This window comes from Microbacterium sp. W4I4 (genome assembly GCF_030816235.1).
Taxonomy (GTDB): domain Bacteria; phylum Actinomycetota; class Actinomycetes; order Actinomycetales; family Microbacteriaceae; genus Microbacterium.
Map to the genome: position 1 here is coordinate 3,633,889 of NZ_JAUSXT010000001.1, position 201,626 is coordinate 3,835,514.

Annotated in this window: 187 protein-coding genes, 2 tRNA genes, 1 pseudogene and 1 riboswitch (1 of these 191 running past the window's edge); of the genes and pseudogenes, 115 read left to right on the forward strand and 75 right to left on the reverse strand. The window is 69.3% G+C overall.

Annotation, left to right across the window (positions count from 1 at the left end):
• Both nrdE and nrdF read left to right on the forward strand, forming a co-directional pair.
• A protein-coding gene (nrdE, locus tag QF046_RS17280) for a class 1b ribonucleoside-diphosphate reductase subunit alpha (RefSeq protein ID WP_307372187.1) crosses the window boundary here: on the forward strand, positions 1-2,092 show its 3' portion. It extends 83 nt beyond the left edge of the window; the window shows 2,092 of its 2,175 coding nt (coding positions 84-2,175); its start codon lies off the left edge, out of view; it ends in the stop codon at positions 2,090-2,092.
• Positions 2,093-2,138: 46 nt separating this feature from the next.
• The gene (gene nrdF, locus QF046_RS17285) at positions 2,139-3,116 is read left to right on the forward strand and encodes a class 1b ribonucleoside-diphosphate reductase subunit beta (protein ID WP_307372190.1); all 978 of its coding nucleotides are present in this window, start codon (positions 2,139-2,141) and stop codon (positions 3,114-3,116) included.
• A gap of 93 nt (positions 3,117-3,209) precedes the next feature.
• On the opposite strand, the gene map is transcribed toward nrdF, so the two are convergent.
• Complete coding sequence (gene map, locus QF046_RS17290; protein ID WP_307372193.1) at positions 3,210-3,986, reverse strand: type I methionyl aminopeptidase; 777 nt, start codon at positions 3,984-3,986, stop codon at positions 3,210-3,212.
• A gap of 63 nt (positions 3,987-4,049) precedes the next feature.
• Between map and QF046_RS17295 the strand changes: the two genes are divergently transcribed.
• The 3 genes from QF046_RS17295 (at position 4,050) to QF046_RS17305 (ending at position 6,963) form a co-directional block, all read left to right on the forward strand.
• On the forward strand, positions 4,050-4,361 hold the full coding sequence (locus QF046_RS17295) for a helix-turn-helix domain-containing protein (protein ID WP_307372196.1): 312 nt from the start codon (positions 4,050-4,052) through the stop codon (positions 4,359-4,361).
• Positions 4,362-4,515: 154 nt separating this feature from the next.
• A complete protein-coding gene (locus tag QF046_RS17300; protein WP_373425742.1) occupies positions 4,516-5,544 on the forward strand; it encodes a fatty acid desaturase in 1,029 nt (342 codons plus the stop codon).
• Between the two features lie 96 nt (positions 5,545-5,640).
• Complete coding sequence (locus QF046_RS17305; RefSeq protein ID WP_307372198.1) at positions 5,641-6,963, forward strand: serine/threonine-protein kinase; 1,323 nt, start codon at positions 5,641-5,643, stop codon at positions 6,961-6,963.
• Positions 6,964-6,986: 23 nt separating this feature from the next.
• On the opposite strand, the gene QF046_RS17310 is transcribed toward QF046_RS17305, so the two are convergent.
• On the reverse strand, positions 6,987-7,598 hold the full coding sequence (locus QF046_RS17310) for a flavodoxin family protein (protein WP_307372200.1): 612 nt from the start codon (positions 7,596-7,598) through the stop codon (positions 6,987-6,989).
• A 77-nt stretch (positions 7,599-7,675) separates the two neighbouring features.
• The gene (gene pgi, locus QF046_RS17315) at positions 7,676-9,358 is read right to left on the reverse strand and encodes a glucose-6-phosphate isomerase (RefSeq protein ID WP_307372202.1); all 1,683 of its coding nucleotides are present in this window, start codon (positions 9,356-9,358) and stop codon (positions 7,676-7,678) included.
• An 83-nt stretch (positions 9,359-9,441) separates the two neighbouring features.
• On the opposite strand from pgi, the gene QF046_RS17320 reads away from it, so the two are divergent.
• Genes QF046_RS17320 through QF046_RS17330 form a run of 3 tightly spaced genes read left to right on the forward strand, consistent with a single transcriptional unit; the run spans position 9,442 to position 12,208 of the window.
• Positions 9,442-10,395 carry an acyltransferase family protein gene (locus QF046_RS17320; protein WP_307372204.1) on the forward strand — a complete coding sequence of 318 codons (954 nt, stop codon included), beginning with the start codon at positions 9,442-9,444 and terminating at the stop codon, positions 10,393-10,395.
• Between the two features lie 41 nt (positions 10,396-10,436).
• Positions 10,437-11,366, forward strand: coding sequence for an aldo/keto reductase family oxidoreductase (locus tag QF046_RS17325; RefSeq protein ID WP_307372206.1), 930 nt, complete (start codon positions 10,437-10,439; stop codon positions 11,364-11,366).
• A gap of 14 nt (positions 11,367-11,380) precedes the next feature.
• Positions 11,381-12,208, forward strand: coding sequence for a sulfurtransferase (locus QF046_RS17330; protein ID WP_307372209.1), 828 nt, complete (start codon positions 11,381-11,383; stop codon positions 12,206-12,208).
• Between the two features lie 7 nt (positions 12,209-12,215).
• Here the strand turns inward: QF046_RS17330 and QF046_RS17335 are convergent, their stop codons facing one another.
• Entirely contained in the window at positions 12,216-13,811 is a 1,596-nt protein-coding gene (locus QF046_RS17335) for a molybdopterin-dependent oxidoreductase (protein WP_307372211.1), read from the reverse strand.
• A 156-nt stretch (positions 13,812-13,967) separates the two neighbouring features.
• Between QF046_RS17335 and QF046_RS17340 the strand changes: the two genes are divergently transcribed.
• Positions 13,968-14,357, forward strand: coding sequence for a PLD nuclease N-terminal domain-containing protein (locus QF046_RS17340; RefSeq protein ID WP_307372214.1), 390 nt, complete (start codon positions 13,968-13,970; stop codon positions 14,355-14,357).
• A gap of 3 nt (positions 14,358-14,360) precedes the next feature.
• Here QF046_RS17340 and QF046_RS17345 read toward each other — a convergent pair whose 3' ends face one another.
• From QF046_RS17345 to QF046_RS17385, 9 genes are all read right to left on the reverse strand, one after another.
• Complete coding sequence (locus QF046_RS17345; RefSeq protein ID WP_307372216.1) at positions 14,361-15,311, reverse strand: epimerase; 951 nt, start codon at positions 15,309-15,311, stop codon at positions 14,361-14,363.
• The gene (locus QF046_RS17350) at positions 15,308-15,928 is read right to left on the reverse strand and encodes a DUF4166 domain-containing protein (RefSeq protein WP_307372219.1); all 621 of its coding nucleotides are present in this window, start codon (positions 15,926-15,928) and stop codon (positions 15,308-15,310) included. Before QF046_RS17350 ends, QF046_RS17345 begins: the two co-directional genes overlap by 4 nt.
• A 62-nt stretch (positions 15,929-15,990) precedes the next feature.
• Positions 15,991-17,289 carry a DUF1343 domain-containing protein gene (locus tag QF046_RS17355; protein WP_307372221.1) on the reverse strand — a complete coding sequence of 433 codons (1,299 nt, stop codon included), beginning with the start codon at positions 17,287-17,289 and terminating at the stop codon, positions 15,991-15,993.
• Between the two features lie 10 nt (positions 17,290-17,299).
• Complete coding sequence (locus QF046_RS17360; RefSeq protein ID WP_307372223.1) at positions 17,300-19,087, reverse strand: glycoside hydrolase family 3 protein; 1,788 nt, start codon at positions 19,085-19,087, stop codon at positions 17,300-17,302.
• Positions 19,088-19,173: 86 nt separating this feature from the next.
• Entirely contained in the window at positions 19,174-20,181 is a 1,008-nt protein-coding gene (locus QF046_RS17365) for an NYN domain-containing protein (RefSeq protein ID WP_307372226.1), read from the reverse strand.
• Positions 20,181-21,170, reverse strand: coding sequence for a Gfo/Idh/MocA family protein (locus QF046_RS17370; RefSeq protein ID WP_307372228.1), 990 nt, complete (start codon positions 21,168-21,170; stop codon positions 20,181-20,183). The genes QF046_RS17365 and QF046_RS17370 overlap by 1 nt, the downstream gene beginning before the upstream one ends.
• 106 nt (positions 21,171-21,276) lie before the next feature.
• Positions 21,277-22,332: an LLM class flavin-dependent oxidoreductase gene (locus QF046_RS17375; RefSeq protein WP_307372229.1), complete on the reverse strand. Its 1,056-nt coding sequence runs from the start codon at positions 22,330-22,332 to the stop codon at positions 21,277-21,279.
• A gap of 31 nt (positions 22,333-22,363) precedes the next feature.
• Complete coding sequence (locus QF046_RS17380) at positions 22,364-23,707, reverse strand: O-acetylhomoserine aminocarboxypropyltransferase/cysteine synthase family protein (protein ID WP_307372232.1); 1,344 nt, start codon at positions 23,705-23,707, stop codon at positions 22,364-22,366.
• Positions 23,704-24,399: an alpha/beta hydrolase gene (locus QF046_RS17385; protein ID WP_307372235.1), complete on the reverse strand. Its 696-nt coding sequence runs from the start codon at positions 24,397-24,399 to the stop codon at positions 23,704-23,706. The genes QF046_RS17380 and QF046_RS17385 overlap by 4 nt, the downstream gene beginning before the upstream one ends.
• A 120-nt stretch (positions 24,400-24,519) precedes the next feature.
• Here QF046_RS17385 and QF046_RS17390 point away from each other — a divergent pair, with 120 nt between their 5' ends.
• From QF046_RS17390 to QF046_RS17415, 6 genes are read left to right on the forward strand one after another with little or no spacing between them, the layout of a single operon-like run.
• Positions 24,520-26,034: an ABC transporter substrate-binding protein gene (locus QF046_RS17390; protein ID WP_307372237.1), complete on the forward strand. Its 1,515-nt coding sequence runs from the start codon at positions 24,520-24,522 to the stop codon at positions 26,032-26,034.
• A gap of 2 nt (positions 26,035-26,036) precedes the next feature.
• On the forward strand, positions 26,037-27,086 hold the full coding sequence (locus tag QF046_RS17395) for an ABC transporter permease (RefSeq protein ID WP_307372241.1): 1,050 nt from the start codon (positions 26,037-26,039) through the stop codon (positions 27,084-27,086).
• A complete protein-coding gene (locus QF046_RS17400; RefSeq protein WP_307372243.1) occupies positions 27,083-27,958 on the forward strand; it encodes an ABC transporter permease in 876 nt (291 codons plus the stop codon). Before QF046_RS17395 ends, QF046_RS17400 begins: the two co-directional genes overlap by 4 nt.
• Positions 27,951-28,910 carry an ABC transporter ATP-binding protein gene (locus QF046_RS17405; protein ID WP_307372246.1) on the forward strand — a complete coding sequence of 320 codons (960 nt, stop codon included), beginning with the start codon at positions 27,951-27,953 and terminating at the stop codon, positions 28,908-28,910. Before QF046_RS17400 ends, QF046_RS17405 begins: the two co-directional genes overlap by 8 nt.
• Complete coding sequence (locus QF046_RS17410) at positions 28,907-29,707, forward strand: ABC transporter ATP-binding protein (protein ID WP_307372249.1); 801 nt, start codon at positions 28,907-28,909, stop codon at positions 29,705-29,707. Before QF046_RS17405 ends, QF046_RS17410 begins: the two co-directional genes overlap by 4 nt.
• A gap of 1 nt (position 29,708) precedes the next feature.
• Positions 29,709-30,842: an LLM class flavin-dependent oxidoreductase gene (locus tag QF046_RS17415; protein WP_307372252.1), complete on the forward strand. Its 1,134-nt coding sequence runs from the start codon at positions 29,709-29,711 to the stop codon at positions 30,840-30,842.
• A 94-nt stretch (positions 30,843-30,936) separates the two neighbouring features.
• On the opposite strand, the gene QF046_RS17420 is transcribed toward QF046_RS17415, so the two are convergent.
• On the reverse strand, positions 30,937-31,971 hold the full coding sequence (locus tag QF046_RS17420) for an LLM class flavin-dependent oxidoreductase (protein WP_307372253.1): 1,035 nt from the start codon (positions 31,969-31,971) through the stop codon (positions 30,937-30,939).
• A 30-nt stretch (positions 31,972-32,001) separates the two neighbouring features.
• Positions 32,002-32,643, reverse strand: coding sequence for an NADPH-dependent F420 reductase (locus QF046_RS17425; protein ID WP_307372255.1), 642 nt, complete (start codon positions 32,641-32,643; stop codon positions 32,002-32,004).
• A 113-nt stretch (positions 32,644-32,756) separates the two neighbouring features.
• Here QF046_RS17425 and QF046_RS17430 point away from each other — a divergent pair, with 113 nt between their 5' ends.
• A complete protein-coding gene (locus QF046_RS17430; RefSeq protein ID WP_307372257.1) occupies positions 32,757-33,128 on the forward strand; it encodes a helix-turn-helix domain-containing protein in 372 nt (123 codons plus the stop codon).
• Here QF046_RS17430 and QF046_RS17435 read toward each other — a convergent pair.
• Both QF046_RS17435 and hrpA read right to left on the reverse strand, forming a co-directional pair.
• Positions 33,112-34,056 carry an NADP-dependent oxidoreductase gene (locus QF046_RS17435; RefSeq protein ID WP_307372259.1) on the reverse strand — a complete coding sequence of 315 codons (945 nt, stop codon included), beginning with the start codon at positions 34,054-34,056 and terminating at the stop codon, positions 33,112-33,114. The two genes, QF046_RS17430 and QF046_RS17435, sit on opposite strands and share 17 nt — an antisense overlap.
• Before the next feature lie 17 nt (positions 34,057-34,073).
• A complete protein-coding gene (gene hrpA, locus QF046_RS17440; protein WP_307372261.1) occupies positions 34,074-38,084 on the reverse strand; it encodes an ATP-dependent RNA helicase HrpA in 4,011 nt (1,336 codons plus the stop codon).
• Between the two features lie 48 nt (positions 38,085-38,132).
• On the opposite strand from hrpA, the gene QF046_RS17445 reads away from it, so the two are divergent.
• The 6 genes from QF046_RS17445 to QF046_RS17470 all read left to right on the forward strand — a co-directional run bounded on the left by QF046_RS17445 (position 38,133) and on the right by QF046_RS17470 (position 43,829).
• Positions 38,133-38,969, forward strand: a complete 837-nt coding sequence (locus tag QF046_RS17445; protein ID WP_307372264.1) for an aldo/keto reductase — start codon at positions 38,133-38,135, stop codon at positions 38,967-38,969.
• A gap of 98 nt (positions 38,970-39,067) precedes the next feature.
• Positions 39,068-39,640: an FMN reductase gene (msuE, locus tag QF046_RS17450; RefSeq protein WP_307372266.1), complete on the forward strand. Its 573-nt coding sequence runs from the start codon at positions 39,068-39,070 to the stop codon at positions 39,638-39,640.
• A gap of 68 nt (positions 39,641-39,708) precedes the next feature.
• Positions 39,709-41,487: a thioredoxin domain-containing protein gene (locus tag QF046_RS17455; RefSeq protein WP_307372269.1), complete on the forward strand. Its 1,779-nt coding sequence runs from the start codon at positions 39,709-39,711 to the stop codon at positions 41,485-41,487.
• Between the two features lie 86 nt (positions 41,488-41,573).
• Positions 41,574-42,485 (forward strand): hypothetical protein, encoded by a 912-nt coding sequence (locus QF046_RS17460; RefSeq protein ID WP_307372272.1) that lies wholly within the window; start codon positions 41,574-41,576, stop codon positions 42,483-42,485.
• The gene (locus QF046_RS17465) at positions 42,482-42,850 is read left to right on the forward strand and encodes a GntR family transcriptional regulator (protein WP_307372274.1); all 369 of its coding nucleotides are present in this window, start codon (positions 42,482-42,484) and stop codon (positions 42,848-42,850) included. Before QF046_RS17460 ends, QF046_RS17465 begins: the two co-directional genes overlap by 4 nt.
• A 61-nt stretch (positions 42,851-42,911) precedes the next feature.
• Positions 42,912-43,829: a DUF808 domain-containing protein gene (locus tag QF046_RS17470; protein ID WP_307372277.1), complete on the forward strand. Its 918-nt coding sequence runs from the start codon at positions 42,912-42,914 to the stop codon at positions 43,827-43,829.
• A 66-nt stretch (positions 43,830-43,895) separates the two neighbouring features.
• Here the strand turns inward: QF046_RS17470 and QF046_RS17475 are convergent, their stop codons facing one another.
• Positions 43,896-45,461, reverse strand: coding sequence for a dolichyl-phosphate-mannose--protein mannosyltransferase (locus tag QF046_RS17475; RefSeq protein WP_307372279.1), 1,566 nt, complete (start codon positions 45,459-45,461; stop codon positions 43,896-43,898).
• A 16-nt stretch (positions 45,462-45,477) separates the two neighbouring features.
• Entirely contained in the window at positions 45,478-46,455 is a 978-nt protein-coding gene (gene corA, locus QF046_RS17480; RefSeq protein ID WP_307372281.1) for a magnesium/cobalt transporter CorA, read from the reverse strand.
• Between the two features lie 22 nt (positions 46,456-46,477).
• On the opposite strand from corA, the gene rsmI reads away from it, so the two are divergent.
• The 4 genes from rsmI to QF046_RS17500 all read left to right on the forward strand — a co-directional run bounded on the left by rsmI (position 46,478) and on the right by QF046_RS17500 (position 50,867).
• The gene (gene rsmI, locus QF046_RS17485) at positions 46,478-47,293 is read left to right on the forward strand and encodes a 16S rRNA (cytidine(1402)-2'-O)-methyltransferase (protein WP_307372283.1); all 816 of its coding nucleotides are present in this window, start codon (positions 46,478-46,480) and stop codon (positions 47,291-47,293) included.
• A 122-nt stretch (positions 47,294-47,415) separates the two neighbouring features.
• The gene (locus tag QF046_RS17490) at positions 47,416-48,024 is read left to right on the forward strand and encodes a class I SAM-dependent methyltransferase (protein ID WP_307372286.1); all 609 of its coding nucleotides are present in this window, start codon (positions 47,416-47,418) and stop codon (positions 48,022-48,024) included.
• Between the two features lie 342 nt (positions 48,025-48,366).
• Positions 48,367-49,980 carry a methionine--tRNA ligase gene (gene metG, locus QF046_RS17495; protein ID WP_307372287.1) on the forward strand — a complete coding sequence of 538 codons (1,614 nt, stop codon included), beginning with the start codon at positions 48,367-48,369 and terminating at the stop codon, positions 49,978-49,980.
• 11 nt (positions 49,981-49,991) lie between these two features.
• Positions 49,992-50,867, forward strand: coding sequence for a TatD family hydrolase (locus tag QF046_RS17500; protein ID WP_307372290.1), 876 nt, complete (start codon positions 49,992-49,994; stop codon positions 50,865-50,867).
• A 7-nt stretch (positions 50,868-50,874) separates the two neighbouring features.
• Here QF046_RS17500 and QF046_RS17505 read toward each other — a convergent pair whose 3' ends face one another.
• On the reverse strand, positions 50,875-52,044 hold the full coding sequence (locus QF046_RS17505) for a MarP family serine protease (RefSeq protein WP_307372294.1): 1,170 nt from the start codon (positions 52,042-52,044) through the stop codon (positions 50,875-50,877).
• Between the two features lie 111 nt (positions 52,045-52,155).
• Between QF046_RS17505 and QF046_RS17510 the strand changes: the two genes are divergently transcribed.
• The gene (locus tag QF046_RS17510; RefSeq protein ID WP_307372297.1) at positions 52,156-52,740 is read left to right on the forward strand and encodes a GNAT family N-acetyltransferase; all 585 of its coding nucleotides are present in this window, start codon (positions 52,156-52,158) and stop codon (positions 52,738-52,740) included.
• Here QF046_RS17510 and QF046_RS17515 read toward each other — a convergent pair.
• Positions 52,734-54,017, reverse strand: a complete 1,284-nt coding sequence (locus QF046_RS17515; protein ID WP_307372298.1) for an MFS transporter — start codon at positions 54,015-54,017, stop codon at positions 52,734-52,736. The genes QF046_RS17510 and QF046_RS17515 overlap by 7 nt on opposite strands.
• Positions 54,018-54,078: 61 nt before the next feature.
• Here QF046_RS17515 and rsmA point away from each other — a divergent pair, with 61 nt between their 5' ends.
• From rsmA to QF046_RS17535, 4 genes are all read left to right on the forward strand, one after another.
• Complete coding sequence (rsmA, locus tag QF046_RS17520; protein ID WP_307372301.1) at positions 54,079-54,930, forward strand: 16S rRNA (adenine(1518)-N(6)/adenine(1519)-N(6))-dimethyltransferase RsmA; 852 nt, start codon at positions 54,079-54,081, stop codon at positions 54,928-54,930.
• Between the two features lie 22 nt (positions 54,931-54,952).
• On the forward strand, positions 54,953-56,020 hold the full coding sequence (gene mgrA, locus QF046_RS17525) for an L-glyceraldehyde 3-phosphate reductase (protein ID WP_307372304.1): 1,068 nt from the start codon (positions 54,953-54,955) through the stop codon (positions 56,018-56,020).
• 10 nt (positions 56,021-56,030) lie between these two features.
• The gene (locus QF046_RS17530) at positions 56,031-56,957 is read left to right on the forward strand and encodes a 4-(cytidine 5'-diphospho)-2-C-methyl-D-erythritol kinase (RefSeq protein ID WP_307372307.1); all 927 of its coding nucleotides are present in this window, start codon (positions 56,031-56,033) and stop codon (positions 56,955-56,957) included.
• 76 nt (positions 56,958-57,033) lie between these two features.
• The gene (locus tag QF046_RS17535) at positions 57,034-58,818 is read left to right on the forward strand and encodes an ABC-F family ATP-binding cassette domain-containing protein (protein ID WP_307372310.1); all 1,785 of its coding nucleotides are present in this window, start codon (positions 57,034-57,036) and stop codon (positions 58,816-58,818) included.
• A gap of 16 nt (positions 58,819-58,834) precedes the next feature.
• Here QF046_RS17535 and QF046_RS17540 read toward each other — a convergent pair whose 3' ends face one another.
• From QF046_RS17540 to QF046_RS17550, 3 genes are read right to left on the reverse strand one after another with little or no spacing between them, the layout of a single operon-like run.
• The gene (locus QF046_RS17540; protein WP_307372313.1) at positions 58,835-59,032 is read right to left on the reverse strand and encodes a hypothetical protein; all 198 of its coding nucleotides are present in this window, start codon (positions 59,030-59,032) and stop codon (positions 58,835-58,837) included.
• The gene (locus tag QF046_RS17545) at positions 59,004-63,209 is read right to left on the reverse strand and encodes a hypothetical protein (protein ID WP_307372315.1); all 4,206 of its coding nucleotides are present in this window, start codon (positions 63,207-63,209) and stop codon (positions 59,004-59,006) included. The genes QF046_RS17540 and QF046_RS17545 overlap by 29 nt, the downstream gene beginning before the upstream one ends.
• 26 nt (positions 63,210-63,235) lie before the next feature.
• A complete protein-coding gene (locus QF046_RS17550) occupies positions 63,236-65,863 on the reverse strand; it encodes a sialate O-acetylesterase (RefSeq protein WP_307372318.1) in 2,628 nt (875 codons plus the stop codon).
• Positions 65,864-66,156: 293 nt separating this feature from the next.
• Between QF046_RS17550 and QF046_RS17555 the strand changes: the two genes are divergently transcribed.
• The 3 genes from QF046_RS17555 to QF046_RS17565 all read left to right on the forward strand — a co-directional run bounded on the left by QF046_RS17555 (position 66,157) and on the right by QF046_RS17565 (position 68,861).
• On the forward strand, positions 66,157-67,062 hold the full coding sequence (locus tag QF046_RS17555; protein WP_307372319.1) for a MetQ/NlpA family ABC transporter substrate-binding protein: 906 nt from the start codon (positions 66,157-66,159) through the stop codon (positions 67,060-67,062).
• A gap of 99 nt (positions 67,063-67,161) precedes the next feature.
• Positions 67,162-68,202, forward strand: a complete 1,041-nt coding sequence (locus tag QF046_RS17560; protein WP_307372321.1) for a methionine ABC transporter ATP-binding protein — start codon at positions 67,162-67,164, stop codon at positions 68,200-68,202.
• The gene (locus QF046_RS17565; protein ID WP_307372322.1) at positions 68,202-68,861 is read left to right on the forward strand and encodes a methionine ABC transporter permease; all 660 of its coding nucleotides are present in this window, start codon (positions 68,202-68,204) and stop codon (positions 68,859-68,861) included. Before QF046_RS17560 ends, QF046_RS17565 begins: the two co-directional genes overlap by 1 nt.
• A 9-nt stretch (positions 68,862-68,870) precedes the next feature.
• On the opposite strand, the gene QF046_RS17570 is transcribed toward QF046_RS17565, so the two are convergent.
• Complete coding sequence (locus QF046_RS17570; protein WP_307372324.1) at positions 68,871-69,812, reverse strand: pseudouridine synthase; 942 nt, start codon at positions 69,810-69,812, stop codon at positions 68,871-68,873.
• A 40-nt stretch (positions 69,813-69,852) separates the two neighbouring features.
• Complete coding sequence (locus tag QF046_RS17575) at positions 69,853-70,347, reverse strand: MarR family winged helix-turn-helix transcriptional regulator (protein ID WP_307372327.1); 495 nt, start codon at positions 70,345-70,347, stop codon at positions 69,853-69,855.
• Positions 70,348-70,447: 100 nt separating this feature from the next.
• Between QF046_RS17575 and QF046_RS17580 the strand changes: the two genes are divergently transcribed.
• From QF046_RS17580 to QF046_RS17605, 6 genes are all read left to right on the forward strand, one after another.
• A tRNA-Gln gene (locus tag QF046_RS17580) sits at positions 70,448-70,519 on the forward strand.
• Between the two features lies 1 nt (position 70,520).
• Positions 70,521-71,951, forward strand: coding sequence for a bifunctional UDP-N-acetylglucosamine diphosphorylase/glucosamine-1-phosphate N-acetyltransferase GlmU (gene glmU / locus QF046_RS17585; protein WP_307372328.1), 1,431 nt, complete (start codon positions 70,521-70,523; stop codon positions 71,949-71,951).
• 9 nt (positions 71,952-71,960) lie between these two features.
• Complete coding sequence (locus QF046_RS17590; RefSeq protein ID WP_307372331.1) at positions 71,961-72,995, forward strand: ribose-phosphate diphosphokinase; 1,035 nt, start codon at positions 71,961-71,963, stop codon at positions 72,993-72,995.
• A 59-nt stretch (positions 72,996-73,054) separates the two neighbouring features.
• The gene (locus tag QF046_RS17595) at positions 73,055-73,501 is read left to right on the forward strand and encodes a hypothetical protein (protein ID WP_307372333.1); all 447 of its coding nucleotides are present in this window, start codon (positions 73,055-73,057) and stop codon (positions 73,499-73,501) included.
• Between the two features lie 29 nt (positions 73,502-73,530).
• On the forward strand, positions 73,531-74,397 hold the full coding sequence (locus QF046_RS17600; RefSeq protein ID WP_307372334.1) for an FAD:protein FMN transferase: 867 nt from the start codon (positions 73,531-73,533) through the stop codon (positions 74,395-74,397).
• Positions 74,398-74,418: 21 nt separating this feature from the next.
• The gene (locus tag QF046_RS17605) at positions 74,419-75,969 is read left to right on the forward strand and encodes an FAD-dependent oxidoreductase (protein ID WP_307372335.1); all 1,551 of its coding nucleotides are present in this window, start codon (positions 74,419-74,421) and stop codon (positions 75,967-75,969) included.
• Here QF046_RS17605 and QF046_RS17610 read toward each other — a convergent pair.
• The 4 genes from QF046_RS17610 to QF046_RS17625 all read right to left on the reverse strand — a co-directional run bounded on the left by QF046_RS17610 (position 75,963) and on the right by QF046_RS17625 (position 79,983).
• Entirely contained in the window at positions 75,963-77,486 is a 1,524-nt protein-coding gene (locus tag QF046_RS17610) for a cell wall metabolism sensor histidine kinase WalK (RefSeq protein ID WP_307372337.1), read from the reverse strand. The genes QF046_RS17605 and QF046_RS17610 overlap by 7 nt on opposite strands.
• 6 nt (positions 77,487-77,492) lie before the next feature.
• A complete protein-coding gene (locus tag QF046_RS17615) occupies positions 77,493-78,221 on the reverse strand; it encodes a response regulator transcription factor (RefSeq protein ID WP_307372339.1) in 729 nt (242 codons plus the stop codon).
• A gap of 85 nt (positions 78,222-78,306) precedes the next feature.
• The gene (gndA, locus tag QF046_RS17620) at positions 78,307-79,755 is read right to left on the reverse strand and encodes an NADP-dependent phosphogluconate dehydrogenase (protein ID WP_307372342.1); all 1,449 of its coding nucleotides are present in this window, start codon (positions 79,753-79,755) and stop codon (positions 78,307-78,309) included.
• 102 nt (positions 79,756-79,857) lie between these two features.
• Entirely contained in the window at positions 79,858-79,983 is a 126-nt protein-coding gene (locus tag QF046_RS17625; RefSeq protein ID WP_307372343.1) for a hypothetical protein, read from the reverse strand.
• 206 nt (positions 79,984-80,189) lie between these two features.
• Here QF046_RS17625 and QF046_RS17630 point away from each other — a divergent pair, with 206 nt between their 5' ends.
• Together QF046_RS17630 and pth are read left to right on the forward strand one after the other, a co-directional pair.
• A complete protein-coding gene (locus tag QF046_RS17630; protein WP_307372345.1) occupies positions 80,190-80,798 on the forward strand; it encodes a 50S ribosomal protein L25/general stress protein Ctc in 609 nt (202 codons plus the stop codon).
• A gap of 74 nt (positions 80,799-80,872) precedes the next feature.
• Positions 80,873-81,454 carry an aminoacyl-tRNA hydrolase gene (gene pth, locus QF046_RS17635; protein ID WP_307372346.1) on the forward strand — a complete coding sequence of 194 codons (582 nt, stop codon included), beginning with the start codon at positions 80,873-80,875 and terminating at the stop codon, positions 81,452-81,454.
• Between the two features lie 24 nt (positions 81,455-81,478).
• On the opposite strand, the gene QF046_RS17640 is transcribed toward pth, so the two are convergent.
• Genes QF046_RS17640 through sdhC form a run of 8 tightly spaced genes read right to left on the reverse strand, consistent with a single transcriptional unit; the run spans position 81,479 to position 88,458 of the window.
• Positions 81,479-82,048, reverse strand: coding sequence for a hypothetical protein (locus tag QF046_RS17640; protein ID WP_307372349.1), 570 nt, complete (start codon positions 82,046-82,048; stop codon positions 81,479-81,481).
• Positions 82,049-82,081: 33 nt separating this feature from the next.
• A complete protein-coding gene (gene trpS / locus QF046_RS17645) occupies positions 82,082-83,083 on the reverse strand; it encodes a tryptophan--tRNA ligase (protein ID WP_307372904.1) in 1,002 nt (333 codons plus the stop codon).
• Between the two features lie 12 nt (positions 83,084-83,095).
• Positions 83,096-83,995, reverse strand: a complete 900-nt coding sequence (locus QF046_RS17650; protein ID WP_307372351.1) for an exodeoxyribonuclease III — start codon at positions 83,993-83,995, stop codon at positions 83,096-83,098.
• 9 nt (positions 83,996-84,004) lie between these two features.
• A complete protein-coding gene (locus QF046_RS17655; protein ID WP_307372353.1) occupies positions 84,005-84,943 on the reverse strand; it encodes a YihY/virulence factor BrkB family protein in 939 nt (312 codons plus the stop codon).
• Between the two features lie 15 nt (positions 84,944-84,958).
• Positions 84,959-85,717, reverse strand: coding sequence for a succinate dehydrogenase iron-sulfur subunit (locus QF046_RS17660; RefSeq protein ID WP_307372354.1), 759 nt, complete (start codon positions 85,715-85,717; stop codon positions 84,959-84,961).
• 2 nt (positions 85,718-85,719) lie between these two features.
• Positions 85,720-87,549 carry a succinate dehydrogenase flavoprotein subunit gene (gene sdhA / locus QF046_RS17665; protein WP_307372356.1) on the reverse strand — a complete coding sequence of 610 codons (1,830 nt, stop codon included), beginning with the start codon at positions 87,547-87,549 and terminating at the stop codon, positions 85,720-85,722.
• Between the two features lie 22 nt (positions 87,550-87,571).
• Complete coding sequence (locus QF046_RS17670) at positions 87,572-88,024, reverse strand: succinate dehydrogenase hydrophobic membrane anchor subunit (RefSeq protein ID WP_307372357.1); 453 nt, start codon at positions 88,022-88,024, stop codon at positions 87,572-87,574.
• Positions 88,024-88,458, reverse strand: a complete 435-nt coding sequence (gene sdhC, locus QF046_RS17675) for a succinate dehydrogenase, cytochrome b556 subunit (protein ID WP_307372359.1) — start codon at positions 88,456-88,458, stop codon at positions 88,024-88,026. Before sdhC ends, QF046_RS17670 begins: the two co-directional genes overlap by 1 nt.
• Before the next feature lie 154 nt (positions 88,459-88,612).
• On the opposite strand from sdhC, the gene QF046_RS17680 reads away from it, so the two are divergent.
• From QF046_RS17680 to QF046_RS17720, 9 genes are all read left to right on the forward strand, one after another.
• Positions 88,613-89,725 carry a mannose-1-phosphate guanylyltransferase gene (locus tag QF046_RS17680; RefSeq protein WP_307372361.1) on the forward strand — a complete coding sequence of 371 codons (1,113 nt, stop codon included), beginning with the start codon at positions 88,613-88,615 and terminating at the stop codon, positions 89,723-89,725.
• Positions 89,726-89,885: 160 nt separating this feature from the next.
• On the forward strand, positions 89,886-90,971 hold the full coding sequence (locus tag QF046_RS17685) for a BMP family protein (RefSeq protein ID WP_307372362.1): 1,086 nt from the start codon (positions 89,886-89,888) through the stop codon (positions 90,969-90,971).
• A gap of 98 nt (positions 90,972-91,069) precedes the next feature.
• A complete protein-coding gene (locus tag QF046_RS17690; protein ID WP_307372364.1) occupies positions 91,070-92,602 on the forward strand; it encodes an ABC transporter ATP-binding protein in 1,533 nt (510 codons plus the stop codon).
• Complete coding sequence (locus QF046_RS17695; RefSeq protein WP_307372367.1) at positions 92,599-93,870, forward strand: ABC transporter permease; 1,272 nt, start codon at positions 92,599-92,601, stop codon at positions 93,868-93,870. The genes QF046_RS17690 and QF046_RS17695 overlap by 4 nt, the downstream gene beginning before the upstream one ends.
• Positions 93,867-95,141, forward strand: a complete 1,275-nt coding sequence (locus tag QF046_RS17700) for an ABC transporter permease (RefSeq protein ID WP_307372369.1) — start codon at positions 93,867-93,869, stop codon at positions 95,139-95,141. The genes QF046_RS17695 and QF046_RS17700 overlap by 4 nt, the downstream gene beginning before the upstream one ends.
• Positions 95,119-95,559: a cytidine deaminase gene (locus QF046_RS17705; protein ID WP_373425743.1), complete on the forward strand. Its 441-nt coding sequence runs from the start codon at positions 95,119-95,121 to the stop codon at positions 95,557-95,559. Before QF046_RS17700 ends, QF046_RS17705 begins: the two co-directional genes overlap by 23 nt.
• A complete protein-coding gene (locus tag QF046_RS17710) occupies positions 95,556-96,854 on the forward strand; it encodes a thymidine phosphorylase (protein WP_307372374.1) in 1,299 nt (432 codons plus the stop codon). Before QF046_RS17705 ends, QF046_RS17710 begins: the two co-directional genes overlap by 4 nt.
• A gap of 48 nt (positions 96,855-96,902) precedes the next feature.
• Positions 96,903-98,018: an adenosine deaminase gene (locus tag QF046_RS17715; RefSeq protein WP_307372376.1), complete on the forward strand. Its 1,116-nt coding sequence runs from the start codon at positions 96,903-96,905 to the stop codon at positions 98,016-98,018.
• Between the two features lie 68 nt (positions 98,019-98,086).
• A complete protein-coding gene (locus tag QF046_RS17720) occupies positions 98,087-99,811 on the forward strand; it encodes a BTAD domain-containing putative transcriptional regulator (RefSeq protein WP_307372378.1) in 1,725 nt (574 codons plus the stop codon).
• 36 nt (positions 99,812-99,847) lie between these two features.
• Here QF046_RS17720 and QF046_RS17725 read toward each other — a convergent pair whose 3' ends face one another.
• The 9 genes from QF046_RS17725 to QF046_RS17765 form a co-directional block, all read right to left on the reverse strand.
• Positions 99,848-100,618 (reverse strand): HAD hydrolase family protein, encoded by a 771-nt coding sequence (locus tag QF046_RS17725; protein WP_307372380.1) that lies wholly within the window; start codon positions 100,616-100,618, stop codon positions 99,848-99,850.
• Positions 100,615-102,069: an MFS transporter gene (locus QF046_RS17730; RefSeq protein WP_307372382.1), complete on the reverse strand. Its 1,455-nt coding sequence runs from the start codon at positions 102,067-102,069 to the stop codon at positions 100,615-100,617. The genes QF046_RS17725 and QF046_RS17730 overlap by 4 nt, the downstream gene beginning before the upstream one ends.
• Before the next feature lie 83 nt (positions 102,070-102,152).
• The gene (locus tag QF046_RS17735; protein WP_307372384.1) at positions 102,153-102,872 is read right to left on the reverse strand and encodes a sulfite exporter TauE/SafE family protein; all 720 of its coding nucleotides are present in this window, start codon (positions 102,870-102,872) and stop codon (positions 102,153-102,155) included.
• 45 nt (positions 102,873-102,917) lie between these two features.
• The gene (locus QF046_RS17740; RefSeq protein ID WP_307372385.1) at positions 102,918-104,078 is read right to left on the reverse strand and encodes a mannitol-1-phosphate 5-dehydrogenase; all 1,161 of its coding nucleotides are present in this window, start codon (positions 104,076-104,078) and stop codon (positions 102,918-102,920) included.
• Positions 104,075-104,509, reverse strand: a complete 435-nt coding sequence (locus QF046_RS17745) for a PTS sugar transporter subunit IIA (protein WP_307372388.1) — start codon at positions 104,507-104,509, stop codon at positions 104,075-104,077. The genes QF046_RS17740 and QF046_RS17745 overlap by 4 nt, the downstream gene beginning before the upstream one ends.
• Positions 104,506-106,050 carry a PTS mannitol transporter subunit IICB gene (locus QF046_RS17750; protein WP_307372390.1) on the reverse strand — a complete coding sequence of 515 codons (1,545 nt, stop codon included), beginning with the start codon at positions 106,048-106,050 and terminating at the stop codon, positions 104,506-104,508. Before QF046_RS17750 ends, QF046_RS17745 begins: the two co-directional genes overlap by 4 nt.
• Before the next feature lie 46 nt (positions 106,051-106,096).
• Entirely contained in the window at positions 106,097-107,752 is a 1,656-nt protein-coding gene (gene ptsP, locus QF046_RS17755) for a phosphoenolpyruvate--protein phosphotransferase (protein ID WP_307372393.1), read from the reverse strand.
• Positions 107,749-108,027 carry an HPr family phosphocarrier protein gene (locus QF046_RS17760; RefSeq protein ID WP_307372395.1) on the reverse strand — a complete coding sequence of 93 codons (279 nt, stop codon included), beginning with the start codon at positions 108,025-108,027 and terminating at the stop codon, positions 107,749-107,751. The genes ptsP and QF046_RS17760 overlap by 4 nt, the downstream gene beginning before the upstream one ends.
• A complete protein-coding gene (locus QF046_RS17765) occupies positions 108,024-108,347 on the reverse strand; it encodes a PTS sugar transporter subunit IIB (RefSeq protein WP_307372398.1) in 324 nt (107 codons plus the stop codon). The genes QF046_RS17760 and QF046_RS17765 overlap by 4 nt, the downstream gene beginning before the upstream one ends.
• A gap of 362 nt (positions 108,348-108,709) precedes the next feature.
• On the opposite strand from QF046_RS17765, the gene QF046_RS17775 reads away from it, so the two are divergent.
• Complete coding sequence (locus tag QF046_RS17775) at positions 108,710-110,416, forward strand: transcription antiterminator (RefSeq protein ID WP_307372401.1); 1,707 nt, start codon at positions 108,710-108,712, stop codon at positions 110,414-110,416.
• 31 nt (positions 110,417-110,447) lie between these two features.
• Here the strand turns inward: QF046_RS17775 and QF046_RS17780 are convergent, their stop codons facing one another.
• The 3 genes from QF046_RS17780 to QF046_RS17790 are packed head-to-tail and all read right to left on the reverse strand — an operon-like array spanning position 110,448 to position 113,244.
• Positions 110,448-110,714, reverse strand: coding sequence for an HPr family phosphocarrier protein (locus QF046_RS17780; RefSeq protein WP_307372403.1), 267 nt, complete (start codon positions 110,712-110,714; stop codon positions 110,448-110,450).
• Positions 110,711-112,411: a phospho-sugar mutase gene (locus tag QF046_RS17785; RefSeq protein ID WP_307372405.1), complete on the reverse strand. Its 1,701-nt coding sequence runs from the start codon at positions 112,409-112,411 to the stop codon at positions 110,711-110,713. The genes QF046_RS17780 and QF046_RS17785 overlap by 4 nt, the downstream gene beginning before the upstream one ends.
• Positions 112,411-113,244: a purine-nucleoside phosphorylase gene (locus QF046_RS17790; protein WP_307372407.1), complete on the reverse strand. Its 834-nt coding sequence runs from the start codon at positions 113,242-113,244 to the stop codon at positions 112,411-112,413. The genes QF046_RS17785 and QF046_RS17790 overlap by 1 nt, the downstream gene beginning before the upstream one ends.
• 45 nt (positions 113,245-113,289) lie before the next feature.
• Between QF046_RS17790 and QF046_RS17795 the strand changes: the two genes are divergently transcribed.
• On the forward strand, positions 113,290-114,738 hold the full coding sequence (locus QF046_RS17795) for an NAD(P)H-quinone dehydrogenase (RefSeq protein ID WP_307372408.1): 1,449 nt from the start codon (positions 113,290-113,292) through the stop codon (positions 114,736-114,738).
• A gap of 71 nt (positions 114,739-114,809) precedes the next feature.
• Here QF046_RS17795 and QF046_RS17800 read toward each other — a convergent pair whose 3' ends face one another.
• Together QF046_RS17800 and QF046_RS17805 are read right to left on the reverse strand one after the other, a co-directional pair.
• A complete protein-coding gene (locus QF046_RS17800; protein ID WP_307372411.1) occupies positions 114,810-116,579 on the reverse strand; it encodes a biotin carboxylase N-terminal domain-containing protein in 1,770 nt (589 codons plus the stop codon).
• 91 nt (positions 116,580-116,670) lie between these two features.
• Complete coding sequence (locus QF046_RS17805) at positions 116,671-117,318, reverse strand: nucleoside triphosphate pyrophosphatase (protein ID WP_307372413.1); 648 nt, start codon at positions 117,316-117,318, stop codon at positions 116,671-116,673.
• A 34-nt stretch (positions 117,319-117,352) separates the two neighbouring features.
• Between QF046_RS17805 and QF046_RS17810 the strand changes: the two genes are divergently transcribed.
• Genes QF046_RS17810 through QF046_RS17825 form a run of 4 tightly spaced genes read left to right on the forward strand, consistent with a single transcriptional unit; the run spans position 117,353 to position 121,490 of the window.
• Complete coding sequence (locus tag QF046_RS17810; RefSeq protein ID WP_307372414.1) at positions 117,353-118,561, forward strand: class I SAM-dependent RNA methyltransferase; 1,209 nt, start codon at positions 117,353-117,355, stop codon at positions 118,559-118,561.
• 46 nt (positions 118,562-118,607) lie between these two features.
• Positions 118,608-119,267: a response regulator transcription factor gene (locus QF046_RS17815; protein WP_307372415.1), complete on the forward strand. Its 660-nt coding sequence runs from the start codon at positions 118,608-118,610 to the stop codon at positions 119,265-119,267.
• Positions 119,260-120,492 (forward strand): sensor histidine kinase, encoded by a 1,233-nt coding sequence (locus tag QF046_RS17820; RefSeq protein WP_307372416.1) that lies wholly within the window; start codon positions 119,260-119,262, stop codon positions 120,490-120,492. The genes QF046_RS17815 and QF046_RS17820 overlap by 8 nt, the downstream gene beginning before the upstream one ends.
• Positions 120,489-121,490 carry a hypothetical protein gene (locus tag QF046_RS17825; protein WP_307372417.1) on the forward strand — a complete coding sequence of 334 codons (1,002 nt, stop codon included), beginning with the start codon at positions 120,489-120,491 and terminating at the stop codon, positions 121,488-121,490. Before QF046_RS17820 ends, QF046_RS17825 begins: the two co-directional genes overlap by 4 nt.
• A gap of 291 nt (positions 121,491-121,781) precedes the next feature.
• On the opposite strand, the gene QF046_RS17830 is transcribed toward QF046_RS17825, so the two are convergent.
• The 8 genes from QF046_RS17830 to QF046_RS17865 all read right to left on the reverse strand — a co-directional run bounded on the left by QF046_RS17830 (position 121,782) and on the right by QF046_RS17865 (position 128,873).
• Entirely contained in the window at positions 121,782-122,000 is a 219-nt protein-coding gene (locus QF046_RS17830; protein ID WP_307372418.1) for an acyl-CoA carboxylase subunit epsilon, read from the reverse strand.
• Entirely contained in the window at positions 121,997-123,595 is a 1,599-nt protein-coding gene (locus QF046_RS17835; RefSeq protein WP_307372420.1) for an acyl-CoA carboxylase subunit beta, read from the reverse strand. Before QF046_RS17835 ends, QF046_RS17830 begins: the two co-directional genes overlap by 4 nt.
• Positions 123,596-123,690: 95 nt before the next feature.
• Positions 123,691-124,503 carry a hypothetical protein gene (locus tag QF046_RS17840; RefSeq protein ID WP_307372422.1) on the reverse strand — a complete coding sequence of 271 codons (813 nt, stop codon included), beginning with the start codon at positions 124,501-124,503 and terminating at the stop codon, positions 123,691-123,693.
• A gap of 26 nt (positions 124,504-124,529) precedes the next feature.
• Positions 124,530-125,072, reverse strand: coding sequence for a hypothetical protein (locus QF046_RS17845; protein WP_307372424.1), 543 nt, complete (start codon positions 125,070-125,072; stop codon positions 124,530-124,532).
• 72 nt (positions 125,073-125,144) lie between these two features.
• Positions 125,145-126,662 carry an HNH endonuclease signature motif containing protein gene (locus tag QF046_RS17850; RefSeq protein ID WP_307372427.1) on the reverse strand — a complete coding sequence of 506 codons (1,518 nt, stop codon included), beginning with the start codon at positions 126,660-126,662 and terminating at the stop codon, positions 125,145-125,147.
• 143 nt (positions 126,663-126,805) lie between these two features.
• Positions 126,806-127,015 (reverse strand): hypothetical protein, encoded by a 210-nt coding sequence (locus QF046_RS17855; RefSeq protein ID WP_307372429.1) that lies wholly within the window; start codon positions 127,013-127,015, stop codon positions 126,806-126,808.
• A 173-nt stretch (positions 127,016-127,188) separates the two neighbouring features.
• A complete protein-coding gene (locus QF046_RS17860; protein WP_307372431.1) occupies positions 127,189-128,079 on the reverse strand; it encodes a hypothetical protein in 891 nt (296 codons plus the stop codon).
• Positions 128,080-128,180: 101 nt separating this feature from the next.
• A complete protein-coding gene (locus tag QF046_RS17865) occupies positions 128,181-128,873 on the reverse strand; it encodes an NTP transferase domain-containing protein (protein ID WP_307372433.1) in 693 nt (230 codons plus the stop codon).
• Between the two features lie 233 nt (positions 128,874-129,106).
• Here QF046_RS17865 and QF046_RS17870 point away from each other — a divergent pair, with 233 nt between their 5' ends.
• From QF046_RS17870 to QF046_RS17880, 3 genes are read left to right on the forward strand one after another with little or no spacing between them, the layout of a single operon-like run.
• A complete protein-coding gene (locus tag QF046_RS17870; protein WP_307372435.1) occupies positions 129,107-130,945 on the forward strand; it encodes an ABC transporter ATP-binding protein in 1,839 nt (612 codons plus the stop codon).
• Positions 130,921-132,489 (forward strand): hypothetical protein, encoded by a 1,569-nt coding sequence (locus QF046_RS17875; RefSeq protein ID WP_307372437.1) that lies wholly within the window; start codon positions 130,921-130,923, stop codon positions 132,487-132,489. Before QF046_RS17870 ends, QF046_RS17875 begins: the two co-directional genes overlap by 25 nt.
• Positions 132,490-132,522: 33 nt before the next feature.
• Positions 132,523-132,789, forward strand: coding sequence for a DUF3039 domain-containing protein (locus tag QF046_RS17880; protein WP_307372439.1), 267 nt, complete (start codon positions 132,523-132,525; stop codon positions 132,787-132,789).
• Positions 132,790-132,822: 33 nt separating this feature from the next.
• Here QF046_RS17880 and QF046_RS17885 read toward each other — a convergent pair whose 3' ends face one another.
• Positions 132,823-134,142 carry a nicotinate phosphoribosyltransferase gene (locus tag QF046_RS17885; protein ID WP_307372442.1) on the reverse strand — a complete coding sequence of 440 codons (1,320 nt, stop codon included), beginning with the start codon at positions 134,140-134,142 and terminating at the stop codon, positions 132,823-132,825.
• Positions 134,143-134,235: 93 nt separating this feature from the next.
• On the opposite strand from QF046_RS17885, the gene QF046_RS17890 reads away from it, so the two are divergent.
• Genes QF046_RS17890 through rdgB form a run of 5 tightly spaced genes read left to right on the forward strand, consistent with a single transcriptional unit; the run spans position 134,236 to position 138,951 of the window.
• Positions 134,236-135,699 (forward strand): glycoside hydrolase family 3 protein, encoded by a 1,464-nt coding sequence (locus QF046_RS17890; protein ID WP_307372444.1) that lies wholly within the window; start codon positions 134,236-134,238, stop codon positions 135,697-135,699.
• A 31-nt stretch (positions 135,700-135,730) separates the two neighbouring features.
• Positions 135,731-136,681, forward strand: coding sequence for an N-acetylmuramic acid 6-phosphate etherase (gene murQ, locus QF046_RS17895; protein ID WP_307372448.1), 951 nt, complete (start codon positions 135,731-135,733; stop codon positions 136,679-136,681).
• A gap of 22 nt (positions 136,682-136,703) precedes the next feature.
• Positions 136,704-137,555 (forward strand): glutamate racemase, encoded by an 852-nt coding sequence (gene murI, locus QF046_RS17900; protein WP_307372449.1) that lies wholly within the window; start codon positions 136,704-136,706, stop codon positions 137,553-137,555.
• A gap of 41 nt (positions 137,556-137,596) precedes the next feature.
• Positions 137,597-138,361, forward strand: a complete 765-nt coding sequence (gene rph, locus QF046_RS17905) for a ribonuclease PH (RefSeq protein ID WP_307372452.1) — start codon at positions 137,597-137,599, stop codon at positions 138,359-138,361.
• The gene (rdgB, locus tag QF046_RS17910) at positions 138,358-138,951 is read left to right on the forward strand and encodes an RdgB/HAM1 family non-canonical purine NTP pyrophosphatase (protein ID WP_307372454.1); all 594 of its coding nucleotides are present in this window, start codon (positions 138,358-138,360) and stop codon (positions 138,949-138,951) included. The genes rph and rdgB overlap by 4 nt, the downstream gene beginning before the upstream one ends.
• A 51-nt stretch (positions 138,952-139,002) precedes the next feature.
• Here rdgB and QF046_RS17915 read toward each other — a convergent pair whose 3' ends face one another.
• Positions 139,003-139,446 carry a DUF1772 domain-containing protein gene (locus QF046_RS17915; protein WP_307372455.1) on the reverse strand — a complete coding sequence of 148 codons (444 nt, stop codon included), beginning with the start codon at positions 139,444-139,446 and terminating at the stop codon, positions 139,003-139,005.
• 86 nt (positions 139,447-139,532) lie between these two features.
• Between QF046_RS17915 and QF046_RS17920 the strand changes: the two genes are divergently transcribed.
• The 3 genes from QF046_RS17920 (at position 139,533) to QF046_RS17930 (ending at position 141,472) form a co-directional block, all read left to right on the forward strand.
• Positions 139,533-140,111, forward strand: coding sequence for a TetR/AcrR family transcriptional regulator (locus tag QF046_RS17920; protein WP_307372457.1), 579 nt, complete (start codon positions 139,533-139,535; stop codon positions 140,109-140,111).
• 123 nt (positions 140,112-140,234) lie between these two features.
• Positions 140,235-140,879 (forward strand): ClpP family protease, encoded by a 645-nt coding sequence (locus tag QF046_RS17925; protein ID WP_307372461.1) that lies wholly within the window; start codon positions 140,235-140,237, stop codon positions 140,877-140,879.
• Entirely contained in the window at positions 140,876-141,472 is a 597-nt protein-coding gene (locus QF046_RS17930; RefSeq protein ID WP_307372463.1) for a ClpP family protease, read from the forward strand. Before QF046_RS17925 ends, QF046_RS17930 begins: the two co-directional genes overlap by 4 nt.
• A gap of 25 nt (positions 141,473-141,497) precedes the next feature.
• On the opposite strand, the gene QF046_RS17935 is transcribed toward QF046_RS17930, so the two are convergent.
• Positions 141,498-141,851: a helix-turn-helix domain-containing protein gene (locus QF046_RS17935; RefSeq protein ID WP_307372466.1), complete on the reverse strand. Its 354-nt coding sequence runs from the start codon at positions 141,849-141,851 to the stop codon at positions 141,498-141,500.
• A gap of 152 nt (positions 141,852-142,003) precedes the next feature.
• Here QF046_RS17935 and QF046_RS17940 point away from each other — a divergent pair, with 152 nt between their 5' ends.
• Both QF046_RS17940 and QF046_RS17945 read left to right on the forward strand, forming a co-directional pair.
• Positions 142,004-142,789 carry an alpha/beta fold hydrolase gene (locus QF046_RS17940; RefSeq protein ID WP_307372470.1) on the forward strand — a complete coding sequence of 262 codons (786 nt, stop codon included), beginning with the start codon at positions 142,004-142,006 and terminating at the stop codon, positions 142,787-142,789.
• 101 nt (positions 142,790-142,890) lie between these two features.
• Entirely contained in the window at positions 142,891-143,811 is a 921-nt protein-coding gene (locus QF046_RS17945) for a cation diffusion facilitator family transporter (protein WP_307372471.1), read from the forward strand.
• A 22-nt stretch (positions 143,812-143,833) separates the two neighbouring features.
• On the opposite strand, the gene QF046_RS17950 is transcribed toward QF046_RS17945, so the two are convergent.
• Entirely contained in the window at positions 143,834-146,296 is a 2,463-nt protein-coding gene (locus QF046_RS17950) for an ATP-dependent DNA ligase (protein WP_307372472.1), read from the reverse strand.
• A gap of 68 nt (positions 146,297-146,364) precedes the next feature.
• Here QF046_RS17950 and QF046_RS17955 point away from each other — a divergent pair, with 68 nt between their 5' ends.
• Positions 146,365-147,231 carry a Ku protein gene (locus QF046_RS17955; RefSeq protein WP_307372473.1) on the forward strand — a complete coding sequence of 289 codons (867 nt, stop codon included), beginning with the start codon at positions 146,365-146,367 and terminating at the stop codon, positions 147,229-147,231.
• Positions 147,232-147,239: 8 nt separating this feature from the next.
• Here the strand turns inward: QF046_RS17955 and QF046_RS17960 are convergent, their stop codons facing one another.
• Together QF046_RS17960 and QF046_RS17965 are read right to left on the reverse strand one after the other, a co-directional pair.
• Complete coding sequence (locus QF046_RS17960) at positions 147,240-148,016, reverse strand: DedA family protein (protein ID WP_307372474.1); 777 nt, start codon at positions 148,014-148,016, stop codon at positions 147,240-147,242.
• 49 nt (positions 148,017-148,065) lie between these two features.
• Positions 148,066-148,147, reverse strand: a tRNA-Leu gene (locus tag QF046_RS17965).
• 114 nt (positions 148,148-148,261) lie between these two features.
• Between QF046_RS17965 and QF046_RS17970 the strand changes: the two genes are divergently transcribed.
• From QF046_RS17970 to QF046_RS18000, 7 genes are read left to right on the forward strand one after another with little or no spacing between them, the layout of a single operon-like run.
• On the forward strand, positions 148,262-149,404 hold the full coding sequence (locus tag QF046_RS17970) for a CpaF family protein (protein WP_307372475.1): 1,143 nt from the start codon (positions 148,262-148,264) through the stop codon (positions 149,402-149,404).
• Positions 149,401-150,258 (forward strand): type II secretion system F family protein, encoded by an 858-nt coding sequence (locus tag QF046_RS17975; protein WP_307372476.1) that lies wholly within the window; start codon positions 149,401-149,403, stop codon positions 150,256-150,258. Before QF046_RS17970 ends, QF046_RS17975 begins: the two co-directional genes overlap by 4 nt.
• The gene (locus tag QF046_RS17980) at positions 150,255-151,193 is read left to right on the forward strand and encodes a type II secretion system F family protein (RefSeq protein ID WP_307372477.1); all 939 of its coding nucleotides are present in this window, start codon (positions 150,255-150,257) and stop codon (positions 151,191-151,193) included. The genes QF046_RS17975 and QF046_RS17980 overlap by 4 nt, the downstream gene beginning before the upstream one ends.
• A 21-nt stretch (positions 151,194-151,214) precedes the next feature.
• Entirely contained in the window at positions 151,215-151,412 is a 198-nt protein-coding gene (locus QF046_RS17985) for a hypothetical protein (protein WP_307372478.1), read from the forward strand.
• Between the two features lie 9 nt (positions 151,413-151,421).
• Positions 151,422-151,823, forward strand: a complete 402-nt coding sequence (locus tag QF046_RS17990) for a TadE/TadG family type IV pilus assembly protein (RefSeq protein ID WP_307372481.1) — start codon at positions 151,422-151,424, stop codon at positions 151,821-151,823.
• Entirely contained in the window at positions 151,816-152,265 is a 450-nt protein-coding gene (locus QF046_RS17995) for a TadE family protein (RefSeq protein ID WP_307372483.1), read from the forward strand. The genes QF046_RS17990 and QF046_RS17995 overlap by 8 nt, the downstream gene beginning before the upstream one ends.
• Positions 152,265-152,696 (forward strand): pilus assembly protein TadG-related protein, encoded by a 432-nt coding sequence (locus QF046_RS18000; protein WP_307372486.1) that lies wholly within the window; start codon positions 152,265-152,267, stop codon positions 152,694-152,696. The genes QF046_RS17995 and QF046_RS18000 overlap by 1 nt, the downstream gene beginning before the upstream one ends.
• Positions 152,697-152,704: 8 nt before the next feature.
• On the opposite strand, the gene QF046_RS18005 is transcribed toward QF046_RS18000, so the two are convergent.
• Positions 152,705-153,928 (reverse strand): MFS transporter, encoded by a 1,224-nt coding sequence (locus QF046_RS18005; RefSeq protein WP_307372906.1) that lies wholly within the window; start codon positions 153,926-153,928, stop codon positions 152,705-152,707.
• Positions 153,929-154,032: 104 nt separating this feature from the next.
• Here QF046_RS18005 and prfB point away from each other — a divergent pair, with 104 nt between their 5' ends.
• Positions 154,033-155,142 (forward strand): peptide chain release factor 2, encoded by a 1,110-nt coding sequence (gene prfB, locus QF046_RS18010; RefSeq protein WP_307372489.1) that lies wholly within the window; start codon positions 154,033-154,035, stop codon positions 155,140-155,142.
• Positions 155,143-155,209: 67 nt separating this feature from the next.
• Here prfB and QF046_RS18015 read toward each other — a convergent pair whose 3' ends face one another.
• Entirely contained in the window at positions 155,210-156,274 is a 1,065-nt protein-coding gene (locus QF046_RS18015; RefSeq protein WP_307372491.1) for a DUF2510 domain-containing protein, read from the reverse strand.
• 180 nt (positions 156,275-156,454) lie between these two features.
• Between QF046_RS18015 and ftsE the strand changes: the two genes are divergently transcribed.
• Genes ftsE through smpB form a run of 3 tightly spaced genes read left to right on the forward strand, consistent with a single transcriptional unit; the run spans position 156,455 to position 158,955 of the window.
• Entirely contained in the window at positions 156,455-157,510 is a 1,056-nt protein-coding gene (gene ftsE, locus QF046_RS18020; protein WP_307372494.1) for a cell division ATP-binding protein FtsE, read from the forward strand.
• Positions 157,507-158,421 (forward strand): permease-like cell division protein FtsX, encoded by a 915-nt coding sequence (gene ftsX / locus QF046_RS18025; protein WP_307372496.1) that lies wholly within the window; start codon positions 157,507-157,509, stop codon positions 158,419-158,421. Before ftsE ends, ftsX begins: the two co-directional genes overlap by 4 nt.
• Before the next feature lie 57 nt (positions 158,422-158,478).
• Positions 158,479-158,955 carry an SsrA-binding protein SmpB gene (gene smpB, locus QF046_RS18030; RefSeq protein ID WP_307372498.1) on the forward strand — a complete coding sequence of 159 codons (477 nt, stop codon included), beginning with the start codon at positions 158,479-158,481 and terminating at the stop codon, positions 158,953-158,955.
• Between the two features lie 28 nt (positions 158,956-158,983).
• Here the strand turns inward: smpB and QF046_RS18035 are convergent, their stop codons facing one another.
• Positions 158,984-160,516 (reverse strand): fatty acyl-CoA synthetase, encoded by a 1,533-nt coding sequence (locus tag QF046_RS18035; protein ID WP_307372500.1) that lies wholly within the window; start codon positions 160,514-160,516, stop codon positions 158,984-158,986.
• Positions 160,517-160,542: 26 nt separating this feature from the next.
• Entirely contained in the window at positions 160,543-162,435 is a 1,893-nt protein-coding gene (locus tag QF046_RS18040; RefSeq protein WP_307372502.1) for a prolyl oligopeptidase family serine peptidase, read from the reverse strand.
• 162 nt (positions 162,436-162,597) lie between these two features.
• On the opposite strand from QF046_RS18040, the gene QF046_RS18045 reads away from it, so the two are divergent.
• Together QF046_RS18045 and metE are read left to right on the forward strand one after the other, a co-directional pair.
• Positions 162,598-163,566: a methylenetetrahydrofolate reductase gene (locus tag QF046_RS18045; protein ID WP_307372505.1), complete on the forward strand. Its 969-nt coding sequence runs from the start codon at positions 162,598-162,600 to the stop codon at positions 163,564-163,566.
• Positions 163,563-165,875, forward strand: coding sequence for a 5-methyltetrahydropteroyltriglutamate--homocysteine S-methyltransferase (metE, locus tag QF046_RS18050; protein ID WP_307372507.1), 2,313 nt, complete (start codon positions 163,563-163,565; stop codon positions 165,873-165,875). Before QF046_RS18045 ends, metE begins: the two co-directional genes overlap by 4 nt.
• A gap of 73 nt (positions 165,876-165,948) precedes the next feature.
• Here the strand turns inward: metE and lexA are convergent.
• Positions 165,949-166,596, reverse strand: a pseudogene (gene lexA, locus QF046_RS18055) (transcriptional repressor LexA); the annotation flags it as partial.
• A gap of 347 nt (positions 166,597-166,943) precedes the next feature.
• Between lexA and QF046_RS18060 the strand changes: the two are divergent.
• From QF046_RS18060 to QF046_RS18090, 7 genes are all read left to right on the forward strand, one after another.
• Positions 166,944-167,330 carry a LysM peptidoglycan-binding domain-containing protein gene (locus tag QF046_RS18060; RefSeq protein WP_307372510.1) on the forward strand — a complete coding sequence of 129 codons (387 nt, stop codon included), beginning with the start codon at positions 166,944-166,946 and terminating at the stop codon, positions 167,328-167,330.
• A 67-nt stretch (positions 167,331-167,397) separates the two neighbouring features.
• Positions 167,398-168,489, forward strand: a complete 1,092-nt coding sequence (locus tag QF046_RS18065; RefSeq protein ID WP_307372512.1) for a histidinol-phosphate transaminase — start codon at positions 167,398-167,400, stop codon at positions 168,487-168,489.
• Positions 168,486-169,103 (forward strand): imidazoleglycerol-phosphate dehydratase HisB, encoded by a 618-nt coding sequence (gene hisB / locus QF046_RS18070; RefSeq protein WP_307372514.1) that lies wholly within the window; start codon positions 168,486-168,488, stop codon positions 169,101-169,103. Before QF046_RS18065 ends, hisB begins: the two co-directional genes overlap by 4 nt.
• Positions 169,100-169,738, forward strand: a complete 639-nt coding sequence (hisH, locus tag QF046_RS18075; RefSeq protein ID WP_307372515.1) for an imidazole glycerol phosphate synthase subunit HisH — start codon at positions 169,100-169,102, stop codon at positions 169,736-169,738. Before hisB ends, hisH begins: the two co-directional genes overlap by 4 nt.
• A 131-nt stretch (positions 169,739-169,869) precedes the next feature.
• Positions 169,870-170,616, forward strand: coding sequence for a bifunctional 1-(5-phosphoribosyl)-5-((5-phosphoribosylamino)methylideneamino)imidazole-4-carboxamide isomerase/phosphoribosylanthranilate isomerase PriA (gene priA, locus QF046_RS18080; protein WP_307372908.1), 747 nt, complete (start codon positions 169,870-169,872; stop codon positions 170,614-170,616).
• Positions 170,600-171,463: an SseB family protein gene (locus QF046_RS18085; protein ID WP_307372517.1), complete on the forward strand. Its 864-nt coding sequence runs from the start codon at positions 170,600-170,602 to the stop codon at positions 171,461-171,463. Before priA ends, QF046_RS18085 begins: the two co-directional genes overlap by 17 nt.
• Positions 171,464-171,490: 27 nt before the next feature.
• Positions 171,491-171,898 carry a hypothetical protein gene (locus QF046_RS18090; RefSeq protein ID WP_307372520.1) on the forward strand — a complete coding sequence of 136 codons (408 nt, stop codon included), beginning with the start codon at positions 171,491-171,493 and terminating at the stop codon, positions 171,896-171,898.
• Between the two features lie 148 nt (positions 171,899-172,046).
• Here the strand turns inward: QF046_RS18090 and QF046_RS18095 are convergent, their stop codons facing one another.
• Positions 172,047-172,433 (reverse strand): DUF1844 domain-containing protein, encoded by a 387-nt coding sequence (locus tag QF046_RS18095; protein WP_307372523.1) that lies wholly within the window; start codon positions 172,431-172,433, stop codon positions 172,047-172,049.
• A 212-nt stretch (positions 172,434-172,645) separates the two neighbouring features.
• On the opposite strand from QF046_RS18095, the gene infC reads away from it, so the two are divergent.
• From infC to QF046_RS18135, 8 genes are all read left to right on the forward strand, one after another.
• Complete coding sequence (gene infC, locus QF046_RS18100) at positions 172,646-173,299, forward strand: translation initiation factor IF-3 (protein WP_307372526.1); 654 nt, start codon at positions 172,646-172,648, stop codon at positions 173,297-173,299.
• A 73-nt stretch (positions 173,300-173,372) separates the two neighbouring features.
• Positions 173,373-173,567, forward strand: coding sequence for a 50S ribosomal protein L35 (gene rpmI, locus QF046_RS18105; RefSeq protein WP_017828564.1), 195 nt, complete (start codon positions 173,373-173,375; stop codon positions 173,565-173,567).
• A 32-nt stretch (positions 173,568-173,599) separates the two neighbouring features.
• Positions 173,600-173,986 (forward strand): 50S ribosomal protein L20, encoded by a 387-nt coding sequence (rplT, locus tag QF046_RS18110; protein WP_307372530.1) that lies wholly within the window; start codon positions 173,600-173,602, stop codon positions 173,984-173,986.
• A 103-nt stretch (positions 173,987-174,089) separates the two neighbouring features.
• A complete protein-coding gene (locus QF046_RS18115; RefSeq protein ID WP_307372533.1) occupies positions 174,090-174,890 on the forward strand; it encodes an RNA methyltransferase in 801 nt (266 codons plus the stop codon).
• 86 nt (positions 174,891-174,976) lie between these two features.
• Entirely contained in the window at positions 174,977-175,726 is a 750-nt protein-coding gene (locus QF046_RS18120) for an amino acid ABC transporter ATP-binding protein (protein ID WP_307372536.1), read from the forward strand.
• Positions 175,727-175,757: 31 nt separating this feature from the next.
• Entirely contained in the window at positions 175,758-176,669 is a 912-nt protein-coding gene (locus tag QF046_RS18125) for a glutamate ABC transporter substrate-binding protein (protein ID WP_307372538.1), read from the forward strand.
• Between the two features lie 60 nt (positions 176,670-176,729).
• Positions 176,730-177,386 (forward strand): amino acid ABC transporter permease, encoded by a 657-nt coding sequence (locus QF046_RS18130; protein ID WP_307372540.1) that lies wholly within the window; start codon positions 176,730-176,732, stop codon positions 177,384-177,386.
• Positions 177,383-178,318 carry an amino acid ABC transporter permease gene (locus QF046_RS18135; RefSeq protein WP_307372543.1) on the forward strand — a complete coding sequence of 312 codons (936 nt, stop codon included), beginning with the start codon at positions 177,383-177,385 and terminating at the stop codon, positions 178,316-178,318. The genes QF046_RS18130 and QF046_RS18135 overlap by 4 nt, the downstream gene beginning before the upstream one ends.
• Before the next feature lie 68 nt (positions 178,319-178,386).
• On the opposite strand, the gene QF046_RS18140 is transcribed toward QF046_RS18135, so the two are convergent.
• Entirely contained in the window at positions 178,387-179,892 is a 1,506-nt protein-coding gene (locus QF046_RS18140; protein WP_307372544.1) for a gluconokinase, read from the reverse strand.
• Positions 179,893-180,000: 108 nt separating this feature from the next.
• Here QF046_RS18140 and QF046_RS18145 point away from each other — a divergent pair, with 108 nt between their 5' ends.
• The 14 genes from QF046_RS18145 to QF046_RS18210 all read left to right on the forward strand — a co-directional run bounded on the left by QF046_RS18145 (position 180,001) and on the right by QF046_RS18210 (position 197,279).
• Positions 180,001-181,410, forward strand: coding sequence for a GntP family permease (locus QF046_RS18145; RefSeq protein WP_307372545.1), 1,410 nt, complete (start codon positions 180,001-180,003; stop codon positions 181,408-181,410).
• 58 nt (positions 181,411-181,468) lie between these two features.
• On the forward strand, positions 181,469-182,524 hold the full coding sequence (gene pheS / locus QF046_RS18150) for a phenylalanine--tRNA ligase subunit alpha (RefSeq protein ID WP_373425764.1): 1,056 nt from the start codon (positions 181,469-181,471) through the stop codon (positions 182,522-182,524).
• Entirely contained in the window at positions 182,524-185,031 is a 2,508-nt protein-coding gene (gene pheT / locus QF046_RS18155) for a phenylalanine--tRNA ligase subunit beta (RefSeq protein WP_307372551.1), read from the forward strand. Before pheS ends, pheT begins: the two co-directional genes overlap by 1 nt.
• Before the next feature lie 66 nt (positions 185,032-185,097).
• Entirely contained in the window at positions 185,098-185,526 is a 429-nt protein-coding gene (locus tag QF046_RS18160) for a cupin domain-containing protein (RefSeq protein WP_307372554.1), read from the forward strand.
• 54 nt (positions 185,527-185,580) lie between these two features.
• Positions 185,581-186,573, forward strand: a complete 993-nt coding sequence (locus tag QF046_RS18165; protein WP_307372556.1) for an NAD-dependent epimerase/dehydratase family protein — start codon at positions 185,581-185,583, stop codon at positions 186,571-186,573.
• Between the two features lie 7 nt (positions 186,574-186,580).
• Positions 186,581-186,674: riboswitch (TPP riboswitch) on the forward strand.
• Entirely contained in the window at positions 186,665-187,525 is an 861-nt protein-coding gene (gene thiM, locus QF046_RS18170) for a hydroxyethylthiazole kinase (protein WP_307372558.1), read from the forward strand. (Overlaps the previous riboswitch by 10 nt.)
• Positions 187,522-189,645, forward strand: coding sequence for a bifunctional hydroxymethylpyrimidine kinase/phosphomethylpyrimidine kinase (locus tag QF046_RS18175; protein ID WP_307372559.1), 2,124 nt, complete (start codon positions 187,522-187,524; stop codon positions 189,643-189,645). Before thiM ends, QF046_RS18175 begins: the two co-directional genes overlap by 4 nt.
• A gap of 246 nt (positions 189,646-189,891) precedes the next feature.
• Positions 189,892-190,947: an N-acetyl-gamma-glutamyl-phosphate reductase gene (gene argC / locus QF046_RS18180; protein WP_307372560.1), complete on the forward strand. Its 1,056-nt coding sequence runs from the start codon at positions 189,892-189,894 to the stop codon at positions 190,945-190,947.
• Positions 190,944-192,101: a bifunctional glutamate N-acetyltransferase/amino-acid acetyltransferase ArgJ gene (gene argJ, locus QF046_RS18185; protein ID WP_307372562.1), complete on the forward strand. Its 1,158-nt coding sequence runs from the start codon at positions 190,944-190,946 to the stop codon at positions 192,099-192,101. Before argC ends, argJ begins: the two co-directional genes overlap by 4 nt.
• A complete protein-coding gene (argB, locus tag QF046_RS18190; protein ID WP_307372564.1) occupies positions 192,098-192,997 on the forward strand; it encodes an acetylglutamate kinase in 900 nt (299 codons plus the stop codon). Before argJ ends, argB begins: the two co-directional genes overlap by 4 nt.
• Positions 192,994-194,199, forward strand: a complete 1,206-nt coding sequence (locus QF046_RS18195; RefSeq protein WP_307372567.1) for an acetylornithine transaminase — start codon at positions 192,994-192,996, stop codon at positions 194,197-194,199. The genes argB and QF046_RS18195 overlap by 4 nt, the downstream gene beginning before the upstream one ends.
• Positions 194,196-195,140 (forward strand): ornithine carbamoyltransferase, encoded by a 945-nt coding sequence (argF, locus tag QF046_RS18200; RefSeq protein ID WP_307372571.1) that lies wholly within the window; start codon positions 194,196-194,198, stop codon positions 195,138-195,140. Before QF046_RS18195 ends, argF begins: the two co-directional genes overlap by 4 nt.
• Positions 195,137-196,561, forward strand: coding sequence for an argininosuccinate lyase (argH, locus tag QF046_RS18205; RefSeq protein ID WP_307372574.1), 1,425 nt, complete (start codon positions 195,137-195,139; stop codon positions 196,559-196,561). Before argF ends, argH begins: the two co-directional genes overlap by 4 nt.
• A gap of 73 nt (positions 196,562-196,634) precedes the next feature.
• The gene (locus tag QF046_RS18210) at positions 196,635-197,279 is read left to right on the forward strand and encodes a SatD family protein (RefSeq protein WP_307372577.1); all 645 of its coding nucleotides are present in this window, start codon (positions 196,635-196,637) and stop codon (positions 197,277-197,279) included.
• 28 nt (positions 197,280-197,307) lie between these two features.
• On the opposite strand, the gene QF046_RS18215 is transcribed toward QF046_RS18210, so the two are convergent.
• On the reverse strand, positions 197,308-197,940 hold the full coding sequence (locus QF046_RS18215; RefSeq protein WP_307372580.1) for a hypothetical protein: 633 nt from the start codon (positions 197,938-197,940) through the stop codon (positions 197,308-197,310).
• A gap of 27 nt (positions 197,941-197,967) precedes the next feature.
• Here QF046_RS18215 and tyrS point away from each other — a divergent pair, with 27 nt between their 5' ends.
• Positions 197,968-199,269: a tyrosine--tRNA ligase gene (gene tyrS, locus QF046_RS18220; protein ID WP_307372583.1), complete on the forward strand. Its 1,302-nt coding sequence runs from the start codon at positions 197,968-197,970 to the stop codon at positions 199,267-199,269.
• Between the two features lie 15 nt (positions 199,270-199,284).
• Positions 199,285-200,118: a DUF4184 family protein gene (locus tag QF046_RS18225; RefSeq protein ID WP_307372585.1), complete on the forward strand. Its 834-nt coding sequence runs from the start codon at positions 199,285-199,287 to the stop codon at positions 200,116-200,118.
• On the opposite strand, the gene QF046_RS18230 is transcribed toward QF046_RS18225, so the two are convergent.
• Positions 200,048-201,367 (reverse strand): CoA transferase, encoded by a 1,320-nt coding sequence (locus QF046_RS18230; protein ID WP_307372587.1) that lies wholly within the window; start codon positions 201,365-201,367, stop codon positions 200,048-200,050. The two genes, QF046_RS18225 and QF046_RS18230, sit on opposite strands and share 71 nt — an antisense overlap.
• Positions 201,368-201,626: the final 259 nt, after the last annotated feature.

A 201,626-nucleotide genomic window follows, 5' to 3' on the forward strand; every position in this document is an offset into this window, starting at 1 on the left:
TCACGCGCTGAACGCGATGCTGAACCTGTACGACACGAACGGCAAGATCCAGTTCGGTGCAGACAAGCGCGCCGCGCAGGAGTTCTTCCTGCAGCACGTGAACCAGAACACGGTGTTCTTCCACTCCCTCAAGGAGCGCCTGGACTACCTCGTCGAGAAGGAGTACTACGAGGGCGAACTGCTCGCGAAGTACTCGTTCGAGTTCATCCAGAAGCTCACCGACCTGGCGTACTCGAAGAAGTTCCGCTTCGAGACCTTCCTCGGAGCGTTCAAGTACTACACCAGCTACACGCTGAAGACCTTCGACGGCAAGCGCTACCTGGAGCGCTTCGAGGAGCGCGTCGTGATGACCGCCCTCGGCCTGGCGGACGGCGACGAGCAGGTCGCGATCGATCTCGTCGAGGAGATCATCTCCGGCCGTTTCCAGCCGGCGACGCCGACGTTCCTCAACTCGGGCAAGGCTCAGCGCGGCGAACTCGTCAGCTGCTTCCTGCTGCGCATCGAGGACAACATGGAGTCCATCTCCCGCGGCATCAACTCCTCGCTGCAGCTGTCCAAGCGCGGCGGCGGCGTGGCCCTGCTGCTCAGCAACATCCGCGAGTCCGGTGCGCCGATCAAGCAGATCGAGAACCAGTCCTCCGGCATCATCCCCGTCATGAAGCTGCTCGAAGACAGCTTCAGCTACGCCAACCAGCTCGGAGCCCGTCAGGGCGCGGGCGCGGTCTACCTGAACGCGCACCACCCCGACATCATGCGCTTCCTCGACACCAAGCGCGAGAACGCCGACGAGAAGATCCGCATCAAGACGCTCTCGCTGGGCGTCGTCGTTCCCGACATCACGTTCGAGCTCGCGAAGAACGGCGAGGACATGTACCTCTTCTCGCCGTACGACGTCGAGAAGGTCTACGGCGTCCCGTTCGGCGACATCTCGGTCACCGAGAAGTACCGCGAGATGGTCGACGACGCGCGCATCAAGAAGACGAAGATCAACGCGCGCGAGTTCTTCCAGACGATCGCCGAGATCCAGTTCGAGTCCGGCTACCCGTACATCATGTTCGAGGACACGGTGAACAAGGCGAACCCGATCAAGGGCCGCATCAACATGTCCAACCTCTGCAGCGAGATCCTGCAGGTGAACACGCCGACCACGTACAACGAGGACCTCTCGTACGACCAGATCGGCAAGGACATCTCCTGCAACCTCGGCTCGATGAACATCGCTCTGGCGATGGATGCCGGTGACCTGGGCAAGACCGTCGAGACGGCCATCCGCGGCCTGACCGCCGTCAGCAACCAGAGCCACATCTCGTCGGTCCGCTCGATCGAGGTCGGCAACGACCGCTCGCACGCCATCGGCCTCGGCCAGATGAACCTGCACGGCTACCTCGCTCGCGAGCACGTGTTCTACGGCTCCGAAGAGGGCATCGACTTCACGAACATCTACTTCTACACGGTGCTGTTCCACGCGCTGCGCGCGTCGAACAAGCTCGCCATCGAGCGCGGCGTGGCCTTCGACGGCTTCGCGGACTCGACCTACGCGTCGGGGGAGTTCTTCGACAAGTACATCGACCGCGCCTGGGTGCCCGAGACCGAGAAGGTCAAGGAGCTCTTCGCCGGCCACAGCATCCCGACGCAGGCCGACTGGGCCGAGCTGAAGGACAGCATCCAGAAGCACGGCATCTACAACCAGAACCTGCAGGCCGTACCGCCGACGGGTTCCATCTCCTACATCAACAACTCGACCTCGTCGATCCACCCGATCGCGTCGAAGGTCGAGATCCGCAAGGAGGGCAAGCTCGGTCGCGTCTACTACCCGGCGCCGTTCATGACGAACGACAACCTGGAGTACTACCAGGATGCGTACGAGATCGGCTACGAGAAGGTCATCGACACGTACGCCGCCGCGACCCAGCACGTCGACCAGGGTCTGTCGCTGACGCTGTTCTTCAAGGACACCGCCACCACGCGCGACATCAACAAGGCTCAGATCTACGCATGGCGCAAGGGCATCAAGACGATCTACTACATCCGTCTGCGCCAGATGGCTCTCGAGGGCACCGACATGACCGAGTGCGTCAGCTGCATGCTGTGATGCAGTCGGATTCAGTTTTCGCGGTGACGGAGAAGGAAATGGAAAAATGACCCCGCAAACGCTCAAGCTGGTCGACCACGTGCAGGCGATCAACTGGAACCGCATCCAGGACGACAAGGACCTCGAGGTCTGGAACCGTCTGGTGAACAACTTCTGGCTGCCCGAGAAGGTGCCGCTGTCGAACGACGTGCAGTCGTGGAACACGCTGACGCCCGAAGAGCAGCTGCTCACGATGCGCGTGTTCACCGGACTCACGCTGCTGGACACCATCCAGGGCACGGTCGGCGCGGTCTCGCTGATCCCCGACGCGATCACGCCTCATGAGGAGGCGGTGTACACCAACATCGCGTTCATGGAGTCGGTGCACGCCAAGAGCTACTCGTCGATCTTCTCGACCCTCGCGTCGACGAAGGAGATCGACGAGGCGTTCCGGTGGTCCAATGAGAATGTGAACCTTCAGAAGAAGGCGCAGATCATCATGGACTACTACCAGGGCGATGACCCGCTCAAGCGCAAGGTCGCCTCCACACTGCTGGAGTCGTTCCTGTTCTACTCGGGCTTCTACCTGCCGATCTACTGGTCGTCCAAGGCGAAGCTCACCAACACCGCAGACCTCATCCGCCTCATCATCCGTGACGAGGCCGTGCACGGCTACTACATCGGCTACAAGTTCCAGAAGGGCCTCGAGAACGAGACCCCGGAGCGCCGCGAGGAGCTGAAGGAGTACACCTTCAACCTCATGTACGAGCTCTACGAGAACGAGGTGCAGTACACCCAGGACCTCTACGACGGCGTCGGCCTGACCGAGGACGTCAAGAAGTTCCTGCACTACAACGCCAACAAGGCCCTGATGAACCTGGGCTACGAGGCGATGTTCCCGTCCACCCTCACGAACGTGAACCCGGCGATCCTGTCGGCGCTCTCGCCGAACTCGGACGAGAACCACGACTTCTTCTCCGGGTCGGGTTCCTCGTACGTGATCGGCAAGGCCGAGGCCACCGAGGACGACGACTGGGACTTCTGAGAGTCACTCTCTGAGGCTCCGGCGAACACGCCAGAACGAGAAGGCCCGCACCCGCGACAGCGCGGATGCGGGCCTTCGGCATCCCGTCCCGGATCAGCGGCTCGGGAGCGTGAGGATCTCCGCACCCTCGGCGGTGATCGCGATGGTGTGCTCCGTGTGCGCGGTGCGGCCGCCGGTGGCGCTGCGCAGGGTCCAGCCGTCCTCCTGATCGGTGATGAGGCGGTCGGTGTCGGCCATGACCCATGGCTCGATCGCGAGCAGCAGTCCGGGGCGCAGTCTGTACCCGCGGCCCGGGCGACCGTCGTTCGCCACATGCGGATCCTGATGCATGGTCGAGCCGATGCCGTGCCCGCCGAACTCCATGTTGACCTGGTACCCGGCGGCGTGGAGGGTCGTGCCGATGGCGTGCGAGAGATCGCCCAGGCGTGCACCGGGCTGTGCGATGTCGATCGCCGCGGCGAGGGCGCGTTCGGTCGCGTCGATCATCGCGACATCCTCGGGTGCCTTCGTCGCCCCGACGATGAAGCTGATCGCGGCGTCGGCGGCGATCCCGTCCTTGATGATCGCCAGGTCCAGTGTGAGCAGGTCGCCGTCGGCGAGAGCGAGATCCCGCGGCATCCCATGGAGCACGGCGTCGTTGACCGCCGTGCAGATGTAGTGCCCGAACGGGCCGCTTCCGAAGGACGGCGCGTAGTCCACGTAGCAGGAGGAGGCTCCCTCGGCACGGATCATCTGCTCGGCCCATCGATCGATCTCCAGCAGGTTCGTGCCGAGCCGACACCGTTCCTTCAGTGTCTGCAGGATGTCGCCGACCAGGCGGCCCGTGATCCGGGCGCGGTCCAGCTGGGCGGGGGTGAGGATCTCGATCATGGACGGCTCTCCGGTCGGCAATAACTATCCCGGTAATACTATCCCGGGATTAGAATAGGGAGCATGGTCCGGTTGCCTCACACTCTTCAAGAGATCCAGCGCGGTCAGCGCCTGGGCGCGCTGCTGCGAACGGAGCGGGGCTCTCGCCCGATGCTCGAGGTCGCGCTGCAGGCGGGCATCTCGCCCGAAACGCTGCGGAAGATCGAATCGGGCCGGGTGGCGACGCCCGCCTTCACGACCATCGCCGCCGTCGCGGGAGTTCTCGGGCTCTCTCTCGATGACCTCTGGCGCGACGCCGAAGCGGCCCCGAAGGTCACGTCGAACATCGCGACGCACCCCGGTCACATGCCTTCTGCCGTATACCACCCCGCGTAGCCTGGGGTCAGCGATCGGCATCTGCCCTTGGCTTCCACGGCTCAAGGGCTCCGATCGACAGGAGAGCACCATCTCCCTCACTCAGGTCGAAACGACCACAAGCACTCAGGGTCCGATCCGTCAGACGTATTCGGGCAACGCCGACTTCCCCCCGATGGCACGTGCATACAAGGAAGTGCTGCACGTCGTCAAGGAAACCGGGCTGCTCCAGCGCACTCCGGTGTTCTACTCGCTGGTGGGCGCGGCCATCCTCGTCGGCCTCGGCGGATGCGTGACCGGGTTCATCCTGCTCGGCGACAGCTGGTTCCAGCTGCTGATCGCGGCAGCCCTCGGCCTCCTGTTCACCCAGATCGCATTCCTCGCCCACGAGGCCGCGCACCGCCAGATCCTCTCGTCAGGACCGGCGAACTTCAAACTCGCGCTCTTCCTCGCCGGCAGCATCGGAATGAGCTATGCCTGGTGGGACTCGAAGCACACCAAGCACCACGGCAACCCGAACACCGTCGGCAAAGATCCCGACATCGAGATCGACACGATCTCGTTCCTCGACGAGGATGCTGCGCGCTCGCGCGGCGTCATCCGCTGGATCACGCAGCGCCAGGGCTGGCTGTTCTTCCCCCTGCTGATGCTGGAGGGGCTGAACCTGCACCGGCTCAGCCTCACCCACCTGATCACGCAGAAGAAGGTGAAGGGCCGCTGGACCGAGCTCGCCGTCATCGCCGCTCGCTTCGCACTGCTGCTCGTCCCCGTCTTCCTGATGCTCCCGCCGGGCATGGCCTTCGCATTCCTCGGCGTGCAGTTCGCCGTATTCGGCGTGTACATGGGCGCATCGTTCGCACCCAACCACAAGGGGATGCCGATCATCTCCCACGACGCGCGGCTGGACTTCTTCACGAAGCAGGTGCGCACCTCCCGCAATGTGACCGGCGGATGGTGGGCGACGTCGCTCTTCGGCGGGCTCAACTACCAGGTCGAGCACCACCTTTTCCCGAGCATGTCTCGTCTGCACCTGTCGCGTGCGCGTGAGATCGTGCGCGATTACTGCATGGCGAACAACGTGCCGTACACCGAGACCACGGTGCTGCGCTCCTACGCCATCGTCATCAAGTACCTCAACGAGGTCGGGCTCGCCGCCCGCGACCCGTTCGACTGCCCCATGGTCTCCCAGTATCGGCGGGCGTGACCCGTCGGCTTGCAGATCGCTTCGAGCGCGTCAAGGCCGGTGACGGCAGGTTGACCCCGGCCTAGATTCTCCAGTCATGCGGCACCCGAGCCGCACATGACTGGAGTGGTCGAGGTGAGCACGATCGACGATCAGCCGACGGCGGCACTGCTGGATGGGCGATACCGCCTGGAAGAATGCGTCGGACGCGGTGGGACGGCGATCGTCTACCGAGCGGAGGACACCGCGCTCGGCAGGACGGTGGCGATCAAGCTGCTGCGCAGCCACGCCGAGACGCCGCTGGTGGCCGAACGTGCGTACAGCGAGTCCGCGGTGCTCGCGTCGGTGAATCACCCGTCGCTGGTCACGCTCTACGATGCTCGGCTCGACCCCGCGCATCCTCGATACCTGGCGATGGAGTATGTCGACGGTCCCACGCTCACGTCGCGGCTGACGCATGGCCCGCTGCCGAGCACGGAGGCGGCGCGCCTCGCGCGTGACATCGCCGAGGCGCTTCAGACGGTGCACGAGGCAGGCATCGTCCACCGTGACGTGAAGCCCTCCAACATCCTGCTGTCCAGGTCCGCACGCCGCGACGGCGATTGGGTCGCGAAGCTCACCGACTTCGGCATCGCGCTGGGCAGGGACGATGCGCGGCTGACGGCGCCGGGCATCGCCGTCGGAACCGCGGCCTACATGGCGCCCGAACAGGTCTGCAGCGGCGATCTCACGCCCGCCGTGGACGTCTACTCCTTGGGACTGGTGCTCATCGAGGCGACCAGCGGTGCTCCCGCGTTCCCCGTGTCGGGCGCCGTCCAGACGGCGCTGAGGCATCTGTCCGGCCCGCCGGAGATCCCGGACTCCCTGGATGCCGAATGGCGGGAGCTCCTCGCGAGCATGACGCGCACCGAACCGGAGGCGCGGGCCTCCGCCCGAGACGTCGCAGAGGCCGCCGCCGCGCTCGCCGAGCACCGGGTGCCGTCCGGCACGCGGGCGACGACGGCTCCGCCGACAGCAGGGATGTCCGAGGCCCGCGGCGAAGATCTCTCGGCTCCGACCAGGGAGTATCCGATGGCCGTCGCCCATCGGCCATGGCCCGGCCGCCTGCGGAGGCTGGGGGTCGCAGCCGTCGGCGCCCTTGCCGCCGCAGCAATGGCTCTCATCGCCGTCGCGGGGCTGTGGAGCACGACGCCGAATGCCGATTCGCCGGAGCAGGCGGTGACGCCTGCGCCGAGCACCGCTGCGCCGTCACCGACACCCGATCGGCAGGAGCCGGGCACGCCCACGACATCCGCAGTCGACACCCGCTCGGACGACTCCGGAGCCGGTGCTGTCGACGTGCGTCAGGGCAGCCCGGACAAGTCCGACAATGCACACAAGGGTCCCGGCAGCAATGCCGGCAACCCCGATCATCCGCCGCAGAAGGACAAGGACAGGTGACGGCGGTCGTCGGGCCGCTGGACTCAGCCTGCTGAATAACCCGCCTGCGTGAGGCTCCGTGCCAGATGCGCGGCGTTCGCGGCAGCCGTCGACGTCGCCTGCGCAACCTTCTCGGGCACCGACGGCAGATCCTTGTAATCGGTGGTCTGCATGGCCTCGCCGTTCCAGTACACCGATCCCTGCGCGGGGATCGTGAAGCCCACGTCGTTCAGCGCCTGGAACAGGATCGCGGTGATGTGGTGCGCGCCGTCCTCGTTGCCGACGACGACGGCCAGAGCCACCTTGTCGAACAGGATCGGGCGCCCCTGATCGTCGGTCTCCGACAGCTCTGCATCCAGACGCTCCAGAACGCGCTGCGCGACACTGGAATGCTGCCCCAGCCATGTCGGTGTGGCGAACACGACGATGTCGGCTGCGAGCACACGCGCCCGCAGCTCCGGCCATTCGTCCTCCCCGCCCATGTCGGTCTGGACGCCCGGCAGGATGCGATGGTCGACGGCGCGGATGCGGTCGGCAGTCGCACCGTGCTCCGCCAGGGCGTTCATGACCTGCTCGCCCAGCACGTGGGTGCTCGATCCCGCCGGCGAGGGCTTGAGGGTGCAGTTGATCAGAAGCGCGCTGAGCTGTTCGTCCATGCCGGTACCGTAGGCACGCGCACCACGCGGCCGCAGAGGGGGTTCCGCCCGCTCCACGTATGCGCTAGACCCGGCTCTCAGCCCTTGCGGTGCGCCTGGTAGTACGCCAGGAGCGCCTTCGTGGACGCATCCTGGGCTTCGAGAGCAGCCGCATCGCCCTCGATCGCCGGAGCGATCTGCAGAGCGAGCTGCTTGCCCAGCTCCACACCCCACTGGTCGAACGAGTTGATGCCCCAGATCACGCCCTGCGTGAAGGTGATGTGCTCGTACAGTGCGATCAGCTGGCCGAGCACGGCGGGAGTGAGTGCCGGCGCGAAGATCGATGTCGTGGGCCGGTTGCCGCTGAACGTGCGCGCGGCCACCAGCGCACCGGTGGTGCCCTCCGCCTCGACCTCCTCGGCGGTCTTGCCGAAGGCGAGCGCCTTCGTCTGCGCGAGGAAGTTCGCCAGGAACAGCCCGTGCACGTCGCGTCCGTCGTCCTTCAGCGGATAGGCCGGGTTCGCGAAGGCGATGAAGTCCGCCGGGATCAGGCGCGTGCCCTGGTGGATCAGCTGGTAGAACGCGTGCTGGCCGTTGGTGCCGGGCTCGCCCCAGAACACCTCGCCGGTGTCGGTGGTGACGGGCGTGCCGTCCCAGCGCACCGACTTGCCGTTGGACTCCATGGTCAGCTGCTGCAGGTAAGCGGGGAACCGGCTCAGCTGCTGCGCGTAGGGCAGCACCGCGTGCGACTGCGCGCCCAGGAAGTTCGAGTACCAGACGTTGAGCAGGCCCATCAGAACCGGCACGTTCTCTGCGAGCGGGGTGGCGCGGACGTGCTCGTCGACGGCGTGGAAGCCGGCCAGCAGGTCGCGGAATGCGGCGGGCCCGAAGACGACGGCCAGCGACAGGCCGATCGCCGAGTCGACGGAGTAGCGACCGCCCACCCAGTCCCAGAAGCCGAACGCGTTGGTGGGGTCGATGCCGAACGCGGCGACCTTGTCGAGGGCGGTCGAGACGGCCACGAAGTGGTGCGCGACGGCATCCGTCCGGCTCTTCTCGTCGTCGCCGATCGCGCCGGATGCTGCCAGGCCGGCCCACATCCAGTCCCGCGCGAGGCGCGCGTTCGTCAGCGTCTCCAGCGTCGTGAAGGTCTTGGAGGCGACGATGAACAGGGTGGTCTCGGGATCGAGGTCGGCGGTCTTCTGCGCCAGGTCGGTGGGGTCGATGTTGGAGACGAAGCGCGCCTGGATGCCGGCATCCGCGTACGGCTTGAGCGCCTCGTAGACCATGACCGGTCCGAGGTCCGATCCGCCGATGCCGATGTTCACGACGTGCGTGACCTTCTTGCCGGTCACGCCCAGCCAGTCGCCCGAGCGGACGCGGTCGGCGAAGGCGGCGAGTGCGTCGAGCACCGACTGCACGTCGGCGTCCACGTCCTGACCGTCCACGACCAGCTCCGGCGAGGCGCCCGCCGGACGCCGCAGTGCCGTGTGCAGCACGGCGCGGTCCTCGGTGGTGTTGATGTGGTGACCTGCGAGCATCGCCGCATACCGCTCGGCGACACCGGTCTGCTCGGCCAGACGCACGAGCGAGGCCAGGATCTCATCGGTGACCAGGTTCTTCGACAGGTCGACGTGCAGGTCGGCGAGCTCCAGGCTCAGCCGCTCGACCCGGCCCGGATCGGACGCGAACCAGTCGCGCAGATCGGGGGAGAAGCCCTCACGCGCAGCAGTGAGTTCAGCCCAGGCGGAGGTGGAGGTCGCATCGATCGGAGCGGTCATGCAAGCAACGTTAGCGCCAGCCGGACAAGGCCGGGCGCGAGATTGCGAGCGACACTGTCAAGGAGACGGACTACCATCGCCGCATGCTCGAGGCGATGCCGAACAGGTCCGGCGCGATCGACCTCGTCCGCATCATCGCGGTCGCGGCGATCGTGGCCGGGCACGCCTTCACACGGGAGGTGACGGCCGACTGGCTCTACACCTGGCACGTGACCGTGTTCTTCGTCATCTCGGGGTATCTCTGGAAACCCGGCCGCTCGATGCGCGCCGAACTGAGCAGACGCTGGCAGTCGCTCGGCAGACCGTACCTGGTGTGGTTCGTGCTGCTGACGATCGCGCTGCTCGCGATGGGTTTCCCCGACACCCCGGATCGCATCCTCGGCGGTCTGTACGGTGGGGGAGTGGCCGGGATGCCGTACATCACACTCTGGTTCATCTCCACACTGTTCTTCACGGCACTGCTGCTCCGGCTGATCGAACGACTCCCGCTGGCGGTCCAGTGGCTGATCGGCATCGCCGGCGCTGCGGCGGGCTGGGTCGGCGGCACGGTGCTCTCCGACTCGCCGCTGGGCGTCGGGCTGGCCTTCACGAGCCTGATCTACCTGCTCATCGGCGACGGGCTGCGTCGGATCCGGGCCCGGATCCCTGCTCCTGCCGTCATCGGCATCCTGCTGATCGCTGTCAGCGCCGCCCTCGTCGCCGCCGGGGCCTCGAGCTTCCTGGACATGAAGCAGGGCGAGTTCGGCACGCCCGTGCTGTCGCTGGTGGTCTCCGCCGCGATCTCGATCGGACTGATCCTGCTCGCCGAGAGCACCGTGCGTCCGGGGCGGCTCTCGCAGCTGTGCACGCTGCTGGCGCTGCCGCTGCTGACCGTGGTGCTCATGCATCCTCTCTTCCTGTGGACGCCGTGGTCCGGCTGGCCGACCTTCATCACGGCGATGCTCGTGCCGCTGCTGGTGGGACTCGTTGCCCTGCGGACGCCTGCCTCGCCGTGGCTCACCGGGCAGGCCGCGCTGCGCGTCGATTCCGGCGGGTAGCGTTGGCGGAGAGCATCATCGGCGCCCACTCAGGAGGAATCATGAAGTCAGTCCCGTTCGCAGGCGACACCGCCCCCGCCGTCATCGCGGGAATGATGCGCATCCCCGACAAGACGGATGCCGAAGTGCGCGAGCTGTACGACACGGCCCGCGCCTCCGGAATCGACTTCTTCGATCACGCCGACATCTACGGCGGGGCGATGCACGTCTGCGAGGATCGCTTCGCCTCGGCCCTGCAGCTGTCCGCTTCGGAGCGCGACGAGATCACCCTGCAGACCAAGTGCGGCATCGTGCCGGCCGAGCAGATGTTCGACTTCTCCTACGAGCACATCGTCGCCCAGGTGGAGGGATCGCTCAAGGCGCTGCGCACCGACCACATCGACGTGCTGCTGCTGCACCGTCCCGACGCACTCGTCGAGCCGGAGGAGGTCGCGCGCGCGTTCGACGAGCTCGAGGCGGCCGGCAAGGTGCGCTCGTTCGGCGTCTCGAATCACACGCCCCGTCAGATCGATCTGCTGCGCACCGCCGTGACCCAGCCGCTGGTCGCCAACCAGCTGCAGCTGTCGATCACGCACTCGCCGATCATCGCGCAGGGCGTCGCCGCGAACATGTCCGGCGAGGAGCAGAGCGTGGTCCGCGACGGCGGCGGCATCGTGGAGTACTGCCGCATCAACGGCATTACCATCCAGGCCTGGTCGCCCTTCCAGGGCGGCTTCTTCGACGGGGTGTTCCTCGGCAACGAGAAGTACGCCGAGCTGAACGCGGTGCTCGACCGGCTGGCCGCGAAGTACCGGGTCGAGCCCATCGCCATCGCGACGGCCTGGATCACCCGTCACCCCGCGCACATGCAGGTCGTGCTCGGCACCACCACCCCGCAGCGCGTGGCGGACGCGGCGGCGGGCGCCGACGTGGTGCTGACCCGCGGCGAATGGTACGAGCTGTTCCGCACCGCCGGACACATCGTCCCGTGAGCGAGGGGCCCGGCATGAACCCGCTGATCAGCGCCGCCGAGCTGCGATCGCGCTTCGGCGAGGTGCACGTGCTCGACGCGCGCTGGCAGCTCGGCCGTGACGATGGCCGCGAGCAGTATCTGGCCGGGCACATCCCCGGCGCGGTGTTCATCGACGTGGAGCACGAGCTGTCCCGTCACGGCGAACCCGGCGAAGGACGGCATCCGCTGGCCGATGACGCGGCGCTCGCCGCCGCGGCCCGACGCTGGGGCATCCGCACCGGCGTGCCGGTGGTCGTGTACGACGACCACCGGATGCTGTCGGCGTCGCGCGCCTGGTGGGCGCTGCGGCGCGCCGGCCTCAGCGACGTGCGCGTGCTGGACGGAGGGTGGCCGGCCTGGCAGGCCGCCGGCGGCGAGGTCGCGACCGGCGACGTGCAGGTCGCGGAGGGCGATGTCGTGCTCACCACGCCCGGTGATGTCGGTGTCATCGACACCGCGGGCGCGGCGACCTGGCCGGCGACCGGGGTGCTGCTGGATGCGCGTGCTGCCGAGCGGTACCGCGGCGAGACCGAGCCGATCGACCCGCTCCCCGGTCATATCCCGGGCGCCCGCAACCTGCCGATCGGACGGATGCTCACCGCCGACGGCCGTTTCCTGCCGGCATCCGAGATCGCCGCGGCGTTCGACGACGCCGGCGCCGACGGCAGCATGCCGATCGCGGCATACTGCGGATCCGGCATCACCGCGGCGCAGCTGGCGCTCGCCGGGACCATCGCAGGGCGAGAGGTCACCGTGTATCCGGGCTCGTGGAGCGCGTGGTCCAACACTGCGGGAATGCCGGTCGCGACCGGCGAGGACTGAGCGATGATCAGGTGACGCGGACGAGCGAGCGCTGCCAGCCGGAGGAGCCGTTCGGCGCGATCGCGGCGCGCTCCTCGATCTGCAGGTCGCCGTTCCGATTGACCGCCCGCACTGCGACGTAGTGCGTGCCGGGGGTGGCATCCCACTCCAGGAACCACTGCACCCAGGTGTCCTCGTTGACGGGAGCCGACAGGGTGGCGGGCACCCAGTCGCCGTCATCGATGCTGACCTCGACGCGCTCTATCCCCACGGACTGCGCCCAGGCGACGCCCGCGATCGGGATCCTCCCCGCCGGCACCGCCTCGCCGATCTTGGGGGTGTCCACGCGCGAAGCGAACTTGATCGGAGCTTCGGCGCTGTAGCCGCGAGGCGTCCAGTACGCCTGGTCGTCGGCGAACGTCGTGACCTTGAGCTCGGTCAGCCACTTCGTGGCGGACACGTACCCGTAAAGGCCGGGGACGACCATGCGGACCGGGAAGCCGTGTTCCAGAGGCAGCGGCTCGCCGTTCATCGCCACCGCGAGGATCGCGTCGAGGCCGTCGTCGGTGAGCGCGGAGAGTGGAGTGCTCGCCGTGTAGCCGTCCACGCTGCGCGAGAGGACCATGTCGGCGCCGGACTGCACTCCTGCCTTCCTCAGCACCTCGCGCACCGGCACGCCGAGCCACTTCGCGTTGCCCACGAGCTCGCCGCCGACCTCATTGGAGACGCAGGTCAGGGTGATCGCGTATTCGTCGAGACCCATGTCGAGGATGTCCTGGAAGCTCAGCTCCACCCGCTGGTCGACCATCCCGTCGATCACGAGTCGCCAGGTCGCCGGGTCGATGGTGGGGACGGTGAGAGCGGTGTCGACGCGGTAGAAGTCCTTGTTCGGGGTGAACAGCCTGCTCAGACCCGGGATGTCGAGCTCGGCCCCCTTCGGGATCGCGACGGTCGTGCGAGGCGCCGGCAGCTTGAGCAGGTCGCGGATCGCCTCCACGGAGCCGACGGCCATGCTGACGGTGCGCGAGGCGATTCCCACCACGAGAGCCGAGGCGCCGGCGATGGCGGTGAGCATGAAGAACTGGCGTCGCCCCATGATGCTCGGTCGGGCTGCTTCGTCACTCGCCGATGCTGATGAACCGGTCGCCGTGCCGCGCACGCTCGCGGATCCGCGCCAGGTCCGCAGTCGACGGATGAGCAGTACGAGGATGACGGATCCGGCGAGGGGACAGAGCACGGGAGGGAGGAAGGCGAGCGGGGTGGCGCCGGGGCGGGTCACGATCGCGGCGGTCGACAGCGCACCGGCGACGACCAGGGCGGCCACGCCGAGCGGGGGCCGCACGAGCTGCAGGATGCCGGAGATCGCGGAGGCGATGATCACGGCCAGACCGAGCCCGGCGAGGAGGGCGATCTTGTCGTACTCGCCGAAGGTCGCGATCGCGAGCTCCTTGAAGGGCTGCGGCACGATGTCGATCACGAACCCGCCGACCGCCAGGATCGGGCTGGCCTCGCGGGCCACCAGCACCGCGAACAGCTCCGAGGCCGCGAGGAAGACGGCACCGCCGACCACGCCAGCCAGTCCCGCCCATGCGATGAATGCTCTGCCCGTGCTCCGCTTCGACATGATCGTCTCCTCCGTGGCACCGTGACAGTGCGCTCGAGTGTTGTTCGGAGTCGCGCCGCGATCGGATTCCGCGACCCTGCCGAGACGGCCCGTCGCGACCCTGCGTCGTGCTCCCGCCGGGGCCGCGGGCGACCCGGGTCGTCTACGCTGAGGGGCATGGCCTTCGTGATCTCGCTGCTCATCGTGGCGCTGATGGTGTTCGCACTCGTGGACATCATCCGGCGCGACGACTCGCAGGTGAAGTTCATGCCGAAGTTCGTCTGGCTGCTGCTGGTCGTCCTGCTGCCGTTCATCGGCAGCGTGCTGTGGTTCGGCATCGGACGGGAGTACCCCGAGGGCGGCATCCGTCTGGAGCGCCCCGAGCGGCTGAAGCGGTCCCGTCGCCCGGAGCCGTCGGCGCCCGTCCCGCCGGTGATCCCGGCGGACACGCGCACGACCGAGCAGCAGATCGCGGATCTCGACAAGGAGATCGAGGAGTGGCGGCTGCGCCAGGAGATCGAGAAGCGCAGGCAGGAGCGCGGCGAATCCGGCTCCGAGTCGGCGTGAGCGTCAGCCGCTGAACGACGCGCGCAGCGCCTCGTCCAGATCGGGATGCCGGAACACGTAGCCCGCCTCGGCGAGCCTGCCCGGCAGCACCCACCGGCTCTTCAGGATCAGCTCCGTCTCGGTGCGGATGCCGATCGCGCCGAGCTCCAGCATCCAGCGCGGGGTGGGCGGGCCGAACCGCACCCCGAGGGTGCGCCGGACGGATGCCATGAACCCGGCGTTGTCGACCGGGTTCGGCGACGAGGCGTTCACCGGCCCGTCGAGTTCCGGATGCTGTTCCAGGAAGTCGATGATGCCGATCACATCGTCGACGTGGATCCAGCTGAATCGCTGGCGTCCGCCCCGGGCGCCCGCGACGTGCGCGGTGCCGGATGCACGCCGTGCCCGTGTCACCGGCCACCAGCCGTCGAGCTGCGTGCCGCCGAGACCCAGTCGGGCCAGCACCCGCAGGGGACCCAGAACGCCGGCGTCGCCGAGGACGATCGCAGTGCGCAGCGCCACGCGCCTGGTCTCAGGCAGCTCGGCGTCGAACAGCTCGCGCTCCCAGGCCTTCGCGACCTCGACGGAGAAGCCCGTGCCGATCTCGCCATCGGCCTCCGTCATCGGCCGGTCCTCCGCATGGCGGTAGATCGTCGCGGTGGAGGAGTTGATCCACAGCGGCGGGGGAGCGGATGCCCGGCCGACAGCCGTGCTGAGAGCCGCCGTGGTGTCCAGACGGGAGGAGAAGATCTGCGCGCGATTCGCGGGCGTGTACCGGCAGCTGACGCTCTTGCCCGCCAGGCCCACGACGAGACCGGCGCCGTCGACGGCGGCGTCGATGCCGTCCTGGTCGGTCCAGGTGAGATCCGCTCCGGAGCGTGAGATCGTGACGACCTCACGCCCTTCGGCGCGGTACTTCTGCTGCAGATGGCGGCCGATGAACCCGCTCGACCCGCCGAGCACCACCCGGGTCACGGCGCATCCTCGTGGATGGCGTAGCTGAAGGTGCCCTCGTACTCGTAGAGCCGTCCGATGACCGGCAGATCCACGGTCAGCGAGACCCGCTGCCGCCCCGCCCGCTTCTCGGCGCTCTCACGCAGCCGCACGACCGGAGCGAGGAACCTCGGCACCGTGATGCGCACACGTCCCAGCCGGATGCCCACACTGGTGCTGCGCAGGGCGAGGGCGTCGCCGTCCACCGACACGTCGAAGGCGACGGCGAGGGTCATCGGCTCGCCGATCTGATCGAGCACGCGACCGCGCGGGCGGACGCAGACGGCGTCCTTCATCGTCCAGTCGCCGTCGGACAGGTGCAGGGTCCGCGCGCTGATCGCCTTGCCTGCGAGAGTGCGGTTGCGCACGGTGAACGGGACGTTCTGGTGCCAGCCGGAGTGCACGACGCCGCGGCGCTCCAACTTCCCCAGCAGCGGCCACAGCCACCGGCGCGGCGTGCCGATCCGCTCGAACACGCCCTCGCCGATGCCGAGGTGGCCGCGGGGAACCGCGGAGAAGTACTCGCGCAGGGCGGGATGCAGCTGCGTGCGCTGCGCTCCCAGTGCCCGGAGGTACGGGGACTGGGGCACATGATCCATACGTCGAGACTATCGCCGAGGTGAGGGCGCCGGATGCTTCCGGCGCCCTCACCGCGCCGGAGTCATCGCCTGGGGCCGCCGTAGAGCAGGTGCGGGCGGGTGTCGTCCACGAACTTCCGCAGTTCGGGCTGCCAGGCCGCGATGATCTCCTCGGCCGAAGCACCCGCCTCCAGCTGCTCCTGGAATCGGCCCGAACCCGTCAGCAGGCCGATCCATCGGCCGCCGTCGCCGCGCCAGGCGAACTCAGGATAGATCCGGCGTGCTTCCACGAGCATGTGCGTCGCGACCTCGATGGCATCGACCCTCTCGGCATCCAGGATGTGCACCTGCACGCCCGCACAGACCTTGCCGGCGTTCTTCGAGAACGTCGGTGTGAAATACGCCTCGCGGAACTCCACGCCGGCGAGGTTCTTCGCGTTCAGCGCCGACGCCCACCTGTGGTCGAGGTACGGCGCACCGATCAGCTCGAACGGGCGGGTGGTGCCCCGCCCCTCCGACCAGTCCGTCGCCTCGACCATGCCGGTGCCCGGATACAGCGTCGCCGTCTGAGGGGTGGGCATGTTGGGGGAGGGTGGGATCCACCGATCGGCCTGATCAGGACCCACCATCTCGCGGTGCCAGCCCTCGACCGCGACGACCTTCAGGTCGGTCAGCTTCCGCTGCTCTGCCCGTTCCATGAACGTCGCGTTGAAGAACCGCGCCAGCTCGCCCACGGTCATGCCGTGCTGCTGGGAGATCTCCAGCAGACCGACGCCCGAGGTGTATCCCTGCTGCAGCACGGGACCGCGGGCCCGACCGCCGAGCGGGTTGGGGCGGTCGAGCACCACGAAGCGCAGATCACCCGCCTGGGCGGCGGCCTGCATCGCCGTCCACATCGTCCAGATGTAGGTGTAGAACCGCACACCGACATCACGGATGTCGAACACGATCGTGTCGACGCCGGCCGCGGTGAAGAACCCGGCGAGCTTCGAGACCGTGGCGCCGTAGGCGTCGTAAACCGTCACACCGGTTCGGGGATCGGTGAACGTGTCCTCGGCCTCACCGGCCTGCGCCGTGCCGCGGAAGCCGTGCTCCGGCCCGAACACCGCCGCGAGATCGACACCTCTGGCGTGCATGTCGTCGACGATGCTCGTGAAGTCGCGCAGCACCCCGGTCGGATTGGTGATGACGCCGACCTTGCGTCCGGCGAACATCCGCCAACCGTCGGCGGCGGCGATGTCCGCGCCGGTGCGCAGGCTCCGGCCACGATCGGCGGATGCCACGGCCGAGTCGCCCGCGAATGCGACGCTCCCGCTCGCGGCGACGCCGGCGGCGGTGGCTGCGGCCGCGCCGGCAGCCTGCAGAATTCCTCGCCTGGTCATGTTCATGACGTCACCACCCCAATCCGTGGCCGAACGGGTACAGAATGTCGCCCGATCCGTCTGCGGTGCGGATATCGACGGGAAGTGCGCCCTGCGGGGTGATCTCGCCGGTGATGACCTTGGCGAGCGACGCGAGAGCGGGGGCGGCGTACGAGTAGGTCGCGATGAAGTTGTCGACCTCGGGCAGCTGGTTGATGTCATACGGGTTGCGCACCCCCGCGACCACCAGGTGCGTGCCCGTGGCATCCAGCGCCGCGACCAGGTCTTTCTGTCGGCTCGTCGCGGTGACGCCGTTGGTGAGCACGACGGTGACGTCGCTCATCGCGGCGGCGGCAGTGGCCTCGGCGATCAGCGCCGTCGATGGTGCCGTGCCGGTGGGCAGCGCGGTGACCTCGGCGCCGCGAGCGGTCAGCTCGGCGGCCAGAGTGCGCCCGGTCACCTCGCCGTAGCCGGTCACCAGCACCGTCTTGCCCTGCACGGCCACGGGAAGTGCTCCGTCGTCGTTGCGGACCAGTGTCGTCGTGCGGTCGGTGATCTTCTCGGCCGCTCGCAGACTGGAGTTCTTGCCGACGGTGTTCATGACCTTGTCGACATCGACCTTCGGATGCTTGATGACTCCCTGCTCGTACTTCATCTTCAGGATCCGCTCGACGGATTCGTCGATGCGCTGCTCTGTCAACCGGCCGGAGTCGAGGGCATCGTCGATCGCCGCATACGCCTCGCGCGGTGCAGCGGGCAGCAGCAGCTGGTCGACGCCGGCTTCGATCGCACGCACGGCGACCTCGCCGTCACCGTACTTCTGCCGGACGGCGGCCATCTCGAGTCCGTCGGTGACGATGACGCCGTCGAACCCGAGGGCTTCGCGCAACTGCCCGGTGACGATCTTGTGAGACAGGGTCGCGGGGTCGCCGCTGTCGTCCAGTGCCGGCACGACGATGTGGGCGGTCATGATCGAATCCACACCGGCTTCGATGGCAGCCCGGAACGGTGGCGCATCGATCTGCTGCCACTCCTCGAGAGTGTGGGTGATCACCGGAAGCCCGGAGTGGGAATCCGTGTCCGTGTCGCCGTGCCCGGGGAAGTGCTTGGCAGTGGCGACTATCCCGGCATCCTCCTGATAGCCCTGCACCGCCGCAGCCGTGAGCTGCGAGACGAGTGCGGGGTCGGATGAGAAGCTGCGCACGCCGATCACGGGATTGTCGGGATTGATGTTGACGTCGGCGTCCGGAGCGTTGTTCTGCTGGATGCCCATCGCCAGCAGCTCCTGACCGGTGACGGCAGCGGCCTTTCGGGTGTCCTTGGTGCTGCGCCCCGCGCCCAGCGCCATGTTGCCAGGGAAGAGGGTCGCCGGGGATCCGATCCGGGTGACGAGACCCTGCTCCTGGTCGGTGCTGACCAGCAGCGGGATGCCGGCGCCCGCCTCCATCGCGGCATCCTGCAGCCCGTTGGAGAGGGTCGCGACCTGCGTGGGATCCGTTATGTTGTCCCGTGCGGAGAACAGGATGAAACCGCCTGGTTCGTACTCCGAGATGATGTCGGATGCGGTCGGCCGGCCATACAGCGTGGTGTTGCGCGAGTCGACGGTCTCGGCGTCAGGGCCGTAGGCGAACAGGATGAACAGCTGCCCGATCTTCTGCTCCAGCGTCATCGACTCGAGTGTCGTGTCGGCGTACGCCTGAGCGGCCCGATCTCTCCCTGGTGGCGTCTGTGCAGCCGACGCGGCCGCCGGTGCCAGCGTCGCGGTCAACGACAGTGCCGCGGCGATGGCCAGGGCGCGGTGTGCGGGTCTTCTCTGCATGACGTTCTCCTCATCGAGTTCGTCCCCAGCATCGTCCCCAGACGTGCCGGTCAGCCTAGCAACGCGGTCCCTGTTCGGGTAGACCCCTAGCCTTCGCGCAGGCGCACCAGCCGCTCGTGCCCGGTCTCCTCCAGCTCGGCGATGTCGTCGCGGGAGCGGAGGAAATCGTTGAAGGAGCGGTATCCGAGCGCCTTCTCGCTGAAGGACGGGTCCATCCGGCGCATCTGCGTCTTCACGGCCGACGCGTGCAGCCACTCATCGGCATCCGCCTTGTCGTGGCCGAGCCGCAGCGCCCGCTCCAGCAGCTGCGTGGCCTCGGTCTGCTCGTCGGGGGCCTCCTCCGCTCTGCTCTCCTCGGTCTTCGCCGATTGCGCTCTGCGGGGCTTCGTCGCGCGCTTCGGCTCCGGCTTCTCCGGGGCCTGCGTCGCCTCCTTGGCGGCCTTGACCGTCTTGGAGACCTTGTCCGCAGACGCCGTGGCCGCCGTGGCCCCGGGTGCCGTCGCCGCCGGTGCCGTGACGGTCTTGGACGGGCGGACGACGCCGGGCAGCGAGTCGTAGGACTCGAACTCGTCGCAGGCAGCGGCCAGTGACTTGGCGGTGGAGCCCGCCACGCCCACACCGATGACGTAGCGCCCGAGGCGCTTGCAGCGCTGGGCGAGCGGCACGTAGTCGCTGTCGCCGGCGACGATCACGACGTGCGTGAGGTCCGGCAGACGGAACATGTCCTCGACGGCATCCACGGCGAGGCGGATGTCGGCGCCGTTCTTCGCATACGCGGCAGCCGGGAACAGCTGCACGAGATCGACCGCTCGGGCTACGAGCTGCGAGCGGTACTCGGCGTTCACGGGCGAGGACCAGTCGGCGTAGGCGCGCGTGAGCACCAGGGTGCCGAATGAGGAGGCGTAGTCGATGATCGCACCGACCTCGATCATGGCCTGCTTCAACCGCTCGACGACCTCTTTGTCGTGCGGGTCGTCGGTGATGCGCTGGCGGTCCTTGCCGTACGCGTTGCGCCCGTGGACCCGGTCGTACCAGGAGATGACGATGTTGTCGAAGTCGAGATAGACGGCGACTCTTCCTGCGGTGTCGGCCATCAGGCCTCCTCGGGATAGGTGACGCCGACCTGGCGCCGGATCTCATCGAGCGTGCCCATGATCGCGACGGATTCACCGATCGGCAGCGCCAGGACGGCGCCCGCCGGATCGCCGTTCAGGGCTGCGTCCTCGGCCGCGAACGCCTGGTACTGCATGCCGCGTCCCTCGACCTCGGAGCGGTACTCCTCGAGCACTGTGCCGTCGGGGGAGACCACGCGGAACGAGGTCGGGGTGTACCAGACGCGGTCGATCTCGATCCGCGCCTCGGTGCCGATCACGGCCGCCGTGTTCGGGCCCGCGGCGCGTGAGGACGACAGGCTCGTCGAGACGGCGCCGCCGGCGTGCGTCATGAGCGTCGCGACCTCGGCATCCGCTCCGGTCTCGATGAGGCGCGCGGTGGCCCGGATCGTCTCCGGCTCGCCCAGGACGTCCCAGATGAAGGAGATCGGGTAGATGCCGAGGTCCAGCAGGGCGCCGCCGCCGAGCTCGATCGCGTTCAGGCGGTGCGCCGGGTCGTCGCTGATCTTCTGCGTATGATCGGCCATCACCGCGCGGATCTCGCCGAGCGTGCCCGCCGCGATGATCTCGCGGATGCGCACCATGTGCGGCAGGTAGCGGGTCCACATGGCCTCCATGACCAGCAGTCCCTTCTCGGCGGCGAAGTGCTGCAGATCTGCCGCTTGCTCGCGGTTGACGGTGAACGCCTTCTCGACGAGCACGTGCTTGCCGTGCTCGAGCGCGAGCCTCGCATTGGCGTGGTGCATCGGGTGCGGGGTGGCGACGTAGACGATGTCGACATCAGGGTCGGCGACGAGCGCCTCGTAAGAGGAATGCGCGCGCGGGATGTCGAAGCGTGCGGCGAAGGCATCGGCGGACGCCTGGCTGCGCGAACCCACCGCCGCCAGGTCGAGACCCGCGGTGCGCAGGTCGGATGCGAAGGCGGCGGCGATGCCACCCGTGGCGAGGATTCCCCAACGAAGACCGGTCATGGTCTCCAGCGTATCGGCGCGCGCCGACGTCAGTGCCCATCTATATGGCGCAGACCGCCGTGGAACCGGTGGAATCGGGGCGGAATGCGCCACATAGACGGGTCTGTCAGCGGGCCGTGACCAGCGAGCGCTGCGGCACGAGCGGGAAGACCTCCTCGGCGATGCGCTCCAGCTCCTCGTTCAGCGGCGACGCCTGGATCAGCAGCAGGCTGATGCCGGCATCCGCATACTCGTTGATGCGCTCGGCGACCTGCTCGGCGGTGCCCACCAGATTCGGCCGCAACCCGCGCGTGCCGACCGAGTACTCGCGCTTGGACAGCTCCAGCGACAGGTTCGAGTTCTGCCGGAACTGCTCGAAGGACGCGTAGCCGGGGGAGTCCGGGTCGACGGTCGTGATGCGCTCCAGCTCGCGCAGCGCCTCGGTCTCGGTGTCGCGGACGATCACGTAGGCGGGCATGCCGAACTCGGAGATCGGGCGCCCGTGCAGGCGCTCGGAGCGGGCGTTCATGTCGGTGACGTTCGCGCGCACTTCGTCGAGAGTGCCGCCGTGCATGACGTAGGCGTCCGCGAAGCCGGCGATGGCCTCGCGGCCCGCGTCGCTCTCGCCGCCGGCGAAGACCACCGGATGAGATGACGGCTTGGGCTCGACGATGGTGTCCTCGAACTCGTAGTGGTCGCCGGTGAAGCTGAACGGCGTCTGCTCCCACAGACCGTTCAGCACGGTCACGAACTCGGACGCCTGCGCGTAGCGGGCATCGTGCGCGGGGAAGACTCCGCCGAACTGGCGCGCCTCCTCGGCCCACCACGCCGCCACGACGTTCAGCGCCACGCGCCCCGGCGCGATGCTGTCCAGTGTCGACACGGTCTTGGCGAGCACCGCCGGCAGGTGGAACCCGGGCCGCACGGCGGTCATGACGCGCAGTCTGTCGGTCGCCGCGAGGATCGCGGCCGAGAGCGACCAGGCCTCGAGGCTCGGGGCATCCGTGCCCTTGCGGTCGTTGAGGTACAGCTCCGGCACGAGCGTGGTGTGGAAGCCCAGCCGGTCGGCCGTGACCGACACTTCGCGGATGTACTCCCAGGTGGCGGTCATGCGGCCCTCATCGCGCACGTTGCGCAGGAATCCGCCGTAGACGGGGGTCCAGTATCCGAGATCGATGGCCATGATGCTCCTGTTCGGCGGGGGACGTGAGAGGTCAGCTGCGGGTGAGCGCGTGGTCGAGGTCTGCGACGAGGTCGGCGGGATCCTCTATGCCGATGGACAGTCGCACGGTGTTCAGGGAGATGCCGGCCGCGGCGCGCTGCGTCGCGGTGAGATGCGAGTGGGTCATGGATGCCGGGTGCGCCACCAGACTGCGCGCATCACCGAGGTTTGCCACCAGCCGGAAGATCCTCAGCTCCTCGATGACCCGGGCGACCCGTGCGGTCACGTCGGACTCGGAACCCACGAGATCGAAGGAGAACACCGAGGGGACGCCGTTCGGCAGGTAGCGCTGCGCCAGATCGTGCCAGGGATTGCCTGCGAGGCCAGGGTGGTGCACGCGGGCGACCGACGGATGCTGCGCCAGGTGCCGGGCGATCGTGAGCGCGCTCGCCGACTGGCGGGCGACCCGCAGGTCGAGCGTCTCGATGCCCTGCAGGATCTGCCAGGCGTTGAACGGCGACAGCGACGGACCGAGGTCGTGCACGTACTTGGACTTGACGAGCGCGGCGAAGGCCTGCCCCTGTCCGAAGCGATCCCAGAGCACCAGGTCGCCGAATCGGCGGTACGGTCCGGTGAACTGCGGCCAGCGGCCAGGCTCCGCGCCGAAGTCGAACGTGCCCTGATCGACGACGACGCCGCCGAGGGAGGTGCCGTGGCCGGAAAGGAACTTGGTCGCCGAGTGCACGACGAAGTCGGCTCCGTGCTCGCCCGGGCGGATCAGCGCCGGGGTGCCGACGGTGCTGTCGACCACCAGAGGGACGCCGGCCTCGTGGGCGATGTCGGCGACGAGGCGGATGTCGAGCACTTGGGCGATCGGGTTGGCGACTGTCTCGGCGAACAGCACACGCGTCTGCGGCGTGATGGCGGCGCGCCAGGCATCGGCGTCGTCCTGGTCGACGAACGTGACCGGGATGCCGAAATCGTCGAGCGTGTCCTGCAGCAGGTCGACCGTGCCGCCGTACAGCTGGTCGGCGGCGACGATGTGCCCGCCTCGGCCGGCGAGGGCGAGCAGGGTGACGGCGACGGCGGCCTGACCGGATGCCACGGCCACGGCGCTCACGCCGCCCTCGAGTGCGGCGACGCGCTCTTCGAGCACCTGCTGCGTCGGGCTGGCGTTGCGGCTGTAGATGATGCCGGCCTTGCGCAGCGCGAACAGGTCGGCGGCCTCCTGCAGCGAGGAGAACTCGTAGGCGGCGGTCTGGTGGATGGGAGGCACCGCAGTGGACCAGGTCGTACCGGGGGTGAAGCCGGTGTGCACCTGGGTCGTGGCGAACCCGCGCTCGATAGAAGGAGTGGCGAAGCCGCGCTCGCGGGGCGGTACGGCGACGTCGGTCATGCGTTCACGTCTTCCGCATGCCGCACGATCGGCGCGTGCACGTCGCCTGTGCGCAGCCGCTCCAGCCACAGCACGATACTCGCGGCGACGCTGCGGTGCGTCTGATCGTTCAGGGCGTCGTGCAGCCCGTCGACCGTCTCGACGGTCTCGACGTCGGGGATGGCGGACAGCACGGACCGGGCCTGCGCGAACGGCGTGACGGGGTCGGCTCCGCCGTGCACGGCGAGCACGGGCACGGAGACCGCGGCGAGATCCGCGACGTCCGGGAACCCGGCGGCTGCGGCGGGGACGACGGCGGGCTCCCGGACCGCGGCGTGCTGCTCGGCGAGGACGCCCAAGTGCACGGGGCAGGCGGTGCGCTCGGCATCCGTCGGCGTGTGCTCCGTGTCGACGACGATGCCGGCGACGATCGCCGCGTCGGCGACGTCGCCCTGCGCGAGCGCCGTCAGCACGGCCGAGGCGCCGGTGTCTGATCCGACCAGCACCCGTGGGCCTTCCGGCTGCTCTCCGAGCCAGGCAGCTGCGGCCGCGGCATCCGGACCATCGAACACGCCGACCGTGTACCCGTCCGCGCTGATGCGCAGGCCGAACCGCCGGTAGACGGCTGCCGTCTCATCACGCCCGGCGATCATCGCGAGCGTCCCTCGGACGCGGGCGGCAGGGGTGAAGACGATGGTGGGGTCGGAACTCATGCGTCCCATCTTCGGCATCCGCACCCCGTCAGGCGCAGGATGTGACGAACTGTTGCGTCACGTGACTCCGCGCTTCAGAACGCTTGCAGGCATCCCGTCGCGGCTTCTAGCTTCACTGCCATGACCTCTCACCGCAGACTCCCCGCCCTCGCCGTGCTCGCTGTCGCGTCCCTCGCGATGGCCGGCTGCAGTGCTTCCGCCGGTGCTTCCTCCGCCGACACCACCTCCCTGACCTGGGGCTGGAACCTGCCCACCAGCTGGGATCCGGTCACCTCGACCGCCGGCTGGGACACCCACGCGCTCGCCCTGGTCTACGACGGACTGACGCAGCTGGACACGAAGGGCGAGGTCGTGCCCGGGCTCGCCGAGAAGTGGGAGTACAGCGCGGACGGCACCGCGATCACCTTCCATCTGCGCCCGGATGCCGAGTTCAGCGACGGCACCGCGGTGGACGCGGAGGCCGTGAAGCAGAACCTCGAGCGGGGCCGCGACCAGGACAACTCCACGCTCGCCGGTCAGCTGCGCATCATCGCCGCGGTCGACGTCGTCGACGCGCACACCGTCACCGTGCACCTGGACCAGGCCGACTACCAGGTGCCGTACCTGTTCGCAGGCAAGACCGGCTTCATCGTGAACCCGACCGCCTTCGACGACGTCGCATCCCTCGCGACCCAGCCCGAGGGCTCCGGCCCCTTCGAACTGACCGAATACGTGCCGAACGCGCATGCAGACCTGGAGAAGAACGACAAGTACTGGGATGCGGATCACATCTTCATCGACGAGTTCCACGTCGTGCCGGTGACCGACGACGCCACGGTGGTCGCAGGAGTCTCCACGGGGCAGTGGGATGTCGCCATCATCCCGCCCTCCCAGGCGCAGGCCGCCGAGACCGCGAACCTGAAGGTCGAGGAGATCAAGGCGCTCACCGTGCGGGCGCTGGACGTGAACGGCACAGTGGCTCCCTTCGACGACCATCGGGTGCTGCAGGCGATCAGCCACGCCACAGACCGTCAGGCACTCATCGATGCGGCCTACTTCGGCAAGGGCACGCCGAACTGGCAGCCTTTTCCCGACGGATACGTCGCTCATGACCCGCAGCTCGACGACCTCTATTCGCACGATGTCGCCGCGGCGAAGAAGCTGCTGGCCGAGGCCGGGCATCCTGACGGGCTGAAGATCGACCTGGCCCTGGGCGAAGCCGACGTCGCGCTCGCCGAGGTGCTGCAGGCGCAGTGGGCCGAGGCCGGCATCGACGTGAAGCTGAACGTGCTGGCGCCGGCGGCGATCTCGCAGAACTACGTGCAGCGCACGCACCCGTTCGTGCTCGACAGCTACTCGGGACGCCAATCGCCGCTGCAGGGCCTCGAGGTGCTCTACGGACCCGAGGGCCTGATGAACCTCGGTCGGCAGACGCCGCAGGAGCTCACGGACGCCATCGACGCGGCCCGTGCGACCCCGACGGATGCGCCCGACTACACCGAGAAGATCCAGCACGCCGTGGAGATCGGCGTGACCCAGCAGCCGAACACCTTCCTGTTCAGCTGGCCGCGCATCCTCGCCCACCCGGCGAAGGTGACCGGCATCCGGCACTGGCTCGACGTGCAGCGCTGGGAAGACGTGAAGGTGAAGGGCTGAGCGTGAGCGTCGTCGCCGACGCGGGCTCCGCGCAGGCGGAGTCCCGGACGTCGGAGGATGCCGCCGCCGGCGGCCTCCAGGCTGCTCCGCATCCGCTGCGGCCCGTCGCGGGACGGGTGCTCGCCACGCTCGGCACCGCCGCGACCGTCTTCGTCCTCGCCACCTTCGCGACCTTCGCGCTGGGCGCGGCGTCCGGATCGAATCCGGCCGCCGTCGCCCTGGGCGAAGTCGCCACCCAGGCGGACATCGACCGGCTGAACCACCTGTTCGGGCTGGATCGTCCCTTCCTGGTGCGCTATCTGGACTGGCTGGGCTCCGCCCTCACGGGTGATCTCGGCACCAGTTGGTTCACCACCATCCCGGTCTCCGACAGCATCGCCCAGGCGTTCCCGGTCAGCCTCTCGATCGCCACGGGAGCGACCCTGTGCGCGCTGCTGGGCGGAACGGGACTGGGCATCCTCGCGGCCGTCACCCGGGGCGGCATCGTCGACCGACTGGTCACGGTGCTCAGCAGCATCGCGACCACCGTTCCGGCCTTCGTCGTCGCGATCGCCCTGATCCTGGTGTTCGGCTACGCGATCCCGCTGTTCCCCGTCGCCGGCTACGTGCCGCCGGAGAGGGACATCGGAGCCTGGCTGACCTGCCTGGTGCTGCCGTCGGTGGCCCTCAGCCTCGACGCCGGAGCCGACATCGCCCGCCAGCTGCGCACCTCGCTGGTGGGCGCCCTCACCGAGAACTATGTGATCGGTGCGCGGGTGCACGGCCTCGGCCCCGTGCGGATCGTGTTCCGCCATGCGCTGCCGAACGCCACCGCGCCCGCGCTCAGCGCACTCGGCGTGCACGTGCCGCGCCTGGTCGGCGGCGCCGTCATCACCGAGGTGATCTTCGGGATGCCGGGGCTCGGCCGCCTCGCCAACGCCTCCGCGCTGCAGGGAGACGTGCCCGTCGTGCAGGGCGTGCTGCTCGTCGCGATCGTCGTCGTGGTGATCTCCGGCATCGTGATCAATCTCATCATCCGCCGCAGCTCCGGTACGGACAGGAGCGCCGCATGACCCGCACACCGCGCGCCGACGGCGGCGCCTGGACCGTCCGCCTGGCCCTCGTGCTCGTCGCAATCGTCGCCGTGCTCGCCGTCGCCGGACCTGCGCTCGCGCCGCTCGATCCACTCGCGCAGGACACCGGGCACCTTCTGCAGGGGACGACGTCCGCGCACCTGCTCGGCACCGACTACCTCGGACGGGACGTGCTCTCCCGGCTGCTGGCCGGGGCGCCCGCCTCGCTGCTGAGTGCGCTCGCCGCGGCGCTGATCGGACTCGTGGTCGGCGCGCTCCCCGGCGCGCTCAGCGCGTTCCTCCCGCGGGTCGGCGAGTGGCTGGCGCTGCGCGTCGTGGACGCCCTGCTCGCGCTGCCGTTCATCCTGTTCGCGATCGTCTTCGCCGCTCTGCTGGGCAACGGACTCGTGCAGGCGACGACGGCGATCGGTCTGCTGATCGCCCCCGGATTCTTCCGGGTGTCGCGAGCCGCGACGCTGCGCGTGCGCGATGCGCAGTACGTCGAGGCGGCGACCCTGCTCGGTGCCTCCGCCTGGTGGGTGCTGGGCCGGCACGTGTGGCGTCAGGTCGCGCCGACGCTCGTGGTCGCCTCCATCAACGCCCTGGGATCCGCGCTGCTCGCGGTCGCCTCGCTGACGTTCCTCGGCATCGGGGTGCAGCCGCCTGCGCCCACCTGGGGCGGCATGCTGGCCAGCGACCTGGGCTATCTCGCCCAGCGTCCCGAGGGGCCGCTGGCGCCGGCACTGGCGATCGTGTTCACCGTCGGAGCGCTGAACCTGCTCGCCGATGCCGTGCGCGATCGGATCGGCGGGGTCGCCACCCGCCCCGCACGTTCACGCGCCGCCGCACGGAAGGAGTCCGTCCATGTCTGAGCCGACCCTGCAGGATCTGAGCCGGGATTCTGCGCCGATTCTGCAGGACGAACGCGCTTCTGAAGGACGATCTGCTGCAGATTCGCCTTCAGAAGCGCCATCGTCCTCCATTCCGCACCCGTTCAACCCCTCCTTCGACGAGGGCTCCGTCGCACGTCCCGCCATCGCGGCCGTCGACCGTCTGGTGCTTACCGCAGCCGACGGCACCGAGCTCGTCCACGGCGTCTCGCTCGCGGTGCGCCGAGGCGAGGCGCTGGGCGTGGTGGGGGAGTCCGGCAGCGGCAAGACCCTCACCTGCCGGGCGCTGCTCGGCATCCTGCCTCCCGGTGTCTCGGTGACCGGCGGGACGGTGCAGGTCGACGGGCGCGACCTCACCGCGTCATCCGAGAAGGACTGGCGCTCCGTGCGCGGCACCCGCATCGGCGCCGTGTTCCAGGACCCCGCGTCGTATCTCAACCCCGCCATCCCGGTGGGCGCACAGCTCGCGGAGACGCTGCGAGTGACCGCCGGGGTGCCGCGCGCCCAGGCGAAGCAGCGCGCCCGTGAGCTGCTGGACGACCTCGGCATCCGCCGCGTGGATCTCGTGCTGCGCCAGCGCGTAGCCGAGCTGTCGGGAGGGATGCTGCAGCGGGTGCTGATCGCGATGGCGCTCGCCGCGGACCCCGCCGTGCTCATCGCCGATGAGGCGACCACGGCCCTGGACGTGACCGTGCAGGCGGAGCTGCTCGAGCTGCTGGCCCGTCTGCGGCGCGAGCGCGGACTCGCCCTGATCCTCGTCTCGCACGACCTCGCGGTCGTCGCCCAGGTGTGCGAGAGCGTGCTGGTGTTCCGCGACGGTCTGGTCGTGGAGGGCGGAGCGACATCTCGCGTGCTGCGCGCCCCCGGGCATCCGTACACCCGTTCGCTGGTGTCGGCGCATGCCGCCTACGGGCTGGAGAGGTTCCTGCGATGACACTCCTCGAACTGCGTGACCTCACCGTCGACTACGGCCGCGTACGGGTGCTCGACGCGCTGTCGCTGAGCCTGCGCGCAGGACAAGTGGTGGGCGTGGTCGGCGAGTCCGGATCGGGCAAGACCACGCTCGCGAAGGCCGTGCTGCGCACGGTGGACTCCAGCGCCGGTCAGGTGCTGGTCGACGGCCATGACATCACCCGGCTGCGAGGTGCTGCGCTGCGGCGCTGGCGCCGTTCGGGAACCGTCCAGTACGTGTTCCAGGATCCGCTGCGTTCGCTGGATCCCGGCATCCGCATCGCGGAATCGATCGCGGAAGGTCTGCGCATCTCGCGCGTGCCGGCGGCTGTCGCCCGCGAGCGCGTCGAGTCCGCGGTGCAGGCCGTCGGTCTGGGGACCGAGCTGCTCGATCGGCTTCCGTCCGGGCTCAGCGGCGGGCAGCGACAGCGGGCCGCCATCGCCCGCGCGCTGGTCGTCGAACCGCGCCTGCTTGTGCTCGACGAGCCGGTCAGCGCGCTCGATGCAGCCAGCCGCGACAGGGTCGTGCAGGCGCTCATCGCGCTGCGGCGCAGTCGCGGCGAGCAGCTCGGGATGCTCGTCATCTCGCACGACATCGGCTCGCTGGCCGCGATGAGTGACCGCCTGGTCGTGCTGCACCGCGGGCGCATCGTCGAGGACGGTCTCACGCGGCAGATCGTCGCGGACCCTCAGCATCCGTACACCCGCCGTCTCATCGAGTCGGTCCCCGTGATCGACATCCGCTTTCCCAACCGACCCGCACCCCTCGCAAGGAGCTGACATGCCCATCGAACTGCTCGGAATGATCGCCACGACCGCCGGCTCGGAGACGAAAGCCGTGGACGGGCCGGTCGTCGACCCGGCCTATGTGAAGGAGTTCTCGCGGGCTCACGAGAATGCCGGCTTCGACCGCGTCCTCATCGGGTACAGCGCCAGCTCGCCGGACGGGTTCGCGGTCGCCGCGGCAGCCCTGCATGCGACGGACGAGCTCAAGGTGCTCATCGCGCACCGCCCCGGATTCGTCGCCCCGACGCTCGTCGCCCGCAAGCTCGCGACCCTCGATCACCTCACCGGCGGAGGACGCGTCGCGATCCACCACATCTCCGGGGGCAGTGAGGCCGACCAGCGCCGCGACGGCGATTTCAGCGAGAAGGGCGACCGCTACCGGCGCACCGGGGAGTTCATCGACGTGCTGCGCCGCACCCTGACCTCGGAGGACCCGTTCGACTACGAGGGCGAGTTCTACCGCTTCGAAGGCGCGTACTCTGCCGTCAAGCCCGCGACGGATGCCGGCATCCCGATCTTCTTCGGCGGGTTGTCCGAGGGCGCGGTCGAGGTGGGAGCCAACGGCGCCGACGTGTACATGCTCTTCGGCGAACCGCTGGCCGACGTCGCCGAGCACGTCCGCACGATCCGTGCCGCCGCGGCGAAGGCCGGACGGCACGTGGAGTTCAGCCTCTCGACACGGCCCATCATCGCCGACACCGAGGAGGAGGCGTGGGCGAAGGCGGACCGCATCTACGCCGAAGCCGCAGCGCTGAAGTCCGGGGCCGCGTCGGGGGAGACCCTCGCCTTCGCTCGCGCGGCGGGGCCCGAGAAGACGTCCCTGTCGGCCGATCTGCTGCAGAAGCACGCGCAGCGCGGCGACGTGCACGACGAGCGGCTCTGGCTGGGCATCACCAAGCTGATGGGGCCCGCCGGGAACTCGACGGCGCCGGTCGGAACCCCGGCGCAGGTCGCGGAGGCGCTGCTGAAGTACTACGACCTCGGCGTGACGCGCTTCCTCATCCGCGGGTTCGACCCGCTGGGCGACGTGCGCGACTGGGGCCGCGAGCTCATCCCGCTGCTGCGCGAGGGCGCCCGACTGCGCGATGAGGCCGCACAGGAGGCCGCCGCCGAGGAGAGCGCCGCCTGACCCGCCCCGCAGAAGCCCGTCTATTTGTGCCCAACGCGCCGGTAACGGCCGAATCGCGCGCGTTGCGCACAAATAGACGGGCTTGAGACCGGGTTCACTTCTTCGCGAGCAGCCTCTCCACCCGCGGCTTGACCTCGGTGGCCAGCAGCGAGATCGACTCCAGCAGGTGCTCCTGCGGCAGCCCGCCGATGTCCATCTGCAGGAAGTGCCGCATGTGCCCCAGGTATCCGTGCAGGTGGACGATGCGGTCCGCGACGTCGTCCGGGTCCCCCACGTAGTAGGCGCCCGGCGCGTGCGCCTGAGCGAGGTAGTCGTCATCGCTCGGGGTCGCCCAGCCACGCTGCTCGGCCATCAACTCGTTCATGTTGCGCCATCCCGGATAGAACCGCTCGAGCGCTTCCTTCTTGGTGGGGGCGATGAGGCCGAGCCCCGCGACGGACACCTTGATCTCCGGACCCGTGTGCCCGGCCTGCGCGGCGCTGGCCCGGTAGAGCTCGGCGAGCGGCGCGAATCGGTGCGGCGCCCCGCCGATGATCCCGTAGCTGATCGGCAGTCCCAGGCGACCCGCGCGCGCGGACGACGGCGCGCTGCCACCGGTGCCCAGCCAGATCGGCAGAGATCCGTTCACCGGACGCGGCACCACGGCGAGGTCCTCGATATCCGACCTCACCGTCCCATGCCAGGTCACGCGCTCGGAGGCATTGATCTTGAGGAGCAGGTCGAGCTTCTCCTCGTACAGACGGTCGTAGTCGCGCAGGTCGTAGCCGAACAGCGGGAACGACTCGACGGACGACCCGCGGCCTGCGGTGATCTCCACCCGTCCTCCCGAGATCACGTCGGCGGTGGCGAACTGCTGGAACACCCGGACGGGGTCGTCGGTGCTGAGCACGCTGACCCCGGAGCCGAGGCGGATGCGGGACGTCGCGCCGGCGGCGGCCGCGATCATCGAGCCCGGGGAGGATGCCGGCATCTCGTGGGTGTGGTGCTCGCCGACGGCGAAGTAGTCGAGCCCCACCGTGTCGGCGTGCACGATCGCCGCGAAGAGGTTGGCGATCGCCTCGGGAGTCGAACGAAGCGTGCCGTCCGGGTCGCGAGGGGTGTCGCCGAAGCTGTAGGCGCCCAGTTCCATGGTTTTCTCCTGTGTTGTCGAAGGTCGGTGTCAGAGCGCGAGCTCGACGGCCGGAAGGGTCGCCTCGAGCTGCTCTCTGGTCAGGCTGCTGGTGAAGATCCGGGTGCCGGGGCCGAAGAATCGGCCATGATCGAGCGGACCGGCGTAAACCGCGTCGAAGCCGAACCCGTCGAGCATCTCCGCGACCAGCTCCGCGGCTGCCTCGTCGTCACTCGCGATCGCGAGTGCCCGCCTGTCGGGCGTGTCCGCCGCTGTGCCGTGCTCCTCGAGATCGTGGTAGCCGATGTGGTTGAGGGACTTCACGAGCCGTGAGCGGTCGAAGTGCTGCGCGACGATCTCGCTCGTGCGGGTGTCATCACGGTCGGGGTCGTCGCTGGAGCCGTCGACGGGCGTCCACCAGTTCATGGCATCGATGACCACCTTGCCGGCGAGGGGCGCGGGATCCACGGAACGATGCTTGTGCAGCGGAACGGCGAGCACGATGATGTCCGCCGCGAGGCTGGCCTCGGCCGCCGTCATCGCCACCGCGCCGGGCATGACGATGTCCGCGAGCAGGGCGATGTCTTCCGCCGGCCCGGAGCCGGCGACCAGGACGTCGTAGCCTGCGCGCATCGCGGTGCGGGCCACCGCCGATCCGACTCGCCCGACTCCCAGAACTGCGATCCTCGTCACTTCGGCACCTCTCTCGTATCGGCCTGTCCCTCCAGCGTGCAGGACGGAGCTCAGCGCCGCCAACCGGTGGTAATCTGCTAACTATAAGTAAGCAACAGGAGCGGGAGAAGCAGATGGATGCTCAGCACATCGACGACGAGCAGTGCCGCGCCTTCCGGCGGTCGGCGGAGCTCGCCGGCAAGAAGTGGAACGCCGCGATCCTGCTGGCGCTGTCCCGCGGTGCCGACAGATTCTCGAAGATCATCGAATCCGTCGACGACCTCTCGGACCGGCTGCTGGCCGCGAGGCTGCGTGAGCTGGAGACTCACGGCCTGGTCGCGCGCGAAGTCATCCCGACGGTGCCCGTGCAGATCCACTACCGGCTGACGCCCGCCGGCGGCGAACTGATCCAGATCCTGAATCCGCTCGTGCAGTGGTCCCAGCGCTGGGAGCAGGCGCCGGTGAGCGCTGCGTCGGCGGATCGGGAGGTCAGGGTCGGAGGATGATCTTGCCCGAGGCGGCGTGCTGCTCGATCAGCTCGTGCGCGCGTGCCGCCTCGGCGAGAGGAAGCTCCGGGCCGAGCTCGATCTGGAAGTCGCCCGCCTCGATGAGGTTGATCGCGACGCCCACTGCCTCACGACGCCAGCTCAGCTCCTGCTCGGTGAGCGGGGTCGGGCTTCCGCCCGAGAAGGCGCGGATGCCGAATTCGGCGGCATCCGGTCCGCGCACGATCGTCGCGATCCGCTCACGGTCGGCGACCAGGTCGAGCGAGGTCTGGATGGCCTCGTCGGTGCCCGCGCAGTCCAACGCGACGTCCACGCCCTGCGGGGCGGCCTCGCGCACCCGGTCGGCGAGACCCTCGCCGTAGGCGACCGGGATCGCACCGAGTGCGCGCACCTGCTCGTGACGCTCCGGGCTGGCCGTCGCGATGACCGTCGCGCCCCAGAGTGCGGCGAACTGCACCGCGGCCTGTCCGACCGCACCGGAGCCTGCGTGCACGAGCAGCGTCTCGCCCTTGCGGACACCGAGGGAGCGCAGCGCCTGGTACGCCGTGCCTGCGGGGATGCTGAGGGCGGCGCCCTCGGCCGAGGTGACCTCGTCGAGCAGGCGCGTGATGTTCTTCACGGGCACGGCCAGGGCCGTGGCGTATGTGCCGCGGGTGTCGCCGATCGCGACGCGCTCGCCGACCGCGAACCCCGTGACGCCCTCCCCGACCGCGGAGATCGTGCCGGCCCCGTCGAAGCCGACATGGCGCGGTTCGGTGATCGGCGGCAGCGGACGGATGCCGGCGCGCTGCTTCACATCGATCGGGTTCACCCCGGCGGCCTCGATCTGCACGACCACTTCGCCTGGTCCGGCTACGGGGTCGGGAACCTCCACCAGGCGGAGGACGTCAGGGGAGCCGAGTTCGGTGTGGACGATCGCGCGAGCCATGGCCCCAGGCTAACCTCTCAGCGCGCCGAGAGCGCCTTCATGATCCGCTGCGGTGAGACCGGCTGTGCCGTGCCCAGGCGCTGCGCGAACACGCTGACCCGGTACTCCTCCAGCAGCCAGCGCACTTCGACGAGCGCGGCGGGCGCATCCTTCGAGAGCGGGATGGCGCCGCCGGCATCCTCGAACGCCTGCGCCATCCGCTCATACTCGGTCATGCGCGTGCGATCCTTGCCGGGCTCGTTCGCGAGCGTCGTCAGCCGCTCCACCATCCCGTCCAGGTACCGCGGCAGGTGCGCGAGGCGCCCCACACCGGTCTGCGAGATGAATCCGGGCGGGAGCAGACCGCTCAGGTGCGAGCGGATGTCGTTCAGCGGACCGAGCAGGGCGAGGGAGTTCTGCGACTTGATGCCGCGCTCCACATCGCGGCTCCGGGTCAGGATGCGGGCGACCAGCGATACGCAGGCGAACAGGCTGTCGACGAGCGCCGCGTTCACAGCATCCCGCACCCGGCGGAACTCCGCCTCGCTGCGGATGACGGCGCCGCCCGTCGCCTCATCGATCAGACCGCGCACGACGGCCGTGCGGGCGTCCTCGATCAGCGCCGCGACGTTCTGGTACGGGGACGCAGCGAGGGCCAGCTTCTCGGCCGAGGTCAGGTGATTCTGCACGTAGGAGGCGGGGGAGGGGACGTTCAGCAGCACCAGGCGCAGCACGCCGTCACGGCTCGCGGATGCCGCGGCGTCCGCCGTCGCCTCCAGCCGCACCGACACGGTCGCGCCGCGGTCGATGATCGCCGGGTAGCCGCGCACGACGCCGCCGGCGACCTTCGTGTCGAGCACCTCGGGCAGCTCGCCGAAGCTCCAGTCGGTGAGCCCATCGCGCTCTATCGGGCCGCGAGCGGATGCCGCGGCCACCGCGGCCGCATCCGGTCGGCGTCCCTTCGACGGAACGTCCGGCTGCGCGATCGAGCGCGCCACGCTCTGACGGGAGCGGTCCGACAGTCGCTGCTGCAGCGTCGCGAGGTCGCGGTCGGAGTCGGCCACGCGCCCGCGTTCGTCCACGGCGCGGAAGTTCATCCGCAGGTGACCGGGCACGCGCTCGTCGTCGAAGTCGGATGCCGAGACCGGCTGATTCGCGAGCGGTTGGATCAACCGCGCCAGCGCCTCCTTCAGCGAGCGCTCCGGCATGCCGCCGTGGTTCTCGGGTCCGCCATCGGCGATCTGCTCGCCGAACTTGCCCGCCCAGTCGGCGGCGGGGACCACGTGCCGGCGGATGGCCTTCGGCAGTGCACGCAGCAGCGCGGTGATCAGTTCATCGCGCAGCCCAGGCACCTGCCAGTCGAACCCGGTGTCGCGCACCTGCTGCAGCAGCGCGAGCGGCAGCACCACGCTCACACCGTCGTCTTCGGCGCCCGGCTCGAACCGGTACGCGAGGCCCAGCACCTGGTCGCCCTGCGTCCACCGGGTCGGGAACTCGGACTGGTCGGCGCGCCCGTCGTCCTCGAGCAGGTCGCTCTCGCGCATGACGAGCAGCTTCGGCGTGTTCGACAGCGCCTCCCGCCACCACTTCTCGAAGGAGCGCACGTCGAACACCTCATGCGGGATGCGCTCGTCGTAGAACGCGAAGACCGTCTCGTCGCCGGCGAGGATGTCGCGGCGGCGCTCGCGCTCCTCGAGCTTCTCGAGGCGGCGGCGCAGTTCGGCGTTGGCCCGCCAGAACGCGCTGACCCGTTTGTCGATCCGGGACGGGTCCCACTCGCCCTCCACCAGCGCGTGCCGCAGGAACAGCTCGCGGGCACCGGCGCGGTCGATGCGGGCGAACTGGATGCGCCGGCGGGGGATGATCTCCACGCCGAACAGCGTCACCTTCTCGTAGGCGACGGCCGCTCCGGCGTCCTTCGACCAGTGCGGCTCGCTCACCTGCCGCTTGGCGAGATCGCCGGCCAGGGATTCCGCCCAGGCAGGGTCGATCGCGGCCACCGTGCGCGCGAACATGCGCGAGGTCTCCACGATCTCGGCGGCCATCACGGCCTGCGGGGACTTCTTGCGCAGTCCCGAGCCGGGGAAGATCGAGAAGCGGATGCCGCGGGCACCGCGGTACTCGGCGATGCGGCGCTTCTTCTCCGGCCCGGTCGTTGAGCGAGCGGAGCGAGACGAAACGGGTGCCGCGGTGCGCTCGTCGAGGATGCCGATCTGCGAGAGCAGTCCCGCGAGGATCGCCCGATGCAGGGCATCCGGGTCGGAGGCTCCGCCACCGGCGGGGCGCTTCTCGCCCTTGGTCGACTTCACCAGGGTCTTGAGCTGGCGGTGCACGTCGAACCACTCGCGCACGCGCACGTAGTTCAGATGCTCGCTGCGGCACATCCGCCGGAAGGCGCTGGAGCCGAGTTCCTTCTGCTGCTCGCGCAGGTGGTTCCACAGGTTCAGCAGCGTCAGGAAGTCGCTGGTGGGATCGACGAAGCGGGCGTGCGAGCGGTCGGCCTCATCGCGCAGCGACTGCGGAGCATCCGCGGAGGGGCGCTCGCGCACATCCTGGATCGACAGCCCGGCCACGATGGGCATCACATCGGCCAGCACCGAGGAGCCGGAGGCGGCGGCTTCGACCAGCATCCGCGCGAAACGGGGGTCCATCGGCATCCGCGAGATGTCCCGGCCGATGCGCGTCAGGCGCGGCTGGGCGCCGCGGGTCAGGTCGACCGCGCCGATCTCGGTGAGCAGCTCGAGCGCGGACTTCACTCCGCGCGAATCCGGGGGAGTGAGGAACGGGTACTCGGTGATGTCGCCGAAGCCGAGAGACAGCATCTGCAGCACCACCGACGCCAGCGAGGTGCGCAGGATCTCGGGCTCGGTGAACTCCGGGCGCCCCTCGAAGTCCTCCTCGGAGTACAGCCGGATCGCGATGCCGTCGCTGGTGCGACCGGCGCGACCGGCGCGCTGATTCGCGGAGGCCTGCGACACCGCCTCGATCGGCAGGCGCTGCACCTTCGAGCGGGCGCTGTACCGCGAGATGCGGGCCGTGCCGGTGTCGATCACGTACTTGATCCCCGGCACCGTGAGGCTCGTCTCGGCGACGTTCGTGGCCAGCACGACACGGCGTCGGACACCGGCGACCATCGAGCGCTCGAACACCCGATGCTGCTCGGCGGCGGACAGCCGCCCGTACAGCGGCAGCACCTCCACCGGTGAGGTGGACGAGCGGTAGGCGCTGCGGACCGCCTCTGCGGCATCCCGGATCTCGGCTTCGCCCGGCAGGAACACCAGCACGTCTCCCGGCGCCTCGCGGTCGAGCTCCCGCAGGGCGGTGACGATGGCGGTGACCTCGTCCTCGGCGTCCTTCGCGGCGTGCGAGATCTGGGTGGCTGAGCCCGTCGAAGCCTCATCGCCCGCCGACTCGTCGACCAGGGGCCGGAACCGGATCTCCACCGGATAGGTGCGTCCGGACACCTCGATGATCGGGGCGGGCTCGCCGTCGGCCGAGGCGAAGTGCTCGGCGAAGCTCTGCGGGTCGATCGTCGCCGAGGTGATGATCACCCGCAGATCAGGCCGCTCCGGCAGGATGCGGTGCAGGTAGCCGAGCAGGAAGTCGACGTTGAGCGAGCGCTCGTGCGCCTCATCGATGATGATCGTGTCGTAGCGGCGCAGCAGACGATCGCGGTGGATCTCGTTGAGCAGGATGCCGTCGGTCATCAGCGCGATGCGCGTGGCATCCGACACCTGATCCGTGAACCGCACCTTGTAGCCGACCAGGTCGCCCAGCTCGACGTGCATCTCCTCGGCGACGCGCTCGGCGATCGTGCGGGCGGCGAGGCGTCGCGGCTGCGTGTGGGCGATGCGCGTGCGGCCCAGCTCGAGGCAGATCTTCGGCAGCTGCGTGGTCTTGCCCGATCCCGTCGCTCCGGCGACGATCACCACCTGGTGGTCGCGGATGGCTGCGGCGATCTCCTCGCGCGCGGCACTGACCGGCAGCTCGGGGGGATACACGATCAGGGGCGAAGACATAGCCCTCCATCGTACGATGCCCGCCGGCATCCGGTCACTCCGGGGTTCCTCGCCCTGAGATCGTTCTACGCTGGAGGCATGACGATCCCCTCTCTCGAACTCAATGACGGCAACAGCATCCCCCAGCTCGGCTACGGCGTCTTCCTGGTGCCGGCCGACGAGGCCGAGCGCGCGGTCAGCCAGGCGCTCGAAGCCGGCTACCGCCACATCGACACGGCGGCCATCTACGGCAACGAGGAGGGCGTGGGCGCCGCGATCGCGAAGAGCGGCATCGACCGCTCCGAGCTGTTCATCACCACCAAGCTGTGGAACGACCGCCACCACGACGACGAGCCCGACAAGGCCATCGCCGAGAGCCTCGACAAGCTGGGACTCGAGCAGGTCGACCTGTACCTGGTGCACTGGCCGGCTCCCGCCAAGGGCGACTACCTGCACGCGTGGGAGAAGATGATCGGCATCCGCGAGCGCGGCCTGACCCGCTCGATCGGCGTCTCCAACCACCTCGTCCCGCACCTGGACCGCATCGTCGAGGCGACCGGCGTCGTCCCGGCCGTGAACCAGATCGAACTGCACCCCGCCTACCAGCAGCGGGACATCACCGAGTGGGCCGCCGCCCACGGCGTGCTCATCGAGTCGTGGGGCCCGCTCGGCCAGGGCAAGTACGACCTGTTCGGCACGGATGCCGTGGCCGCCGCTGCTGCTGCCACCGGCCGCACCCCGGCGCAGGTCGTGCTGCGCTGGCACCTGCAGAAGGGCTTCGTCGTCTTCCCGAAGTCGGTGCGCGCCGAGCGCATGCGCGAGAACCTCGACGTGTTCGGCTTCGAGCTCGACGACGCGCAGATGGCCGCCATCGACGCACTGGACCCGCTGGACGGCTCGGGCCGCGTGGGATCGCACCCGAACGACGTGAACTGACGGATGCCGGCGGCGCGAACGTGTCGCCGCATTCCGCTGCATGACGCCCCGTGTCACTTCCCGTGACGCGGGGCGCTCTGCTCAGTAGCGTCGGAGTCATGCCAGCCCGCTACCGTGTCGTCGCCGTCTCCGGATCCCTGCACGAGCCCAGCAAGACCACGGCTCTGCTGCGCGCCATCGCGGCGGCTGTCGCGGAGCGGATCGACGTCGACGTGCACGTGATCGAGCTCACCGAGATCGGACCGGGCCTGGCGGGGGCGCTGCGTCGCGACCACCTGCCACCGGCCGTCGAGGAGCAGCTGCGCGCCATCGAGGAGGCCGACCTGCTGATCGTCGGCAGCCCGGTGTACCGCGCCTCGTTCACCGGACTGTTCAAGCACCTGTTCGACTTCATCGGCCAGTACGCCCTGGTCGGAAAGCCCGTGCTGCTGGCGGCGACCGGCGGTGGCGAGCGGCACGCGCTGATCATCGAGCACCAGCTGCGCCCGCTGTTCGCGTTCTTCCAGGCGCTGACGCTGCCGATCGGCGTGTACGCCAGCAACACCGACTTCGACGGCTACGAGGTCGCCGCGCCCGCGCTGCAGTCGCGGATCAGCCTCGCGGCCGAGCGAGCGCTGCCGCTGGTGGGCTATGCCCCGGTGACCGATCCCCGGGCGCTCGCCGCCTTCTGATCCGTCCTGGCGCATCCGTCCTGGCGCATCCGCCCTGGCGTCCTCACCCGCGGCGTACCGTGGGTGCCATGACGAACCGGCTCGCCGACACTCTCAGCCCCTATCTGCGCGCGCACGCCGAGAATCCCGTCGACTGGTGGCCGTGGAGCACCGAGGCGTTCGAGGAGGCGCGCCGGCGCGATGTGCCGCTGATGATCTCGATCGGCTACTCCACCTGTCACTGGTGCCATGTGATGGCCCGTGAGTCGTTCTCCGACCAGGCGACCGCCGCGCAGATCGACGCCGGCTTCGTGGCGGTGAAGATCGACCGCGAGGAGCATCCCGAGGTCGACGCCGCGTTCATGGCCGCGGCATCCGCCTTCACGCAGAACCTCGGCTGGCCGCTGACCGTGTTCACCACCCCGCAGGGCAGCGCCTTCTACGCGGGAACCTACTGGCCGCCCGAGGCGCGCGGCGGCACGCCCGCGTTCCGCGACGTGCTGACGGCCGTCCGGGAGGCCTGGACCGATCGCCGCTCGGAGGTGCTCTCCTCGGCGGATGCGGTGGCCGACGCACTGCGCGCGGCAGCGCATGCGCCGGATTCGCCCCTGCCGGATGCCCAAGCACTGCGGGCTGCGGCCGCATCGATCACCGACCGCGAGGATCACGGGTTCGGCGGCTTCGGCGGGGCGCCGAAGTTCCCGATGGCGACGGCGCTGCAGTTCCTGCAGCATCCGCTGGCCCAGGGAGCGGATGCCGCAAGGCGCGCGCTCACCGCGATGTCCGCCTCCGAGCTGCGCGACAGCGTCGACGGCGGCTTCTTCCGGTACGCCACTCAGCGCGACTGGACGGTTCCCCACTACGAGCGGATGCTGACCGACAACGCCCAGCTGCTCGAGGTCGCACTCGACGCCGATCGAGAGGACGTCGCCCGGGGGATCGCCGGGTTCCTGCTCGGGGTGCTGCGCCGGAAGGGCGGGGCGTTCGGGTCGGCGCAGGACTCCGAGTCGTGGATCGACGGGGCGCGCGATGAGGGCGGCTTCTACCGGCGCGACGCCGTCGGGCGCAGCGGGCTGAAGCCGCCGGCCGTGGACGGCAAGGTGCTCACCGGCTGGAACGGCCTGGCGATCGGCGCGCTCGCCCGCGCCGGTGCCCGACTGGGGGAGCAGGAGTGGGTCGACGCGGCCGCGGCCGCCGCCGCGCATGTGCTGACCGTGAACCGCTCGGAATCGGGCGCACTGCTGCGCTCCTCGCTCGATGGGACCACCGCGACTGCGGTCGCGACCACGGCCGACATCGGGCTGCTGGCCGACGGACTGTTCGCCCTCGCCCTGGCCACCGGCGACGCCGTGTGGGCCGTGCAGGCGCTTTCAGTGCTCGACGCGACTGCTCTCGAGGACCCCGTGCTGGCCCAGCAGCGGATCGTGCCGGCGGCGAACGACGGCGACGGCGACCTGCCGTCGGGCACGTCGGCGATGGCATCCGCGCACCTCACCGCCTGGCGGCTGGGCGCGGGGGAGGCGCATCGGGCGCATGCCGAGGAGCTGGTGGCGGGGGTCGTGGGGCGGGCGCTGCAGCATCCGATCGCCTACGGCGCCGTGCTGCGCGTCGCGGCGGGGCTCGTGCAGGCGCCCCGGCAGGTCGTCGCCGTCGTGAGCTCGCGAACGGGAGAGTTGGCGGATGCCGTCCGACGCGCGGACGCCGATGTCGTCGCCGTCGTGACTCCCGTGCAGGCGCGGAGGTTCGCGGATGCCGGGTTCGAGCTGTTCGAGGGCAAGGACGCAGCCGATGGCGTCGCCTACGACTGCCGCGACTTCGTGTGCCGGCTGCCCACGAGCGATCCCCGGGATCTCCTCGCCGCGCGCTGACCCTCATGGACCCGTCTGTGTCAATCTCTTGATACACGGCCCACCTTTCGTGTACTGTCCGAGTAGTACACGAAAGGAATGGGACCATGGCTGGATTCGCCGTCACCCTTTACGCACTCGGCATCGTCGTCGCGGTCGTCGTCGTCTGGCTGATCGTCCAGCGCCGTCGGCCTGTCGAGCTGCCCGAGCGGATCGCTCCGGTGATCGCCGCCGCGCGCCGTCGGGCGGTGATCGCGGTGGCCTTCGCCCTCGTCGTCTTCCTCGCGACCGCGACCGCCGGGCTCACCGTGCCGGGCCTGCTCGGCTGGCCGCTCGCCGTCGCACCGCTGGTCGCCGCGGCCGCCGGAATGCTGCTCTACACGGCGACCCCTCCTCGCGACGTGGTCCTGTCCGCCGATCAGCCGCGCACCGCGTCACTGTCCCGGCGGTCCTGGCGGACGTCGATCCCCCGGCGATGGCTGCTCGCCGGCGTGGAGATCGGTGTCGCCTTCGTCGCCGTGATCGTCTTCTGCGGCCTCACCGCGAGCACCGATGATCAGGGCCGCTCGCGCACGATCCGCTTCGAATCCGCCCTGGCGGCCTCCACCAGCAGCCCGTACCCCGGCTGGTTCTACGGCATCCCGGCCCTGATCGGGTTGGCCGCGCTGGTCGCCGCGACGATCATCGCGCTGCAGCGGATCGGCGCGGTCGCCGCCTTCCCCGATCCGGATGACGCGGATGCCGATGCGCAGTGGCGTCGGCAGTCGGCATCCGTGATCCTCAAGCTCGCCATCGGTGCCGCTCTGTTCTCGCTCGGCGGTATCGCCATGATCGCCGGGGGCGCGATGAGCAACGCGGTGCTCGACACGACCCCGGTCCTGTGGTCGGTGCTCGGTGCGGTGCTGCTGTGCGCCGGCATCCTCTTCCTCGTCCTCAGCATCGTCGGCGTCACCCTCGCCGCCCTCGCCGCCTTCACGATCGGAGAGCGGATCGGGCGCGTGCCGGAGACCGTGCGATGATCACCGTCGATCCCCGCAGCGCCGTGGCGCCGTTCGAGCAGATCCGCTCGCAGCTCGCGGACGGCATCCGTGCCGGCGAGCTCTCAGACGGTCACCGGCTGCCCTCCATCCGCCAGCTCGCCGGCGACCTGCGGGTCGCGGCGGGCACCGTCGCCAAGGCCTACGCGCTGCTCGAGGAGGACGGGCTCGTCGAGACCAGCCGCGCCAGCGGCACCCGGGTGCGAGCAGGCCACGCGTATCCGGATGCCGTGCGCGAGGCCGCACGAGCCTTTGCCGACTCAGCCGGAGATCTCACTCTCGAGCAGGCGCTCGGCGCCGTGCGCGCGGTGTGGGGCGGCTCGCGTGGCCCGCACGATTCCCAGTAGTCTTGCACCCCGGAGCGCGTCAGTCCGCGACGCCCGACCATCGCACCTGAGGGAGCCCCGCATGTCCGTTGGCCTGCTCGCCGTTGTCGATGACATCCTCAGCGCCGCCCTGAAGGCGTCCGCGAAGGCTGCCGGCGTCGTGATCGACGATGCCGCCGTCACACCGCAGTACGTGCAGGGTCTCACCCCGGCGCGGGAGCTGCCCGTGGTCGGGAAGATCGCACTGGGGTCGCTCGTCAACAAGTTCCTCATCATCATCCCCATCGCACTGGCGCTCACCGCGTTCGCGCCGTGGGTGCTGCCGTACCTGCTGATCATCGGCGGAACCTACCTGTGCTTCGAGGGCGCCGAGAAGGTGCTCGAATGGTTCGGCTTCGGTCACGGCCACGCCGATGAGGGCGACCGCGACGAGAACCGGCTGGTCTGGGGCGCGATCCGCACCGACCTGATCCTCTCCACCGAGATCATGCTCATCTCCCTCGCGAACCTCGATGCGGGCATGGGCATCTGGCAGACGCTCGGAGTGCTCGCGGTGATCGCCGCGCTCATGACCGGCGTCGTCTACGGCGCGGTGGCGCTGCTGGTGAAGATCGACGACATCGGACTGACGATGGCGAAGAACCCGGTGCGCCGGGTGCGCCACACCGGCACCAGGATCGTGCGCTCGATGCCCGGCGTCTTCCGCGTGATCAGCGTGATCGGCACCGTCGCGATGCTGTGGGTCGGCGGTCATCTCGTGATCGCCAACGTCGGCGAGGTCGGCTGGACGTGGGCGGCCGACCTGCTGCACGGCGTGCACGACCTGCTCGCGCCGGCCGGCGGGGTCATCGCCTGGGTGGGGGAGACCGCCATCTCGGCAGTGGCCGGGCTCATCCTCGGTCTGATCGTCGTCGGCATCGTGCTCGGAGCCGGACGGATGCTGGGCAAGCGCGTCACCCTCGAGGAGGGGCATCGGAAGCCCGCAGCCGCGCAGCATTGAGCTGCTGAGTCAGCACCGCCCGGACGGAGCCCCGCCCGGATGGTGCCCCCGGATCCGCCGCCCGGATCAGATCCAGCCGGGCAGCCAGTTGTGGATCAGCCAGAACTCGTACGGCACGCTCATGCCCGTCCACACCGGGTAGTAGAACGCCGACACGAGCACGACCACGGCCAGATACACGACGACCGTGCGCTGTCCGGACTGGCGCCGATGCCTCGGCGCTGGCGCGCGGCCGGCGAGTTCGCGCAGCGCGAGGGCCAGCCCGATCACGAGGAACGGCACCATCGTGATCGTGTAGAACTGGAAGATCGTGCGGTCGCCGACCAGCAGCCACGGCACATACGTCGCGATCAGCCCGACCAGCGAGAAGGTGAGCTCGGGCCCGACCGGGGTCCGCTGGATCAGTCCGCGCACGAGCCAGTAGAGCAGGTACAGCGCTGCGGCCACGCTCGCGTACCAGATCATCGGATTCGGAACCGAAGAGATCACGGCGATGCAGTGGTCCGTGCCGCATCCGGTCGGCTTTTCGCCCACCCAGATCGCGGTCGGGCGCAGCAGCAGCGGCCATTGCCACGCGGGGCTGGCGTAGGGGTGCGGCGTGGCCAGTCCGACGTGGAACGCGAGGATCGACTCGTGGTACTTCCACAGCGCGGCCAGCGGGTTGGCATCCGACTGCCGGTCGTACCCGCCGGCCGTGACCAGCCAGCCCGTCCAGGACACCAGGTAGGTCAGCAGAGCCGGCCCGACCAGGAGCAGGAAGGATGCCGGACCCTGGCGGAACACGGCATCCGTCGGCCACAGCGCGATCCCCGCCCGTCGCCGTGCAAGGGCGTCGGTGACGACGACGTGCAGTCCGAAGACCGCGAGCGCGTACAGGCCCGACCATTTCACGGCGGATGCCGCGCCCAGTGTCACCCCGGCGGCGATCAGCCACGGGCGATTCCACAGCACCGGTCCGATCATGCGGAGCGGTGCGTCCTCGTCGTCATCCCGGCCGATCGCATCCAGCAGCGGCATGGTGCGCTGCCGGTCCTTCAGCACGAACAGTGCGCCGAGAAGGATGAAGAAGGTGAGGATGCCGTCGAGCAGCGCGATGCGGCTCATCACGATGCCGAGCCCGTCGATGGCGAGCAGACCCGCGGCGATGGACGCCACGGTGCGCGAGCGGGTCAGCTGCAGCGCGACCAGGTACACCAGCAGCACGGTCAGCGAACCGAGCAGCGCGGTCGTCACCCGCCAGCCGAAGCTCGACCCCGGTCCCATCGCGGCCATGCCCAGCGCGATGATCCACTTGCCCAGCGGCGGGTGCACCACGAAGGAGCCCTCCGCCTGCAGTGCGGAGTCGTCGCCGGTCAGCAGCTGCGTGTCGGCGCCGTCACCCCACTTCGCCTCGTAGCCGAGGTTCCACAGCGACCAGGAGTCCTTCACGTAGTAGGTCTCGTCGAACATGATCTGATGCGGATGCGCGAGGTTGATCAGGCGCAGGGCGGCAGCGAGGAGCGTGATCAGCGCCGGGACCGACCAGCCCAGCATCCGGTTCAGCCGTGGGTCGCCGAGAACCCGATCACGGAGAGCCTCGTATGCCGTCGGCCGCCGATCGACAGGCGGCAGCAGCGAGGCGTTCTCAGTCACCCTGTCAGCCTAGGGCTCAGCCGTCCGAGCCCGTCCAGCCCTTGCGGCGGAACCACCACCACATCAGGCCGGCCGAGAGCAGCATCGAACCCAGTCCCAGGATCAGGAACGCCCACACGCCCTCCAGCAGATGCGAGACCTCCCAGCCGAAGTTCATGCCGAAGAACCCGGTGAGGAAGGACAGCGGCAGGAAGACCGACGCGATGATCGTCAGGTGCTTCGAGGTCTCTCCCTGCCGGTTGGCGACCGTGGAGAGGTACAGATCGGTGCAGCCGGAGACCATCTCGTGGTACGCGTCGAGCTCGTCGGTGATGCGGATGAGGTGGTCGTAGATGTCTCGGAAGTAGTCATGGCTGTCGCTCTCGAGACCGGCGAGATCGGCGATCACCTCGACCTCGCGGGCGAACACGTCGCGCATCGGCACGACCGCCCGCCGCAGCTTCAGCAGAAGCCGCTTCAGCAGGAAGATCGTCTCCAGCTCCGCACGACCCGCGCCGGACACGATGGCGTCCTCGAGCCGGTTGATCTCCTCATCGAGGTCTGAGAGCACCGGGAAGAAGCTGTCCACGACGACGTCGATGATCTTGTAGAGCTTGTAATGCTCGGACTTCAGCACGGTGGAGCGACCCAGCAGGGTCTTCACCTGCTCCAGGTCCGTGAAGCGCGGGCCGTGCACGGTGATGATGAAGTCGCCGCTGATGTGACAGTGCACCTCCTCGAGGGGATGGGTGTTCTTCTTCTCCGGCTGCACCTCGATGGCGGCCTGCAGCACGAGCAGCGCGGTGTCGTCGTAGGCGTCGAGTTTGGGGCGCTGGCCCTGCTTGACGCTGTCCTCGATCGCGAGCGGGTGCAGGCCGAGGAGCGAGCCCAGGTGCGTGAGCTGCTCTTCGCTCGGCGAGACGAGATCGAGCCAGAAGAACTCCTGAGCGGCCTTCAACCGTCGGATCTCGTCGTCGTCGATCGCGTTCAGGATCCGGATGGCTGGTGCGGTCACGGCATCAGCATAGGCTGGGGCGGTGATCATCCTGGCGGCCACTCCGATCGGCAATCTCGGCGACGCGTCACGACGGCTGATCGAGGTGCTCGAGAACGCCGAGATCGTCGCCGCCGAGGACACCCGCACCACCCAGCGGCTGCTGCAGGCGTTGAAGATCGCCAACCGGCCGCGGCTGATCGCACTGCACGATCACAACGAGAAGCACAAGGCCGCCGAGCTCGCCGAGCTCGCCGTGGAGCAGGACATCGTCGTGGTCAGCGATGCCGGGATGCCGGCCGTCAGCGACCCCGGCTACGGGCTGGTCGCCGCCGCCGTCGAGCGCGGAGTGACCGTCACGGCGATCCCCGGTCCGAGTGCCGTGCTCATGGCGCTCGCCATCTCGGGGATGCCCACCGACCGGTTCACCTTCGAGGGCTTCCTGCCGCGCAAGCCCGGGGACCGGCGACAGACGCTGCGGATGCTGGCCACCGAGCCGCGCACCATGGTGTTCTTCGAGTCGCCGGCACGCCTGGCATCGTCGTTGGCCGACATGGGCGCCGCCTTCGGCGACGAACGGCGCATCGCGGTGTGCCGCGAGCTCACCAAGCTCTTCGAAGAGGTGCGCCGCGGCACGGCATCCGAGCTCGTGGCATGGGCCGAGCAGGGCGTGAAGGGCGAGATCGTCGTGGTGGTCTCGGGCGCGGAGCCGGTCGCGGTCTCCGCCGACGACGCCCTCGCGCAGGTGCAGCGCCTCGTGACATCCGGCACGCGCCTCAAGGACGCCTGCGCCGAGGTCGCCGCCGCCACCGGCCTGTCCTCCCGTGACCTGTACCAGGCCGCCCTCGCCGCCCGCTGACATGGCGCGCCTCCTCCCCCCTCCCGTCGAGAGCACGACATCTCGCCGAGTGCACGGGAACTTCGCGCGAACAAGCGGTGCACTCGACGACTTCATGTGTGCTCGACGAGGGGGCGTGGGGGATGAGTGACGGGGTCGGGCGCGCTTACGACGCGCGGGCTGCGGAGTACATCGAACTCGCCGGCGACGTGGCGCGGCTGGCGGATGCCGATCGCCAGGAGATCGGGCGGTGGGCGGATGCCACGACCGGCCGGATCCTGGATGCCGGGTGCGGACCCGGCCTGTGGACCGGATTCCTGCACGCCGCCGGCCGCGATGTGCTCGGCATCGACCTGTCCGAGCAGTTCGTCGCGCACGCGCGGGCACAGCATCCGGAACTGGAATTCGTGCACGGTTCCTTCGAGGAACTCCCGGCACCGGATGCGTCGCTCGGCGGCATCCTCGCCTGGTATTCGCTGATCCACACGCCGCCCGAGCAGCTGCCCGCGGTGCTCGCCGAGTTCGCCCGCGTTCTCGCCCCCGGCGCCGGCATCCTGATCGGCTTCTTCGAGGGCGCCCCGCGTGAGCCGTTCGCGCACGCCATCACGACCGCCTACTTCTGGACCCCGGATGCGATGGCCGACCTTCTGGTCGAGGCAGGCTTCACGGTGACGGCATCCGAGTCCCGCCCCCGCATCCCCGGCGAGGTCAGCTCCCGCCTGCACGCCTCCGTGACCGCAGTACGAGTCTGACGACCGGTCAGCCGCGTCGTTCGAGCGCGATGCGGACGATCCGGTAGATCGCGACGACTGTGAGCAGTCCGCAGAGGCCAACCGCGGCCACATCGTCACATTCCGTCCGCGCGAACTGCGCTTCTCCGCGGGAACCATCCCACCTAGGCTCGTCCGTCCGAGGACATGCGCCCACCTCACTACGACGAGGGCGTGCGGATGTTCCCGGAGCGAGCATCGGGAGGGGCCCGCGCAGCGGGAGGGAACCCGCTCTGCGAGCGAAGGGAGCATCCGCACGCCCGGCCCCGCCGACGAAGAGTCACGAGTCAGACCCGTCCCCGCTTCCCGCCTAGAATCGAGAGCATGCCCGCAGGCGAATCCTTCTACATCACCACGCCGATCTACTATCCCAGCGACGTGCCGCACATCGGCCACGGCTACACGACCGTCGCAGTGGACACTCTCGCGCGGTGGCACCGCCAGTCCGGTGATGACACCTGGATGCTGACGGGCACCGACGAGCACGGTCAGAAGATGCTCCGCGCCGCCGCTGCCAACAACGTCACCCCGCAGGAGTGGGTCGACAAGCTGGTGAGCGAGGCCTGGTTCCCGCTGTTGAAGACCCTCGACGTCGCCAACGACGACTTCATCCGCACCACGCAGGAGCGGCATGAGGAGCGCGTGAAGAGGTTCGTGCAGGCGATCTACGACCGCGGCTACATCTACGCCGGCGAGTACGAGGCGCTGTACTGCGTCGGCTGCGAGGAGTTCAAGCCCGAGTCGGAGATCCTCGACGGCACCGGACCCTTCGAGGGCCTGAAGGTGTGCGCGATCCACTCCAAGCCACTGGAGCTGCTGCAGGAGAAGAACTACTTCTTCAAGCTCAGCGAGTTCCAGGACCGCCTGCTCGAGCTCTACAAGACGCAGCCCGACTTCGTGCGCCCTGATTCCGCGCGCAACGAGGTCGTCTCCTTCGTCAGCCAGGGGCTGAAGGACCTGTCGATCTCCCGTTCGGCTTTCGACTGGGGCATCCCGCTGCCGTGGGACGAGTCGCACGTCATCTACGTGTGGGTCGACGCGCTGCTGAACTACGCCACCGCGGTCGGCTACGGCGAGGACCCTTCGACAGGCTCAGGGACCCAGAGCGAGTTTGAACGTCGCTGGCCCGCGTACCACGTGGTCGGCAAGGACATCCTGCGCTTCCACGCGGTGATCTGGCCGGCGATGCTGATGGCCGCGGGCCTCGAGGTGCCCAAGGGCGTCTTCGCGCACGGCTGGCTGCTGGTCGGCGGCGAGAAGATGTCCAAGTCCAAGCTCACGGGTATCGCCCCGACCGAGATCACCGACGTGTTCGGATCGGATGCCTATCGGTTCTACTTCCTGTCGGCGATCGCGTTCGGCCAGGACGGCTCGTTCTCGTGGGAGGACCTCTCCGCCCGCTACCAGGCCGAGCTCGCGAACGGCTTCGGCAACCTCGCCTCGCGCACCGTCGCGATGGTCGAGAAGTACTTCGACGGCGTCGTGCCGACCCCTGGCGAGTACACCGAGCAGGACCGCGCGATCCAGAAGACGGTGGCGGATGCCGTGACCCGTGCGGATGCCGCGATGGACGTCTTCCGCATCGACGAGGCCATTCACGCGATCTGGACGATCGTCGACGAGCTCAACGGCTACATCACCGACAACGAGCCGTGGGCGCTGGCCAAGCAGGCCGATGGCGGGGATGAGGACAAGCGCGCGCGCCTGGGCACGGTGCTGTACACCTGCGCCGAGGGCCTGCGGGCGCTCTCCGTGCTGCTCTCGCCGGTCATGCCGCAGTCCACGGGCACGCTCTGGAACGCGCTCGGCGCCGAGGATTCGCTGGGTGCGCTCGCCGCGCAGCCGATCCGCGAGGCCGGCACCTGGGGCATCCTCCAGCCGGGCGCGACGGTCTCCCCGCTCGCGCCGTTGTTCCCGCGCGTGGAGCAGACCGCCTGAGTCGTACCGTCATGACCGAGACCTACATGCGCGAGCGCCCCGCCGAGGGACGCAAGGACCTGCGCTACCCTGCGGCTCCCGAGCCGCTCACGGTCCCGGTCTACGACAACCACTGCCACCTCGAGATCACCGACGGCGTCGAACCGCTGAGCCTGCGCGAGCAGCTCGACCGGGCCGAGGCCGTCGGGATCGCCGGGGTGGTGCAGGCGTCGGGAGACATCGAGGCGTCCCGCTGGGCGGTGGAGGCTGCGGCATCCGATCACCGCGTGCTCGCGGCCGTCGCCATCCACCCCAACGACGCGCCGATCTACGCGGCCGACGGGCGCCTGGACGAGGCCATCGCGGTGATCGACGAGCTCGCCGCGCACTCGCGCACTCGGGCGATCGGCGAGACCGGCCTGGACTACTTCCGCACCGATGAGCCGGGCCGCCCGGCACAGCACGAGTCCTTCGAGGCGCACATCGCGCTGGCGAAGAAGCACGGCATCGCCATGCAGATCCACGACCGAGATGCCCACGACGACGTGCTGGAGACCCTCGCCAGGGTCGGCGCCCCGGAGCGGACCGTGTTCCACTGCTTCTCGGGCGATGAGGCCATGGCGCGGATCGCGGCGGATGCCGGGTACTGGCTGTCCTTCGCAGGCAACGTCACGTTCAAGAACGCCCAGAACCTGCGCGATGCGCTCGCGGTGACGCCGCTGGATCGCATCCTTGTCGAAACGGATGCGCCCTTCCTGACGCCCGTGCCGCTGCGCGGACGCCCGAACGCGCCTTACCTGGTGCCGCTCACGGTGCGCTTCATGGCCGCCGAGCTGGATCTCGAGGTGGACGAACTGTGCCGGCAGCTCGCTGCGAACACGGTCGCCGTGTACGGCTCGTTCGACTGAGCAGCGGTCAACCGGCGCACTGGCCGGATGCCACGGAGTCATCCATCCGCTCGGCGCGGTCGACAACCGGCGTGAGCTCGGTGCTGGTCATCGCATAGCCGCGGTCGGCCTGGTCGGTTCCGCGGGCGAAGACCACGCCGACGACCGTGCCGTCCTCCGCCAGCAGCGGGCCGCCGGAGTTGCCCGGCACCACCTGCGCGTCGAGCGAGTAGACGTCGCGCGGCGCGCTGGATCGGTCGTAGATGTCCGGCACCTGCACGGTGCCCACCGACAGCACACCGGCGGTGACGCTGCGGAATGGGCCGCCGTACGGATATCCCTCGATCGCCGCAGCCGCGCCCGCAGGCAGCACCGGGGCCACCTTCAGCGGAGTGCCGTGCAGATCGTCGACGGCGATCACGGCGAGGTCGTCGATCGGATCGAAGTACACGATCCGTCCCTCCCGCGCGGACCTGTTCGGGAGTTCGACGATCGGGGTGTCGACCCCGGCGACGACGTGCGCATTGGTCACCACCCGGTCCGGCGCGATGACGAAACCTGTTCCGGAAGACCCCACACCGCATGCATAGGCGATCCCCGAGATGCGCGCGACGGACGCGGCGGCGGCCTGCAGATCGGGGTCGTCCAGGGGCACCGGCGGCTCGAGCGTCGTCGTGCCGGAGTCCAGCAGCAGCCTCAGCTCGGGAACACCGCCGCTCAGGACAGCCGTCCGCACCTGTGCCATCAGTCCGCTCACGGGCGCGGGAGTGAGCCGATCCAGCTCCTGCAGCACACGGGACGACGCGATCGAGGTCGACACCGCGGGCGGGGTCACGGATGCGACGGTGGGGGCGACGAGCATCAGCGTGAGCGCGGCCGCCACGACGTTGACGACGCCGCCGAGCAGGCGCTCCACACCGCGCAGGCGCGTGCGATCGACACCACGGCGCATCAGCGCGCCGATGCCCTCGCCGATCGTCAGGCCGAGCGCGAGCAGCGCCACACCGACGACGATCACGGCGACCGTTCGCCAGCCCTGCCAGGGCACCCAGCCGCTCACCAGAGGCATGAGCCAGAACGCCGCGATGCCGCCGGCGATCAGCCCGAGGATCGAACCCAGCCCGGTGAGCAGCCCGCGCTGCAACCCTGCGATGAGGGCCACGATGAGGATCACGATCACGATGATGTCGACGATCATTCCGTTCTGCCCCTTCCGTCGCCGCAGGCCGCGAGCCTATCGAGCCGGTCTGTGCGCTCGCCGACCATCCGGCCGCGCTCACGCGGCGGGAGCCTCGCTTATCCTGATCGGATGCGCTTCCTCGACGAGATCACCCTCGAAGACGACCACGTGCGGCTCGAACCGCTCGGGCATGAGCACGGGGAGGACCTGCGCCGCGCAGCGTCGACGCTGACGCACGCCTGGTACACCTCGGTCCCCACCGCCGACGGCCTGTCCGCGGAGATCGACCGCCGTCTCGCCGCGCGCGACGCGGGAAGCATGAATCCGTTCGCCGTCCGACGCCTCAGTACGGACGAGACCGTCGGCATGACCACGTTCTGCGGGATCGATCAGCCGAACCGCCGCGTGGAGATCGGTTACACCTGGATCGGCGCGGACGCGCACGGCACCGAGGTCAACCCGGCGATGAAGCGGCTCATGCTGGCGCACGCCTTCGAGCGCTGCGACGCGATCGCCGTCACACTGATGACCCATTTCCACAACCGTCAGTCGCGGGCAGCGATCGAGCGCCTCGGAGCGAAGCTGGACGGCATCCTCCGCAACCACCGCATCCTGCCGGACGGGTCACTGCGGGACACCGCGGCGTACTCGATCTTGCCGCACGAATGGCCGGCGGTGCGCAACGGACTGGACGGCCGCCTCGCGCGCTACTGATCGCCCTCGACGGCAGCCGCCTCGAGCACCGGCTTCGCCGCGGCGATGTGCGAGATCTGGCGCCACATCAGCAGCAGGGTGAGCGCCGCGCCCCCGAATGCGAACCACCACGGGGCAGTGAGGCCCCACGCCTGTGCGATGACACCGCCGAGCGCCTGCCCGATGACCATGCCACCGAAGACGCCGACCATGTTCACCGAGCCGACCCGGCCCTGCAGATCGTGCGGCACCAGGCGCTGGCGCACGGTCGTGGAGATCGTGCCCCAGACGAACGCGTAAGCGCCGAAGCCGAACATGATCACCAGCGCCACGGTGCCGTTCGTGGTCAGCGCGAACGACAGGTGCATGAGCACCTCCAGCGACAGGCACACCTTCATCAGCGTGGCGAAGGACACGTGCCGCTCCAGCCATCCGAAGCTCATCGTGGCGGCCAGCCCGCCGATCGCAGACGCCGTGGTCAGTGCACCGAAGCCGACCGGGCCCATCCCGAGGTGCTCGGTCGCGTACAGCACGAGGATTCCCCAGGGCGCCGCCCAGGTGACGTTGAAGGCCAGGATGATGATGATCAGCGTGCGCACCGGCTTGTTGCGCCATGCCCAGCGCACGCCCTCGGCGATGTCGCGGCGCACGGGCTGATGCGTCTCCGACGCGGCTTCCCCGGCCGACGAGGCGCGCGGGGGGACCGGCTGCCGCGCGATCCGAGAGATCAGCACGAGCGCGACGGAGACGGCCAGCACCTGAGCGAGAAACGGCCAGAAGGTCCCCACGGCGAACAGGAACGCGCCCAGCGGGGGTCCCGCCAGCTGATTCGCGACCAGGAATCCGGCTTGCAGTCGGGCGTTGCCGATGCCGAGATCGGCGGGCCCCACCATCATCGGCAGCAGCGTGCTGCTGGTGGTGTCGGCGAAGACCTCGGCCGTGCCGTACAGGAACGACACCGCCAGCACGATGACGATGTTCGCTGTGCCGGTCACGAGGAACGCGACCAGCGCCAGCACGACGATCGCTCGGATGCCGTGCGCGAGCATCACCAGCATCCGCCGCTCCACGCGGTCGGCGATCGCGCCGGCGTGCAGCCCGAACAGCAGCCAGGGCAGGAACTGCAGCATGGCGCCCGAGGCGACCAGGATGGGCGACGAGGTCATCGACGCGATCAACAGCGGGGAGGCCGCCAGGGCGATGCCGTCGCCGATGTTGCTGGTCCACGCCGCCGACATCAGCCAGCGGAAATCGCGGCCGAGGCGCTTCGGTGCGATGAGCTCTCCCAATCCGGTCACCCGGTCGATCCTAGGGGTGGGCGGGGACATGCGGCAGAGGGACATGCGCGAGAATGGTCTCATGACCGTCTCACTGCTCGGCGCCACCGAGATCCGCCGACTCGCCGCCGAGCTCGACGTCACCCCCACCAAGAAACTGGGACAGAACTTCGTCGTCGACGCCAACACCGTGCGCAAGATCGTGCAGGCCGCCGACGTGCAGGCGGGGGAGCGGGTCGTCGAGATCGGCCCGGGGCTCGGCTCGCTGACCCTCGGCGTGCTCGAGACCGGTGCCTCCGTCACCGCCGTCGAGATCGATCATCGCCTGGCGGAGCGCCTGCCGCAGACGGCCGCCGAGCGCGGTGTGCCCGAGGGAGCTCTGACGGTGGTGGATGCGGATGCCATGCGCGTGACCGCGCTGCCGAACGACCCGACCGTGCTGGTCGCGAACCTGCCGTACAACATCTCCGTGCCCGTGCTGCTGCACTTCCTGGAGACCTTCCCGAGCCTGCAGCGCGGCGTCGTGATGGTGCAGGCCGAGGTGGCCGAGCGGCTGGCCGCGAAGCCGGGATCCAAGATCTACGGCACCCCCAGCGTGAAGGCCGCGTGGTACGGGCGGTGGCAGCTGCGCGGCACCGTCTCGCGACAGGTGTTCTGGCCGGTTCCGAACGTGGACAGCCTGCTGGTCGGATTCCACCGGGATGCGGAACCGCGGGGCGGCGAGGACGAGCGCCGGCGCACCTTCGCGATCGTCGATGCCGCCTTCAACCAGCGGCGCAAGATGCTGCGTCAGGCACTGTCGGGCCTCTTCGGCAGCTCCGCGGCGGCATCCGAGGTGCTGGAATCCGCCGGGGTCGCACCGACCGCCCGCGGCGAGGATCTCAGCGTCGACGACTACCACCGCATCGCTCTCGCAGCACCCGCTCCGGCCTGACGAGTTGGGCTAGCCTGGCATCGTGACCGATACCCCCCTCCGCCGACCCGGTGTGCCAGAGCTCCATCGTCCCTACGCCGCCGCATCCGACCGCTACGAGCGCTTCGAGTACCGCCAGGTCGGCTCGTCCGGCCTCTACCTGCCGCCGATCTCCCTCGGCCTGTGGTGGAACTTCGGCGACAACATCCCGATGGACAACCAGCGCGCCCTGCTGCGTCACGCGTTCGACAACGGCATCACGCACTTCGACCTGGCCAACAACTACGGCCCGCCGTACGGCTCCGCCGAGAAGAACTTCGGGCGGATCTTCGCGGAGGACTTCGCCCCGTACCGCGATGAGCTGATCATCTCCTCGAAGGCCGGCTACGACATGTGGCCGGGCCCGTACGGAGACCTCGGCAGCCGCAAGTACATCCTGGCCAGCGCCGAGCAGTCGCTGACGCGCATGGGCCTGGACTACGTCGACATCTTCTACTCGCACCGCGTCGACCCCGTCACACCCATCGAGGAGACCATCGGGGCGCTGGACACCCTGGTGCGCCAGGGCAAGGCGCTCTACGTGGGCATCTCCTCGTACAGTGCCGAGCGCACCGCGACGGCCGTGGCCGTCGCGCGCGACCTGGGGACGCCGTTGGTCATCCACCAGCCCTCCTACTCGATCCTGAACCGCTGGGTCGAGGACGGCCTCACCGACACCCTGCGCAGCGAGGGCATCGGCGCGATCGCCTTCACACCGCTCGCCCAGGGCCTGCTGACCGACAAGTACCTCGCCGACGGCACAGCCGACCGTGCGCAGAAGCGTCGGTCGCTGTCGGATCGCCCGCTCTCGGAGGAGGGGCTCGCGGTGCTGCGCGGTCTCAACGAGATCGCGGCCGAAAGAGGCCAGAGCCTCGCGCAGATGGCCCTGCAGTGGACGCTGCGGGACCCCGTGGTGGTCTCCGCTCTGATCGGCGCCTCGCGCCCCGCTCAACTCGACGAGAACATCGCGGCGGTGAACGGCCCGGAGTTCTCCGACGAGGAGCTCACCGCGATCGACTCGCTCTCCCATGGCGTCGACGTGAACCTCTGGTCGGTCTCGTCCGACCTGTGAGCGAGTCGACGTGAGCATGGCACGACGCGCGGACGCCGTTCACGTGCGCGCGCCGGGCAAGATCAACGTCTACCTGGGCGTGGGCCCTCGCCGTGATGACGGCTACCACGCGCTGGCGACGGTCTTCCAGGCGGTGTCCCTGTACGAGGATGTCCACGCGTCGCCTTCGGACGGGTTCTCGCTGGAGGTCTCCGGCAGCGTGGACGTCTCCGGGGTGCCGCTCGATGATCGGAACCTGGCGCTGCGCGCGGCCAAGCTGCTCGCGCAGCACGCCGGCGTGACCGAGGGCGTGCATCTCGACATCCGCAAGGGAGTGCCGGTCGCGGGCGGCATGGGCGGAGGCTCCGCGGACGCCGCGGCCGCGCTCGTCGCATGCGATGCGCTCTGGGGCACGGACCTCGGCCCGCGCGGACTGCACGACCTCGCCGCGCGCCTCGGCGCTGACGTCCCGTTCGCCCTGCACGGCGGCACCGCCGTCGGCACCGGGCGCGGCGACGAGCTGACGCCCGCCCTGGCGCGCGGGCGCTTCGACTGGGTGCTCGTGCTCAGCGAGCAGGGGCTGTCGACACCGGAGGTCTACGGGCGTCTCGACGAGCTGCGCGACGACGCGCTCGCGGATGATGCCACGAGCCTGCTGGAGGTGCCGGTGGCTCTGCTGCAGGCGCTGCGCGCCGGCGACGCCCAGGAACTCGCTCCGGTGATGCTGAACGATCTGGAGGCGGCCGCGGTTCTCGATCGTCCCGATCTGGAGCATGCGCTCGCGGACGGCGTGCGGATGGGGGCGCTCACCGGCATCGTGTCGGGCTCCGGTCCGACGATCGCCTTCCTCTGCGCCGGGCCCGAGGCCGCGCGCACCGTGCAGGCTGAGCTGCAGGCCACGGGACACGAGGCGCTGCACGTGCACGGCCCGGTGCCGGGCGCGCAGCTCCTCGTCTAGCATTCGGGAGCCTGCGGGCGGACGTGCTTCGCCGCCGTGCGATCGTCCAGGGGCCTGGGACTAGCCTGGAGATGACATGGCACATCTTCTCGGGGCCGAAGGGCTCCACCTCGAATTTCCCACCCGCATCGTCTTCGACTCGGTCACCCTCGGCATCGAGGAGGGGGACCGGATCGGCATCGTCGGCCGCAACGGCGACGGCAAGTCGAGCCTGCTCGGGATGCTGGCCGGGCGACGCGCGCCGGACGGCGGGCGGGTCACGGTGCGCGGCGGCACGACGATCGGCGTGCTGGACCAGGCCGACACCCTCGACGACTCCCTGACCGTCGGCGCGGCCGTGGTCGGGGACACCCCCGAGCACGAATGGGCGGGGGATGCCAAGGTGCGCGACGTGATCTCGGGCCTGGTCGCGGATCTCGACTGGAACGCCTCCGTGACCGACCTCAGCGGCGGGCAGCGGCGCCGCGTCGCGCTCGCCGCGCTCCTCACCGGCGACTGGGACGTCATCGCCCTCGACGAGCCGACCAACCATCTCGACGTCGAGGCGATCACCTGGCTGGCCGGGCACCTGAAGACGCGCTGGGCGCGCAACTCCGGTGCGCTGCTCGTCGTCACGCACGACCGCTGGTTCCTCGACGAGATCTGCACCGCCACCTGGGAGGTGCACGACAGGATCGTCGAGCCCTTCGAAGGCGGCTACGCGGCATACATCCTGCAGCGCGTCGAGCGTGACCGGATGTCCGCTGCGACCGAGGCGAAGCGGCAGAACCTGGCCCGCAAGGAGCTCGCCTGGCTGCGCCGCGGAGCCCCTGCGCGCACGGCGAAGCCGAAGTTCCGAATCGACGCCGCGAACGCCCTCATCGCCGACGTCCCCGAGATCCGCGACAGCATCTCGCTGCAGTCGCTGGCCACCTCCCGGCTCGGCAAGGACGTGGTGGACCTGCTCGACGCGGGCGTCGCCTACGACGGCGTCGAGGTGCTGAAGGACGTCGAGTGGCGCATCGCGCCGGGGGAGCGCACCGGCATCCTCGGGGTCAACGGCGCAGGCAAGTCCACTCTGCTGGGGCTGGTCGCCGGCACGGTGCAGCCCACCAGCGGTCGCGTCAAGCGCGGCACGACCGTGCAGGTGCGCACGCTCACCCAGCAGATCGACGAGCTCGAGAAGCACTGGAACGATCCGGTGCGCGTCGTCATCGAGGGCCTGCGCACCTCGTACACCTTCGGTGCCGGCTCCAAGGCGCAGGACCTCACTCCCGGGCAGCTCCTGGAGCGTCTCGGATTCGACTCCGCGCAGCTGTCCACCCGCGTGAAGGAGCTCTCCGGAGGCCAGCAGCGCAGGCTGCAGCTTCTGCTCGTGCTGCTGGATCAGCCCAACGTGCTGATCCTCGACGAACCCACCAACGACATGGACACCGACATGCTCGCCGCGATCGAGGACCTGCTGGACTCCTGGCCGGGCACCCTGCTGATCGTCAGCCACGACCGGTACTTCATCGAGCGCGTCACAGACCAGCAGTACGCCGTCATGGACGGCCGCCTGCGCCACCTGCCCGGAGGCGTGGACGAGTACCTGCGCCTGCGCGCGGCCGCGCCGTCGGGCCCGGCGATCCGCCGATCGGCGACACAGACGGCATCCGCACTCTCCGGCGCTGACCTGCGCGCCGCACAGAAGGAGATCTCCGCCCTGGAGCGGAAGATCCAGAAGCTCACCCAGCAGATCAACAGGGCCAAGCACGCGCTGGCCGAGCACGACCAGGCGGACTATGCCGGACTGGGCGAGAAGATGAAGAGCATCCAGACGCAGCAGGACGAGGTCGCTGAGCTCGAGCTGCAGTGGCTCGAGCTCAGCGAGAAGGTCTGACGCGGTCGCTCTCCGTTCAGGTGAGTGCGAAGGTACGGGTGGTCGGGTTGCCGGCTGCGTCGGTGATGACGAGTTCGTTGGCGCCGCGGACGGCGCCGAGCACTCCTGGCTTGAGGGTGGGCAGTTCGAGGTGCGTGCCCGGGATGATGTCGATGTCGTGGCCGTTGAGGGTCACTGTGGTGATGTCATGGGCATCGTCGAGCAGGAACGTCACCTTGGTGTAGCCGTCGTCCTTCTTGACGGTGCTGCGAGGATGGTCGTCCGTGGTGACCGTGGGTGCGGTGGCATCGATCGTGACGTCGAACGTTTCCGGTCGGGGAGGTGTTCCCCGCGGTGTCCTGTGCGCGGTACCGGATCGTGTAGTCGCCGTCGGGCACGGTCACGGTGGCCGTGTGGCTGCCCGAGGTCACACCATGCAGGGCGGTCTGGGTGGTCTCGACCAGTTCATCCCCTGCGTACACGTCCGCGGTGATGCTCGCGAGCCCGACCGCATCGCTCGCCGTCACCTCGATCGTCACCTCCCGCATCGGACCGGCCGCGCTCGGCGACACGAGCGACGTCTCCGGCGCGGTCTGATCCGGCGGGACGAACCCGACGATCTTGTCGCCCAGCGGGATCGGGTTCACGCTCATCGTGTACTGGGTGGTCAACGGGGCGGGGTGGCCCGACCCGTCGCCGATCGTCAGACCGTCCGCACCGGCTGAGTACGGCTCCATGAAGGCGTGCCGTGCGACCTGTGTGCTGGTGCTGGGACGGGCCTGGTACATGAACCAGCGCGTTCCGTCGTGGTCGGTGAACGTCGGTCCCGTGCCCGTGCCGTTGACCTCGCTGTTCTGACTGAGCACGGGCGTCGGGTGCTTCACCCAGTTGGCGGCGTCCATCGGGTCGCCGCCGGTGTAGCGCAGGTAGCCGATGGCGTAGTACGCCGTCCAGTATCCGCTTCCCGAGTAGGCCATGAAGACCTCGCCGTCATCGCCGTAGACGGCGGTCGCGCCCTCCACGACCTTCGGCCACCAGCTGTTGGGGTCCGTGCTCGACTGCGCGTAGCCCTGCATCTCCCAGTCGTACTCCGGGATCGTGATGACGCTGGGGGCGCCGGAGAGCGTCCACGGGTTGACCATGTGGCTGAGGTTGAGCTTCTGGTGGAACCGGGACGTACCGCGTCCTTCCTCCGTGACGAAGGAGACGTAGGTCTTTCCGGCCACCCGGAAGATCGACGTGCCCGCGACGAACTCGGTCGTGTTGAAGCTCGCGTCGTCGGCGTTGGTCAGACGGATCGGCTCGTTCACCTCACCGGTGACGGGGTGTCCCCACCGGCCCAGGAGGTCGTCGCCGTCGAGTGCCTTCAGGACGTACTGACGCTGCCCTTCGGCTGCGCCGTCGTCCGGGTCGGTCGCGGACAGATAGAGATACCACCCCGCGTACTCCTCTCCGACATCTTCCGCCGTGAGGTGATGGATCTCGGGCGACCAGAGGTTGATCAGGTGATCGGGCTGGAAGATCGCCGAACCGATCGAGTGCGACAGATCCGAGGGGTTCGCCACCTTGTGCAGCGCCATCGTCGAGCCGGCGGAGGTCGCGAGGAAGTAGTACTGCCCGTCATGCGTGAACATGTACGGGTCGGCCGCTGTGGTGAGCGTGTTCGTGAACGTGACCTCACCAGTCGGAGCGGCGCTCAGATCCACGTCGGGGGAGACCTTGATCTCGCTCGTCATCGTCCCGCTGTAGCCGGATGCGCCGGCGACATCGGTCAGGTGCCCGAACTCGCCGCCGTTTAGCGTCACGTCGTACGTTCCCGCAAGCACCGTCGACCGGGACTTGGCGGGAGCGATCATGCCCCAGAAGTCGCCGCCATCGATCACGAGGTCGACGTCGTAGTCCGCCTCGTAGCTGCGCCCGTCCTCTTCGAAGACCGCGTACACGCCCTGCAGGAAGGTTCCGCCTCCGATGCCGGCGCTGATGGCGCCGGAAGCGGCGCCGCGGTGTCCCAGCACGACCGGGCCGTGAAAGACGCCGCCGTCGATGGTCACGTCGGTATCCACGCCGGTCGTGACGGCGGCGCTGTCGTCCGTGCCCGCACGCAGCCCTTCCCAGGTGCCGGCATCCACGGCGACGTCGATCTTCGCCGCCGGCACCGCGTCGTTGCGCCCGCCCACGAGGCTGAGGTACGTCTTTCCGCGGCGCGAGAGCTCGGTGACCACGTCCTCTGTGATCGTCAGCGGGTGCCCCATGGCGTAGATCGAGCCGTGCATGGTCGGCGATCGCAGCGTCAGGTGGTCGATGACCGTCGCGCCGCCGAGTCGCAGCATGCCCTCGATCTGCAGTGCGGCTCCGGCGTCGCCGAAGTCGACGTCGCCGTCATCCGCGGTCAGCACGGCCTTCCCGGCGTGTGCGGCCACGTCGGCGTCTCCTGGGATCGTGTAGGACTCCATGAGCACCACGTGCCCGCCGCCCACGAGCGCGCTCACCGCGTCGCCGAGGTCGCCGATCGGCCGGTCCGGGCTGACGCCGTCACCGTTCCCGCCCGGTGCCAGATAGACGAACTGGTCGTTCCGCACCTCGGGGAAGCGGTCGGCGACCGCGTCGATCGTGCTCTCGGCGGCGCCGGGGAGCCGGATGAGCGAACGATGCGCACCGTCCGTCAGCGGCGGGATCGAGATCGCCCGGATCGTGGCCGCTCCGATCCGCATGTCGAGGTTCACCTGCGCCTCGGAGATCCGGACGTCGTTGACGGTGCCACCCAGCAGTCGCACGGCGAGCGCGTCCACGGCTCCGGACGACGAGTGCAGTGTTCCCACGGAACCGCCGGAGATCGTCGCGATCGCGCCGGCGATCGTCCCGTCCTGATCGGAGCCCGCCCAGACCTCCTGCACGGAGCCGCCCGTGACCGTGACGTTCGTGGTCCCGGTGAAGGCGCCGCCGTGCTCGGTGACGCCGACGACCGCGGCGACTTCGCCGTCGGAGACGGTGATCCCCGACTCGCCGACACCGACCACCTTCACCTTGCTGCCGTCGGCGAAGCTGATGCCCGAGCCGAGCACGACGTCGGCATCCCTCGCGCGCAGGTCGAGGGCGCCGGCGTTCGCGAGTCGGACATCGGTGAAGGTGACGTCGCGCCCCAGTTCGAGGTCGGAGTCGGCCGCGAGCGCGATCGAGGCGGAGCCGTCGCCATCGAAGAGGACGCGGCCATTGCCCGCGGCGAGCGCGGTGGGGTCGATGTCCCACGTCAGGTCACCGGTGATCGAGATCGTGCCGCCGTCGGCATTCAACCGGCCGACCGCGGTGGCGAGGCTGGCGCAGGGTGCCGCTTGGGTGCAGGCCGTCCCGCTGCCGGTTTCGTCGACGTGGATGCGGGCGATGTTCGTCGCGACGTCGAAGAGACTCCGCAGCGTGGCCACCTGCGCAGCCGTGTAGTGCTGTCCGCCGTAGCGGACCGATCGGACCTGTGCGACCTCCTCGAGCTGGGTGTCCCGCTCGACGCTCACGGATCGATTGCTGACCGTGATCGCGTCGTAGTCCACGCCGGAGAGTGTGAGATCGACATCGTCGACCACGTTGTTGATGTCGACGGTGTTCACGTGTCCGCCGCTGAGCTCGACCTTCGCGCTGCCGGTGAGATAGCGCGTCGCATCACCGCCGGTGTGGAGCGGCCCGACCCGCCCTCCGGTCATCGAGATCACCGTGCTCCCCGAGTAGTGGTTCTCGATGGACCCGCCGAACAGCTCCTGCACGATCCCCCCGTTGATGGTGATGTGCGAGGTCCCGGTGTACGTCTGCGTGGCGTATCCCTTCGCCCTGCTGAAGCCGGCCACTTTGTAGAACGTCCCCGAGTCGATCGTGATGTGGGAGTCCGCATCGAGCACGTCGTCGGTCTCGGCGGGCGCATGGTAGCCACCCGTGAGGATCACCTGTCGCTTGCCCGCGGTGGGTGTGCTCGTCATCACGACGCGCTGCCCGAAGGTGATCGGATTCCACGCGGCCTCGAAGACCGCCCATTGGGAGTGGACCACGCCGAGGTCCGCGAAGGTGGTCGGTCCGGCGAGGCGGTACTCGATGAACGCCGTGTCACCGAACACCAGGCGACCGGGGAAGTCCGTCTCACCGTCCGTGCTGGTCACCAGGATGTCCCCGGTGTGCGCCGGCTCGGTGATCGACGTGTTGAGGGGGTAGTCGTCCATGAGGACGATGCGACCGCCGTCGCCGGCAATGCGGGTCAACGCCTGGCCCAGCGTGCGCAGGGGCGCGGTTCGTGTGCCGGCGCCCGCGTCATCGCCGGTCTCGGCGGCGACGTATACGACGGCCCCGCCCGCAGCGTGCGCCGGTGCCGGAGCCGCCACCAGGGCGCTCAGCACCAGACCGAGAGCCGCTGCGAACGTCCATACGTGTGTCATCGACAGTTTCACGGGTTCGGTTCCGTTCAGGTGAGTTCGAAGGTGCGGGTGGCCTGGTTGCCGGCCGTGTCGGTGACGGTGAGTTCGTTGGTGCCGCGGATGGCGCCGAGGGTTCCCGGTTTGATGGTGGGCAGTTCGAGGTGTGTGGCCGGTGTCACCTCGATGGTGTGGCCGTTGAGGGTCACGGTGGTGATCTCGTGGGTGTCGTCGAGTACGAAGCTCACCTTGGTGTAGCCGCCGTTCTTCTCGATGGTGTTGCGGGGATGGTCGTCCGTGGTCACGGTGGGCGCGGTGGTGTCGACGGTGATGTCGAATGTGCCGGTGTCGGAGATGTTCCCTGTGGTGTCCTGTGCGTTGTAGCGGATCGTGTAGTCGCCGTCGGGCACGGTGACGGTGGCGGTGTGGGTTCCTGCGGTGACGCCGCCCATGGTGGTCTTGGTGGTCTTGACGAGTTGATCGCCGTCGTAGAGGTCTGCGGTGATGCTGGTCAGTCCGATCGCGTCCCTTGCTGTCACCTCGATAACGACCTCGCGCACCGGGCCCGCGGCCGTCGGCGACACCAGAGACACCACCGGCGCAGTCTCATCGGCCGGAGCGGCGAGCACGTCCTCTCTGAACGTCACCATGCCCATGCCGATCCTGTTCCGGATCCAGGGGCCACCGGCGCCGAAGCCGACATACTCCAGGACCATGCCGGGTGAGACCGGTGCGCTCGTCTCCAGCAGGAGAGACGCGCCGTCCTGCCGCACGGATGTCACGGCGATCGAACTGCCCGCGAACGCGAATCCCGCGCCGGCCTGCGCGGGGATCGTGAGCGGATCCGGATGCAGGAGATGCACGCGCAGCAGCCTCGGGGTGAGCTGCGACACCGCGGACGCATCAGCCGCACGGACTCCGGCGGCGGGCTGACCGCCGATCACGCTGCGTACGGTCTCGAAGGCCCAGTCGCCGAGGTCACGGTAGCCGTTCACGAAGTCGAAGTGGCAGCCCACGATGTCCGTCAGCCCGTTGAGCGTCATGAGCGTGGCTCCGAGATCTCGCGCCATTCTGCGTTGGGCATCGCGCAGCTCGGTCGCGCGCGTGTCGGTGCACGGTGATCGCCTGACCTGCACCTCGAACAACTCGGGGATCGCATCCGCAGACGCGGCCAGGTCTGTCCGAAGATCACTGATCAGCTCGGTCACACCGGCCACGTGAGTGGCCACATCATTGGCATCGTCCTCGCCCTGCACCCAGAAGATGCCGGCGACGTGGTCGGCGAGTCCGCCGTCGACGAGGCGTCCGAGAAGTCGGCCGTAGTTGGTGGTCGGGTCCTGCGGGTCGCTGTCGTTCCGTGCGAAGAACGACACGGGGTGGCCGCCGTGAGCACCGTTCATGATGGCGACGGGTACGCCCGTCTCACGTGCGAGCCTGGCTCCGAACCGGGTTCCCCACTGACCGATCGACCCCAGGTTGAGGACGGTATCGGCCTGCCCGACGCTCCAGCCGCGATCGCCGATCGACACCTGCGGCACGTCGCTGGTCGATCCGTAGGAGCGGACGAAGTGGTCCTGGGCTGCGTACGCGACATCTCCCCAGCGGCGTGCGGAGGCGTTGGACTGACCGTGCACCACGTAGACGTCGCCGCCGACCACGCCCGGGATCGTCCGGATCACGCGTCTGGTGCCCCCGCTCACGGCGATGAGTTCGAAGGTCGTATCGGCCAACGCCACCGGCACCGGGGCTTCGACGTCGAACGCTCCGCCCACGACGTCGAGCGACCGCTCCGTCGTGTCGCTGCCCGTCGTGCTGCGCAGGATGATATCGGTGATGTCCGCCGAGGTGACACGGCCGGCGAATCGAGCGCCGACCTCGGTCGCATCCTGACCATCACGCGGGATGAGCTGCCAGGGTTCGGGAGCAGCCTCGAGCACGACGCCCGCGGGGCGACCGTAGAAAGTCAGGCGGCGTGTGTCCCACTGCGCGGCATTCGCGGCGAACGTCCAGTCGGGGTGGCCGGTGTCCGACTGGCCGATTCCGAGGTCGAGCGCCGCGCGAGAGCTCGCCCAGCCGTTGACCGCCAGGACTGTCGTCGCGGCATCCTCCGTCACCTGGTGAACCTGGAACGAGCCGTAGGCGCCCGCGACGGGGATGTCATCGGCATCCGCCTTCGCGTCACCGCTGAAGATCACACCGTCGTACGTCCCCGGCAGCAGGCGGGAGGCGGTGGCCGTGTAGCTGTTGGGCCACATCTCGATCCAACCGGTCCCATGGTCCACGGGGGGCACCCCGGCGACGTTGGAGCGGACGGTCAGGTCGCGCGCCTCTCGACGGGTCACCTCCGCCGGCCCGGTCGGCAGCCTGAGGTCGCTGGCTTCGCCGGTCGCCTCATGCGCGGCCCATACCCATTGCTCGCCGGAGTCGGATTCCATCTCGAGGCAATAGCCGACACGATCGACGGCGGGGATGTCGGTGGTCTCGAAGTCGTAGGTCGGGTTCGTGCCGTACCAGCCCGGTCCGGCGATGGGGATGTCGATCGAGCGGATCGGCACCATTCCCTCGGTCGCCTGGTGCTGTTCGCACGTCGTTGTGAACACCGGATCGGTCGAGGTCGCCGATGCAGGCGATGCCGTGTGGGTGCTCAGCATCAAGCCGAGCGTGGTGGAGATCGTCACTGTCCGTACCATCGAGGGCTTCATGAATTCGCTCTCAGCATCGGGGCCAGGCCCACAGCTTCGTTGGTGAAGGAGCGTGAGAGTGGCCGTCGTTGTCGACATCTATGTCAGAACAACCTGGTTGTGAAGTTGTCTAGCAGTGGAGCTTAGCCGAGGTGGTCGGCGGGGTCAAGGAATTCGGATGCCGTGCAGCGGTACATGAGCTGTGACGTCATGTGACGACGCGATTCGGCCGGATCATGTAAAGGCGCATAGCGTTTTCGGAGTCCCCCACGAGAGGAAGAACCCGAGTCATGTCCCGTCGCACCACCACCCTCGCAGCCGCCGCAGCAGCGGTCGCCCTCATCGCATCCCTCGCCGGCTGCGCCTCGAACCCCGCAGCCCAGCCGTCCGGCGACTCCGCCGCCGACAAGGTCGTGAAGATCGGCGTCGTGGGCAAGAGCGACCCGCAGTGGCCCGCCTTCGTCGATGCCGCCGAGAAGGAGGGCATCACGGTCGAGCTCGTCGACTTCGCCTCCTACGAGCAGCCCAACCCGGCACTGACCGCGAAGGAGCTCGACCTCAACCAGTTCCAGCACATCGTGTATCTGGCCGGCTACAACGTGGCTTCGGGTGAGGACCTCGTGCCGATCGGCTCGACGGGCATCTACCCCCTCGGTCTGTACTCCAAGAAGGTCAAGGACGTCGACGAGATCAAGAAGGGCGAGAGCGTCGCCGTCCCCGATGACGCCTCGAACCAGGCGCGTGCCCTGCTCGTGCTGCAGTCCGCCGGGCTCATCGAGCTCAAGAGCGGTGGCACGATCTTCTCCGACCTGTCAGACGTCGACGAGGCGAAGTCGAAGGTCAAGGTCATCGCCCTCGAGGCGGCGCTCATCCCGAACTCGCTGCCGGATGTCGCCGCGGCGATCATCAACAACGACTTCGTCACCCAGGCGGGCCTGAAGTTCGAGGATGCCATCGCGCAGGACGACCCGTCCGACGCGAACGCGCTTCCCTACGTCAACATCTTCGCCGCCCGCGCGGAGGACAAGGACAACGAGACGTACCTCAAGCTGGTCGACATCTTCCAGAACGATCCGAAGGTGCAGGAGGGTCTCGCCGAGGCATCCGGCAACACCATCGTGCCGTTGAAGACCCCGGTCGCCGACCTCGAGTCCTCGCTGAAGAAGGTCGAGAAGGACACCGCCGCGCAGGGCTGACCCACTCAAGCGCAGAACTGCGGGAGAATCGGGCGGTGCGCATGTCGCACCGCCCGATTCCCGCGCTCACAGGATTCCCGCACATACAGGGAGAACCACATGGCCATCGTGACCCTCACCGACGTCACGAAGACGTACCCGCCCGCGTCCAAAGGCGATGCCGTCGTCACCGCCGTCGACGGGGTGACCCTCGACATCGAGCAGGGTGACGTGTTCGGCATCATCGGCTACTCCGGGGCCGGCAAGTCCACCCTGGTGCGCCTGATCAACGCCCTCGAGCCCGCCACGGGCGGAACCATCACGGTGGATGGCGTCGACATCACGGCGCTGTCCGAGCGCGAGCTGCGCCGGGTGCGCGGCGGCATCGGCATGATCTTCCAGCAGTTCAACCTGTTCTCCTCCAAGACGGTGCGGGCGAACATCGCCTATCCGCTCAAGCTCGCCGGCTGGGTGAAGGCCGACATCGAGGAGCGGGTGACCGAGCTGCTGCGCTTCGTCGGACTCGCCGACAAGGCCAAGGCCTTCCCCGAACAGCTCTCCGGCGGGCAGAAGCAGCGCGTCGGCATCGCACGTGCGCTCGCCACCCGACCCGCCATCCTGCTGGCCGATGAGGCCACCAGCGCCCTGGATCCGCAGACCACGCACGAGGTCCTCGACCTGCTCAAGCGCGTGAACGAGGAGCAGGGCGTCACCATCGTCGTCATCACCCACGAGATGGACGTCATCCAGACCATCGCCACGAAGGTCGCCGTCATGGAGCACGGCCGCGTGATCGAGCAGGGCGACGTGTTCCAGGTCTTCTCCGACCCGCAGAACCCGGCCTCGCAGAGGTTCGTGGGCACGGTCATCAAGGGCATCCCGTCGCCGGCCGAGGTCGGTGCGCTGCGCCGGCGGCACGAGGGCAGGCTGGTGACCTTCTCGTTCCGAGACGGCGACTCCTCGCAGGCGCAGGTGCTCCTCGAGCTGGCCCAGGCCGGTCTCGGCTTCGAGCTCGTGTACGGCGGCATCAACGACATCCGAGGTCGTGCCTTCGGACACCTCACGCTCGCGATCCGCGGTGAGGACGCCGCCGTCGATGCCGTCCTCGATCGGATCCGCGAACACGCCACGGTCACCGAGATCCAGGAAGGGGCACTCTGATGGATCGCCTCAACGAACTGTGGCCCGAGTTCTGGGATGCCGCGCTCGAGACGCTGTACATGACCACGTACGCGCTCGTGCTGGCAGGCATCCTCGGAACGATCATCGGCGTCGGACTGTACGTCACACGGCCGGGCGGGCTGATGCAGAACCGCCTGGTCAACGGCCTGCTCGAGCTGCTGGTGAACTTCTTCCGGCCCATCCCGTTCGTCATCTTCATCGCCGTGCTGCAGCCGGTCACCCGTGCCGTGATCGGCATCGGCATCGGCACCACCGCGGGCGCCTTCGCGATCGGCATCGCCGCGGCCTTCGCGATCGGCCGCATCGTCGAGCAGCACCTCGTCTCGGTCTCGCCCGGTGTCATCGAGGCGGCTCGTGCGATGGGCGCCGGACCGTGGCGCATCCTGTTCACGGTCGCGATCCCGGAGTCGCTCGGTCCGCTCATCCTCGGCTACACGTTCATCGTCGTCGCGCTGATCGACATGACCGCGATGGCGGGCCTGATCGGCGGCGGCGGGCTGGGAGCGTTCGCGCAGATCTACGGCTTCCGCAAGTTCGAGCCGGTCGTGATGTGGGCGGCGATCATCCTCATCGTCGTGTTCGTGCATCTCGTGCAGCTGCTCGGCACGAAGCTGGCCCGCAAGGCCATGCGGCGCTGACGCGTCCGATCAGCGAGCTCGCGGTGCGTCCTGCAGGGTCCGACGGGTCGTGAACTCGCGCGGCTCGCCGGTGATCGGGTCGAGGAAGCGCAGCTCGCGCGCCAGCAGCTGAAGCGGCCGGGAATGATCATCGGGAGTCTCGGGCAGCAGCTCGGGGTAGAAGCTGTCGTTCAGGATGCCGGCGCCCAGTGCCGCGAGATGCACCCGCAGCTGATGCATCTTGCCGGAGTGCGGGCGCAGCAGCGTGTGGATCACCCGATCGTCGGAATCGATCAGCTCGATCAGGGTCTCGGAGTTGGGGTCGCGCTCGGCATCCACCTGTACGCAGACGCGCCCGCGCTCCTTCACGATGTGGTTGCGGAAGACGACCGGGAAAGGCCGGCCGTCCAAGGCGGGTGCCGCGGCATCCCAGCCGGCCGGCGCCGCGGAGACCGCCTCGTAGACCTTCTCGACCTTCCGCTTCTCGAACATGAACTGGTACGGGCCGCGCGACTGCGGCCTGGTCGCGAACATCAGCAATCCCGCCGTGGCGCGATCCAGGCGGTGTATCGGGGCCAGCTCAGGCAGATCGAGCAGCTTGCGCAGCCGCACCAGGGCGGAGTTCTGCACGTACTTGCCGCCCGGCGTGGTCGGCAGGAAATGCGGCTTGTCGACCACCACCAGGTCGCGGTCCTGATGCAGCACCTCGACCTCGAACGGGATCGTCCTCTCGACCGGCGGTTCCCGGTAGTACCAGACGAACTCGTGCACGCCGAGGGGCGTCGCATGAGGCACCGCCGATCCGTCGCTCGCCACGATCTCGCCGCGGTCGAAGCGCGCAAGCAGCTTCTCGGGATCCAGGTGGAAGAACCGCTCGGACATGAACGCGCCCACTGTGGGCCAGGCGCCCGACATCGGCAGGTGCAGGCGCGTCGCGCCCACGCCGTCGCGCACCGGCAGGGGAGAGGCCATCGCCATCAGAGCACAGCTCCACTCATGAGTCGCGCCCCGATCACGCGTCGAAGCTCAGGCTGAGCTTGCGCAGCAGCCCGGCCAGCCGATCGCGGTCGGCCCGGGGCAGGGCATGCAGCATCTCGGCCTCGGCATCGACCAGGCGGGTGATCGCGGCATCCGCCCGCACCTTCCCGTCGTCGGTGAGGATGACGAGGATGCTGCGGCCGTCGCCGGGGTCGGCCTCGCGGCGCACGAACCGCCGCGCCACGAGCCGGTCGATGCGGTTGGTCATGGTGCCGCTGGTGACCAGCGTCTGCTGCAGCAGCTGTTTGGGGGACAGGGTGAACGGCGCACCCGCGCGGCGCAGCGCGGAGAGCACGTCCCACTCCCACGGCTCGATGTCGCTGCGGTGGAACACCTCGCGCCGGGCCCGGTCGAGTTGGCGCGAGAGCCGATCCATGCGCGAGAGCACCTCCAGGGGCGAGAAGTCCAGGTCGGGTCGCTGCGTGTTCCACGCACCGACGATCCGATCGACCTCATCCGCCTCGCTCATCCGTCCATCATCGCGCACCCGGAGGTGCTGCACCTGTCCAAGCGCACAGGTGCGGTCGTGGCAGACTTATCAGGCGGCTGCGCTGTCAGCCCGGCCGCGGTCCGCCGTGGTGTAATGGCAGCACGACAGCCTTTGGAGCTGTTAGGTCCAGGTTCGAGTCCTGGCGGCGGAGCATGACGGAGAACACGCTCGCGATCATCGTCCTGGCTGCAGGCCAGGGCACCCGCATGAAGTCACGCCTTCCGAAGGTGCTGCACGAGATCGGCGGACGGCCGCTGGTCGGCCATGTGCTGGGCACGGCCCGAGCGCTGGGCGCACAGCACATCGAGGTCGTCGTGCGCCACGAGCGCGATCAGGTGGTCGCGACCCTCGCCGAGCAGTACCCGGATGCGGAGATCATCGATCAGGACGACATCCCCGGCACCGGCCGCGCGGTGCAGGTGGCACTGGAAGCGCTGCCGGCCGACTTCGACGGTGACGTGCTGGTGCTCTCCGGTGACGTTCCGCTGCTGCAGGCCGACACCCTCGAAGCCCTCCTCGCCGGGCACCGGGCGGCATCCGCGGCTGCCACCCTTCTCAGCGCCCATCTCGACGACCCGACCGGCTACGGACGCATCATCCGCGGCGCCGACGGCGTCGTGGAGCGGATCGTCGAGCAGAAGGACGCCACCGACGACGAGGCGGCCGTCACCGAGATCAACGCCGGCGTCTACGTGTTCCGCGCGCCGCTGCTGCGCACATACCTGGCGCGGGTGGATCAGAACAACGCCCAGGGCGAGATGTACCTCACCGATGTGATCGGCCTGCTCCGCGGCGCCGCTGAGCCGGTCGCCGCCGAGCTCGCGGGAGACGCGGCATCCACCTTCGGGGTCAACGACCGCGCCCAGCTCGCCGAGGCGGGCCGCGTGCTCAACCAGCGCATCGTGCGCCACTGGCAGCGCGAGGGCGTCACGATCGTCGACCCGGCGACCACCTGGATCGACGACGATGCGGTGCTCGCCCCGGACGTGACGGTGCTGCCGAACACGCAGATCCTGCGTGCCAGCGTGATCGCCGCGGGTGCCACGATCGGTCCCGACACCACGCTGATCGACTGCGAGGTCGGCGAGGACGCGGTCGTCAAGCGCACCGATGCGAACCTCGCGGTGATCGGAGCCCGGGCGACGGTCGGACCGTTCTCGTACCTTCGTGCGGGCACCGTCCTCGGCGCCGACGGCAAGATCGGTGCGTACGTCGAGACGAAGAACACGCAGATCGGCGAGGGCAGCAAGGTGCCGCATCTGTCCTATGTGGGCGATGCCACGATCGGTCGGCACGTGAACCTCGGCGCGAGCACCATCACCGCGAACTACGACGATGTGAACAAGCACCGCACCGAGATCGGCGACGAGGTGCACACCGGCTCGCACACGGTGCTGGTCGCTCCCGTTAGGCTGGGAGCAGGTGCGAAGACCGGTGCAGGCGCCGTCGTCCGCAAGGACGTCCCCGCAGGCGCGCTGGCCATGAGCGTGGCCCCTCAGCGCAACATCGAGGGGTGGGTCGAGAAGAACAGGGCAGGAACCGGCGCGGCGGATGCAGCCGTGCGGGAACGATCGGCGGAATAGGCGGCTCGGATGGGGAAGAAGAAGAAGACTGTGGCGCTGGATCGCGTGAACGGGGTCGCCCCCGGTCTCATCGCGAAGACCAAGAAGCGTCTGGTCGTCGCGGGCGGACGCTCGCATCCGGCGCTGACTGCCGCGGTCGCCGCGGCACTGGGGCAGGAGATGGCGCCCGTCGAGCACCGCACCTTCGCCTCGGGCGAGATCTACGCCCGCTTCGAGGTGTCGATCCGCGGCTGCGATCTGTTCATCGTGCAGTCCTTCGGGGAGCCGATCAACGAGTGGCTGATGGAGACGCTGATCATGCTGGATGCCGCCAAGCGCGCATCCGCCAAGCGCATCACCGTCGTCGCCCCGTACTACCCCTACGCACGTCAGGACAAGAAGGGCCGCGGCCGCGAGCCGATCAGTGCCCGTCTGGTCGCCGACATGCTCAAGGTCGCCGGTGCGGACCGTGTGATGAGCGTCGACCTGCACGCCGCTCAGATCCAGGGTTTCTTCGACGGGCCCGTCGACCACCTCTTCGCCAAGCCCGTTCTTCTCGAGCACTTCCGCAGCACCCTCACACCGGAGGACCGTGAGACGCTCACCATCGTCTCGCCCGACATGGGCCGCGTCCGTGTCGCCGATACCTGGTCGGACAGTCTGAACGCGCCGCTGGCGATCATCCACAAGCGCCGCGACCCGAAGGTCGCCAACCAGGTCTCCGTGCACGAGATCGTCGGCGCCGTCGAGGGTCGTACCTGCCTGCTCGTCGACGACATGATCGACACCGGCGGCACGATCGTCAAGGCCGCCCAGGCGCTCAAGGCCAGTGGCGCCCGCAGGGTGATCGTCGCCGCCACGCACGCGATCTTCAGCGACCCGGCATCCCACCGCCTGCAGGACGAGGCGATCGACGAGGTGGTCATCACCGACACGATCCCACTGACCGAGTCGCGCCGCTGGGAAGGACTCACCATCCTGCCCATCGCCCCGCTGCTCGCTGCGGCGATCAAGCAGGTCTTCGAAGACGGCTCGGTCACGAGCATGTTCAACGGCGACGCCTGAGTTTCAGAGGGTGCGCAGGCTCCACAGATTCTCATAGGCGGATGCCGCAGGCTGGGGGAATGAACACCCCTCCCGCTCTTCGCACCGGTGCCGCCCTCGCGGGCGTGGCCGGTGCCCTGCTGCTGGCCGGATGCTCGGGCGCGGCGCAGGCCGAGTCCCCGAAGGCCGATCCGGCGCCGACGTCCACCGATTCCACGGCGCCCTACGCCGACGGCACCTACACGGCCGACGGCGCGTACAAGACGCCCGAGACGGTGGAGTCGATCTCGGTCACGATCACCCTGAAGGACGACGTCGTCACCGACGTCGAGGTCACCGGAGAGCCGCTCACCCGGGAGACCACCCGCTACCAGGGGCAGTTCGTCGCCGGCATCGCGGATGTCGTCGTCGGGCACAGGCTCGACGAGCTTCAGGTCGACCGGGTCGCCGGCTCCTCGCTGACCAGCGGCGGCTTCGATCAGGCGCTCGTGAAGATCAAGGACGAGGCCGCGGCCGCGGCGAAGTAGGTCGGTGGCGGCGTGAGCGCGGTCCTGTCGTGAGCATCTGGGGATTCGAGGCGATCGGCACCCGATGGGAGATCGTCGCGGACGAGCCGCTGCCCGCCTCGGAACTCGTCGCGGTCACCGCGGTGATCGCTCGCTTCGACGCCGAGTGGTCTCGGTTCCGGGCGGACTCCGTCGTGTCGCGACTGCGCGCGCACGGTGGCGCTGTTCCTGCTCCGGAGGACGCGACGGTCATGCTCGAGCTGTATCGGGAGCTGTCCACGGCGACCGGTGGCGCCGTGAACCCGCTGATCGGAGCAGGCCTGGAGGCGCTCGGCTACGACGCCGATTTCACCCTGCACCCCGGCGAGCCGCAGGCGGCACCCCGGGACTGGGAGCGGATGCTGCGCTTGACATCGTCCGAGCTGACTCTCCGAGAGCCGGCGACGATCGACATCGGCGCCCTGGGGAAGGGGCGCCTGGTCGACCTGGTCGCAGAGACCCTCGCGACCGTACCCGGGCGCCTCATCGTGGATGCCGGGGGAGACCTGCGCGTCCGCGGTGGAAGCGCGCGGGTCGGGCTGGAGCATCCGTACGACCCGACCTCCGCGATAGGCGTGGTCGAGGTGGCCGACCGGGCACTGTGCGCGTCGGCCGTGAACCGCCGCGCCTGGGGCGACGGACTGCACCACGTGCTCGACGCGCGAACCGGGCGGCCGGTGCGCACGTGGGCGGCGACCTGGGCCATCGCCGACGACGCCATGCACGCGGATGCCATCGCGACCGCGCTGTTCTTCGACGGCGGGGCGGAGCTGGCCGCCCGCTGGGGCGTCGACTGGGTGCGGATGTCGACCGACGGGAGGGCCGAATGGTCGCACGGTTTCGACGGAGAACTGTTCGGGACCGAGCCCGCACCATGACGGATAGGGAAGAGTAGAGGGGTGATACCGTCTCTCACCGCGCTGCGGCAGCGCGTGCTCGCCGTGCTCGGCGGCCTCTCGATGTACCGGCTCGTCTTCTTCGCCCTGGTTGCGCTGGCGCTTCTCGCGCTCGGCTTCTCCTTCGTCGGGGTGCTCACCCCGACGGCCGCGGAGATTCTGGCCTCCTTCGCGGTGCTGGCCGTGACGATCTCGCTGGTCGACGCCATCGCCCAGCGCATCCTGCGCCTGCCGTGGCGCATCGAATCCTCGCTGGTCACCGCGCTCATCCTGCTGTTCGTGCTGCAGCCGTCGCTGACCGCGACGGGGCTCGCGGGCAACGCACTCGCCGGTGCCGTCGCGAGCCTGTCGAAGTACCTGATCGCCTGGCGCGGACGCCACATCCTCAACCCGGCGGCTTTCGGCGCGGCGATCGTCACCGTCTTCGGACTGGGCTCGTTCTCCTCCTGGTGGGTCGGCACTCCGGCGCTGTCGATCGCCGTCGCAGTGCTCGGCCTGATCGTGCTGTGGCGCACCGAGAAGGTGCGCATCGTGCTGGTGTTCCTGCTGGTCGTGGTGGGCGTCTCCGTGGTGCGCCAGGCCGTGCAGGCACAGGCTGCGGGGCTGGGCTTCACGCTGCAGGATGCGATCTTCTTCTCCGTCGCGCAGACGCCCTACCTCTTCCTCGGCGCGTTCATGCTCTCCGAGCCGCTCACCCTGCCGCCGCGGCGCTGGCAGCAGTTCAGCGTCGCCGCGCTCGTCGGCGTGCTGGCCGGCTGGCCGATCATGATCGGCAGCCTGTTCACGCTCGGTCAGGAGCGCGCGCTGCTCATCGGGAACCTCCTCGCGTTCGCCTTCGCCGTGCGCGGTTCGGTGCGGCTGGTGCTGGAGAAGCGGCAGATGGTGACACCGACGGCGCAGGAGCTCACTTTCCGTACGAAGGGGCGGCTGAGCTTCCTTCCCGGACAGTACCTCGAACTCGATGTGCCGCATCGGCGGCCGGACGCCAGAGGCACCCGGCGCGAGTTCAGCATCGTCTCCGCGCCGGCCGACCTTCCGACCCTGCGCATCGCCTACAAGAACGGCGATCAGAAGCATCCGTCCAGCTACAAGCGCGCCCTCGCCGCGGCCGAGCCGGGGGCAGTGCTGGCCGTCACCGGCACCTGGGGCGACTTCGTGCTGCCGCGCGGCGATGCGCCTGTGCTGATGGTCGCGGCCGGGATCGGCGTGACGCCGTTCGTCTCGCAGTTGCGGCAGATGCAGGCACGTGGCGTCGAGCGCGACGTGGTGCTCGTCTACGTGGCATCCGACGCCTCGGAGCTGGCTTTCCGCGACGAGCTGGAGGCCACCGGGGTGCGCGCTGTGGTCTTCACCCGTGACGAGCCGACCGGGCTGTCGCCGAACTGGTCGTGGGCGCAGGGCGTGCGCCTGGACGCGGCGGGCCTGGAGTGCGTCGTTCCCGACATCGCCTCCCGGCACGCCTTCATCTCCGGCCCGCCGAGGCTGATCGCCGATCTCGCTCCCGCGTTGCAGAAGACCCGCAGTCTGACGACCGACGCGTTCGCCGGTTACTGAGCCGGAGTCGGGACGGGCGCGGTCGGCGGCTGCGGCGCCGACGGAGGGGCGGCGGGTGCCACCGGCAGGCGCACCGTGAAGGTCGTGTCGCCCGGGGCGCTGGTGACGTCGACGCTGCCGCCGTGCCCCTCGACGATGGCCTTCGCGATGGCGAGGCCCAGGCCGGTGCCACCGGACTGCCGGGCGCGCGACACGTCGCCGCGGGCGAAGCGGGCGAACAGCTCCTCGCGCACGTCTGGATCTATGCCGGGGCCGTCGTCGTGCACGCGCAGCACCGCCGACTGCGCCTCCACGGCGAGCGACAGGGTGATCGTCGTGCCTGCCGGCGTGTGCGTGCGGGCATTGGCCAGCAGGTTGGCGAGAACCTGGTGCAGGCGTCCCGCATCGCCGGAGAGCAGGACCGGCTGCTCGGGGACGTCCAGCTCCCAGTCGTGGTCGAGGGCGGTCGGCTGCGCATCGGAGAGCGCCTCCACGGCGAGCTGCGTGAGATCGACGGAGCCCCGCACCAGCTCCTGGCCCTCGTCGAGTCGGGCGAGCAGCAGCAGATCCTCGACCAGACGCGTCATTCTCAGCGACTGCGCCTGGATGCGCTCCAGGGCGGACGTGGTGTCTGCGACGGTGTCCGGGCCCTGGTTCTGGCTCAGCGCCCGCAGCGAGAGCTCGGAGTAGCCGCGGATGGAGGCCAGCGGTGTGCGCAGCTCATGGCTGGCATCCGCGACGAATCGCCGCATCCGCTCCTCGTTGCGCTGACGCGCAGCCAGTGACGTGTCGACGTGGTCGAGCAGAGTGTTCAGAGCGATGCCCACGCGGCCGACCTCGGTGCGCGGATCGGCCTCGTACTCGGGCACGCGCTCGGTGATGCTCACCTCACCGCGATCCAGCGGCTGGCCTGCGACGCGCGTGGCGGTGGCGGCGACTGCGCGCAGCGGACGCAGACCCATGCTGATGGTCAGGGCGGTGGTGATCGCGAGCAGCAGCAGACCGCCCAGGGTCGCGAGCGCGATCACGGTGAACAGGTCGCCCAGGGTGCCCTGGATCTCCGCACGGGAGAGACCGGTGACCACGATCGTGCCGTTTTCGGTCTGCGAGATCGTGACGAGGTAGGACCCGCCGGAGTGCAGGGACACGACGGCGCTGCCGTCGGAGCGCAGCGCCTGGGTGAGCTCGAACAGATCGCCGGCGGAGAGGCTCTGAAGGCCGTCCGAGGACACCGTGACCCCCGAGGCGGACTGGTTCGGCGGCTGCACGGCGAGCAGCAGCCCGAGGGGCACGCGCCGGCCGGTGAGCACCCGGTCCGCGGTCAGCTCTGTTCCTCTGATACTGGTCAGCGCCTCGGTGTCGGTCACCCATCCCTTGATGCCGGCTGAGTAGCTGGACAGCTGATCCCGCAGACGCTGCTCGAGCGAGTTGCCGAGCGTGGCGCTGGTGATGATGGCGACCACCACGAGGATGAGGGAGACGAAGCCGATCACGGCGGCCATCAGCCGCGCCTGCAGGCTCACCGGGCGTGCGAACACGATCGCCTACTGCGGGGACTTGATCATGTAGCCGACTCCGCGCACGGTGTGCAGCAGGGGAGTGCGGCCGGCGTCGATCTTCTTGCGCAGGTACGAGATGTACAGCTCGACGACCGAGGACTTGCCGCCGAAGTCGTAGCTCCACACCCGGTCGAGGATCTGCGCCTTGGACAGCACGCGGCGCTCGTTGCGCATCAGGAAGCGCAGCAGCTCGAACTCGGTGGCGGTCAGTTCGATCTCGTCGTCGCCGCGCATGACCTCGTGGCTGTCCTCGTTGAGGGAGAGGTCAGCGACCCGCAGGATCGACTGCTCGTCCTCGGTGCGGCCCTGGCCCGAACGGCGGATCACAGCCCGCAGGCGCGCGATGACCTCCTCCAGGCTGAACGGCTTGGTGACGTAGTCGTCGCCGCCGGCGGTGAGCCCGGCGATGCGATCTCCGAGGGAGTCCTTGGCGGTGAGGAAGACCACGGGGACCAGGTTGCCGGCCTCGCGCAGGCGGCGCAGAACGCCCATGCCGTCGAGATCCGGCATCATGACGTCCAGCACGAGTGCGTCGGGCTCGAAGTCGTGCGCGACCTGCAGCGCCTCCAGTCCGGAGCCGGCGGTGCGCACCTCCCAGCCCTCCATGCGCAGCGCCATCGCCAGCAGGTCGGTGAGCATGGGCTCATCGTCGACCGCGAGGATGCGCAGCGGTCCGCCGTCGGCGCGGCGGAGGTCCGGGTGATCGTGACTCATGCGTCCAGTGTGCGCGCCCGCGCCTCAAGAATCCAATGGGAATCCTATGGAGCTTCTGTGTGCGGCGCGGGCGCGCCCGGATGCCTCAGTGGGTGTCTTCGGCTTCGATTTCGGTGCGGTTGCCGGACCAGAGGGTGTGGAAGGTGCCGGGCTTGTCGGTGCGCTTGTAGGTGTGTGCGCCGAAGAAGTCGCGTTGTCCCTGGACGAGAGCTGCGGGCAGGCGGTCGGCGCGGATCCCGTCGTAGTACGACAGCGAGGAGCTGAACGCGGGGGCGGGGATGCCGGCTTCGGCGGCGGCGATGACCACGCGCCGCCAGGCGCCCTGGGCGCGGGTGAGGGCCTCGGCGAAGTACGGTGCGGTCAGCAGCACGGGCAGCTCGGGAGCCTCGGCGTAGGCGTCGGCGATGCGGTTGAGGAACTGGGCGCGGATGATGCACCCGCCGCGCCAGATCTTCGACACGGCTCCGAGGTCGATCTGCCAGTCGTACTCGCCAGCTCCCGCACGGATCTCATCGAACCCCTGGCTGTAGGCGACGATCTTCGACGCGTACAGGGCCAGGCGCACGTCCTCGATGAAGGCGTCCTCGTCCTCGACTTCGAACGCGTCCTCGGGTCCGGGCAGGAACCCGGCTGCCGCGCGCTGCTCGGGGTGCGAGGACAGGGAACGGGCGAAGGTCGCCTCCGCGATCCCGGACACCGGAACACCCAAAGACAGCGCGGTCTGCACGGTCCACGCGCCGGTGCCCTTGGCACCTGCCTGGTCCACGATGACATCCACCAGCGGCAGCCCGGTCTCCGCGTCCACCTGACGCAGCACCTCGGCGGTGATCTCGATCAGGTACGACTCCAGCTCGCCACGGTTCCACTCGGCGAAGATGTCCGCGATCTGCGCGGGGGACTTGCCGGTGCCGCGGCGGATCAGGTCGTACGCCTCGGCGATGAGCTGCATGTCGGCGTACTCGATGCCGTTGTGCACCATCTTCACGAAATGCCCCGCACCGTCGTGACCGATGTGCGTCACACACGGCTCACCCTCCGCGACCGCGGCGATCGAGCGGAGGATCGGGCCGAGCGTCACCCACGACTCATCCGACCCGCCCGGCATGATGGACGGCCCGAGCAGTGCGCCCTCCTCACCACCGGAGATCCCCGCACCGACGAAATTGATGCCCGTCTCACGGACCGCCTTCTCACGGCGGATCGTGTCGGGGAAGTACGCGTTGCCCCCATCGACGATGATGTCGCCCGGCTCGAAGACCCGCACCAGCTCATCGATCACCGCATCCGTGGGCCCACCGGCCTTGACCATGATGATCGCCGTCCGCGGCTGCTGCAGACTCGCGGCGAACTCCTCGTACGAGAACGCCGCAACGAACCCCGCCTCCGGATGAGCCGAGACCAGCTCATCCGTCTTGGCGCGGCTGCGGTTCAGCACCGCCACCGTGTTGCCCTCACGCGACGCAAGATTGCGGGCCAGGTTCGATCCCATCACGGCGAGTCCGACGACTCCGATATTGGCAGATGCTTCGGGCACTGATAGCTCCTCGATCATGGATTCAGGTGATCTCAGAGTATCGGCTGCCGTACGCCGGAGATCCGTTCGTGTCACGAACGGGGACGGGGGTCGTCGACCCGCTCAGTCCTTGCGGTAGCCGGAGCGTCCCATGAAGAACATCGCGGCGAAGGCCGAGACCACGCCGCACACGGCGATCGCGCCGATGATCCAGAAGATGACGTGGGAGAGGAAGGCGGCATCGAGCATGTCACCAGCCTACCGGGGTTTCGGGTACGATGAAGGAGTTCCTCGGCGAGGGATGTCGCGCGTGCGCGCTCATCCGTGATCGACGCGGTGATGTGAAGCCCCATGGTCAGATGAGCATCGTGGTCTCGCGTCCTCGAGTCCGTGCCGAGGCGCCGACACCATCGACCACCGCGCGGCTCGTCGCCGCGCGTCTGAAGGAGAACATCATGTCTGACGACAACAAGGTCCTCGCAGACCTCCGCACCAGCTTCGGCAAGGGCTTCGCCCGCCGCCTGCGCGCCGAGGGCAAGATCCCTGCGGTCATCTACGGCCACGGAGAAGACCCCGTTCACGTCGCACTGCCCGGCCACCAGGTCTCGCTGATCATCCGCCGCGCCAACGCGCTGCTGGAGCTCGACATCGACGGCAAGTCGAGCCTGGTGCTCGTCAAGGACGTGCAGCGTGACCCGGTGCGCCAGATCATCGAGCACATCGATCTGCTGGTCGTGAAGAAGGGCGAGAAGGTCACCGTCGAGGTCCCCGTCGTCGTGACCGGCGAGTCGTTCTCGGGCACCATCGTGACGGTCGACGTCGCGACGATCAAGCTCGAGGTCGAGGCCACTCACATCCCACAGAACGTCGAGGTCTCGGTCGAGGGTCTCGAAGAGGGCGCGCACATCACCGCCGGTGACGTCACCCTGCCCAAGGGCGCCGCTCTCGTCGACGACGCCGATCTGCTGCTCGTCGCGGTCTCCGTGCCCGCGGCCGAGGTCGCCGAGGAGAGCGCCGAGGAGGCTGCTGCTCCGGCCGCCGCCGAGGAGTCCGCAGCCGAGTGATCTGCTGAAGATTTTCCGGAAGGGGGCGCGAGCATTCGCGCCCCCTTCCTCATATACATCGAGAGGGATCGAGCATGGCATCCACCTGGCTCATCGTCGGCCTCGGCAACCCGGGGCCCCGGTACGCGCCGACAAGGCACAACATCGGGCAGATGGTCGTCGACGAGCTCGCCGAGCGACGTGGTGAGCGGTTCCGGGAGCACAAGGCCGGCGCGCGCGTCGTGGAGACGTGGCTGCGCCCCGGCGGGGACAAGCTCGTGCTCGCCAAGCTCAACTCGTTCATGAACGTCTCGGGCACGCCGGTCGCGGCCCTCGCGCGCTTCTACTCCGTCGAACCCGATCACGTGGTCGTGGTGCACGACGAGCTGGACATCCCCTACGACAGCATCCGGCTCAAGGTCGGCGGCGGCCACGGCGGCCACAACGGCGTCCGCGACATCGCCCGTGCATTGACCACTGCCGATTTCCCGCGAGTGCGGGCCGGCATCGGCCGCCCGACCGGTCGTCAGGACCCCGCGGACTGGGTGCTCGCACCGTTCGGCACCGTGGAGCTGAAGACGCTGCCGAACTTCCTGTCGGACGTCGCGGATGCCGTGGAGCAGCTGATCGACGAGGGACTGGTCGCCGCGCAGCAGAAGCACCACTCCCGCGCCTGACGCGAGCCGAGCGGGTTCGCGCGGTCAGATGCCGCCGGATGCCGAAGCGGCCGCGCCGATTCCGAGGAAGATCGAGACCGCCAGGAAGAATCCGAACGGTCCGAGCACCGCCAGCACGATGGCGGTGACGCCCAGGCCTCGCCCGCGCCGCTTCGCCGCGGCGATGATCCCGAGCACGATCGCGCCGACGCCCAGCACGGTGCCGGACCAGAACGCGACCTCAGCCCAGAGCACCTGGGTGCGCACCGGGGTCAGGATCGAGAGGTCGTCGGCGAGCGAGGAGTCGATTCCGATGCGGGCGTTCGGGAGGATCGCCCCGATCTGATAGGCCATCACGGCCGCCACGATCGGGACGATGATCACGGCGATCAGCGCCACGATCAGCGCCATGGCTCCCGTCGTGCGCGGTGCGGGTGGTGCGGCCGGCGGAACCTGATAGCCGCCGACCGGGTGGCCGCCGGCCGGGTAGCCCCCGGCGGGGACGCCGTAGGCGCCCGGGGGAGCGGCGGGCACCCCTGCGGGCGCCGTCGCCGGAGGCGGTGGTGGCCCGACGGGGCTGTCGCCACCGGGGACGGGAAACTGCGGGGTGCTCACGACATCCTCCGGATCACTTGTGCGCGGGCGCCCTCAGAGGCGACGCAGCAGTCCGACCTTGTCGTACACGTCGGCAAGCGTCGCGTCCGCGACCGCGTCGGCCTTTGCCGCGTTCATGGCCAGCAGTCGGTCCAGCTCGGCGGGGTCGGAGAGCAGCGCGTTCGCACGATCGCGCACCGGGCCGAACTCCTCGACGACGACCTCGGCGAGGCCCTTCTTGAATTCGCCGTATCCGCGACCGGCGTACTCGTCCTCGATCGAGCCCACCTGGCGCCCGGTGAGGGCCGCGTAGATGGTGAGCAGATTGGAGACGCCGGGCTTGTTCTCGCGGTCGTAGCGGACGGATCCCTCGGTGTCGGTCACCGCGCGCATGATCTTCTTCGCCGACTTCGCCGGGTCATCCAGCAGCCACAGCACGCCCGCCTCGCTCTCGGCGGACTTCGACATCTTCGAAGACGGATTCTGCAGGTCGTAGATGCGGGCGGTGTCCTTCTGGATCACGGCCCTAGGAATCGTGAACGCCTTGCCGAATCGCTTGTTGAAGCGCTCGGCGAGGTCGCGGGTGAGCTCGACGTGCTGCTTCTGGTCGTCGCCGACCGGTACGAGCTCGCTCTGGTAGAGCAGGATGTCGGCCGCCATCAGCACGGGGTAGGTGAACAGCCCGACCGAGGTGGAGTCGGCGCCGTAGCGCGCGGACTTGTCCTTGAACTGCGTCATCCGACCGGCCTCGCCGAAGCCGGTGATCGTGCTGAGGATCCAGGCGAGCTCGGCGTGCGCACGCACGTGGGACTGCACGTACAGTGTCGACTTGGACGGCTCGATGCCCGCTGCGATGTACTGCGCGGCGGTGCGACGGGTCTTCTCCCGCAGCTCGGCCGGATCCTGCGGAACCGTGATGGCGTGCAGGTCGACGACGGAGAAGAACGCGTCGAACGACGACTGCATCTCGCGCCACTGCAGGAGAGCACCGATGTAGTTGCCGGCGTGGAGCGAGTCGGCGGAGGGCTGCATTCCTGAGTAGAGGCGTGGTTTCATCACAGGTCAATCCTATTTGTCGGAGGTGTAGTCGACGATCACGGGCGCATGGTCGCTCCAGCGCTCCGCATAGGTGGCCGCGCGGGCGACGCGGTACCCGGTCGCGCGCGCGGCGAGGGCCGGCGTCGCCAGGTGGTAGTCGATGCGCCAGCCGCTGTCGTTGTCGAAGGCCTGGCCGCGCATGGACCACCAGGTGTACGGGCCGTCGACCTCGCCGTGCGCGGCCCGGCCCACGTCGATCCAGCCGAGTCCCGTGCCGCCGTTCTCCGACGCGTAGGGGCGCGTGTCGCTGAGCTGGCCGACCATGCCGCGGCCGATGCCCTCCTGGCCGGCCACGGGCTCGCCCGCAGCGCCGAGGAAGCGGTCGAAGTAGGCGCGCTCGCGGGCGAGGAAACCGGACTTCTTCACGTTGCCCTTCCAGTTCAGGATGTCCAGGGGACGATGTCCCACATTGAGATCACCTGTGACGAGCGCGAGGGCGTCGTCTGCGCCGAGCTGCGCCATGCGCGTGCTCATGGCGTCGAGGAACTTCCACTTCTCCACCTGCTTGGGGGTGTCGGCCTCGCCGGAGTGGACGTAGGCGCTGACGACGGTCAGAGGAACGCCGTCGATCTCGAAGTCGGCCTCCAGCCAGCGACCGGCCGAGTCGAAGTCGTCCGCTCCCAGCGTCGTGCGCGAGGCGATCGCCGGCGTGCGGCTGAGCACGGCGACACCGGCTCTGCCCTTGGCGGTGGCGACGTCGTGCAGCATCGACCAGCCGGGGAAGGCCTCCTCGAGGTGCTCGTCCTGTCCGCGCACCTCCTGAAGCGTGAGGACATCGACGGCGGCAGCATCCAGCCAGGAGTGCATGCCGTTGCGGACCGCCGCGCGGATCCCGTTGACGTTGACAGAGGCGACGCGCAGATGGGGCATGTCTCCAGCCTAACGACGGCCGGCGACATCCATCCGCACGAGCGGCTCGTTGCGATCCTGCGCGCTCAGCGCGATCCAGGAGGCGGCGAGCAGGATGACGGATGCCACCAGACGGCACCACAGCAGCAGGGCCACCATGACGGCGAAGGTGGCCAGCAGGGGATTGCCGGGGGTGTGCGAGAGCAGCAGTCCGGCGCCGAGCTGCAGCAGGGCGACGGCGAGTCCGCCCATCGCCGCGCCGGGCCAGATGGTTCGCCAGCGCAGCGACGTGCCGGTGAGGAATCGCACCAGCAGGGCGATGGTGGCCGTGTCGATGGCGATCAGGACGAGCACGGTGGATCCGCGCAGCAGCAGGTCGTTGACTGTGCTTGCGATGCTCAGTCCGAACAGGTCCAGCAGCTGTGTCAGCGCCCAGACCCCGCCGACGCTGAGCACCGCTCCGACCAGCAGCGCGAGGCCGAACGCCAGTGCGGCCACCACGTCGCGCAGTTTCAGCAGCAGGTAGCTGCGCGAGTCGAATGGCAGTCCGAAGATGTCGCGCACGGCGCGACGTGTGAAGGTGACCGCGCCGATGGCCGTCCACATGGCCACCCCGGTGGCGATGAGTCCGGTGATCGTGAAGGTGCCGGCGGCGGACGCCACCAGCTCGTGCACATCCGCGCGGTCCGCGATGCCGTTCTGACCGATGATCCCCGGCAGATAGCTGTTGGCCACATCGATGAGCGCATCGATGGCGGGGCCGCTGCCGCCGAGCCAGACACCCGTGGCGGCGAAGGCGACGTAGAGCAGCGCGAACAGGGCGAACAGAGCCTGGTACGCCATACCAGCCGACAGCAGGAAGCCGTTGCGGCGCAGAAAGCGTCGCCAGACGCGAATCGGGAAGAGCGCGGCCGTGCGACGCGCGAAAACGGTGGCGCGCCCGGCCGAACGAGTCAGTCGGGCGCGCACGCGGATGCCTTCGGGTCAGCGACCGCCGCGGAGGACGGCCTGCTTGACCTCGGCGATGGCCTTGGTGACCTCGATGCCGCGCGGGCATGCCTCGGTGCAGTTGAAGGTCGTGCGGCAGCGCCACACGCCCTCCTTGTCGTTGAGGATGTCCAGGCGCACGTCGGCCGCGTCATCGCGCGAGTCGAAGATGAAGCGGTGCGCGTTGACGATCGCGGCCGGGCCGAAGTACTGTCCGTCGGTCCAGAACACGGGGCACGACGAGGTGCACGCGGCGCAGAGGATGCACTTGGTGGTGTCGTCGAAGATCGCGCGGTCGGCGATGGACTGCACGCGCTCCTTGCCCTTCTCCGGGGTGGAGCTGGCGATCAGGAACGGCTGCACCTCGCGGTACGAGGCGAAGAACGGCTCCATATCGACGATGAGGTCCTTCTCCAGCGGCAGACCCTTGATGGCCTCGACGTAGATCGGCTTCGAGATGTCGAGGTCCTTGATCAGCGTCTTGCAGGCCAGGCGGTTGCGGCCGTTGATGCGCATGGCATCCGACCCGCAGATGCCGTGGGCGCAGGAGCGGCGGAAGCTCAGCGACCCGTCGACCTCCCACTTGATCTTGTGCAGGGCGTCGAGCACGCGGTCGGTCGCGTACAGCTCGACGTCGTAGTCCACCCAGCGCGGCTCGGCGTCCTGCTCCGGATCGAAGCGGCGGATGATGAAGGTGACCAGGAAGGACTGCACACCGGAATCGTTCACGGGTGCCTCTGCGACGGCGTTCGACATGCTCAGTACTTCCTCTCCATCGGCGGGTACTTGAGCTCGCCGTTCTCATGCTTGGTGAAGACGACGGGCTTCCAGTCCAGGCGGATGTGATCCGCCGGCGTCGACGAATGCGGGTCGCCGGTCAGATACGCCATCGTGTGTTTCATGTAGTTCTCGTCATCGCGGTTCGGGAAGTCGTCGCGCATGTGACCACCGCGGCTCTCCTCGCGGTTCTGCGCCGCGTAGACGACGACCTCGGCGATGTCGAGCAGGAAGCCCAGTTCGACGGCCTCGAGCAGGTCGGTGTTGAACCGCTTGCCCTTGTCGTCGACGTGGATGTTCCGGTAGCGCTCGCGCAGTTCCTTGATCACTCCCAGCACGTGCTCGAGCGACTCGTGCGTGCGGAACACCTGGGCGCCCTTGTCCATCTCGTCCTGCAGCGTCTTGCGCAGCACGGCGATGCGCTCGGTGCCCTGGTTGGCGCGCAGCCCCTCGACCATGTCCTTCACGAACCCGGCGGGGTTCTCGGGCATCGGCACGAATTCGGCAGTCTTGACGTACTCGACCGCGTTTCGTCCCGCGCGCTTGCCGAAGACATTGATGTCGAGCAGCGAGTTGGTGCCCAGGCGGTTGGAGCCGTGCACCGACACGCAGGCGCACTCGCCCGCCGCGTACAGACCCGGCACGACCGAGGTGTTGCTCTGCAGCACCTCGGCGTTGTTGTTGGTGGGGATGCCGCCCATCGCGTAGTGCGCGGTCGGCATGACCGGGACGGGCTCGACGACCGGGTCGACGCCCAGGTACGTGCGAGCGAACTCGGTGATGTCGGGGAGCTTGGTCTCCAGGACCTCGGCGCCCAGGTGCGTGCAGTCCAGCAGCACGTAGTCCTTGTGGGGACCGGCGCCGCGCCCCTCCTGCACCTCCTGGACCATGCTGCGCGCGACGATGTCACGCGGGGCGAGGTCCTTGATGGTGGGAGCGTAGCGCTCCATGAAGCGCTCGCCCGAGGCGTTGCGCAGGATCGCGCCCTCTCCTCGTGCGCCCTCGGTGAGGAGGATGCCGAGGCCGGCAAGGCCGGTCGGGTGGAACTGGAAGAACTCCAGGTCCTCCAGCGGCAGGCCCTTGCGCCACAGGATGCCGACGCCGTCACCGGTGAGGGTGTGCGCGTTCGAGGTGGTCTTGAAGATCTTGCCGAAGCCGCCGGTGGCGAAGATGATCGCCTTCGAGTGGAAGACGTGCAGCTCTGCGGTGGCCAGGTCATAGGCGACGACACCGGCGACCTGGGTGTCGCCGTTCTCGTCCTTGACCGTGATCAGGTCGAGGACGTAGAACTCGTTGAAGAAGTTGATGCCCAGCTTGACGCAGTTCTGGAACAGCGTCTGCAGGATCATGTGGCCGGTGCGGTCGGCGGCGTAGCAGGCGCGGCGCACCGGGGTCTTGCCGTGCTCGGCCGTGTGACCGCCGAAGCGGCGCTGGTCGATCTTGCCCTCGGGCGTGCGGTTGAACGGCAGGCCCATGTTCTCGAGGTCGATGACCGCGTCGATGGCCTCCTTGGCCAGGATCTCGGCTGCGTCCTGGTCGACCAGGTAGTCACCGCCCTTGACGGTGTCGTAGGTGTGCCACTCCCAGTTGTCGTCCTCGACGTTCGCGAGGGCTGCGGCCATGCCGCCCTGTGCCGCACCGGTGTGCGAGCGGGTCGGGTACAGCTTGGAGATCACGGCCGTGCGCGCGCCGGGGCCCGCTTCGATCGCCGCACGCATCCCGGCGCCGCCGGCGCCGACGATGACGATGTCGAACTCGTGGTAGTGCACGCCGTCGCGCACGACGGAGTCGGAGGTCTGAGTGTCAGTCACTGTATGTTCTGCCTTCTTCGTCTTACTTGCCCAGAGCCTGGCAGGTGTCCCAGAGCGCGCCGTCCTCGAAGACGCCCGCGCACGGGTCGAACGTGAACACCACGAGGGTGCCCAGGATGATCAGGAGCGCGGCCGCGAGGCCGAGCGCCCAGACGAGCGCGGTGCGCGCCTTGGCGTTGCCGACGTAGTCGTTGACGATGGTGCGCATGCCGTTGGCGCCGTGGATGAGGGCGAGCCAGAGCATCAGCACATCCCACCACTGCCAGAACGGGGTTGCGAACTTGCCGGCGACGAAACCGAAGTCGAGGGCGTGGATGCCCTCGCCGACCATGAGGTTGACGAACAGGTGGCCGAAGATCAGCACGATGAGCACGACGCCCGAACCGCGCATGAACAGCCAGCCCCACTTCTCGAGGTTGACGCCGCGTCGGCGACGGGCGGCGGGCGCGACAGGTGCAGCAGTCTGCGTGGACATCAGTGACCCCCTCCGAAGCCGGCGAACGCGAGTGCGAGGTGGCGCGGAACGAAGCCGGCCATGATCACTACCCACACGCCGAGGACGATCCAGAACAGCTGGCGCTGGTACTTCGCGCCCTTGGACCAGAAGTCCACCAGGATGATGCGCAGACCGTTCATGGCGTGGAACACGATGCCCGCCACCAGGACGACCTCGCCGAAGGCCATGATCGGGTTCTTGTACGTGCCGATGACGGCGTCGTACGCCTCGGGTGAGACCCGGATCAGCGCCGTGTCGAGGATGTGCACGAGGAGGAAGAAGAAGATCGCCACCCCGGTGATGCGGTGCAGCACCCAGGACCACATGCCTTCGCGACCCCGATAGAGGGTGCCCCGTGGAGACTTAGAGGTCGTCTCCGAAACCGACGGTGTCAAGCGTGTGCTCGTGGACACGTCGTCCTCCCTGCTCGATGTGACGTCGGGTCCGTGCATCCGGGCACGCCCGACCTCCATCATCCTATTCCTGTCAGAACGCTGGGTGCGACGAAGGGGACCCTTAGCGTGTTCGCCCAGGACGGGCAGGGCCGGGGCCGATAGGTTGGAGCGCATGGCGCGAATCGATGACTTCCACGCGGTGATCCCGGCCGGCGGCATCGGCAGCAGGCTGTGGCCCCTGTCGCGCGCGGACGCGCCGAAGTTCCTGCACGACCTGACGGGTTCCGGTCACTCGCTGCTGCGGGACACCTGGGATCGGCTCGAGCCGCTCGCAGGTCCTGACCGCATCGCCGTGGTCACCGGGCGCGCGCACCGCGCCGCCGTGGAGGGCCAGCTGCCCGGCATCCCGGATGCCAACGTCTTCCTGGAATCCGAGCCGCGCGAGTCCGCGGCCGCGATCGGCCTGGCCGCGGCGATCCTGCATCGCCGCAACCCGGACGTGATCATCGGCTCGTTCAGCGCCGATCACGTCATCCGCGGCACGCAGGTGTTCGAATGGGCGGTGCAGCAGGCGGTTCAGGTCGCACGGCAGGGCTACATCGTCACGATCGGCATCCCGCCGACTGAGCCCTCGGTCGGCTTCGGCTACATCAAGCGCGCCGAGGAGATCGTGGTGGAGGGTGCTCCCGAGGCGACACTCGTGGAGCGCTTCGTGGAGAAGCCGGACCTCGCCACGGCCAAGGAGTACCTGGCCAGCCGTGACTACCTCTGGAACGCCGGCATGTTCATCGCCAAGGCGAGCGTGCTGCTCGATGAGCTCGCCGCGAACGAGCCCGAGCTGCACGCAGGCCTCCTCGAACTCGCCGAGGCGTGGGACGACCGCGAGCTGCGCGGACCCGCGGTGGATCGCATCTGGCCGGGGCTGAAGAAGATCGCGATCGACTACGCGGTCGCCGAGCCCGCGGCCGAGCGCGGTCGGCTGGCGGTGATCCCCGGACATTTCGACTGGGATGACGTGGGGGACTTCGCCTCGCTCACCAAGCTCATCAACCACGGTCGCAAGAACGACCTCGCGGTGTTGGGGCCCAGGGCCCGGGTGCTCTCGGACGCCGCCAGCGGCATCCTGGTCAGCCAGACCTCGCGCGTGATCAGCCTGGTCGGAGTCAAGGACATCGTCGTGGTGGACACCGAGGACGCCCTCCTGGTCACGACGGTCGAGCACGCGCAGCGCGTGAAGGGCGTCGTGGAGTCGCTCAAGCTCACCGGGCAGGGGGACGTGCTCTGAGTCCGATCGTGGGCGTCATCCAAGCGGAACGCCCGCATCGCATTGCGGAATTGTAACCATTCGCCAGCTCCGGCGGCCGAAAGGTGCGCAGGAACGTAACCGTGGGTAACTTGGATCGATCCGCGATGTCCGCGGGAACGATCTCATGGGGAGGCAAACAGTGCCCATCTCTACGACCAGGAAGATGCTCGGTGCGACCATCGCAGCCGGCGTCATCCTCGCCCTGGCCGGCTGCGGCCAGGCTCCGACGACCGAGAAGCCCGGCAGCGGCAGCGGCGACAAGCCGGCAGCCGACTTCCAGACCTGCATCGTGTCGGATGCCGGTGGCTTCGACGACAAGTCGTTCAACCAGCTGTCCTTCGAAGGCGCCAACAAGGCCGCCGAGGAGATCGGCGTGCCGATCAAGAAGGCCGAGTCCAACGCCGAGACCGAGTACGCGCCGAACGTCGAGAACATGGTCTCCGAGGGCTGCAACGCCATCGTCACCGTCGGATTCGCGCTCTCGGCCGCCACGGTCGAAGCGGCAGGCGCAAACCCCGACACCGACTTCATCCTGATCGATGACGCCGGTGGCGACGCCAAGCCGGAGAACGTCAAGCCGCTGCTGTACAACACGGCCGAGGCCGCGTTCATGGCGGGCTACCTGTCGGCCGGCTACTCGAAGACCGGCAAGGTCGGCACCTTCGGCGGCATGGAGTTCCCGACCGTGACGATCTTCATGGACGGCTTCAAGCAGGGCGTCGACTACTACAACACGGAGAACGGCAAGAGCGTCGCCGTGGTCGGCTGGGACGGCAAGACCGGCTCCTTCACGGGCGGCTTCGAGGCCAACCAGGACGCCAAGACGGTCGCGACCAACATCATCGACCAGGGTGTGGACGTGCTCCTGCCCGTCGGCGGTCCGATCTACCAGTCCGGCCTGCAGGCCATCAAGGACTCCGGCAAGGACATCGCGCTGATCGGTGCTGACGCCGACCTGTTCAACACCGACCCGACCACGGCCGACTACGTGCTGACCTCGGTGCTCAAGGAGATGGACAAGTCGACCTACGAGGCCGTCATGTCCGCCGCGGACGGCGAGTTCAGCGGCGAGCCGTACGTCGGCACGCTCGAGAACGGGGGCGTCGGAATCGCCCCGCTGCACAACTTCGAGAGCAAGGTCGACGGCGAGCTCGTCAAGAAGCTGGACCAGATCAAGAAGGACATCGTCGACGGCAAGATCACCGTCACGTCCTACCTCGACTGAGGTGAATCGCAGCGGGGAGGCCGGCCCTCGGCCTCCCCGCTGTCGTCTGCCCGGGCGACCCCCGACGCAGGCGACTTGTCACGAATAGGATCGAACACATGAAGCTCGAGCTGCGCGGCATAACGAAGAGGTTCGGCGCACTGACGGCCAACGATCACATAGATCTGGTCGTGAACCCCGGGGAGATCCACTCCCTGCTGGGCGAGAACGGCGCCGGCAAGTCCACGCTGATGAACGTGCTGTACGGGCTGTACCAGGCCGATGAGGGACAGATCCTCATCGATGACGTGGTGCAGCACTTCGACGGCCCCGGCGACGCGATGAGTGCGGGCATCGGCATGGTCCATCAGCACTTCATGCTCGTGCCGGTCTTCACCGTCGCCGAGAATGTGATGCTCGGACACGAGAAGACCTCCTTCGGCGGCCGGCTCGATCTGGCAGCCGCGCGGCGCCAGGTCACCGAGATCTCCGAGCGATTCGGGTTCGACGTCGACCCGGATGCCGTGGTCGAGGATCTCCCGGTCGGCGTGCAGCAGCGCGTCGAGATCATCAAGGCGCTCTCGCGCGATGCGAACATCCTCGTCTTCGACGAGCCGACCGCCGTGCTGACTCCGCAGGAGACCGACGAGCTGATGGCGACGATGCGCCGGCTCAAGGAGCAGGGCACCGCGATCGTCTTCATCACCCACAAGCTGCGCGAGGTGCGAGAGGTCGCCGACCGGATCACCGTGATCCGGCTGGGCAAGGTCGTCGGCGAAGCCGAGCCGACCGCGTCGAACACCGAGCTCGCGTCGCTGATGGTCGGTCGCGCCGTGGAGCTGACCGTGCACAAGGGCGCTCCGGAGTACACCGACAACGCCCTTGTCGTCGACGGACTGACCGTGACGGATGCCGCGGGAACCGTGCTCGTCGACGACGCCTCCTTCGAGGTGCGCGGCGGCGAGGTGCTGGCCGTCGCCGGCGTGCAGGGCAACGGACAGACCGAGCTCACCGAGGCGCTGATGGGCCTGCAGGACAAGGTGCGCGGCAGCATCCGCCTCAACGGTCAGGAGCTGGTCGGCCGCAGCGTGCGGCACATCCTCGACGCGGGCGTCGGCTTCGTCCCCGAGGACCGCGGCGTGGACGGACTGGTGAAGGAGTTCTCGATCGCCGAGAACCTCATGCTGGACCGCTCCAACGGTGCCCCGTTCGTGAAGGCCGGCGCGTTGCAGCTCGGGGTGCTGGACCGCTTCGCGCGCGAGAAGATCGCCGAGTTCGACATCCGCACCCAGGGTCCGTCGCAGCCCGCCGGACGCCTGTCCGGCGGCAACCAGCAGAAGGTGGTGCTGGCGCGCGAGCTCAGCCGCGACCTGTCGCTGTTCGTCGCGGCTCAGCCCACCCGCGGTGTGGACGTCGGATCCATCGAGTTCATCCACAAGCGGGTCATCGAGACGCGCGACTCCGGCGTGCCGGTGATCGTGATCTCCACCGAGCTCGACGAGGTCACTGCCCTCGCCGACCGGATCCTGGTGATGTACCGGGGCCGGATCGTCGGCATCGTGCCCGGCGACACCCCGCGCGAGCAGCTCGGCCTGATGATGGCCGGTGCCGTGACCGACGCCGGCACCGTGAACGAAGGAGCACAGGCATGACCGCCGCTCAGACGCAGGCGCCGGTTCCCCCGGTGCCCCCTGTGCCCGACACGACGCCCGGGCCCTCCCGCTGGCGCGAGGCGTGGAACCGCGTGGCCTCCGGCAACGCCCTGGTCTCGGTTCTCGCCGTCGTCGCCGCCGTGATCGTCGGATCGATCATGATCGCGCTGACCGACACGGATGTGCAGGCCGCCGCCGGGTACTTCTTCCAGCGTCCGGGTGACACGTTCGGCGCGATCGGCAGTGCGGTCGGCGGCGCGTACGCCGCGCTGTTCCGCGGCTCGATCTACAACTTCAACGCGGACTCGTTCGCGATCGGCATCCGTCCGTTCACCGAGACGCTCAAGTTCGCGACGCCGCTGATCGCGGCCGGCCTCGGCGTCGGCCTGGCGTTCCGCGCCGGCCTGTTCAACATCGGCGGCCAGGGGCAGATGCTGATGGCGGCCGCGGCTGCCGGATACGTCGCCACCACCTGGAACCTGCCCTTCCCGCTGCACATGCTGGCCGCCCTCGTGGCCGGTCTCGTGGCCGGCGCGATCTGGGGCGGCATCGCCGGGCTCCTGAAGGCCAGGACGGGCGCGCACGAGGTGATCGTGACGATCATGCTCAACCACATCGCGTTCTATCTGCTGGCCTGGATGCTGGCGACCCAGGGCCTGCTGCAGGCGCCGGGCTCCAACAACCCGAAGACCGCGCCGATGGCGGACAGCGCTGTGCTCCCGCAGATCCTCGGGCCGATGTACAAGCTGCACCTCGGCTTCCTGTTCGCCCTGATCGCCGTCGCCATCACCTGGTACCTGCTGGAGCGCTCCAACCTCGGCTTCCGCTTCCGCGCGGTGGGCGAGAACCCCGCCGCGGCGCGCACGGCGGGCATCTCGGTCGGCCGGATGTACTTCCTGGTCATGGTCATCGCCGGGGCCCTGGTGGGCCTGGCCGGCGTGAGCCAGGCGCTCGGCACCGAGCCCGGCGGCTTCAGCGGCGGCATCGACGCCGGGATCGGGTTCGATGCGATCACCGTCGCGCTGCTGGGCCGCTCGCGGCCGATCGGCATCCTGTTCGCCGGACTCCTGTTCGGCGCTTTCAAGACCGGTGGCTTCACCATGCAGGCCTCGCAGGGCGTCCCGATCGAGATCGTCCTGGTCGTGCAGTCCCTGATCGTGCTGTTCATCGCGGCCCCGCCGCTGGTGCGTGCGATGTTCGGCGTGCCGCAGCCCGGCAGCCCGTCCCGGCGACAGCGCCGCGCAGCGAAGAAGGAGGTGGCGGCATGAGCGTCCAGACCCTCGAGGCTCAGCCCCGCACCGTCGCCGTCGTCTCCTGGAAGACGCCGATCATCCTCGCCGTGGCCACGGTCCTGGTGGCGCTGCTGCCGCTGCTGGTGCCGCGCTCCGGCGATGCCACGTTCCGCTTCGCGGCGGGAACCGACGCCATCCGCGTTCCGGACATCATCGTGCCCGGTACGGCTGCAGCGCTGCTGTGCGTACTGATCGGCGCGATCGTCACCGTGATCTCGTTCGTGCGCGCCGCTCGGCGCCGGACGACACCGCTCTGGCTCGTCGCGGTCTTCGCGATCGCGCTGATCTTCGGATTCCTCGCCTGGGCGGCTGCCGGCAGCACCGGCACGCTGCCGATGATCAGCCTGCTCAGCGGCGCGCTGGCGCTGGCCACGCCGCTGATCTTCGGAGCCCTGGGCGGTGTGATCGGTGAGCGCGCCGGTGTCGTCAACATCGCCATCGAGGCCCAGCTGCTCGCCGGCGCCTTCTCCGCCGCGATCGTGGCGTCCCTCGCCGGAACGCCGTGGGCGGGCCTGGTGGCCGCCATGGTCGCCGGTCTGCTTGTGGCGCTGGTGCTGGGCGTGTTCGCCATCACGTACTACGTTGACCAGGTCATCGTCGGCGTGGTGCTGAACGTTCTGGTCATCGGCATCACCACGTTCCTGTTCCGGCAGGTCCTGGCACCGAACCAGGCGACCCTCAACACGGTCGAGCCGTTCAAGCGGCTCGCCATCCCGGGCCTCAGCGAGATCCCGGTGATCGGCCCGATCCTGTTCCGTCAGACCATCGTCGTGTATCTGATGTACGTGATCGTCTTCGTGGTCTGGTACGGCATGTACCGCACCCGCTGGGGTCTGCGGATGCGCGCCGTGGGCGAGCACCCGCAGGCAGCGGACACGGTCGGCATCAACGTTGCCCGCACCCGCTACATGAACGTGCTCATCGCCGGCGCCATCGCCGGAATGGGCGGCGCGTTCTACACGCTGGTATCCGTGCCCCGGTTCAACCCCGAGATGACCGCCGGCGCGGGCTTCATCGCCCTGGCCGCGGTGATCTTCGGAAAATGGGATCCGATCAAGGCCACCCTGGCCGCGCTGCTGTTCGGCTTCGCCACCAACCTGCAGAGCGTGCTCAGTGTCATCGGATCCCCGGTGCCCAGCCAGTTCATGCTGATGCTGCCGTACATCGTGACGATCTTCGCCGTGGCGGGTCTGGTCGGACGCTCGCGTCCGCCGGCAGCCGACGGTGAGCCGTACATCAAGTCTTAGACGCAGTCAGAGGAGAGAGATGACCGACATCGACTGGGACGACCTGCGACTGGTCGCCACCGACGCGATGAAGAGGGCCTACGCGCCGTACTCCCGCTACCGGGTGGGCGCCGCGGCGCTCGTCGACGACGGCAGAGTCGTCGCGGGATGCAATGTGGAGAACGCCTCCTACGGCGTCGGGCTGTGCGCGGAGTGCGCGCTCGTCGGCGACCTGCACATGTCGGGCGGCGGGCGCCTCGTGGCCTTCGTGTGCGTGAACAACGACGGCGAGACGATCATGCCATGCGGCCGCTGCCGTCAGCTGCTGAGCGAGCACGCCAGCCCGGAGATGCTGCTGGAGACCGTCTCCGGCATCCGCACGATCGACGAGGTGCTGCCCGACCGGTTCGGTCCCGCCGACCTGGAGATCGTCCGGTGAGCGCCGCGATCGAGCCGTTCGACGCCGTCGATGTCATCCGCTCCAAGCGCGACGGCGGGGCCGTCGGCGAGGCCGCCCTGCGCTGGATGATCGACGCGTACACCCGCGGCTACGTGTCGGATGCGCAGATGGCCTCCTTCGCGATGGCGATCTTCCAGCGCGGTATGGAGCGCGACGAGATCCGCGTGATGACCGATGCGATGATCGCGACGGGCGAGCGGATGAGCTTCGCCGCTCTCGGCAAGCGCACCGTCGACAAGCACTCGACCGGCGGTGTGGGAGACAAGATCACCCTGCCGCTGGCGCCTCTGGTCGCCGTCTTCGGCGTGGCCGTGCCGCAGCTGAGCGGCCGCGGTCTCGGGCACACAGGCGGCACGCTGGACAAGCTGGAGTCGATCCCCGGATGGCGCGCGGCGCTGTCGAACGAGGAGATGTTCGCGCAGATGCAGGGCGAGGTCGGCGCGGTCATCTGCGCCGCCGGCTCGGGACTCGCCCCCGCGGACAAGAAGCTCTACGCACTGCGGGACGTCACCGGCACCGTCGAGGCGATCCCGCTGATCGCCTCGAGCATCATGTCGAAGAAGATCGCCGAGGGCACGGATGCCCTGGTGCTGGACGTGAAGTTCGGCAACGGCGCCTTCATGCAGGACATCGACCGCGCCCGCGAGTTGGCGCGCACGATGGTGGCGCTCGGCACGGATTCGGGTGTCGCGACCACCGCACTGCTGACGGACATGAACGTGCCCCTGGGCCTGGCCATCGGCAACGCCAACGAGGTGCGCGAGTCGGTCGAGGTGCTCGCCGGCGGCGGTCCCGCCGATGTGCGCGAGCTGACCGTCGCTCTCGCCCGCGAGATGCTCGCGCTGGCCGGACAGCCGGATGCCGACGTCGAGGCGGCGCTGGACGACGGCCGCGCCATGGATGCCTGGAAGGCGATGATCCGCGCGCAGGACGGCGACCCGGATGCCGAGCTGCCTACCCCGCGCGAGACGCACATCGTCCGCTCGGCCGTCGACGGCGTCGTGAGCCGCATGGACGCGCTGCCCTTCGGCATCGCGGCCTGGCGACTGGGTGCGGGCCGCGCGCGCGCCGAGGACCAGGTGATACACGCCGCCGGCATCGACCTGGCCGTCAAGCCCGGCGACCGGGTGAGCGCGGGCCAGCCGCTGTTCACGCTCTCCGCAGACGACGACGCGCGGTTCGCCCGGGCGCTGCAGGCGCTGGACGGTGCGTACGAGGTCGGCCAGACCGCCCCCGTGGCGACTCCCATCGTGCGCGAGCGCATCACCGCCTGAGAACGACCGACCGGCACTCAGCTTCACCCCGACTGACACGGAGACCTCATGAGCATCGACCAGAACGGCGACAAGAAGGTGCAGGGCGTCTCCCTGCGCGCACTGCCGAAGGTCTCGCTGCACGACCACCTCGACGGCGCCCTGCGCCCGGAGACGATCCTCGAGCTCGCCGGCGCTGCCGGGATCGACGCTCCGGCGACGGATGCCGAGGGGTTGCGCCGCTGGTTCGCCCGGCAGTGCGGCACCGGATCGCTGCCCGAATACCTCGCCACGTTCGATCTGATCGTCGCGGTCACGCAGACCGAGGCGGCCCTCACCCGCATCGCCCGCGAATACGTCGCCGATCTGGTGGCCGATGGCGTGATCTACGGAGAGGTGCGCTGGGCTCCCGAGCAGCACACGGTCGGCGGGCTGAGCCCGGACCGGGCCATCGCCGCCGTGCAGCGCGGGCTGGAGGAGGGCGAGGACGACGCCGAGGCCGCCGGACGCAGCATCCGGGTCTCGCAGATCGTCTCCGCACTGCGGCAGTCCGACCGATCCCTGGAGATCGCCCGGCTCGCCGTCGCGAACCGCGAGCGGGGTGTGGTCGGCTTCGACATCGCCGGACCCGAGGACGGCTTCCCCGCCTCGGCGCACCGCGAGGCGTTCGATTACTTGGCATCCGAGTTCTTCCCTGTCACCGTGCACGCGGGCGAGGCGGCAGGCCCGGCCTCCATCCGTTCCGCGCTGCTCGACGGGCGCGCGCTGCGCCTGGGCCACGGCGTGCGCATCGCGGAGGATCTGCAGATCATCGAACGGGAGGGCGACGAGGTGCAGGTGCAGTTCGGCGACCTGGCGCGCTGGGTGCGCGACCGGGAGATCCCGCTGGAGCTCGCGCCCAGCTCGAACCTGCAGACCGGGGCCATCGCGCAGTGGGGCGAGGAGATGGCCGACCATCCGTTCGACCTGCTGCACCAGCTGGGCTTCGCCGTCACAGTGAACGCCGACAACCGCACCATGAGTGAGACGTCGCTGACCCGCGAGCTGGCGCTGCTCGTCGACGCGTTCGACTACGACCTCGAGGATCTCGAGACCTTCCAGTTCAACGCGGCATCCGCTGCCTTCCTCCCGGTGGAGGAGCGCGAGGAGCTCGTCGAGATGATCGCCGAGGGCTTCGAGCACTGATTCGTCGGCCCCCTCCAGTGCGTGGAGAGGGGGTGCGCCGATCGCCGACTGTGGCTAAAATCGGCCAGATGGCGCGGACCGGAGGAGCGCACAGGGGCAAATTCCGCATCGAGGTGCTCGGTGCGGTGCGCGTGCGCGCCGATGGGAAGGACGTCACTCCTCCAGGCAGGTTGCAGCGCCTCCTCGTCGCGGCGCTCGCCGCGCGACCTGGCGGCCTGCCTGCGTCGGAGCTGTGCATGGCCCTCTGGCAAGACTCCTCCCAGGCCGCACGTCTGCACCTGCTGGTGCACCGCACCCGCACCGCCATCGGATCGGTGGATCTCATCGAACGCACCGATGAGGGCTATCGGCTCGCGGTCGCGTCCGATGCCATCGACGTGCGCACACTGGAATCCGACGTGCCGGGTGCTCCGGCAAAGGTGCTCGAGCTGCTGCAGGGGGAGCCATACGCTGGGTGCGAAGGAGCGTTCTTCGAAGAGGTTCGTGCGGAGACGGAGAGCACCGTGCTCGGGGCGAGACGCTGTGCCTTGGAGCGTGCGGCAGCCGGCGGAGACGACGAGCTCGTGCTGCGCTGGGTCGGTGCGGCACGCGAGAAATCTCCCTACGACGAGCAGCTCGCCGCCGTTCACATCAGCTCGCTCGCTCGCATCGGACGTGTGGGGGAGGCACTCGCGGAGTACGAGGTTCTGCGTCGGCGCCTGGCGGATGAGCTCGGTGCGGACCCGGGCCCGTCATTGCAGGCACTGCACCTGAGGATCGTGTCCGGCATCGTCGAGAACGCGCGCCCGAACCAGCAGCCACCTGCCCAGCCTACGTTGATCGGTCGGGAGAGCGCCTTGGCGGCGTTGGACGGTCTCGGTCCCCGGAACCCGCTGGCGATAGTCAGCGGCACGGGCGGTGTGGGGAAGACGGCGCTCGCCGTGGCATGGGCGACGAAGGAGAGAGACCGATTCCGCGACGGCATCCTCCACGCGGATCTCGGCGGATACGGCATCGGCGCCCCCGCAGAGCCGCAGGCGATCCTCGCCCGCTTCCTGCGCACCCTGGCGTCCCCGGTTCCGCACGGCGCGGACACGTCGGAGCTGGCATCGCACTTCCGCGCCGCGACCGATCGCAGGCGGCTGCTCGTCGTGCTGGACAACGTGCGCTCGGAGGCGCAGGTGCGTCCGCTGCTGCCGGCGGGCGACGGCCCGGTGGCGATCATCACCGGTCGGGAGCAGATGCTCGGGCTCGGCGCGCAGTTCCCCGCCCTCTCCGTGCAGCTGATGCCCCTCTCACCCGACGCCGGCGCGCAGGTGGCGCGCAGCCAGTGTGCGAGCCTCGACGAGGTGGCCGCCCGACGGCTTGCCGAACGCTGCGCTGGTCTGCCGCTGGCGATAGCGGTCGCCGCCCGAGCCGTTGCCGCGGGGGTGCACCGCGAGATCGTGGATGATGCCGACCGCGCAGGGGGGATGCTGGAGATGCTGGAGACGGGAGATGCGGCGTCGGATGTCGCGACCGTGCTGTCCTGGTCTCTGGAGGACCTGGATCCCGTCGCGCGTCGGATGTTCCGACTGCTGGGACTCGTCTCCGAACCGCTGACCAGACCGGCCATCATCGCCCTCGCCGGCGGGGATCCGGCCGCAGCGCGAACCGCGGTCCGGCGACTGGAGCGAGCGAACCTGCTCATCCGATCCACCGCCGGACGCCTGACGATGCACGATCTGCTGCGTGAGCTGGCCGCGCGGGAATGGCTCGCAGGTGAGGTCCCCGCCATCGCCGAGGTCGTCACCACCCTCCCGGAGGGTCCATAAGGGCCGTCGCGCCGGTCGCACCACGAGGAAGCCGGCCTACACCGCGATGCGCTCGCTCAGCTCCGTCGCCTCCTGCAGCGCCCGAACCACCGTGATCGGGTTCGCCGGCACTCGTCTTACATGCGAGCATGCATCCAGCTCGGGCAGCTGGTCGCCGACCACGATCGCCGCATCGGCTGTGAGCAGGAGCTCGAGGTCGTTGCGATCATTGCCCAGTGCCACCAGCCGGTGACCGGCGGTGTGCAGCCGTCGTACCCCGGCGGCCTTGTTGACGCCGCCGGCGACGATGTCCGCATCGCCGGTCGCGTGGGGGTACACCTCTGCCGCATCCCCGGCGAGCAGTGCCAGGGTCTCGGCCCAGATCGCTCCCGTCGCTACGCAGATCTTCACAACGTCCTCCAGCATCGGCGACGTCTCACCGAGAGTGATCCGCGAGTCCATGCCCATCCAAGGCAGCGCGTTCGCGTCGCTGGCGGCGAACCGGTCGCCATACTCCAGGCAGAAGCCCTCGCCGCGGTCACGAAGCCACATCACGAGCATGTGCACGAGCACGGGGTCGATCCCCTGGCGGGCGACGGTGCCGCGCTCTGTGGCGACGATGGCGCCGTTGCAGCACACCTGCCCCAGATCCCGCCCCAGTACTCCGAACCATTCGCCGACGACCCGGGGGGAGCGTGCCGTCGCGATCGTGACCGCGGTACCTTCGCGGCGTGAGAATGCGCTGAGCGCATCCAGGATCGTCGCGTCGGGACGCTTCCCGGCGAACGAGATCGTGCCGTCGAGGTCGGTGGCGATGTGCAGGCTCATCGCAGGACCTCCGCGCGGACGGAAGCCGGTGCGCCGGTCCGTCGCCGATCGGCCGTGACGAGCAGCACGATCGATGCCGAGGCGAGTCCGATCAGGGCGAAGCCCGCCGACCAGAGCAGGGCCGTGCCTACGGCCGCGCCGGGATCCGCGCCGACATCGGCTGCTGCCGGGACGGCCCCGATCGCGGTGAGCACGGCGATGCCGAGCGCGCCGCCGATGTTCTGCGCCGTGGTGAGCAGACCCGCTGTGGTCGCCCGGAATTCGAGTGGTGTCGCATCCACGGCGCCCACGGACGCGGCGGGGAAGCACAGCCCCAGCGAGAGTCCGACTCCGGCCATGGCGGGGATCATCGCGATCCACACCGGCAGGAGCTCGGTGTTCGGCGGGAGCTGTGACACAGGCAGCGCGTGCGCGTGGGTCAGCACCGACTGCGCCCAGCCGAGCCAGCTGAGGCTCAGGGCGAACACCACCGCGCCGCTCGCGAACACCCGTGGCGCGCCCCACCGGGTGACCAGACGGGAGCCGATGCCGGCAGTCAGACTGAACGCCACCGGCTGGGCGACGATCAGCAGCGCCACGGTGAGCGCCGCCTCGCCGTTCGCGCCGGCGTGCGCGAGGCTGAGCACATACATCGAGCCGACGACGCCGGCGAAGAGTCCGCCCAGGGCGAGGCAGGCGGCGATGAAGCGCGGTTCGGTGACGACGGCGCGCGGGATGCCGCGTACACCCCGACGCAGCATCAGCCAGCAGGCGGCGACGACGAGCAGGGCCAGTTGCGCCAGCATCCGCAGCGGTTCGGAGGTGCTCATCGAGCCCAGCAGGTGGACGGCGAGCATGAGCCCGACCGTCAGCACCACGGCACCGAGCACATCGGGCCGGCGACCGTGATGCTGGGCGGCGGAGCGCAGCCCCCACGTCGCCGCGAGGACCAGCAGCACCACGGGCACCGAGATCAGAAAGCTCCACCGCCACCCGAACCAGGTGACCGCGGCACCTGGCACGACCAGGCCGAGTGAGAATCCGATCGCGCCCATCGTGCCGTAGATCGCGACGGCCCGGTTGCGCTCGAGCCCCTGCGGAAGGCCGGCTGTGATCAGCGCGAGTGCGGCCGGCGCGCTGAGCGCCGCACCCGCCCCCTGCACGATCCGGCCGGTGACGAGCGATTCGGCCGACCAGGCCAGCGCGCACAGCACGCAGCCGAGGCCGAAGAACACGATGCCGAGCAGGAAGATCCTGCGCCTGTCGAACGAATCGGCGAGACTGCCGGCGATGGGCAGCATCCCGGCATAGGCGATGAGGAAGGCGCTCGCCACGAACTGCAGCGATCCCTCCCCGAGTGCCAGCTCGGCGCGCAGGGCGCCCAGCTGGACGTTGATTCCCGACGTGCTCATCCCCTCGAGGAGCAGCGCCAGACAGATGATGATCATGCGGAAGCGGCTCACAGCGGCCATCTCCGACTCCCTCCGTCGCCGGCGGATCCGGCGTCAACGAAGGAGTGTGCCTCCGGTCGCTTTCATCGGACTTTCCTCTTCCGTCAGGAAAGCAGCGCGATCACCGCGCGCACCAGCACGATGATCGCTCCGGCCCACGCGCACAACAGCATGATCCGTCGTGCCAGAGCGAGCGGTACCCGCCGGGCGGCGAACGCTCCGAGGATCATCCCGCCCGCCGTGCACGCCGCGAGGACGGCGATGTCGGGCGCCGGGATCGTCGGCAGTCCGCGCAGGGCGACGGACACCAGCCCGTAGCCGAGAAAGACGATCTGCGCGCTCGCGGCGAAGCGCCGCTGCGGCCAGTCGTCGCCGAGCGCATAGGACGCCAGCGCGGGGCCGGACAGCCCGCTGGAGGCGTGCATGAATCCGGCAAGGGCGCCGGCACCGATCGCGCCGGGCCGACCGCGCACGTGCCGGGCGATGCGGCCGAGCCGCTGCACGCTCAGGGCGAGGACGCCCATCGCACCGATGAGGAACAGCAGCGCGGTCTGGGGGAGTGCTGCCGCGGTGAGCGCACCCACCGGAGCGGCGACCAGTCCGGCGCCGAGCAGCCAGAGGGTGCGCGGCCAGTCGACGTCGCGCCAGGCGCCTGGAACGGCGAAGAGCGAGGCGATGACCGCCAGGAGCACGGCGACCGTGACACCCTGCACGGGTCCGTAGGCGATGACGATGGGACCGATCAGCACCAGCACGAAGGCGAGACCTGTGACGCGCTGGACGACGGCGGCGACGACCGTGACGGCCGCGATGACGACGAGCATGGGACTCCTGGGGGCGGTTCGGCGACCTAGCCGCCCCCAGAGAGCCTAGAGGGAACCGGTGATGTCTGCCGCGCGGGCGACGAATGCGTCTCGCACGGCGGGGAACAGCGGATGCTGCGCCTCGAGCCCCGTGACCTCGGCGGCCAGTGCTGCGGCATCCTCGGTGCGCAGCCGACGCTGCAGCTCCACGGACTGCTCGTCCTCGGGATCATCGAAGGCGAGCGCGGCGCCGACTGCGACGAGCAGCCCGGCCGTGCTCAGACCGCGCTCGGCTGCCTCCGCGGCGGGGCCGATGAAGCGCTCGTGGCGGGACAGCTTGCGCAGCGGCTGGCGTCCCACCCGCCACACCGTGTCCGGCAGGGCCGGGTTGGCGAAGCGGCGCAGGATCGTCGCGCGGTACTCGGCGAGCTCCTGCGGGTCCAGGCCGTGCTTGACGGCCAGCAGCGCGGAGGTCTCCTCGAGTGCGGCGGCCACCCGAGCGGCGATCGCCTGGTCGGCCAGGGCGTCGGAGATGCGCTCGATGCCCGCCCGAGCGCCCAGGTACGCCGTCGTGGCGTGTCCGGTGTTCACCGTGAACAGCTTGCGCTCGATGTAGGGCGCGAGGTCGTCCACGAAGTGCGCGCCGGGGATGCTCGGCGGGTTCTCACCGAACGGGCCGCGCTCGATCGCCCACTCGAAGAACGGCTCGACGGTGACGTCGATGCCGCCGCCGTCGGGCTGACCGGGCACGATGCGGTCCACCGCGGTGTTGGCGAACACCGCCCGGCCGGCGAGGGCCCCCCAGTCCTCGCCGGCTCGTGCGATGATCTCCTGCTTCAGCAGGTCGGTGGCGCCGATCGCGTTCTCGCACGCCATGACCTGCAGCGGCGCGGCCGCCGGGTCGCGGCGACGCAGCGCGTCGACGATGGGTGCGGCGACGAAGCGCAGCACCGTGGGGCCGACGGCGGTGGTCACCACATCGGCATGCGCGATCTCGGCGATGAGGCCCTCGGGGTCCTCGGCGCTGTTGATCGCCCGGAAGCCGGTGACCTGCGTGTCGGTGCCGCCCTCTCCCACTTCGTGCACCGTGTAGCTGTCGGCCGCGTTGATCGCGTCGACCAGCCCGGCCGCGACGTCGGAGAACACCAGCTCGTAGCCGCCCTGATGCAGCAGGAGCCCGACGAAGCCGCGGCCGATGTTGCCGGCGCCGAAGTGGACGGCCTTCATGCCTCGTTCACCGCCGACAGGAGCTCGAAGAGCTCTTCGGGGGTGGCCGCGGCGTTGAGCTTGGCCACATCGTCGTCATCCGAGAAGAGGATGGCGATCTGCGAGAGGATCTCGAGATGCTCGCCGTCCTTCCCGGCGATGCCGATCACGAACGTCGCCTGATCGCCGTCCCAGTCCACGCCGCCGTCGTAGCGCACGACGCTGAGCGCCGAGCCGAGCACGGCGTCCTTGGCGTCGTTGGTACCGTGCGGGATCGCCAGACCGTTGCCCATGTACGTGGACACCGACGCCTCGCGGTCGTGCATCGCCTGCAGATAGCCGGTCGTGACGGCGCCGGCGGCGACGAGGGCGTCGGCGGCCTCCTTCAGAGCCTCATCGCGGGTGGCGCCTGCGGGGTGGATGCGGACGCGGTCTAGTGTGAGAACGCTCATTTCTCCTCCTCCTGGTTTCGGACCATCTCCACGACCTCGTCGTACTTCGGCGAGTTCATGAAGTTGTCGACGGACACGTGCACCGAGTCGGGCGACTGGGACTTCGCACGGTCGGTCAGCTGCTGCTGGGTGATGACCAGATCGGCCGTGCCGTCGAGGTTCGCGATCGCCGCGTTGGTGACCGTGACGCCCTCGATGCCCGCCTTCTTGATCTTGTTGCGCAGCACGCTGGCGCCCATAGCCGACGAACCCATGCCGGCATCGCACGCGAACACGATGTTCTGGATGTGACGGGTCGCCACTGCGGTCGGGGCCGATGCGGAGGTGGCCAGGTTCGACAGCGTGCTGGAGGACTTGCCCTTGTTGCTCTCGGTCTGTGCGATGGCGGCCGCGAATGCCGCGTCGCCGCCGCCCTCGGCTGCCAGATCGCGCTTGCGGCTGGCGAGCAGGAACGGCATGCAGACCACGAAGGTCACAGCCGCGGCCAGCACGACCGAGAGGATCACGCCGAGGTGGCTTCCGGGCGCGGTCTGGAACAGCACGGCGAAGATCGACCCGGGAGCGGCAGGGGCGACCAGACCGGACTGGAAGATCACGTTGGTCAGCACACCCGTGGCGCCACCGGCGATGAGGCCGACGATGAGCACGGGCTTGGCGAGCACGTAGGGGAAGTACACCTCGTGGATGCCGCCGAGGAACTGGATCACTGCGGCGCCGGGAGCGGTGGCTCGAGCGGCGCCCACACCGAACACGGTGATCGCCATCAGCAGGCCGAGGCCAGGACCCGGGTTCGCCTCGATGAGGAACAGCAGGCTCTTGCCGGTCTGCGAGGACTGCTCGGTGCCGAGCGGGGTGAACACACCGTGGTTGATGGCGTTGTTCAGGAACAGCACCTTCGCCGGCTCGACGATGATGCTCGCCAGCGGCAGCAGTTGCGTGTCGACCAGCCAGCCGACCGCGCCGCCGAGGATCTCTGTGACCCACTTCATCACCGGGGCGAGCCAGAAGAAGGCCGCGAGCGACGCGAAGAACGCCACGAATCCGGCGGAGAAGTTGTCGACGAGCATCTCGAAGCCGGGCTTGATCTTGCCCTGCCACGGCTTCTCGACCCACTTCAGGATGAGGGCCGTGAGCGGGCCGGCGATCATGGCGCCCAGGAACATGACCGTTCCCTCTGCTCCGATGATCACGCCGAATGCGGCGACGGCGCCGACGACGCCGCCGCGGTGCCCGTGCACCATGCGACCACCGGTGAAGGCGATCAGCAGGGGCAGCAGGTAGTTGATGATCGGGCCGACCAGACCGGTGAAGGTGGTGTCGCCGATCGTGCCGCCGCCGAGGATGGCGGAGTCGGCCCAGCGCCAGGACTCGATCGGGCCGTCGTTGCCGACCCAGCCCTTGTCGATGAAGAGGGCGGTGATGATGCCCCAGGCGATGAAGGCGGCGATGTTCGGCATGATCATGCCGGACAGGAAGGTGCCGAATCTCTGCACTCGGACGCGGGCTCCGCCCTGCGTCGTCGCGGGTGACGTCGTCGTCATGATGTCATCTCTTTCTTGTCTCAGGTGGGTAGTGGATGCGGGAGGGTCAGTTCCGGGATGCGGCCTGGGCGGCGGCACGCGCCCCGTCGGCGTCGTCGGCATCCAGCGCGGCGGCGGCGATGCGGCGTGCGTCCTCGAGGCTGTGCTGCGCGATCGATCGGCGCACGTCCGAGAGCGCCGCGGGCGCCATCGACAGGCTGGTCGCGCCGAGTCCGACGAGCACGACGGCCAGCAGCGGGTCGGCCGCGGCCTCGCCGCAGATTCCGACGGGCTTGCCCGTGCGGGCGCCGGCGTCCCCGACCTCGCGCACGAGGCGGAGCACGGCCGGGTGCCACGGGTCCTGGAACGAGGCGACCGAGCCGAGCAGGCGGTCGGCGGCCATCGTGTACTGGGTGAGGTCGTTGGTGCCGATCGAGGCGAAGTCCGCGTGCGCGAGCACCCGGTCGGCCAGCAGCGCGCTGGCGGGGACCTCGACCATGACTCCGGCGGTCTTCAGCCCGTACTCGCGGGCCAGCTCCGTGAAGTACGCCGTCTCCTCGACGGTGGTGACCATCGGCGCCATCACCCACAGGTCCGCTGACGTCGCGGCATCCGCCTCGGCGAGCGCGGTCAGCTGCTCGCGCAGGATGTCCTCGCTGGCGCGCAGCGCCCGAAGGCCGCGCAGACCCAGTGCCGGGTTCTCCTCGTGTGCGTCGTTGAGGAAGGCCAGGGGCTTGTCGGCGCCGGCATCCAGCATCCGCACGACGACCTTCTTGCCCTCGAACTGCTGCAGCAGCTCGATGTAGGTCGCCCGCTGCTGCTCGATCGTCGGCGCCTGCGATGCCGACAGGAACAGGAACTCGGTACGGAACAGGCCCACGCCCTCCGCACCGCGCGCGACGGCGTCGGCGGCGTCGGCGGGCTTGCCGAGGTTCGCCAGCAGGCTGATGGCCGTGCCATCGGCGAGTGCGCCGGGAGTGACGGGACCGGACTCCTCGGCGGCGCGAGCCGCGATGCGGTCGGCGACCGTGGCGATCTCGGCCTCCGACGGGGAATCGTTCACGGTGCCGGAGGCGGCATCGACGATGACCGTCTGCCCGTCGGTGAGAGAGGCGGCATCGGCTGCGCCCACGACGGCGACGATGCCCTTCTCGCGGGCGAGGATCGCGGTGTGCGAGGTGGGTCCGCCGTCGGAGGTGATCAGCGCGAGCACCTGGTCGAGCTTGAGCAGCGCGGTGTCGGCGGGGGCGAGGTCACGTGCGACGAGCACGAACGGATGCCCTGGATCGGGCACACCGGGGGCGGCGACGCCCTTCAGGTGCGCGAGCACGCGCTGGGAGATGTCCTCCAGGTCTGCGGCGCGCTCGCCGAGATAGCCGCCGACGGCCTCGAGTGTGGCGCGGAAGCCGGCGAAGGCGTCGTGCACGGCCCACTCGGCGGTGCTGCCGTCATCGAGGCGGGAATCGATCTCGTCCATCAGAGTGGGGTCCTCGGCGATCATCGCCTGGGCCTCGAGGACCTCCGCGGCGGCACCACCGGCGGAATCCGCCCGCTGCTGCAGATCGGCCGCGACGGCGGAGACAGCCTCGCGCACGCGGGTGCGCTCGGCATCCGCTCCGGCCGCGCTGGTCTCCTGGGTCGGGATCGGCGGCGCCTCCGTCATCCGCACCACCGGTCCGGACGCGACGCCCTGACCGATGCCGACTCCGCGCAGGGTGCTCATGCCGCCTCGTCGTGATCGGTGGTGAGCACCTCGGCGAGCGCGTCCAGCACGTCTTCGGCGTTCTCGCCGTCGGCGGTGAGGACGACATGGTCGCCGAAGTCGATGCCCAGTGCGACGACGGCGAGGATGCTTGCCGCGTTGACCGCCTTGCCGGAGTCCTTGGCGATGGTGACGGGGATGCCGGCCTCCTTGGCCTTCTGCGCGAACAGCTTGGCAGGGCGGGCGTGCAGGCCGTGCGAGGATCCGACGCGTACGGTGCGGGAGGTGGCGGTCATGGTGTTTCCTTCCGGTCGTGCGGCGCGGCCATCGCGTCGCGGACGAGACGCAGCGTGCGGCTGCCGTCGAAGTCGGTGAAGGCGTCGCCGGGGAGGGTGACGACATCGGCGCGCCCGTCGAGCGCAGTGCGGATGGCATCCGCGCGATCGGCGATGTGCGGGCCCACGAGCACCAGGTCGATGCCTGCGGCGGCGAGCGCCGTGTGCTCGGTGCCGGATTCGGTCGACCACGCGAGTCCCGCGCTCATGGCGGCTTTCGCGAGCCGCTGAGCGACGAACGTGCTCGACGCACCGGCGCCGCACACCACGAGAATCCGCATCGATCTTCCTTCCCACATACAGTGTGTCCGAGGCTCTCAGCGTGCTTCCAGCAAGCTTCTTTCCGCCCCTGCGGAACACGGGTTTCCGCCCGGGTCGGCGCTCCTGCTGGCATCATGGAGGCGCGGGGTCGTCGATGAGGAAGGCGGGCGGATGTCGCGTCAGCGTCAGGATCAGCTGCTCGCCGTGCTCCTGCGGCAGGACTCCTGGGCGACCGCTTCGAGCCTCGCCGACCAGCTCGGGGTGACTCCGCGCAGCATCCGCTCCTACGTGGCGGCACCTCAACGCCCGCACCGCGGGCGGCGATGCCGTCGAGTCGGGTCCGGCCGGATACCGCGCGGGCCCGCACGCCGCCGATGCCGCGGTGACACCGGAGTCCCTGGGCACGCCGCGCGGGCGCCTGCACCGCCTGACCCGCACGCTCATCGATGAGGCGGACGGCATCGACGTGTACGACACCGCCCTGGCCCTGCACGTCAGCGAGACGACCCTCGAGAACGACCTGGCCCGCGTCCGGGCGCTGCTGGACGGCAGCGACGTCCGGCTGGAACGAGACCGCGATCGCCTCCGGCTGCGCGGCGACGAGCACTCGCTGCGCCGGCTGCTGAGCAGGCTCGCGCAGGATGAGATGGACGCCGGGCCCCTGCGCGCCGACGCCCTGCAGCGGGCACTCGCGCCCGAGGCGGTACCTGCCCGCGCGGTCGGACCGTTCAAGGCGGAGCTGGTGCGCGAGCTCGGCGCGCTCGGCTACTTCGTCAACGAGCTGGCCATCAGCGACGTGCTGCTGCACATCACCATCGCCGCCGAGCGGGTCGCGGTCGGCCGGGCACTCGAGGAGCGCGCCGGCGTCGCGGATGACGCGACCACCGCTGTCGGCGAGTCGATCGCGCGGCTCGCGCAGCAGCACTTCGGCGTCGCGCTCGGCGACGGCGATCGCGAGCACCTGGCCAACCTGGTGCTGACACGCGTGGTCACGCCGGGGGAGCAGGCGCACCGCCGCGCCGCGCGCAGCACGGATCCGGTGGTCGAGCAGGCGGTCCGCGCCGAGATCGAGGAGGCCGCGCGCGATTATCAGGTCGACCTCGTCGACGATGCGTTCATCGAGCGGCTCACCCTGCACGTGCAGAACCTGCTGCGGCGCTCGCAGGAGCAGGCCTGGACGCGCAATCCGCTCACCCAGTCGCTGAAGGCGTCGTATCCGATGATCTTCGACGTCGCCGTCTCGATCGCCAGCGGCCTGCACGACCGCCTCGGCGTGCCGCTGCAGGAGGACGAGATCGCGTACATCGCGATGCATGTCGGCGGACGTCTGGAGCGCAGCAGGGCGGCGGATGCCATCCTCACCGCGACCATCGTCTGCCCCGGCTACCAGGAGCTGCAGGAGCTGCTGCGCTCCAGCGTGGACCGCTCGCTCGGCCGCCTCATCGAGGTCGTGCGGGTGGACACCAGCGTGGACCCGGACTGGTCGTCGCTGGACACGGATCTCGTGCTCAGCACGATCCCCGTGGCCGGTGCCGACGAGCGCATCGTGCGCATCAGTCCGTTCCTCGCCGAGGCCGACATCGAGCGCGTGCAGCAGGCGGCCGCCCGCATCCGCAGGGCGCGACGGCTGAGCAGGCTCCGTGAAGAGCTGCAGCGCTATTTCTCGCCCGAGGCCTTCGTCGTCCCCGTTCCGGACGCGGGTCAGGAGCAGATCATCCGACTGCTGGGCGGGCGGCTGGCGGCGGCCGGGCTGATCGGCGAGGACTACATCGAGAACACGATCGCCCGTGAGCGGATGTCCTCCACCGCATTCACGGATGCGCTGGCCGTGCCGCACGCCCTGCAGATGACCGCACAGCGCACCGCGATCGCGATCGGCATCGCCGACGGTTCCGTCGCCTGGGGTGGCGGACGGGTGCAGGTGGTGGCGCTCGCCGCGTTCAGCGAGGGCGATCGCGAGGCGTTCCAGACGGTCTTCGAGCAGCTCGTGGAGGTGTTCAGCGAGCGCGACAGCGTGCAGCGCATCGTGCGCCGCTCAAGCGCCTTCGACGAGTTCCTGGACGAGCTCGTCGCCGTGATCGACGGCTGAGCCATCGACGGCCGACGGACCGGTCCGTCGCTCAGGACGGGCTGAGCACGGCCTCCAGCGCGTCCAGCAGCGCGTGCGCCGCCGGGGAGTCGGCGACCTCGAGGGTCACCTCGTCTCCGGTGGCGATCGCGAGATCCATCACGGCGAGCACGCTGGAGAGGTCGGCGCTCTCCCCGGAGCCGGTCGACAGCACGACACGGGAGTCGTGGGCCTGCACGAGGCGGGCGAGCTCCGCGACCGGGCGCGCGTGCGCCCCATCGTCCACGCCGACTACGACCCGCCTGCGCAGAGTGCTCATTCCCGCTCCGCGAGCAGCTCCCGCACGGCGTGCTCCAGTTCGGCGACCGCTGCCGCGGCGTCGGCTGCGGAGTCCGCGCGTGCGTCGATGTACACCTTCAGCTTGGGTTCGGTGCCGCTGGGGCGCACCACCACCCGCGAGCCGTCCGTGAGGCGGTAGCGCAGCACGTCGCCCACCGGCATCCCCGACTCGCCGCGCGAGAGATCGTCGACGCTCTCGACGCGGCGGCTGCCGAAGGAGGACGGATGCTGACCGCGCAGCGAGGTCATCGTGTTCGAGATGATCGACACGTCCTCGACGCGGATCGACACCTGACCGCTGGCGAAGTGCCCGATCTCGGCACCGAGTTCCTCCAGGAGCCCGGCGATGGTGGTCTCCCGTACGCGGGCCTCGGCGGCCAGGCCCAGCATGGCGACGGCCGCCGAGATGCCGTCCTTGTCGCGGACGGTGCCGGGATTGACGAGATAGCCGAGCGCCTCCTCGAAGCCGTAGACCATGCCCGGTGCACGCGAGATCCACTTGAAGCCGGTGAGGGTCTCGTGGAACCCCAACCCGTACGCGGCGGCGATCGCGCCGAGACCGGGGGAGGAGACCAGCGAGCAGGCCAGCGAAGCGCCCGGCCCCGGTGTCTGGCCGTTCTTGGCCTCGCCGTTCCGGGCCTCGCGCGCGGCGCGCCAGCCCAGCAGCAGGCCGACCTCGTTGCCGGTCAGACGGCGCCAGCCGCCCTCGACGTCCGCGTCGGGGATCGCCACGGCGAGGCGGTCGGCGTCGGGGTCGTTGGCGATGATGAACTCGGCATCCGCCGTGCGGGCGCGGGCGAACGCGAGATCCATCGCCCCGGGCTCCTCGGGGTTCGGGAACGAGACCGTCCGGAACGTCGGGTCGGGATCGCGCTGCTCGTCGACGATGCGCGGCGCCGGGTAGCCGGCGGCCTTGACGACGCGGGAGAACGTCTCCCAGCCCACGCCGTGCATCGCGGTGTACACCCAGCGCATCTCCTGCACGCCGAACGGTGCGGGGGCGACGGCGGCGGTCGCGGCGATGTAGGCCTCCACGACCTCCTCGCCGGCCGTCTCGTACGCGTCCGAGCGGGGGAGCATCCTGACGTCGCCGGCATCCGCCACCCGCTGGATGTGCGCCGCGATCTCGGCGTCCGCCGGTGAGACGATCTGCGAGCCGTCGTCGTCGCCGCCCAGGTACACCTTGTAGCCGTTGTCGTCGGGCGGGTTGTGACTGGCGGTGACCATCACCCCTGCATCCGCACCGAAGTGCCGCACCGCGAAGGCGAGCACCGGCGTCGGCAGCAGCCGCGGCAGCAGGACCGCGCGAAGACCGGCTCCGGCGAACAGCTCGGCCGAATCGAGGGCGAACCGGCGGGAGTTGCGGCGCCCGTCATAGCCGATCACGACCGTGGGACGGGGTGTGCGGGCCAGCAGGTAGCCGGCGAAACCCCCGGCGGCCTGGGCGACCAGCACCCGGTTCATCCGGTTGCTGCCGGCGGCGATCGCCCCGCGCAGGCCGGCGGTGCCGAAGGCCAGTCGAGATCCGAAGCGGTCGTCGAGATCGGCGATCGCCGCCGCCTCACCGTTCGCGGCGCGGGTGATGATTCCGGCGAGCTCGTCGCGGGTCTCGGCATCCGGGTCCTGACGCAGCCAGGCGCGGGCCTGGTCCAGCCGTTCGTCGGTCGAGGCGGTCATCACAGCGCCTCGATCACGCGCGCCAGCAGTGCCGAGATCACGGGCTCGGCCTCGCGGCCGGCCTCGATGACCTCGGTGTGGCTGAGCGGAGTCTTCTGGATGCCGGCGGCCAGGTTCGTGATGAGCGAGAAACCGAGGATCTCCATGCCGGCTTCACGCGCGGCGATGGCCTCGAGCGCGGTGGACATGCCGACGATGTGTCCGCCGATGGCCTTGGCCATCTGCACCTCGGCCGGCGTCTCGTAGTGCGGACCGCGGAACTGCGTGTAGATGCCCTCGTCCAGGCTCGCATCGACCGTGCGGGCGATGTCGCGCAGGCGCTGCGAGTACAGGTCGGTCAGGTCGATGAAGGTCGCGCCCTCCAGGGGCGAGTCGGCCGTCAGGTTGATGTGGTCGCTGATCAGGACGGGCTGTCCCGGCTTCCAGGTCTCACGGATGCCGCCGGCGCCGTTGGTGAGCACCATGGTCTTCACCCCGGTGGCGGCCGCGGTGCGCACGCTGTGCACCACACGGCGAACGCCGTGACCCTCGTAGTAGTGCGTGCGGGCGCCGATCACGAGCACATTGCGGCCGTCGGCGGTGCGGATGCTGCGCAGCGTGCCGACGTGTCCCTCCAGCGCCGGCTTGGAGAATCCGGTCACCTCGGTGGCCGGGATCGTGGCGACGGTCTCGCCGATGAGCTCGGCGGCTTTGCCCCAGCCCGATCCCAGGGTGAGGGCGATGTCGTGGTGGTCTACCCCGGTGAGGCGCGCGATGTCGGCGGCGGCCTGGGCGGCGACCTCGAACGGGTTCGAGTTCGGGTCGTCGAGGGGGTGCGTGAGAGTGTCTTGCATGAGTCCACTCTAGGAATGTGCGGGGCGGTCTGCCAGTACGAGAGAATGGAGTACATGTCTCAGACTTCCTTCGCCAACAGGCAGAGCGTGGCCGTCCTCGGTGGCGGCCCCGGCGGGTACGAAGCAGCACTCGCCGCTGCGCAGCTGGGGGCCGAGGTGACCCTCGTCGAGCGCGTCGGCGTCGGCGGCTCCGCGGTGCTCACGGATGTGGTGCCCTCGAAGAGCCTCATCGCCACGGCGGATGCCGCTGTCGCCATCTCCGAGGCGACCGACCTGGGCGTGCAGTTCTACGCGAAGGGCGGCGACGGCAAGCCGCTGAAGCCCGAGATCGCGATCAATCTGGCGGCCGTCAACAAGCGGCTGGTCGCCCTCGCGGGCCAGCAGTCCGAGGATATGCGGGCCACGCTCCTCGAGGCGGGGGTGCGCATCCTGTCCGGCCACGGCCGACTCGAGGGGCCGAATGCGATCGTCGTGGCGACCGGTCCCGGTGGCACGGACTTCGACCGCGTCGAGGCCGATACCGTGGTCGTGTCGGTGGGCGCCTCTCCGCGCGAGCTGGATTCGGCCAAGCCCGATGGTGAGCGCATCCTCACCTGGACGCAGCTGTACGACATGAAGGCGCTGCCCGAGCACCTGATCGTGGTGGGCTCGGGCGTCACCGGCGCCGAGTTCGCCTCGGCGTACATGAACCTCGGAGCAAAGGTCACCCTGATCTCCAGCCGTGACCAGGTGCTTCCCGGTGAGGACAGGGACGCCGCGAAGGTGCTCGAGAAGGTCTTCAAGCGCGGCGGCATGCAGGTGCTCTCGAAGTCCCGCGCCGAGAAGGTCGAGCGCACCGATGACGGCGTGATGGTGACGCTGTCGGACGGCCGCACCGTCGAGGGCAGTCACTGCCTGATGGCGGTCGGCTCGATCCCGAACACCGCCGGCATCGGGCTGGAGGAGGCCGGCATCGAGCTGACCGAGTCCGGTCACGTGCGGGTCAACCGTGTGGCGCGCACCTCGGTTCCGAACGTGTACGCGGTCGGAGACTGCACGAACTTCTTCCCCCTGGCCTCCGTCGCCTCGATGCAGGGCCGCACCGCGGTGTTCCACGCGCTCGGCGACATCGTCATCCCGCTCGAGGTGCGCAAGATCACGGCGAACATCTTCACCGCCCCCGAGATCGCGACCGTCGGATTCTCGGAGGCGGACATCGAGAACGGCCTTGCGGACGGCTTCGCCTACAAGCTGCCGCTGGCGGCGAACCCGCGCGCGAAGATGATGGGCATCAAGGACGGCTTCGTGAAGGTCATCGCCCGCAAGGGGTCGGGAACGGTGATCGGCGGCGTGATCGTGGCGCCGAAGGCATCCGAGCTGATCTACCCGCTGGCGATCGCTGTCGAGCGCCGGCTGAACGTCGACCAGGTCTCGCGCGTGTTCGCCGCCTACCCCTCGCTGTCCACGAGCATCACGGACGCGACCCGGGCGATGCACGTCGTGAACTTCGGCTGACGCTTCGACGGGCTCAGCGACCCAAAGCTCAGCGACTCAAGATTGGGTCCCTGAGCCTGTCGAAGGGTCGGTCAGCTGATCGTGAGCAGCTGGTGCCCGGCCGAGACCGTGGTCCCGGCGGCGGCGCTGATGTTGCCGACCACGCCGTCCTTGTGCGCTTGCAGCGGCTGCTCCATCTTCATGGCCTCGAGCACGACGACCAGGTCGCCCTTGACGACCTGCTGGCCCTCTTCGACGGCGACCTTGACGATCGTGGCCTGCATCGGCGACTTCACGGCATCGCCGGAGGCCCCCGAGTTGGCGCCGCTGGCGTGCGTGCGTCGCGACGGCGGCACGGCCACAGGACGGCCCGCGGTGCCGGCGACCGACGCGGTCACGCGGTCGGGCAGGCTGACCTCGAGGCGGCGGCCACCGACCTCGACGACGACGGTGTGGCGGCCGGGCGCGACGGCCGGGTCGTCCAGCTCGCCGTCCCAGGCCGGGATGTCGTTGACGAACTCGGTCTCGATCCAGCGCGTGTACACGCCGAACCGGCCGTCCTCGGCGGTGAACGCGGCGTCGCGGACGACCTTGCGGTGGAACGGGAGGACGGTGGGCATGCCGGCGACCTCGAACTCGTCGAGGGCGCGGCGGGCGCGCTCCAGCGCCTGGGCCCGGTCGCGACCGGTGACGATGATCTTCGCCAGCAGCGAGTCGAACGCGCCCGAGACGGTGTCGCCCGCGGTGACGCCGGAGTCCAGGCGCACGCCGGGTCCGCCGAACGTCTTGAAGATCTTGATCGGTCCCGGCTGGGGGAGGAACCCGCGGCCCGGGTCCTCGCCGTTGATGCGGAACTCGAAGGAGTGGCCGACCGGCGTCGGGTCGTCGTAGTCGATGGTGCCGCCCGCGGCGATACGGAACTGTTCGCGCACCAGGTCTATGCCGGTGATCTCCTCGGAGACCGGGTGCTCGACCTGCAGGCGGGTGTTCACCTCGAGGAAGGACACGGTGCCGTCGGCGCCGATGAGGAACTCGCAGGTGCCAGCGCCGACGTAGCCGACCTCCTTGAGGATGGCCTTCGACGCGCTGTACAGCTGCGCGTTCTGCTCGTCGGTGAGGAACGGCGCCGGCGCCTCTTCGACGAGCTTCTGGTGGCGACGCTGCAGCGAGCAGTCCCGGGTGGAGATGACGACGACGTTGCCGGAGGCATCCGCAAGGCACTGCGTCTCGACGTGACGGGGCTTGTCGAGGTACTTCTCGACGAAGCACTCGCCGCGGCCGAAGGCCGCAACGGCCTCACGAGTGGCCGACTCGAACATCTCGGCGACCTCGTCCAACTCGCGGGCGACCTTGAGCCCTCGCCCGCCGCCGCCGTACGCCGCCTTGATGGCGATCGGCAGACCGACCTCCTTCGCGAAGGCGACGACCTCTTCGGCGGTCTCGACCGGTCCGGGGGTTCCGGGGGCCAGGGGCGCACCGACCTTCTCGGCGACGTGACGCGCGGTCACCTTGTCACCGAGGGCCTCGATGGCCTCGGGCGACGGGCCGACCCAGATCATGCCCGCACCGATCACCGCGCGGGCGAAATCGGCGTTCTCGGCCAGGAACCCGTAACCGGGGTGCACGGCGTCGGCGCCGGAGCGGCGCGCGATCGACAGGATCTTGTCGATCTGCAGGTAGGTGTCGGCGCTCGTGGAGCCTTCGAGCGCGTAGGCCTCGTCGGCGAGGCGCGCGTGCATGGCGTCGCGGTCCTGGTCGGCGTACACGGCGACGGACGAGATCCCGGAGTCCTGAGCGGCACGGATGATGCGTACGGCGATCTCGCCGCGGTTGGCGATGAGGACCTTGGCGATAGCAGGCATGGGTTTCAGCCTAGCGAGTGCCGGGCCGATCCTTTTGACGACTCTCGACAAGAAATCCGCGAAAGTGTGGTCCGGACCGCATGAATCGTGGTCAGTGTGACGTCCACAGCTCCGTCCAGGTCACGCCGAGCTCGATGGCCAGTGAGCGCAGCGTGGACAGCGACATGCCGACCACCGTGGACGGGTCGCCCTCGACGCGGGTGATGAACGCGCCGCCCAGGCTGTCGACGGTGAAGGCACCTGCGACGAGCAGCGGTTCGCCGCTGGCCACGTAGGCGTCGATCTCGGCATCCGTCACGTCCGACGCGAACGTGACGCTCGCCTCGGCGACGCGGGCAGCCTCGACGGGCGCCGCGTCCGGGCGCACCCGGAACACGCTGTGCCCGGAGTGCAGCACGCCGGTCGCGCCCCGCATCCTCTCCCAGCGCTCCCGCGCGGCCTCGGCGGTGTACGGCTTGCCGTACACGCGGCCGTCCATGGCGAACATCGAGTCGCCGCCGATGACGATGCCGTCGAAGTCCGGATGCTGAGCGGCCAGCCGCCCGACGACATCCGCGGCCTTCGCCCTGGCCAGCAGGAGCACGAGCTCCTCGGGCGTCAGCGGAGCACCGCGCTCGGCCTCGGCGGTGGCACCCACGGCATCCTCGTCCACCCCGGGGGAGAGGATCAGCGGCTCGATTCCGGCCTGCCGCAGCAGCATGAGACGGGCGGGGGACGTGGATGCCAGGCAGACGCGCATGATTCCACGCTATCCGGTGTGGGATCCTGGAAGGATGACCTCCTCGCAGCTCACGCTGGACCTCGACATCACCGGCATCGCGCACGGCGGCACGTTCATCGCCCGCCATGAAGGGCGGGTCGTCTTCGTGCCGGACGCCATCCCCGGCGAGCGGGTGCGGGTGCGCATCGCCGATCCCGGCTCGGATGCCGACGCCAAGCGCTTCTGGCGCGCCGAGACCCTCGAGGTGCTCGAGGCGTCGCCGCACCGTCGCCCGCACGTGTGGGCGGAGGCCGACGTGTCGCGCGCGCCGGAGGACCGCGTGGGCGGAGCCGACCTCGGGCACATCGCGCTCGACGAGCAGCGGGTGCTGAAGCGCCGCGTGCTGCAGGAGGCGCTGGACAAGTTCGCGGGCCCCGGCATCGAGGCGCCCGAGGTGAAGGCCGTGGACGGCGGCGACGGCACCGGATGGCGCACGCGCGTCTCGCTGCACGTCGACGCCGACGGACATGTCGGACCGTTCGCAGCCCGGAGCCACCGCGTGATCGACGTGGCCACGATGCCGCTGGCGCGCGCCGCCGTCGCCGAGGCGGCCTTCGCACTGCGTGCGCAGAAGCCCGGCCGGGTGGATCTCGTCGAACCCGCAGACGGACGGGTGCGGGTGCTGCCCCGGCCCGAGGGTGCACGCCGCGGCAGGCAGGAGACGATCTTCGAGGTCGCCGGCGGCCGGCGGTTCGCCGTGGATGCGAACGGGTTCTGGCAGGTGCATCCGCACGCCGCCGAGACGCTGCAGAACGCAGTGGCCGACGTGGTCGCCGGCCGGATCGATCCGGATGCCACGCACTTCGACCTGTACGGCGGCGTCGGATTGTTCGCGGCCACGCTGGGCCAGTACGGCGCCGGCGACATCGTCACCGTCGAATCCGACCGCCGCGCCACGGAGCACGCCAGCGCGAACCTGCAGGAGTTCGACGCGCACCCCGTGACCGCGCGGGTGGACCGCTTCCTCGCGGGCCTGCCGGACACCACGCGGGCCGGCGCGATCGTGCTGGACCCGCCGCGCGCCGGCGCGGGGCGCGAGGTGGTCGAGTCGATCCACGCGCTGAACCCGGAGGCCGTCGTCTACGTGGCCTGCGATCCGGTCGCCCTCGCGCGGGATCTGGGCACGTTCCGCGGGCTGGGGTGGAAGGCCGAATCGGTGAGCGCGTTCGACCTGTTCCCGCACTCGCACCATTTCGAGGCCGTCGCCCTGCTGACCCGCTGATGCGGCCCGCGGCTGACGGCGCCGCGGCGCGCAGTAGGCTGGCGGCATGAGCACCGTCGCCCTCATCGACGACCACGAATCGGTCCGTCTGGGACTCGAGGCCGCCTGTCTGCGCGACGGCGAGCAGAAGGTCGTCTTCTCCGGCGCCACCGTCAAGGAGTACCTGACGTGGCGTTCTGCGACGGGGGCGCCACCCGCAGAGGTGGTGCTGCTGGATCTCACGCTGGGCGACGGCACCACCGTCACTGAGAACGTCGCGACGCTCGCGGCCGACGGTGCCAGCGTCGTCATCCACAGCGTCGCCGACCGGCCCGCTGCTGTGCGCGAAGCGCTGGTGGCGGGTGCAGTCGGCGTGGTCAGCAAGTCGTCGGCGCTGGATGACGTGCTGGATGCCATCCGCACGGTCGCCCGTGGTGAGGCGCTGAACAACGTGGACTGGGCCAGCGCCGTGGACGGCGACCGAGACTTCGCCGACGCCCAGCTCTCCACACGGGAACGCGAGGTGCTGCGGCTGTACGCTGCCGGTCTGCCGTTGAAGTCGGTGGCCGAGCGCCTGGGCGTGGCCTACTCCACGGCGAAGGAGAACATCACCCGCATCCGGGTGAAGTACGTCGACGTCGGGCGTCCTGCGCCGACCAAGGTCGACCTGCTGCGCCGTGCGATGGAGGACGGCATCGTGGCCCCGGATGGGGTGTCGAGTGCCTGAGACCCGCAGCATCCGCGAGGCGTGGAGCAACATCCCGTCGCCCGGTGAAGTGGGAGTGGGGCTGGAACGGTTCACCGGACAGCGCATGGAGCGCATCCTCGCCGTCGTGGGTGCGATCGGATCGGCCGCGCTGGGCGCGCAGGCCATGCTCAGCGCGATCAGCCGGCTGCAGAAGCTGGATGGCCCGCACCTGGCGATCATGATCATGGTGTTCGGCCCCCTGGTGTGGATGATCCTGGCCTGCGTGACGGGACGCTGGGTGAAGCAGGCCGCGGGGACGTTCGCGGTCGTCTACGTACTGGCGCTGCTGCTGTGGCCGTCCGTGGTCGAGCGCACGCTGTCGGAGGCCGCCAGCCAGCCGTGGATCTTCTTCCTGGTGAACATCGGCGTGATCGCGGCGATGCTGGCTTTCGTGCCGAAGCTGCAGCTCGCCTGGGCGCTCGGTCTGCCCCTGATCTACGGATACGTGCGGCTCGCGCAGGGCGACTTCACGCAGAGCTACTGGATCACGACGGCCTTCGACGTGTCGTTCACGCTCATCCTCGGAACGGTGATCGTCTCGCTGGCGTGGATGTTCCGTCAGGTGGCCGGCGGAGTCGACGAGGCCAGATCCCGAGCGGTGGAGTCGTATGCGGCCGCAGCTGCGGCATCCGCCTCGGAGGAGGAGCGCGTGGCGATGGCCGCGCTCATGCACGACAGCGTGCTGGCGGCGCTGATCGCCGCCGAGCGCGCCGACAGCGAGCGCGAGCGCACGCTGGCCGTCGCGATGGCCAGAGAGGCGCTGACCCGACTCGCGAACACCGAGGCGTCGATCGCGCAGGAGGGCAGCGACGAGCCCGTGCACCGCTCGCAGATCGTCGCCGAGCTGCGACGCACGCTCTCGGAGCAGGGTGCGGATGCGGTGGTCGAGGAACGCGGTGCTCCGACGGAGGTGCCTGGCCGTGTGGCCAGGGCGATCGTGCTCGCCGCCCGCCAGGCGATCGGCAACGCGCTCGCGCACGCCGGCGGCCACGGGCTGCATGTGGTGGTGGAGTCATCGGGAGCGGATCGGCTCACCGTGCTGGTTCTGGATGCCGGGCCCGGATTCGATCAGGGTGCCATCGGTGAGGACCGGCTCGGCATCCGCGCGTCGATCGTGGCGCGGATGGCGGCGGTCGCGGGCACATCCGAGATCAGATCGGATGCCACCGGCACGACCGTCGAGCTCAGGTGGGAGCCGTCATGAGGCGCAGCGTCCGCAGCATCACCACAGCCTTGGCCCTCGGCTTCGCGCTGTACTTCGCCGCGCGCGCGATCTGGTGGATCGAACAGCCCCGCGGGCCGCTGTTCATGGTCGCCGCGATCGTGCTCTACCTGGCGGCCATCCTCACCGCGGTGCTGTCGTCGCGGGCGGGGACGGTGCGGATGCCGATCGCCGCAGCGGTGCTCGCCCTGATCGCGAGCGCGGCAGTGCCGACGCTGGTGACGCTGGCCCTGGATCCGGGCATGCGGGGCGCGCCGTTCGCGACCTGGTACATCGGGGCGATCGGGCTGCTCGCGGTCATCTGCATCGTGCGGCGCAATCCGCTGATCGGATGGATCATGCTGGTCATCTTGATCGCCGCGGCCTCGGTCTCCTTGGGGATGGGCGAGGCGTTCACGCTGGGGCTGGTCGGCTCGATCACGTGGGTGGTCGTGGCCCAGCTGCTGGTGCTGTTCTGGGATCGCGCGGTGCGTGACACCGAGCGTCTGGCGGACATCCAGCGGGCGGTGTCGGCCTGGCATGCCACGCAGCTGGTGCGTCAGCGCGAGCGGCGCGTGCGGGCGCAGCGGGCGCTGGCGATCGCCGGCCCGCTGCTGACGCGCACGGTGGCCGCGCACGGTGCTCTCACGGCGCAGGAGCGGCTCGAGGCCCGGCTGGCGGAGGGCACCATGCGGGACGAGTTGCGGGGCGCGAGCCTGCTCAACGATTCGGTGCGCCAGGCGATCTCGGATGCCAGGGTGCGCGGCGCCGTGGTGACGGTGTTCGACGAGGGCGGACTGGAGGGCACCGAGGAGGAGCGCCTCAATGAGATCCGCGATGAGCTCGCCGAGGTGCTGGCGAAGGTGCGCTCGAACCGGGTGATCATCCGGGCGGGCCGCGATGACGAGATCGCTGTGACCGTGGTGGGACGCGAGGCCGGTGGCGCGCACGACGACGACACCGTGGATCTGTGGCACGCGATCCGTCGCGTCGCGGACTGAATCGCCGAGCCCTGCCTGGGCGGGGAGGAGAGTGGGCGAGGGGCGGCGAAGCCGCCCGCCCCTCGCCAGCGCGAGACAGTTACCCGAAAACTGCCCGCAAGGGGGCGGTACTGCGTCTGTCTACCCTGGGACAGAGCAGCCGCCTAACGCGAAGCGTTGGTATCAGTCTGGCGACTGTCAAGAATTCTGTCTGTAGGTATTTCGGGGGACAGCCTTTTGGCCATCGGCCACGTCCCTTTTGGCCATTCAGCCTTTGACTGTTCAGCCGGTGGCTGTTCAGTCTGTGGCTGTTCAGCCGGAGAAGCGGCCCCACGGGATGTCACGGCGCAGCGGCTTGCGCAGGCCGCGCTGCGTGCGCTGCCAGACCGAGATGTGCTTCTCGTCGGCGACGGCTTCGTCGGTCTCGCGCACGTACGCGTCGCTGACGACCGCGAGGAGCGCTGCCAGCTCTTCTTCATTGGGGGTGCCGCGGACGATCTCGATGCGCGGCGTGTCGTCGGCCTCGGTCACAGCGGGATGTTCCCGTGCTTCTTGGGCGGCAGGTCGGCGCGCTTGCCCTTGAGGGCGCGCAGCGCCTTCGCGATCGACACGCGGGTGTTGGCGGGCTCGATGATGCCGTCGATCTCACCGCGTTCGGCGGCGAGGAAGGGCGAGGTGACGCTGTAGGTGTACTCGTTGGCCAGGCGCGTGCGCACGGCGGCCACGTCCTCGCCGTTCTCCTCGGCCTTCTTGATCTCACCGCGGTAGAGGATGTTCACGGCGCCCTGGCCGCCCATGACGGCGATCTCGGCTGTCGGCCAGGCGAGGTTCACATCGGCGCCGAGCTGCTTGGAGCCCATCACGATGTAGGCGCCGCCGTATGCCTTGCGCAGGATGACCGTGACCAGCGGAACGGTGGCCTCGGCGTAGGCGTAGATGAGCTTCGCGCCGCGGCGGATGACGCCGGTCCATTCCTGGTCGGTCCCGGGCAGGTAGCCCGGGACATCGACGAGGGTGACGATCGGGATGGAGAACGCGTCGCAGAAGCGCACGAAGCGGCTGGCCTTCTCGCCTGCTTCGATGTTCAGGGTTCCGGCCATCTGCGAGGGCTGGTTGGCGATGATGCCGACGGAGCGGCCTTCCACGCGGCCGAAGCCGATCACGATGTTCGGGGCGAACAGGGGCTGGACTTCGAGGAAATCGCCGGCGTCCACCACATGCTCGATGACGGTGTGGATGTCATAGGGCTGGTTGGCGGAGTCGGGGATGATCGTGTTCAGTCGCTGGTCGGCATCCGTCGTCTCCCATTCGAACTCGGAGGCGTAGTCCGGCAGCTCGGCCATGTTGTTGTCGGGGAGGAAGCTGAGCAGCGAGCGCGCGTAGTCGATCGCGTCGTCCTCGTCGGAGGCGAGGTAGTGTGCGACGCCCGAGCGGGTGTTGTGCGTGTAGGCGCCGCCGAGCTCCTCCATGCCGACGTCCTCGCCGGTGACGGTCTTGATGACGTCGGGGCCGGTGACGAACATCTGGCTGGTCTTGTCGACCATGATGACGAAGTCGGTGAGGGCGGGGCCGTAGACGGCGCCACCGGCGGCCGGTCCCATGATGATGGAGATCTGCGGGATGACGCCCGAGGAGCGGGTGTTCATCTTGAAGATCTCGCCGTACTTGCTGAGGGCGAGGACGCCCTCCTGGATGCGGGCTCCGCCCGAGTCGAGGATGCCGACGACCGGCATGCCGCTGGTGAGGGCGAACTCCATGATCTTGATGATCTTGTCGCCGGAGACCTCGCCGAGCGAGCCGCCGAAAGTGGTGAAGTCCTGCGAGTAGACGGCGACGGTGCGGCCGTGGATGGTGCCGATGCCGGTGACGACGGAGTCGCCGTAGGGACGGTTGCGGTCCATGCCGAAGGCGGTGGTGCGGTGGCGCACGTACTCGTCGAACTCGACGAAGCTGCCGGTGTCGACGAGCATCTCGATGCGCTCGCGGGCGGTCATCTTGCCCTTGGCATGCTGCTTCTGCTGGGCGATCTTCTCGGGCTCGACGACTGCTTCGTCGAATCGAGCGCGAAGGTCCGCGATCTTGGCGGCCGTGGTCGAGAGGTCAGGGGTGTCCGTCACGGATTCCACCCTATCGTCGGGTGCGGCCGAGGCGTTGGACGACGTCCACAACGGGTTCGGGATTCCTTTGGTGGCAGGCGCAGTGCGGGCCGATCGTCACGATCTCAGCAGCCGGGTGCGGTGGGGTTTTCGGTGCAGGTGTGGGCGACGAGGGCGGTGTGTGCTTCGTAGATGTGGATGTGTTGGGTGGTGCCGGTGATGGTGAGGGTGCCGGTGATGGGGATCCAGCCGGTGCCGAGGTCGATTTCGGCGGTGTAGGTGGTGTTGGCGTGGGCTGTGTAGGTGCCGCGTTCGGTGTAGGTGTGGCTGGTGTCGGTGGGGGTGAATTGGGGGAGGTGGAGGTGTTCCCAGGTGTTGCCGCTGGTGGTGGATGTGCGGGTGGTGGTGTCGCCGTAGTGGAAGGTGAAGGTTTTGGGGGTGAAGCGTGCGGTGAGGGGGTAGCCGAAGAGGGTGCCGTTGCGGGTGTGGGTGGTGGCGGTGGTGGTGAAGTTGGTGGGGAGTCCTGCGACGCCGAGGTTGTTGGGTTCGCCGGTGAGGGTGGCGGGTGCGGGGGCGAAGCTGGCGAGGTCGGTGATGGAGAACGCGGGCGTGGCTGGTGTGATGCCGTCTTCGGTCGGTTCTACGTCCTTGGGTGTCAGGCGGAGGCATTCGTCGAGGCTGGTCCACTCGACGCACCGGTTGTCGAACGGGTGCGTCGGCTTCGGCGGCTTCGGGGTGACGGGGATGTTCGCGATCGGGTTGGTTGGCGAGTGATGGTTTGAGTTGTTCGTATCTCCTCGCCACGTCTGAGTCTGACTGACATCAAGTGTTGCGTTGTCCGGATCCTTCGAAATGACGGCTGTCGCCCCGCCGATCTCTTCGGGTGGTGGCGGGTTCTTCGCGAAAGCGGCAAGCGGCGCGGCGACCAGAAGCGTCACGACCACACCGATTGTGAGTGACGCTCTCAACATGTGAAGCCCTCGTCAACCTCATGGTTCGAGGCAATGCGTAAGCCGGTCGTGGTAGGGCCAGGCTTGAAGGTCACCTTTCGTGCCGCGCGTGGCAACCTTCCTTCAGGAAGAGCGGAGCTGCCATCTGACCGGAGAAGATCCACGGCAGATACGTCAATGCAGAGTTGGACTACGACTTCAACGTTTGACGCTGTCAGCGGCTCAAAGGAGTCGAAGGTCGAATCTCCCGTGCGCGTGAGTTCCTCCGCATGGTAAAGAGTCAGCGCCTCCTTCTCCGAGGCGAGCGCGGTTCCCGTATTCCAGGAGTAGACGGGCTCAAATGTGGACGCATCCGAAATGTCTGTCGAGTTCAGCGCGTCGGTGTATGCCCCGTACGTCTCCTCTGCCGCGGCAAAGGCTTCTTCGTCCGATGCGAACAACGCGGTCTTCGTCGGCTTGGGTTCCGGCTCGGGGGTGCAGGCGGCCAGCATCCCGAGCGCGAGCAGACCGGCGGACAGCGCACCGACGGCGCGGAGGGACGAGGTCGCGAAAGTCACCCGGACACGGTAACCCGAATGGCGCGGCTCTCGCTGGAGTTATCCACAGATGGCAGACTCGTGCCGCGCGGTTCAGAAGGGTGCGTGGGCGTCGGTGGACGCTGCCCAGTCGATGTCTGTTCTGGGAAGTGAGGGCTGTTCGGCGGGGGCTGGTGGTCCGCTGGGCACGAACATGACGCGTCGGGGTGGCCGATCATTGTGGGTGCGTCCGGTGGGGCTGGTCCATTGGAGGGTCCAGTCGGGGAGTTGCCGGACGGTCCAGCGGTGCGCATCGGGAATGTCGGGATGCTTGAGCGCGTGGTGCGTCTTGCAGAGATTGGCGAGGTTGCGCAGCTCGGTGCGCCCGCCCTTGGCGTAATCGAACGTGTGGTCGGCCTCGCAGCGGTGCACGGGCATGCGGCATCCGGGGAAGCGGCAGTGCTGGTCACGGGCACGGAGGTATCGGCGCATCCCGGCGGTGGGCATGTACGTGTCGGTCTGTGTGACGAAGCCGGTGGGATCCAGGAACAGCCTCGTCCAGCTGGTGGCATGGCCGGCAAGGATCCGGGCGGCGTCGGGGTGCAGTGGCCCGTGGCCGTCGAGCTGCGCGGACCGGTCGTCGGCGCCGGTGAGAGTGTTCGCGCTGATGGTGACCTGGACGTGGGCGGTGATGTTCTCCAGCCCGGTGCCCTGGGCGTCGGTCGGGGAGGCGCCCAGGAGCAGGTCGGTGAGCAGGTCAGCGCGGATCTGATCGAGGGTGCGGGCATCGGCGGGGATGTGGGTGACCTGCGGGCCGGCGGCGATCATCGCATCGACATGCGCCCAGTACGCGTCCAGTGCCTCTGCGGTGTCCTCTTCGAACGGGTCGCGGGTGAACGTGCCATCCCCGAAGATCACCCCATCATCACCACCGCCGTCGTCGTGGTCGTCGGGGAGGGTGGGGTTGCGGTGTTCTGGGTGCTGCTTCTGGTAGCGGCCCATCTGGGTGAGGCGGTCGATGATCGCCTGCACCAGGTACTCGGGGAGGACGGCTTGCAGCATCGCGAGCCCGTCACCGAGCGGCCGAGAACTGATACCCCGTTCCGCTACCGCATTCTCATGCCGTTCGGTGAGGCTGAGCCCCACCAGTGCGGCCGCGAGTTCCCGCACGTGCGCGCGGGTGCGGGCGGGCGCATCCCGGGAGGCGAACTCCAACGCGCCCGCCTCGTAGAAGCCGAGCGTGTCCGGGTGGATGCTGCCGGCGGTGATCGCTTGGGTCACGGCCGTGGACGCGTGCAGGATCTCCCGCACGTGCGCGGCACTGACCTCCCCTCCCGTGAACGCGTCTTGCAGGGCGGGGAAGCCGTCTGCGAGGGTGCGGGCATCGGTGAACGCGTGATCGGCGGCGCCCTGCGCGATTCGTCCGGCCGCGGAGTACTCCGCGAGCATCGACCGCCAGATCGCGTCCCGATGCATCGGGGTGTCCACCACATCCTGATCCATCAGCGCGAGCCGGTCCGCCAGCAGACCCGCCGAACGCGCCTCCAGAACGGCGATCTGCCTACGCGTCTGGACCCACTCATCCAGCAGCGCGGCCTGCGCTTCACGGTGTGCGATCGGGTCGGTGGGCATGCCTCCAGCGTAGTACAAAGATTCGAAAATGGGAAGTGTTCGTGGAGAAGATCTCAGGTGCGTTTCCGACGTTCCGGCTCGCTGACACTCGCTCAATGACCGGAAAGCGCGGGCCCTTCGACCGGCAAGCGGGACCAGGTCGCTCACACCACGAATCTCCACACGTACTCCAGGCCATCCCGCTGTCGGAACCAGGCGATCGTGACCACGACATCATCGAGTTCGGAGCCGCACAGGCACAATTCGATGCTCTCGGCCGGCAGCATCTGACCCCACAGGTCCACGAGATCCGCAGGTGAGGCGTCGCTGCGCATCACTTTCACGAAGTCGACGGGTTCCGCCCCTGCGTTCATGACGACCGGATGACTCCGGTCAGCGCGAGTGACCACCCACGGCACGCAATACGCAGTCGGTGGCGGACCTTGGGCCGGATCGATGGAGTGCAGCATCCCGCAAAGCTAAGGATGGCGACGGACGCCGCATCCCCGCGAACGACAGCCCTTGCAGAACCTGGGGAGAAGTCGTTTCAGTTCTCGGATGTGGAGGAGGAATCGACCTCGCCGACAACATCCGGCTTGCGTCTCCTCAGACGTGACGTGACGTTCGATCCGAGCAGACGGGCTCCGTGCAGCATCCGCCACTCCAGCTTCTCGCTGCCCGGCACCGGCTCCAGTTCCTTCGGCAGCCAGGCGGGCGCCGCACCGAACGCGCGGCGCGAGTTGTTCAGCACACGCCTGCCGAGCAGATGGTTGCCCGCGCCGCCGATCACCGCGCCCACACCGAACGGCATTGCCTTGCCGATGAACGACGCCCCGCCGCGCGACGCGAACTGACGGATGAACTCCGACTTCAACCGGTCCACCAGAGGCCCCATCGCCGCGCGGGGGAGCGACTTGGTCACCAGCTCGCCCCAATAGGAGGAGCGGGTGCCGCCCTTCCCGGTGGCCTGCTTGGTCAGTTGGGAGACGAGGTCGACGCCCTCCTTGCCGAGCATCAGTGCCATCACCAGGGCTCGGGCACGCTCCGGATCCTCGATGGCGATGCCGTGCACCTCGGCGACGGACTGCGCGAACAGTGCGGTCGACTCCATGAAGCCCACCGTCTCCGCGCCCGACAGCGCGAGCGTGATGCCCGTGCCGATCCCGGGGATCACCGCGGTCGCTCCGACCGCGGCTCCGCCGGTGGTCACCGCAGCGAGGTAGCGGGTCTCGAGGATCGCGACGATCTGCTGGGTCGTCGCATGGGGATGCCGCAGACGGATGCTGCGGATGTGCGCCACGACGAGCGGACGCTGCACGGCGAGAACGCGATCCAGACCGCGGGCGGTCCACCGGCGTCTCCCCGCCTCGGAGGGCACGGCAGATCGCGATTCCCCCTCATCGGGGAGGATGTACAGCGGATGAACCTTCTCGGACATGTGGCGATCATAGGCGCGGCATCCGCGAGAAAGCCGAAAGCCGCCTCCCTGCGGGAGACGGCTCTCAGAAGTCCTTCGACAGGCTCAGGAACCCATCTGGATCACACGTAGAGGTTCGCGCGCTCCAGGTCCTCGGCGAAGTCGACCTCGACCGCGTACAGGTCGGAGACGTCCATCGGCTCGAGCAGCAGGCCGTCCTCGGCGATCGCCAGCTCGAGGCCGCGCTCGAAGTAGTCCTGATCCTCGACGCGCTGCAGCTGGCGGATGAACGCCTTCTTGTCAGCGGAGGAGATGTAGTTGATGCCGACCGCCTCGCCGAGACCGCCCTTGACGGTCTTCGACAGCTCCTTGATGAAGCCCTCGGCGGTGACGGTGTACTTGACCTCTTCGTCGCTCACCTTGGAGGTGTTGACGGTCACGAAGGACTGGTCGCGCTCGATGTACTCGATGGCCCGGCCCAGGATGCGCGGGTCGAAGACGACGTCGCCGTTCATCCACAGCACCCCGCCCTTGCCGGTGGCGTTCAGCGCACGCAGCAGGCTCTTCGAGGTGTTGGTCACGTCGTAGCGCTCGTTGTGAACGTACTTCGCGGTGGGGAACGCCTCGATGATCGTCTCGGCGCGGTAGCCGACGACTGCGTTGATGCGGGCGTCGTTGCCGAATGCCGCGCGGATGTTGTCGTGCTGCTGCTGCATGATGGTGCGTCCATCGCTCAGCTCGGTGAGCGGCTTCGGCAGTGCGCGGCCGAGGCGCGAGCCCATGCCTGCGGCCAGGATGACGGTCTGAAGAGTCACGGTTTCTCCTAAAAAGAACTGGTGTTCACCGCCGATTCATCGACGGGACACCTCTTCGTGCCAGCAACATGCTACTGATTCCACCTGGGAGACCCCGGAAGGAGGCCGTCGCCGTTGCCGTTTCGTGATCGTTTGCACACCTCTCACTCAGGCTCGGAAGCGCGTGCCGGCGGCGTTCCGGAGTACCGAGATTTCAGCGGGAACGCGCGCCTCGGGTTGATAGCGTAGTACCCGTGACTGCTTCTCGGGACTCCGGAGACGACCGCATCGACATCTCTCAGAACGAGAACGCGGATGCCGCTGATGCGCCCGCGGCCCAGAAGAAGTCTCCGCGTGCGACCGCGGCATCGACCGCCCGCAAGACTCCCGCGCGCAAGACGGGCACCTCCGCGGCCAAGTCAGGCGCAACCAAGTCGGGCGCCGCGAAGACGGATGCGGCCAAGACGGATGCTGTGAAGAAGGCCGCTTCCACGACCGCCGCAGCGAAGACAGCGGCAGCTCGACGCACTGCTGCGGCCACGGCCGCGAAGACCGCCGCGGTCAAGAAGGCGACGGCGACATCTGCCGCGACCAAAGCCGCCGCGAAGTCGAACGCAGCCAAGACCGCGTCCGAGAAGGCCGTCGCCGCTGCCAAGCAGGACGCGGCTTCGCTGAAGCCCAAGTCGACGACGGCCAAGAACACCAAGCCCGCCACGGCGAAGGCTCCTGCGGCCAAGAGCACCGCCACGAAGAGTGCAGCGGCGAAGAGCACCGCAGCGAAGTCGACCGCGGCGAAGTCGACCGCGGCGAAGTCGACGTCCTCCCCGGCGAAGATTCCCGCGACCAAGTCGGCGACGACCAAGGCCACCGGCGCCAAGGCTCCCGCGACGAGGGCCGCCTCGGCCAAGACTTCCACGGCGAAGTCGACCACCGCGAAGTCGACTGCTGCGAAGCCCACGACGACCACGCGCACCTCAGCCAAGGCCGCGCCGGCAAAGCCGGCCGCCACCAAGACCGCCGCCGAGCCGGCAGCCACCAAGACCGCCGCCACCAAGACCACGGCTTCCAGGACCGCCGCCGCTCAGCCGGTCGCGGACGCACCTGTCGAGCTGACGGTGGGCCGCGAAGGGGCCTCGTCCCCGCGGCTGGTCGCCGCGTCGAACAGCGCCGAGGCCCCGACCGAGGCGAGGCCGCCCCGGGGAACGCCCACGGCCGCAGGCCCGACGTTCGATGCGCCCGCGGTCGCCGCGATCGCCGACACGACCCCAGACGCCGTTCTCCCCGTCGACACGGCTCCCGACGATTCCATCGCGCCGAGTTCGACCGAGGACCGCGGCGACGCGATCCGCATCCGTGGTCTGGTCAAGCGCTTCGGCGACACGCATGCCGTCGACGGCATCGACCTGACCGTGCCCGCCGGCTCGTTCTACGGCCTGGTCGGCCCCAACGGCGCGGGCAAGACGACGACACTCTCCATCATCGCCGGATTGCTGCGCCCGGACGCCGGCACGGTGCACATCAGCGGCATCGATCAGAAGGCGAACCCGCTCGGAGCCAAGCGTGCGATGGGCGTGCTGCCCGACCGCCTCCGCACGTTCGACCGCCTCACCGGGCGTCAGCTGCTGCACTACTACGGTCAGCTGCGTCGCCTGAATCGTGCGGTCATCGACAAGCGCGTCGGCGACCTGGCGCGCGCCTTCGACCTCACCGAGGCGCTGGGCCGCGTGGTCTCGGACTACTCGGCGGGTATGACCAAGAAGCTCATGATCGCGGGGGCGCTGATCCACTCGCCGCGCGTGCTCGTTCTCGACGAGCCGTTCGAGGCCGTCGACCCGGTCTCCTCCGGAGTGATCCTCGACATCCTGCGCTCCTATGTCTCCCACGGCGGCACGGTCATCCTCTCCAGCCACGGCATGGATCTGGTGGAGCGGGTCTGCTCACGCGTCGCGGTGATCGTCGACGGCGAGGTCCTCGCGGAGGGGACCATCGACGAGGTGCGTGCAGGCCAGTCGCTCTCGGCACGGTTCGTCGAGCTGTCCGGCGCGGGTTCCGAAGTGGAGGGGCTCGAGTGGTTGCACACGTTCTCCGCCTGAGGCTGGCCCTGCTCGCAGGTGCCCTGCGCGGTGAACGTCCGGGGCGCAAGCTGTTCGCGCTTCTCGCGACCGTCGTCGTCACCATCGCCGTCTGCATCGCGGTGATCGGGCTCAGCAGCGCCACGGTGGCTCCCGCGGGCACGCTGACGGTGCTCGCGGCCGCGGCGACCTTCCTCGCCTTCTTCCTCGCCCCCATGCTGACCGGTACGCCCGATCAGCTCGATCCGCGCAGGTTCGGCCCATTCGGGGTCGACGAGAAGCGGATGCCGTGGATCCTCGCGCTCGCCTCGCTGGTCAGCATCCCGAGCCTCGCCCTCATCGCCGTCAACATCTGCTTCGTCATCATGGCGGTCGCCGTCGGCGGGGTCGCGTGGCCCGTCGCCGTGGCTGCGGCGATCGTCGCGGTCGTCTCCACCGCGGTGGTCGCCCGCATCGGCATGGCGATCAGCGCGATCACGTTGCCCGAGCGCCGGTCGCGCGAGCTGACCGTGCTCTTCACGATCCCCGTGATCGTGGTCGCGTTCCCGGTCGCCGCGTACTTCGCCTCTCTGAAGTGGGACGGCCGGGTGCCGGAGTCGGTGGCGGCCGCGGCCACCGTCGTCGGATTCTCCCCGATCGCGGCTCCGCAGGCGTTCCTCTTCCATCTCGCCGAGGGCGACACGGGAGCCGCGTGGGCGAGCGGGCTCATCGCCCTGGCATCCCTGGCGCTGCTCCTGGCCCTGTGGGTGCACCTGGTGCGGCGCCTGCTGACGACCACCGAGCGTCCGTACGCCACCCGCGAGCGCTCGGGGCTCGGCTGGTTCGGCTCGCTGCCCGCCAATGCCTTCGGTGCGGTCGCCGCGCGCAGCCTGGTCTACTGGCTGCGAGATCGCCGCTACATCGTCAACATCCTGGTCGTGCCCATCGCCGGCGTTCTGACCGTGTTCCCCCTGATGGTCGCGGGTGTGCCGCTGTGGGCGGCCGCGCTGGTGCCGGTGCCGCTGATGGCGCTGTTCTTCGGCTGGCTGCCGCACAACGACGTCGCCTACGACTCCACGGCGCTGTGGATCCACATCGCCAGCGGTGTTCGGGGGCTGCCCGACCGGCTGGGCCGGCTGGTTCCCGTGCTGCTCGTGGCGATCCCGGTGCTCGCGATCGCCGTGTCGGTCACCCTCGCCTACATCGGGTACTGGCACCTGCTGCTGCCCCTGATCGGTGTGGCGGCCGCCCTGCTTCTGACCGGTCTCGGCATGTCGAGCATCGCGTCGGTCGTCGCCCCATACGCGGTGTCGCGCCCGGGCGACAGCCCCTTCCAGCAGCCGCAGCGGTCATCGTCGCACGGCTCGTTCGGCGCCGCAGGCACCTTCGTGGGGGCTCTGATCTTCAGTGCACCGACGCTGTGGCTGTTCGTGCTGACCGTCGTCGAGGGCGACGAGCATGCGCCGGCCGCATTCTGGACGGGCATCATCACCGGCGTGCTCGTGCTGTTCGGCGGCGCCGCGATCGGCGGGGCCATCTTCGAGCGCAACGGCGCACGGCTGATGGAGTTCGTCGAGACCACCTGATCCCGGTGCCGGGACGGCGGCTAGAATCTCCCCATGAGTACTCCGCTGGACAGCCCCGATCAGGGTGGCGTGGCAACACTTGATCGCGAACTCGAAGAGCTTCTCCGCGAGGAGAACCTCGAGCCCGGCGACCATGAGCGCTTCTCGCATTACGTCAAGAAGGACAAGATCCTCGAGTCGGCCATCACCGGCAAGCCGGTGCGCGCCCTCTGCGGCAAGAAGTGGACTCCGGGGCGCGACCCCGAGAAGTTCCCGATCTGCCCGACGTGCAAGGAGATCTACGAGAAGATGGTCGGCTAGCCCCGATCAGCGTCAGTCCTGATCCAGAGACCGTCAGTCCGCGTCGACAAACACCGTCGGGATCGCCGGGTCCGACTTGCTGAGCGCGAGCGCCCGCACGGGAAGTTCCTCGCGAACCCGCAGGTGATGCTCGCGAGCTGATGCCGTTCCGGCCGGACCCTCGTATGCGGAGTCGATCTCGCCGGCGTCGACGAGCAGGACCTGCAGCGCCCGTCCCTCCGGGTGATCGGAGGCGGTGTCCAACTGCTCGAAGCCGTCGGCGACCATGATGGTCTCGGCAGTCGCCACGCCGTCCTGCAGGGAGCGGAAGGCAGCCTTGCGCCCACCCTTGGAGCCCTTGTCGGTGGATGCCTTCGCGACGGCGACCCAGCCGCCGTCGGCATCCTGACGCGCCACGAGCTTGTAGACCATGCCGGCGGTGGGGTAGCCGGAGCCAGTGACGACCGAGGTGCCGACCCCGTAGAAGTCGACCGGTGATGCTGCCAGAGCGGCGATCGCGTACTCGTCGAGGTCGCTCGTGACGGTGATCTTGGTCCCGGTTGCGCCCAGTTCGTCGAGCTGTGCGCGGACCTCGGCCGCGACGATCGGAAGATCGCCGGAGTCCAGGCGCACGCCACCCAGCCCGGTGCCCGCCACGCGGACGGCGGTCTCGACGCCGGTGCGGATGTCGTAGGTGTCCACGAGCAGGGTGGTGCCCACACCGAGGTTGTCGATCTGCGTGCGGAACGCGGCCTCCTCAGTGTCGTGCAGCAGCGTCCAGGAATGCGCGGCGGTGCCCATGGTGGGGATGCCCCACCGCCGGCCGGCCTCGAGGTTGCTCGTGGCGCCGAACCCGGCGATGTAGGCGGCGCGCGCGGCGGCCACGGCGGACTGCTCGGCGGCGCGGCGCGAGCCCATCTCTGCCAGCGGACGCTCCCCGGCGGCGATACTCATCCGCGAAGCCGCGGTGGCGACCGCGGAGTCGTGATTGAGCACGCTCAGCGCCAGGGTCTCCAGCACCACGGCATCCGCGAACGATCCCTCGACGGTCAGGACCGGGGAACCGGGGAAGTACAGCTCGCCCTCGCGATAGCCGCGGATGCTGCCGGTGAACCGATAGTGCTCCAGATACTTCACTGCGGCCGCATCCACCACGTCGTGATCACGCAGGAACCGCAGCTCTTCGTCGCCGAAGTGGAAGTCGCGCAGCAGCGACAGCAGGCGCCCCGTCCCGGCGACGACGCCGAAGCGGCGCCCGCCGGAGAGTCGCCGTGAGAACAACTCGAAGACGGAGGGCCTGCTCGCCGTGCCATCGCTGAGCGAGGCGGCGAGCATGGTCAGTTCGTAGCGGTCGGTGAGGAACGCGGAGCTCATCCGCTCAGTGTATCGGCGTGCCGGATCGGGAATACTGATGTGAAGGCCGGATCGTCCCCGGCCGCCGAAGTGCGAACGCAGAAGGAGCCGACGATGGCGCAGGCCGAGCTGGAGCGTCTGGCCAATGCCGTCCTGTGGCCAGGGTTCCTCGGACGCACCGTGCCCGGCTGGCTGGCGGATGCCCTGGCGAACGGCCTCGCCGGAGTCGTCTACTTCGCGCAGAACCTGGACGGCGACACCGCGGCCCTGAGCAGCGACATCCACCGCATCGCCCCGCTTGCACTGATCGGCATCGACGAGGAGGGCGGCAGCGTCACCCGCCTGGAGACCTCCACTGGTTCCACCCTCCCGGGGGCGGCGCAGCTCGGGATGCTGGACGACGTGGAGGACACGCGCGCCACCGGGTACGAGATCGGGCGCCGCGTCGCCGCGATCGGCGCGGATGTCGTGATCGCACCCGTCGCCGATGTGAACACCGACCCGCGCAACCCCGTCATCGGCGTGCGGGCGTTCGGCTCGACCACCGACCTCGTCTCCCGGCATGTGGCGGCGGCCGTGCGCGGCATCCAGTCCACCGGCGTCGCAGCGTGCGCCAAGCACTATCCCGGGCACGGCGACACGCACACCGACTCGCACCACGACCTGCCGCGCCTGACGCTGAGCCAGGACGAGATCGACCGCGTGCACGTGCCGCCGTTCGCGGCAGCGGTGGATGCCGGCGTGCTGTCGATCATGACCGCGCACATCGCTGCACCGCAGTGGGGCGACGCGCCTGCCACGCTCAATCCGCTCGTGCTCGGCCGCCTGCGTGCGAGCGGCTTCGACGGTGTGATCGTGACGGACGCACTCGACATGGCCGCGATCCGCGAGACGGTCGGCATCGGCGGGGGAGCCGTGCGTGCGCTCGCGGCCGGTGCCGACCTGCTCTGCATCGGCAACCCGACGAATCCGGGCGAGCGGATGCTGCCGGACCAGGACGAACTGGACTACCTTCAGGCGCGCGATGCCATCGTCGTCGCGATCCGCTCCGGCCGACTGCCGCGGGCGCGCGTCCAGGAAGCGGCGCGTCGGGTCGCCGCGATGGCCGAGGTCGTCCGCTCCCGCGGCCCGGTCGCGGAGATGCCGTTCGACCCGGATGCCATCGCCGATCGCGCCCTGCGGATCGACGGCGCGTACGCCGCCTTCGACGATGCCCCGACCACGGTGCTCGACCTGCGTCGGGCGTCCAGCCTCGCCGTCGACAGTGCGGGCGCGCACGTCGCCCTGGCGCTCGCCGCCGGAGGGGAGATCTTCCGACTCGACGCGGATCGCGCATCGGATGCCGGGATCGACGCCGCGATCACCGGCGACGGACAGCGCGTGGTGCTCGTCGACCGCATCGATGCGGGTTCTCCGCAGCGGACAGTGCTCGACCGCATCCGCTCGGCCCTGCCCGGGGCCGTCGCCGTCAACGTGGGTCTGGCCGTCGATGACGCCGGCCCCACCGTCACCGCCTCAGCGGCGAGCCTGCTCGCGGCACGAGTCGCCCGCCGCGCCCTGCTGAACCCGCCCGCCTGAGTCCGCCCACCGCCCCGGAAGAGGAACCATCATGACCGACCGCGCAGAGCTGCGATCCACCCTCGAGACGTTCGCGACCGAGCGGGTGGATCCGCGCTTCGCCGATCTCGACACGCTCGACACGCGCGCGCAGGTGCGACTGATGGCCGAGCACGGCCACCGTGCGGTCGACGCGGTCGCCGAGGCGGGGGAGAGCATCGCGCGGGCCGTGGACGGGATCGTCGAGCGGATGCGTCAGGGCGGCCGACTGATCTACATCGGTGCAGGCTCTCCGGGCAGGATCGGCGTGCTGGACGCCAGTGAGATCCCGCCCACTTTCGGCGCCGATCCCGGTCTGGTCGTGGGCGTCATCGCCGGGGGAGAGCACGCGCTGCGCTCTGCTGTGGAGAACGCCGAGGACGACGCCCCTGCCGGGGCCGCGGCGCTCGCCGAACTCGAGGTCGGCCCACTGGACAGCGTGGTCGGCATCTCGGCATCCGGTCGCACGCCCTACGTGATCGGCGCGCTGCGTGCGGCGCGCGAACGCGGCGCACTCGCGATCTCGCTCGCCGGAAACAGGTCGGCGCAGATGTCCTCCGACGCCGACATCGCGATCGAGGCGGAGGCGGCTCCCGAGATCGTGGCGGGCTCCACTCGTCTGAACTCCGGCACCGCGCAGAAGCTCGTGCTGAACATGCTCTCCACCCTCGCGATGGTGCAGCTCGGCAAGGTCTACGGCAACCTCATGGTCGACGTGCGCTCCACCAACGAGAAGCTGCGCGCCCGCGCCGAACGCATCGTCATCGCCGCCACCGGATGCACCCCCGACGAGGCCGCGGCGGCGCTCGCCGCCGCGGATGGATCTGTGAAGCTCGCGATCGGGATCGTGGCGTCCGGCACCGACGCCCAGGCCGTGCGCGACGCGCTGAGCGCATCCGACGGACACCTGCGCGTGGCCCTCGGTGCGCTCGGTTCCCGCCCGGCATCCAGCCCGGCCGAGTAGCAGCCGAGTAGGCTTGAGCATCATGAACGACGCGCCCATCGGCATCTTCGACTCCGGAGTCGGCGGGCTGACGGTAGCCAGGGCCATCCGCGCTCAGCTGCCGCAGGAATCGCTCGTGTACATCGGCGACACCGCCCATTCGCCCTACGGTCCCAAGCCCATCGCCGACGTGCGACGGTACAGCCTCGAGGTGCTCGACACCCTCGTCGACCAGGGCGTGAAGATGCTCGTGATCGCCTGCAACACGGCATCCGCCGCCATGCTGCGCGACGCCCGCGAGCGCTACGACGTGCCCGTCGTCGAGGTGATCGGCCCCGCCGTGCGCCGGGCCGTCTCGACCACCCGCAACGGCCGCATCGGAGTCATCGGCACCGTCGGCACCATCGGCTCCCGCGCCTACCAGGACATGCTCGAGGTCAACGAGCGGCTCGAGGTGTTCACCGCCGCGTGCCCGCGCTTCGTCGAGTTCGTCGAGGCAGGCATCACCGGCACCCCCGAGGTGCTCGCCGTCGCCGAGGACTACCTCGCACCGCTGCGGGATGCCGATGTCGACACGCTCGTGCTCGGCTGCACGCACTACCCGTTCCTGCGCGGTGCGATCAGCTACGTGATGGGAGACGGCGTCTCACTGGTCTCCAGCGACGACGAGACCGCCGCCGACGTGTACCGTCAGTTGGTCAAGCGCGACCAGCTCGCCGCGTCGGATGCCGTGCCCAGCTACGTGTATGAGGCGACCGGTCAGTCGGCCGATGAGTTCACGATGCTCGCGAACCGCCTGATGGGGCACGAGGTGCGCGATGTGCAGCTCGTGCAGACCGGCGTCATCGACCTGCCCTACCTGGCCGACCTCGAAGCGGAATTCCCGCACACCTGAGCTCCGGCGCACACCTGAGCACCCCATCCGAGAGGACCCCCATGTCAGACATCGTCCGCGCCGACGGCCGCAGCACCGACCAGCTCCGCGAGGTGACCATCGAACGCGGCTGGTCCGCACACGCCGAGGGCTCTGCGCTGATCAGCTTCGGCGGCACCAAGGTGCTGTGCACCGCGTCGTTCACCAACGGCGTGCCGCGCTGGCTGACAGGCAAGGGGAAGGGGTGGGTCACCGCCGAGTACGCGATGCTGCCGCGGGCCACCAACAGCCGCAACGACCGCGAGAGCGTGAAGGGCCGGATCGGCGGGCGCACGCACGAGATCTCCCGCCTGATCGGCCGCGCCCTGCGCGCCGTCGTCGACACCAAGGCTCTGGGCGAGAACACGATCGTCATCGACTGCGACGTGCTGCAGGCCGACGGCGGCACGCGCACCGCCGCGATCACGGGCGCCTACGTCGCCCTCGCGGATGCGATCGAGTGGGGCCGCGAGAAGAAGTTCATCGGCAAGAACTCCACCCCGCTGCTGGACACGGTCGCCGCGGTCTCGGTCGGCATCATCGACGGCGAGCCCATGCTCGACCTGGCATACGTCGAGGACGTGCGCGCCGAGACCGACATGAACATCGTCGTCACCGGCCGTGGGCTGTTCGTCGAGGTGCAGGGAACTGCCGAAGGGGCGCCGTTCGACAAGCGCGAGCTGGATGCGCTGCTCGAGCTGGGTGTGAACGGCTGCGCCTCGCTCAAGGAGCAGCAGCTGGCGGCGCTGGCGGGCGCTTCGACAGGCTCAGGGTCCCAGGTTCGATGAAGGTCGTCCTCGCCACGCACAATCCGCACAAGGTCGCCGAGTTCCAGCAGATCGTCGCGGCCACGCGCCCCGATCTCGAGGTCGTCGGCTACGACGGGCCCGAGCCGGTCGAGGACGGCGTGACGTTCGCCGCGAATGCGCTGATCAAGGCGCGCGCGGCCGCCGCCCATACGGGGCTGGCGGCGCTGGCCGACGACTCCGGCATCTGCGTCGACGTGCTGGGCGGCTCGCCCGGTGTGTTCTCGGCCTACTGGGCCGGGCAGAAGAAGGATGCCGTCGCCAACCTCGAACTGCTGCTGGACCAGCTGCACGACGTCGCCGACCCGCACCGCACCGCGCAGTTCCACTCCACGATCGCGCTGGTGACGCCCGACGGCACCGAGCGGACCGTCGTCGGGATCTGGCCGGGACGGCTCGCGAAGGAGGCGTCGGGGGAGGGCGGCTTCGGCTACGACCCGATCTTCATCCCGGATGGTCAGGATCCGGCATCCGAGCGCACCGTCGGTCAGTTCACGGATGCCGAGAAGCAGTCCGAGTCGCACCGCGCCCGGGCCTTCCAGGCGCTCATTCCGCTGCTCGCCGCACTCTGACGAAGACGCGGTCACGGAGCTCGAGCTCCGTGACCGCAGTGGCCGTCCTTCTCAACGAGCGAGGGCGAGCAGGACGAAACCTGCGATGAGGACGGCGACGCGGACGTAGTGATACCGATCCCACCGACGCATCTGCTGCTTCCAGTCCGCGGGCCTGTTCTCGGGCGTCCACATCTTGCCGCGGTTGTTGATCGGGACAAGCAGTACGACGGACATGATCACGCTGAGCAGCAGCATCGCCGCGCCGGCGATGATGAACGCGGTACCGTCTCGACCCCAGGCGATGAGCGCCCAGATCACGCTCAGCACCAGCGAGCCGATGTACCAGAACGGCATCAGGGCGCCGAGCATGCGGCCGCCGTGGGAGCGGCCGAGCTGGTTGCTGTCGTCGGGGAGGGCGTTGAAGATGCGGCTGAGGATGAAGGCGACGGAGAACTCGACGCCGACAAGGATGCCGACGACCACGATCGTGGCGACCTCGAAGACAGTGATCATGATGCTCCTTTTTCTAGTGCTGCTAGATGTGCGTTCGACGCTAGCATGATCGACGCTCGAAAATCTATCGATGCTAGAATCGGGGCATGTCTGTACAGGATCGCAAGCAGCGTGCGCGGATGGATCGAGAGCGGCTCATCGTGTCGACGGCGCGCGAGATCGCTGAGCAGGAGGGCTGGGACGCCGTCACGACCCGGCGTCTCGCGGAGCGCATCGAGTACAGCCAGCCCGTGCTCTACAGTCACTTCCGCGGCAAGCGGGAGATCGTGGGCGCCGTTGCGCTGGAGGGTTCGAGGGAACTGGCTGCGGCGGTCAGGGCCGCTGCGGCGGGTGCAGTCACTGCACATGACCGCGTAGCGGCCCTCACGCGTGCCTATCTCGACTTCGCCACCAGGAACCCGGCGGTCTACGACGCGATCTTTCAACTCGACGGAGGCCTGGCATTCGCCCAGGAAGACACCCCGGAGCCGTTGAAGGATGCTTTCGCCGCGCTTCAGGACAACATCGCCGATCTCGCAGGCGAGAACGTGTCCTCCGGGCTGCTCACGGAGGTGTTCTGGGCCGCGCTGCATGGTCAGGTCACGCTGTCGCGGGCGGGCAGGCTTCCCTCTGAAGGCGTCGAGGCCCGGATCGAACTGCTCGTAGATCGCTTCACTGACGTCTGAAGCCGGTGACGCCATCCGGCATCGCGATGCTGGCCGCACCGTGGCAGGGAGTCTCTGCTCACGGCAGAGCCGCTCTGAGCGGATTCGCGTGCCCGGATCTCGACGGCGGCGCACGCTGGAGGCATGACCGAAGAGAAGACCACCGCACAGTTCGGCCCCGAGGCACGTCGAGCCCTGTTCCACGATCGGGTGCTCGTGCTCGACGGCGAACTCGATGATGACAACGGCACGCTGCTGATGACGCAGTTGCTGGCGCTGTCCGCCGAGGACCCCGTCGCCGACATCGCCCTCTGGATCCACTCACCTGGCGGCTCCGTGCCGTCGATGCTGGGGATCCGCGACATCATGAATCTGATTCCGAACGATGTGGCCACGCTCGCACTGGGAACCGCGGCCAGCGCCGGTCAGTTCCTGCTCTCGGCCGGCACGAAGGGCAAGCGTCGCGCTCTGCCGCACGCACGGATCCTCATGCATCAGGGCTCCGCGGGCATCGGCGGGTCGGCCGGTGAGCTCGAGACGCAGGCCGACGACCTCCGACACGTGCGCGACACCGTGCTCGGTCTCATCGCACAGGACACCGGTCAGCCGATCGAGCGCGTCTTCACCGATTCGCTGCACGACCGCTGGTACACGGCGGCGCAATCCGAGGAGTACGGATTCATCGACGAGATCGTCGACTCCATCACGCAGATCTCGCCCCGCAGAAGGCAGCGGATCGGACTCGGATCGGATGCCGCGGAACTCGCTCAGGCAGGACAGCACTCATGACCGGTTACACCATCCCCAACGTCATCGCCCAGCATCCGCGGGGCGAGCGGATCATGGATGTCTACTCGCACCTGCTCGCGGAGCGCATCATCTACCTCGGCACGGGCATCGACGCGGGCGTCGCGAACGCCCTGATCGCCCAGCTGCTGCACCTCGACTCGGACAACCCGGACTCCGGCATCCAGCTCTATGTGAACAGCGAGGGCGGCGATCCGGGAGCGGCGCTCGCGATCTACGACACGATGCGCCATATCCGTCCGGCGGTGGCCACAACCGTGGTCGGTCAGGCGATCGGTCCGGCGGCACTGCTCGCGGCGGCTGGAACGCCGGGCCAGCGTGCGGCGCTCGAACACGCCCGCATCGTCCTGCACCAACCGGCGGGGCAGTCGCGCGGGGCGATCCCCGACCTCATCCTCGCGGCTGATGAGGTGGTGCGGGTGCGCTCCGACATGGAGCTTATCCTCGCCCGCCACACAGGCCGGTCGGTCGCCGAGCTGCGTGCCGACACCGACCGGGACCGCGTGTTCACCGCACCCGCCGCCCTGGAGTACGGCCTGATCGACACGGTGATGGGCGAGCGGTCCACGCCGTGAGGGGCGCTGCGCGCGGCCGGACGTCTCAGGCGGCGAGTGCGAACGCGCCGCGAACGGCGGACACGGCAGCGGATGCCGGTGCCGCGGCCGCGCGCAGCTGATCGGTCACGTCGCTGGCGAGCTCGATGAGCGTGGTGTCCAGTGCGCCGGCGATGGCGGCGATCATCTCACTGGACGGCTCCTTGAGGCCGCGCTCGACCTCCGAGAGGTACTGGGGTGAGACGCCCGCCGTCGCGGCGGTCTCGCCGAGGGTCTCCTCGCGCTCGAGGCGCCGCCGACGCATCTGCGCACCGAGCATCTCGCGCCAGAGCGGTTCGGGCTCGACCTGCGGGCGGTGCGGCGACGTCGAGGCAGCGGGGAACGGGATCATCTCGGCCATGGTTCACGGTAACGCCGTCCGCCGACGCCGCGACAGCCGTTCTGCTCAGAGCAGAACGGGCTCGGGCGTGCCCGCGCCTTCCATGCCTCGTCCCGCAGTTTCCGGCCCGCGAGTCGTGGACCAGGGCACAGCACGCGAGTATCGTCGGCTCGGTGGACTACGAGGACGGACGCTCCGGCGGAGCAGCCCAGCTGTATTACCAGTGGCACGGGCGAGCCGGGGACGAGCCGCCGCTGCTCCTCGTGCACGGCGGCGGATCCACGATCGAGTCCAATTGGGGTGCGCTGATCCCGGCGCTCGCGGGAACACGTCGCATCCTCGCCGTCGAGCTGCAGGGTCATGGACGCACCCCCACAGGGTCCGGCCCGGCGTCCTTCGAGCGCTCGGCGGACGACCTCGCGGCGCTGCTGATCGAACTCGACACGGGGCCGGTGCACGTGCTCGGTTTCAGCAACGGCGGTCAGGTGTCGCTGCAGCTGGCGATCCGGCATCCCGAGCGGGTGGCCCGACTCATCGCCGCCTCGGCGCCTTTCCGGAGGGACGGAATGATCGACGGATTCTGGGACGCCATGGCGACGAGTGGATTCGCGGACATGCCCGAGGTGTATCGGCAGGCCGACATCGACGTGAGCGGAGATGTCGCGCACGCGGAGCGGATGTTCGCGCTGGATCGCGATCTCATGACCGGATTCCACGACTTCCCGGATGACTCGCTGGCGACCATCGTCGCCCCCACACTCGTGGTCGCCGGTGACAGGGACGTCATCACACGTGACCATGCGGTGGCCCTCGCCGCGCTTGTTCCGGGTGCGCGGCTGCTCATCGTGCCCGGTGGACACGGCGACTATCTGGGCGAGGCATTCGCCGCGGACGGCGACCTCCGAGCGATGTCGCGAGCACTGCCGCTGCTGACCGGGTTCCTCGACGACGAGTTCTGATCCGCGTGCCGAGTCGCGGCGTGCCGCGAATGATTCTCATCCCCATTCCCAACTGGACGGGATCAGGCTCCACCGGCGTGCTTCCGGCCTAGCCTGGAGTCATGCACGATCACGCACCCGTCTCCGGAGGCATCCGCGATGCCGGCCACCGGCGTCTGCTGACCGTCTCGCTGTCGCTGACCGTCGTCGTGATGATCGTGCAGGTCGTCGGTGCGATCCTCTCGGGGTCCCTGGCGCTGCTGGCCGACGCCGCCCACATGTTCACCGACGCGTCGGCGCTGGTGATCGCACTGATCGCGACCGCTGTCGCGGCCCGCCCCGCCGACGACCGGCGCACCTTCGGCTATCAGCGCGCGGAGGTGTTCGGCGCCCTCATCAACGCCGTCATCCTCAGCGTGCTCATGGTGGTCGTCGCGATCCAGGGCGTCCAGCGGCTGATGGACCCGGGCGAGGTCGACGTCGCCGGGCCCCTGATGCTGGTCGTCGCCGTGGTCGGCATGGTCGCGAACGCGATCTCGATGTGGCTTCTGAGTCGCGCGCAGCGCACGAGCATCAACGTGCGCGGCGCGTATCTCGAGGTCATGGGCGACCTGATCGGCTCGGTGCTGGTCATCGTCGCCGCGATCGTGATCGTCACCACGGGGTGGATGCCCGCCGACGCGATCGCCTCGCTGCTCATCGCCGTGATGATCCTGCCGCGCGCGATCTCGCTGCTGCGCGAGGTGTTCTCGGTGCTCGCGGAATCGGCGCCCAAAGGCATGTCGGTGACCGAGATCCGCGACCACCTGAAGCGGTATCAGGGGGTGGTCGACGTGCACGACGTGCACGTGTGGCAGCTCACTCGTGGAGCGCCCGTGTTCACCGCGCACGTCACCGTCGACTCCGCGCTGTTCGCCGCCGGGCGCTCGGCGGAGCTGCTGGCCGAGCTGCAGAACTGCCTGGCCGAGCACTTCGACGTGGAGCACTCCACTTTCCAGCTGGAGCCCGCGGGCCACGACGACTGCGAGGCCACGCACGCCTGAAACTGCGTCGTCCGTCGGAGCGTCAGGCCTCGCGCCGCACCTCGGCAGGGGACTTGTCGGGGCGCAGCCCGCGCCAGCGCGAGTGGCGGAGGATGCCGCCGGGTGTCCAGTCCGCGAACTCCACCTCGCCGACGAGCTCGGGACGCACCCACAGGGCGTCCCGCGCCTCCGGCCGTGGCACGCCCTCCGCGGGCGCCTCGTCAGTGCGCAGCAGGTCGAGACGCGCGCTCAGATCGCGCAGCATCCGGTCGGTGAAACCGGTGCCCACCTTCCCGACGTACTGCAGTGCGCCCGCGTCGTCGGGCACGGCGAGGAGCAGAGAGCCGATGGTGCCGCCGCGGTCGCCCTTGCCCGGCCGGATGCCGATGATCACGACCTCCTGGGTGCGGGTGTTCTTCAGCTTCAGCCACGCCGAGCTGCGCGCGCCGGGGCGGTACCCGGAGTCGGGATCCTTTGCGACGACGCCCTCCAGCCCGTGCTGCCTGCTCATCTCCACCGCGGCGTCGACGTCGTCGAAGACGGGTGGCACCTGCACCGGGTCTTCGAGGTCGGATGCGAGCTGCTCGAGCAGCTCGCGACGCTGCCGCAGCGGCATCCGGGTCAGGTCGTGGCCGTCCAGATGCAACAGGTCGAACAGCATGTATACGATCGGGGTGCGCACGACCTCCCGCTCGATGTCGCGGCCCTTGGTGAGGTGCATCCGGTTCTGCAGGCGCGTGAAGCTCGGCCTGCCCTGCGCGTCGAAGGCGACGATCTCGCCGTCGACGACGGCATCGGTGGCGGGCAGGTGCGGGGCGCCGTCGGCGGTGAGCTCGGGGTAGCGCGCGGTGATGTCCGTGCCGCTGCGCGCACGCAGCGTGAAGCTTCCGTCAGCCCAGGTGCCGATCGCGCGGATGCCGTCCCACTTGATCTCCGCCCAGGCATCGGCGCCGCGTGCCACGCCCATACTGCCGGTCTCCGCCAGCATGGGGGAGTACGACGCGGGCCGCTCTGCGGCCGTGGCGGCCTCGGTCGGAGCGGACTCAGGAAGATCGGAACGCGGGGTGGCGGGCCCACGCGCCCCGGAGGCTCCGGCCGACGCGGAGCGGCGGGTGGCGTGGGGCGTGGGGACCATCCGGTGCAGCAGCCACTGGGACTTCTCGCCCTCGCCGCCGGTGCGGATCAGCGCCAGGCGCGCGGAGCCCAGCCGCCCACCGGCCTGACCGGTGAACGTGCCGATCACCTCGTCGTCGCGCCACTTCTCCAGCGCGACGACGCCGGTGTCCCACACGGTCATGGAACCCGCACCGTATTCGCCACGGGGGATCTCGCCCTCGAAGTCCAGATACTCCATCGGATGCGGCTCAGTCATCACCGCCAGATGATTGCGATCGGTGGACTCCGGGATGCCCTTGGGCACCGCCCAGCTGATGAGCACGCCGTCGCGCTCGATGCGCAGGTCGCAGTGCAGGCTGCTCGCGTGATGCTCCTGGATCACGAAGCGCGGGTCGCCTCCGGGGGCGATGTATGCCGTGCGCGGCATCGGCTCCGGTGTCTTGGCCGCATCGCGTTTGGCGAGATAGGCGGCCAGCGCCGAGCTCGGCGGCGCGAGGGCCGCAAGGGGGTCGATCCCGGCATCCATCCGCTCCAGCACTTCCTCGAACTCGAGGTGACGCAGCTCGGGATCGTCCAGCTCCTCCCACGTGCGGGGGGCCGCCACCCAGGGGCGGGCGCGCCCGCGCAGCGAGTAGGGGGCGATGGTCGTCTTGGAGGCGCTGTTCTGGCTCCAGTCGATGAACACCTTGCCGCCGCGCGCCGACTTGGCCATCGTGCCCGTCGCGAGGTCGGGATGATCGGCCTCGATCAGCCGGGCGAGCTCCTTCGCGACCGCGGAGACGTCGTCGCTGGTCTGCCGGCCTGTGCCGTCGTCGGAGGTGGGCAAACGGGCGTACAGGTGGATGCCCTTGCTGCCGCTGGTCACCGGCATCGGCTCCAGCCCCATCCCGGTGAGGATGCCGCGAGCCACTCGCGCCACCTCGGCGCACTGCGCGAGCCCGACACCCGGCCCGGGATCCAGGTCGAGTACCAGCCGGTCCGGCTTTCCCCGCCCGCCGGAGTGCGTGAATCGCCATTGCGGCACGTGCAGTTCGAGAGCGGCGATCTGCGCGAACCATGCCAGGGTCGCCGCGTCATCGGCGAGCGGATACTCCTTCGGACCGTCGGAGTGCTCGATCGGCATCCGCCGCACCCAGTCCGGCGCGCCCTGCTCGAGCTGCTTCGTGAAGAAGCTCTCAGCGGGAGCATCCGCTGTACCGACGCCGTCCACCCAGCGCTTGCGAGTCACCGGGCGACCGCGCAGGTGCGGCAGCATGACGGGCGCGATCCGCGAGTAGTAGGAGAGGATCTCGCCCTTGGTCGTGCCCGCGTCGGGGTAGACGACCTTCTCGAGATTGGTGACGCGCAGACGGCGGCCGTCGACCTGCACGACCTGCCCGCTCGCTGCCATGGGGACAGAGTAGTCGGCCGAGGTCAATCCCTCTGGCCGGAACGGCTGTGACTGGCGATACTGGGGGGATGAGGAGCATCTGGAAGGGCGCAGTGACCTTCGGCCTGGTGAATGTGCCGGTCAAGGTGTATTCGGCGATCGAGGACCATGACATCTCGCTGCACCAGGTGCATGACGAGGACGGCGGGCGCATCCGCTACCAGCGCGTCTGCGAGATCGACGGCAAGCCCGTCGCATACGCGGACATCGACCGCGCCTATGTCGACGACGACGGGCAGACGGTCGTGCTCACCAAGAAGGATCTCGAGGCGCTGCCGGCAGAGAAGAGCCGGGAGATCGACGTGGTGGAGTTCGTGCCCACCGAGCAGATCGACCTGATGATGCTGGACCGGCCGTACTATCTGGAACCCGACTCCAAGTCGCCGAAGGCGTACGTGCTGCTGCGCAAGACGCTCGAGCAGACCGACCGCACCGCGATCGTGCGGTTCACGCTGCGGCAGAAGACGCGCTTGGCGGCGCTGCGCGTGCGGGGCGATGTGCTGGTGCTGCAGACGCTGCTGTGGGCCGACGAGGTGCGCGAGGCGGCGTTCCCCGCGCTGGATGAGGACGTGAAGATCAGCAAGAAGGAGCTGGAGCTCGCGTCATCGCTGGTCGACAGCTACTCCAGCGACTTCGAACCGGAGTCGTTCGTCGACGAGTACCAGAAGGAGCTGCGGACCCTCATCGACGCGAAGATCGAGGCCGGTGAGACCTTCGACGTGTCCGAGACCTTCGCCGAGGAGGGCGAGGGCACCGGCGGCGAGGTCATCGACCTGATGGAGGCGCTGCGCGCCAGCGTGGAGAAGTCGAAGGCCGCACGCAAGGACGCAGGACAGAAGGCCGATGCCGAGCCGGCGGACAAGAAGGCAGGCGGAAAGAAGAAGAAGGCAAGCTGAGCCCGGTTCTAGTGGTTGCCGTCGCCGTCCAGGTCGGGTGCGCGGTCGAAGACCTCGGCGTCGAGCTGCAGGTTCTGCGCCTCGACGGCATCCGTCTCGAGGTCGCCGCCCGCGGCGGCCGCCTTCTTGGCCTTGTGACGCTCGACGAGGTAGTGCCAGAGCGTGACGACGGCGGTGCCGCCGACGGCCAGCAGCAGGATGATGTCGATGTAGTCGACGACGAGGTCGCGGATCCACGGGATGTAGGCGATCAGGTAGCCGAACATCGTGAGGCCGAAGCCCCAGAGCACCGCGCCGATGAGGTTGTAGAGCGAGTAGCGCTTCCAGGGCATGTGCCCCACGCCCGCGGCCACCGGCGCGAAGGTGCGCACGATCGGCACGAAGCGGGCGAGGATGATCGTGATGCCGCCGAAGCGCTCGAAGAACGCGTTGGTGCGCTCGACGTTCTTACGGCTGAACAGGCCCGATTCCTTGCGCTCGAACACCGCCGGCCCGCCCTTGTGACCGATGAAGTACCCGACCTCGCCGCCGACGAAGGCGGAAAGGCCGATCAGCAGCGCGACGACCCAGATGTTCAGGCCGAAGATATCGCTGGTGTGCGTCAGCAGACCAGAGATCACCAGCAGCGTGTCGCCGGGCAGCAGGAAGCCGATCAGCAGACCCGTCTCAGCGAAGACGATGAAGCACACCACGAACAGGGCCCAGGCGCCGGCGCCCTGGATGATGTTGGCAGGATCGAGCCAGGGGATGAGCGCAGTCGGCGCCTGAATCAGCGAGTGAAGCAAGGGGGATCCCGTCGTTCGTTATTCGGCGGTGGGGGGAAGGAAGCCGGAGTGCGGGAGATGGGACTTGAACCCACACGCTCGAAAGCACAGGAACCTAAATCCTGCGTGTCTACCAATTCCACCACTCCCGCGCGTGCTCAAGTCTATCGATGCGGGCGTTCGGGATTTCCGTAGATCTGCTGAGCGTGCGCAACCTCTGTGGATAACTTTGACGGGCATCTGGCGGACTCTGCCAGGATGCCTGCGTGAGTCATCCGTCTCTAGTCGTCGCCGAGAGGGTTCGTCGGCGACTGCGCCTCGAGCACACCGATCCGTCCTCGCATCCCGACGAGGCGCGGCACATCGCGCAGACCGAGGTGCGCCGCCACAACGACCTCGCGCTGCAGCGCGGCGAGGCGATGATCGATGACGAGGCGGCGCTCGTGCGCGACGTGCTGGCATCCGTGTCGGGATTCGGAGCGCTCCAGCCGCTGCTGGACGATCCTGAGATCGAGGAGATCTGGCTGAACGGGCCCGACCGCATCTTCATCGCGCGCGGCGGCACCACCGAGCGGGTGGACATGCGCCTGACGGATGCCATCGTGCGCGATCTGGTGGAGCGGATGCTGCAGGCCACGGGTCGCCGTGTCGACGTCAGCCAGCCGTTCGTCGACGCCTCCCTGCCGGACGGTTCGCGCCTGCACGTGGCCATCGCGGACGTGGTCCGCGGCTCCTGGGCGGTGAACATCCGCAAGTTCCTGACGCAGCACCGCACGCTGGAGTCGCTGATCGCCCAGGGATCGGTTCCGCGGGACTTGGCCGATCTGCTGCACCGGGCGCTGCTCGACGGGCGCAGCATCATCGTGTCCGGCGCGACCCACGCGGGAAAGACCACGCTGCTGGGGGCGCTGCTGGCATCCGTCGCCGACAAGCAGCGCATCGTGACCGTCGAGGAGACGTTCGAGCTCGCCGTGGACGGCCCCGATGTCGTGGCGCTGCAGGGTCGGCAGGCCAGCCTGGAGGGCACCGGTGAGATCACTCTGCGCCGACTTGTGAAGGAGGCGCTGCGCATGCGCCCCGACCGCATCGTCGTCGGCGAGGTGCGCGATGCCGAGGCGCTGGACCTCGTGCTCGCATTGAACACAGGAGTTCCCGCGGCCGGAACCATCCATGCGAACTCCGCCGACGAGGCTCTCGACAAACTCGCGCTGCTTCCGCTGCTCGCCGGACGCAACATCGATCGCTCGTTCATCGTGCCGGCGCTCGCCACGTCGATCTCCTACGTCGTGCACTGCCGGCGCGAGGCGGACGGGTCCCGTCGGATCGTCGAGGTGATCGCACCGACGGGCGAGGTCGTCGACGGGCGCATCGTGACGACCCCGGTCTACCGAGCAGACGAGACCGCATGACCCTGCTGATCGGGGCACTGCTCGGGGCGGGGCTGCTGCTGTGCGCATCGCCCTGGCTGTGGCCGGCGCACGAGCGTGTGCCGAAGCCGCCGAAGCGCGGCCGCTTGAGGAGACTTCTCGAAGAATCCGGTCATGCGCGCTCCTCGGAGCGGACACTCGTGGTCGTCATGGTCGCGATCGGTCTGGTCGCGGCGGCTCTGGTCTGGCTGATCACCACGCTGGCGCTGCTCGCCCTGATGGCGGGGATCGCCGGCGCCGCCGCACCCGTGCTGTACCTCCGCGGCCGACGGCTCCGACTGCGCAAGGCGCGCAGGCAGCTGTGGCCCGACGTCTGCGATCTGCTGGTCGCGGCGATCCGCGTGGGACTCTCGCTGCCTGATGCCGTGGCCAGCCTGGCGGATTCCGCTCCACCGGCGATCCGGCCCGCGTTCGCGGTCTTCGCGCGTGACCTGCGCGCCACCGGGCGCTTCGAGACGAGCCTGGACCGACTGAAGGACACCCTCGCCGACCCGATCGCCGACCGCATCGTCGAGACGCTGCGCATGGCACGCCAGGTCGGCGGCACCGAGCTGACCGGCGTGCTGCGCGCCCTGTCGGCGTCGGTGCGAGCGGATGCCGCGCTGCGCGGCGAGGTGGAGGCCCGTCAGTCGTGGATCCGCGGTGCGGCTGTGCTGGGAGCCATCGCGCCCTGGGTGATCCTCGCTCTGCTCGCCATGCGGCCGGAGGGGCGCGACGCCTATGCGAGCCCCGAGGGAATGCTGGTGATCGTGATCGGCGCGATCGTCTCGGTGATCGCCTACCGGATCATGCTGCGCATCGGCCGACTTCCCGAGCCTGCGAGGTGGTTCGGATGACTGCCATCACCGATGTCGCGCTCGCCGTGCTGCTCGGCGGAACCTTCGCCCTGGGCGTGCTCGGGGTGCTGTCCGCGCTGCCGCGGTGGGGTGCGGTGCCGCTGGATCGCCGCATCGCCCCGTATGTCCGCGACGTGGTCCCCGACGAGGCGCTGCCCGCCGGCATCCTGCCTCGGGTGGGTGTGCTGCCCGTGCAGGGCAGGCGGATGTGGGATCGCGTGCGCGCGGTGTTCGAGCGCGTCATCGGCGGTGGGGACGCGCTCGCGCAGCGGCTCGCTCAGGCCGGATCAGTTCAGACTCCGGCCGCGTTCCGTGGACGTCAGCTGGCCTGGGGCATCGGCGGTCTCGTCGCCGGAGCGGTCGTCGTCGTGGCGATGGCGATCACCGGACGGATGTCGCCGCCCGCGGTGCTGCTGCCGCTCATCGCGGGCGCCGCTGCCGCGGTCATGTACGACATGCAGCTGACCGCACGCGCCAACGCACGACGGGCGCGCCTCGCCGAGGAGCTGCCGACGACCCTGGAGTTCCTGGCGCTCTGCCTCTCGGCGGGGGAGTCCCTCCTGGATGCGCTGCGCCGCGTGTCGGGGATCGGAACCGGGCAGCTCACGCACGAACTGCGTCAGGCCGTGCTGGCGGTGCACACCGGCTCTCCGCTCGCCGACGCGCTCGGTGAGACCGCCACCCGTCTGCAGCTGCCCGGACTGTCGCGAGCGGTCGACCAGATCGTCGCCGCGCTGGAGCACGGCGCCCCGCTCGCCACGGTGCTGCACTCGCAGGCGGCGGACGCCAGGGACGAGGCCAAGCGCGTGCTGATCGAGCAGGCCGGGCGCAAGGAGATCACGATGCTCCTGCCACTGGTGTTCCTCATCCTCCCGATGAGCGTGCTCTTCGCCGTCTATCCAGGACTCTTCATCCTCCGGCTCGGCCTCGGCTGAGCCCCGACACAAGGAAACGACATGACCACGATCAGAAGATGGTTCACCGCAGGCAGGACGCTTGGAGAGGATCTGGCCGAGGACGAACGCGGAGATGTCCCCGGCTGGGTGCTCGTGACCTTGATGACAGCCGCGCTCGTGGTGGTCATCTGGGCCGTCGCCGGACCCGCCCTGGTGAACCTGTTCGAGCAGGCCATCTCCCGCGTCTCCGGCATCTGACCGGTCGGCATGCCCGCCCCGTCACCGCTCGCCGATGAGCGCGGATCCAGCCCTGTCGAGTTCGTGCTCGTCGGTGCGCTGCTGACCGCGCTCACACTTGCGGTGCTGCAGGTCGCGTTCGCGATCTACGTGCGCAACGTGGTGCACGACGCGGCCGTGGAGGGCGCGCACTACGCGGCGCTCGCCGACACGGACATCGCCGAGGGAGCGGACCGCACGCGTGCGGTCATCGGCAGAGCCATCGGGTCGGGATACGCCGAGGAGGTTGCGATCGGCCAGGATAGCGCGCTGGGGCACGAGAGCGTCGTGGTGCGCGTCCGCACCACCTTGCCGGTGCTGGGACTGATCGGCGTGCCGTACGGGATGGAGGTGGAGGCCCGTGCGCCCGTCGAATCGTTCGAGGATGACTGACCGCCTGCTCGCCGACGAGACCGGTTCCGCGGCGCTGGAGTTCATCACCGTCGGGGTGCTGCTGCTCGTGCCGCTGGTGTATCTCGTGCTCGCGCTCGGCGCCATCCAGGAGCAGACGCTGGGCGCCGAGGCCGCAGCCCGGCACACGGCACGGGTGATCGGTCAGGCGCCGAATGCCACCACGGCCGCCGCCCATGGTGATGCCGTGCTCGCGAACACAGTCCGCGAGTACGGGATGGATGCGGATGCCGTCGACGTGCAGATCACGTGCCGACCTGCGACGGCCGCGTGCCCGGCCGCGGGAAGCACAGTGATCGTCACCGTCACCACCCGGGTGAGTCTGCCCTTCATGCCGCCGATCTTCGGCCTCGATCGGATCGCCGCGATCCCCGTCGAGGCGCAGTCCGCGCAGAAGACCTCGAGGCTGTGGGGGAGCAGCTGATGCTGTTCCACAGGCTCCGAGATCTCGCCGATGACGAGGACGGCAGCATCCTCCCGCTGGTCCTCGGCTACGTGCTGCTGGCCATCGCGGTGATCTTCGTCTGCGTCTCTGCGACCGACCTGTACATCGCGCAGAAGAGACTGGACTCGCTGGCCGACGCGGCCGCGCTCGCCGGAGCTGACGGGTTCACCCTCGAGGTCGCCGGCGACGGCGTGCAGGCGGAGCTGACCGACGCGGGCGTGCGCGAGCAGGCGGATGCCGTGGTCGCCGCGATCGCTCAGGATGCCCGGATCGTGTCGGCGAGAACTCCGGACGGGGTCTCCGCGCGGGTCACGGTCGCTGCCTCCTGGCATCCGCCGCTGTTCTCGCCGTTCGTCCCCGACGGCGTGCCGCTGGAGGCGACGGCGACCACCCGCACCGCGCTGCGGTGAGGCGGGCGCTACTCCGGCTTGCGGGGCAGGTACTTCGGCGTCCAGCGCAGGAACCCGATGGCGCCCACCAGCGCGACCACGCCCATCAGGCCGGTCGCCAGAGACAGGGAGAACGCCGCGGTGATCGCGGAGACGGCCACCGGGGCGGCCGCACCGCCGGCATCCGTCAGCGTCCGCCACGACCCCAGGAACGCCGCGGGATCGCGTTCGGGCGCCAGGTCGGCGCCGAAAGTGAGCAGGATGCCGCTGGAGAGACCGTTGCCGACACCCAGGACGGCGGCGAACGTGCCGTACCAGAGCATCGCGGAATCGAGGTCGTGCGTGAACGACAGCGCCACGAACCCCAGACCCATCAGCGAGAGGGCGGGCATGGCGGCCCAGATGCGCCCGAACCGGTCCATCACCTGGCCGCTCGCATAGAACAGGGCGAAGTCGATCGCTCCGGAGATGCCGACCACCAGCGCTATGGTCGTGGCATCCAGACCCAGCGAGACGCCCCACAGCGGCAGGATGACCTGCCTGGCCGAGCGCACCGCCGACAGGCAGGCGGCCGAGATGCCGAGCCGGGCGAGAACCGTCCGGTACGCCCACATCGTGCGGAACACGCCGCGCTGATCGGCCACGGGGATCGAGCCGGTGACCACCTCGCCGGTGTCCTCGGCCACCGCGGCCCCTGTGGGCTTGAGCAGTGCGGGAATCGTGCGCTCCGGGTCGGGCCCGAACAGCACCAGCACCACCAGCACGGCCACGCAGGCCAGTAGGAACCAGACCGTCGACAGCTCCGTGCCGGTCAGGCTGATGAGACCCGCGGCGACGAACGGTCCCACGAACACGCCCAGGCGGAAGCATCCGCCCAGCAGAGACAGCAGCCGCGCCCGGAAGCGGATCGGAACGCGGGTGGTCATGAACGCGTGCCTGGCCAGACCGAACGCGGCCGCGCAGAAGCCCAGGACGAACACCGCGGCGGTCAGCAGCAGCAGCGACGACGCCATTAGCATCCCGACGCCGGCGAGCATCGCGGCAAGACCCGCGTAGACCATCGTGAACCGCTCGCCGATCTTCGACACCAACCAGCCCGACGGGATGTTGCCGCACAGCTGGCCGATCACCAGCGCCGACGTCACCAGCGCGGCCAGCGGGACATCCGCCCCCAGCTCGGTGGCGAACACCGGGATCAGCGGGATCACGGCGCCTTCACCGAGGGCGAACAGGATCGTCGGGAAGTAGACCATCGGTCCGAACTGCCTGATGACCTTGCCGACGCTTTCGTTCACACGCCCACGCTAACGCGATGCCGCGCAGAAACTGCGCAAGCGGCACGATAGGCTGAACCGACATGTTCGAACTCGATCTCTCCGCCGACATCCAGGCCCTGCGACACACGTTCGGCGACATCCGCGAGGTCGTCGACGTCGAATCCCTGCGCAAGGACATCGCGCGCCTCAGTGAGGAAGCCGGGGTCCCCGATCTGTGGGACGACCCCGAGCAGGCTCAGAAGGTGACGAGTGCGCTCAGCCACAAGCAGGCCGACCTCAAGCGCGTCACCGACGTCGACAGCCGCCTCGACGACCTCGAGGTGCTCGTCGAGCTCGCCGTCGAGATGGAGGACGAGGAGTCGGCCGCCGAGGCGCGCCGCGAACTCGCCTCGCTGACCGAGACGATCAACCAGCTCGAAGTGCAGACCCTGCTGGACGGCGAGTACGACGAGCGCAACGCGATCATCACGATCCGCTCGGGTGCCGGCGGCGACGACGCCACCGACTTCGCCGAGATGCTCATGCGCATGTACCTGCGCTGGGCCGAGCGCCACAAGTACCCCGCGAAGGTGATGGACACCTCGTACGCCGAGGGCGCGGGCATCAAGTCGGCGACCTTCGAGATCGCGGCGCCCTACGCGTTCGGCACGCTCTCCGTCGAGGCCGGCACGCACCGCCTCGCCCGCATCAGCCCGTTCGGCTCCGCCGACAAGCGCCAGACGTCCTTCGCGGCCGTCGAGGTCATCCCGCTGATGGAGGAGGCCACCGAGGTCGAGATCCCCGAGGGTGACATCCGCGTGGACGTCTTCCGCTCCTCGGGCCCGGGCGGCCAGTCCGTCAACACCACGGACTCCGCCGTGCGCCTGACACACCTTCCGACCGGCATCGTCGTCTCGATGCAGAACGAGAAGTCGCAGATCCAGAACCGTGCGGCCGCGATGCGCGTACTGCAGACCCGCCTGCTGCTGCAGCAGAAGGCGGAAGAGGCGGCGAAGAAGAAGGAGCTCGCGGGAAACATCACCGCCAGCTGGGGCGACCAGATGCGCTCGTACTTCCTCTACGGCCAGCAGCTCGTCAAGGACCTGCGCACCGGCCACGAGTCCGGCAACCCGGCGAACGTCTTCGACGGCGATCTCGACGACTTCATCTCGGCGGGCATCCGCTGGCGCAAGCGCAAGGAAGAGGACTGAGCCTCATCCGCCATCGACAAGGGCCCAGGAGCAATGCTCCCGGGCCCTCGTCGTGCGGCTGATCCGACTACTGCGTGAGGCAGGCGTCCTCGGCCTCGGTGACGGCCTGCTGCACCTCCGCGTCATCGCCGGACTGGCCGGTCGAGAGGTCCCACAGGGTCTCATCCGACAGGTCGGAGTCGTACAGGTGCTGGCCGATGCAGGCGGCGACGTCCGGCTCGGTGTACTGCTCGAAGCCGTCCTGACCCAGGGCGAGCAGGGTGTACCCGGCGGTGATCATCTCGGGCGAAGGGCGGTCCATGGACTCGAACGCGTCGGTCGACAGCGGGGTGGGGAAGCTCGACGGCAGATCCTGCACCATCGCGGTGGCCGCGGAGATCAGCAGCACCACGACCAGCACGATGCCGCCGATGATCCCGCCCACGACCGACAGCGCGGCGCCGGTGATCCCCGGCCACTTCTGCGTGCCCTTCTTGAACAGCGCGATGATCGAGATGACGAGCGCGGCGAAGAGCACCACCAGCCCCGGGATCACGGTGAACAGCGTGGGGATGCAGGAGAGGATCGTTCCCAGCAGGGCCAGGCCGAGCCCGATGAACCCGAGCACGGACACCGTCTTCGGGCTCTGCGGAGCGGCAGCGTAGGCCGGCGCCGCGTAGGCGGGAGCCATGTACGCGGGGTTTCCCGCGGTCGGCGCCGCGTACGCAGGAGCGACGGGAGCGGTGGGAGACGCGGGCGGCGCGTAGGCCGGCGCCGTCGGGGCCTCGTAGGCGGGTGCCGCGAACGCGGGCGCCTCGTACGCGGGTGCCTCGTACGACGGGATCGACGCCTCGGGCGCTTCCTCCGTCGTACCCTCGGACGGCGCGCTCGCGCGGGGGATCTCGTCCCGGCGGGCCGTCGCGTCGAGATCGAACTCCTCGGAGGCGTCGGCCGCGGCATCCGTCTCCGCCGCTGACTCAGCACGCGCCTCAGTCGTCGCATCCGTCTCAGCAGCGGCGACCGGGGTCTCCGCAGCATCAGCTGGAGCAGGCGGTGCCGGCTCCGCCGGAGCGAAGTGCTCGGTCCATTGCGCGCCGTCCCACCAGCGCTGTCGGCCTGAGCCGTCGTCGTACCAACCAGCAGGAACAGTCATGGCGCCCTCTTCGTCGTGTCTGTCCGCGTGCGGTGACGCGAACCCCCTCATGGCGCGATCCGCGCCCCTACGTGTATATCAGGCGCGGTGGACGCGTGCGTGACCGCGGGCGCCGTCGGCTTCACCCGGGGGAGTGTCGCTGGTCCCCGGATCGGAAGCCGCGCTTAGGCTCGAATGGCCATGATCAGGTTCGAGAACGTCACCAAACGCTATCGCGGCACCAAACGACCTGCGCTCTCCGATGTCGACTTCAACGTCGAAGCCGGAGAGTTCGTGTTCCTCGTGGGAGCCTCGGGCTCCGGCAAGTCGAGCTGCCTGCGACTCATCCTCCGCGAGGACGTGCCCACGACGGGTCGCGTCGCCGTGCTCGGGCGCGATCTGCGCTCGCTCGCCAACCGCAAGGTGCCCTATTTCCGCCGCCACATCGGGTCGGTGTTCCAGGACTTCCGACTGCTGCCGTCGAAGACCGTCTACCAGAACGTCGCCTTCTCGCTGCAGGTGATCGGCTCATCCCGCGGTTTCATCCAGCAGGCCGTCCCCGAGGCGCTCGCACTGGTGGGCCTGGACGGCAAGGCCAAGCGGATGCCGCACGAGCTGTCCGGCGGTGAGCAGCAGCGCGTCGCGATCGCCCGTGCCATCGTGAACCGTCCGAAGGTGCTGCTCGCCGACGAGCCGACCGGAAACCTCGACCCCGCCACGTCGGTGGACATCATGCAGCTGCTCACGCGCATCAACGCCGGCGGCACGACCGTGGTGATGGCCACGCACGAGGCAGGATTCGTCGATCAGATGCAGCGGCGCGTGATCGAGCTGAAGGAAGGCGTCATGGTGCGCGACGAGCTGGGAGGCGGCTACGGCGACACCTCCAGCATCCCGCGGCTGACGCCCGAGGCCGTCCCCGGCGCCGCCGTCGCGGCCGCCCGCACCGCCGTGCAGGAGGTGCAGCGGCAGACCGTCGCGATCACGACGGTGAATCCGGATGCCGCCGCGCGGCCCGCCCGTGCGGATGTCGTACCGCCCGCCCCTGCGGAATCCCCTGCAGATGCATCCGCGGACATCCAGCCCGAGTCTGCCGCGGAGTCGCCCGCTCCCGCGGAGGCCGCGGCCCCTGCGCAGGCGCCCGCCGCGCCGCGCACGAACCCGATCTTCATCCCTGACGTTCAGGTCGATGAGCTGGGAGTGGCCGATCGCCTGGGCCTCTCCGACGATGACGAGGAAGTGGGGCCCACCTCGTGAGGATCGGACTCGTGATCGGCGAGGCCCTGCTGGGTCTGCGCCGCAATCTCTCCATGGTGATCTCGGTCGTGCTCGTCACGTTCGTGTCACTCACCTTCGTCGGCGCCGCCGTACTCATGCAGACGCAGATCAGCACGATGCGCGCCTACTGGGGCGAGAAGGCAGAGGTGACGGTCTACATGTGCTCGCCGCTGTCCACCTCCCCGAACTGCATCGGCGGAGAGGCCAGCCAGGACCAGATCGACAAGGTCGAGCAGTCGCTCAAGGGCGACGCGCTCGCCCCGCTGATCACCTCCGTGACCTTCCAGAGCAAGGAGGACGCGTTCCAGGACATCGTCGACCAGCTCGGCGAGGAGCAGGCCAGCGTGATCGGCGTGGACAACACCTCGGTCGACTTCCGCGTCACCATGAAGGACCCGCAGCAGTCCGAGGTGATCAGCGAGGCCTTCGGCGGCGAAGCCGGTGTGGAGGCCGTGAAGGACCAGCGCAAGCTGCTCGATCCGCTGTTCTCCGCGCTGACGGTGGCGACCTACATCGCCGTCGGCGTCGCGGCCCTCATGCTCATCGCCGCAGTGCTGCTGATCGCGACGACGATCCGGCTGTCGGCGTACGCCCGACGCAAGGAGATCGGCATCATGCGGCTGGTGGGCGCCTCGAACAGCTCCATCCAGACGCCGTTCGTGCTCGAGGGAGTGTTCGCGGCGCTGCTGGGCTCCGCGCTCGCGAGCTTCGCGGTGCTGGCCGGCGTGCGCTTCGGGGTCGAGGGATACCTCGCCGAGCGCGTGCCGTTCATGCGACCCCTGGTCGGCATGCAGGAGGCGGCGTTCGTCGTCCCGGTGCTGATCGGCATCGGTGTGCTGCTGGCGGCGCTGTCGGCCGGATTCGCCATCCGGCGGTGGCTGCGCACGTAGCCGCGGTCGTCCCCGCCCGTTATATGCTTATGGGCTGTCTGTCGTCAGGAGAACAACATGCCCAGGGAACGCGGGGAGAAGGTCGTCGCGACCAACCGTCGCGCGCGTCACGACTTCAACCTCGAGAAGTCGTACGAGGCGGGCCTCGTGCTCACCGGCACCGAGGTCAAGTCGCTGCGTCAGGGACGCGCGAACCTCAGTGACGGGTACGCGTTCATCAAGGGCGGCGAGGCGTTCCTGGATTCCGTGCACATCCCGGAGTACTCGCAGGGGCACTGGACCAACCATTCCGCGAAGCGCGTGCGCAAGCTGCTGCTGCACCGCGAGGAGATCAGCAAGCTCGAGCACGCCGTCTCGGCCGGCGGCTACACGCTGATCCCGCTGAAACTGTACTTCTCCGACGGGCGCGCCAAGGTCGAGATCGCACTGGCCAAGGGCAAGCGCGAGTTCGACAAGCGTCAGACGCTGCGCGAGCGCCAGGACACCCGCGAGGCCGAGCGCGCCATGCGGACCCGCAACCGCACGGGCGAGTAGCCCGCCGACAGGATCAGGGGAGTAATCCTCAGACCTCGCGCAGCTCCCGCTTGAGGATCTTGCCGCTCTGATTGCGCGGCAGCGCGTCGATGAAGCGCACGGCCTTGGGCACCTTGAACGAGGTCAGTCGATCCTTCACGTGAGCGATGAGCTCGTCGGCCGTGAGCGACGCCGCGGGCTTCAGCACGACGCACGCCACGATCGCCTCGATCCATTTCTCATCGGGCACGCCGATCACCGCGACCTCGGCCACATCAGGGTGCGTGTAGATCGCGTCCTCCACTTCGCGGGAGGCCACCATGATGCCGCCGGTGTTGATGGCATCCTTGATGCGGTCGACGACCGTCAGGTAGCCGGCTTCGTCGCGGACCACGAGGTCGCCGGAGTGGAACCAGCCGTCGCGGAAGGCCTCTGCCGTCTCCTCGGGCTTGTCCCAGTAGCCCTGGGCCAGCTGCGGTGAGCGGTACAGCACCTCACCGGCCTCCCCGTCGGGAACGTCGGCGCCGTTCTCGTCGACGACGCGGGTCTCCACGAACAGGATGGGGCGACCGGCGGATGCGGGGCGCTCCTCGTGCTCCTCGGGGCGCAGCACCGTGGCCAGCGGTCCGATCTCGGACTGGCCGAAGCAGTTGTAGAACCCGAGGTCCGGGTAGCGCTCGCGCAGTCGGTTCAGCACCGTGACCGGCATGATCGACGCCCCGTACTGCGCCTTGACCAGCGACGACAGATCCGCGCTGTCCAGGTCGGGGTGGTTCGCCAGCGGCACCCACACGGTCGGCGCCAGGAACAGCGACCCGATCCGCTCCTCGCCGATGGTGCGCAGGATGCGGGAGATGTCGGGCGCGGGAAGCAGCCGGATCGTCGCGCCGATCGCGAGGTACGGGAGCATGAAGACGTGCATCGCCGCCGAGTGGTACAGCGGCATGCAGATCAGCGGCGCGTCATCCGGCTTCTGGTCCAGTGCCACGATCACCGCGGAGTACTCCGCCACGAGCGCCGCGTGCGTGAGCATCGCGCCCTTCGGCTGCGAGGTCGTGCCCGACGTGTACAGCAGCTGGACCAGGCTCTCGCCGTCCACATCCGTGGGAAGGTCGACCACGTCGCCGGCGCCGGCGCGCTGCAGGAACGAGCCGTCCTCGTCGCGCAGCACGTCGACGAGCTCCACAGCGGTGTCGGCGTGCACCGCGTCGAAGTGCTCGCGCAGCTGCGGATCGACCAGCGCGGCTCTCGCCCCGGACTGGGCGATCAGGTAGGCGAGCTCGGCGCCGTGCAGTGCGTAGTTCACCGGCACGTGGACGAGTCCGGCGCGGGCGATGGCCAGGAAGGCGATGACGTAGGCATCCGAGTTCGTGCCGTACGTGACCACCCGTTCGCCCGCATTCAGACCGCGTCCGCGCAGGTCGGCCGCGCCGCGGCTGACCGCGTCGTCGAGCTCCCGGTAGGTCCAGTCCCGCCCCTCGAAGCGGAGTGCGACGGTGCCGGGCGTGCGTGCGGCGCTGCGTCGGAGGACTCCGTCGACGGTGTTGGTTCGCCAGGGCTGAGGTACGGACGTCGTCGTCATGCCCTTACGCTAGTCGCCTCTGCGGGTCAGGCCGGCGCGAACCCGAACGTCTCGCCGAGAAAGCGCAGCTCGGTCTCCAGAGACGAGACGATCGTCTCCGCCCGGCGGAAGCCGTGGCCCTCACCCGGGTACAGCACGTACTCGTGCGGGATGCCGCGGGCCTCGAGCGCATCGCGGATGGCCTCGGACTGCGAAGGCGGCACGACCCGGTCGTCCTCGCCCTGCAGCAGCAGCACCGGCACATCGATGCGCTCGGCGTGCGTGAGCGGTGACCGTTCGATGTAGACGGCCTCGGCCTCGGGAAGCGGGCCGACCAGGCCGTTCAGGTAGAACTTCTCGAAGTCGTGGGTGTCGGATGCCAGCATCCGCAGATCCGCGACGCCGTACCGGCTGATGCCGGCGCCGAACGCGCCGCCGCGCACCAGTGCGCTGAGCACGGTCCAGCCGCCCGCCGAGCCGCCGCGGATAGCGATGCGGCGCGGGTCGGCGAGACCGGCATCCGCCAGTCCTCGGGCCGCGGCGATCACGTCGTCGACATCGACGACTCCCCACTGGCCGTTCAGTCGCTCGCGGTACGCGCGTCCGTAGCCGGTGGATCCGCCGTAGTTCACGTCGAGCACACCGATGCCGCGGCTCGTCCAGTACGCGTAGGCGGTGGATGCCGCACCCGACACGTGCGCGGTGGGCCCGCCGTGCACCATCACGATGTACGGCGGCAGCTCGCCGTCGGGCGCGGTCGCGCCCGGGTTCGTCGGGCGGTAGTCGAAGGCGTGCACCGCGCCGTGCGGGCCGTCGAAGGTGATCGGTCGGGCCACCGGGATCCAGTCGGTGTCGATGGGCTCGCCGCCGCTGATCGCGGTGATCTCGCCGCTGTCGACGTCGACGCACCACAGGCCCCGGGCGACGTCTGCGCCCGCGCCGGAGATCAGCACCCGGACACCGGAGACGTCGTCGATGCTCGCCTCGCCTGTCACGGGAACATCCAGAACGCGCTCGTTCCCGGTGGCCGGGTCGATCAGGACGACCTCGTCCGCGCCGTTCGTGCGCACCGCGACGATCCGGCCGTCATCGAGCACGCCGTACCAGCGGTTGCCCAGCACCCACAGGCCGCCGCCGGTGTCGGCATCCGCGACGGCGGCGACCTCGGAGCCCACGGCCCGCGATGCCGGCTCGCCGGCATCCTTATCCGGTGTCGACGTGAATTCCGCGCGCCAGAGATTCCAGCGCCCCGTCCGGTCGTCGAGATACAGCAGAGACTCGTCATCGATCCAGCTCGGCTGGAGTCCGGCCGCGGTGCCGACCGACCACGCGGCCGAGCCGTCCTGGCTGCGGATGCGGATGTGTGCGCGCTCCCACGGCATCTGCATCCCGCTCCATGCGACGAACGCCAGATGCTGACCGTCCGGCGACAGTGCAGGGTGCGCCACGAAGTGCCGTCCCTGATCCCACACCTGCACCGCCGCTTCGTCGTCCGCGGCAGAGCCGTCCAGCGGGATCTCCACGATCGCCCGCACATGCTCCGCCGCGCGCAGATCCTCGCGCACGGCGAACAGCCGCCCCTGCTGCAGGGTCAGCCCGCCGTACTGCGGGCCCGGGGCGGTCAGCGGTTCCGGAATGCCGCCGCGCGGCATCCGGTGCACCCGCTGGTCTTCGGCGTTCACGAAGAACAGCGTGCCCTCGGCATCCGCCGTCCAGGCCCCTCCGCCGTACTCGTGCACCCGGGAGCGCGCATTCCACGGCTCCGGCAGGATCTCGGACCCCGACGAGCTGCGCACCGTGACGCGTCCGCCCTGCGAGGGCACCGACTCGCCCCACCAGATCTCGTCGCCGACGAAGCGGGCGCCGTCGATGCGCGGGGCGGACTGGGACACGTCTTCGGCCGAGAGCGGCGAGGGCCAGGAACCGTAGGGCATGCTCATGGGCTCGAGCCTATCCACGCCGCCGCATCGACACACTTCGTCAGCGGCTGACACACGGCGTCACACAGCGTGCGCCGGGCGGCATCCGCGTTCTACCTTGCTGAGACACCCTCGGCCGTGCAGCGCAGCCGACCCGGATCACAGATCAGCAAGGAGACAGCGATGAGCCCTGTGCCGTTCTCCAGCACTGTGCCGTTCTCCTTCGAGCTGTATCCGCCGCGCTCCGCCGAGAGCACCCGCGCGCTGCACGACACCATCGACCGTCTCGCTGCGGCTGGACCCGACTTCCTCTCCGTCACATACGGCGCCGGCGGTTCCACCGGCGGCCGCTCGCTGGACGTGCTGCGCTACATCCGCAGCCACACCGCCGTGGAGCCGCTCGCGCACCTCACCTGCGTGGGCAACACGTATGCCGGTGCCGCACGGCTCATCCGGGAGTTTCTGGATGCCGGCATCCTCAGCTTCCTCGCCCTGCGCGGCGACCCGCCCGCCGGGCACCGGGAGGGCGAGCCGTTCCTCGGCGACCTGGAGAGCTCGGCCCAACTGGCGCAGCTGATCGACCGTGTCCAGGCAGAGCGCGCGCCGTACGAGGAGTCTCCGGTGCCCGGCAACCCGGGGGCGGTGCGCGTCGCACCCCGCCGCAAGGTGAGCATCGCGGTCGCCGCGTTCCCGAACGGGCATCCGCGCTCTGCCTACTCCAGCCAGCACGTCGATGCGCTCCTCGCCAAGCAGGCGGCAGGCGCCACCCTCGCGATCACGCAGCTGTTCTTCCACCCGGACCACTACCTGGCCTTCGTCGAGCGCGCGCGCCGCGCGGGAGTGACCATCCCGATCCTGCCCGGCATCATGCCGATCACCTCGCCCGCCCGCCTCGCGCGCGTGCTCGAGCTGACCGGCGAGGAGCTGCCCGGCGAGCTGTCGGTCGCCCTCGACATCGAGCCGACGGCCGAAGGACGCCGCCAGGTCGGCATCGACTGGGCCGCCGACCTCGCCCGCGACGTCGTCGCCGGGGGAGCGCCCGGAGTCCACCTCTACGCCTTCAACCAGCACGAGACCGTGCTGGATGTGCTCTCGCAGGCCGGCATCGTGCCCGAACTGCAGCTGTCCCGTTCATCGAAAGGAACATCATGACCGCCTTCCCCACCGGGACGATCCTCGGCTACCCCCGCATCGGACGCCGCCGCGAGCTGAAGAAGGCGGTCGAGGCGTTCTGGGCCGGCCGCATCGACGAGAGCACCCTTGAGCAGACGTCCGCAGAGCTGCGGGCCGCGAGCCGCGAACGCCTTGCCGAGCTCGGTCTGGGACGCGACGACTCCTCGATCCCCGAGTCGTTCTCCTACTACGACCAGGTGCTCGACGCCGCCGTCACGGTCGGCGCGATCCCCACCCGCTTCGAGGACCTCCGCGAGGCGGACGGCACGATCGGTCTGCCCGCGTACTTCACCGTCGCCCGCGGCGAGGGAGATCGCGCGCCTCTGGAGATGACGAAGTGGTTCGACTCGAACTACCACTACCTGGTGCCCGAGATCGGGCCCGAGACCACCTTCTCGCTGTCCAGCGACCGCCTCGTGCGCCAGGTGACCGAGGCTGCTGACGCCGGCCTGCGCACCCGTCCGGTGATCGTCGGACCGGTCACGCTGCTCGCGCTGGCGAAGGCCTCGGACGACGCTCCCGAGGGCTTCGACCCGCTCTCGCGTCTGGATGACGTCCTGCCCGTCTACGTCGAGCTGCTGGCGAAGCTGAAGTCCGCCGGCGCCGAGTGGGTCCAGATCGACGAGCCCGCACTGGTCAGCGAATCGCTGCCGGCATCGACGGCGCAGCTGGCGGATGCCGCACAGCGCGCCCTCGCCGTGCTCGGCGGATCCGCCGATCGCCCCGCGATCTTCGTCGCGGCCCCGTACTCGGACCTCGGCGACACCCTCGCGGTGCTCGCCGCCGCTCCCATCGAGGCCATCGGCGTCGACCTCGTGCGCGGTGCGGTTCCCGCCTCCCTCCCCGACCTCGGCGGCAAGACGCTCGTCGGCGGCGTCGTCGACGGACACAACATCTGGCGCGGCGACCTGGACGGGGCCTTCGCGAAGCTCGAGGCGCTGCGTGCCCTCGGCGCGACCGCGGTCGCGGCATCCACCTCCACATCGCTGCTGCACGTGCCGCACGACGTGCAGGACGAGACGAAGCTCGACGCACGTCTGGTCTCCTGGCTGGCCTTCGCCGACCAGAAGGTCGGACAGATCGTCACCCTCGCACGCGGTCTCGCCGAAGGGCGCGCGGCGGTCGAGGACGAGCTGTCCGCGGCGTCCGCCGCCCTGGCGGACCGTCAGGATGCACCGGGCGTGCGCGACGGCTCGGTGCGTCAGCGTGCCCTCGCCGAGGCGGACTTCTCCCGCGATGCGTACGAGGTGCGCGAGAGCGCTCAGGAGGCGCTGAACCTGCCCGCGCTGCCCCTGACCACCATCGGCTCCTTCCCGCAGACCGCCGACATCCGCCGTGCCCGCGCCCAGTTCGGTCGTGGCGAGGTGCCGAAGGACGACTACGAGGCGTTCCTGCGCTCTGAGATCGACCGCGTCGTCGCCCTGCAGGAGGACCTCGGCCTGGACGTGCTCGTGCACGGCGAGGCCGAGCGCAACGACATGGTGCAGTACTTCGCGGAGAACCTCGACGGCTTCGCGGTCACCGAGAACGGCTGGGTGCAGTCGTACGGATCCCGCGCGACCCGTCCCTCGATCCTCTGGGGCGACGTCTCGCGTCCTGCGCCGATCACGGTGAGCTGGGCCGCATACGCGCAGTCGCTCAGCGTCAAGCACGTCAAGGGCATGCTGACCGGCCCGGTCACGATCCTCGCGTGGTCGTTCGTCCGCGACGACCAGCCGCTCGGAGACACGGCCAACCAGGTGGCGCTGGCCCTGCGCGACGAGATCGCCGACCTCGAGGCCGCGGGCATCGCGATCATCCAGGTCGACGAGCCGGCGCTGCGCGAGCTGCTGCCGCTGAAGAAGGCCGACCAGCCCGCGTACCTGGACTGGTCGGTGGGGTCGTTCCGCCTGGCCACCGGCGGTGCGGCAGCGGCCACGCAGATCCACACGCACCTCTGCTATTCGGAGTTCGGCGTGGTGATCGACGCGATCCGCGCCCTGGATGCCGACGTCACCTCGATCGAGGCGGCGCGCAGCCGCATGGAGGTCGTCGCCGACATCGCGCACCACGGCTTCGACCACGGCATCGGACCCGGCGTCTACGACATCCACTCGCCGCGCGTGCCCGGCGTCGCCGAGATCGAGGCGCTGCTGCGCCGCGCGGTCGACGAGCTGCCGCTGCGACAGCTGTGGGTCAACCCGGACTGCGGTCTGAAGACGCGCGGATACGACGAGACCGTCGCCTCGCTGCGCAACATCGTCGAGGCGACGCACCGCGTCCGTGAGGACATCGCCGTCCCGGCCTGAGCGCCGATGACAGGAGAACGCCCTCCCCGTGCCACTTGGCCAGGGGAGGGCGTTCTCGCATGCGGGGGAGGCGTCAGACGGCGCGCAGCACCGCCACGACCTTGCCGAGCACCACGGCCTCATCGCCGAGGATCGGCTCGAACGCCGAGTTGCGGGGGAGCAGCCACGTGTGCCCGTCACGACGGCGGAAGGTCTTCACCGTGGCCTCGCCGTCGATCATCGCAGCGACGATCTCGCCGTTCTCGGCGGTGTTCTGCGTGCGCACCACGACCCAGTCGCCATCGCAGATCGCGGCGTCGATCATCGACTCGCCGCTCACGTTGAGCATGAACAGGTCGCCCTTGCCCACGAGCTGACGGGGGAGCGGGAAGATCTCCTCGACCTGCTGATCGGCGGTGATCGGCACGCCCGCCGCGATCCGCCCCACCAGAGGCACCAGGGCTGCATCGCCCACGGCGGGCCCGGTGTCGGCGGGATTCTCGGTGCTGGTGCCCGGAAGGTCGATCAGCACCTCCATGGCACGGGTCTTGCCCGGGTCGCGGCGCAGGTAGCCGCTGAGCTCCAGCTGGCCCAGCTGGTGCGTGACGCTGGAGAGCGACTTGAGGTTCACGGCGTCGCCGATCTCGCGCATGCTCGGCGGGTAGCCGTGCCGGGCGATCGAGGTCTGGATGACCTCCAGGATCGCCATCTGCTTCGCGCTGAGACTCTTGCGCCGACGGGTGCGCGGAGCCTCGGATGCGGGAGAGGGGGGTGTCGCTCATCTGGTGCTCCTTCATGCGGTCCAGCCGGTGCCGATCCGCGTCCCCGCGGGCATCCGGTTCGAATGTCGGTGGCCCATGGTGGGCTGTCCTTATCGAAACCGTATCCGAGTTTTCTCGGAAAACGGAAGATTCGTTCGAGCGTGTCGACAGATTCTCGACCGGATGTTCGAAGAATTCTTGACAGATGTTCGATATCGAAGATACATTCGGAACGTAGCTTCGCATCCGGCTTCCCCGGCCGGATGCCGGATGCGAAAGCTGCACCACTTCCGCCGGTGGGACGGCGGGGAACCCAGAGGAGCCTCACATGAGCACCATCAGCATCCAGAGCCCCGCGATCCTTCGCGACGCCACCGGTGTCTCCGGGCGTTCGATGCGTCGGACCACACTGCGGCTGACGGTGCGCGGGCGCCGCGTCCTCGCCGCAGCCGCCGCCGCCCCGCTGGCAGCCGGCATCGCCTTCTCCGTGCTGGCCGGCGGGTCCGCACTCGCCTCTGGCGAGCAGGGCGCACCGGTGTCCTTCGAGACAGTGACCGTGATGCCGGGCGACACCCTGTGGTCCATCGCGGCCGCGGCTGCTCCCGACGTCGACCCGCGCGACGTGATCGATGACATCATGCGGTTGAACAACCTCAGCGGCGGCACCATCCAGGCGTACTCGTCGATCGCGATCCCCACCGAGTACTCGCACTGACGCTTCTGCAGGCTCAGCCGACCTGTCGCTCGTCATCCGGAGGCCGGTGACGGCCGCTCGCTCTACGATGGGAAGGGTGACCTCCCTCGACGAGCTGCCCCTCCGCGACGACCTTCGCGGGCTCACCCCCTACGGCGCGCCGCAGGCGCCTCTGCCGGTGGCGCTGAACGTCAACGAGAACACGCATGCCGTTCCCGAGGCCGTGGTCGGCGAGATCCTGGATGACGTCGCCATCGCGCTCAGCGATGTCAACCGCTACCCCGACCGTGAGTTCACCCGACTGCGTGAGGCGTTCGCCGACTACCTCGGCCACGGGCTGACCGCAGCGCAGATCTGGGCGGGCAACGGTTCGAACGAGGTGCTCCAGCACATCATGCAGGCGTTCGCCGGCCCCGGGCGCACGGCATTCGGCTTCGCCCCCACTTACTCGATGTACCCCCTGATCACCCAGGGCACCGGCGCTGCGTGGGTCGCCGGCACACGCGAGGGCGACTACTCGATCACCGCGGAAGACGCCGCAGCCCAGGTCCGGGCCGTGGCCCCCGACGTCGTGCTGCTGTGCTCGCCGAACAATCCGACCGGCACACCGCTCGGACTCGACGTCGTCGAGGCCGTCTACGACGCCGCCCCCGGCATCGTGATCGTGGACGAGGCCTACCACGAGTTCGCGCCGAAGGAGGCGCAGTCGGCGCTCACCCTGCTCGAGGGGCGCCCGCGGCTGGCCGTCTCGCGCACCATGAGCAAGGCGTTCGCCTTCGCCGGTGCCCGCGTCGGCTATCTCGCGGCCGATCCGGCCTTCATCGACGCCCTGCGCCTGGTGCGGCTGCCTTACCACCTCAGCGCGCTGACCCAGGCCGCCGCGACCGCCGCACTGCGCAACGCCGGCGTCATGCTGCAGATGGTGGACGAGATCGTCGTGCAGCGCGAACGCATCTCGGCATCGCTCGAGGCGCTCGGCTACCAGCCTCATCCGTCCTGGTCGAACTTCGTCCTCTTCGGCGGCGTCGCCGACCCGAAGGCCGTCTGGCAGGCGCTGTACGACCGCGGTGTACTGATCCGCGATGTCGGCATCCCCGGCCATCTGCGCGTCACGGCCGGCACCGAAGCCGAGTCCTCCGCATTTCTCGAAGCCCTCGCGTCGATAGGATCACCCTCATGAGCGACCCCCGCACCAGCCCTCGCACCGCGCAGCGCACCCGCAGCACGTCCGAGTCCACCGTCGAGGTCGAGGTGAACCTCGACGGCACCGGCCGCAGCGAGATCAGCACCTCGGTGCCGTTCTTCGACCACATGCTGACCGCGTTCGCGAAGCACTCGCTCACCGACCTCACCGTCCGCGCCACCGGTGACACGCACATCGACGCGCACCACACCGTCGAGGACATCTCGATCGTGCTCGGTCAGGCCATCCGCGACGCCCTCGGCGACAAGTCGGGCATCTCGCGCTACGGCGACGCCCTCGTGCCGCTGGACGAGGCTCTCGCGCAGGCCGTCGTGGACATCTCCGGACGCCCCTTCCTCGTGCACGAGGGCGAGCCCGCCGGGTTCGAGTTCCACCTCATCGGCGGACACTTCACCGGCTCGCTGGTGCGGCACGTGTTCGAGGCGATCACCTTCCACGCCGGCCTCACGGTTCACGTGCGCGTGATCGGCGGACGTGATCCGCACCACATCGCCGAGGCCGAGTTCAAGGCCTTCGCGCGCGCGTTCCGGCAGGCCAAGTCCCTGGATCCCCTCGTCGAGGGCATCCCGTCCACGAAGGGCGCCCTGTGACGCGTGCACCCCGTGTCGTCGTCTTCGACTACGAGTCGGGCAACGTGCACTCCGCCGTCAAGGCGCTGGCCGCGGCCGGAGCGGATGTCGAACTGACCGGCGACCGCAAGGCCGCACAGGAGGCCGACGGGCTGTTCGTCCCCGGCGTCGGCGCCTTCGCCGCCGTCGCGGCCGCGCTGCGGGCGCACGGCGGCGACGAGATCATCGGACGCCGCCTCGCGGGCGGACGTGCGGTGCTCGGCGTCTGCGTCGGCATGCAGGTGCTGTTCGAGCACGGCGTCGAGCGCGGCTCTGACACGGTGGGGCTGGGGGAGTGGCCGGGCACGGTCACCGAGCTGAACGCCCCGGTACTGCCGCACATGGGCTGGAACACCGTGGAGTCCGGCGAGGGCAGCGTGCTGTTCCGCGGGGTCGAGGGGGAGCGCTTCTACTTCGTGCACTCCTTCGCCGCGACCTCCTGGGATCTGGACGTGATCGCGCCGTTCCACCAGCCCGCGCTGACCTGGGCGACGCACGGCGAGCGCTTCCTCGCCGCAGTTGAGAACGGCCCGCTCTCGGCGACCCAGTTCCACCCCGAGAAGTCCGGCGAAGCCGGCATCCACCTGCTCCGCAACTGGGTGGAATCCCTCGCCTGACCGGCTGATCCGTCGACGGCACGCACCGGCGGTCGGTCACACGGGGTTCCTCGTGTTGAACCCTGCATCGGGGCGGACTAGTCTCAGGAATCGTGTTCGCACGCAGCGGCCATCCCCGAACCAAGGACGTCATGAACGACTTCGCGCAGTCTCCCTCGCTGATCCTCCTCCCCGCGGTCGACGTCGCGGGCGGAAAGGCGGTCCGCCTCACGCAGGGTGAGGCCGGTACGGAGACCAACTACGGCGACCCCGTCGACGCCGCCGGTGAGTGGGTCGACCAGGGCGCCCAGTGGATCCACCTCGTCGATCTGGATGCGGCCTTCGGGCGCGGCAGCAACGCCGGCATCCTGCGCAAGGTCATCAAGCAGTACCGCGGGGTGAACATCGAGCTCTCCGGCGGCATCCGCGACGACGCCACGCTGGAGGCGGCGCTGGAGTCCGGCGCGAACCGCATCAACCTCGGCACCGCGGCGCTGGAGAACCCCGAGTGGGCGGCCGATGTCATCAGCCGCTACGGCGAGGCTGTCGCAGTGGGGCTCGACGTGCGCGGCACCACGCTCTCGGCGCGCGGCTGGACGAAGGACGGCGGCGACATCTGGGAGGTGCTGGAGCGCCTGGAGGAGGCCGGCTGCAGCCGCTACGTCGTCACCGACGTCACGAAGGACGGTACGCTGCGCGGACCGAACCTCGACCTTCTGCGCGAGATCACCTCGCGAACTCCGAAGCCCGTGATCGCCTCGGGTGGCGTCTCGAGCCTCGATGACATCGCGGCCCTGCGTGAGCTGGTGCACCTGGGCGTCGAGGGCGCCATCGTCGGCAAGGCTCTGTACGCCGGGCAGTTCACCCTGGCAGAGGCGCTGGATGTCGCGGGCGACTGACGACTCCTCCGATCACGCGCACGGCACCGATCACGCGCACGGTACCGATCACGCGCACGGTACCGATCACGCGCACGGTACCGATCACGCGCACGGTACCGATTCCGCCGGGGTGCCCTGGGCCGGACGCACGTTCCAGGCCAACCCCGGCTCCGGTGACGACGGCTCCGCAGACCCCGCCCTGCTCGACGCGCTGCTGCGCTTCCGGTCGGGCGACGGCTCGCAGGTCGAGGTCGTCGACGCGTTCCGCTCTGCACGCGTGCTCGTCCCGCTGGTCGCCGAGAAGGGCGACGAGGGTGTGGGTCCCACGGGCTTGAAGGTCGACAAGACGCAGGAGCTCTCGATCGTCACGGTCTCCGGCCCCGACGGTCGCCGCGTCCAGCCGGCGTTCTCGTCGGTGGACACGATGCGCCGGTGGGATGCCGCAGCGCGGCCGATCCCGGTCGAGGCGATCCGCGTGGCGCTGTCGGCGTCGAGCGAGGAGACCGACCTGATCGTGCTCGATCCGGCCTCCGACACCGAGTTCGTGCTGCGCCGCCCCGCGGTGTGGGCGATCGCGCAGGAGCAGCCCTGGGAGCCGAGCTTCCTCTCGCCCGAGGTCTTCACCGCGCTGCGCGAGAGCATCGGTCACGAGTTGGCCGTCATCGACGTCGCGGTGGCGCCGGGGGATCCGGATGCCAGGATGCACGGCCCCGAGCTGATCGTCACCCTCGAGCTGATCGACGGCCTGGACCGCGAGACCCTGGACGCCGTGCTCGCCCGCCTCGCCCAGCGCTGGGCGGCCGATGACCGCATGGCCGTGCTGGTCGACTCCCTGACCGTGAAGCTCACCCGCTCGGCAGGCTGAGCAGGGTCAGCCCGCTATGGTCGTGGCATGCGCAGACTGCTCGCGGTGATCACTCTCGTGCTGTCCGGCACGCTGACGACCGCGTGCATGCAGCCGTTCGCCGACGTCTGCCCCGCGATCGGCTACGTCACCGGACTGCAGGTGGATGCCACCGGCATCACGGACGCGACATGGGTGCAGTTGTGCGCGGACGAAGCCTGCTCTCCGCTGCCGGGGGAGACTGAGTCGACCGACATCCGGATCGGCGTGAACGAGGACGATGGCATCTGGGCCTTCTCGTTCCTGAGCATCGAGATGCCAGATGACGTCACGATCCGGGCCACGGATGCCGATGGCGCCGTGCTGCAGGAATCCGAGCACCACATCGACTGGGCTCACTCTACGGAGCGCTGCGGCGGCCCGTCGACCGCAGAGCCGATCGTGCTGGTTCCCTGACCCGCGCTGCCCTCATCAAGGTCACACGCAGACGCGAGGCGGAGGCCGGGAGGTTCCCGGAGCGAGCATCGGGGAGGGACCCGCGCAGCGGGAGGGGCACCCGCTCTGCGAGCGCAGGGAACCTCCCGGCCGTAGCCGGCAAGCGGGGTCAGGTGACCGGCCCGGTCCACTTCTCGCCGGGGCCCTTGCCGATGGCGTCCTGGATGGGGGAGGCCTCGCGGAACGCGAGCTGCAGGGAGCGCAGGCCGTCGCGCAGCGGGCTGGCGTGCGCGCTGCTGATCTCCGGGGCGCCCGCCGTGATCAGACCGGCGAGGGCGTTGATGAGCTTGCGCGCCTCGTCGAGGTCCAGCTGCGCGTTCGGGTCGTCGGCCAGGCCCAGCTTCACGGCGGCCGCGCTCATCAGATGGACGGCGGTCGTGGTGATCACCTCGACGGCGGGCACGTCGGCGATGTCGCGGGTGGCAGCGGTCGCGGCTTGCTCCTGCTCCGCCCAGCGCTCGTGGCGGTCATCGGCGTGCTCAGCAGGAATCGTCACTTCGGGATGCTTTCTGGTAGACTTCTGCGGGCTTCGGAGCTTCGTGTTCCGAATCGAAAGAGGATTCATTCCCACCCGCGCTTGCCGTTCCAGGCTACCGGGTTCCACACCCCGCCGGACTCCGGTGGAATGGGTGTCACAAGCCGGTGCATCTGAACGCATCGGCGGGTGGGGAGACTCTGATTTCGCCTCGGGATGCAGACAGCATCGCGGTGGCTGAAACCACGTCTAAGGAGCTCCGCATCAGCGATCCCCGTACAAATGAGCGCATCCGCGTCCCCGAGGTCCGCCTCGTCGGTCCCGCGGGTGAGCAGATCGGTGTTGTCCGCATCGAGGCAGCGCTGCGTCTGGCCCAGGAGGCCGATCTCGATCTCGTCGAGGTGGCCCCGAATTCCAAGCCGCCCGTTGTCAAGATCATGGACTACGGCAAGTTCAAGTACGAGGCCGCGCAGAAGGCGAAGGAAGCACGCCGCAACCAGGCGAACACCATCCTCAAGGAGGTGCGTTTCCGCCTGAAGATCGAGGCGCACGACTACACGACCAAGCTGAAGCGCGCCGAGGGCTTCCTGAAGGCCGGCGACAAGGTCAAGGCCATGATCCTGTTCCGCGGTCGCGAGCAGTCGCGCCCCGAGCAGGGTGTGCGTCTGCTGCGCAAGTTCGCGGAGGACGTGGCCGAGCTCGGTGTCGTCGAGTCGAACCCGACGATCGATGGCCGCAACATGGTCATGGTCGTCGCACCCCTGAAGAACAAGTCCGAGGCGAAGGCTGAGCAGAACGCGGTTCGCACCGCGCACAAGCAGGCCTCGCGCGACGCGAAGTCCACCACGGGCGACGCAGACGCGCCCACGGACGAATCCGCGGCCTGAGCCGCCCCACAGCTCCCGCCTCGTGCGGGTCACCCACCGTCGCCAACCTAGGCGCCACACGAAGGAAGAGAAGATGCCGAAGCAGAAGACCCACTCGGGTGCGAAGAAGCGCTTCAAGATCACCGGCAGCGGAAAGCTGAAGAAGCAGCAGGCCGGCATGCGCCACAACCTCGAGCACAAGTCGAGCCGCCGCACGCGTCGCCTGAACCAGGACCAGGTTCTCTCCAAGGCGGACACCAAGGTCGCCAAGAAGCTTCTCGGTCGCTGAGCGCTCGAACGTACGAATAGGAATACAGGAAAATGGCTAGAGTCAAGCGCGCGGTAAACGCGCACAAGAAGCGTCGCGTCATCCTCGGACGCGCCTCGGGTTACCGTGGCCAGCGTTCGCGTCTTTACCGCAAGGCGAAGGAGCAGGTCACCCACTCGCTCGTCTACGCGTACCGGGACCGCCGCAAGCGCAAGGGCGACTTCCGCCGTCTGTGGATCCAGCGCATCAACGCCGCTGCCCGCCAGAACGGCATCACGTACAACCGCTTCATCCAGGGTCTGGGTCTCGCGGGCGTGCAGGTCGACCGTCGCATGCTCGCCGACCTGGCCGTGACCGACGCCGCGGTGTTCACGTCGCTCGTCGAGATCGCGAAGAAGGCTCTTCCCTCGGACGTCAACGCTCCGAAGGCCGCTGCCTGATCGATCTGATCCGATCCGAGACGGGCGTCTCCCCCCGGGGAGGCGCCCGTCTCGTCGTCTGCGGCCCCTCTGGACTCATCAGTTCCCCCTCTAGACTGAGGGCGTGCTCGAGAATCCCCGCTCACCCCGAGTCCGTGCCGTCGCGAAGCTGACCAAGCGCAGTGCGAGGACCGAGACCGGTCTCTTCCTGCTGGAAGGGCCGCAGTCCGTCCGCGAGGCGCTCAACTACCTGCCCGCCGCGATCGTCGAGCTCTTCGCGACCCCGACGGCCTGGGACAAGCATTCCGACGTCCGCGCGCTGGCGGCGGAGATCGACCTCGAGGTCGAGTTCGTCACCGAGAGCGTGCTTTCGGCCATGGCCGACACCGTCACGCCGCAGGGGATCATCGCGGTGGCTCGTCAGACTCCGACCTCGGTGCGCGACATCTTCGCGGCATCCCCGCGCCTGATCGCCATCTGCGAGGAGGTCCGGGATCCCGGCAACCTCGGCACGATCATCCGCGCCGCGGATGCGGCGGGAGCGGATGCCGTGGTGCTGACCGGCCGGACCGTCGATCCGTACAACCCGAAGGTGGTCCGCTCCACCACCGGTTCGCTGTTCCACCTTCCGATCTCGGTCGGGGGAGACCTGGCCGATGTGATCACCCGTGCGCAGGGGGCGGGGATGAAGGTGCTCGCCGCCGACGTGAAGGGCGATGACCTGCTGGATGCCAGGGCTGCGGGTGTGCTCGCCGAGCCCACCGCCTGGCTCTTCGGCAACGAGGCGCACGGGCTCGACGACGACGTGCTCGGTCTCGCCGACCATGCGCTGCGACTGCCGATCTTCGGCAGGGCCGAGTCCCTGAACCTCGCGACCGCGGCGAGCGTGTGCCTGTACGAGAGCGCATTCGCCCAGCGCGCCTGAGTCGCGAGCGCGTGCGGTTCGGTTACGAATAGGTAAAGTCTGCCGGACGTCCTCGGAGCGTCCTGGCCCTGCTCTAGTGTTGAGGAATGGCAGAGAGCAGAGACGCCCTCGTGGTCGTCGAGAACGTGCAGAAGCACTACGGCGAGTTCCAGGCGCTGAAGGACATCAACCTCACCGTCGACAAGGGCGAAGTCGTCGTCGTCATCGGGCCCTCGGGGTCCGGCAAGTCGACGCTGTGCCGCACGATCAACCGTCTCGAGACGATCACGAGCGGTGAGATACGGATCGACGGCAAGACGCTTCCGGCGGAGGGCAAGGGCCTGGCCAACCTGCGGGCCGAGGTCGGCATGGTCTTCCAGTCGTTCAACCTGTTCGCGCACCTGACGATCCTCGAGAACGTCACGCTCGGACCGATCAAGGTGCGCGGTCTGAAGAAGGCGGATGCCGAGAAGGAGGCGATGGCGCTGCTGGAGCGCGTCGGCGTCGCGCAGCAGGCCTCCAAGCTCCCCGCACAGCTCTCGGGCGGACAGCAGCAGCGTGTGGCGATCGCCCGCGCACTCGCCATGCACCCGAAGGTGATGCTGTTCGACGAGCCGACCAGTGCCCTGGACCCCGAGATGATCAACGAGGTCCTCGACGTCATGGTCGGCCTCGCCAAGGAGGGGATGACGATGATCGTCGTCACCCATGAGATGGGCTTCGCGCGAAAGGCCGCGAACCGTGTGGTCTTCATGGCCGACGGGCAGGTCGTCGAAGAGGCGACGCCCGAGGACTTCTTCCTGCATCCGAAGAGCGACCGGGCCAAGGACTTCCTGTCCAAGCTCCTCACCCACTGACCTGCAACCACAGCACACGAAGGAGAAACCCATGCGACGCACACGAGCACTCGCAGGTATCGGCATCGCGACGGTGGCGCTTCTCGCGCTCACCGCCTGCAACAGCGGCAGCCCGTCCAATCCGGGCGGCGGCGGTACGGACGGCGACGGCGGCGGCGACGCCGCCCTGTTCGAGGTCGCCAAGGATGTCAAGGTCGACGGCAGCCCGACCTTCGAGAAGATGACCGAGGCCGGCGGCGTCACGATCGGCGTGAAGGAGGACCAGCCCGGTCTCGGCTTCCTCGACGCCACGACCGGTGAGCGCAGCGGCTTCGACATCGACATCGCCCGCTGGATCGCGGCATCCCTCGGCTTCGACGAGAAGCAGATCACGTTCAAGCCGATCGCCTCGGCCAACCGTGAGCAGTCGATCGTGAACGGCGACATCGATTACTACGTCGGCACCTACTCGATCAACGACAAGCGCAAGGAGCAGATCGACTTCGCCGGTCCGTACTTCATCACCGGTCAGGGCCTGCTCATCCGCAAGGACGACCCGGACGCGACCAAGCTCGAGGACTTCGCCGGCAAGACGGTGTGCTCCGCGACCGGCTCCACGCCGATCCAGAACATCAAGGCGAACTTCCCCGACATCAAGACCCAGGAGTACGACCTGTACTCCGCGTGCGTGCAGGACCTGATCGACAAGAAGGTCGACGCGGTCACCACCGACCAGGCCATCCTCATCGGCTACGCGTCGATGTACCCGGACGAGGTCAAGGTCACCGGCGGCCTGTTCACCGAGGAGCGCTACGGCGTCGGCCTGGCGAAGGGCGATGACGCGCTGCGCGCGCACATCAACAAGCTCTTCACCGATGGCGGCGACGTCTGGCAGAAGATCTTCGACAAGAACCTCGGCAAGTCCGGGATCAAGGTCGAGCAGCCCGAGGTCGACGCGTACTGATCGCCATCCGGGGCGGCTCCTGCGGGAGCCGCCCCGGACATTCCAGAGAGGGGAGGGCGCGTGGACGTCATCTTCGGCAACCTCGACCTGTGGGGCGAGGCCATCGGGAACACCCTGCTGGTCTTCTTCCTCGGCGGGATCATCGCGCTCGTGCTCGGCGTGATCGTCGGCGCGATGCGGGTGTCACCCGTGCCGATCGCACGCGCGGTGGGCACGGCGTACGTGAACATCATCCGCAACACCCCGCTGACCCTCGTCTTCTTCTTCTTCGTCTTCGGGTACCCGCAGCTCGGGCTGCCCGACCTCTCGAACACGACGCTCGGCGTCCTCGCGATCGGCATCTACACGGCCACCTACGTGGCCGAGGTGCTGCGCGCCGGTATCAGTACGGTTCCGGTCGGCCAGGCTGAGGCGGCCCGCGCCATCGGCCTGCCGTTCGGCCAGGTCATGACGCTCGTGATCCTGCCGCAGGCGTTCCGCTCGGTGGTGCCGCCGATGATGAGCGTGTTCATCGCGCTGCTGAAGAACACCACGGTCGCCGCCGGCTTCTCGATCGCCGAGCTCGCCGCACTGCGCGCCACGATCAACGACGCGCCTGGACGACCCGGAAACCCGATGGAGGTCCTGCTCTGGGTCGCCGTCGTGTTCGTGGTGCTCGTTCTGGCGATGAGCGCCGTCCAGCGCCATCTCGAGAACCGATGGAGGATCGCACGATGAGCTCCGTACTCTACGACGTTCCCGGTCCCCGGGCCATCGCGCGCAACCGCATCCTCGCGGTCATCACGGTCGTCGTGGTCGCCGCGGCCATCGGCTTCGTCGTCTACCGCATGGCGGTGATGGGGCAGTTCGCACCGCAGAAGTGGTACGTCTTCTCCTTCAGCAACGTGTGGATGAGCATCATCAAGGCGCTGGGCCAGACGCTGGGGGCATTCGCCCTCGCCGCTGTGCTGAGTCTGACGCTCGGCTTCGTGCTCGCGATCGGGCGGCTCTCCGAGCACGCCTGGGTGCGGGTGCCGGTGACGATCATCACCGAGCTCTTCCGTGCAGTGCCGGTGCTGGTCTTCATGATGCTGCTGTACTACGGTCTTCCCGTCGTCGGGATCAAGATGGATCCGTACTGGGCGGTCGTGCTCGGCCTGATGGTCTACAACGGGTCGGTGCTCGCCGAGGTGCTGCGTGCCGGCATCGAATCGCTTCCCCGCGGCCAGAAGGAAGCCGGTTACGCGATCGGCCTGCGCAAGGCCGGCGTGATGCAGCTCATCCTTCTGCCGCAGGCCATCCGCGCCATGCTTCCCGTGATCGTCGCGCAGCTCGTGGTGACGCTCAAGGACACCGCGCTCGGCTTCATCATCACCTACCCGGAACTGCTGTACTACGCCAAGCTGCTCAGCTCGCAGCAGGGCCGGCCGATCCTGCAGTCCGCGTTCGTCATCGGAGGCATCTACATCGTGCTCTGCCTGATTCTGTCGGGCATCGCGAAGTGGCTGGAGATCCGCACGCGCCATTCGCCGAAGCTGAAGGGCTATACGCCGGATGCCGGTGGCGGAGATCCGCGGATCCACGGCGGTTCGACCGTCACCGAGGTCATCGCCATGCAGCGCGCCGGCGGCAAGTTCGACGCGGGCGGAGGGGTCGGGCCGACCGTCTGACCGGCATCACTCCCGGAGGGGCGACGGGCCGGGGCATCCACAGGATGCCCCGGCCCTCTGCGTGAGAGTCAGCTCGCGATGACCGCGTCGTACAGGTCGCCGAAGCGGGCGCGCAGGTCGTCGTAGTACTGCTTCTGCGCGGTATCCGGTTCCGTCAGGTCCGTCTCGGGGATCGTCGCGAGCGGATGCTCCGCCTGCAGCACCGAGAGGGCCAGGGCGGCAGCACCCCGCATGGTCACCCGCTTGACGTCCACGACCTGCACCGGGAAGCCGAGCGCCTGCGCGACCGGGCTCATGAACCCGGGGAAGGCGCCGGTCACGCCGCCCGACGCGATCACTCGGGTGATGCCGGGGTTCACCTCGAGCAGCTGCTCGAACACCCGGGCGTAGGAGACGGCGATGCCCTCGACGGCCCCGCGCCAGAGCTCACGGGGCCCTGACGCCGAGGAGATGTCAGCGAACACGGCGCGCGCGTCCCCGGCCCAGCCCGTGGCGCGCTCACCGGTGAGGAACGGCAGCACGAGGGGCGTGCCCTCGGCCGGCGCGGCGCGCAGCAGCTCGTCGATCTCGTCGTACGACAGCGGAGCCAGGGTGCTCTGCAGCCACAGGGTGACGCGTCCGACATCGTTCAGAGCGCCACCGACGATGGACTGCGAGCGGGACACGCGGTACGCCCACAGGCCGGGTGGGAGCACTTCAGGGGTGCCGTCCACGATCACTCGGATCGCACCGGACGTCGCCGCCGACATCGCCGCCGTGGTCGGCTCGTCCGCGCCGACGCCGATGTTGGAGGCGTAGCCGTCCGGGACGGCGGGGAACCAGGCGGCGCCCTCCAGCGCCGGCCAGCGGCGGGCGACCTCAGAGGAGACGTCGGTGATCGGGTCGGCCGGGTCGACGATGGGCGCGAAGCGGCTGCGATCGACGCCGACGGCCTCGAGCAGCTCGTCGTCCAGCTCGCAGGTGTGGCGGTTGAGGATGCCTGCCCACGCCATCGTCGACGTCGCCGCGCCCTCGATGCCGGCGAGCTTCGCGTAGACGTACTCGCCGAGCGAGAGGAATTTCGCGGTGCGGGCGAACTCGTCCGGGAACTCGTCCTGCAGCCACAGCATCCGCGGCGGGTGATAACTGGTGTGCAGGCGTGCGCCGATGCGCTGGTGCACGGCCGTCTCGTCCAGCTGTTCGCGCAGCCTCGCCAGATGAGCGGAGGAGCGGGAGTCCGCGTAGGTGAAGCAGGGCGTGAGCGCGTCGCCATCGGCATCCACGCACACCAGCGACGAGGCGAACGTGTCCATCACGACAGCGCGCACAAGTCCCGGATCGACGCCCTTCAGTGCGCCGTCGATGACCTCGGCGACCTCGGCCACGATCTGGTCGGCATCGACCTCGGCCGTGCCGTCCGCCGCCTCGGTGAACGCGTGGTCGGCCTTCACGAGATGCTTCTTGACGGGCCGCGCATAGGCGTCGTACAGACATCCGCGGGTGGACCCCGACCCGATGTCGATCGCCAGCACGTAGGGGGCCGGCGCGGATGCGAGCTGGATGCTCTCCGTGGTCGGGATCTGCACGTCGGTCATGCTCTCGCACCTCGTTCTTCGGTTCGCGGTCCTCGTCGATCCTATCGGCGAGTATCGTGTGCGATGCGGTTCGGGTCCTCAGTGATCGGCCGCAGTGAGGAGCAAGTCATGAATGCACTCGCCAGCGGGGCTGCCGTCCTGCACGCGGCAACGGCAGCGGCAGCCGAAGCGACGAAACCCGCCGCGGGCACCGCGCAGCTGATCATCGCCGCCGTCGTCTCGATCGCACTCATCGTCGTGCTGATCGTGTGGGTGAAGATGCATCCGTTCTTCGCCCTGATGCTCGGCGCCGCCGCGATGGCACTCGCCGCGAACATCGGTTTCGAGCACGCCTTCACGTCGTTCTCCACCGGACTCGGCTCGACAGTGGGCGGCGTCGGAGTGCTGATCGTCCTCGGCGCGGTCATCGGCAGGTTCCTGACCGAGTCAGGCGGCGCCGACGAGATCGTCGACACGATCCTCGCGAAGACGCCGGTCAAGCGCCTCACGTGGGCGATGGCTTTCGCCGCCTTCATCATCGGAATCCCGCTGTTCTTCGAGGTCGGCGTCGTCCTGCTGATCCCGATCGTGATGCTGGTGGCCCGACGTGCCAAGCTGCCCGTCATCCTCATCGGCATCCCGGCCCTCGCCGGCCTCTCCGCACTGCACGGCCTGGTGCCGCCGCACCCCGGACCCCTCATCGCCATCGAGGCGCTGCACGCCAACCTGGGACTCACTCTCGCCTTCGGCCTTCTGGTCGCCATCCCGACCGTGATCATCGCCGGTCCCGTGCTCGCCAGGCCGATGGCACGGTGGGTGCCCGTGGAGGCATCAGGCAAGCTGCTCGCACCGGTCACCGAGAACGAGGGCAGGCGCCCTGCGTTCGGCATCGCGCTGTCGGTCGTGCTGCTGCCGGTCGTGCTGATGCTGCTGATGACCGTGGTCACCGCGATGGGCCTCGACGGCAGCATCCTGGGCAAGATCCTCATCTTCGTCGGCACGCCTCTGCAGGCGCTGCTGATCACCTCGCTCTACGCGATGATCGTGCTCGGCACCGCGCTCGGGCGCAGCATGAGCGAGGTCGCCAAGATCACCGGCGACGCCTTCGCCCCGATCGCCTCGATCCTGCTGATCGTGGGCGCCGGCGGCGGCTTCAAGCAGACCCTGGTCGACTCCGGTGTCGGCGAGGTGATCGGCAACGGCATCGCCGGATCCGGCGTGCCGCTGCTCGTGGCCGGCTGGCTTGTCGCCGTCGTCATCCGCCTCGCCACCGGTTCCGCGACCGTGGCCACGATCACCGCGGCGGGCATCATGGCGCCGCTGGTCGGCGACCTCAGCAGCACCCACGTCGCACTGATGGTGCTCGCGATCGGCGCCGGCTCCGTGTTCCTCTCGCACGTCAACGACGCCGGATTCTGGCTGGTGAAGGAGTACTTCGGACTCACCGTCGGACAGACGTTCAAGACCTGGAGCCTCATGGAGTGCGCCGTCTCGGTCGTGGGGCTGGCCGGCGTCCTCGTGCTGGGCCTGATCGTCTGACGCACGGAACCGCCGTGTCCACCGGCGCGGGAGCGCTGCTCCCGCGCCGGTAGACTCGATTCTCGTGTCAGACTCTCCCGAAACACCCCAGATCACCCCGGAGGCGGTGGAGTCCGCCGTCGACGCCGCACTCGTGGCGATCGCGGCGGCATCCGATACCGCAGAGCTGAAGGCCGCCCGCGCCGCGCACGTCGCCGAGGGCTCGCCACTGGCCGTGCTGAACGCCTCGATGCGTCAGGTCGCTCCCGAGCACAAGGCCGCATTCGGCAAGCTCGTCGGACAGGGCCGGGGCAAGGTCACGCAGGCGCTCGCCACCAAGGAGGCCGAGCTCGCCGAAGCAGAGATCGCCGCACGCCTGGAAGCGGAGCGCGTCGACATCACCGCCGTCGCCTCGCACTCGCGCGTCGGCGCCCGTCATCCGATCTCCCTCATGCAGGAGCAGATCAGCGACATCTTCGTCGGGATGGGCTGGGAGATCGCGGAGGGCCCCGAGCTCGAGCACGAGTGGTTCAACTTCGATGCGCTGAACTTCGACGAGGACCATCCCGCGCGCCAGGAGCAGGACACGTTCTACGTCGATCCCGTCTCCCGCCATCTCGTGATGCGCACGCACACCAGCCCGGTTCAGGTGCGCTCGATGCTCGACCGCGAACTGCCGATCTACGTGCTCTGCCCCGGGCGCGTGTACCGCACCGACGAGTTCGATGCGACGCACCTGCCGGTGTTCACGCAGTTCGAGGGGCTCGTCATCGACAAGGGCATCACGATGGCGCACCTGAAGGGCACCCTCGACCACGTGGCCAAGCAGATGTTCGGAGCCGAGGCGAAGACCCGGTTCCGCACGAACTACTTCCCGTTCACCGAGCCCTCCGCGGAGCTCGACCTGTGGCACCCCACTTTCAAGGGCGGGGCGCGCTGGATCGAGTGGGGCGGATGCGGGATGGTCAACCCCAACGTGCTGCGCGCGGCGGGCATCGACCCCGAGGTGTACAGCGGGTTCGCGTTCGGCATGGGCGTCGAGCGTGCGGTGATGTTCCGCAGCGATGTGAAGGACATGCGCGACATGGCCGAGGGTGATGTGCGCTTCAGCGAGCAGTTCGGGATGGTGGTGTGATGCGCGTTCCGCTTTCCTGGCTGCGCGAGTACGTCGAGGTCGCAGCGGATGCGACGCCGGAGGACGTCCTGGCGTCCTTCGTGTCGGTCGGCTTCGAAGAGGAGGACATCCACCGCTTCGAGATCTCCGGTCCCGTCGTCGTCGGGCAGGTCCTCGAGCTCACCCCCGAGCCGCAGAAGAACGGCAAGACCATCAACTGGTGCCAGGTGGATGTCGGCGAGGCGAACGGCGGCATCCGCGGCATCGTCTGCGGCGCGCACAACTTCGTCGTCGGCGACAAGGTCGTCGTGACCCTGCCCGGCGCGGTGCTGCCAGGGCCCTTCCCGATCGCCGCTCGCAAGACCTACGGACACGTCTCCGACGGCATGATCGCCTCGGCTCGCGAGCTGGGCCTGGGCGACGAGCACGACGGCATCATCGTGCTCTCCACGCTGGGACTCGACCCCGAGGTCGGCACGGATGCCATCGGCCTGCTGCACCTGGACGATGTGGCCGTCGAGATCAACGTCACCCCCGACCGCGGCTACGCGTTCTCGCTGCGCGGTGCGGCACGCGAGTACTCGCACGCCACCGGAGCCGAGTTCCGCGACCCGGGCGTGCGCGACTTCGCCGAGCTGCAGCCCGGCTCCGGCTTCGCGATCACGGTCGACGACCGCAGCCCCATCCGCGGCAACGTCGGCGCCCGCGAGTTCGTCGCGCGCGTCGTGCGAGGAGTGGACCCGTCCCGGCCCACGCCGCCGTGGATGATCGCCCGACTGGGCCTTGCAGGCATGCGCTCGCTGGGCGTGCTCATCGACATCACCAACTACGTGATGCTCGAGCTCGGCAACCCGATCCACGGCTACGACCTCGACAAGCTGCAGGGCGGCATCGTCGTGCGCCGCGCGACCGAAGGCGAGCGGATGACGACGCTCGACGGACAAGAGCGCGCGCTGCACACCGAGGACCTGCTCATCACCGACGGCTCCGGCCCGATCGGCCTCGCCGGTGTCATGGGCGGCGGCGCCACCGAGATGAGCGGCACCACCCGCAACGTGCTCATCGAGGCGGCCTCCTTCGACCCGATCACGATCGCTCGGTCGGCCCGGCGGCACAAGCTGCCGAGCGAGGCGTCCAAGCGCTTCGAGCGCGGCGTCGACCCGCTGATCCCGTTCGTCGCCGCCCGCCGTGTCGCCGACCTGATGGTCGAACTCGCCGGCGGCACGCTCACCGACGAGGGCGGTGCGCTGTACGCCGACGTGGACATCGCCGGCATCGACCTGCCCCGCGGCTTCACGCAGGGCCTGATCGGCGTCGACTACACCGATGGCGAGATCACCGGCGCCCTCGAGATGGTCGGCGCGGAGATCACCTCCGTCACCGACACCGGATGGCATGTCATCCCGCCCAGCTGGCGTCCCGACCTCACCGACAAGTGGACGCTCGTGGAGGAGGTCGCGCGCATCCACGGGCTCGACCGCATTCCGTCCGTGCTGCCCACCCCGCCGTCCGGACGCGGCTACACCGCTCTGCAGCAGGGACGCAAGCGCGTCGCGGACGCCCTTGCCGCGGCCGGTTTCATCGAGACCCCGGCGTTCCCGTTCACCACTGAGGAGCAGAACGACCTGCACGGCTCCGCCGCGGGAGAGCACCAGCCCAGCATCCGTCTGGCGAACGCGCTCGACGGGCAGGCGCCGTACCTGCGGCGTTCGCTGGTGCCGGGCCTGCTGCAGACCGCGCACCGCAACATCTCCCGTGGGCTCGTGGACCTGGCGATCTTCGAGACCGGCGCCGTCTTCGCCCCTGAGGAGGGCGTCGGCTACGGCACCGACTTCATCCCGCCGATGGCGCAGCGCCCGAGGGCGGAGACCCTGGACGCGCTGAACGCGGCGATCCCGCCGCAGCCTCGTCACGTGGCGGTGCTGCTCACCGGCAACGCCGTACCGCGCCAGCCGGGCCGTGCGGCCGAGCACGCGAGTCTCGGCGACGCGCTGGACGCGGTGCGCGTGATCGGCGTCGCGGCCGGCGTCGGCATCGACGTCGCGCAGACGCAGCGTGCCGCGCTGCACCCGGGGCGCGCGGGCGTCCTCAGCGTGCGCGGCGAGGAGGTCGGCTACGTCGGCGAACTGCATCCGCAGGTGTCGGCGGATGCCGATCTGCCCGGACGCGCCATCGTGCTGGAGCTCGACCTCGACCGCGTGCTGACTCTGGCGGGGGAGCGGGTCGTCGCGGCATCGCTGTCGACCTTCCCGGCCGCCACGCAGGACGTGTCCCTGGCAGTGGATGCCGGGATCGCGGCATCCGAGGTTCGTACGGCGCTCGTCGAGGGTGCGGGCGAACTGCTCGAGTCGGCGACCCTGGTCGACGACTACCGTGGCACCGGACTCGATGAGGGGCAGAAGAGCCTGACGTTCGCGCTGCGATTCCGCGCCGCCGACCGCACTCTCACCGCGGCGGAGGCGACCGACGCGAAGCTCGCCGGGGTGGCGGTGGCCGCCGAGCGCTTCGGCGCCGCCATCCGCGACTGACGTCGTCCGTCCGAGACCCCTCCCGACCCCTGTGGATCGGGAGGGGTCTCGTCGTAGAGTCGGGGGATGAGCGACTATCAGGTGACCGAGATCGGTGCGCTGGAAGACTGGCGGACCTTCCACGGCGGCTTCGACGAATCGCGGTCTCGCGACGGCCGTCGCGTCGTCGATCACGAACTGACGATGCAGTACATCGGCATGACCGCCAACGCCCTCGTGCCTGGCGAGGAGGCCGGATACTGGCACGTGCACGAGAAGATCGAGGAGATGTACGTGTTCCTCGGGGGTCGTGGCCAGATGGGGCTGGACGACGATGTCGTGGATGTCGCGGAGGGAACCGTCGTGCGCGTGGGACAGGGCGTCTGGCGAACCTGGCGCGCACTGCCGGACAGCCCCGGCGAGCTGCGCTGGCTGTGCATCCGCGCTGGCGGCGAGAGCCTGCCGCACCTGCCCGATGACAGCAGGCGCGGACCGGATCGCCCGATGCCCTGGTGACCTGCGCTTCGCTGTCGGCTGATTCGCTTCCGTCCGGCGCCTGATCGTGCTGGCATGGGCGTCATGACTCAGGTGCTGGTGCTCGGTGGAACAGGATGGCTCTCGGGACGGATCGCCGAGCGCTGGCGGGATGCCGGTGCGCGCGTCACCTGCGTGGCGCGAGGCGACCGGCCGGCACCGGAGGGCACGGTGCTCGTCCGCGGAGATCGGGACCAGGGCGCCTACGACGCTCTGATCGGGCAGCACTGGGACGAGGTCGTGGACATCTCCTCGACGGCGCGGCACGTGCGCGAGGCCGTCGCGGCGCTCGGCGACCGCGCCGGGCACTGGACCTACGTGTCGTCCATGTCCGTGTACGACGAGGACGAGACCATCGGACTCGACGAGACCGGGCGCCTGCTCGCGCCGGCTCAGGACGGCGACGAGTACGACTACGGTCGCGAGAAGGTCGCGGCCGAGCAGGCGGTGCGCACCCTGGGCGAGCGCGCGTTCATCGTCCGTCCCGGTCTCATCACCGGGCCCGGCGATCCGAGCGACCGATTCGGCTACTGGGCGGCGGCCGCAGACCGTGCCGGAACAGGGCCGATCCTCGTCCCGGAGCGCGGCGATCGGTACGTGCAGGTCATCGACGTCGACGACCTCGCCGACTTCCTCGTCGTCGACGGGCGGCAGGGCGTGGTCAACGCCAACGGCGACGTCCATCCCTTCCTGGACGTGCTGGAGCGCATCCGAGCGCTCGTCGGGCACACCGGCGAGCTGGTCGAGGCGCCGGACGCCTGGCTCGAGGAGCACGGGGTGCGGTACTGGATGGGGGAGCGCTCCCTGCCGCTGTGGCTGCCCGCCGACATGCCCGGTTTCACCCGGCGCCGCAACGACGGCTACCGCGCGGCCGGCGGCGCGGTGCGATCGCTCGATGAGACGATCCGCCGGGTGCTCGACGACGAACGGGCGCGGGGTGTGGACCGTGAGCGTCGCGCAGGGCTGTCCCGCAGCGACGAACTGGAGCTGATCGACGCATTGCGCGGCCAGGGGGCGCACGCTCGCTAGACTCGCAGCCAGTGACACGGGGTGCCGCATCCGCGGCTGAGAACAGACCCGTCGAACCTGATCTAGTTCGTACTAGCGAAGGGATGTCGCAATGAGCGATACGCCATGCCTGCCCGCCGAAGGGCGCCCGTCCACCGATGTCGCGGCGTCCGCCGCCCAGTTGCTGAGCCGACTGCGGTCCGCACCGCCGCTCACGCACTGCATCACCAACTCCGTGGTGACCGGATTCACCGCGAACGTGCTGCTCGCGCTGGGGGCGGCGCCGGCGATGGTCGACATCGTCGATGAGTCCGGGATGTTCGCCGCCGCGGCATCCGGGCTGCTGATCAACCTCGGAACACCGACGCCCGAGCAGCGCGCCGCGAGCCGCGAAGCCGCGCGGGGAGCGGTCGCGGCCGGAACACCCTGGGTTCTCGACCCCGTCGCGATCGGCGCTCTGCCCGTGCGCACACGGCTCGCGGGCGAGCTGGTCGCACTGCGGCCCACCGCGATCCGCGGCAATGCCTCTGAGATCCTCGCGCTGGCGGGCCTCGGCGACGGCGGACGCGGTGTCGACGCCACCGACACTCCGGATGCCGCGGCCGCCGCGGCACGCGCACTCGCCGCGCGCTGGGGGAGCACGGTCGCCGTGTCCGGCCCGGTCGATCTGATCACCGATGGGCGCCGCGTCATCCGCATCGCCAACGGCGACGCCCTGCTGACCCGGGTCACCGGTGGCGGCTGCGCGCTCGGCGCCGTCATGGCCTCGTTCCTCGGCGCCGCCCGCGGCAGCGGCACAGACGTCCTCACCGCGGTCGCGGCGGCGTCTCTGGTGTACACCGTGGCCGCCGAACGCGCCGCGGCGACCGCACCCGGACCGGGCAGCTTCGCGGTGGCACTGCTCGACGCGCTCGATGCGGTCGACTCCGACGAGATCCTCGCCGCAGCACGGGTCGAGGAGGTCGCGCCGTGAACAGCGACATCTCACTGCATCTCGTGACCGATGCCGCACTCTGCGGCGAACGCGGCGTCGTCGCCACGGTCGACGCCGCTGTCGCCGGTGGCGTCGCGGTCGTGCAGCTCCGCGACAAGACGGCGACCGATGCCGAGACGGTGGACCTGCTCGTGCAGCTCTCGCAGATCATCGACGGTCGCGCCCTGCTCGTGGTGAACGACCGGCTGCCTGCGGTCATCGACGCCCGCGCGCGGGGCGCACGCGTCGACGGGGTGCATCTCGGGCAGTCGGACATCTCCGTCGAGCGCGCGCGTGCCCTGCTGGGACCGGATGCCCTCATCGGACTCACCGCGAACACTCCCGCGCATCTCGACGCTCTGCGCGCCCTGCCGGAGGGGACCGTCGACTACATCGGCGTCGGAGTCATCCGACCGACCTCGACGAAGCCCGATCATCCGCCGGCACTCGGCGTCGACGGATTTCGTGCGCTCGCCGCATCCAGCCCTGTCCCCGCCATCGCCATCGGCGGAATCGGCCGGGACGACGTCGCAGCGCTCCGCGATGCCGGTGCGGCAGGCGTCGCCGTGGTGTCGGCGCTGTGCGCCGCCGATGACCCGCAGATCGCGGCGCGCGCGTTCCGTCGTGAATGGCGACGGGACAGGCCGCCGAGAGTGCTGAGCATCGCCGGCAGCGACCCGTCCGGCGGGGCGGGCATCCAGGCCGATCTGAAGTCCATCGCCGCCCACGGCGGCTACGGGATGGCGGCGATCACGGCGCTGACCGCGCAGAACACCCGCGGCGTGAGCGGCGTGCACGTGCCCCCGGCGTCGTTCCTGCGCGCGCAGCTCGACGCGCTCGCCTCCGACATCGACATCGACGCGGTGAAGATCGGGATGCTGGCGGATGCCGAGATCATCCGCACCGTCAGCGACTGGCTCACCGCCCACCGGCCGGACACCGTCGTGCTCGACCCGGTGATGGTGGCCACCAGCGGAGACAGGCTGCTGGATGTCGACGCCGAGACGGCGCTGCTCGAGCTCGCGCGCCAGGCGGATCTGCTCACCCCGAACCTCGGCGAACTCGCCGTGCTCGCCGGGCGTCCTCTCCACACGTGGGCCGACGCCCTCGTCGCGGCGCAGGAGGTGGCGGCGCTCACCGGGGCGCTCGTGCTCGCCAAGGGCGGTCACCTGCCGGGCGATGAGACACCGGACGCCCTGGTCGGCTCGGCCGGCGTTCTCGCCGAGTACCGTGGACGGCGCATCGAGACGACCAGCACGCACGGCACCGGATGCTCGCTCTCCTCGGCCCTCGCCGCCACGCGCGCCCGGGGCATGGACTGGGTGCAGGCAGTGGAGCACTCGCGGGCGTGGCTGCGCGAATCGCTGAGCGCAGCCGATGCGCTCGACGTCGGTCGCGGTCACGGCCCCATCAGTCACTTCGCCGGGCTGTGGCAGCGCGGCGGACTGGCCGCACGGCCCCACGCGGATGCCGTCCGCGAGGACTGGTGGAGCGGCATCGCCGACATCCGGCGGGACATCGACGACCTGCCCTTCATCCGCGGGCTCGCCGACGGCACCCTGAGCCGTGAGCGTTTCCTGAGCTACCTCGCGCAGGACGCCCTGTATCTGCAGGAGTACGCCCGTGTGCTCGCCGAGGCCGCGCGGCTCGCACCCACCCCGCAGGAGCAGGCGTTCTGGGCGGCATCCGCGCAGGGCGCCATCGCGGGAGAGGTCGAGCTGCATGCGTCCTGGATCACGCCGGGCGCCGGCGTCTCGGCGACGACGTTCGCCGCTGCGGCCGACGCCACCACCACGGCTTACCTGGATCATCTGCGTGCCGTGGCGTTCGGCGGGGACTACGCCGTGCTCATCGCCGCGCTGCTCCCGTGCTTCTGGCTGTACACCGACCTGGGGGTGCGCCTGCAGGCGGGGGAGTTCGGCGATCGGACGCACGATCCGCGGCATCCGTACTCGTCGTGGCTGGCCACCTATGCGGATCCGGCGTTCGCCGCCGCATCCGAGCACGCGATCGGTCATGTGACGCGGGCGGCGGCGCAATCGGACGAGGATCGGCGCCGACGCATGCATCGGGCGTTCGCCGCATCGGCCGCGCACGAGCGGGCGTTCTTCGACCGGTGACGGGACCGAGGGCATGTGACGCCCTCGATTTGCGGATGCGGCGGAATCGGCGCTACTGTCACGGCATGCCTTCGGTCGCCTCGCTCCCGCTCCACTCGAGCGTCGCAGACGTGCGCCGACGCCGCCTCGGCCGCCGATTCTAGGCGACCCCGCGCAGCCTGAGCCGTCGTGGCTCGAGGTCGAAGCCGGTGTCGCCGCCCCGGCCAGGCCCGTCATCGGGCGCACCTCGACCGTTAAGGTAGAACCATGACGTATTCCGTCGCCGTCTCCGGCGCATCCGGCTATGCGGGAGGCGAGATACTGCGGATCCTCGCAGCTCACCCCGACATCGAGATCCGCACCGTCACCGCGCATTCCAACGCAGGACAGCCGCTGATCGAGCACCAGCCGCATCTGCGCTCGCTGGCGCACCTCACCCTGCAGGACACCACTCCGGAGATCCTCGCCGGGCACGACATCGTGTTCCTCGCCCTGCCGCACGGCCAGTCCGGGCAGTACACGGATGCCCTGGGCGACACCCCGTTGGTCATCGACGCCGGCGCCGACCACCGGCTCACCTCCCAGGACTCCTGGGACGCCTTCTACGGCGGCGCATTCCACGAGCCGTGGGCCTACGGTGTGCCTGAACTGCTCACCGACTCGGGTGCCAAGCAGCGCGAGGTGCTGCGCACCGCGACGCGCATCGCCGCGCCCGGCTGCAACGCCTCGACGGTGAGCCTCAGCCTCGCTCCCGGCGTCGCCGCCGGTGTGATCGACCCCTCCGACATCGTCAGCGTGCTGGCTGTCGGCCCCTCGGGGGCGGGCAAGAGCCTGAAGACCAACCTGCTCGCATCCGAGGTCCTCGGCACCGCCAATCCCTACGCGGTGGGCGGCACGCACCGGCACATCCCCGAGATCAGGCAGGCGCTCGCCGCGGCCTCCGGGGTCGCCGGCGAGAGCATCCGCATCTCGTTCACTCCGGTGATCGTGCCGATGGCGCGGGGCATCCTCGCGACCTCCACCGCGCCCATCGCCGAGGGCGCCACCGACGTGCAGATCCGCGACGCATGGCAGAGCGCCTACGGCGACGAGACCTTCGTGCACCTGCTGCCCGAGGGGCACTTCCCCCGCACGGCGGACGTGCTGGGTGCGAATACCGCACTCATGGGCCTGGCGATCGACCGGGCGGCGAACCGCGTCGTCGTGGTGACCGCCGTCGACAATCTCGTCAAGGGGACCGCCGGCGCCGCCGTGCAGTCCATGAACCTCGCGCTGGGCCTCCCCGAGGACCGCGCCCTCACCGTGAACGGAGTGGCGCCGTGAGCGTGACCGCACCCCAGGGATTCGAAGCAGCCGGCGTCGCCGCAGGGTTGAAGAGCACAGGCAAGTCCGACGTCGCCGTCGTCGTCAACCGCGGCCCCCGCAAGGTCGGCGCGGCCGTGTTCACCACCAACCGGGCCAAGGCCAACCCGATCCTGTGGTCGCAGCAGGTCATCGCCGACCGCACGGTCGAGGCGATCGTGCTGAACTCCGGCGGGGCGAACTGCTTCACCGGCGCGTTCGGCTTCCAGACCACGCACCTCACCGCGGAGAAGACCGCTGAGCTGCTCGGCGTGAGCGCAGGCGACATCCTGGTGTGCTCGACCGGTCTGATCGGCACCGGCGACGAGGTGTTCCGCGGCAAGGTGCTCGACGGCGTCGAGCAGGGCATCGCCGCGCTCAGCATCGACGGCGGGACCGCCGCCGCCGAGGCGATCATGACCACAGACACGGTCTCGAAGACCGCGGTGGTCGCGCAGGGCGGCTGGACGATCGGCGGCATGGCCAAGGGTGCGGGAATGCTCGCGCCGGGACTCGCGACCATGCTGGTCGTCATCACCACGGATGCCGACCTGGAGGCCTCCGAGGCGGATGCCGCGCTGCGCAGGGCCACCAACGTGAGCTTCGACCGCCTCGACTCCGACGGCTGCATGTCCACCAACGACCAGGTCACGCTCCTGGTGAGCGGTGCCAGCGGCATCCGCCCCGACCTCGACGACTTCACCGCCGCGCTCACCGAGCTCTGCCGTGAGCTGGCGCAGAAGCTGCAGACGGATGCCGAGGGCGCCAGCCACGACATCACGATCGAGGTCAAGAACGCCGCCACCGAGGAGGAGGCCGTCGAGGTCGGACGGTCCGTGGCACGCAACAACCTCTTCAAGGCCGCGATCTTCGGCAACGACCCGAACTGGGGCCGCGTGCTCGCCGCCATCGGCACCACGAGCGCGCAGTTCGACCCCTACGACGTGGACGTGTCGATGAACGGCGTGCGTGTCTGCTCGGCGGGCGGTCCCGACCGCCCCCGCGAGGACGTGGACCTCACCCCGCGCGCCATGCACCTCGAGATCGACCTGAAGGCCGGCGACATCACGGCCACGATCCTCACCAACGACCTGACCCACGATTACGTGCAAGAGAACAGCGCCTACGCCTCATGACGGATCTGCAGGACACCGCACCCGAGGAGGCCGCCGTCAAGGCCGCCACCCTCATCGAGTCGCTGCCGTGGCTGAAGCGCTTCCGCGACCAGATCGTCGTGGTCAAGTACGGCGGCAACGCCATGGTCAGCGAAGAGCTGCAGGACGCCTTCGCCCAGGACATCGCCTACCTGCGCTACGTCGGCGTGCAGCCGGTGGTCGTGCACGGCGGCGGCCCGCAGATCTCTCAGATGCTGGACCGTCTCGCGATCCCCAGCGAGTTCAAGGGCGGCTACCGCGTCACCAACACCGAGGCGATCAGCGTGGTGCGGATGGTGCTCACCGGGCACGTCAACCCCACGCTCGTCGCGAAGATCAACTCGCACGGGCCGATCGCCACAGGGCTCAGCGGTGAGGACGCCGGCCTGTTCGGCGGGCGTCGTCGCGGCGTGATCGTCGACGGCGAGGAGGTCGATCTCGGCCGCGTCGGCGACGTCGTCCAGGTCGACCCGACCCCCGTGATCGATCACCTGACCGCCGGGCGCATCCCCGTGGTCTCCTCGATCGCCCCCGATCTCGACCACCCCGGTCAGTCGCTGAACGTCAACGCCGATGCCGCGGCCGCGGCGCTCGCCATCGCGCTGGGCGCACGCAAGCTCGTCATCCTCACCGACGTCCCGGGGCTCTACGCCGACTGGCCGAACCGCGAGTCGCTCGTCTCGCACATCACCTCCAGCGCACTCACCGAGATGCTGCCCTCGCTGGAGTCGGGGATGATCCCGAAGATGCGCGCCTGCCTCGACGCCGTCGAGAACGGCGTGGATGCCGCGGCCATCATCGACGGGCGGGTGCCGCACTCGGTGCTCGTCGAACTGTTCACCAGCAAGGGAATCGGCACGGAAGTGGTCGCACAATGAACGACTGGAACGACGACGCGGCACGCGATCTGATGAGCCTGGGCGGGCGCCTCGCGCTGCTCACGCACGGCGACGGCTCCTGGGTCTACGACGCCGACGAGAACCGGTACCTGGACTTCCTCGGCGGCATCGCCGTGAACTGCCTCGGCCACGCCCACCCCGTGTTCGTGGAGGCCGTCTCGCGTCAGGCCGCCACGCTGTCGCACGTGTCGAACTACTTCGCGACCCCCGGTCAGCTCGAGCTCGCCGCGCGTCTGAAGCGCCTGGCCGGCACCGGGGAGCAGGGACGGGTGTTCCTGGCGAACTCGGGCACCGAAGCGAACGAGATGGCGATCAAGCTGGCGCGCCTGCACGGTCAGCCATCCGGTCGCACCACGATCCTCGTCCTGGACGGCGCCTTCCACGGTCGCACCATGGGCACGCTGTCGCTGACGCCGAAGGCCATGTACCGCGACCCGTTCCTGCCGGCCGTGCCCGACGTGGTCACCGTGCAGCACTCGCTCGAGAGCCTCGAGGCGGCCTTCGCCGCAGGCGGCGTGGCTGCGATGATCGTCGAACCCATCCAGGGCGAGGCGGGTGTCGTCGAGTTGCCCGAGGGATTCCTCGCCCGGGCTCGCGCCCTCGCCACCGCGCACGATGCGATGCTCATCCTCGATGAGGTGCAGACCGGTTCCGGGCGCACCGGGGAGTGGTTCGCCTTCCAGCGCGAGGGGATCGTGCCGGACGCCATCACGCTGGCCAAGAGCATCGGCGCCGGCTTCCCGCTCGGCGCGCTGATCACGTTCGGCGCCGCCAGCGATCTGTTCTACCCCGGCACCCACAACTCCACCTTCGGCGGCAACCCGCTGGCCAGTGCCGTGGCGAACGCCGTCCTCGGCCACATCGAGGACGAGCACCTCCTCGAGAACGTGACGGCCAGGGGAGCCCAGCTCCGCGAGGGCGTCGCGGGGCTCCCGCTGGTCGAGGGCACCACCGGTGCGGGACTGCTGATCGGCATCCGCCTGTCCGCCCCGGTCGCCGCCGAGGTGCGCGAAGCCGCGCACGAGCGCGGACTGATCATCAACGCGCCCACCGCCGATGTGATCCGCATCGCACCCGCTTTCACCATCGGCGATGCCGAGGTGGCCGAGTTCCTCACGCTCTTCCGCGCTGCACTCGACACCGTCGCATCCGCACACGACACCATGGAGACCCCCGCATGACCCGCCACCTGCTTCGCGATGACGATCTGACCCCTGCCGAGCAGAGCGAGGTGCTCGATCTCGCGGTCGAGCTGAAGAAGGACCGCTGGTCCAACAAGACGCTCGCCGGTCCTCAGACCGTCGCGGTCATCTTCGACAAGTCCTCCACCCGCACCCGCGTCTCCTTCGCCGTGGGCATCGCGGATCTCGGCGGCTCGCCGCTGATCATCTCGACCGCGAGCAGCCAGCTCGGCGGCAAGGAGACGCCCGCCGACACCGCCCGGGTGCTCGAGCGCCAGGTGGCGGCCATCGTGTGGCGCACCTACGCGCAGTCGGGGCTGGAGGAGATGGCGCGCGGCACCCGCGTGCCCGTGGTCAACGCGCTCTCCGACGACTTCCACCCCTGCCAGCTTCTCGCCGACCTGCTCACGATCCGCGAGCACAAGGGCGAGCTGAAGGGCCTCACGCTGACGTTCTTCGGCGACGGGCGCAGCAACATGGCGCACTCGTACCTGCTGGCCTGCGTCACCGCCGGCATGCACGTGCGCATCACCTCGCCCGAGGCCTACGCGCCGCGTGCGGATGTCGTGGTGGCCGCAGAGAAGCGCGCAGCCGAGACCGGAGGTTCGGTCACGCTGCTCACAGACCCGCGCGAGGCCGCACTCGGCGCGGACGTCGTCGTCACCGACACGTGGGTATCGATGGGCAAAGAGGAGGAGAAGATCGAGCGCCTGCGCGACCTCGGCGGGTACAAGGTGACCCGCGAGATCATGTCGCTCGCCGACCCCGAGTCGATCTTCATCCACTGCCTGCCCGCCGACCGCGGCTATGAGGTTGACTCCGAGGTCATCGACGGACCGCAGAGCGTGGTCTGGGACGAGGCCGAGAACAGGCTGCACGCGCAGAAGGCGCTGCTGGTCTGGCTGCGGGGCAAGCAGGCCGAGACGCAGGATGCCGCATGAGCGGCGCACACGGCACGAACGACGGCGCCCTCTGGGGCGCCCGCTTCGCCGGCGGCCCCTCGCCGGAGCTCGCCGAGCTGAGCCGGTCCACGCACTTCGACTGGATCCTCGCTCCCTACGACATCGCCGGCTCGCACGCGCACGCCAAGGCCCTGGAGGCAGCCGGATACCTGGATGCCGACGAGGCGCGCATCATGCACGCCGGGCTCGACGCGCTGGCCGCGAGGATCGCCGACGGCACGCTGCTGCCCGACCCGGGTGACGAGGACGTGCACGGCGCGCTGGAGAAGGCACTGATCGCCGAGGTCGGCGCCGAGGTGGGCGGCCGGCTGCGCGCCGGACGCAGCCGCAACGACCAGATCGCGACGCTGGTGCGGATGTACCTGATCGACCACGCCCAGGTCATCGCCCGCGACCTGCTGCGCGTCATCGACGCGCTGGTCGCGCAGGCCGAAGCGCACCCTGATGCCATCCTGCCCGGCCGCACGCACCTGCAGCACGCGCAGCCCGTGCTGCTGGCGCACCACCTGCAGGCGCACGCCTGGCCGCTGGTGCGCGAGCTGGAGCGCCTGGTCGACTGGCGCCGCCGCGCCGGCTTCTCACCGTACGGCGGGGGAGCGCTCGCCGGTTCCACGCTGGGGCTCGACCCCGCGCTCGTCGCACGGGAGCTGGGCCTGGACCGTCCCGCCGAGAACTCGCTGGACGGCACGGCCGCCCGCGATGTGGTGGCTGAGTTCGCGTTCATCGCCGCGATGACCGGCATCGACCTGTCGCGGCTGAGCGAGGAGATCATCCTCTGGAACACCCGCGAGTTCGGCTTCGTCACGCTCGACGACTCGTATTCGACCGGGTCGAGCATCATGCCGCAGAAGAAGAACCCCGACATCGCCGAGCTCGCGCGAGGCAAGTCCGGGCGCCTGATCGGCAACCTGACGGGTCTGATGGCGACGCTCAAGGGCCTGCCGCTCGCGTACAACCGCGATCTGCAGGAGGACAAGGAGCCCGTCTTCGACTCCGTGCAGACGCTCGAGGTCGTGCTGCCGGCGTTCGCGGGCATGATCGCCACGCTGCGCTTCGACACCGACCGGATGGCCGAGCTCGCGCCGCAGGGCTTCTCGCTGGCGACCGACGTCGCCGAGTGGCTCGTCAAGCGCCGGATCCCGTTCCGCGACGCTCACGAGATCTCGGGCGCGCTGGTGCGGACCTGCGAGGACCGCGGGATCGGGCTGGAGGATGCCGATGACGAGCTGCTGCGCTCGGTGTCGGAGCACCTGACGCCGGATGTGCGCGAGGTGCTCTCCATCGAGGGTTCGGTCGCATCGCGCGCGGGTGCCGGAGGCACCGCACCGGTGCGCGTCGCCGAGCAGCGTGCCGAGCTCGTCTCTCGCGCGCAGGCTGCGGCTCACGCACTGGGGCTCTAGCAGCTTGCACTGATAAGACGAGAACATCAGAGAAATTCTTATGTTCTCCAATTATCAGTGATACCCTGATGTCATGACCGTCGCCGTGACAGCCGACATCATCGGCTCCCGACAGCTCCCCGACAGAGCTGCCGCGCAGCGTGCGTTCGATGCGGCGATCGCCCGGGTCGAACGTGATCTGCCCGTATCGGTGCGCGGGCTGCGTCCGACCGTCGGAGACGAGCAGCAGGCGGTCTACCCGACCCTCGAGGCGGCCCTCGGCTCCGTGCTGCTTCTGCGACTGGCGCTGCCCGACGGGGTGGAGTTCCGGTACGGGATCGGGATCGGCGATGTCGGATCCGTCCCCTCCGCGGCCGCCGCGGAGGGCATCCCGGACGGGCCCGGCTGGTGGGCGGCACGCAGCGCCATCGAGCAGCTGCAGACGCTGCAGAAGCGCACCGCACCGCAGGCGCGCACCTGGATCGTCGCCCACGAGAGCGCCGAGGACGCGGATCCGGATGCCGTGCGCTGGGCCAACGCCTACCTGCTGGCCAGAGACGAGCTCATCGGCGCGATGAGCGAGCGCACCCGCAGGCTCACCTACGGGCGCTGCCTCGCACGCACGCAGGCGGAGCTCGCCGCCGACGAGGGCATCACGCAGTCCGCGGTATCGCAGGCGCTGTCCTCCTCGGGGGCGGGAAGCATCGTGGAGGGCTACCGACTGCTCGGGCTGGGCTGAGCGCCCCGGGCCGAGCTCCGGGCCGAGCTCAGATCAGGGCGAGACGGATGACGGTGCCGATCGCGCCTGACCAGAGCAGGCTGGCGAGCGTGCCGATGATGAAGCGCTCGCGCGCTTCGGACTCGGCCAGCTCCGGGAAGCGGCCGATGCCCTTCACCGCGATGATCGCGGCGATGGCCTCGGGGAAGCCGACCGCGATCGCGACGACGGTGCAGATGCGCTCCAGATAGCCGATCACCGTGCCGCCGCGCATCAGCGTCCGCGCATGAGCGGGGTCGGCATCGTGCGCGGCGATGATCAGGATGCCGCCGTCCTCGGTCTCGCGGACACGCTTGCCGGTGGCGATGTCGAGCGCCCGCCGGGTGAAGGGGTTGCCGCCTATCGTGGCCGCCGCGAAGCCCAGCACCGTCAGCGGGATGCCGAGCAACGGCGTCGCCGCGGGCGGCAGCACGATCACGATGGTCACGGCAGCGGCGACCAGCACGCCGGCCACGGCCATCACGGCCGTGGTGGGCTTGCGCACGTTCGCCAGTGACAGCACCAGCACCACGAGCAGAACCGCGATGATGGCGCTGGACAGGACCGCGGAGAAGAAGGGGTCGACGAACGTCATGGCGCCCAGCATGGCACGGGCATCCGACGTCACGACGGAACGGGCCACGCGATCCGCGCTGATAGCCTGGAGCGCGTGTCGAATACTGATCTGACGACCGCCGCACCGGCGCTCGACCCCACGTTCGAGAACGTGTGGGATGAGCTGCTGTGGCGCGGCCTCGTCCACGTGTCCACCGATCAGGAGGCGCTGCGCGCCCTTCTCGCCGGGGACCCGATCACGTATTACTGCGGCTTCGACCCGACCGCACCCAGCCTGCACCTCGGCAACCTCGTGCAGCTGCTGCTGCTGCGCCGGATCCAGCTCGCCGGGCACAAGCCGCTCGGGCTGGTCGGCGGCTCGACGGGACTCATCGGCGACCCCCGCCCCACCGCGGAGCGCACGCTGAACACGCGCGAGACCGTGGAGGAATGGGTCGGCCGACTGCGCGCCCAGGTGGAGCGCTACCTCAGCTTCGAGGGCGACAACGCCGCCCGGATGGTGAACAACCTCGACTGGACGGCGCCGATGTCGGCGATCGACTTCCTGCGCGAGATCGGCAAGCACTACCGTGTGGGCACGATGCTGAAGAAGGACGCCGTCGCCGCGCGCCTGAACTCGGATGAGGGCATCAGCTACACGGAGTTCAGCTACCAGATCCTGCAGGGCATGGACTTCCTGGAGCTGCACCGCCAGTACGACTGCGTGCTGCAGACCGGCGGAAGCGACCAGTGGGGCAACCTCACCAGCGGCACGGATCTGATCCGTCGCGCGGAGGGCGTCTCCGCGCATGCCATCGGCACGCCGCTGATCACCAACAGCGACGGCACCAAGTTCGGCAAGAGCGAGGGCAACGCGATCTGGCTGGATGCCGAGATGTGCAGCCCGTACCGGATGTACCAGTTCTGGCTGTCGACCGCGGACGGCGACGTGATCGAGCGGCTGAAGATCTTCACGTTCCTCACCCGCGCCGAGATCGAGGAGTACGCGGGGCTGGTGGAGTCGGAGCCGTTCCGCCGCGCCGCCCAGAAGCGCCTCGCCCTCGAGGTGGTCGCGACCGTGCACGGTCTGGACGCGGCGGCCGCGGTGATCGCGGCATCCGATGCGCTCTTCGGGCAGGGCGACCTGTCGACGCTGGATGCGGCCACCCTGCGCTCCGCGCTCGAGGAGCTGCCGAACGCGACCGTCGAGGCCGGCACGCCGGTGGCGGACGCACTCGTCGCGACCGGCCTGGTCTCGAGCGTGTCGGAGGCGCGTCGCGCCATCTCGCAGGGCGGCGTCACCCTCGACGGGGAGCGCGTGGCCGACGACACCGTGTCGGTGCAGGGGACCCTGCCCGGCGGCGTGTCCGTGCTGCGTCGCGGCAAGAAGACGCTGGCCGGCGTCTTCCTCACCTGATCCGGCGGGCACCGGATGCCGTTCACGCCCAGCCATGCCGTCGTGGCGCTGCCGTTCGTGCGCACGCCGCTGGTGCCGGCGTCCATCGCGATCGGCGCCATGACGCCGGATCTGCCGCTGTTCCTGCGCGGCACCGGACTGTCGTACGGGTTCACGCACCAGCCGACGAACATCGTCTGGACGGCGCTGATCGCGTTCGTGCTTCTGCTGGTGTGGCGCACCGTGCTGCGGCCGGCGCTGGTCGCGCTCGCGCCCGATGCCCTGGCCGCGCGACTGCCGGAGGAGTGGCGGACCACAGGGCCTGGCGCGGCGCTCGACGTCGTGGTCCCGCGCCGAAGGTTCGGCGACGTGGTGCTGTTGGCGGTGTCGCTGCTGATCGGGGTGCTCTCGCACATCGTCTGGGATCTGTTCACGCACGAGGGACGGTGGGGCGTCGAGACCTTCCCGATCCTGCAGCAGGCGTGGGGTCCGATGCTCGGCTACAAGTGGGTGCAGCACGGCTCGAGCGCTCTCGGCCTGCTGATCCTCGCCGTGTACGCGCTGCTGTGGCTGAAGCGAGCCGAGGCTGTGCGGCGCGCGCGGCCGCTTCCCGTGTGGCTGCGGTGGTCCTGGTATCTGACGCTCCCGGCGTTCCTGATCGCGGCGTGGCTGCTCGGGCTGGCAGTGTACGGACCTCTGACGGAGGCCTTCACGCTGCAGCACCTCGCCTATCGGACCCTGCCGGCCGCATCCGGCCTCTGGGGCGGGATGACGGTGCTGCTGTGCGTGGGGATCGTGCTCACCACTCGGGCGCGTCTGCTCCCCACGGACGAGGAGCGGCGAACAGCTCAGGAGCACCCGGCCAGGTGACCGCCGGCACCACGGTCGTCACCTCGGCCCCCGCGACGTCGAAGCGCTGAGTGCGCACCGGGGCCTCCGGCATCGGCACCGGTTCGGCGCGCGGCATCCCGAGCAGTTCGGCCGCGACGCGACGCAATGACGTGCGCACGTACCAGCCGCCGCCCTCCTCGGCACGCCGACGCAGCGCCGCCGTGATCCCCGACGCCAGCAGGTAGCCGGCCGAGTGGTCCAGCGCCTGCGCGGGAAGCGCACCCGGCGTGACCCCGTCGGCGGACTCGATCCACGAGATCCCGCAGTCGGCCTGCACGATGCTGTCGAAGCCGCGCGGCGAGTCCGCGCCCGGCCAAGCGCTCAGCTGCGCGATGACCAGGTGCGGATGCCGCGCCGCCACCTGTGCAGGGTCGAGGCCCAACCGGTGCGTTCCACTCGGCCGGTATCCGAGCACGAGGACGTCCGCGTCGGCGAGGAGCACCTCGAAGCGGGCGCGATCCGCGGCGATGTCGAGCAGCGCGGAGCGCTTGCCGTGGCCGGTGTCCAGATGCTGCTGTGCGATCTCCGGGCGATCGGGTGGATCGATGCGCAGAACATCGGCGCCGGCGAGAGCGAGGGTTCGCGTGGCCACCGGGCCGGCGAGGACGCGGGTGAGGTCGAGCACCCGGACGCCCATGAGCGGGAGGGCGGCATCCGTGGGGAGCGTGCGTCGTGAGGACTCGACCGACCGGGCGAGGGAGATCAGCGGGAGCCGCCGCAGCGCGGCATCCGTCTCGGGATCCTCGGGTCGCACGTCGACGCAGATGCCCCCTGCCGCGGTGATGGCAGCTGCTGCACCTCCGGCAGCCGTCGAGCCGAGGGCGGAGGCCAGCTCATCGGGGCCGGCGTCCGGAGAGAGTCCGAGAGCAGCCCGCAGCGCGGTCGCGTGGTGCGGGTAGTTGGCGTGCGTGCGCACCCAGCCGTCGGATGTGCGCCAGAACCCGGACAGCGGTGACCACACCTCGGGTGCATGACCGTCGATGCGCAGGTATCGATCGCTCCGGTACGCGGCGGCGATGCGATCGGGAGTGGGGGAGATGGGGCGATCGGATGCCAATGCGGCACCCGCCACCGCGACGCTGCACCAGGCGAGCTCTCCGACGTCGAGGCGGGAGGGCAATGGCACATCGCGCGGGGCAAGCGCTTCCGAGCCGTCGGGCCGGAGCCCGAGCTCGCCGAGCAGGCGGGCGAGAAGCCCGGAATCACGCGGATCCGACGTATGCGTCATGGGGGAGACCCTACGCCGCAGCCGGGTTCCGCGCGGCGCCCGAGCACCCGCGACACGCCCGGGATGCCGTCCGGATTTGCCGGATCCCGGGGATCCACGTAAATTATTACTTGTTCGCCCCAAGCGGTTGAGCGGAAGGCCCGAAGGGCCTGGCTCCCCACCAAGAGGCGAACGACAATCCTCATCTTCCTCTGACGGAAACGTTGGTGTAAGGTAAGGAGTCCGGCTCCGGTCAGGCTGCTCGTCAGCCCCGGTTCCG

What these genes read in the sequence shown, in the direction of transcription:
- murI (WP_307372449.1), top strand. Translation starts at nt 136,704, where the DNA reads ATGAACGACGCGCCCATCGGCATCTTCGACTCCGGAGTCGGCGGGCTG.
- nrdF (WP_307372190.1), top strand. Translation starts at nt 2,139, where the DNA reads ATGACCCCGCAAACGCTCAAGCTGGTCGACCACGTGCAGGCGATCAAC.
- QF046_RS17700 (WP_307372369.1), top strand. Translation starts at nt 93,867, where the DNA reads ATGAGCGTCCAGACCCTCGAGGCTCAGCCCCGCACCGTCGCCGTCGTC.
- QF046_RS17490 (WP_307372286.1), top strand. Translation starts at nt 47,416, where the DNA reads ATGAGTGACGGGGTCGGGCGCGCTTACGACGCGCGGGCTGCGGAGTAC.
- QF046_RS17780 (WP_307372403.1), bottom strand. Translation starts at nt 110,714, where the DNA reads ATGAGCACTCTGCGCAGGCGGGTCGTAGTCGGCGTGGACGATGGGGCG.
- QF046_RS17880 (WP_307372439.1), top strand. Translation starts at nt 132,523, where the DNA reads ATGAGTACTCCGCTGGACAGCCCCGATCAGGGTGGCGTGGCAACACTT.
- QF046_RS17860 (WP_307372431.1), bottom strand. Translation starts at nt 128,079, where the DNA reads ATGTCCGAGAAGGTTCATCCGCTGTACATCCTCCCCGATGAGGGGGAA.
- QF046_RS17760 (WP_307372395.1), bottom strand. Translation starts at nt 108,027, where the DNA reads ATGACCGCCACCTCCCGCACCGTACGCGTCGGATCCTCGCACGGCCTG.
- QF046_RS18040 (WP_307372502.1), bottom strand. Translation starts at nt 162,435, where the DNA reads ATGAGCATGCCCTACGGTTCCTGGCCCTCGCCGCTCTCGGCCGAAGAC.
- QF046_RS17650 (WP_307372351.1), bottom strand. Translation starts at nt 83,995, where the DNA reads ATGCCCCATCTGCGCGTCGCCTCTGTCAACGTCAACGGGATCCGCGCG.
- hisB (WP_307372514.1), top strand. Translation starts at nt 168,486, where the DNA reads ATGAGCGACCCCCGCACCAGCCCTCGCACCGCGCAGCGCACCCGCAGC.
- QF046_RS17300 (WP_373425742.1), top strand. Translation starts at nt 4,516, where the DNA reads ATGGCACGTGCATACAAGGAAGTGCTGCACGTCGTCAAGGAAACCGGG.
- QF046_RS17730 (WP_307372382.1), bottom strand. Translation starts at nt 102,069, where the DNA reads ATGGCCGCTGTGAGCCGCTTCCGCATGATCATCATCTGTCTGGCGCTG.
- QF046_RS18060 (WP_307372510.1), top strand. Translation starts at nt 166,944, where the DNA reads ATGAGCACCATCAGCATCCAGAGCCCCGCGATCCTTCGCGACGCCACC.
- QF046_RS18145 (WP_307372545.1), top strand. Translation starts at nt 180,001, where the DNA reads ATGAATGCACTCGCCAGCGGGGCTGCCGTCCTGCACGCGGCAACGGCA.
- QF046_RS17890 (WP_307372444.1), top strand. Translation starts at nt 134,236, where the DNA reads ATGGCGCAGGCCGAGCTGGAGCGTCTGGCCAATGCCGTCCTGTGGCCA.
- QF046_RS17390 (WP_307372237.1), top strand. Translation starts at nt 24,520, where the DNA reads ATGACCTCTCACCGCAGACTCCCCGCCCTCGCCGTGCTCGCTGTCGCG.
- QF046_RS17435 (WP_307372259.1), bottom strand. Translation starts at nt 34,056, where the DNA reads ATGGCTCGCGCGATCGTCCACACCGAACTCGGCTCCCCTGACGTCCTC.
- QF046_RS18005 (WP_307372906.1), bottom strand. Translation starts at nt 153,928, where the DNA reads ATGGTCTACTTCCCGACGATCCTGTTCGCCCTCGGTGAAGGCGCCGTG.
- QF046_RS17815 (WP_307372415.1), top strand. Translation starts at nt 118,608, where the DNA reads ATGAGCACCGTCGCCCTCATCGACGACCACGAATCGGTCCGTCTGGGA.
- QF046_RS17535 (WP_307372310.1), top strand. Translation starts at nt 57,034, where the DNA reads ATGGCACATCTTCTCGGGGCCGAAGGGCTCCACCTCGAATTTCCCACC.
- QF046_RS17630 (WP_307372345.1), top strand. Translation starts at nt 80,190, where the DNA reads ATGTCTGACGACAACAAGGTCCTCGCAGACCTCCGCACCAGCTTCGGC.
- QF046_RS18210 (WP_307372577.1), top strand. Translation starts at nt 196,635, where the DNA reads ATGACCGTCGCCGTGACAGCCGACATCATCGGCTCCCGACAGCTCCCC.
- map (WP_307372193.1), bottom strand. Translation starts at nt 3,986, where the DNA reads ATGATCGAGATCCTCACCCCCGCCCAGCTGGACCGCGCCCGGATCACG.
- QF046_RS17570 (WP_307372324.1), bottom strand. Translation starts at nt 69,812, where the DNA reads ATGGCCTCTCCCCTGCCGGTGCGCGACGGCGTGGGCGCGACGCGCCTG.
- QF046_RS17915 (WP_307372455.1), bottom strand. Translation starts at nt 139,446, where the DNA reads ATGATCACTGTCTTCGAGGTCGCCACGATCGTGGTCGTCGGCATCCTT.
- QF046_RS18140 (WP_307372544.1), bottom strand. Translation starts at nt 179,892, where the DNA reads ATGACCGACGTGCAGATCCCGACCACGGAGAGCATCCAGCTCGCATCC.
- rplT (WP_307372530.1), top strand. Translation starts at nt 173,600, where the DNA reads ATGGCTAGAGTCAAGCGCGCGGTAAACGCGCACAAGAAGCGTCGCGTC.
- QF046_RS17935 (WP_307372466.1), bottom strand. Translation starts at nt 141,851, where the DNA reads ATGGCCGAGATGATCCCGTTCCCCGCTGCCTCGACGTCGCCGCACCGC.
- QF046_RS17735 (WP_307372384.1), bottom strand. Translation starts at nt 102,872, where the DNA reads ATGCTCGTCGTCATCGCGGCCGTCACGGTCGTCGCCGCCGTCGTCCAG.
- QF046_RS17305 (WP_307372198.1), top strand. Translation starts at nt 5,641, where the DNA reads ATGACTGGAGTGGTCGAGGTGAGCACGATCGACGATCAGCCGACGGCG.
- pheT (WP_307372551.1), top strand. Translation starts at nt 182,524, where the DNA reads ATGCGCGTTCCGCTTTCCTGGCTGCGCGAGTACGTCGAGGTCGCAGCG.
- QF046_RS17980 (WP_307372477.1), top strand. Translation starts at nt 150,255, where the DNA reads ATGACTGCCATCACCGATGTCGCGCTCGCCGTGCTGCTCGGCGGAACC.
- QF046_RS17990 (WP_307372481.1), top strand. Translation starts at nt 151,422, where the DNA reads ATGCCCGCCCCGTCACCGCTCGCCGATGAGCGCGGATCCAGCCCTGTC.
- glmU (WP_307372328.1), top strand. Translation starts at nt 70,521, where the DNA reads ATGACGGAGAACACGCTCGCGATCATCGTCCTGGCTGCAGGCCAGGGC.
- pgi (WP_307372202.1), bottom strand. Translation starts at nt 9,358, where the DNA reads ATGACCGCTCCGATCGATGCGACCTCCACCTCCGCCTGGGCTGAACTC.
- QF046_RS18125 (WP_307372538.1), top strand. Translation starts at nt 175,758, where the DNA reads ATGCGACGCACACGAGCACTCGCAGGTATCGGCATCGCGACGGTGGCG.
- QF046_RS17945 (WP_307372471.1), top strand. Translation starts at nt 142,891, where the DNA reads ATGCACGATCACGCACCCGTCTCCGGAGGCATCCGCGATGCCGGCCAC.
- QF046_RS17360 (WP_307372223.1), bottom strand. Translation starts at nt 19,087, where the DNA reads ATGCAGAGAAGACCCGCACACCGCGCCCTGGCCATCGCCGCGGCACTG.
- QF046_RS17295 (WP_307372196.1), top strand. Translation starts at nt 4,050, where the DNA reads ATGGTCCGGTTGCCTCACACTCTTCAAGAGATCCAGCGCGGTCAGCGC.
- QF046_RS17505 (WP_307372294.1), bottom strand. Translation starts at nt 52,044, where the DNA reads ATGATCGTCGACATCATCGTGATCGTGATCCTCATCGTGGCCCTCATC.
- QF046_RS18045 (WP_307372505.1), top strand. Translation starts at nt 162,598, where the DNA reads ATGAGCCCTGTGCCGTTCTCCAGCACTGTGCCGTTCTCCTTCGAGCTG.
- QF046_RS17850 (WP_307372427.1), bottom strand. Translation starts at nt 126,662, where the DNA reads ATGCCCACCGACCCGATCGCACACCGTGAAGCGCAGGCCGCGCTGCTG.
- QF046_RS17785 (WP_307372405.1), bottom strand. Translation starts at nt 112,411, where the DNA reads ATGACCGCCTCGACCGACGAACGGCTGGACCAGGCCCGCGCCTGGCTG.
- prfB (WP_307372489.1), top strand. Translation starts at nt 154,033, where the DNA reads ATGTTCGAACTCGATCTCTCCGCCGACATCCAGGCCCTGCGACACACG.
- QF046_RS18120 (WP_307372536.1), top strand. Translation starts at nt 174,977, where the DNA reads ATGGCAGAGAGCAGAGACGCCCTCGTGGTCGTCGAGAACGTGCAGAAG.
- priA (WP_307372908.1), top strand. Translation starts at nt 169,870, where the DNA reads ATGAACGACTTCGCGCAGTCTCCCTCGCTGATCCTCCTCCCCGCGGTC.
- QF046_RS17340 (WP_307372214.1), top strand. Translation starts at nt 13,968, where the DNA reads ATGGCCTTCGTGATCTCGCTGCTCATCGTGGCGCTGATGGTGTTCGCA.
- QF046_RS17410 (WP_307372249.1), top strand. Translation starts at nt 28,907, where the DNA reads ATGACACTCCTCGAACTGCGTGACCTCACCGTCGACTACGGCCGCGTA.
- hrpA (WP_307372261.1), bottom strand. Translation starts at nt 38,084, where the DNA reads ATGCCGGCGGGCATCGTACGATGGAGGGCTATGTCTTCGCCCCTGATC.
- QF046_RS17765 (WP_307372398.1), bottom strand. Translation starts at nt 108,347, where the DNA reads ATGCGGATTCTCGTGGTGTGCGGCGCCGGTGCGTCGAGCACGTTCGTC.
- argH (WP_307372574.1), top strand. Translation starts at nt 195,137, where the DNA reads ATGAGCGGCGCACACGGCACGAACGACGGCGCCCTCTGGGGCGCCCGC.
- QF046_RS17955 (WP_307372473.1), top strand. Translation starts at nt 146,365, where the DNA reads ATGAGGAGCATCTGGAAGGGCGCAGTGACCTTCGGCCTGGTGAATGTG.
- QF046_RS17445 (WP_307372264.1), top strand. Translation starts at nt 38,133, where the DNA reads ATGACGATCCCCTCTCTCGAACTCAATGACGGCAACAGCATCCCCCAG.
- QF046_RS17320 (WP_307372204.1), top strand. Translation starts at nt 9,442, where the DNA reads ATGCTCGAGGCGATGCCGAACAGGTCCGGCGCGATCGACCTCGTCCGC.
- QF046_RS17555 (WP_307372319.1), top strand. Translation starts at nt 66,157, where the DNA reads ATGTCCCGTCGCACCACCACCCTCGCAGCCGCCGCAGCAGCGGTCGCC.
- rpmI (WP_017828564.1), top strand. Translation starts at nt 173,373, where the DNA reads ATGCCGAAGCAGAAGACCCACTCGGGTGCGAAGAAGCGCTTCAAGATC.
- QF046_RS17995 (WP_307372483.1), top strand. Translation starts at nt 151,816, where the DNA reads ATGACTGACCGCCTGCTCGCCGACGAGACCGGTTCCGCGGCGCTGGAG.
- murQ (WP_307372448.1), top strand. Translation starts at nt 135,731, where the DNA reads ATGACCGACCGCGCAGAGCTGCGATCCACCCTCGAGACGTTCGCGACC.
- QF046_RS17680 (WP_307372361.1), top strand. Translation starts at nt 88,613, where the DNA reads ATGGCGCGAATCGATGACTTCCACGCGGTGATCCCGGCCGGCGGCATC.
- QF046_RS17430 (WP_307372257.1), top strand. Translation starts at nt 32,757, where the DNA reads ATGGATGCTCAGCACATCGACGACGAGCAGTGCCGCGCCTTCCGGCGG.
- QF046_RS17470 (WP_307372277.1), top strand. Translation starts at nt 42,912, where the DNA reads ATGTCCGTTGGCCTGCTCGCCGTTGTCGATGACATCCTCAGCGCCGCC.
- QF046_RS17740 (WP_307372385.1), bottom strand. Translation starts at nt 104,078, where the DNA reads ATGAAGGCCGTCCACTTCGGCGCCGGCAACATCGGCCGCGGCTTCGTC.
- QF046_RS17825 (WP_307372417.1), top strand. Translation starts at nt 120,489, where the DNA reads ATGAGGCGCAGCGTCCGCAGCATCACCACAGCCTTGGCCCTCGGCTTC.
- QF046_RS17325 (WP_307372206.1), top strand. Translation starts at nt 10,437, where the DNA reads ATGAAGTCAGTCCCGTTCGCAGGCGACACCGCCCCCGCCGTCATCGCG.
- trpS (WP_307372904.1), bottom strand. Translation starts at nt 83,083, where the DNA reads ATGAAACCACGCCTCTACTCAGGAATGCAGCCCTCCGCCGACTCGCTC.
- QF046_RS17405 (WP_307372246.1), top strand. Translation starts at nt 27,951, where the DNA reads ATGTCTGAGCCGACCCTGCAGGATCTGAGCCGGGATTCTGCGCCGATT.
- QF046_RS17400 (WP_307372243.1), top strand. Translation starts at nt 27,083, where the DNA reads ATGACCCGCACACCGCGCGCCGACGGCGGCGCCTGGACCGTCCGCCTG.
- QF046_RS17370 (WP_307372228.1), bottom strand. Translation starts at nt 21,170, where the DNA reads ATGACCGGTCTTCGTTGGGGAATCCTCGCCACGGGTGGCATCGCCGCC.
- QF046_RS17790 (WP_307372407.1), bottom strand. Translation starts at nt 113,244, where the DNA reads ATGCAAGACACTCTCACGCACCCCCTCGACGACCCGAACTCGAACCCG.
- QF046_RS17590 (WP_307372331.1), top strand. Translation starts at nt 71,961, where the DNA reads ATGGGGAAGAAGAAGAAGACTGTGGCGCTGGATCGCGTGAACGGGGTC.
- QF046_RS18015 (WP_307372491.1), bottom strand. Translation starts at nt 156,274, where the DNA reads ATGACTGTTCCTGCTGGTTGGTACGACGACGGCTCAGGCCGACAGCGC.
- QF046_RS18225 (WP_307372585.1), top strand. Translation starts at nt 199,285, where the DNA reads ATGCCGTTCACGCCCAGCCATGCCGTCGTGGCGCTGCCGTTCGTGCGC.
- msuE (WP_307372266.1), top strand. Translation starts at nt 39,068, where the DNA reads ATGCCAGCCCGCTACCGTGTCGTCGCCGTCTCCGGATCCCTGCACGAG.
- QF046_RS17335 (WP_307372211.1), bottom strand. Translation starts at nt 13,811, where the DNA reads ATGTCGAAGCGGAGCACGGGCAGAGCATTCATCGCATGGGCGGGACTG.
- QF046_RS17385 (WP_307372235.1), bottom strand. Translation starts at nt 24,399, where the DNA reads ATGAGTTCCGACCCCACCATCGTCTTCACCCCTGCCGCCCGCGTCCGA.
- QF046_RS17565 (WP_307372322.1), top strand. Translation starts at nt 68,202, where the DNA reads ATGGATCGCCTCAACGAACTGTGGCCCGAGTTCTGGGATGCCGCGCTC.
- thiM (WP_307372558.1), top strand. Translation starts at nt 186,665, where the DNA reads ATGAGCGATACGCCATGCCTGCCCGCCGAAGGGCGCCCGTCCACCGAT.
- QF046_RS17510 (WP_307372297.1), top strand. Translation starts at nt 52,156, where the DNA reads ATGCGCTTCCTCGACGAGATCACCCTCGAAGACGACCACGTGCGGCTC.
- smpB (WP_307372498.1), top strand. Translation starts at nt 158,479, where the DNA reads ATGCCCAGGGAACGCGGGGAGAAGGTCGTCGCGACCAACCGTCGCGCG.
- QF046_RS17365 (WP_307372226.1), bottom strand. Translation starts at nt 20,181, where the DNA reads ATGGCCGACACCGCAGGAAGAGTCGCCGTCTATCTCGACTTCGACAAC.
- QF046_RS18165 (WP_307372556.1), top strand. Translation starts at nt 185,581, where the DNA reads ATGGGCGTCATGACTCAGGTGCTGGTGCTCGGTGGAACAGGATGGCTC.
- metG (WP_307372287.1), top strand. Translation starts at nt 48,367, where the DNA reads ATGCCCGCAGGCGAATCCTTCTACATCACCACGCCGATCTACTATCCC.
- QF046_RS18160 (WP_307372554.1), top strand. Translation starts at nt 185,098, where the DNA reads ATGAGCGACTATCAGGTGACCGAGATCGGTGCGCTGGAAGACTGGCGG.
- QF046_RS18035 (WP_307372500.1), bottom strand. Translation starts at nt 160,516, where the DNA reads ATGACGACGACGTCCGTACCTCAGCCCTGGCGAACCAACACCGTCGAC.
- rsmA (WP_307372301.1), top strand. Translation starts at nt 54,079, where the DNA reads ATGACCGTCTCACTGCTCGGCGCCACCGAGATCCGCCGACTCGCCGCC.
- QF046_RS17750 (WP_307372390.1), bottom strand. Translation starts at nt 106,050, where the DNA reads ATGACGACGACGTCACCCGCGACGACGCAGGGCGGAGCCCGCGTCCGA.
- QF046_RS17455 (WP_307372269.1), top strand. Translation starts at nt 39,709, where the DNA reads ATGACGAACCGGCTCGCCGACACTCTCAGCCCCTATCTGCGCGCGCAC.
- QF046_RS17575 (WP_307372327.1), bottom strand. Translation starts at nt 70,347, where the DNA reads ATGAGCGAGGCGGATGAGGTCGATCGGATCGTCGGTGCGTGGAACACG.
- QF046_RS17595 (WP_307372333.1), top strand. Translation starts at nt 73,055, where the DNA reads ATGAACACCCCTCCCGCTCTTCGCACCGGTGCCGCCCTCGCGGGCGTG.
- pth (WP_307372346.1), top strand. Translation starts at nt 80,873, where the DNA reads ATGGCATCCACCTGGCTCATCGTCGGCCTCGGCAACCCGGGGCCCCGG.
- QF046_RS17715 (WP_307372376.1), top strand. Translation starts at nt 96,903, where the DNA reads ATGAGCATCGACCAGAACGGCGACAAGAAGGTGCAGGGCGTCTCCCTG.
- QF046_RS17745 (WP_307372388.1), bottom strand. Translation starts at nt 104,509, where the DNA reads ATGAGCGTTCTCACACTAGACCGCGTCCGCATCCACCCCGCAGGCGCC.
- argF (WP_307372571.1), top strand. Translation starts at nt 194,196, where the DNA reads ATGACCCGCCACCTGCTTCGCGATGACGATCTGACCCCTGCCGAGCAG.
- QF046_RS17310 (WP_307372200.1), bottom strand. Translation starts at nt 7,598, where the DNA reads ATGGACGAACAGCTCAGCGCGCTTCTGATCAACTGCACCCTCAAGCCC.
- QF046_RS17855 (WP_307372429.1), bottom strand. Translation starts at nt 127,015, where the DNA reads ATGAACGCAGGGGCGGAACCCGTCGACTTCGTGAAAGTGATGCGCAGC.
- QF046_RS17380 (WP_307372232.1), bottom strand. Translation starts at nt 23,707, where the DNA reads ATGACCGACGTCGCCGTACCGCCCCGCGAGCGCGGCTTCGCCACTCCT.
- QF046_RS17950 (WP_307372472.1), bottom strand. Translation starts at nt 146,296, where the DNA reads ATGGCAGCGAGCGGGCAGGTCGTGCAGGTCGACGGCCGCCGTCTGCGC.
- QF046_RS17810 (WP_307372414.1), top strand. Translation starts at nt 117,353, where the DNA reads ATGACCTCCTCGCAGCTCACGCTGGACCTCGACATCACCGGCATCGCG.
- QF046_RS17975 (WP_307372476.1), top strand. Translation starts at nt 149,401, where the DNA reads ATGACCCTGCTGATCGGGGCACTGCTCGGGGCGGGGCTGCTGCTGTGC.
- QF046_RS17925 (WP_307372461.1), top strand. Translation starts at nt 140,235, where the DNA reads ATGACCGAAGAGAAGACCACCGCACAGTTCGGCCCCGAGGCACGTCGA.
- QF046_RS17350 (WP_307372219.1), bottom strand. Translation starts at nt 15,928, where the DNA reads ATGGATCATGTGCCCCAGTCCCCGTACCTCCGGGCACTGGGAGCGCAG.
- argB (WP_307372564.1), top strand. Translation starts at nt 192,098, where the DNA reads ATGACGGATCTGCAGGACACCGCACCCGAGGAGGCCGCCGTCAAGGCC.
- QF046_RS17795 (WP_307372408.1), top strand. Translation starts at nt 113,290, where the DNA reads ATGGAGTACATGTCTCAGACTTCCTTCGCCAACAGGCAGAGCGTGGCC.
- ptsP (WP_307372393.1), bottom strand. Translation starts at nt 107,752, where the DNA reads ATGAGCACCCTGCGCGGAGTCGGCATCGGTCAGGGCGTCGCGTCCGGA.
- QF046_RS17460 (WP_307372272.1), top strand. Translation starts at nt 41,574, where the DNA reads ATGGCTGGATTCGCCGTCACCCTTTACGCACTCGGCATCGTCGTCGCG.
- argC (WP_307372560.1), top strand. Translation starts at nt 189,892, where the DNA reads ATGACGTATTCCGTCGCCGTCTCCGGCGCATCCGGCTATGCGGGAGGC.
- QF046_RS17355 (WP_307372221.1), bottom strand. Translation starts at nt 17,289, where the DNA reads ATGACCAGGCGAGGAATTCTGCAGGCTGCCGGCGCGGCCGCAGCCACC.
- QF046_RS18135 (WP_307372543.1), top strand. Translation starts at nt 177,383, where the DNA reads ATGAGCTCCGTACTCTACGACGTTCCCGGTCCCCGGGCCATCGCGCGC.
- QF046_RS17330 (WP_307372209.1), top strand. Translation starts at nt 11,381, where the DNA reads ATGAACCCGCTGATCAGCGCCGCCGAGCTGCGATCGCGCTTCGGCGAG.
- QF046_RS17375 (WP_307372229.1), bottom strand. Translation starts at nt 22,332, where the DNA reads ATGGCCATCGATCTCGGATACTGGACCCCCGTCTACGGCGGATTCCTG.
- ftsE (WP_307372494.1), top strand. Translation starts at nt 156,455, where the DNA reads ATGATCAGGTTCGAGAACGTCACCAAACGCTATCGCGGCACCAAACGA.
- QF046_RS18000 (WP_307372486.1), top strand. Translation starts at nt 152,265, where the DNA reads ATGCTGTTCCACAGGCTCCGAGATCTCGCCGATGACGAGGACGGCAGC.
- QF046_RS17805 (WP_307372413.1), bottom strand. Translation starts at nt 117,318, where the DNA reads ATGCGCGTCTGCCTGGCATCCACGTCCCCCGCCCGTCTCATGCTGCTG.
- QF046_RS18195 (WP_307372567.1), top strand. Translation starts at nt 192,994, where the DNA reads ATGAACGACTGGAACGACGACGCGGCACGCGATCTGATGAGCCTGGGC.
- QF046_RS17690 (WP_307372364.1), top strand. Translation starts at nt 91,070, where the DNA reads ATGAAGCTCGAGCTGCGCGGCATAACGAAGAGGTTCGGCGCACTGACG.
- QF046_RS17465 (WP_307372274.1), top strand. Translation starts at nt 42,482, where the DNA reads ATGATCACCGTCGATCCCCGCAGCGCCGTGGCGCCGTTCGAGCAGATC.
- QF046_RS17625 (WP_307372343.1), bottom strand. Translation starts at nt 79,983, where the DNA reads ATGCTCGATGCCGCCTTCCTCTCCCACGTCATCTTCTGGATCATCGGC.
- QF046_RS17920 (WP_307372457.1), top strand. Translation starts at nt 139,533, where the DNA reads ATGTCTGTACAGGATCGCAAGCAGCGTGCGCGGATGGATCGAGAGCGG.
- QF046_RS18230 (WP_307372587.1), bottom strand. Translation starts at nt 201,367, where the DNA reads ATGACGCATACGTCGGATCCGCGTGATTCCGGGCTTCTCGCCCGCCTG.
- metE (WP_307372507.1), top strand. Translation starts at nt 163,563, where the DNA reads ATGACCGCCTTCCCCACCGGGACGATCCTCGGCTACCCCCGCATCGGA.
- QF046_RS17985 (WP_307372478.1), top strand. Translation starts at nt 151,215, where the DNA reads ATGACCACGATCAGAAGATGGTTCACCGCAGGCAGGACGCTTGGAGAG.
- QF046_RS18090 (WP_307372520.1), top strand. Translation starts at nt 171,491, where the DNA reads ATGCGCAGACTGCTCGCGGTGATCACTCTCGTGCTGTCCGGCACGCTG.
- QF046_RS17695 (WP_307372367.1), top strand. Translation starts at nt 92,599, where the DNA reads ATGACCGCCGCTCAGACGCAGGCGCCGGTTCCCCCGGTGCCCCCTGTG.
- QF046_RS17720 (WP_307372378.1), top strand. Translation starts at nt 98,087, where the DNA reads ATGGCGCGGACCGGAGGAGCGCACAGGGGCAAATTCCGCATCGAGGTG.
- QF046_RS17930 (WP_307372463.1), top strand. Translation starts at nt 140,876, where the DNA reads ATGACCGGTTACACCATCCCCAACGTCATCGCCCAGCATCCGCGGGGC.
- QF046_RS17560 (WP_307372321.1), top strand. Translation starts at nt 67,162, where the DNA reads ATGGCCATCGTGACCCTCACCGACGTCACGAAGACGTACCCGCCCGCG.
- QF046_RS18065 (WP_307372512.1), top strand. Translation starts at nt 167,398, where the DNA reads ATGGGAAGGGTGACCTCCCTCGACGAGCTGCCCCTCCGCGACGACCTT.
- QF046_RS17420 (WP_307372253.1), bottom strand. Translation starts at nt 31,971, where the DNA reads ATGGAACTGGGCGCCTACAGCTTCGGCGACACCCCTCGCGACCCGGAC.
- QF046_RS17800 (WP_307372411.1), bottom strand. Translation starts at nt 116,579, where the DNA reads ATGCCTGCTATCGCCAAGGTCCTCATCGCCAACCGCGGCGAGATCGCC.
- QF046_RS17545 (WP_307372315.1), bottom strand. Translation starts at nt 63,209, where the DNA reads ATGACACACGTATGGACGTTCGCAGCGGCTCTCGGTCTGGTGCTGAGC.
- rdgB (WP_307372454.1), top strand. Translation starts at nt 138,358, where the DNA reads ATGAAGGTCGTCCTCGCCACGCACAATCCGCACAAGGTCGCCGAGTTC.
- QF046_RS17885 (WP_307372442.1), bottom strand. Translation starts at nt 134,142, where the DNA reads ATGAGCTCCGCGTTCCTCACCGACCGCTACGAACTGACCATGCTCGCC.
- QF046_RS17415 (WP_307372252.1), top strand. Translation starts at nt 29,709, where the DNA reads ATGCCCATCGAACTGCTCGGAATGATCGCCACGACCGCCGGCTCGGAG.
- QF046_RS17670 (WP_307372357.1), bottom strand. Translation starts at nt 88,024, where the DNA reads ATGTCCACGCAGACTGCTGCACCTGTCGCGCCCGCCGCCCGTCGCCGA.
- QF046_RS17500 (WP_307372290.1), top strand. Translation starts at nt 49,992, where the DNA reads ATGACCGAGACCTACATGCGCGAGCGCCCCGCCGAGGGACGCAAGGAC.
- QF046_RS18085 (WP_307372517.1), top strand. Translation starts at nt 170,600, where the DNA reads ATGTCGCGGGCGACTGACGACTCCTCCGATCACGCGCACGGCACCGAT.
- QF046_RS17660 (WP_307372354.1), bottom strand. Translation starts at nt 85,717, where the DNA reads ATGTCGAACGCCGTCGCAGAGGCACCCGTGAACGATTCCGGTGTGCAG.
- QF046_RS17615 (WP_307372339.1), bottom strand. Translation starts at nt 78,221, where the DNA reads ATGAGTCACGATCACCCGGACCTCCGCCGCGCCGACGGCGGACCGCTG.
- rph (WP_307372452.1), top strand. Translation starts at nt 137,597, where the DNA reads ATGTCAGACATCGTCCGCGCCGACGGCCGCAGCACCGACCAGCTCCGC.
- QF046_RS17725 (WP_307372380.1), bottom strand. Translation starts at nt 100,618, where the DNA reads ATGAGCCTGCACATCGCCACCGACCTCGACGGCACGATCTCGTTCGCC.